Annotated in this window: 176 protein-coding genes, 1 pseudogene and 1 riboswitch (1 of these 178 running past the window's edge); of the genes and pseudogenes, 94 read left to right on the top strand and 83 right to left on the bottom strand. The window is 68.1% G+C overall.

Features of this window, described 5'->3' with window-relative positions:
- Positions 1–181, bottom strand: a 181-nt coding sequence (locus ACOMD9_RS06650; protein ID WP_421412962.1) for a helix-turn-helix domain-containing protein, incomplete at its 3' end; no start/stop codon positions are given.
- Positions 182–322: 141 nt separating this feature from the next.
- Here ACOMD9_RS06650 and ACOMD9_RS06645 point away from each other — a divergent pair.
- Positions 323–565, top strand: coding sequence for a FitA-like ribbon-helix-helix domain-containing protein (locus tag ACOMD9_RS06645; RefSeq protein ID WP_421412960.1), 243 nt, complete (start codon positions 323–325; stop codon positions 563–565).
- Positions 562–984 (top strand): type II toxin-antitoxin system VapC family toxin, encoded by a 423-nt coding sequence (locus tag ACOMD9_RS06640; protein WP_421412959.1) that lies wholly within the window; start codon positions 562–564, stop codon positions 982–984. The genes ACOMD9_RS06645 and ACOMD9_RS06640 overlap by 4 nt, the downstream gene beginning before the upstream one ends.
- Here the strand turns inward: ACOMD9_RS06640 and ACOMD9_RS06635 are convergent.
- The 6 genes from ACOMD9_RS06635 to ACOMD9_RS06610 form a co-directional block, all read right to left on the bottom strand.
- Positions 962–1,108: a hypothetical protein gene (locus ACOMD9_RS06635; protein WP_421412958.1), complete on the bottom strand. Its 147-nt coding sequence runs from the start codon at positions 1,106–1,108 to the stop codon at positions 962–964. The genes ACOMD9_RS06640 and ACOMD9_RS06635 overlap by 23 nt on opposite strands.
- Before the next feature lie 4 nt (positions 1,109–1,112).
- The gene (locus ACOMD9_RS06630; RefSeq protein ID WP_421412957.1) at positions 1,113–1,466 is read right to left on the bottom strand and encodes a beta/alpha barrel domain-containing protein; all 354 of its coding nucleotides are present in this window, start codon (positions 1,464–1,466) and stop codon (positions 1,113–1,115) included.
- 73 nt (positions 1,467–1,539) lie between these two features.
- On the bottom strand, positions 1,540–2,439 hold the full coding sequence (gene folE2, locus ACOMD9_RS06625) for a GTP cyclohydrolase FolE2 (RefSeq protein ID WP_421412956.1): 900 nt from the start codon (positions 2,437–2,439) through the stop codon (positions 1,540–1,542).
- Between the two features lie 70 nt (positions 2,440–2,509).
- Positions 2,510–3,589: a CobW family GTP-binding protein gene (locus ACOMD9_RS06620; RefSeq protein ID WP_421412955.1), complete on the bottom strand. Its 1,080-nt coding sequence runs from the start codon at positions 3,587–3,589 to the stop codon at positions 2,510–2,512.
- A gap of 3 nt (positions 3,590–3,592) precedes the next feature.
- Positions 3,593–4,813, bottom strand: coding sequence for a zinc metallochaperone GTPase ZigA (zigA, locus tag ACOMD9_RS06615; protein ID WP_421412953.1), 1,221 nt, complete (start codon positions 4,811–4,813; stop codon positions 3,593–3,595).
- Positions 4,813–5,241 (bottom strand): TraR/DksA family transcriptional regulator, encoded by a 429-nt coding sequence (locus ACOMD9_RS06610; RefSeq protein ID WP_421412951.1) that lies wholly within the window; start codon positions 5,239–5,241, stop codon positions 4,813–4,815. The genes zigA and ACOMD9_RS06610 overlap by 1 nt, the downstream gene beginning before the upstream one ends.
- A 648-nt stretch (positions 5,242–5,889) precedes the next feature.
- Between ACOMD9_RS06610 and ACOMD9_RS06605 the strand changes: the two genes are divergently transcribed.
- From ACOMD9_RS06605 to cydC, 5 genes are read left to right on the top strand one after another with little or no spacing between them, the layout of a single operon-like run.
- On the top strand, positions 5,890–7,470 hold the full coding sequence (locus ACOMD9_RS06605; RefSeq protein ID WP_421412950.1) for a cytochrome ubiquinol oxidase subunit I: 1,581 nt from the start codon (positions 5,890–5,892) through the stop codon (positions 7,468–7,470).
- Position 7,471: 1 nt separating this feature from the next.
- Positions 7,472–8,608, top strand: a complete 1,137-nt coding sequence (gene cydB / locus ACOMD9_RS06600) for a cytochrome d ubiquinol oxidase subunit II (protein ID WP_421412948.1) — start codon at positions 7,472–7,474, stop codon at positions 8,606–8,608.
- 12 nt (positions 8,609–8,620) lie between these two features.
- Positions 8,621–8,752, top strand: a complete 132-nt coding sequence (cydX, locus tag ACOMD9_RS06595; protein ID WP_421412947.1) for a cytochrome bd-I oxidase subunit CydX — start codon at positions 8,621–8,623, stop codon at positions 8,750–8,752.
- The gene (cydD, locus tag ACOMD9_RS06590; protein WP_421412946.1) at positions 8,736–10,499 is read left to right on the top strand and encodes a thiol reductant ABC exporter subunit CydD; all 1,764 of its coding nucleotides are present in this window, start codon (positions 8,736–8,738) and stop codon (positions 10,497–10,499) included. The genes cydX and cydD overlap by 17 nt, the downstream gene beginning before the upstream one ends.
- Entirely contained in the window at positions 10,487–12,181 is a 1,695-nt protein-coding gene (gene cydC, locus ACOMD9_RS06585) for a thiol reductant ABC exporter subunit CydC (protein ID WP_421412944.1), read from the top strand. Before cydD ends, cydC begins: the two co-directional genes overlap by 13 nt.
- 12 nt (positions 12,182–12,193) lie before the next feature.
- Here cydC and ACOMD9_RS06580 read toward each other — a convergent pair whose 3' ends face one another.
- The 7 genes from ACOMD9_RS06580 to ACOMD9_RS06550 all read right to left on the bottom strand — a co-directional run bounded on the left by ACOMD9_RS06580 (position 12,194) and on the right by ACOMD9_RS06550 (position 21,202).
- Positions 12,194–13,927, bottom strand: a complete 1,734-nt coding sequence (locus ACOMD9_RS06580) for an NADP-dependent isocitrate dehydrogenase (protein ID WP_421412942.1) — start codon at positions 13,925–13,927, stop codon at positions 12,194–12,196.
- 130 nt (positions 13,928–14,057) lie between these two features.
- A complete protein-coding gene (locus ACOMD9_RS06575; protein WP_421412941.1) occupies positions 14,058–14,306 on the bottom strand; it encodes a hypothetical protein in 249 nt (82 codons plus the stop codon).
- 222 nt (positions 14,307–14,528) lie between these two features.
- Positions 14,529–16,100, bottom strand: coding sequence for an aldehyde dehydrogenase (NADP(+)) (locus ACOMD9_RS06570; RefSeq protein WP_421412939.1), 1,572 nt, complete (start codon positions 16,098–16,100; stop codon positions 14,529–14,531).
- 61 nt (positions 16,101–16,161) lie between these two features.
- Entirely contained in the window at positions 16,162–17,148 is a 987-nt protein-coding gene (gene araD1 / locus ACOMD9_RS06565; protein ID WP_421412937.1) for an AraD1 family protein, read from the bottom strand.
- A gap of 56 nt (positions 17,149–17,204) precedes the next feature.
- Complete coding sequence (locus ACOMD9_RS06560; RefSeq protein ID WP_421412935.1) at positions 17,205–18,131, bottom strand: NAD(P)-dependent oxidoreductase; 927 nt, start codon at positions 18,129–18,131, stop codon at positions 17,205–17,207.
- Between the two features lie 3 nt (positions 18,132–18,134).
- On the bottom strand, positions 18,135–20,153 hold the full coding sequence (locus tag ACOMD9_RS06555; RefSeq protein ID WP_421412934.1) for a TRAP transporter permease: 2,019 nt from the start codon (positions 20,151–20,153) through the stop codon (positions 18,135–18,137).
- A gap of 83 nt (positions 20,154–20,236) precedes the next feature.
- Positions 20,237–21,202 carry a TAXI family TRAP transporter solute-binding subunit gene (locus tag ACOMD9_RS06550; protein ID WP_421412933.1) on the bottom strand — a complete coding sequence of 322 codons (966 nt, stop codon included), beginning with the start codon at positions 21,200–21,202 and terminating at the stop codon, positions 20,237–20,239.
- 493 nt (positions 21,203–21,695) lie between these two features.
- Here ACOMD9_RS06550 and ACOMD9_RS06545 point away from each other — a divergent pair, with 493 nt between their 5' ends.
- Together ACOMD9_RS06545 and ACOMD9_RS06540 are read left to right on the top strand one after the other, a co-directional pair.
- Positions 21,696–23,228, top strand: a complete 1,533-nt coding sequence (locus tag ACOMD9_RS06545) for a UxaA family hydrolase (protein ID WP_421412932.1) — start codon at positions 21,696–21,698, stop codon at positions 23,226–23,228.
- Positions 23,229–23,251: 23 nt separating this feature from the next.
- Entirely contained in the window at positions 23,252–24,229 is a 978-nt protein-coding gene (locus ACOMD9_RS06540; protein ID WP_421412931.1) for a GntR family transcriptional regulator, read from the top strand.
- A 109-nt stretch (positions 24,230–24,338) separates the two neighbouring features.
- On the opposite strand, the gene ACOMD9_RS06535 is transcribed toward ACOMD9_RS06540, so the two are convergent.
- The 3 genes from ACOMD9_RS06535 to ACOMD9_RS06525 all read right to left on the bottom strand — a co-directional run bounded on the left by ACOMD9_RS06535 (position 24,339) and on the right by ACOMD9_RS06525 (position 27,143).
- Positions 24,339–25,121: a TSUP family transporter gene (locus tag ACOMD9_RS06535; RefSeq protein ID WP_421412930.1), complete on the bottom strand. Its 783-nt coding sequence runs from the start codon at positions 25,119–25,121 to the stop codon at positions 24,339–24,341.
- Between the two features lie 148 nt (positions 25,122–25,269).
- Positions 25,270–26,526: a threonine ammonia-lyase gene (locus tag ACOMD9_RS06530; RefSeq protein WP_421412928.1), complete on the bottom strand. Its 1,257-nt coding sequence runs from the start codon at positions 26,524–26,526 to the stop codon at positions 25,270–25,272.
- 26 nt (positions 26,527–26,552) lie between these two features.
- Positions 26,553–27,143 carry a gamma-glutamylcyclotransferase gene (locus tag ACOMD9_RS06525; RefSeq protein WP_421412981.1) on the bottom strand — a complete coding sequence of 197 codons (591 nt, stop codon included), beginning with the start codon at positions 27,141–27,143 and terminating at the stop codon, positions 26,553–26,555.
- 168 nt (positions 27,144–27,311) lie between these two features.
- Between ACOMD9_RS06525 and ACOMD9_RS06520 the strand changes: the two genes are divergently transcribed.
- The 6 genes from ACOMD9_RS06520 (at position 27,312) to ACOMD9_RS06495 (ending at position 33,308) form a co-directional block, all read left to right on the top strand.
- A complete protein-coding gene (locus tag ACOMD9_RS06520) occupies positions 27,312–27,878 on the top strand; it encodes an NnrU family protein (protein ID WP_421412926.1) in 567 nt (188 codons plus the stop codon).
- Between the two features lie 154 nt (positions 27,879–28,032).
- Complete coding sequence (locus ACOMD9_RS06515; RefSeq protein WP_421412925.1) at positions 28,033–29,112, top strand: NAD(P)-dependent alcohol dehydrogenase; 1,080 nt, start codon at positions 28,033–28,035, stop codon at positions 29,110–29,112.
- Positions 29,113–29,291: 179 nt separating this feature from the next.
- Complete coding sequence (locus tag ACOMD9_RS06510; protein ID WP_421412924.1) at positions 29,292–30,407, top strand: extracellular solute-binding protein; 1,116 nt, start codon at positions 29,292–29,294, stop codon at positions 30,405–30,407.
- 7 nt (positions 30,408–30,414) lie between these two features.
- The gene (locus ACOMD9_RS06505) at positions 30,415–31,617 is read left to right on the top strand and encodes an ABC transporter ATP-binding protein (RefSeq protein ID WP_421412922.1); all 1,203 of its coding nucleotides are present in this window, start codon (positions 30,415–30,417) and stop codon (positions 31,615–31,617) included.
- Positions 31,601–32,488 carry an ABC transporter permease gene (locus tag ACOMD9_RS06500; protein WP_421412920.1) on the top strand — a complete coding sequence of 296 codons (888 nt, stop codon included), beginning with the start codon at positions 31,601–31,603 and terminating at the stop codon, positions 32,486–32,488. Before ACOMD9_RS06505 ends, ACOMD9_RS06500 begins: the two co-directional genes overlap by 17 nt.
- Before the next feature lie 13 nt (positions 32,489–32,501).
- Complete coding sequence (locus tag ACOMD9_RS06495; protein WP_421412918.1) at positions 32,502–33,308, top strand: ABC transporter permease; 807 nt, start codon at positions 32,502–32,504, stop codon at positions 33,306–33,308.
- Between the two features lie 6 nt (positions 33,309–33,314).
- Here the strand turns inward: ACOMD9_RS06495 and ACOMD9_RS06490 are convergent, their stop codons facing one another.
- Positions 33,315–34,217, bottom strand: coding sequence for a LysR family transcriptional regulator (locus tag ACOMD9_RS06490; protein WP_421412916.1), 903 nt, complete (start codon positions 34,215–34,217; stop codon positions 33,315–33,317).
- 171 nt (positions 34,218–34,388) lie between these two features.
- On the opposite strand from ACOMD9_RS06490, the gene ACOMD9_RS06485 reads away from it, so the two are divergent.
- The 12 genes from ACOMD9_RS06485 to ACOMD9_RS06430 all read left to right on the top strand — a co-directional run bounded on the left by ACOMD9_RS06485 (position 34,389) and on the right by ACOMD9_RS06430 (position 49,664).
- Positions 34,389–35,900, top strand: coding sequence for a CoA-acylating methylmalonate-semialdehyde dehydrogenase (locus tag ACOMD9_RS06485; RefSeq protein WP_421412915.1), 1,512 nt, complete (start codon positions 34,389–34,391; stop codon positions 35,898–35,900).
- A 226-nt stretch (positions 35,901–36,126) separates the two neighbouring features.
- Positions 36,127–37,776: a GMC family oxidoreductase gene (locus ACOMD9_RS06480; RefSeq protein ID WP_421412914.1), complete on the top strand. Its 1,650-nt coding sequence runs from the start codon at positions 36,127–36,129 to the stop codon at positions 37,774–37,776.
- 200 nt (positions 37,777–37,976) lie between these two features.
- A complete protein-coding gene (locus tag ACOMD9_RS06475; protein ID WP_102589411.1) occupies positions 37,977–38,183 on the top strand; it encodes a cold-shock protein in 207 nt (68 codons plus the stop codon).
- Between the two features lie 191 nt (positions 38,184–38,374).
- Complete coding sequence (locus ACOMD9_RS06470) at positions 38,375–40,144, top strand: SLC13 family permease (protein ID WP_421412912.1); 1,770 nt, start codon at positions 38,375–38,377, stop codon at positions 40,142–40,144.
- A gap of 98 nt (positions 40,145–40,242) precedes the next feature.
- Positions 40,243–40,911 (top strand): alpha/beta hydrolase, encoded by a 669-nt coding sequence (locus ACOMD9_RS06465; RefSeq protein ID WP_421412911.1) that lies wholly within the window; start codon positions 40,243–40,245, stop codon positions 40,909–40,911.
- Positions 40,912–41,019: 108 nt separating this feature from the next.
- The gene (trpB, locus tag ACOMD9_RS06460) at positions 41,020–42,222 is read left to right on the top strand and encodes a tryptophan synthase subunit beta (protein WP_421412910.1); all 1,203 of its coding nucleotides are present in this window, start codon (positions 41,020–41,022) and stop codon (positions 42,220–42,222) included.
- A gap of 116 nt (positions 42,223–42,338) precedes the next feature.
- On the top strand, positions 42,339–43,862 hold the full coding sequence (locus ACOMD9_RS06455; protein ID WP_421412909.1) for a sensor domain-containing diguanylate cyclase: 1,524 nt from the start codon (positions 42,339–42,341) through the stop codon (positions 43,860–43,862).
- 96 nt (positions 43,863–43,958) lie between these two features.
- Complete coding sequence (locus ACOMD9_RS06450) at positions 43,959–44,183, top strand: hypothetical protein (protein ID WP_421412908.1); 225 nt, start codon at positions 43,959–43,961, stop codon at positions 44,181–44,183.
- Positions 44,184–44,192: 9 nt separating this feature from the next.
- Entirely contained in the window at positions 44,193–44,870 is a 678-nt protein-coding gene (locus tag ACOMD9_RS06445) for a hydrogenase subunit MbhD domain-containing protein (protein ID WP_421412907.1), read from the top strand.
- Positions 44,867–46,360 (top strand): complex I subunit 5 family protein, encoded by a 1,494-nt coding sequence (locus ACOMD9_RS06440; protein ID WP_421412905.1) that lies wholly within the window; start codon positions 44,867–44,869, stop codon positions 46,358–46,360. Before ACOMD9_RS06445 ends, ACOMD9_RS06440 begins: the two co-directional genes overlap by 4 nt.
- Positions 46,357–47,862 (top strand): complex I subunit 5 family protein, encoded by a 1,506-nt coding sequence (locus ACOMD9_RS06435; RefSeq protein WP_421412903.1) that lies wholly within the window; start codon positions 46,357–46,359, stop codon positions 47,860–47,862. Before ACOMD9_RS06440 ends, ACOMD9_RS06435 begins: the two co-directional genes overlap by 4 nt.
- Positions 47,859–49,664, top strand: a complete 1,806-nt coding sequence (locus tag ACOMD9_RS06430; protein WP_421412902.1) for a complex I subunit 5 family protein — start codon at positions 47,859–47,861, stop codon at positions 49,662–49,664. Before ACOMD9_RS06435 ends, ACOMD9_RS06430 begins: the two co-directional genes overlap by 4 nt.
- A gap of 33 nt (positions 49,665–49,697) precedes the next feature.
- On the opposite strand, the gene ACOMD9_RS06425 is transcribed toward ACOMD9_RS06430, so the two are convergent.
- The 6 genes from ACOMD9_RS06425 to ACOMD9_RS06400 all read right to left on the bottom strand — a co-directional run bounded on the left by ACOMD9_RS06425 (position 49,698) and on the right by ACOMD9_RS06400 (position 57,662).
- Complete coding sequence (locus ACOMD9_RS06425) at positions 49,698–51,107, bottom strand: PhoH family protein (RefSeq protein WP_421412901.1); 1,410 nt, start codon at positions 51,105–51,107, stop codon at positions 49,698–49,700.
- A 262-nt stretch (positions 51,108–51,369) separates the two neighbouring features.
- Positions 51,370–51,795, bottom strand: coding sequence for a nitrite reductase small subunit NirD (gene nirD / locus ACOMD9_RS06420; RefSeq protein WP_421412899.1), 426 nt, complete (start codon positions 51,793–51,795; stop codon positions 51,370–51,372).
- Between the two features lie 130 nt (positions 51,796–51,925).
- Positions 51,926–54,445 carry a nitrite reductase large subunit NirB gene (nirB, locus tag ACOMD9_RS06415; protein WP_421412898.1) on the bottom strand — a complete coding sequence of 840 codons (2,520 nt, stop codon included), beginning with the start codon at positions 54,443–54,445 and terminating at the stop codon, positions 51,926–51,928.
- On the bottom strand, positions 54,442–55,767 hold the full coding sequence (locus tag ACOMD9_RS06410) for an NAD(P)/FAD-dependent oxidoreductase (RefSeq protein WP_421412897.1): 1,326 nt from the start codon (positions 55,765–55,767) through the stop codon (positions 54,442–54,444). Before ACOMD9_RS06410 ends, nirB begins: the two co-directional genes overlap by 4 nt.
- A gap of 250 nt (positions 55,768–56,017) precedes the next feature.
- Positions 56,018–57,052: a CmpA/NrtA family ABC transporter substrate-binding protein gene (locus ACOMD9_RS06405; protein WP_421412895.1), complete on the bottom strand. Its 1,035-nt coding sequence runs from the start codon at positions 57,050–57,052 to the stop codon at positions 56,018–56,020.
- A gap of 10 nt (positions 57,053–57,062) precedes the next feature.
- Positions 57,063–57,662, bottom strand: coding sequence for an ANTAR domain-containing response regulator (locus tag ACOMD9_RS06400; RefSeq protein WP_421412894.1), 600 nt, complete (start codon positions 57,660–57,662; stop codon positions 57,063–57,065).
- 401 nt (positions 57,663–58,063) lie between these two features.
- Between ACOMD9_RS06400 and ACOMD9_RS06395 the strand changes: the two genes are divergently transcribed.
- The 5 genes from ACOMD9_RS06395 to ACOMD9_RS06375 all read left to right on the top strand — a co-directional run bounded on the left by ACOMD9_RS06395 (position 58,064) and on the right by ACOMD9_RS06375 (position 64,294).
- Complete coding sequence (locus ACOMD9_RS06395) at positions 58,064–60,802, top strand: nitrate reductase (RefSeq protein ID WP_421412893.1); 2,739 nt, start codon at positions 58,064–58,066, stop codon at positions 60,800–60,802.
- A 392-nt stretch (positions 60,803–61,194) separates the two neighbouring features.
- Positions 61,195–62,343 carry a hypothetical protein gene (locus ACOMD9_RS06390; protein ID WP_421412892.1) on the top strand — a complete coding sequence of 383 codons (1,149 nt, stop codon included), beginning with the start codon at positions 61,195–61,197 and terminating at the stop codon, positions 62,341–62,343.
- A 91-nt stretch (positions 62,344–62,434) separates the two neighbouring features.
- Complete coding sequence (locus ACOMD9_RS06385; protein ID WP_421412891.1) at positions 62,435–62,851, top strand: hypothetical protein; 417 nt, start codon at positions 62,435–62,437, stop codon at positions 62,849–62,851.
- 60 nt (positions 62,852–62,911) lie between these two features.
- Entirely contained in the window at positions 62,912–63,607 is a 696-nt protein-coding gene (locus ACOMD9_RS06380; protein ID WP_421412890.1) for a C39 family peptidase, read from the top strand.
- Positions 63,608–63,625: 18 nt separating this feature from the next.
- Positions 63,626–64,294, top strand: a complete 669-nt coding sequence (locus ACOMD9_RS06375) for a hypothetical protein (RefSeq protein ID WP_421412889.1) — start codon at positions 63,626–63,628, stop codon at positions 64,292–64,294.
- 104 nt (positions 64,295–64,398) lie between these two features.
- Here ACOMD9_RS06375 and ACOMD9_RS06370 read toward each other — a convergent pair whose 3' ends face one another.
- The 6 genes and pseudogenes from ACOMD9_RS06370 to ACOMD9_RS06345 all read right to left on the bottom strand — a co-directional run bounded on the left by ACOMD9_RS06370 (position 64,399) and on the right by ACOMD9_RS06345 (position 70,572).
- Entirely contained in the window at positions 64,399–65,475 is a 1,077-nt protein-coding gene (locus tag ACOMD9_RS06370) for a transporter (protein WP_421412887.1), read from the bottom strand.
- A gap of 80 nt (positions 65,476–65,555) precedes the next feature.
- Positions 65,556–66,596: a sigma-54 interaction domain-containing protein gene (locus ACOMD9_RS06365; RefSeq protein WP_421412980.1), complete on the bottom strand. Its 1,041-nt coding sequence runs from the start codon at positions 66,594–66,596 to the stop codon at positions 65,556–65,558.
- Positions 66,597–66,698: 102 nt separating this feature from the next.
- A pseudogene (locus tag ACOMD9_RS06360) lies at positions 66,699–66,968 on the bottom strand (VpsR-related response regulator); the annotation flags it as partial.
- A gap of 653 nt (positions 66,969–67,621) precedes the next feature.
- The gene (locus tag ACOMD9_RS06355) at positions 67,622–68,053 is read right to left on the bottom strand and encodes a GFA family protein (protein WP_421412886.1); all 432 of its coding nucleotides are present in this window, start codon (positions 68,051–68,053) and stop codon (positions 67,622–67,624) included.
- Positions 68,054–68,226: 173 nt separating this feature from the next.
- Positions 68,227–69,579, bottom strand: a complete 1,353-nt coding sequence (locus ACOMD9_RS06350; RefSeq protein ID WP_421412884.1) for a NarK family nitrate/nitrite MFS transporter — start codon at positions 69,577–69,579, stop codon at positions 68,227–68,229.
- Between the two features lie 282 nt (positions 69,580–69,861).
- Positions 69,862–70,572, bottom strand: a complete 711-nt coding sequence (locus ACOMD9_RS06345) for a murein L,D-transpeptidase catalytic domain family protein (RefSeq protein ID WP_421412883.1) — start codon at positions 70,570–70,572, stop codon at positions 69,862–69,864.
- A 125-nt stretch (positions 70,573–70,697) separates the two neighbouring features.
- On the opposite strand from ACOMD9_RS06345, the gene ACOMD9_RS06340 reads away from it, so the two are divergent.
- Positions 70,698–72,329 (top strand): L,D-transpeptidase family protein, encoded by a 1,632-nt coding sequence (locus ACOMD9_RS06340; protein WP_421412882.1) that lies wholly within the window; start codon positions 70,698–70,700, stop codon positions 72,327–72,329.
- Between the two features lie 3 nt (positions 72,330–72,332).
- Here the strand turns inward: ACOMD9_RS06340 and ACOMD9_RS06335 are convergent, their stop codons facing one another.
- The 3 genes from ACOMD9_RS06335 to ACOMD9_RS06325 form a co-directional block, all read right to left on the bottom strand.
- Positions 72,333–74,189 (bottom strand): ABC transporter ATP-binding protein, encoded by a 1,857-nt coding sequence (locus tag ACOMD9_RS06335; protein WP_421412979.1) that lies wholly within the window; start codon positions 74,187–74,189, stop codon positions 72,333–72,335.
- 142 nt (positions 74,190–74,331) lie between these two features.
- On the bottom strand, positions 74,332–76,056 hold the full coding sequence (locus ACOMD9_RS06330) for a peptidoglycan DD-metalloendopeptidase family protein (protein WP_421412880.1): 1,725 nt from the start codon (positions 76,054–76,056) through the stop codon (positions 74,332–74,334).
- 199 nt (positions 76,057–76,255) lie between these two features.
- Complete coding sequence (locus tag ACOMD9_RS06325) at positions 76,256–77,107, bottom strand: pirin family protein (protein WP_421412879.1); 852 nt, start codon at positions 77,105–77,107, stop codon at positions 76,256–76,258.
- 98 nt (positions 77,108–77,205) lie between these two features.
- On the opposite strand from ACOMD9_RS06325, the gene ACOMD9_RS06320 reads away from it, so the two are divergent.
- The gene (locus tag ACOMD9_RS06320; RefSeq protein ID WP_421412878.1) at positions 77,206–78,120 is read left to right on the top strand and encodes a LysR family transcriptional regulator; all 915 of its coding nucleotides are present in this window, start codon (positions 77,206–77,208) and stop codon (positions 78,118–78,120) included.
- Between the two features lie 83 nt (positions 78,121–78,203).
- On the top strand, positions 78,204–79,205 hold the full coding sequence (locus ACOMD9_RS06315; protein WP_421412876.1) for a glutathione S-transferase family protein: 1,002 nt from the start codon (positions 78,204–78,206) through the stop codon (positions 79,203–79,205).
- A 214-nt stretch (positions 79,206–79,419) separates the two neighbouring features.
- On the opposite strand, the gene ACOMD9_RS06310 is transcribed toward ACOMD9_RS06315, so the two are convergent.
- Positions 79,420–79,869 (bottom strand): YaiI/YqxD family protein, encoded by a 450-nt coding sequence (locus ACOMD9_RS06310; protein WP_421412875.1) that lies wholly within the window; start codon positions 79,867–79,869, stop codon positions 79,420–79,422.
- 438 nt (positions 79,870–80,307) lie between these two features.
- On the opposite strand from ACOMD9_RS06310, the gene ACOMD9_RS06305 reads away from it, so the two are divergent.
- Entirely contained in the window at positions 80,308–82,011 is a 1,704-nt protein-coding gene (locus tag ACOMD9_RS06305) for a DEAD/DEAH box helicase (RefSeq protein WP_421412873.1), read from the top strand.
- 97 nt (positions 82,012–82,108) lie between these two features.
- On the opposite strand, the gene ACOMD9_RS06300 is transcribed toward ACOMD9_RS06305, so the two are convergent.
- Together ACOMD9_RS06300 and ACOMD9_RS06295 are read right to left on the bottom strand one after the other, a co-directional pair.
- On the bottom strand, positions 82,109–83,263 hold the full coding sequence (locus tag ACOMD9_RS06300; RefSeq protein ID WP_421412871.1) for a fumarylacetoacetate hydrolase family protein: 1,155 nt from the start codon (positions 83,261–83,263) through the stop codon (positions 82,109–82,111).
- A gap of 43 nt (positions 83,264–83,306) precedes the next feature.
- On the bottom strand, positions 83,307–84,884 hold the full coding sequence (locus ACOMD9_RS06295) for an aldehyde dehydrogenase (NADP(+)) (RefSeq protein WP_421412870.1): 1,578 nt from the start codon (positions 84,882–84,884) through the stop codon (positions 83,307–83,309).
- 158 nt (positions 84,885–85,042) lie between these two features.
- Here ACOMD9_RS06295 and ACOMD9_RS06290 point away from each other — a divergent pair, with 158 nt between their 5' ends.
- Positions 85,043–86,851, top strand: a complete 1,809-nt coding sequence (locus ACOMD9_RS06290) for an IlvD/Edd family dehydratase (RefSeq protein ID WP_421412869.1) — start codon at positions 85,043–85,045, stop codon at positions 86,849–86,851.
- Between the two features lie 78 nt (positions 86,852–86,929).
- On the opposite strand, the gene argE is transcribed toward ACOMD9_RS06290, so the two are convergent.
- Entirely contained in the window at positions 86,930–88,084 is a 1,155-nt protein-coding gene (argE, locus tag ACOMD9_RS06285; RefSeq protein WP_421412977.1) for an acetylornithine deacetylase, read from the bottom strand.
- A gap of 165 nt (positions 88,085–88,249) precedes the next feature.
- On the opposite strand from argE, the gene ACOMD9_RS06280 reads away from it, so the two are divergent.
- From ACOMD9_RS06280 to ACOMD9_RS06260, 5 genes are all read left to right on the top strand, one after another.
- A complete protein-coding gene (locus tag ACOMD9_RS06280) occupies positions 88,250–88,987 on the top strand; it encodes a FadR/GntR family transcriptional regulator (protein WP_421412867.1) in 738 nt (245 codons plus the stop codon).
- Between the two features lie 200 nt (positions 88,988–89,187).
- Positions 89,188–90,138, top strand: a complete 951-nt coding sequence (locus ACOMD9_RS06275; RefSeq protein ID WP_421412866.1) for a Bug family tripartite tricarboxylate transporter substrate binding protein — start codon at positions 89,188–89,190, stop codon at positions 90,136–90,138.
- Between the two features lie 92 nt (positions 90,139–90,230).
- Positions 90,231–91,769, top strand: a complete 1,539-nt coding sequence (locus ACOMD9_RS06270; RefSeq protein ID WP_421412864.1) for a tripartite tricarboxylate transporter permease — start codon at positions 90,231–90,233, stop codon at positions 91,767–91,769.
- A complete protein-coding gene (locus ACOMD9_RS06265) occupies positions 91,766–92,221 on the top strand; it encodes a tripartite tricarboxylate transporter TctB family protein (protein WP_421412863.1) in 456 nt (151 codons plus the stop codon). Before ACOMD9_RS06270 ends, ACOMD9_RS06265 begins: the two co-directional genes overlap by 4 nt.
- Positions 92,222–92,278: 57 nt before the next feature.
- Positions 92,279–93,448 (top strand): mandelate racemase/muconate lactonizing enzyme family protein, encoded by a 1,170-nt coding sequence (locus ACOMD9_RS06260; protein ID WP_421412862.1) that lies wholly within the window; start codon positions 92,279–92,281, stop codon positions 93,446–93,448.
- Between the two features lie 9 nt (positions 93,449–93,457).
- Here the strand turns inward: ACOMD9_RS06260 and ACOMD9_RS06255 are convergent, their stop codons facing one another.
- Complete coding sequence (locus ACOMD9_RS06255; RefSeq protein ID WP_421412861.1) at positions 93,458–94,036, bottom strand: antibiotic biosynthesis monooxygenase; 579 nt, start codon at positions 94,034–94,036, stop codon at positions 93,458–93,460.
- A 428-nt stretch (positions 94,037–94,464) separates the two neighbouring features.
- Here ACOMD9_RS06255 and ACOMD9_RS06250 point away from each other — a divergent pair, with 428 nt between their 5' ends.
- From ACOMD9_RS06250 to ACOMD9_RS06240, 3 genes are all read left to right on the top strand, one after another.
- Positions 94,465–94,761, top strand: a complete 297-nt coding sequence (locus ACOMD9_RS06250) for a hypothetical protein (RefSeq protein WP_421412860.1) — start codon at positions 94,465–94,467, stop codon at positions 94,759–94,761.
- A gap of 77 nt (positions 94,762–94,838) precedes the next feature.
- Complete coding sequence (locus tag ACOMD9_RS06245) at positions 94,839–95,192, top strand: hypothetical protein (RefSeq protein WP_421412858.1); 354 nt, start codon at positions 94,839–94,841, stop codon at positions 95,190–95,192.
- Positions 95,193–95,204: 12 nt separating this feature from the next.
- Positions 95,205–95,669 carry a hypothetical protein gene (locus ACOMD9_RS06240; RefSeq protein ID WP_421412857.1) on the top strand — a complete coding sequence of 155 codons (465 nt, stop codon included), beginning with the start codon at positions 95,205–95,207 and terminating at the stop codon, positions 95,667–95,669.
- On the opposite strand, the gene ACOMD9_RS06235 is transcribed toward ACOMD9_RS06240, so the two are convergent.
- Both ACOMD9_RS06235 and ACOMD9_RS06230 read right to left on the bottom strand, forming a co-directional pair.
- Complete coding sequence (locus tag ACOMD9_RS06235; RefSeq protein ID WP_421412975.1) at positions 95,666–96,946, bottom strand: sensor domain-containing diguanylate cyclase; 1,281 nt, start codon at positions 96,944–96,946, stop codon at positions 95,666–95,668. The two genes, ACOMD9_RS06240 and ACOMD9_RS06235, sit on opposite strands and share 4 nt — an antisense overlap.
- A gap of 39 nt (positions 96,947–96,985) precedes the next feature.
- On the bottom strand, positions 96,986–97,267 hold the full coding sequence (locus ACOMD9_RS06230) for a DUF503 domain-containing protein (RefSeq protein ID WP_421412855.1): 282 nt from the start codon (positions 97,265–97,267) through the stop codon (positions 96,986–96,988).
- 211 nt (positions 97,268–97,478) lie between these two features.
- Between ACOMD9_RS06230 and ACOMD9_RS06225 the strand changes: the two genes are divergently transcribed.
- The 8 genes from ACOMD9_RS06225 to ACOMD9_RS06190 all read left to right on the top strand — a co-directional run bounded on the left by ACOMD9_RS06225 (position 97,479) and on the right by ACOMD9_RS06190 (position 105,011).
- Complete coding sequence (locus ACOMD9_RS06225; RefSeq protein ID WP_421412854.1) at positions 97,479–99,260, top strand: ribonucleoside triphosphate reductase; 1,782 nt, start codon at positions 97,479–97,481, stop codon at positions 99,258–99,260.
- A 42-nt stretch (positions 99,261–99,302) separates the two neighbouring features.
- Positions 99,303–99,464, top strand: coding sequence for an anaerobic ribonucleoside-triphosphate reductase (gene nrdD / locus ACOMD9_RS06220; protein ID WP_421412852.1), 162 nt, complete (start codon positions 99,303–99,305; stop codon positions 99,462–99,464).
- A 60-nt stretch (positions 99,465–99,524) separates the two neighbouring features.
- On the top strand, positions 99,525–100,250 hold the full coding sequence (locus ACOMD9_RS06215) for an anaerobic ribonucleoside-triphosphate reductase activating protein (protein ID WP_421412851.1): 726 nt from the start codon (positions 99,525–99,527) through the stop codon (positions 100,248–100,250).
- Between the two features lie 496 nt (positions 100,251–100,746).
- The gene (locus ACOMD9_RS06210; protein ID WP_421412850.1) at positions 100,747–102,822 is read left to right on the top strand and encodes a methyl-accepting chemotaxis protein; all 2,076 of its coding nucleotides are present in this window, start codon (positions 100,747–100,749) and stop codon (positions 102,820–102,822) included.
- A 142-nt stretch (positions 102,823–102,964) separates the two neighbouring features.
- Entirely contained in the window at positions 102,965–103,909 is a 945-nt protein-coding gene (locus ACOMD9_RS06205) for a pirin family protein (RefSeq protein ID WP_421412849.1), read from the top strand.
- 37 nt (positions 103,910–103,946) lie between these two features.
- Positions 103,947–104,297, top strand: a complete 351-nt coding sequence (locus ACOMD9_RS06200) for a DUF3147 family protein (protein ID WP_421412848.1) — start codon at positions 103,947–103,949, stop codon at positions 104,295–104,297.
- Positions 104,298–104,376: 79 nt separating this feature from the next.
- Positions 104,377–104,670 (top strand): nucleotidyltransferase family protein, encoded by a 294-nt coding sequence (locus ACOMD9_RS06195; protein ID WP_421412846.1) that lies wholly within the window; start codon positions 104,377–104,379, stop codon positions 104,668–104,670.
- A gap of 146 nt (positions 104,671–104,816) precedes the next feature.
- Entirely contained in the window at positions 104,817–105,011 is a 195-nt protein-coding gene (locus ACOMD9_RS06190; protein ID WP_421412973.1) for a HepT-like ribonuclease domain-containing protein, read from the top strand.
- Here the strand turns inward: ACOMD9_RS06190 and ACOMD9_RS06185 are convergent.
- Positions 105,001–108,297, bottom strand: a complete 3,297-nt coding sequence (locus ACOMD9_RS06185) for an AAA family ATPase (protein ID WP_421412845.1) — start codon at positions 108,295–108,297, stop codon at positions 105,001–105,003. The two genes, ACOMD9_RS06190 and ACOMD9_RS06185, sit on opposite strands and share 11 nt — an antisense overlap.
- Positions 108,294–109,580, bottom strand: a complete 1,287-nt coding sequence (locus tag ACOMD9_RS06180; RefSeq protein WP_421412843.1) for an exonuclease SbcCD subunit D — start codon at positions 109,578–109,580, stop codon at positions 108,294–108,296. The genes ACOMD9_RS06185 and ACOMD9_RS06180 overlap by 4 nt, the downstream gene beginning before the upstream one ends.
- Before the next feature lie 77 nt (positions 109,581–109,657).
- Here ACOMD9_RS06180 and nfi point away from each other — a divergent pair, with 77 nt between their 5' ends.
- A complete protein-coding gene (nfi, locus tag ACOMD9_RS06175; protein WP_421412841.1) occupies positions 109,658–110,371 on the top strand; it encodes a deoxyribonuclease V in 714 nt (237 codons plus the stop codon).
- Positions 110,372–110,374: 3 nt separating this feature from the next.
- Here nfi and ACOMD9_RS06170 read toward each other — a convergent pair whose 3' ends face one another.
- Positions 110,375–111,265, bottom strand: coding sequence for an aldo/keto reductase (locus ACOMD9_RS06170; protein ID WP_421412839.1), 891 nt, complete (start codon positions 111,263–111,265; stop codon positions 110,375–110,377).
- A gap of 146 nt (positions 111,266–111,411) precedes the next feature.
- On the opposite strand from ACOMD9_RS06170, the gene ACOMD9_RS06165 reads away from it, so the two are divergent.
- From ACOMD9_RS06165 to ACOMD9_RS06155, 3 genes are all read left to right on the top strand, one after another.
- Positions 111,412–111,969 (top strand): DUF1415 domain-containing protein, encoded by a 558-nt coding sequence (locus ACOMD9_RS06165; protein ID WP_421412838.1) that lies wholly within the window; start codon positions 111,412–111,414, stop codon positions 111,967–111,969.
- Between the two features lie 75 nt (positions 111,970–112,044).
- Positions 112,045–112,545: a thiol peroxidase gene (tpx, locus tag ACOMD9_RS06160; protein ID WP_421412837.1), complete on the top strand. Its 501-nt coding sequence runs from the start codon at positions 112,045–112,047 to the stop codon at positions 112,543–112,545.
- A gap of 83 nt (positions 112,546–112,628) precedes the next feature.
- Complete coding sequence (locus ACOMD9_RS06155; protein WP_421412836.1) at positions 112,629–113,063, top strand: OsmC family protein; 435 nt, start codon at positions 112,629–112,631, stop codon at positions 113,061–113,063.
- 46 nt (positions 113,064–113,109) lie between these two features.
- Here ACOMD9_RS06155 and ACOMD9_RS06150 read toward each other — a convergent pair whose 3' ends face one another.
- Positions 113,110–113,799 (bottom strand): gamma-glutamyl-gamma-aminobutyrate hydrolase family protein, encoded by a 690-nt coding sequence (locus ACOMD9_RS06150; protein WP_421412834.1) that lies wholly within the window; start codon positions 113,797–113,799, stop codon positions 113,110–113,112.
- On the bottom strand, positions 113,796–114,803 hold the full coding sequence (locus ACOMD9_RS06145; RefSeq protein WP_421412833.1) for an amidoligase family protein: 1,008 nt from the start codon (positions 114,801–114,803) through the stop codon (positions 113,796–113,798). Before ACOMD9_RS06145 ends, ACOMD9_RS06150 begins: the two co-directional genes overlap by 4 nt.
- A 109-nt stretch (positions 114,804–114,912) precedes the next feature.
- Here ACOMD9_RS06145 and ACOMD9_RS06140 point away from each other — a divergent pair, with 109 nt between their 5' ends.
- Positions 114,913–117,273: a mechanosensitive ion channel family protein gene (locus ACOMD9_RS06140; RefSeq protein WP_421412831.1), complete on the top strand. Its 2,361-nt coding sequence runs from the start codon at positions 114,913–114,915 to the stop codon at positions 117,271–117,273.
- A 4-nt stretch (positions 117,274–117,277) separates the two neighbouring features.
- Here ACOMD9_RS06140 and ACOMD9_RS06135 read toward each other — a convergent pair whose 3' ends face one another.
- A complete protein-coding gene (locus ACOMD9_RS06135) occupies positions 117,278–117,706 on the bottom strand; it encodes a hypothetical protein (RefSeq protein WP_421412829.1) in 429 nt (142 codons plus the stop codon).
- 1 nt (position 117,707) lies between these two features.
- On the bottom strand, positions 117,708–118,655 hold the full coding sequence (locus tag ACOMD9_RS06130) for a J domain-containing protein (protein ID WP_421412828.1): 948 nt from the start codon (positions 118,653–118,655) through the stop codon (positions 117,708–117,710).
- Positions 118,656–118,822: 167 nt separating this feature from the next.
- Between ACOMD9_RS06130 and ACOMD9_RS06125 the strand changes: the two genes are divergently transcribed.
- Both ACOMD9_RS06125 and ACOMD9_RS06120 read left to right on the top strand, forming a co-directional pair.
- Positions 118,823–120,304 (top strand): hypothetical protein, encoded by a 1,482-nt coding sequence (locus ACOMD9_RS06125; protein WP_421412827.1) that lies wholly within the window; start codon positions 118,823–118,825, stop codon positions 120,302–120,304.
- The gene (locus ACOMD9_RS06120; protein WP_421412826.1) at positions 120,301–120,669 is read left to right on the top strand and encodes a glutaredoxin family protein; all 369 of its coding nucleotides are present in this window, start codon (positions 120,301–120,303) and stop codon (positions 120,667–120,669) included. Before ACOMD9_RS06125 ends, ACOMD9_RS06120 begins: the two co-directional genes overlap by 4 nt.
- A 9-nt stretch (positions 120,670–120,678) precedes the next feature.
- Here the strand turns inward: ACOMD9_RS06120 and cdd are convergent, their stop codons facing one another.
- The 7 genes from cdd to ACOMD9_RS06085 all read right to left on the bottom strand — a co-directional run bounded on the left by cdd (position 120,679) and on the right by ACOMD9_RS06085 (position 127,387).
- Entirely contained in the window at positions 120,679–121,101 is a 423-nt protein-coding gene (cdd, locus tag ACOMD9_RS06115) for a cytidine deaminase (protein WP_421412824.1), read from the bottom strand.
- Positions 121,098–121,835 (bottom strand): purine-nucleoside phosphorylase, encoded by a 738-nt coding sequence (gene deoD, locus ACOMD9_RS06110; RefSeq protein ID WP_421412823.1) that lies wholly within the window; start codon positions 121,833–121,835, stop codon positions 121,098–121,100. Before deoD ends, cdd begins: the two co-directional genes overlap by 4 nt.
- Positions 121,835–123,106: a phosphopentomutase gene (locus ACOMD9_RS06105; RefSeq protein WP_421412821.1), complete on the bottom strand. Its 1,272-nt coding sequence runs from the start codon at positions 123,104–123,106 to the stop codon at positions 121,835–121,837. The genes deoD and ACOMD9_RS06105 overlap by 1 nt, the downstream gene beginning before the upstream one ends.
- Positions 123,103–124,443 (bottom strand): thymidine phosphorylase, encoded by a 1,341-nt coding sequence (deoA, locus tag ACOMD9_RS06100; protein WP_421412819.1) that lies wholly within the window; start codon positions 124,441–124,443, stop codon positions 123,103–123,105. Before deoA ends, ACOMD9_RS06105 begins: the two co-directional genes overlap by 4 nt.
- Positions 124,443–125,219, bottom strand: a complete 777-nt coding sequence (deoC, locus tag ACOMD9_RS06095; RefSeq protein ID WP_421412817.1) for a deoxyribose-phosphate aldolase — start codon at positions 125,217–125,219, stop codon at positions 124,443–124,445. The genes deoA and deoC overlap by 1 nt, the downstream gene beginning before the upstream one ends.
- Before the next feature lie 70 nt (positions 125,220–125,289).
- A complete protein-coding gene (locus ACOMD9_RS06090) occupies positions 125,290–126,564 on the bottom strand; it encodes a NupC/NupG family nucleoside CNT transporter (RefSeq protein WP_421412815.1) in 1,275 nt (424 codons plus the stop codon).
- A gap of 16 nt (positions 126,565–126,580) precedes the next feature.
- Positions 126,581–127,387, bottom strand: coding sequence for an outer membrane protein OmpK (locus tag ACOMD9_RS06085; RefSeq protein ID WP_421412814.1), 807 nt, complete (start codon positions 127,385–127,387; stop codon positions 126,581–126,583).
- Between the two features lie 178 nt (positions 127,388–127,565).
- Between ACOMD9_RS06085 and ACOMD9_RS06080 the strand changes: the two genes are divergently transcribed.
- Together ACOMD9_RS06080 and ACOMD9_RS06075 are read left to right on the top strand one after the other, a co-directional pair.
- Positions 127,566–128,339, top strand: coding sequence for a DeoR/GlpR family DNA-binding transcription regulator (locus ACOMD9_RS06080; protein WP_421412812.1), 774 nt, complete (start codon positions 127,566–127,568; stop codon positions 128,337–128,339).
- Positions 128,340–128,487: 148 nt separating this feature from the next.
- Complete coding sequence (locus ACOMD9_RS06075) at positions 128,488–129,171, top strand: CBS domain-containing protein (RefSeq protein WP_421412811.1); 684 nt, start codon at positions 128,488–128,490, stop codon at positions 129,169–129,171.
- 70 nt (positions 129,172–129,241) lie between these two features.
- Here ACOMD9_RS06075 and ACOMD9_RS06070 read toward each other — a convergent pair whose 3' ends face one another.
- The 3 genes from ACOMD9_RS06070 to ACOMD9_RS06060 form a co-directional block, all read right to left on the bottom strand.
- Positions 129,242–130,378 (bottom strand): aminotransferase class V-fold PLP-dependent enzyme, encoded by a 1,137-nt coding sequence (locus tag ACOMD9_RS06070; RefSeq protein WP_421412810.1) that lies wholly within the window; start codon positions 130,376–130,378, stop codon positions 129,242–129,244.
- A 160-nt stretch (positions 130,379–130,538) separates the two neighbouring features.
- A complete protein-coding gene (pta, locus tag ACOMD9_RS06065; RefSeq protein WP_421412808.1) occupies positions 130,539–132,716 on the bottom strand; it encodes a phosphate acetyltransferase in 2,178 nt (725 codons plus the stop codon).
- A complete protein-coding gene (locus tag ACOMD9_RS06060; RefSeq protein WP_421412807.1) occupies positions 132,713–133,900 on the bottom strand; it encodes an acetate/propionate family kinase in 1,188 nt (395 codons plus the stop codon). The genes pta and ACOMD9_RS06060 overlap by 4 nt, the downstream gene beginning before the upstream one ends.
- A gap of 391 nt (positions 133,901–134,291) precedes the next feature.
- Between ACOMD9_RS06060 and ACOMD9_RS06055 the strand changes: the two genes are divergently transcribed.
- From ACOMD9_RS06055 to ACOMD9_RS06045, 3 genes are all read left to right on the top strand, one after another.
- Positions 134,292–134,792 carry a porin family protein gene (locus ACOMD9_RS06055; RefSeq protein WP_421412805.1) on the top strand — a complete coding sequence of 167 codons (501 nt, stop codon included), beginning with the start codon at positions 134,292–134,294 and terminating at the stop codon, positions 134,790–134,792.
- Positions 134,793–135,232: 440 nt separating this feature from the next.
- Positions 135,233–136,150 carry an HAD-IIB family hydrolase gene (locus ACOMD9_RS06050; protein ID WP_421412804.1) on the top strand — a complete coding sequence of 306 codons (918 nt, stop codon included), beginning with the start codon at positions 135,233–135,235 and terminating at the stop codon, positions 136,148–136,150.
- Positions 136,147–137,373 (top strand): glycosyltransferase family protein, encoded by a 1,227-nt coding sequence (locus ACOMD9_RS06045; RefSeq protein WP_421412802.1) that lies wholly within the window; start codon positions 136,147–136,149, stop codon positions 137,371–137,373. Before ACOMD9_RS06050 ends, ACOMD9_RS06045 begins: the two co-directional genes overlap by 4 nt.
- Before the next feature lie 94 nt (positions 137,374–137,467).
- Here the strand turns inward: ACOMD9_RS06045 and ACOMD9_RS06040 are convergent, their stop codons facing one another.
- The 5 genes from ACOMD9_RS06040 to ACOMD9_RS06020 all read right to left on the bottom strand — a co-directional run bounded on the left by ACOMD9_RS06040 (position 137,468) and on the right by ACOMD9_RS06020 (position 143,708).
- Positions 137,468–139,264: a sugar phosphorylase gene (locus ACOMD9_RS06040; RefSeq protein WP_421412800.1), complete on the bottom strand. Its 1,797-nt coding sequence runs from the start codon at positions 139,262–139,264 to the stop codon at positions 137,468–137,470.
- A gap of 149 nt (positions 139,265–139,413) precedes the next feature.
- Positions 139,414–141,303 carry a phosphomethylpyrimidine synthase ThiC gene (gene thiC / locus ACOMD9_RS06035; RefSeq protein WP_421412798.1) on the bottom strand — a complete coding sequence of 630 codons (1,890 nt, stop codon included), beginning with the start codon at positions 141,301–141,303 and terminating at the stop codon, positions 139,414–139,416.
- Between the two features lie 41 nt (positions 141,304–141,344).
- Entirely contained in the window at positions 141,345–142,013 is a 669-nt protein-coding gene (gene tenA / locus ACOMD9_RS06030) for a thiaminase II (RefSeq protein WP_421412971.1), read from the bottom strand.
- 89 nt (positions 142,014–142,102) lie between these two features.
- Positions 142,103–142,226, bottom strand: a riboswitch (TPP riboswitch).
- A gap of 55 nt (positions 142,227–142,281) precedes the next feature.
- Positions 142,282–142,893, bottom strand: coding sequence for a YceI family protein (locus tag ACOMD9_RS06025; RefSeq protein WP_421412796.1), 612 nt, complete (start codon positions 142,891–142,893; stop codon positions 142,282–142,284).
- A 53-nt stretch (positions 142,894–142,946) separates the two neighbouring features.
- The gene (locus ACOMD9_RS06020; RefSeq protein WP_421412795.1) at positions 142,947–143,708 is read right to left on the bottom strand and encodes a CDP-alcohol phosphatidyltransferase family protein; all 762 of its coding nucleotides are present in this window, start codon (positions 143,706–143,708) and stop codon (positions 142,947–142,949) included.
- Positions 143,709–143,928: 220 nt separating this feature from the next.
- On the opposite strand from ACOMD9_RS06020, the gene ACOMD9_RS06015 reads away from it, so the two are divergent.
- The 4 genes from ACOMD9_RS06015 to ACOMD9_RS06000 are packed head-to-tail and all read left to right on the top strand — an operon-like array spanning position 143,929 to position 147,305.
- Positions 143,929–144,915, top strand: a complete 987-nt coding sequence (locus ACOMD9_RS06015) for a zinc-dependent alcohol dehydrogenase (protein WP_421412793.1) — start codon at positions 143,929–143,931, stop codon at positions 144,913–144,915.
- Positions 144,916–144,934: 19 nt separating this feature from the next.
- Positions 144,935–145,333 (top strand): 6-pyruvoyl trahydropterin synthase family protein, encoded by a 399-nt coding sequence (locus tag ACOMD9_RS06010; protein ID WP_421412791.1) that lies wholly within the window; start codon positions 144,935–144,937, stop codon positions 145,331–145,333.
- A 2-nt stretch (positions 145,334–145,335) separates the two neighbouring features.
- Positions 145,336–146,427 carry a glycosyltransferase family 4 protein gene (locus ACOMD9_RS06005; protein ID WP_421412790.1) on the top strand — a complete coding sequence of 364 codons (1,092 nt, stop codon included), beginning with the start codon at positions 145,336–145,338 and terminating at the stop codon, positions 146,425–146,427.
- On the top strand, positions 146,424–147,305 hold the full coding sequence (locus tag ACOMD9_RS06000) for a class I SAM-dependent methyltransferase (protein WP_421412788.1): 882 nt from the start codon (positions 146,424–146,426) through the stop codon (positions 147,303–147,305). The genes ACOMD9_RS06005 and ACOMD9_RS06000 overlap by 4 nt, the downstream gene beginning before the upstream one ends.
- A 50-nt stretch (positions 147,306–147,355) precedes the next feature.
- Here ACOMD9_RS06000 and ACOMD9_RS05995 read toward each other — a convergent pair whose 3' ends face one another.
- Positions 147,356–148,189 carry a RibD family protein gene (locus ACOMD9_RS05995; protein WP_421412787.1) on the bottom strand — a complete coding sequence of 278 codons (834 nt, stop codon included), beginning with the start codon at positions 148,187–148,189 and terminating at the stop codon, positions 147,356–147,358.
- 115 nt (positions 148,190–148,304) lie between these two features.
- Between ACOMD9_RS05995 and ACOMD9_RS05990 the strand changes: the two genes are divergently transcribed.
- Complete coding sequence (locus ACOMD9_RS05990; RefSeq protein WP_421412786.1) at positions 148,305–149,447, top strand: GTP cyclohydrolase II; 1,143 nt, start codon at positions 148,305–148,307, stop codon at positions 149,445–149,447.
- An 18-nt stretch (positions 149,448–149,465) separates the two neighbouring features.
- Here the strand turns inward: ACOMD9_RS05990 and ACOMD9_RS05985 are convergent, their stop codons facing one another.
- Genes ACOMD9_RS05985 through ACOMD9_RS05970 form a run of 4 tightly spaced genes read right to left on the bottom strand, consistent with a single transcriptional unit; the run spans position 149,466 to position 154,504 of the window.
- Entirely contained in the window at positions 149,466–150,278 is an 813-nt protein-coding gene (locus tag ACOMD9_RS05985; protein ID WP_421412785.1) for a creatininase family protein, read from the bottom strand.
- Positions 150,275–151,066: an FkbM family methyltransferase gene (locus ACOMD9_RS05980; RefSeq protein WP_421412784.1), complete on the bottom strand. Its 792-nt coding sequence runs from the start codon at positions 151,064–151,066 to the stop codon at positions 150,275–150,277. Before ACOMD9_RS05980 ends, ACOMD9_RS05985 begins: the two co-directional genes overlap by 4 nt.
- Complete coding sequence (gene mdoH / locus ACOMD9_RS05975; RefSeq protein WP_421412782.1) at positions 151,063–152,970, bottom strand: glucans biosynthesis glucosyltransferase MdoH; 1,908 nt, start codon at positions 152,968–152,970, stop codon at positions 151,063–151,065. The genes ACOMD9_RS05980 and mdoH overlap by 4 nt, the downstream gene beginning before the upstream one ends.
- Complete coding sequence (locus ACOMD9_RS05970; protein ID WP_421412781.1) at positions 152,942–154,504, bottom strand: OpgD/OpgG family glucan biosynthesis protein; 1,563 nt, start codon at positions 154,502–154,504, stop codon at positions 152,942–152,944. Before ACOMD9_RS05970 ends, mdoH begins: the two co-directional genes overlap by 29 nt.
- A gap of 190 nt (positions 154,505–154,694) precedes the next feature.
- Between ACOMD9_RS05970 and ACOMD9_RS05965 the strand changes: the two genes are divergently transcribed.
- Genes ACOMD9_RS05965 through ACOMD9_RS05950 form a run of 4 tightly spaced genes read left to right on the top strand, consistent with a single transcriptional unit; the run spans position 154,695 to position 158,945 of the window.
- Entirely contained in the window at positions 154,695–156,344 is a 1,650-nt protein-coding gene (locus tag ACOMD9_RS05965) for an alkaline phosphatase family protein (protein ID WP_421412779.1), read from the top strand.
- Positions 156,345–156,372: 28 nt separating this feature from the next.
- The gene (locus tag ACOMD9_RS05960) at positions 156,373–156,945 is read left to right on the top strand and encodes a YceI family protein (RefSeq protein ID WP_421412777.1); all 573 of its coding nucleotides are present in this window, start codon (positions 156,373–156,375) and stop codon (positions 156,943–156,945) included.
- Complete coding sequence (locus ACOMD9_RS05955; protein ID WP_421412776.1) at positions 156,942–157,496, top strand: cytochrome b; 555 nt, start codon at positions 156,942–156,944, stop codon at positions 157,494–157,496. Before ACOMD9_RS05960 ends, ACOMD9_RS05955 begins: the two co-directional genes overlap by 4 nt.
- 45 nt (positions 157,497–157,541) lie before the next feature.
- Positions 157,542–158,945, top strand: coding sequence for a mannose-1-phosphate guanylyltransferase/mannose-6-phosphate isomerase (locus ACOMD9_RS05950; protein ID WP_421412775.1), 1,404 nt, complete (start codon positions 157,542–157,544; stop codon positions 158,943–158,945).
- 21 nt (positions 158,946–158,966) lie between these two features.
- Here ACOMD9_RS05950 and ACOMD9_RS05945 read toward each other — a convergent pair whose 3' ends face one another.
- From ACOMD9_RS05945 to ACOMD9_RS05925, 5 genes are all read right to left on the bottom strand, one after another.
- Entirely contained in the window at positions 158,967–161,003 is a 2,037-nt protein-coding gene (locus tag ACOMD9_RS05945; protein ID WP_421412773.1) for an oxidoreductase, read from the bottom strand.
- Between the two features lie 193 nt (positions 161,004–161,196).
- On the bottom strand, positions 161,197–161,856 hold the full coding sequence (locus ACOMD9_RS05940) for a TetR/AcrR family transcriptional regulator (RefSeq protein ID WP_421412771.1): 660 nt from the start codon (positions 161,854–161,856) through the stop codon (positions 161,197–161,199).
- Between the two features lie 131 nt (positions 161,857–161,987).
- Entirely contained in the window at positions 161,988–162,917 is a 930-nt protein-coding gene (locus ACOMD9_RS05935; protein WP_421412769.1) for a lysophospholipid acyltransferase family protein, read from the bottom strand.
- Between the two features lie 2 nt (positions 162,918–162,919).
- Positions 162,920–163,231: a DUF4870 family protein gene (locus ACOMD9_RS05930; RefSeq protein ID WP_421412970.1), complete on the bottom strand. Its 312-nt coding sequence runs from the start codon at positions 163,229–163,231 to the stop codon at positions 162,920–162,922.
- A gap of 169 nt (positions 163,232–163,400) precedes the next feature.
- Positions 163,401–163,793 carry a VOC family protein gene (locus tag ACOMD9_RS05925; RefSeq protein WP_421412768.1) on the bottom strand — a complete coding sequence of 131 codons (393 nt, stop codon included), beginning with the start codon at positions 163,791–163,793 and terminating at the stop codon, positions 163,401–163,403.
- A gap of 40 nt (positions 163,794–163,833) precedes the next feature.
- On the opposite strand from ACOMD9_RS05925, the gene ACOMD9_RS05920 reads away from it, so the two are divergent.
- The 6 genes from ACOMD9_RS05920 (at position 163,834) to ACOMD9_RS05895 (ending at position 171,624) form a co-directional block, all read left to right on the top strand.
- Complete coding sequence (locus tag ACOMD9_RS05920; RefSeq protein WP_421412767.1) at positions 163,834–164,472, top strand: methyltransferase domain-containing protein; 639 nt, start codon at positions 163,834–163,836, stop codon at positions 164,470–164,472.
- A gap of 217 nt (positions 164,473–164,689) precedes the next feature.
- On the top strand, positions 164,690–166,111 hold the full coding sequence (locus ACOMD9_RS05915; protein ID WP_421412765.1) for an MFS transporter: 1,422 nt from the start codon (positions 164,690–164,692) through the stop codon (positions 166,109–166,111).
- 83 nt (positions 166,112–166,194) lie between these two features.
- Positions 166,195–168,003 carry an acyl-CoA dehydrogenase gene (locus ACOMD9_RS05910; RefSeq protein WP_421412763.1) on the top strand — a complete coding sequence of 603 codons (1,809 nt, stop codon included), beginning with the start codon at positions 166,195–166,197 and terminating at the stop codon, positions 168,001–168,003.
- Between the two features lie 69 nt (positions 168,004–168,072).
- Entirely contained in the window at positions 168,073–169,704 is a 1,632-nt protein-coding gene (locus ACOMD9_RS05905; RefSeq protein WP_421412762.1) for an acyl-CoA synthetase, read from the top strand.
- Positions 169,705–169,864: 160 nt separating this feature from the next.
- A complete protein-coding gene (locus ACOMD9_RS05900) occupies positions 169,865–170,713 on the top strand; it encodes a 3-hydroxybutyryl-CoA dehydrogenase (RefSeq protein ID WP_421412761.1) in 849 nt (282 codons plus the stop codon).
- A 137-nt stretch (positions 170,714–170,850) separates the two neighbouring features.
- On the top strand, positions 170,851–171,624 hold the full coding sequence (locus ACOMD9_RS05895) for an enoyl-CoA hydratase-related protein (RefSeq protein WP_421412760.1): 774 nt from the start codon (positions 170,851–170,853) through the stop codon (positions 171,622–171,624).
- A 100-nt stretch (positions 171,625–171,724) separates the two neighbouring features.
- Here ACOMD9_RS05895 and thpD read toward each other — a convergent pair whose 3' ends face one another.
- The 3 genes from thpD to ACOMD9_RS05880 form a co-directional block, all read right to left on the bottom strand.
- The gene (gene thpD, locus ACOMD9_RS05890) at positions 171,725–172,675 is read right to left on the bottom strand and encodes an ectoine hydroxylase (protein ID WP_421412758.1); all 951 of its coding nucleotides are present in this window, start codon (positions 172,673–172,675) and stop codon (positions 171,725–171,727) included.
- 222 nt (positions 172,676–172,897) lie between these two features.
- The gene (locus ACOMD9_RS05885; RefSeq protein ID WP_421412757.1) at positions 172,898–173,656 is read right to left on the bottom strand and encodes a Mut7-C RNAse domain-containing protein; all 759 of its coding nucleotides are present in this window, start codon (positions 173,654–173,656) and stop codon (positions 172,898–172,900) included.
- A 43-nt stretch (positions 173,657–173,699) separates the two neighbouring features.
- Positions 173,700–174,581 carry a DMT family transporter gene (locus ACOMD9_RS05880; protein WP_421412756.1) on the bottom strand — a complete coding sequence of 294 codons (882 nt, stop codon included), beginning with the start codon at positions 174,579–174,581 and terminating at the stop codon, positions 173,700–173,702.
- Positions 174,582–174,779: 198 nt separating this feature from the next.
- On the opposite strand from ACOMD9_RS05880, the gene ACOMD9_RS05875 reads away from it, so the two are divergent.
- The 8 genes from ACOMD9_RS05875 (at position 174,780) to ACOMD9_RS05840 (ending at position 182,070) form a co-directional block, all read left to right on the top strand.
- Positions 174,780–176,465 (top strand): putative bifunctional diguanylate cyclase/phosphodiesterase, encoded by a 1,686-nt coding sequence (locus tag ACOMD9_RS05875; RefSeq protein WP_421412755.1) that lies wholly within the window; start codon positions 174,780–174,782, stop codon positions 176,463–176,465.
- Positions 176,466–176,692: 227 nt separating this feature from the next.
- Positions 176,693–177,427 (top strand): NYN domain-containing protein, encoded by a 735-nt coding sequence (locus ACOMD9_RS05870; protein WP_421412754.1) that lies wholly within the window; start codon positions 176,693–176,695, stop codon positions 177,425–177,427.
- 125 nt (positions 177,428–177,552) lie between these two features.
- On the top strand, positions 177,553–177,882 hold the full coding sequence (locus ACOMD9_RS05865) for a hypothetical protein (RefSeq protein WP_421412753.1): 330 nt from the start codon (positions 177,553–177,555) through the stop codon (positions 177,880–177,882).
- A gap of 383 nt (positions 177,883–178,265) precedes the next feature.
- On the top strand, positions 178,266–178,706 hold the full coding sequence (locus tag ACOMD9_RS05860) for a YtoQ family protein (protein WP_421412752.1): 441 nt from the start codon (positions 178,266–178,268) through the stop codon (positions 178,704–178,706).
- Between the two features lie 75 nt (positions 178,707–178,781).
- On the top strand, positions 178,782–179,612 hold the full coding sequence (locus ACOMD9_RS05855) for an MOSC domain-containing protein (protein ID WP_421412750.1): 831 nt from the start codon (positions 178,782–178,784) through the stop codon (positions 179,610–179,612).
- On the top strand, positions 179,605–180,570 hold the full coding sequence (locus ACOMD9_RS05850; RefSeq protein WP_421412749.1) for a bile acid:sodium symporter: 966 nt from the start codon (positions 179,605–179,607) through the stop codon (positions 180,568–180,570). The genes ACOMD9_RS05855 and ACOMD9_RS05850 overlap by 8 nt, the downstream gene beginning before the upstream one ends.
- Before the next feature lie 113 nt (positions 180,571–180,683).
- Positions 180,684–181,520 carry a hypothetical protein gene (locus ACOMD9_RS05845; RefSeq protein WP_421412748.1) on the top strand — a complete coding sequence of 279 codons (837 nt, stop codon included), beginning with the start codon at positions 180,684–180,686 and terminating at the stop codon, positions 181,518–181,520.
- 94 nt (positions 181,521–181,614) lie between these two features.
- Positions 181,615–182,070, top strand: coding sequence for a GNAT family N-acetyltransferase (locus ACOMD9_RS05840; RefSeq protein WP_421412747.1), 456 nt, complete (start codon positions 181,615–181,617; stop codon positions 182,068–182,070).
- A 341-nt stretch (positions 182,071–182,411) separates the two neighbouring features.
- Here ACOMD9_RS05840 and ACOMD9_RS05835 read toward each other — a convergent pair whose 3' ends face one another.
- The gene (locus tag ACOMD9_RS05835) at positions 182,412–182,750 is read right to left on the bottom strand and encodes a hypothetical protein (RefSeq protein ID WP_421412746.1); all 339 of its coding nucleotides are present in this window, start codon (positions 182,748–182,750) and stop codon (positions 182,412–182,414) included.
- Positions 182,751–183,056: 306 nt separating this feature from the next.
- Here ACOMD9_RS05835 and ACOMD9_RS05830 point away from each other — a divergent pair, with 306 nt between their 5' ends.
- On the top strand, positions 183,057–184,526 hold the full coding sequence (locus tag ACOMD9_RS05830; protein WP_421412745.1) for an esterase/lipase family protein: 1,470 nt from the start codon (positions 183,057–183,059) through the stop codon (positions 184,524–184,526).
- 72 nt (positions 184,527–184,598) lie between these two features.
- Here the strand turns inward: ACOMD9_RS05830 and ACOMD9_RS05825 are convergent, their stop codons facing one another.
- The 6 genes from ACOMD9_RS05825 to ACOMD9_RS05800 all read right to left on the bottom strand — a co-directional run bounded on the left by ACOMD9_RS05825 (position 184,599) and on the right by ACOMD9_RS05800 (position 189,469).
- On the bottom strand, positions 184,599–185,039 hold the full coding sequence (locus tag ACOMD9_RS05825; RefSeq protein ID WP_421412744.1) for a DUF411 domain-containing protein: 441 nt from the start codon (positions 185,037–185,039) through the stop codon (positions 184,599–184,601).
- The gene (locus ACOMD9_RS05820; RefSeq protein WP_421412743.1) at positions 185,036–185,185 is read right to left on the bottom strand and encodes a hypothetical protein; all 150 of its coding nucleotides are present in this window, start codon (positions 185,183–185,185) and stop codon (positions 185,036–185,038) included. The genes ACOMD9_RS05825 and ACOMD9_RS05820 overlap by 4 nt, the downstream gene beginning before the upstream one ends.
- Before the next feature lie 77 nt (positions 185,186–185,262).
- Positions 185,263–185,616 (bottom strand): hypothetical protein, encoded by a 354-nt coding sequence (locus ACOMD9_RS05815; protein WP_421412741.1) that lies wholly within the window; start codon positions 185,614–185,616, stop codon positions 185,263–185,265.
- Positions 185,617–185,697: 81 nt separating this feature from the next.
- Positions 185,698–185,940 (bottom strand): DUF2933 domain-containing protein, encoded by a 243-nt coding sequence (locus tag ACOMD9_RS05810; protein WP_421412739.1) that lies wholly within the window; start codon positions 185,938–185,940, stop codon positions 185,698–185,700.
- Entirely contained in the window at positions 185,937–188,450 is a 2,514-nt protein-coding gene (locus tag ACOMD9_RS05805; RefSeq protein ID WP_421412737.1) for a heavy metal translocating P-type ATPase, read from the bottom strand. Before ACOMD9_RS05805 ends, ACOMD9_RS05810 begins: the two co-directional genes overlap by 4 nt.
- A gap of 98 nt (positions 188,451–188,548) precedes the next feature.
- Positions 188,549–189,469, bottom strand: a complete 921-nt coding sequence (locus ACOMD9_RS05800) for a Spy/CpxP family protein refolding chaperone (protein WP_421412736.1) — start codon at positions 189,467–189,469, stop codon at positions 188,549–188,551.
- Between the two features lie 835 nt (positions 189,470–190,304).
- On the opposite strand from ACOMD9_RS05800, the gene ACOMD9_RS05795 reads away from it, so the two are divergent.
- The 5 genes from ACOMD9_RS05795 to ACOMD9_RS05775 all read left to right on the top strand — a co-directional run bounded on the left by ACOMD9_RS05795 (position 190,305) and on the right by ACOMD9_RS05775 (position 195,397).
- Entirely contained in the window at positions 190,305–190,649 is a 345-nt protein-coding gene (locus ACOMD9_RS05795; RefSeq protein WP_421412735.1) for a hypothetical protein, read from the top strand.
- Positions 190,650–190,721: 72 nt separating this feature from the next.
- Positions 190,722–192,407 carry a multicopper oxidase family protein gene (locus ACOMD9_RS05790; protein WP_421412733.1) on the top strand — a complete coding sequence of 562 codons (1,686 nt, stop codon included), beginning with the start codon at positions 190,722–190,724 and terminating at the stop codon, positions 192,405–192,407.
- Positions 192,408–192,486: 79 nt separating this feature from the next.
- A complete protein-coding gene (locus tag ACOMD9_RS05785; protein ID WP_421412731.1) occupies positions 192,487–193,350 on the top strand; it encodes a WD40/YVTN/BNR-like repeat-containing protein in 864 nt (287 codons plus the stop codon).
- 31 nt (positions 193,351–193,381) lie between these two features.
- On the top strand, positions 193,382–194,200 hold the full coding sequence (gene lgt, locus ACOMD9_RS05780; protein ID WP_421412730.1) for a prolipoprotein diacylglyceryl transferase: 819 nt from the start codon (positions 193,382–193,384) through the stop codon (positions 194,198–194,200).
- A gap of 99 nt (positions 194,201–194,299) precedes the next feature.
- Positions 194,300–195,397 (top strand): L,D-transpeptidase family protein, encoded by a 1,098-nt coding sequence (locus ACOMD9_RS05775; RefSeq protein ID WP_421412729.1) that lies wholly within the window; start codon positions 194,300–194,302, stop codon positions 195,395–195,397.
- A 15-nt stretch (positions 195,398–195,412) separates the two neighbouring features.
- On the opposite strand, the gene ACOMD9_RS05770 is transcribed toward ACOMD9_RS05775, so the two are convergent.
- Positions 195,413–195,534: the 3' end of a response regulator transcription factor gene (locus tag ACOMD9_RS05770; RefSeq protein ID WP_421412728.1), read on the bottom strand. 538 nt of this gene lie beyond the right edge of the window; only the last 122 of its 660 coding nucleotides appear in the window; its start codon lies beyond the right edge, outside the window; it ends in the stop codon at positions 195,413–195,415.

The raw sequence follows: 195,534 nt of genomic DNA, 5'->3' as shown, positions 1-195,534 counted from the left end.
TCAGCTGCACCGCCAGCCGCCAGATGGTGTCCAGGGTGGGATTGCCGTTGCCCTGCTCGAGACGCGACAGGTTCGACTTGGCGATGCCGGCGGCGGCGGCCAGCTGCGAGAGCGACCAGCCCCGGGCGAGTCGCAGGGTCTGCAGGTGTTGGCCGAGGGTGCCGAGCGAGAGCTTGTCCATGACGGGGTTCCAGCCGTTCCTTTTAACGAACGTTCTATTAAAGGAACAGGCCTGTGTCAAGGGTGATGTGTTTGGGAGGAACGCTTGGCCTATATTGCAATCAATGATCTCATTGCCTTCATTGATAGCAGGAGAGTTGCCATGGCAACCATCACGATCCGCAACCTGGATGACGACCTGAAGGCTGAACTGCGCCTGGCGGCGGCACGCCATGGGCACTCCATGGAGGAAGAAGTGCGCACCATCCTGCGTCGGGCACTGTCTGCAGAGCCGACCCAGGGCCTGGGCAGTCGGATTCGGCAGCGTTTTGCCGCGGAGGGAGGTGTCGAACTGGAGCTGCCGAGCCGTAAGCAGCGGCCGCGGGTGGCGGAGTTCGAAGAGTGATCGTGCTCGATACCAATGTGCTCTCCGAGCTGATGCGCCCTGTGCCTGAACCGTGTGTCGTCGACTGGCTGGATGCACAGGAGACGGCCACGGTGGCTATTACGGCGATCACCGTGGCCGAGATCCTGTACGGCATCGAGCGTCTGCCGGATGGCCGTCGCAAGCGCTCGTTGATGGCGTCATCGGCAGCGATGTTCGATGAGGACTTCGCCGGTCGTATCCTGGCCTTCGATGGTGAGGCGGCGATGCGCTATGCCGAACGCGTCGCCGCCAGCGAGCAGGCTGGCAGGGCGGTGCAAATGGCAGACGCCCAGATTGCGGCGATCTGCCTACGCCACGAGGCTACGCTGGCGAGCCGCAACGTGAAGGACTTCATAGGGCTCGATGTGCCGCTTATCAATCCCTGGGAGCAGGGCTGAGAGGCCGGCCTGCCGCCTCTTCCACCAGGGCATTGCGCGCCTGTCGAATCAGCCATAGCCCGGCCAGCGAGATGCCGGCGAGCAGGGCGAACAGGGTGGCGGCCAGCAGGACGACGACCGGCACGCCTTCAGCTCACCCGTTCCCGGGGCACCTGGCGCAGGTGGCTGGCGGTCTGGCCGCCGGGCAGGGCGGCGATGAGGTCGGCGGCAGTGAGCAGCCGGGACAGGTCGGTGCCGGTCGTCACGCCGCCGCCCTGCAGGGCGTAGAGCAGGTCCTCGGTGGCGGTGTTGCCGGTGGCGCCAGGGGCGAATGGGCAGCCCCCCAGGCCCGCGCAGGCGGTGTCCACCGCCGTGGCATCGTGGTGGATGGCGAACAGCGCATTGGCCACCCCCATGCCGAAGGTGTCGTGGCCGTGGAAGGCCCAGGCCAGAGCATCCGGTGTGTGTCGCTCGCGCAGCCGGGTGCCCTCGGTTCGGCGCATGCGCTCGATCACCCGGCCGAGGTCGCCGAGTGACTCGTCGACGCTGCGGCACCCGCCTGCTGCCTCCGGGGGTTTACCCCTCCTCCCGCCAGTTCCACTCGCTGCGCGCCACGGCGTCGTGGGCGTGCAGGCTCTCGGCGTGCACCACGCGCAGCGCGAAGCCGCCGATGCCGGGCTGGTCGCGCAGGGCGTGATGCAGGTGCCGCGCGGCGTCCTCGCAGAACATCAGGTTCTGGCCGTTGGCCAGGGCAAAGGCCTGCTCGTCGACGCGCTTGACCGCCGTCTGCAGCGCGGTGCCCAGCGCGCTTTCCACACCGTCCACCAGGCGCTGAAGCGGCAGTTCGTCCCGCCCGGTATCGAGGCGCACCGAGAGATGTGCCTGGCTGCGCTGGCTATGGGGCGTGGCCAGGATGCCCTGGTCGCTGCCCAGCCAGGCGTGCACCGCCTCGCGAGTCACCGGCATCTCGGTGAAGTCCGCGTCGAAGGCCTGCTGGATCAGCTGGCGCGCCAGGGCCGCCGAGCAGGGGCAGGTGGAGGAGTAGCCCACGGTCAGGTCGAGCGTGGCGTGCAGGCCCCGGTCGTCGCGTCGGCAGCGCAGGGCGAAGGGATAGGTCTTCCAGCCCGACAGCGGGCTGATCAGTGCCGGGCGTCGCAGCAGTGCCTCGCCCTCCAGGTCGAGAAAGGCCTGGCGGGCGAGGCCCTCGTGACTGGCCAGGAAGGTGTCGAGCACCGCCGCCACCCGCGGGAGCGAGAGCTCCTGCCCTTCGAGTGCCTCCAGTGCCAGGTAGAGGCGCGACATGTGGATGCCGCGGGCGGTGGGGTCGTCGAGGCTGACGCCTGCCGATGCCTGGCCTGCGATGGCCTGGCCGGCCACCTGCAGCGGGAGGGCGATGCGCTCCATGCCGACCCAGCTCAGGGTGCCAAGGCGCGGGGCGGGCGCTGCGGCGATATCTTCCAGGGGGAGCTTGTTCATGAAAGCGGCTCGATCAATGGCTGTAAAGCAACGTTATAACATAGCATACAGGTTCGGCCGACACCCTGGCTCAGGCGTCCGGGGCCGCGTGGAAGTAGTCGAACAGCCGGGTGATGGCCTCGGGCGCCACGCCGCTGGTGATGAACACGAAGCGCGAGACGCCGTCCGGGCACGCCTCGGCCGGCAGGGTCACCGGCGGGTGGAAGATATGCTGCACGCCGTGCAGGGCGAGCGGATGCGCCTGGCCCGCCACGTTCACGATCGCCTTGATGCGCAGCATCCTGTCCCCGAGCAGGGTCATCACCAGGTCCAGCCAGTCCTCCAGCACCTCGGGGGCGATGGGCGTTTCCACGCTGAAGCAGAAGGAGCGGATCTGTTCGCCGTGGCGGCTGAGCGGGGCGGTGGCCGCGGGTGCCAGCAGCGATGCGGAGGCGTCGGCGGAAGCCAGCCCCGCCGCGGGCGACACCTGCGTGTAGGAAGCGGCACCGAGCCAGCCCTCGGCCCGGCCCTCGCTATTGCCCGCGGCGGGCAGGCGCCTGGCGGTCAGCCGTTCGGCGTCGACCTCCCCGTGGCGGACGTCGAGCTGCTCGGCGGCGGGGTTGACCTCGCTCAGTTGCTCGCGGAGCCGGGCCAGGCGGGCGTCGTCCACCAGGTCGGCCTTGGTGACCAGCAGGCAGTCGGCGATGGCGGCCTGGCGCTGCGACTCGCGATGGGCGTTCAGCGTCGAGACACCGTTGGCCGCGTCCACCAGGCAGACCACGCCGTCCAGGCGGAAGCGCTGCGCCAGCCAGTGGTCGGTCATCAGGGTGTGCAGGATGGGCGCCGGGTCGGCCAGGCCGGTGGTCTCGATGATCATCCGCGAGATCGGCCGGCCACCCTCGCGCTCGAGCGCCTCCCAGGCCTGCTGGACGCTCCGGCTCAGGTCGCCGCGGATGGTGCAGCACAGGCAGCCGCTGCTCATCTCCACCACGCTGTGCTCGTCGCCCTCGGCGACCAGCCGGTGATCGAGCCCGATATCGCCGAACTCGTTGATCACCACCAGGGCATCGCGCATGGCGGGCTGGCGCACCAGCCGGTTGAGCAGGGTGGTCTTGCCGCTGCCGAGAAAGCCGGTCAGCACCGTGACCGGCAAGAGGTCCGCGTCGAGCATGGGCTACTCCCAGGCGGGGAAGGGGTCGGGCAGCGCCTGCCAGGCGTCCTTGCCGGCCAGCAGCTCCTCCTCGCTGAGCAGGCAGGCGTCGAGGGCCTGGCGGATGCGCGCCTCGTCGAGGTTCTGGCCGATGAACACCAGCTCCTGGCGCATGTCGCCGAAGGGCTCCTGCCACTTGTCCAGGATGGCGGCGCGGTAGTCGGGGTCGTCCGGCCAGTTGGACTCGGGCACCGCCTTCCAGAACATCCCGGCGAAGCCGTAGTGGGCGATGCCGCCGGCCTGGCTCCACTGGCCGGCGAACTGCGGCCGCGTGGCCAGCCAGAAGAAGCCCTTGGAGCGCAGCAGCCTGCCGCCGAACCAGTCGCCGTGCAGCAGGTCGAAGAACGCCTGCGGCCGGAAGGGGCGCCGGGCGTGGTAGGCAAAGCTCGAGATGCCGTACTCCTGGGTCTCCGGCACGTGCTCGCCGCGTAGCTCCTTGAGCCAGCCCGGCGCCTGCTGGGCCCGCTCGAAGCTGAAGCGGCCGGTCTCGAGCACCTTGTCCAGCGGCACCTGGCCGTGGCGGATGGGGATCAGCTCGGCCTCGGGGTTGAGCGAGCGCAGCACCGCGGTGAGCTCGTCGAGCTGGGTGGCGGTGAGCAGGTCGGTCTTGCTGATCAGCAGCACGTCGCAGAACTCGATCTGGTCCACGAGCAGGTCGGCGACGTTGCGCTCGTCGTCGTCGCCCAGGCTCTCGCCCGCCTCGGCCAGGGACTGCGCCTCGCGGTACTGGGCGAGGAAGTTGGCGCCGTCGACCACCGTCACCAGGGTGTCGAGCCGGGCGATATCCGAGAGGCTCCGGCCCTGCTCGTCGGCGAAGGTGAAGGTTTCGGCCACCGGCAGCGGTTCGGAGATCCCGGTGGACTCGATCACCAGGGTGTCGAAGCGCCCCTCCTCGGCGAGCCTACGCACCTCGATCAGCAGGTCCTCGCGCAGGGTGCAGCAGATGCAGCCGTTGCTCATCTCCACCAGCCGCTCCTCGGCGCGATTGAGGGTCACCTCGCCGTCGCCGCCGGGGGCGCCGCGCACCAGCGAGGCGTCGATGTTGACCTCGCTCATGTCGTTGACGATGACCGCCACGCGACGCCCTTCGCGGTTGGCGAGGATGTGGTTGAGCAGGGTGGTCTTGCCGGCGCCCAGGAAGCCGGAGAGCACGGTCACCGGCAGGGGCGTTTGCAGGGATGTCATCAGCCTTCACCTCGGGTCTTGCGGTAGTGGTTCTCGCGCTGCTCCTGGCGCTCCTTGGCCTCCAGGCACAGCCGTGCGGTGGGGCGCAGCAGCAGCCGCGGGAGGCCGATCGGCTCACCGGTCTCCTCGCAGTAGCCGTAGTCGCCCGAGTCGATACGGCGCAGGGCCGCGTCGATATTGGCCAGCAGGCGCGTCTCGCGATCGGCTTGGCGCAGCTGCAGGCGCAGCGCCTCCTCGAAGGCCGCCTGGTCCAGCTCGTCGCTGTCGCGCTCATGGGAGGCCATGGCGGCACGCACCTCGTTCAGGTGGCGCTCCACCTGTGCCTTCTCCTCGAGCAGACGGTTTCGAAAGAAGGCCAGCTGTGCGTCGTTCATGTAGTCGTCATCGGGCATCGCCAGCAGGCGAGCTTCGTCAGGGGAGTACGGCATGGCGGTCTCTCGTCATTGGGCGGCGGTGTCGATGCCATCCTCGAACGGTCGCGGCAGGGCATCGACCTCGTCGCCAAGGGACCAGCGGGAGAACGCAGACTAGCCGGCCGGGGTCGCTGGCGCTGGCATCGTCATGCGGGATCTCCATGGTTCGCTGAGGCGTGATGTTATAACGTATCTTTCATTCGAGTTGAAGCCGTCCGTGGCATGTACTCGAGTACCTCGAGCCGGGCTGCAACCGTCAGTACCGGCACGGGGTACTCGGGCTGATCAGCCCCTTGGCCTTCGCGGCCAGCGGGATAGCCCCCGCTGCGACACCAGACCGCAGGCCGAGCGAGCGTCGGGGGGCGAGCACTTTTCGAGGCCACTCCCGGTATAAGTCGCATTATTGATGAATCATTTATTGTTAATATTTCCTCAAGAACATCAAGGTAATTAGCATTACGGGTACCTTTAATATTGATTATCGGCAGTTGGTCCATCGCTGCCTCCGTTTCAGCTTTTCCCCGTACATCAGGAGCTTGAGCGGCCTTACAGTCTTGATGCATGTCAAATTTTCGCTGCTATGGCTCGCCTATAGTGACTTCGGTAGCGCCCCTTCTTCGCAGACGGCCTGCCGTGATACCCGCTCATTTCACGGAGTCGCTCATGGATATCGTTGAACTATCCAGGTTGCAGTTCGCCTTCACGGCGATGGTGCATTTCCTGTTCGTACCCCTCACGCTGGGTCTCTCGATCCTGCTGGCGATGATGGAGACGGTCTACGTGATGACCGGCAAGACCATCTATCGCGAAATGACCAAGTTCTGGGGCAAGTTGTTCGGCATCAACTTCGCCCTGGGGGTCACCACCGGCATCGCCATGGAGTTCCAGTTCGGCACCAACTGGTCCTACTACTCCCACTATGTGGGGGATATCTTCGGGGCGCCGCTGGCGATCGAGGCGCTGATGGCCTTCTTCCTCGAGTCGACCCTGGTGGGCCTGTTCTTCTTCGGCTGGGACCGCATGTCGAAGCAGAAGCACCTGGCCGTCACCTGGCTGATGGCGCTGGCCACCAACCTCTCCGCACTGTGGATCCTGGTCGCCAACGGCTGGATGCAGTACCCCATCGGCTCCGAGTTCAACCTCGAGACCATGCGCATGGAGCTGACCAGCTTCGCCGAGGTGGTGCTCAGCCCGGTGGCCCAGGTCAAGTTCGTGCATACCGTCTCCGCCGGCTATGTCACCGGCTCCATCTTCGTGCTGGCCATCTCCAGCTGGTACCTGCTCAAGGGGCGCGAGGTCGCCTTCGCCCGCCGCAGTTTCGCCATCGCCTCGGCCTTCGGCCTGGCCAGTGTGCTCTCGGTGATCGTGCTGGGCGACGAGTCCGGCTATGAGCTGGGCGACGTGCAGAAGGTCAAGCTCGCCGCCATCGAGGCGGAGTGGGAGACTCACCCGGCACCGGCCGCCTTCACCCTGGTGGGGCTCCCCAACCAGGCGGAGGAGCGCACCGATTACGCCATCCGTATCCCGGCGGTGATGGGGCTGATCGCCACCCGCTCGCTGAGCGAGGAGGTCACCGGTCTGCGTGAGCTCAAGGCGCAGCATCGCGAGCGCATGGTCAACGGCCGTGAAGCCTTTGTGCTGATGCAGCGCCTGCGCAGCGGCGAAGGTACCGAGGAGGATGCCGCCCGCTTCGAGGAGGTGCGTGACGATGTCGGCTATGGCCTGCTGCTCAGCGCCTACACCGAGGACATGAACGCCCCCACCGCCGCCGAGATCGACCGCGCCGTGGAGGCCTCGATTCCCAAGGTGTGGCCGCTGTTCTGGACCTTCCGCATCATGGTGGCGGCCGGCTTCGTCATGCTGGTGCTCTTCGCGCTGGCCTTCTGGCACAGCGTGCGTCGCCAGCCCGAGAAGTCGCCCTGGCTGCTGCGCTTCGCCCTGTTCAGCCTGCCGCTGCCCTGGATCGCCTCCGAGGCGGGCTGGTTCGTGGCCGAGTATGGCCGTCAGCCCTGGGCCATCGGCGAGATCCTGCCCATTCATATCGCAGTCTCCAGCCTCACCTTCAACCAGGTGCTCTTCACCCTGATCGCCATCGGCGTGCTCTACACCCTCTTCGTGATCATCGAGATCTGGCTGATGCAGCACTTCGCTCGCAAGGGGCCCTCCGGCAGCGGCTACCACGCCGGTCCCGACGCCATCGACGCCCCCGTCGACATCCCGGCCAGCAAGCCTCAGGAGGCATGACATGGATTACGAAACGCTCAGATTCATCTGGTGGGTCCTGATCGGCGTGCTGCTGGTCGGCTTCTCGATCACCGACGGCTTCGACATGGGCGTGGGTGGCCTGCTCAAGGTGGTGGGTCGCAACGACGAGGAGCGTCGGGTGATGATCAACTCCGTGGCGCCCCACTGGGACGGCAACCAGGTGTGGCTGATCACCGCCGGTGGCGCGCTCTTCGCCGCCTGGCCGCCGGTCTACGCCGCCGCCTTCAACGGCTTCTACCTGGCCATGATGCTGACCCTGTTCGCACTCTTCCTGCGCCCGCTGGCGTTCGACTACCGCTCCAAGCTCGACAGCCCCACCTGGCGCAGCCGCTGGGACTGGATGCTGACCATCGGCTCGGCGGTGCCGGCGCTGATCTTCGGCGTGGCCTTCGGCAACCTGCTGCAGGGCGTGCCCTTCCAGTTCGACGACATCCTGCGCCTGGACTACCAGGGCGGGCTGCTGGGGCTGCTCAACCCCTTCGGCCTGCTGGCCGGGGTGCTCAGCCTGCTGATGTTCCTCACCCACGGGGCCGCCTGGCTGCAGATGAAGACCGAAGGCGAGCTGCGCCAGCGCAGCGCCGTCCTGGGCAGCCGCACCGCCCTGGCCTGTGCCGTGCTCTTCCTGCTGGGCGGCATCTGGCTGCTGCTGGGTGTGGATGGCTATCAGGTCACCAGCGTGATCGACACCCAGGGCCACAACGCCACCACCGCCAAGCTGGTGGAGGCGAGCAGCGGCGGCTGGCTCTACAACTACGCCCGCTTCCCGGCACTCTGGCTGCTGCCGGTGCTGGGCCTGGCCAGTTTCGTGCTCTGCTCCCTGACCATGAAGGCGGGCCGCCACGCCCTGGCCTTCATCAGCTCCTCGCTGGCCACGACCCTGGTGATCGTGACCACCGGGGTCACCATGTTCCCCTTCGTCATGCCGTCGTCGCTCAACCCCAACCACAGCTTGACCATGTGGGACGCCACCGCCAGCGAGCTGACGCTGATGATCATGTTCGTGGTGGTGCTGATCTTCGTGCCGCTGGTGCTGGCCTACACCGCCTGGAGCTACTGGGTGATGCGCGGCCGACTCAACGAGCAGTACATCCGCGACAACGACAAGGCACTTTACTAAGGAGGTCACCTCATGTGGTATTTCGCCTGGATTCTCGGTGTCGCCCTGGCGGCTGCCCTCGGCATCCTCAACGCCATGTGGCTGGAGCTCAACGGCTACGAAGGCGAACCGGCGGGGGACGCCGAGCATGACCGCGGCGACTGACTCGCCCACCCCCCGGCAGCGGCTGACCCGCTGCCTCGCCCCCCAACGCTGGTGGCTGCGCGGTGCGCTGCTGCTGGCGCTGGGGGGCGCCGTGCTGCTGGTCGCCCAGAGCTGGCTGCTGGCGGCCCTGTTTTCCCATTGGCTGCTGGCCTGGCAGGAGGGGACGTCGTTCATGACGCCCGACCCCCGCTGGCTGGCGGCCCTGGCCGCCTGCCTGGTGCTGCGCCCGCTGCTGCACGCCGGTCGCGAGGCACTCTCCCGCCAGGCCAGCCGCGGTGCGCGGGCCGCCCTGCGCCACGAGCTGCTGGAGCGCCTGGGACAGCTGGGTCCGTCGCGGCGCCGCTTCGGCAGCGACGGCGCCCTGGGCGCCCAGGTGCTGGAGCAGGTCGATGCCCTGGACGACTATGTCAGCCGCTACCGGGTGCAGAGCCGCCTGGCGGTGCTGGTGCCCCTGCTGCTCGGCGTGGCGATCGCCCTGCACAGCCCGCTGGCCGCCGCGCTGATGCTGATGACCGCCCCCCTGGTGCCGCTGTTCATGGTGCTGGTGGGGCGCGCCGCCGCCGGTGCCAGTCGCCGACAGCTGGATACCCTGGCCCGCCTCGGCGGCCACTTTCTCGATCTGGTGCGCGGCATGGGCACCCTGCAGCGGCTGGGCGCTGCCGCCCAGGCCTCTCGGCGCATCGCCGCCGCCAGCGAGGCCTACCGCGGGCGCACCATGGGGGTACTGCGCCTGGCCTTTCTCTCCAGCGCCGTGCTGGAGTTCTTCTCCGCGCTGGCCATCGCCCTGGTGGCCCTCTACCTGGGGCTTGGCCTGCTGGGGATCCTGCCCTGGGCCAAGGGCGAGGTGCCGGTGATCTACCCGTCGGCGTTGTTCATCCTGCTGCTGGCCCCGGAGTTCTACGCCCCGCTGCGCCAGCTGGGCGCCGACTACCACGCCCGGGCCGAGGCCGAGGGTGCCATGCGTGAGCTCGCCTCACTGCTCGATGCCCGCCCCTGGCGGCCCGCCGACCGGCTTGCCGTGGCCGACGCCGCGGCTCCACCGCGGCTGGCGTGTCGCGACTTGGCCGTGGCCGGCGACGCTGGCCGCCGGCGACTGGCGCCGCTGGACCTGGACCTGGCCCCCGGCGAGCGCCTGCTGGTGCAGGGCGAGAGCGGCAGCGGCAAGTCCAGCCTGCTCGAAGCGCTGCTGGGGTTTGCGCCCTACGAGGGCTCGCTGGCCGTCGACGGCCATGAGCTGGCCGAGCTCGAGCGCGAGGCCTGGCAATGCCGGCTGGGCTACCTGGGCCAGCACCCGCCGGTACTGCGCGGCAGCGTGGCCGACAACCTGCGCCTGGCCGCCCCCGAGGCCGGCGATACCGAACTGGTCGCCGTGCTCGAGCAGGTCGAGCTGTGGCCGCTGCTGGCGCCCCGCCAGGGGCTTGCCACGCTGCTGGGGGAGCGGGGGCGCGGGCTCTCCGGCGGTCAGCTGCAGCGCCTCGCCCTGGCCCAGCTGCTGCTGCGCGAGGCGCCGCTGTGGCTGTTCGACGAGGCTACCGCCCACCTCGACCCGGACGCCGCCCGGCGCCTGAACGGCCTGATCGAGCGGCTCAGCCGCGGGCGCAGCGTGATCCTGGTCAGCCATGAGGCCGACGGCCTCGAGTGGGTGGATCGCCGCCTGACACTGGGGGCGGCCGCCCCGCGACAGGAGCGCCGGGAAGGGGAGTGGCGAGAAGCGACGCACGAGGAAATGCCGTCATGTCAGAGCTGAAATCCGCCCCCGCCATTCGCCTGCGCGACCTGCTCCGCCTGCGCCGTGGCGGCTGGGCGCTGGCCTTCGTCATCGGTGCCGCCACCCTGCTGGCCGTGGTGGCCCTGCTGGCCATCTCCGGCTGGTTCATCACCGCCGCCGCAGCAGCGGGGGTGGCCTCCGTGGCCCTGCTGGGCTTCGACTACTTCCGCCCGGCGGCGCTGATCCGCCTGTGCGCCATCGTGCGTACCGCCGGGCGTTACGGCGAGCGTCTGGCCTCGCACCACGCTGCCCTGGGGCTGCTCAAGGATCTGCGCTGTCGGCTGTTCGACGCCCTGGGGCGCCGATCCCCCGGCACTGCCCGGGCCTCGACCGGCAGTGCGGCGACCATGCACCGCCTGGTCACCGATATCGACCGGCTCGACCGCTTCGTGCTCAGCGCCCTGCTGCCCTGGGGCTGGGCGGGGCTGCTGTCGCTCGTGGTCATGGGGATGCTGGCCTGGCTCGATCCGATCCTGCTGCTGGCGGCGCTGCCCGGGCTGCTGCTGGCCTGGCTGGGATTGCCGCTGTTGACCCTCTGGCAGGGAAGCCGGCTGGCACGGCGCGACGCCGAGCTCGGGGAGGCGCGCCGCGAGGCGCTGGTGGAGCCCCTGGCGGCGATCACTCCGCTGCTGCTGTGGGGGCGCTGGGGGGACGTCCGCCGCCGCGTGGCGGAGCACGACCGGCGCTGTCTCGACCATCAGGAGCGTCAGCGGCGGCTGGCCAGCCTGGTGGGGGCCCTGCAGCAGGTGGCGCTGGGGGTGGCCATCGTGGCCGTGCTGTGGTGGGGCGTGCCGCTGCTGTCGGAGTCGGGGCTCTCGGTGGCGCTGCTGCTGGCGGCGGTGCTGGCGCTGCTCGGCCTGGGCGAGATCCTCGCCCCCCTGGCGGGCAGTTTCGTCTCCCTCGGCGCCAGCCTTGCCGCCAGGGATCGCCTCAACGCCCTGGTGGCCGAGCCGGCCGGTGTGCCGGAACCTCCGCCAGCCGTGGCCGGCACCCCCTCGTCGCCCTGGTCCCTTGCGCTTGACGGCATCAGCGCCCGGATGCCCGGGGCGCTGAACGGCCCCGAAGGCGTCGACCTGATGCTGCGTGCCGGCGAGGCGCTCTGCCTGCGCGGCCCCTCCGGGTGCGGCAAGTCGACCCTGCTGCAGGTGCTGGCCGGCGAGCTGGCCCCCTCGGCCGGGGAGTGTCGGCTCAACGGCCGAGAGCTGAACGAGTGGCGCTTTCACGAGGTGATCGGCTACCTGCCCCAGCAGTGGGACCTGTTCGATATGAGCCTGGCCGCCAACCTGCGCCTGGGCGACGCCGAGGCCAGCGACGAGGCGCTATGGCAGGTGCTCGACGAGTTGGCGCTGGGAGAGTGGGCGCGCCGCCTGCCTCAGGGGCTGGCCACGCCGCTGGGGGAGTACGGGGCGGCGGTCTCCGGCGGCCAGGCGCGACGCATCGCCCTGGCCCGACTGCTGCTGGCGCGCCGGCCCATCCTGCTGCTCGATGAGCCCTTGGCCGGGCTGGACGCTGCCACCCGGTCGCGGGTCACCGAGTGCCTGCTGCGCCGCCAGGGCGAGGGCCTGCTGATCGTGGCCAGCCATGTGTCGCTGGAGGCCCCCGCCGGGCGTTTGCAGGAGCTGGTGCTGGACGAGCAGGGGTGGCCTCGGTCGTACAGCTAGCCCCGGCGGCCGTTACAGCCGGCTGGCCACGGCGTCGAGGAAGCCCTGCATGTCGACGATGGTCTCCGCGGCAGGGTCGGTGGTCTTGCCCTTGAGATCGCCGGTGATGATGCCGGCGTCGACGGTGTCGATCAGCGCCGCCTTGAGGCGGTGGGCGTAGTCGACCAGAGCGGCGTTCTCCTCGCGCTCGCCCAGGGCCTCCAGGGCGTTGGCCACGGCGAAGAGCAGCGCGGAGGAGTTGAAGTGGGCCTCCTTGCCGTCGCTCTCCAGGTACGTCAGGTAGAGGTCGTGGGCGGTGCCGTGGGGCGCCTCGAACAGCATGGTGCCGTCCTTGCTCTCGATGATCGAGCTGGCGGTGGCCAGGCTGCCGCCGAGCGCGGCGGAGATGTCCGAGAAGATGTCGCCGTCCAGGTTCTGCGCCGGGTAGAGGGCGTTGCGGGGCGGGTCGGTGATCATCTTGATGAGCTGGCTGGAGGGCCGCATGATCATGAACGACGGCGGCGGCGTGTCGGCCTCGGCGAGCTCGCGGCGCACGTCGGTGATCACCGTGCTGAACACCTCGTCGTACTCCATGTATTCGCGCTTGAGGCCGAAGTAGACCTCCTTCTGCTTGCGCGAGGCGTCGCGGAACACCTGGGTCACCCAGTCCTTGATCGCCTGGTGGTCGTTGGACATCAGCAGGATGGGGTCACCCTTCCGGACGTGGCGGGCGTGCTTCTCCTCGCCGTCGACGATCACCTTGAGGATGCCGTCCTCCTCGGCGGGGGCATTGAAGCTGCCGTACTGGTCGCCGCCGCCGGCGCTCATGCGCGAGATGGAGACCTGGGCCTTGCGGTCGGGAATGCCGTGGAGCTTGAGCTGCTCCACCAGCTTGTAGAGCTTGCGGCCGGTGGTGTTGTCCGGCACCCCCCACAGCGCGCGTTCCGGCGGGTTGGCGACGAGTCGCGCCGCCTGGGCGTCGATCAGCTCGTAGTGGTAGGCGAGGCCCAGCGCCTCGACCCGGGAGCGGTACTCCTGCTCGTAGATGCTCTCGATGGCGGCACGCATCACGCCGTCGTAGCCGGCGATCACGGTGTCCTTGAGGCCCAGGTAGATGTCGCGCTTCTCGTCGATGGCGCGCTGGAAGAAGCGGTGCGCCCAGGCCCTGACGTCGTCGATGTCGTTGGTGGCCAGCAGCCAGGGATCGCCCTTCTTCACCTCGCGGCGGTGCAGCTCCACCGGGTCGCCGCTGGGGCCCACGAACATCAGCTTGACGATGCCGGTGGCCCGGGAGAGCTCGTTGAAGCTGTCCTTGATGCCGCCGACCTCCATGGTGTCGACCACGATGTCGCGGTCGATCCACGCCGGCTTCTTGACCTCGAGCTTGCGGAACTCGATGTCCTCGCGGGTGATGTTGCCGCCGATGCCCTTGCGGATGGCGCCGTTGGGCGACTTGGTGGCCAGCGGGTGCAGGCGGGTGGTATCGAGCTCGGGGTGGGCGGCCAGCAGCTCGCCGAGCTGGGTACGGTTGACCGTCATCCCGGCGTTCTTGACCCCCACGCCGTGCTTCTTCAGCGCCTCGACGGCGTCGATCACCACCTGCCCGTTGGTGACCAGGCGATTCTCTGCGGAGAGGTCGATCTCGACCAGCGGTATCGCCAGCCGGGAGGTCACGAAGGTCTCGAGGATCTTCTCGAAGGCCACCTGGGCCATCTCGTCGCCATGCAGGATGACGAGGGGGGCGTCGACTCTGATCTTGCTGCTCATCACTCTTCCCTTGTGGAGCCGATGAAATGGGGCAAAGCTGGAATGCGCACAGGGTACGCCTGCCGGCTGCCCCGCGCCAGACGGCCAAGGGAGTACCCCCTCGCAGGGGGCAGGCGGCCACTCCTGTTCCTCAAGCGAACTCGGAGTCGTCCGTCCGGACGATCACGCCGGCCTCGTCGCCCGGCACCATGACCGAGAACTCGCCGCCGCCCAGGTAGGTGACCTCATGGCCCTCTCGGGTACGGAAGGCGGGCAGCTCGTGGTGGGTGGCGCCGGCATGCTGAAGGTCGCTGATGTCACGCACGCTGACGAAGACATCGATGATGTATTCGCGGCCCTGGCCGTCGAAGGCCATGATGGTCCTCTCGTGTTGGGGCACGGGGTTGGCCCTCCGCTGGGTATGCCTGTTTCACCCTTAGCAGCAGAGAGCCGGTTTGGCGAGCATCGCCTGGAGACGCTCACCCCGCCGGGTCGAGCGGCCCCCATGTCCTCCCGTGCCGCTGGCCAGTGGCCGGCTGTCGTTGCAGTCGACTCCGGCACATGAGTTCGACCGCGCAATGCGCGTCGAATGGCCAGCGTCCCCGGCCGGACTGCATCGGGTTCAGGCCTCCCGCTTGCCGTCCACCAGGCGCCTCACCCCCAGCGGGTTGTCATCCCTGAGAGCCTCGGGCAGGAGATCCCCGGGAAGCCCCTGGTAGCAGACAGGACGCAGGAAGCGATGTATCGCTGCGCTGCCTACCGAGGTGGTACGACTGTCCGACGTGGCGGGGAAGGGGCCCCCGTGCACCATGGCGTGACACACCTCGACACCGGTCGGCCATCCATTGGCCAGGATCCGGCCCGCCTTGCGCTCGAGTATCGGCAGGAGCAGACGGCTGGCCTCCAGGTCGCCGTCATCCATCTGCAGGGTGGCGGTGAGCTGGCCTTCCAGGGCCGCGGCAACGGCGCGCATCTCGGCCGCATCACTGCACTCGATGACCAGGGAAGAGGCACCGAACACCTCGGCCTGAAGCGCCTCGCTGCCCAGGAAGTCGGCGGCGGTCGTGGCGAACAGCGTGGCCTGGCACTGGCAGGGCCCGGAGCCCGCCTGACCGCGGGCAATCTCGCGGGCCTCCCCGGCCAGCTGGCCGATGCCGTCCCGATAGGCGCCGTGAATGCCGGGAGTGAGCATGGTCTGGGCGGAACTGCCCTTGACCGCCTCGGCCGCGGCCTCGATGAAGATGTCCAGCGCCTCGCCCCGGATGCCGACCACGAGGCCCGGGTTGGTGCAGAATTGTCCGGCACCCATGCCGAGAGAGGCGACGAAACCCTCCGCGATCTCCTTCCCGCGCCCCTGCAAGGCCTCCGGCATCAGGAATACCGGGTTGATGGAGCTCATCTCGGCGTAGACAGGGATCGGCTGGGGACGCGCCTGGGCGGTGGCCATCAGTGCCAGGCCACCGCTACGCGAACCGGTAAAGCCCACCGCCTGAATGCGCGGGTCGGCGACGAGTGCCTGGCCCACGACCCTGCCCGAACCGAAGAGTAGCGAGAACACGCCCTCCGGCAGGCCGCACTCGGCGACGGCCTTCTGCACGGCACGTCCCACCAGTTCGGAAGTGCCGGGGTGCGCGGAATGGCCCTTGACCACCACGGGGCAGCCGGCGGCGAGCGCCGAGGCAGTGTCACCACCGGCCACCGAGAAGGCCAGCGGGAAGTTGCTGGCGCCGAATACCGCCACGGGGCCGAGTGCCACATGGCGCTGGCGCAGGTCAGCACGCGGCATCGGTGTTCGTTCGGGCAGGGCCGGGTCGATCCGGACATCGAGCCACTCGCCGCTTCTCACGACTCCGGCGAAGAGCCGCAACTGGCCACAGGTTCGCGCACGCTCGCCCTCCAGGCGCAACCGAGGCAGGCCGGTCTCGGCCATGGCACGCTCGATCAGTGCATCACCAAGGGCCTCTATCTGTGATGCGATGGTGTCGAGAAATGTCGCTCGTTCCTCGAGTGATGTCTCGCGATAGAACGGGAAGGCAGCCTCGGCAAGTTCGCATGCCCGGGAAGCATCACTCGTGCTGCCCCCATGGTACGGCGGATCGAGTGACTCGCCGGTGGCCGGATTGATGGCACGAATTTCCGCTTGTGTGCCGGGAACTGACGCTCTTCCTATCAGCAAGTTTCCAGTCAATATCATTATTCACACCTGAGCTTGCCCACACCGAATGGGCCATGAAGTCGTAAAATTGTGTAAGCCGCTAGAGGGCGGAGACGGTGACGTAAGGCGATTGGCTTTCGAAATGCAACGGATTGCGGAGCGGTCGACCGAAGACGGGAAGGTCGATCTCGAAGCAATCCCCTTCACGGGTCTGAATGCCGTCAGCGAAACTCAGGGTCGCTGTGCCGAAGAAATGAACATGAACATCGCCTGGCCGACGGAAGCTCGGATACTTGAAATGATGGTATTCAAGGTTGGCCAGGCTGTGTGCCATATTGGCTTCACCCGTCAGGAAGGGTTTCTCCCACAGTGTGGTACCGTCCCGGATGATCCGGCTGGTGCCTTCCAGCTGCTCGGGAAGGTCACCGATCCAGAGCTCTGGCCCGAAGCTGCAGGCACGCAGCTTGGAGTGCGCCAGCCACAGGTAGTTGTAGCGTTCAGTGACATGGTCCGAGAACTCGTTGCCGATGGCGTAGCCGACCCGCCAGGGTTGGCCGTCATCGCCGATGACATACAAGCCGGCCAGTTCGGGTTCCTCGCCGGCATCCTTGGCGAATTCCGGTACCGGTAAGGCCGCTTCAGGGGGCACGACGCAACTGCCGTCACCCTTGTAGAACCACTCCGGTTGTGCACCGGGCTCGTTATCACTTGGCTTGCCCCCCTCGACCCCCATCTTGAACATCCGCATGGAATCGGTGAGCTCGGTCGCCTCATCCTGGACCTTGGCGTGCATTGCCGAGCGGGTACCGGCACTACCCAGGTGCGTGAGACCGGTGCCGGTGACCAGGCAATGCGCAGGATCGGGATGACTGAGCGGAGGCAGCAGGCAGCGTTCATCAATCAGCCGCTGGTAGTCCAGAACAGTCTCGGTGACAGCGGCCTCGATGACCTGTTCGAGAGGCTTGCCGGAAGAAATGCTGCGCCTAGCGAGGGTGTAGGTGTCGGCATCCAGCAGCCTGACGCTGCGTGAGTCATCCACCAGTGCGGCCCTGGTGTCTCCCTCATGATGGCATTGGATCAATCGCATGTTGTTCAACCTTGTGTGCCTGTCCAGAAATTCAGGATAGTCAAGACGACCCGATGTTACTTCTGGTTTCTGATTGTCGTGATATCAATGTCGTTGATTTTGCAGAAGCTATCGAAGATCTTCGGGATGGTTTCTCCCGAGCCGAGTTCATCCTCGGCCGATGAGAAAGCCTCATGTACAGTGGGGAGAAGCCTGGTCAATATGTCGCTATTGTCTGATGCCTCCCTGAGATACCTGAGGTCCTTTGCGGCATTGCCGATACTGAACTGCATCCGGCTGTCATCCGCGTCGATCACCCAGGGCATGATCGCATTCAGCATGGCGCTGTTGGCACCACCCTTGGAACATACTTCAAGGAGCACCTTGTGATCGACGCCCAGCTTCTCGGCCATGACGGAGGCTTCCGCTACCAGGGACGATGTGCCAAGGACCAGGAAGTTGTTGATCAGCTTGAGTTTGTGTGCCGAGCCCGTCGGCCCGATGTGGAATATGTTCTCTGAAAAGGCTTCCAGCACGGGGCGCACCCTGTCGAGAGTGGCGCTGTCACCGCCGACCATGACGTTAAGCCGACCTTCCCGCGCCTCTTTCGGCGTTCTGGCCAGCGGTGCATCGATCATCTTGACCCCGGCCTGGCTCGCCTTCTCGCTAAGCATGAGGGTCGAGGAGGGAAGTGAGGTCGAGCAGTCCACAATGGTCAGGCCGGCATGTGCCCCCGAGAGAAGGCCTTCCTCACCCAGCACGAGGCTTTCAACCTGCTCGGAAGTGCCGACGCAGATGATGACAATGTCATTGTGCCTGGCCATCTCGGCAGGAGTGGTGACTTCACTGGCTCCCCTGGAACAGAGGTCATCCACTACAGAACGGTTCCTGTGCGCCATGACGGTGAGCGGGAAGCCCTTGTTCAGGATGTTCTCCGCCATTCCCTGCCCCATGAGACCGAGACCGATGAATCCAACTCTTGGTTTTTTCATTTCAAGCTCCATGTTCTATCGATTGATGGGCAGGTTACTGGTTGCCAGGCTCGCTTTCTTTACCATTACGCCCCGCCATTCGCTGATCAGCACGAATGCCACGACCAGGATGGCCAGCAGGTTGGCTACAGCAGAGGGATGCAGGACAAGGAAGATGGAGAAAACGAGGAGTGAAATCTTGAACCATGACAATGGCCGAAGCATGTAGCGTTCCCCTACCGCTCCGATGCAGAGCACGGCAACCGAGGCACCCGCCAGGGCGACCATGATGTTGACGATGGGAGCAGTTTGCCAAAGCACTAGGGATGGCCAGTAGACGAAGATGAAGGGGACCAGGTATGCGGCCACGCCAAGCCTCATCGCGGTGAAGCCCGTTTTCATGACGGGAGCACCGGCGATACCGGCCCCCACATAGGCGGCCAGGGCGACAGGTGGTGTGATGGCCGAAACGCCTCCCCAGTAATAGCAGAACAAGTGGGCGACGAGCGGGGAGACTCCCATCTGGATCAGGCTGGGAGCCACCAGCGTGGCGGTGATGATGTAGACCGAGGTGGTCGGCAGGCCAAAGCTCAGGAACAGTGAGCATGCAGCGGCAAGCAGCAGGGCGGGAAGCAGTGCACCATCCGCGAAACCGATGATGGATTGAGTGAAAAGGAGTCCGACGCCGGTCAAGCCGACCGTACCAACGATGAAGCCCACCGCAGCGCATGCAACAGCGGTGCTGATCGAGTTCCGGGCACCGATCTCGAGGGCATCGATGATCTCCTTGATCCCCATCCGGCTGTGGCGACGAACGGAGCTGATGACCACGACGGAAATGATAGAGAAGAAGGCCGCGAACAAGGCTGTGAAGCCGAGGACCAACATGCCGATCAGGATGAAAAGCGGCAGGACCAGGTGCCCGTCCTTCTTGATGACATCCTTCACCTGGGGGAGGTTCTTGCGACTTATCCCCACCATGCCCATCCTTTTCGCCCGGAAGTGGACCTGAAGATAGACTGCCGCATAGTAGAGAATGGCCGGAATCAGTGCTCCCAGGGCAACCTGGCTATAGGGTACCTGGAGGTATTCCGCCATGATGAATGCCGATGCACCCATCACCGGGGGGAGGAACTGTCCGCCACAGGATGCTACCGCTTCGACCGCGCCTGCAAAATAGCCCTTGAAGCCGAGCTTCTTCATCAGGGGGATGGTGAACAGTCCCGTCGATGCGACATTGGCAGCGGATGACCCCTGGATCATCCCCATCATGCCGCTGGCAAGGATGGATACCTTGGCGGGACCTCCGGGGCTGTGGCCAGCCGCCGCGAAGGCGATGTTGGTAAAGAAGGTAGTCGTCCCCGACTTCTGTAGAAAGGCACCAAACAAGATGAAAAGATAAACGTAAGTGGCAGAAACGGCCGTGGCGATGCCGAAGATACCCTCAGTGCTCATGTACATCTGCTGCACAACTCGCGTGAAGGTGAATCCGCCGTGTGCGAGCATGCCGGGAAAGTGTGGCCCCAAGAAAAGGTAGCTGACGAAAAGAATGGAGAGCAGCACCAGGAACCAGCCCATGGTACGGCGACAGGCCTCCAGTACCAGAACGCAGAATACGACTCCCATATAGATATCAAGGCTCGTGGCAAAGCCACCCCGTGTTGCTATGGCCTCATAGTTATATGCGAGATAGTAACTCGTGCCAGCAGCAGCCAGTGCCAGGATCAAGTCGGCTAATGTAGGATTCTTGCCTGCTCCCCGTTTCGTCGCCGGAATGAGAAGGAAACACAGGAACAGCATCAGGGCAAGGTGTATGGGACGCTGCTGCATCGCCGGCAATGGAGCATAGCCAGCGGTATAGAAATGGAAGATCGAGGAACCTACTGCGACTAGCGTGAACAGTAATGCCCACTTTCCGACAAGGCTCCGTGTGCCACTGTCCGTATCGCTATTGCTGCTGATTTTTTCTATATCGAGTTCAGTGTCGGAAATGTCTGGCTGTTCCCACTCCGCTTTTTCTTTATCCTGTGGAGGGGGTTTTCGGTTGCTTACCATATCAGCACCTTCTAGCTTGCGGCCAATGAGCAAGCATCGTTAAGATTCTCGGGATAAGGGGCCGGCCAGGCCCCTTTCACTGCTCAAAGAATGCCTTGTTCCTTGTAGAACCTTTCGGCTCCAGGGTGCAGCGGGAATGGAAGGCCCGAGATGGCGTCCTCTACAACCATCAGCTCTGCCAGCGGATGTACTTCAATCAACCGCTGTTTTTCTTCGAACATGACCTTTGTCATTTCATAAACAACATCTTCCGAGAGGCCTTCATGCGTTGCCAAGGTGGTGGGAGATGCAAACGTCTTCAGTGGCTCATCACTTCCAGGAACGAATTTCGCCGGGATGGTATATGGGAAATCCAGCCCTTTCTCATCGAAGTATTGTACAATGTCCTCGTCCATGTTCAGGAGTCGTGCATTGCCGGTATCCATGATCTGTTGGATGCTGGAAGACCCTGGCGCATCCGACCATAGCCCCACATCGATCTGACGGTTCCTGACCTGATCGATGGCGGCCTGATGCTGGGTATACTCGGCCTGGATATCGTCATAAGTCCAACCGAGGTGATCCATCATGGTCTTCCACCAGTTTTCTGCCTGGCTACCGATCATGCCGACGGACACACGCTTGCCCTGGATGTCTCTTACCGACTCGACATCTGAAGCCCAGTCCATGACGACAAACCATTCCGGGGTGGAGTAGACGGTAGCGATGGAGCGCAGACCCTTGTACATCCCTTCGGGGTGTTCGGAAAAATTGCCTTCATTGTCATAGGCCGTCTTGCCGATGCTTCCCGCAAGATAGGCGATCTCGACTTCCTTGCCCGCCAACAGCTCCAGGTTCTGCACTGTACCACCTGTCGACTGCACGGATGCCCGGACCCCATCGATCTCGTCATTCCAGATCGATGCCAAGCCGCTGCCGAGGCGGTAGTAGTTGCCGCCTGAGCCGCCCGTGGCCATGCGTATGAAATCCTGAGCCTCGGCCACGTCCGGAATGGCAGAAATGGAGACAGGAATGGCCAATGCTAGTGCCGGTAAAAAATTGATTTTCATGCTTTTCTCCGCTGGCTTTGCTTGTACTTATTGCTGGCTTGGCCTGCGTCACTGGTGGAGCGCGAGGCCGCCAGGCCAAGTCAGGCTAGCCTAAACGAACATTGCGTGCAACATCCATTTTCTGCTACTGTCGATCTGTGGGAGCAGGACAGGCAGTGCCCGGCCTTACCCGGCGTCATGTGGGTAAGTTATTGATTTAAATGTCTTATGGTAAGTGGTCCGTGGGCGAGCGACCGGTGTCGCCGCGCGGATGAAAGGCGGGAATCCAACAACGAGCGGGGGCACCGCGCCAGGATGAACCAGATATCCCTTTCACGAGATGGCCGACGCGGCATGCCTGACGGCGCCTCCTGGCGTGAACGGCATGCTCGTTCCTTGCTGCGTCCACCGGCAGTATCGATCGACATGCACGGAGGGGGAGGCCTGGCGGTTTCGGTTGGCCAGGCAATCACGCCTGCTGCTCGGTTGCTACCGGACAATAATTATTGGAGTCATGATGAAACTGATAAATGATGCTACCCCTGTCATCAGGCTTAGCCAGAAGGATAATGTTGGTGTGGTCACGAGACCACTGCCCGAAGGATTTCCCATTGATAACGATGGCACCCTGTCTCGGAACAATGTTCCTGCCGGACACAAGGTTTGCCTGCAGCCGATCCCTTGTGGAGAGCCCGTGATCAAGTATGGACAGGTCATTGGGTTGGCGAGCCGTGCCATTGGCGTGGGTGAGCATGTGCACACGCATAATGTTTCGATGATCGATCAGTCCGTTTCCCTGGAGGGTTTCAAGCCCGCATCCAAGACACCAGTTCTCGACAGTAAGAGGACCTTCAAGGGGTACAAGAGAAAGGATGGCAGGGTGGGTACCCGGAATTACATCGGCATTTTGTCCACCGTCAACTGTTCTGCAACCGTGGCAAAGGCCGCGGCGGAGGCTCTTGATTCTTCACCCGTTTTAAAGTCCCTTGGATATGATGGCGTGGTGGCCATTACGCATGGCTCCGGTTGTGCCATCAATACCGAGACCGAAGGCTATCAGTTTCTCGAGCGTGTGATTGCCGGATATGCGCAGCATCCCAATTTTTCCTTTGTGCTCATCATCGGCCTCGGGTGCGAGACCAATCAGGTCAAGGGGCTGGTTGACAGGACTGGCCTGGAGGACGAGTCGCGTCTTTACTATTTCAATATACAAGAATCGGGTGGTACTCGCTCCAGTATCAAGAAGGCAACTGACAAGATTGTCGAAATGGCGAAGCTGAATTCTCCTGCCCAAAGGGAGGATGTACCCCTTGAACACCTCTCTGTTGCCCTGCAGTGTGGCGGTTCCGATGGTTATTCAGGTATCACGGCCAATCCGGCGCTTGGCTATGCTGCAGATCTGATCGTCCAGCATGGGGGTAGTGTGATCCTGGGGGAAACACCTGAGGTCTATGGGGCAGAGCATCTCCTGATCAATCGATCAATCGATCGTCAAGTGGCCGGCAAGTTGCTCGAGAGGATCGATTGGTGGAAAGAGTACACAAGGATGAATGGCGCTGAATTGAATAATAACCCTACGCCGGGCAACAAGGCCGGGGGGTTGACGACTATCCTCGAGAAGTCCTTGGGCGCGGTGGCCAAGGCCGGTACTTCCAGCCTGAACGGCGTTCTTGAGTATGCGGAACGCCAAAGGAAACCTGGCTTCAATTTTATGGATAGTCCAGGTTATGATCCGGTTTCAGTTACGGGACAGATTGCTTCCGGAGCCAATGTGGTCTGTTTTACCACCGGGCGTGGTTCGGTATCCGGTTACAAGCCAACGCCATGCATCAAGCTTGCGACGAATACCGCCATGTATGAGAATATGAAGGAGGATATGGATATCAACTGTGGTCTCATTGTTGATGGGCATGCCACCCTGGAGGAGGTAGGAGAGCAGGTGTTCGAGATGATCATTGCCGTTGCTTCAGGGGACATGAGCGCCAGCGAGATGCTGGGATATGGGGACAACGAGTTTGTTCCATGGATGGTCGGGGCCGTAACCTGATCTCATTTATCGGGTGATTTCTCATGGCGAATACCTTGGCGAATCAGCTGTACTCCACCCTGAAGAAGGGCATAGATTCCCGTCAATTGGAGCCTGGCCTGGTGCTGCTGGAGGGGAATATTGCCGAGCTCTTCGGCGTGAGCCGATCCCCGGTTCGCGAGACCTTGAGCCGTCTTCATGATGAAGGCGTCATATGTCGCTTCGAGGGCAGGGGATATCTGGTGGGATCCCGGCCCGGTGAGGTGATACGGCGCAGCCTGACCGAGGACGACTTCCCGCCGGAGGGCAAGGTCTCGAGAATTGTCAGGTCCGAGCGGTGGCGCGTCTTTGCCGACAGGGTAGAGCGCGACGTGGTGCTGTGCTCGATGAAGGGAAAGTTCGAGCTCAATGAACTCAATCTCGCCAGGGAGCTGGATGTCAGTCGCACCATAACGCATCAGATACTTCTGTACCTGCAGTCGATAGGTGTCGTCGAGAAGGTGAAGTATACCGGCTGGAAAGTCGTTCCATTGAACAACGAGAGATTGAGCAACCTTTACGAGGCAAGGCGTCAGCTCGAGCCATTCATGATTTCTCACGCCTCCCGAAATATCTCCGATAAGGAGCTTGACTACTACATCGGCAGGCTTGACATGGCTGCTTCCAATTATCCTGATATACAGAGCTCATTCCTGGATGAACTGGAGAACGACCTGCATCATGAGGCGGTGAGCAGGGGCGGGAATGTCGAGATCATGAATATGCTGCGCAGGACGCATCCCATCCTTCTGGTCAGCAAGCACCTTCTGGGTTCCTCGATAGACCTGCCAGAAGAAGAGCCGTTCTTCGACGAGCATCGCTGGGTGTTCGACAGGATGCGCCAACGTAATCCTGATGATGCGGCCAGGGCGCTTGATGAGCATCTATATCGTTCAGAATCGAAGGTTATCGAGCGCCTGGACATCTTCAGGAGAGAAGGTGCCATTGACGTGCCCGGCTATATCCAGTGGATGGAGAAGTGAACCCGGATGAGCGACGCCAGGGGCTCCCTGGCTGCGAGCCTCCGGGATTCATCGATCATCCGGGCCTTGTGCGCCGGGTGGTGTCCATTCGAGCAGGCACGATGCTGTCTCACCCCGCCGGGTTGAGCAGCCCCACCACGCTGACCAGGATCAGTACCGCCCCCAGGACCCGGAAGTAGAGACTCGCCTTGCCGCCCAGCATGTAGCGGTGAGCGCGTTCGCCGATCAGGTGCCCGACCAGGGCACAGGGCAGCAGCCAGAGATGGTGGATGAGCTGCAGGTCCACGCCGGCGATCACGAATGACACCATCTTGATCAGCACCAGGATGAACCAGAGCACGAAGAGGGTGTCGCGTAGCTGGTGGACGGCGACATGCGAGGCGAACACCGCGACGATCAGCGGGGCGCCGATCAACGAGGTGCCGCTGACGTAGCCGCCCATCGCCAGCAGGGCGTAGTCCACGTAGCGGTGGTTGCTGCGAAACGGCCTGTCGAGCACATAGCTGATCGCATAGACCAGCACGATCACGAAGATGATGCTGGTCATGATGTTGCCCGGCAGCGTCAGCAGGCCCACGACCCCGATCAGCTTGGGGATGATCATGACCTTCATCGCCTTGAGCAGGTAGGCCCAGTCGATGTTGCTGCTCGCCGGCTGGCCGTCCTCGCTCGCCGCGACCAGTTGACGGTGGCCGCGCCAGGCGATCCAGCTCGAGAAGATCATCAGGTGCACGGCGATGATCGGCAGGAACACCAGCGGCTCGTTGAGCACCAGCAGCAGGAAGGGCAGGGAGAGCACGGCCCCGCCGAAGCCCAGGCTGGTCCTGACGAAGCCACTCCAGACGAAGACCAGGCCGATGATGGCGAGCTGGTACCACTCCAGGCCCGCCATCAGCGCAACACCCGCGGATGGCGCCGACGCCGGTGGGCCGAATGCTGTTGGGGTGATCTCGTGGTCATCTGCGTTCCCTGCCTCTGTCCGGCATCGAATGCCTGTCGTGTCGTGGGTTCAGCGTGTGGGTGGAGGATGCCCGGGCGGCTCAGTCATGCCCCGCCGTCCCGTTCGCCCGGCGCTCGTCGGGGTGAACCTCGTTGGCCGGCAGCACCGGGTCGTAGCCCTCGGCGCGCAGCGCCTCGATCACCTCGCGGGTGTGGTCGCCGCCCAGGGTCTCCAGGGTGGCCTCGACCTCGGTGGCGCGCAGCGAGAGGTCGGTGAAGGTGCGCTGGTGGGCGATCTGGATGACGTTGGCGCGCTGCTCGGCGAGCAGGCGGGTCAGCTCGGCCAGCGAGCCGGGCATGTCGGGGATGCCGACCCGCACGCGCACGATGCGCCCGGTGCGCACCAGCCCGCGCTGGATCACCGAGGAGAGGGCCAGCATGTCGATGTTGCCGCCGCACAGCACCAGCCCCACCTTGCGCCCCCGGTAGCGTTCGGGATCGGTGAGCAGGGCGGCCAGGCCCGCGGCGCCGGCACCCTCGGCCACGCTCTTCTCGATCTCCAGCAGCAGCAGGATGGCGCGCTCGATCTCGGGTTCGTCCACCAGGGCGATGTCGCCGACCAGTTCGCGCACGATGGGCAGGGTCAGCTTGCCGGGCTGCTTCACCGCGATGCCCTCGGCCAGGGTGGCCAGGCCGCAGTGGATCTCCTCGCCGGCGAGAGCCTGCTTCATGGCCGGAAAGCGCCGCGTCTGCACGCCGATCACCTCGATCTCCGGCCGGAGTGCCTTGGCCGCCACGGCGTTGCCGCCGATCAGGCCACCGCCGCCGATGGGTATCACCAGGCACTCCAGGTCCGGCACGTCCTCGAGCATCTCCAGGGCGATGGTGCCCTGGCCGGCGATGATGCGCTCGTCGTCGTAGGGGTGCACGAAGACCAGGTCGCGCTCCTCGGCCAGGCGCCGGGCGTAGGCGCCGGCCTCGTCCACACCGTCACCTTCCAGATGCACCTCGGCACCGAAGTCGCGGGTGTTGCGTACCTTGAGGTTGGGGGTGTTCCGGGGCATGACGATGGTGGCGTGGATGCCGAGCCGGGCGGCGTGATAGGCCACTGCCTGGGCGTGGTTGCCCGCGGACATGGCGATGACGCCGCGTTCACGCTCCTCGGCGGAGAGCGACAGCAGGTGGTTGAGGGCGCCACGCTCCTTGAAGGAGGCGGTGAACTGATGGTTCTCGAACTTGAGGTACAGCTCACAGCCGGTGAGCTGCGAGAGGGTGGTGGCGTGCAGGCAGGGGGTGCGCTCCACGCTGCCCCGGATCCGGTCGGCGGCGTGGCGTACGTCATCGAGGGTCACGGTCATGGGTGGGGTCTCTCCATGGTGGTGGTTCAGGGGCAGGGGACGTCCGCCGGGTGGGGCAGCCGCCGTGCCAGCGCGAACACGTGGGGATCGTCCACACCGAGTTCGCGAAGGGCCTGGGCCAGGTTGAGCAGGTAGTCGCGGTTGGGTCCGCTGGGGCCATGTGCCATGGCGATCTGCTCGGCGATGGTGTCGAGCGGGGCGTCGCCGAGAAAGGCGGCGTTGTCCTCGGTGGCCAGGTAGACCAGCCCCTCGGCGCTCGCCTCCTCGACCCGGTCGTCGTCGAAATGGAGCCGGATGACCTCGCGCAGGTAGCCGTTCTTCTCGCGCACGTCCAGGGGGCGCAGTACCTCGGGGGTGATGCGATAGGCCATGCCGTGGCAGACGGCGCCCGGCTCGCGGACCAGGGTGGCGACCCGCCCCGGCGCCTTCGGCGTGCCGCGGTGGTCGTGGGACCCCTGCCAGAAGCGACGCACCCAGCCGTGGATGTGCGCCGGGCGGCGCTCCTGGAAGGGGAAGCCCGCCTTCCAGATCAGCGAGCCGTAGCCGAACAGCCAGATCTCGTCATGGCCATCGAAGTGGGTCATGCGCCGGTTGAGCCGGGTGGTGTCGAGGGTCATGGGGTCCTTGCGTCCTGTCATGGTGGCCGTCTGCCATGATGCGATGTCTGGCGAGACTTGTCGAAACCCGGTCCTGACGAGGCTGGTGGATGGCAGGGGCAGCGGCTAAGCTGCCCCCTGTTTCTGCTTGCTTCTCCTCGACCCCCACCAATGAAAGGACCTGCTGCCATGACCGTGATGATTCTCGGCCTGCTGATCTTCCTGGGCGTGCACTCGGTGCGTATCGTCGCCGACGACTGGCGCGCCGCCCAGATCCGGCGCCTGGGGGAGATGCGCTGGAAGGCGATCTATTCGGTGGTCTCGGTCGTCGGCCTGGCCCTGGCGATCTGGGGCTATGGTCAGATGCGCCTCGACCCCACCTGGGTATGGTTTCCGCCGGTGGGGCTGCGCCACGCCGTGTCGCTGCTGATGATTCCCGCCTTCATCCTGCTGGTGGCCGCCTATGTGCCGGGCAACCATATCAAGGCCAGGCTGGGCCATCCCATGATCATCGCGGTGAAGCTGTGGGCCTTCTCCCACCTGCTGGCCAACGGCCGGCTGGGCGACATCGTCTTCTTCGGCGCCTTCCTGCTGTGGGCGGTGTTCGACTTCCGCGCCGCCCGCCGGCGGCCGCGCCCGAGCTCCGCCGCCCCCGGGATGCTGGGCACCACCCTCTCGGTGGTGGGCGGCCTGATCGCCTACTACCTGTTCGCCTTCCACCTGCATGTGTGGGTCACCGGCGTGCCGGTGATGTAGGCCGGCGCCCCGCCGGATATCCGGCGGCGATGCCGCGTGCCGGTTGTCTGGACTATCTTGATCCATGTCAATGTGCCGGCTGCCGTCCCTGGCGGATAGTGGCGGGCAGCGCATCACCTTTCCAAGGACCCGCCGACCACAGGGAGCCACGACCATGCCTGCCATGATGAAAGCCGCGATCTTCGTCGAACCGGGGCGCATCGAGATCGACGACAAGCCGATCCCCGAGATCGGCCCCGACGAGGCCCTGATCCGGGTGACCACCACCACCATCTGCGGCACCGACGTGCATATCCTCAAGGGGGAGTACCCGGTGGAGAAGGGGCTGACCATCGGCCACGAGCCGGTGGGGGTGATCGAGAAGCTCGGCGCCAACGTGCGGGGCTATGCCGAGGGGCAGCGGGTGATCGCCGGGGCGATCTGCCCGAGCTTCACCTCCTACGCCTGCCAGGATGGCTGCAGCGCCCAGGACGGCGGCCACCACGCCCACGGCTACAAGCCCATGGGCGGCTGGCGCTTCGGCAACACCATCGACGGCGCCCAGGCGGAGTACCTGCGGGTGCCCGACGCCCAGGCCAACCTCTCGCCGGTGCCGGATGGCCTCACCGACGAGCAGGTCTTGATGTGTCCCGACATCATGTCCACCGGCTTCGCCGGGGCCGAGTCCGCCGGCATCCGGATCGGCGATACGGTGGCGGTGTTCGCCCAGGGACCGATCGGGCTGTGCGCCACCGCCGGGGCGCGGCTGCGCGGGGCGGGGCTGATCATCGCCGTGGACGGCGTCGACGAACGCCTCGCGATGGCCAGGCAGATGGGCGCCGATATCGCCCTGGACTTCCGCAAGGTCGATGTGGTGTCGGAGATCCTCAGGCTCACCGGCGGCCGCGGCGTGGATGCCTCCATCGAGGCGCTGGGGCTGCAGCAGACCTTCGAGTCGGCGCTGCGGGTGCTCAAGCCCGGCGGCACCCTGTCGAGCCTGGGGGTCTACTCCGAGAACCTCACCATTCCGCTGGACGCCTTCTGCGCCGGGCTGGGCGACCACAGGATCGTCACCTCGCTGTGTCCCGGCGGCAAGGAGCGCATGCGCCGGCTGATGCAGGTGATCGAGTCGGGCCGCCTGGACCTCGGCCCCATGGTCACGCACCGCTACCCGCTCGAGAGGATCGCCGACGCCTACGACCTCTTCTCCCACCAGCGCGACGGCGTGCTCAAGGTGGCCATCTCGGCGAGCTGACCAGCGTTGAAACGGCGACTGGGGCTTTCGGCACGGGGTGCTACTCTGATTTCAACGGCATTGAACGGCCATTCAATGTTCATCCCGCCGTCATGGAATCATGAGACAAGGGTCGGGTGGCACTCTCCAGTCCACGCGATCCGATGACCCCGTGCCTGACCCACCATGGAGAACTCGTCATGTCGTTCACTCGTCGCCGTTTCCTGCAGGGCACCCTGGCCGCCGGGGCGGCCGCCACCGTGCCGTCCTTCTACATCAACAAGGTCCTGGCCCAGGAGCAGACCCTGCGAATCTATGCCTGGGCGGGCTACTTCTCCGACGCCATGCTGGCCGACTTCACCGACAAGACCGGCATTCGCGCCACCTTCACGCCCTATGGCACCAACGACGAGCTGATGAACTCGCTGCGCGCCGCCGACGGCAGCGGCTTCGACGTCATCATGCCCACCGTGGACCGGGTGCCGGGCTACCTCGACTACGAGCTCATCCAGCCGCTCGACGAGTCGCGGATCAACTGGAGCGGTGCGCTGGACAGCGCCATCGAGGGATCCGAGGTGGGCGGGGTGGTCGACGGAAAGCGCTACTTCGCCCCCAGCGACTGGGGCACCGAGGCGATCACCTGGAACCGCCGTTTCGCCGAGGTGGAGCGTGCCGACCTCAGCTATGCCGACCTGTGGAACCCGGAGCACGGGCAGGGCGTGACGGTACGCGGCCACTCGGCGCTGGTGGGTATCGGCCTGTGGCTGGAGCGCGAGGGCCGGCTGCCGTTCCCGCTGCTCGACTCCTACCGGAGCGAGGAGGCGATGCGGGCCAACTTCGACGTCATCGTCGAGGAGGCGGCCAAGCACAAGTCGATGCTGGTGCAGTTCTGGGACACCGAGAACGAGGCCCAGGCCGCCTTCCGCACCAATGGCGCCATCATCGGCCAGACCTGGGACTCCACCGCCTTCCGCCTGCAGCAGGAGGGCGAGGACATCGCCTACGGGGCACCGAAGGAGGGCGCACTGGCGTGGATGGAGGGCTTCGTGATTCCCAGGAACGCGCAGAACCCCGACGCCGTCTACGAGTTGATCAACTGGTACTACACCCCCGAGGCCGGTGCCATGTTCGTCGAGGCCACCGGCTACAACTCCACCGCCAAGGGGGCCACCGAGCTGCTGCCCGAGACGACGCGCCAGTTCTTCGCCGACTCCTACACCGAGGAGGACCTGGCCAACCTCTGGTGGTGGCCGATCCAGGAGCCCTGGTACGTGGCCCTGCGCAACGAGTACCAGGACCGCTATCTCTCCGCCTGAGGCCGGCATGGACAGCGAGGCGACCATGGACGGCAGCGTCAGGCTGGAGGAGGTGGTGATGCGCTTCGGCGACTTCACCGCCATCGACAGGACGACCCTCGAGATCGGGTCGGGGGAGTTCTTCAGCTTCCTCGGCCCCTCGGGCTGCGGCAAGACCACCCTGCTCAATATCGTCAGTGGCTTCCTGGTGCCCAGCGAGGGGCAGGTGTTCATCGGCGGCGAGCCCGTGGCCGGCGTGCCGGTGAATCGTCGTCCCACGGCGATGATCTTCCAGAACCTGGCGCTCTTCCCGCTGATGACGGTGTTCGAGAACATCGAGTTCGGCCTGGAGGTGCGCGGGGTCGGCAGGAAGCAGCGCCGCGAGGTGTCCGAGCGGCTGCTCGCGCTGGTGGCCCTGGAGGGCAGCGGGCCGAAGCGGGTCACCGAGCTCTCCGGTGGCCAGAAGCAGCGGGTGGCCATCGCCCGGGCGCTGGCGGTGGAGCCCCGGGTGCTGCTCCTCGACGAGCCGCTCTCGGCGCTGGACCTCAAGCTGCGCCAGCACATGCGCGCCGAGCTCAAGGCGATCCAGCGCAAGACCGGCATCACCTTCATCTATATCACCCACGATCAGGGCGAGGCGCTGACCATGTCCGACCGGGTGGCGGTGATGTCGGCGGGGCGCATCCAGCAGGTGGCCGACCCCATGACCCTCTACCGTGCCCCGGCGACCGGCTTCGTGGCCGCCTTCGTCGGCGAGAACAACCGCCTCGAGGCCCGGGTGATCGATGTCGAGGGCCGACGGCTGCGCCTGGATGGCGGGGCACTGGGCGAGCTGAGCGGGCATGCCGGGGAGGGCGTTCGGCCGGGCAATGGTGAACGGGTCGCGCTCTACGTGCGCCCGGAGCATCTGCGTCCGGTCGCCGCCGATGCCGCCGGTCCCCGGTTCGAGGCAAGGGTCGAGGGGGTGCACTTCGAGGGGGCCTGGGTGATGCTGGAGACGCGCCTGACGGCGTCCGGCGAGAGGCTGCGGGTACAGCTCGGCCACGAGGTCTCGCGGCAGTCGGCGGAGTCGCTCACGGTCGGGCAGCAGCTCACCTTCGGCTACGACCCGGCGGATGCGGTGGTGCTGCCGTTCGACGGCAGCCCGCTGGTCGATCAGGCCACCGGCGAGGTGATGGAGAGCGAGCGAAGCGCCGCGTCGGCGGGAGGGGCCCATGTTCCGCCAGCTTAGGGCGCGGTTCGGCGGGCCCCTGGCGGCGGCCATCCTCGCCCTGCTCGGCATCTGGCTGATCGTGATGGTCACCCTGCCGCAGCTGCAGATGATCGACTACTCGCTGCGGCCCAACCTGCTGCCGGCCCAGGTGGGTGGGCCCGAGGACGGCTGGACGCTGGCCAACTATGCCACCCTGTTCAGCAACGACATCCACCGGGCGATCTTCTTCAAGACCCTGTGGTCGAGCGTGCTGGTCACCCTGCTGACCCTGGGGGTGAGCTACCCGCTGGCCTGGTACCTGGCCAAGGTGGCCACGCCACGCCAGGCGGCGCTGTGCATCCTGCTGCTGATCATCCCCTTCTGGATCAACGAGATCCTGCGTACCTACTCGTGGTTCATCATCCTGGCATTCCGTGGGCCGCTCAACGAGGTGCTGATGATGCTGGGGCTGATCGACCGGCCGATCCGCTTCCTCAGCGGCGATGGCGGGGTGATGGTCGGCATGGTCTATGCCTATATCCTGTTCATGGTCTTCCCGGTCTACAACGCCATCGAGAGCCTGGACGACAACCAGGTCCGGGCCGCCCGGGACCTGGGGGCGGGGACGGTGCGGACCCATCGGCGCATCGTCATTCCCCACGCCAAGCCGGGCATCGCCACCGGCTGCATCATGACCTTCATGCTGGCGGCGGGCAGCTACGCGGTGCCGGCCCTGCTCGGCTCGCCGGGCAGTCGCTGGTTCACCCAGATCATCTACAACTGGTTCTTCGAGGGCGGCAACTGGAACCAGGGCGCTGCCTATGCCTTCCTGCTGCTGGTGCTGTGCATCGGCTTCATGTCGCTGGTCATGAAGATCTTCAGGGTGGGCCTGGGGGATATCGCGAGATGAAGGGGGGCTGGGCATGACCTCGCAGCGGCTGATGGCCTTCGGCCTGCGCTTCTATGTGGTGGTGTTCTTCGCCTACCTCTTCCTGCCGCTGCTGGTGATGGGGGCGGCCACCTTCAACGACAGCCGCTTCCCCACCGTGACCCCCTGGGACGGCACCACCCTGCGCTGGTTCGGCGAGCTGGCCGCCGACGGTGGCATGTGGCAGGCCCTCGCCAACAGCCTGATCATCGCCTTCGGGGTGCTCTGCGTGGCGGTGCCCATCGGCATCGCCACGGCGCTGTTCCTCAACACCGTCTCGAGCCGCACCAAGCCGTTCCTCTATGCGCTGATCCTCTCGCCGCTGCTCACCCCGGGGGTGATCATCGGCATCTCGACCCTGATCTTCTGGCGCCAGTTCGGGGTCGGCGGCGGCATCCTCCTCACCGTGCTGGGCCAGGCCACCTTCATCGCCGCCTATGTGATGCTGATGGTCACCGCACGGCTGCAGCGCTTCGACCGCACCATGGAGCGCGCCGCCCTCGACCTGGGTGCCAGCCAGTGGCAGATGTTCCGGCGCATCCTGCTGCCCTACCTCAAGCCGGCGATCTATTCGGCGGCGGTGATCGCCTTCCTGCAGTCCTTCGAGAACTACAACACCACGCTGTTCGTGGTCGGCTACGACACCACCCTGACCGTCTACATCGCCTCCAAGGTGCGCACCGGCCTGACCCCGGCGGTCAACGCCCTGGGGCTGATCCTGATCCTTGTCACCGTGGTGCTGGCCATCGCCTACGAGGTCAAGCGGCGTCGCGAGGCGGCCAGGCCCGTGCAGGGCGTATAGCCGTCGTCAGCGAGGTTCCCAGACCCGTTCCAGCACCTCCAGCGCGGTGGCGATCACCGGCTCATCGCAGCGCTCGCGACGCCAGATGAAGTTCAGCGCACAGGGCAGGCGTACGCCTTCGGCGATCACCAGGCCGCGCTCCTGACGCTCCGTCATGGCGATGGCGTCACGGGCCAGGCTCAGGCCCACGCCGGCGCGCACCAGGTCGAGCATGCAGGCCTCCTGGTCGACCTGGGCCACGCCGTTGGGCTCCAGGCCCAGCGGGTCGAGTACCTCGTGCAGCAGGCGATGGTGGACGGAGTCCGGCGGCGTGACGATCCATGGCAGGGCGGCCAGGCTCCCCCAGTCGGTCCTGGCCAAGCGTGCCGACCAGCCGGACGGCGCGATCACATGGTAGTGGAAGTGGGTCAGCTCGAGGTGGTCGAGCTCCGGCGCGTCTTGCGTCGCCCCCTGACCGGGAGGCGCGAGAAAGAAGCCCACGTCGAGCTCGCCCCGGCGCACCCGTTCCCGCACGCTGCCGCTCATGCCCTGGTGCAGCTCGGTCTCGATCTGCGGGGCGCGCTCCACCAGCCGGTGCAGGAAGGCCCCCAGGCGGATGAATTCCGGATCGACGATGGTGCCGATCTTGAGTCGACCACGCACCGTGCTGTGCAGCGCACGGGCGGTCTGGTCGAAGGTCGAGACGGCCGCCAGCGCCTTCTCCGCCACGGGCAGCAGGGCATGGCCATCGGGCGTCAGCGCGAGCCCCTGGGGGCGGCGGCGGAACAGGGTCAGGTCGAGGGTGTGCTGGAGCTGCTTGAGCTTGAGGCTCACCGCGGGCTGAGTCAGGTGCAGCTTCTCGGCGGCCCGGGAGACGCTGCCTTCCCGGGCCACGGTGACGAAGGCGCGAAGGGTCTGGATATCCTGCATGGCGAGGGGGCATGGTGGCCAGTGGTATTACTTTAAATTATATCATGCTTTTGATTTTCTCAATTGAACCGCACGCCCATCGCGCTAGTCTAGGTTAACCAGGTCCCGCGCCACCTCTCGCCAGGAGCGATTTTCACCGGCTCCGGCAACCTACTACAAGACGAGGACACCATGAGCACAGCCAGCATCACGCATTATATCAATGGGCAGGTTTCCACCGGCGAATCCGGCCGGGCACAGGAGGTCTTCAACCCCGCCACCGGCCAGGTCTCCGGCCGGGTGGCCCTGGCCTCGCATGCCGACGTCGACAGCGCCGTGGCGGCGGCCAAGGCGGCCTTCCCGTCCTGGGCCGATACCCCGCCGATCCGCCGCGCCCGGGTGCTGTTCCGGTTCCTCGAGCTGCTCAATGTCCACAAGGACGACCTGGCCCGGGCCATCACCCTGGAGCACGGCAAGGTGTTCACCGATGCCCAGGGCGAGGTGGCCCGGGGCATCGACATCGTCGAGTTCGCCTGTGGCATCCCGCAGCTGCTCAAGGGCGACTACACCGAGCAGGTCAGCACCGGCATCGACAACTGGACCACGCGCCAGCCCCTGGGGGTGGTGGCCGGCATCACGCCGTTCAACTTCCCGGTGATGGTGCCGATGTGGATGTTCCCGATCGCCCTCGCCACGGGTAACAGCTTCATCCTCAAGCCCAGCCCGCTCGACCCCAGCGCCTCGCTGCTGATCGCCGACCTCCTCAAGCAGGCGGGGCTGCCGGATGGCGTGTTCAACGTGGTGCAGGGCGACAAGGACTCCGTCGAGGCTCTGATCGAGCACCCCGACGTCAAGGCGCTCTCCTTCGTCGGCTCCACCCCCATCGCCAACCTGATCTACGAGCGCGGCGCCCATCACGGCAAGCGCGTCCAGGCCCTGGGCGGCGCCAAGAACCACATGGTGGTGATGCCCGACGCCGACCTGGACAAGGCCGTCGATGCCCTGATCGGTGCCGCCTACGGCTCCGCCGGCGAGCGCTGCATGGCAATCAGCGTGGCGGTGCTGGTGGGTGACGTTGCCGACAAGCTCGTGCCGCGACTGGCCGAGCGCGCCCGCGCGCTCAAGGTGAAGAACGGCCTGGAGCTCGATGCCGAGATGGGGCCGATCGTCACCGGCGCTGCCCACCAGCGCATCACCGGCTACATCGACAAGGGCGTGGAAGAGGGCGCCGAGCTGGTGGTGGACGGCCGCGAATTCGACGCCGGCAGCACCGGCGAAGGCTGCGCCGAAGGCTTCTGGATGGGCGGCACCCTGTTCGACCGCGTCACCCCGGAGATGACCATCTACAAGGAAGAGATCTTCGGTCCGGTACTGGCCTGCGTGCGGGTGCCCGACATCGCCACCGCCATCCAGCTGATCAACGACCACGAGTTCGGCAACGGCGTGAGCTGCTTCACCGAGAGCGGCAGCGTGGCCCGCGAGTTCGGCCGCCGCATCCAGGTGGGCATGGTGGGCATCAACGTCCCGATCCCGGTGCCCATGGCCTGGCACGGCTTCGGTGGCTGGAAGCGTTCGCTGTTCGGCGATACCCACGCCTACGGCGAGGAGGGCGTGCGCTTCTACACCAAGCAGAAGTCGATCATGCAGCGCTGGTCGGATTCGATCAATGCGGGCGCCGAGTTCGCCATGCCGACGCACAAGTAAGCATTGGTGGAATACAGTAGGCAATCATCGATGCCTCAAGCGAGAGGCGCCGGGAGCAGGGTGAAGAGGAGGTCATTTGTCAGGGATGACAAATGTAGCGCCCAGGGATGGGTTCACAGCGCCTCCTCGGAAGCCTGCTGCCGGTAAGCCTCGAGTGACACCACCACGGGAAGGCAACTACGAAACCGGCCGCGCAGGTGCTGGCGCTGTCCGGAGAGAACACGCCATGGCAGACCAGGAATTCGACTATATCGTGGTGGGCGCCGGTACCGCCGGCTGCCTGCTGGCCAACCGCCTGAGCGCGAACCCGGCCAACCGGGTGCTGCTAATCGAGGCGGGCGGCCGTGACCGTTACCACTGGATCCACATCCCGGTGGGCTACCTCTACTGCATCGACAATCCGCGCACCGACTGGCGCTTTCGCACCGAGCCCGATCCCGGCCTCAACGGCCGCTCGCTGATCTACCCCCGCGGCAAGACCCTGGGCGGCTGCTCCAGCATCAACGGCATGCTCTATATCCGCGGGCAGGCTCGGGATTACGACCACTGGGCCGAGGTCACCGGCGACGATGCCTGGCGCTGGGAGCACTGCCTGTCGGACTTCATCCGGCACGAGCACCACCATCGCCTGGACGACGGCGGCGATGCGGACCCCGAGCATCGCGACTTCCACGGCCACGGTGGCGAGTGGCGGGTGGAGAAGCAGCGGCTCAGGTGGCAGGTGCTGGATGACTTCGCCGAGGCGGCGGTGCAGGCCGGCATCCCGCGCACGCGTGACTTCAACCGCGGTGACAACGAGGGGGTCGACTACTTCGAGGTCAACCAGCGTGCCGGCTGGCGCTGGAACACCTCCAAGGCCTTCCTGCGCGGCGTGGAGCAGCGCGACAACCTGACCCTGTGGCACTCCAGCCAGGTACTGCGCCTGGAAACCGCGAGCGGGGAGGGGGGCGAGCCACGCTGTACCGGGGTACGCGTCGAGCGCGAGGGCGAGCCGGTGGTGGCCAGGGCGGCACGCGAGGTGGTCCTCTCCGCCGGGGCCATCGGCTCGCCGCAGCTGTTGCAGCTCTCCGGCATCGGCCCGGCGGACCTGCTCGCCGAGCACGGGATTCCCGTGGTGGCCGAGCTGCCCGGCGTGGGCGAGAACCTCCAGGATCACCTGCAGATCCGCTCGGTGTACCGGGTGACGGGGGCGAAGACCCTCAATACGATGGCCAGCTCCTGGCTCGGCAAGGCCGGCATCGGCCTGGAGTACCTGCTCAAGCGCTCGGGGCCCATGAGCATGGCGCCCTCCCAGCTGTGCGCCTTCACCCGCAGCAGCGACGAGCACCGCCACCCCAATATCGAGTACCACGTCCAGCCGTTGAGCCTGGAGGCCTTCGGCCAGCCGCTCCACGACTTTCCGGCGATCACCGCGAGTGTCTGCAACCTCAACCCGACCAGCCGCGGCACGGTCAGGATCAAGAGCCGCGACCCGCGCCAGGCACCGGCCATCGCCCCCAACTACCTGAGCACGCCGGAGGACCGCAAGGTGGCGGCGGACTCGCTGCGGGTCACGCGGCGCATCGCCGGGCAGCCGGCGTTCGCCAGGTACGCGCCCGAGGAGGTCAAGCCCGGGTTGGAGTACCAGAGCGACGAGGAGCTGGCTCGGCTCGCCGGCGATATCGGCACCACCATCTTCCATCCGGTGGGCACCACGCGGATGGGGCGCGACGACGACCCCATGGCGGTGGTGGACCCGCACCTGCGGGTGCGCGGGGTCAAGGGGCTGCGCGTGGTCGATGCGGGCATCATGCCCACCATCACCAGCGGCAATACCAACTCGCCGACCCTGATGATCGCCGAGAAGGCGGCGGGATGGATTCTTGCCGGCGGGTAACTTTCTCGTCATCCGGTGCAAATAAGGTTTGACGTGCGTCCGGGAAGGGGGCATTCTGCGTGCAGTTGGTTGGCAAGTGGAACATCGCAAGCGGTCATCGAAAAGCTCATGGCGTCGATTTCCCGGTGAAAGTTTCTTGTTTTACCCACTGCAACTCGGGTATTTCCCGGCAAATCAAACGCTATTCGAGGAATTCGATAATGGCTACCGGTACTGTCAAGTGGTTCAACGACACCAAGGGCTTCGGCTTCATCTCTCCGGACGACAACGGTGACGACCTGTTCGCTCACTTCTCCGAGATCAAGGCCGACGGCTTCAAGTCCCTGCAGGACGGTCAGAAGGTCTCCTTCGACGTCACCCAGGGCAAGAAAGGCCTCCAGGCCTCCAACATCCAGGTCATCGGCTGAACGCCATCCGATCTTGATGTGACCGCCTCCGGGTGGTCGAAAGAAGGCCCGCGAAAGCGGGCCTTCTTCGTGGACGGGACTTTATCGCGTCATATACCCCTATCGAATAGATGAATTTCTAAAAATAACTTTTTAGTATATGTGAAGGCGTCCACAATGGTGCGGTTACCCCCTGAGTGACCGGAAACCCCATGCCGCAGGACGCCTGGATCGCCCTCGTTGTCGTCATCGCCGTCTTCCCCCTGATGGCGTTCTCCCGCCTCGGCCCCGACATGGTGCTGCTGGGCGCGGTGATCCTGCTGCTGACCCTGGGCGTGATCGATGCCGACCAGGCGCTGGGCGGTTTCTCCAGCAGCGGCCTGTTCACCGTGGCCTTCATGTACGTGCTGGTCACCAGCATCCGCGAGACCGGCGGCATCGACCTGATCATCCGCCACGTGCTGGGACGACCCCGGGGCGAGGGCCGGGCGCTGGCACGGCTGCTGTTGCCGGTGGCAACCCTCAGCGGCTTCCTCAACAACACCCCGGTGGTCGCCACCTACATCCCGGCGGTACTGAGCTGGAGCCGACGCGTGGCCATACCGGCCCATCGACTGCTGATGCCGCTCAGCTTCGCCTCCATCCTCGGCGGTACCATCACCCTGTTCGGTACCAGCACCAACCTGGTGGTGCATGGCCTGCTGGTCGACCGCGACCCCACCCTCGCCATGGGCCTGTTCGACATCGCCTGGGTGGGCCTCCCGGTGGCCGTGGTCGGCCTGCTCTACCTGATGCTGCTGGGGTCGCGGCTGCTGCCGGCACGGCGGAGTGCCGCGGCGGCCTTCGAGAACCCGCGCGAATTCACCATCGAGATGGAGGTCGATCCCGGCGGGCCGCTGGTCGATCGCACGGTGGAAAAGGCCGGCCTGCGACATCTCCAGGAACTGTTCCTGGTGGAGATCGAGCGCGACGGCAACGTGGTCAGCGTGGTCGGCCCGGGGGAGCGGCTCAAGGGCGGCGATCGGCTGGTGTTCGCCGGCACCAGCGAGGGGGCGGTGGAACTGCAGCAGGTGCGTGGCCTGATACCCACGCGGCAGGGGGAGTCGAGCCTCGCCAAGGACTTCACCGAGCGACGCCTGGTCGAGGCGGTGGTCTCCAGCCAGTGCCAGTTCGTCGGCCAGCGCATCCGTGACGGCCATTTCCGGACCCTCTACGGAGCCGCCGTACTGGCGGTGTGCCGGGGTGGCGAGCGGGTCGCCGGCAACCTGGGGCAGGTGCGCCTGCAGCCCGCCGATGTGCTGCTGCTGGAGGCGCGTCCGCCGTTCATCGAGCGCCATCGGCAGTCGCGGGACTTCCTGCTGATCAGCCAGGTCAATGGAGCGGCCCGTCCGGTGCACGAGAAGGCGTGGCTGGCGTGGAGCATCCTGGGTGGCGTGGTGGTGCTGGCGACCCTGGGGGTGATGAGCATGATGAATGCCGCCATGCTGGGCGCGGCCATGGCGCTGCTGACCGGCTGCTGCTCGGTGGGGGCCGCCAAGCGCGGCCTCGATACCCAGGTACTGCTGACCATCGCCGCTTCCTTCGGCCTGGGGGCGGCACTCGAGACCTCCGGGGCGGCTGCCATGCTGGCCGGCGCGGTACTCGACCTGGCAGGGGGCAATCCCTGGTCGCTGCTGGTGGCGGTCTATGTGCTGGTGGCCCTGCTCACCGCCCTGGTCACCAACAATGCGGCCGCGGTCATCACCTTCCCCATCGTCATGACCGGCGCCGAGCGCCTGGGGGCCGATCCCATGCCCTTCGTGGTGGCGGTGATGTTCGCCGCCTCGGCCAGCTTCCTCACGCCGATCGGCTACCAGACCAACCTCATGGTCCACGGCCCGGGGGGGTACCGCTTCAGTGACTTCCTGCGTGTCGGCGGGCCGCTCAACCTGATCACCGGGGGGGTGGCACTGCTGCTGATCCCCCTGGTCTGGCCCTTCTGACGCTGCGGAACGACGCCTCGCGTCTCGCCGACGAGCGGCGATTGCGGTAGGGTGACGGCTTTCGACCGACCCCAACGACTGGCCTGGAATCGATCCCCATGAGCAATCCCGGTGAATTGATCATCGAGCCCCGCAGCGGCCGGCCCGCCGACGCCTGCGTCTTCATCCTCCACGGCCTGGGCGCCGACGGCAGCGACTTCGAGCCGCTGGTGCCGGCCCTGCCGCTGCCCACCGACGATGCCGTACGCTTCATCCTGCCCCATGCGCCACGCCTGCCGGTGACCATCAACGGCGGGATGGTGATGCCGGCCTGGTACGACATCCTCGAGATGAACCTGGACCGCCGGGTCGACGAGCGACAGCTGCTGGCCTCCGCCGAGCGCATCCAGGGCCTGGTACGCGAGCAGATCGACCACGGCATCGACAGTCGTCGCATCATCCTGGCCGGTTTCTCCCAGGGCGGGGCGGTGGCCTACCAGGCGGCGCTCTCCTTCGAGGCGCCCCTGGGCGGGCTGCTGGCCATGTCCACCTACTTCGCCACCGCCGACAGCATCACCCTGGCCGAGGCCAACCGCTCCCTGCCCGTCGAGGTGCACCATGGCAGCTTCGACCCGGTCGTGCCCGAGGCGCTGGGGAAGGCCGGCTACGAGAAGCTGCTGTCGCTGGGCTATGCCGCCAACTATCGCCGCTATCCGATGGCCCACGCCGTCTGCCCGCAGCAGGTCGGGGACATCGGCAGGTGGCTCGGCGAACGCCTCGCCCACTGAGCGGTCGCTGCACCCAAGGTCGCCTCGACAGCATCGGGGCGGCTCGGCAAGATGGTGCCATCCCATCCCATCCCTTTTCGTCGATCACTGCCTGTCAGGACGCATGCCATGAGCACATCCCCCTTTGCCAACCTGCCCGATGCCCGGGGCTTCTTCGGACGTTTCGGTGGCCAGCTCATTCCGCCGGAGCTCAAGGCGGTGATGGACGAGATCGATGCCGCCTACGAGGAGATCCGCGTCCGCGACGACTTCCAGCAGGAGCTGGCGAGCCTGTTCGCCGACTACGTGGGTCGGCCCAGCCCGATCTTCCATGCCCGGCGGCTTTCCGAGAAGCTGGGCGGCGCCCAGATCCACCTCAAGCGCGAGGACCTGAACCACACCGGCGCCCACAAGATCAACCACTGCCTGGGCGAGGCGCTGCTGGCCAAGTTCATGGGCAAGACCAAGGTGATCGCCGAGACCGGCGCCGGCCAGCATGGCGTGGCGCTGGCCACCGCCTGCGCCCTGGTGGGGATCCCCTGCGAGATCCACATGGGCCAGGTGGACATCGAGAAGGAGCACCCCAACGTCACCAAGATGAAGATCCTCGGCTGCACCCTGGTGCCGGTGACGCGGGGAACGGCAACCCTCAAGGACGCGGTGGACAGCGCCTTCGAGGAGTACCTCAAGGACCCGCAGCGCTATATCTACGCCATCGGCTCGGTGGTGGGGCCGCACCCCTTCCCGAAGATGGTCCGCGACTTCCAGTCGATCATCGGTCGCGAGGCGCGGGCACAGTTCCTCGAGCGTCACGGCCGCCTGCCGGACCATGTCACTGCCTGCGTGGGCGGCGGCTCCAATGCCATCGGCATGTTCACCGCCTTCCTCGAGGACGAGTCCGTCCACCTGGTGGGGGTGGAGCCCGCCGGCGAGGGGCTCGATACCCAGCGCCACTCCGCGACCCTGACCCTGGGCAAGCCCGGAGAGATCCACGGCATGGCCTGCTACGTGCTGGAGGACGAGGCCGGCAACCCCATGCCGGTACACTCCATCGCCTCGGGGCTCGACTACCCCGGGGTCGGCCCCCAGCACAGCTACCTCAAGGAGCTGGGCCGGGTCGACTACCGGAGTGCCACCGACGACGAGTGCCTGGACGCCTTCCTGACCCTGTCACGGGTCGAGGGCATCATCCCGGCACTGGAGAGTGCCCACGCCGTGGCCTGGGCGATGCGCGTGGCACCGACCCTGCCGGTCGACCAGCATATCCTGGTCAATCTCTCCGGCCGCGGCGACAAGGACGCCGATTACGTGGCCGACAAGCTCAAGCTGTGAATCGCCGCCCGTGCACGGGGTGTGTCCCGCCGCCGAAGTCGGGGATACTGTAGGATGGAAGGCACATCAAAGGCCGGACGTTACCGTCTGCAGGCAAGTCCCGGGGTGGATGGCGCATGGACAGAGCCAGGTCAGGGCGTAGGGAAAAGCACGAGGATCGCCGAGGTGGGCGGCGTCGCTGGACGCTGCTCGCCCTGGGGGGGCTCGCCTTGGCGTTGATGGTCGGCGGCGGCGGGGCAGTGGTCGGGCTCTGGCCGGCGCTGGGGCTGGCCGGGGCGGCGCTGGCCATCACGCTGCTGGTGCTCCAGCGCCTCGAGGCGCGTTCCCGCGACCGGCGTCGCAGTGACGAGCAGCGTCTCGCCGACCGGCTGCTGGCCGCTTTTCCCGGGACGGTGATGCTGGTCGATGACCAGGGGGTGGTGGAGCAGCTCAATCCCGATTTCGAGCGTCATGGCGGCTACCCTCCCGGGGAGTTGCTCGGGCGGCGGGTCACCACCCTGGACATCGTCCCCCTGCACGGCGAGTTCCAGCGTGCGCTGACCTTCGCCGCGACCCGCGGACAAGCGTGGCAGGGGATACTCACCTGCCGTCGGGCCGACGGTGAGCGACGCCATCAGGACACCACCGTGCTGCCGCTGCTCGAGGAGCCCGATGGCCGCCGGCGCCTGCTCATCGTCCAGCGCGACGTGACAGGCAAGCACCTGCGCTGCATGCACGACCAGAGTCAGCTCGAGCGCCTGCAGGGAACGGTTTCCCGGTTACCCGCCGTGGTCTTCCAGAGCCGCCAGGACATCAGCGGCCGGATCAGCTTCCTCTACCTCAGCGAGGGGCTGCAGCGGCTGTGCGGCCTGAGTCCGGGAGCGGTGATGGCCAGGGCCGAGCGGCTGCTCGACCGGGTCCACCCCGAGGATCGTGATCGGCTCACCGCTTCCATCGCCCAGTCGGTGGTGAGCCTGGAGCCGTGGTGGCTGGAGTATCGACTGGTCCTGCCGGAGGGCGTGCGCTGGCTGGAGGGCCGGGCGCTGCCCCGGCGTCTGCAAGACGGCAATACCCTCTGGGATGGCCTGCTGATCGACGTCACCGAGCGCAAGCAGGCCGAGCAGCGGGTGCAACGCCTGATCGGTACCGACATGCTCACCGGGGCACTCAACCGGCGGGCCTTCTTCGAGCAGGGCGAGGCCGTGCTCGCGCTCGCCGCTCGCCACGGTCGCCGGGTGCCGCTGGCGATGCTCGACCTGGATCACTTCAAGCACCTCAACGACACCCACGGCCATGCGGCCGGCGACCTGGCCCTGCAGTCCTTCGCCATGCGCTGCCGTGAATGCCTGCGCCCCTATGACCTCTTCGCCCGCATCGGCGGCGAGGAGTTCGCGGTGATACTGGTCGACAGCGACCCCGAGCAGGCCCGGGATATCCTCGAGCGCTTGCGCGAGGCGGTGGAGGGCATCGAACTGGAGGTGGACGGTACGGCGATTCGCTTCACCGTGAGCGTGGGCCTGACCATCCTCGAGCCCGACGGCAGCCTGGACAGGGCGCTTTCACGTGCCGACCGGGCCCTCTACCGAGCCAAGCGCGAAGGGCGCAACCGCATCAGGGGCCCTGTCGAGGCGGGACAGTCCGCCACCAGCGGCGATCCGTGAGCCAGCCGGGTTGGCTTCACGCCTTGAAGCGCTCAGGATGACCCCCATGACTGGAGACATGGCGTTCGTTTCCAGCCACCCAAGGAGGAGGTGAGCATGCCCGATCTTTCCGTCGATTTCCGGTTGCCGGTTGCCTGTCCCAGCTGTCGCAGTCACCGCATGCGGGTCTCCCGGGTGAAGAATCCCGACGACAAGGTGTTCTGTGCCTCCTGCAAGCGCTATATCTGCCTCTACCACGAGGCCGAGACCGTGCTCCAGCAGGGGCCGGGCAGTGCCAGTGAAGCGTTGATCGAGAAGGCCGCCAATACCCGCTCCGGTTGATCCGGCTGGATGTCGGCGCTCGTCGTTCTCGTCCAGGCCGGGCTGCTGGTGGCCCTGGCGGTGGCCTGCCTGGTCGATCGGCGACTGGCACGGGCCTGCCTCGCCTTCGTCGGCTTCGCGCTGCTGATGGCGCTGGCCTGGTGGCGGCTGGGCGCCCCCTGGCTGGGCCTTGCCGAGGCCCTGCTGGGTGCCCTGTTGACCGGTGGCGCCCTGTTCCACGCCCTAGGGCGCGATTCCCGTGAACCGGGGCCGGCCGCCCGCGACGTCTTCCGCCGGCCCTGGCGCCAGATGCCGGCTCGGCTGGCGGCACCGCTGGCCTGGCTGGCCCTGGTCGCCATGGGCATGGGGCTGCCGCTCGATGCCGTCGAGGTCGCGGGGCCGGCCGGTGGAGGGCGGCAGCCGCTGCTGGTGGCGGGCCTCGCCATCATGACCCTGGGACTGTGGGCGTTTGCCGTCCATGCCCACCTGCTGCGCCGACTGCTCGCCTTCAATGTGCTCGGTTCGGGGGTATTCCTCCTGCTGGCGGGGATCGCCGGTCCGCGGGCCGAGGTCCAGGCACTGATCCTGGTGGGGCTGGTGGTGGCACTGCTCGGTACCCTGCTGGGGGTGGCACTGATCCGTCGCCTGCATCACCTGGCCGGGCGCGCGACCCTGGTCGCCGAGGACGAACCGGGAGGCGGTGAATGACTGCCTGGTTCGGCCCCGATACGCCCCCGCAAGCCCTGCCTCCCGCCATGGAGGCGGCCCTGTGGCTGGTCCTGCTGGCTCCCCCGCTGCTGGGCGTGGCCGCCATGCGCCTTCCGCCCCGCCGCCTGTGGCCGCTGGTGTCGCTTACCCTGCCGTTGCCGGGGGTCACCCTGTGGCTGCTGACGGCCGTGGCCGCCAGCGGTGGCTATCAGGTGATCCTGCCTCTCGGCACGCTGGAGCTGCAGTTGCACCTCGACGTCCTCTCGGGGCTGCTGCTGCTGCTGACCCAGCTTCTGCTGCTCGCCAGTGCCGCCTATGCGGTCGGCCACATCGAGGCAGCTGGCATCGCGCCGCGGGCAGCCGCCCGGCTGTGGCCACTGCTCGGCGGGCTGACTGCGTCGCTGGGCCTGATCTGGCTCGCGGCAGACCTGCTCGTCCTCTATGCGGCGCTCGAGCTGATGGGGCTCTGCGCCGTGGCGATGATGCTGCTGCCCGGCAAGGTGGATGCGCTGGCGGCCGGCATGCGCTACCTGCTCTACGCCCTGGTGGGGTCGCTTGCCTGGCTGCTCGGGGTGACCCTGCTGCTGGGCGCCTGGGGACGGCTGGACCTGGCCGGCCTGGCGGCGACGGTGGAGCCCGGGGCGGCGACCTGGATCGCCGTGGCGCTGCTCAGCGCCGGGCTGCTGCTCAAGGCCGCTGTCTTCCCCTTGCACGCCTGGCTCGCCCCCGTGCACGAGAGCGCCTGGACACCGGTAAGCGCCATCCACGGCGCCCTGGTGATCAAGGCCTCCTTCTTCATCCTGCTGAAGCTCTGGCTGCTGCTGGTGCCCGGACAGGTGGCCGGGGCCTGGGTGCTCGGTGGCCTGGGCGGTGCGGCGGTGCTGTGGGGTGGGCTGCTGGCCTGGCGGGCCCCAGGCCTCAAGCAGGTGGTGGCCTTCTCCACGGTGGGGCAGATGGGCTACCTGCTGCTGGCCTTCCCGTTGCTGATCGGCACCGGCGAGGCGGTGGCGTCACTCGCCTGGCAGGGTACCTGGCTGCAGCTCGCCGGCCATGCCCTGGCCAAGGCGGCGATGTTCATGGCCGCCGGTAACCTGATGCTCTCCACCGGCCACGGCCGACTGGCCGACCTGGCGGGAACCAGCCGCCGGCTGCCGCTTGCGCTGATGACCTTCGGGATTGCCGCCGTGACCCTGATGGGCCTGCCGCCCAGTGCCGGCTTCACGGCCAAGTGGCTGCTGCTGCAGGCGGCGCTGCTCGCCGGCCAGTGGCCCTGGGTGGTGGTGCTGGTACTGGGGACCCTGCTCACCGCCGCCTATGTGTTCCGTGTCTTCCGCTACACCTTCATCGAGGCGGCGCCGGCGCATGATTTCCGGCGGTTGCCGGCCGGAATGGAGGCGATCGCGCTGCTGCTGGCGCTCTCGGCCATGGGGCTGGGGCTGGCCGCCCAGTGGCCGCTGGGACTGTTGCGTGCCGGCGGGGGTGGCCCATGAGTGGCGCCTGGCTGCCCCTGGCGACCCTGGCCAGCTCGCTGCTGGCGGCGATGGTGATCTTCCTGCTGCCGGAGCGGGCCTTCCGGGCGCGCTCCGTCCTCAACCTCGGTGCGGCCCTGGTCAAGCTGGGCCTGGTGGCCTGGATGGTCCGGGGGCTGCGCCTGGGGCACGAGTACGCCGTCGAGTTCCCGGTGCTCGAAGGACTGGCCTTCGTGCTGCGTGCCGATGCACTGGGCATCATGTTTGCCGGGCTGTCGTCGCTGCTGTGGCTGTTCACCACCCTCTATGCCATCGGCTACCTGGAGGACTCGCCGAACCGCAAGCGCTTCTTCGGCTTCTTCAGCCTCTGCGTGGCCAGTACCCTGGGCATCAGCCTGGCCGGCAACCTCTTCACCCTCCTGGTCTTCTACGAGCTGCTGACGCTCTCCACCTATCCCCTGGTGGCTCACCGGGGAACCTCGACCGCACTGGCGGCAGGCAAGGTCTACCTGCGCTTCACCCTGAGCGCGGGGCTGGTGCTGATGATCGGCATGGTGGCCCTCCACGCCCTGGCCGGGGACATCCGCTTCGGCCAGCGCGAGATCCTCGCCGAGTTCGGTGCCGACCGGCACCCGCTGCTGGTCGGGCTCTTCTGGGTGCTGATCCTGGGCTTCGGGGTCAAGGCGGCCCTGGTGCCGCTGCACGGCTGGCTGCCGCGGGCCATGGTGGCACCGGCCCCGGTGAGTGCCCTGCTGCACGCCGTGGCGGTGGTCAAGGCGGGAGCCTTCGGCATCGTGCGCCTGGTCTACGATGTCTACGGCATCGAGCTGAGCCACCAGCTGGGCCTGCTCCATGGCCTGGTGGCCGTTGCCGCGGTCACCATCCTCTATGGCTCGCTGCGCGCCCTGGCCCAGCAGGAGCTCAAGCCGCGGCTGGCGTTCTCCACGGTGAGCCAGGTCTCCTACATCGTGCTCGGCATCGGGCTGTTCGGCCCCCTGGGCACCATCGCCGCCCTGTCCCACCTGCTGCATCAGGGGCTGATGAAGATCACCCTGTTCTTCTGTGCCGGCAACTACGCCGAGGAACTGGGCATTCACCGCATCGACGGCCTGGATGGTGTCGGGCGGCGCATGCCGCTGACCAGCCTGGCCTTCACGGTGGGGGCCCTGGGCATGATCGGCCTGCCGCCGCTGGTCGGTTTCTTCAGCAAGTGGTACCTGGGGACCGGGGCGGTGCAGGCCGGCCTGCCCTGGGTGGTCGGGGTGCTGGTCGCCAGCAGCCTGCTCAACGCCGCCTACTTCCTGCCGGTCCTGCATCGGCTCTGGTTCCGCCCCGGCCCCGCCCACGGGCGTGGCCAGTGGCCGGAGGAGCGCCGCCTGGGGCGGCTCGAGACCAGTGGCTGGCTGCTGTGGCCGGCCCTGGCCACGGCGGCCTTCAGCCTGCTGGCCGGCCTGCTGGCGGGCCTGCCCTACAGCCCGCTGGAGTGGGCCGCCCGGGTCGCCACCGAGGAGTACCTGCCATGACCTCGTTGCCCTTCGCCGCGAGCCTCTGGCTGGCCCTGGTGTGGCCCCTGGTGCTGGCACTGCGGGTGCCGGTGCGCGCCGTCCTCGCCGGGCCCGGCCGACCCAGGCGGCTGCTCGATGGCCTCTGGTGCACGGCACCACTGCCGGCTCTGGCCCTGGCCCAGCTGGCGCCGTCGGGGCAACTGCTGCAGGAGTGGTGGATGCTGGGTGGGGTCTGGGAGCTCGACGGCCTGCGCCGCCCCCTGCTGGCCTTCACTGCGCTGCTGTGGGGGCTGGCCGGTTGCTATGCCCGTGGTTACCTGGCTCGGGAGCAGGCCCGCCTCGATGCCGGTATCGATCGGGCCGGGAGCCGGCTGCGCCGCTTCGCCCTGTTCTGGCCACTGACCCTGGCGGGCAATCTGCTGCTGATCGTCGCCGAGGATATCGCCAGCTTCTACCTGGGGTTCGCGCTGATGACCTTCGCCGCCTACGGCCTGGTGGTGAATGCCGGTACCCGCGATGCACGCCTCGGTGGCCTGGCCTACCTGGTGATAGCGGTGCTGGGCGAGGCGATGCTCCTTGCCGGCCTGCTGTGGGCCGCCGGCAGCGCCGGATCCCTCACGCTGGGCGGGCTGCGCGAGGCGGTTGCCGGCGCCGAGCAGGGCGTGTGGATGGCGCTGCTGCTGTGGCTCGGCTTCGGGGTCAAGGCGGGGGTCGTGGGGCTGCACCTGTGGCTGCCGCTGGCGCACCCGGTAGCGCCGACCCCGGCCAGCGCGGTGCTCAGCGGGGCCATGATCAAGGCAGGCCTGCTGGGCTGGCTGGGCACCCTGCCCCTGGGGGAGCCGGGGGTGGGTGGGGACTTCCGGCTGCTGGGCCTGGCGATGCTGGTGACCGGGCTGGTCGCGGCGCTGGGGGCGGCCCTCTATGGTGCCTGCCAGCGCCATCCCAAGGCGGTGCTGGCCTACTCCAGCGTGAGCCAGATGGGCATGATCACCGCCCTGGTGGCCATGGGGCTCGTCGCCCCCGGGGCCTGGCCGGCGCTCTCGGCGGCGGTAGTGCTGTTCGCCGCCCACCACGGCCTGACCAAGGGCGCGCTGTTCCTCGGCGTGGGCGTCGGGGAGCATCCCCCGCGCCTGCCGGCCTGGCTGCTCGGCGGCTTGCTGTTGCTGCCGGCGCTGTCTCTGGCCGGCGCCCTGGGGTCGGGGCTGGCCACCAAGTGGGCCTTCAAGACGGTGCTCTACGATAGCGGCCATCAGGGGGTGGTCGTGTGGCTGAGCCTGGCGGCGGTGGGCACCACGGGGTTGATGGCCCGCGCCCTGTGGCGCCAGTGGCAGGGGGAGGTCCAGGCCCGCCACGATGGCCTGATGCCGCTGGCCGGCCCCATGCCGCTGGCCTGGTTGGGCACGCTGCTGGCGGCCGTAACCCTGCCCTGGTGGCTGCCGACGGGACGACCGGAGTGGCCGCCGGCGGGCGAGCTGCCCGGCCTGCTGTGGCCGGTAGCGCTGGGGGCGGGGCTGGCCCTGGTGGTGCTGGCGGGGGCGCGGCGTTGGCCGCGGCACGTCGCCTGGCAGCTTCCGCCCGGCGACCTCTGGTGGCCGCTTGCCGCCGCCTGGCGTTACCTGCTGGCCCGGGCCAGGGGGCCGCTGGCCAGGTGCGGCGAGTGGCGGTCGACGCTGGTCGAATCCCTGGTGGCACGGGAGCGCAGGGCGATCGACCGCCTGGCGGCCGTGGCCCGTGGCGAGGGGTGGCTGCGCCGCCATACGGCGGTGGTGATGATGGTCACCGCCATCGTGCTGGCGATGACCATCCTGGGGCTGGGGTGATGCCGATGGTTCGGGCCGAGTCGTCGAGGGGCCCTAGAGTATCTCCTCGCCGGCCAGGGCCAGGCGCGAGCGCTCGACGCTCTTGAGGGTGACGTGACCGGCGTGGGGCCAGTCGCGGAAGCGCTGGACCACGGCGGCCATGCCGCAGGTATTGGCGGTGAGGTAGGGGGTGTCGATCTGGCCGACATTGCCCAGGCAGACGATCTTGGTGTTGCGCCCGGCCCGGGTGATCAGCGACTTGAGCTGCTTGGGCGTGAAGTTCTGCGCCTCGTCGATGATCAGGAAGGTGTCGTTCAGGGTCCGGCCGCGCATGAAGCCCGGGGCACGGATCTGTACCCGGGAGCCGAGCAGCTGGCGGGTGGCGCCGTTGTCCCAGCTGCTCGCGCCGTCCTCGTCGCGCAGCAGGTTGTCCATGTTGTCGTGGAAGGCACCCATCCAGGGTGACATCTTCTCCTCCTCGGTGCCGGGCAGGAAACCGATGTCCTCGCTCATGGAGATCGGCGCCCGGGTGAAGACGATGCGCTCGAAGCGCTTGCTGTCCAGGGTCTGCTGGAAGGCGGCGGCCAGCGTCATGAAGGTCTTGCCGGTGCCGGCACTGCCGGCGATGGTGACCAGGTCGATGTCGTCGTCCATCAGCAGGTTGAGGGTGAAGTTCTGGCGGCTGTCATGGGCATGCACGCCCCAGACGCTGGCGCCGTGGCGGTAGTCGGTCAGCAGCTCGAGGCTGGCCTGCTGCGGGCCCACGGCGCGCACGATGGCCTCGAAGCCGGCGTCGTCGTCGCTGTCGGAGACCAGCATGCCCAGGTGCCATTCGGCGGGGATGCTGCCGGCGAGCTGGTAGACCACCTTGTCGTCGAGGCGTTCGACCCGCAGGTCGGCCTGCAGGCTGTCCCACAGGCCGCTGCCGTCCTGGCCGGCATCGGGGTAGATCCGGGCGCCGTCGATCATGGCATCGGAATCACCGAAGACGCGGTCGTTGAGGTAGTCCTCCACCGGCACGCCCAGGGCCGCGGCCTTGACCCTCAGGTTGATGTCCTTGGTGACGAGTATCACCGAGGCATCCGGGCGCTCCTCGCGCAGTCGGCAGGTCTCGGCGAGAATGCGGTTGTCGGGGCTGTCTGCCAGCGGATCGAGGGGCCTCAGGTCGCTGTAGCACAGCAGGCGCAGGCGTCCTTCGGGGCCGGCGAGGCGGGTGATGGGGATGCCGTCGCGTATCAGGCCGACGTCGACGTTGGCGGTCAGGTCCGAGAGGGTGCGGCTGACCTGGCGGGCGGTGCGGGCGATCTCGCGGATGCCGTTCTTGTGCTTGTCGAGTTCCTCGAGCACGGTCATGGGGATGACCACCTCGTGCTCGTCGAACTGGTAGAGGGCGGCGGGGTCGTGAATCAGGACATTGGTGTCCAGCACGTACAGCCGGGTGGCCTTCTTGTCGATGCGTACCATCGGCGCAGCTCTCCTTGTCGTCTTGTCGTCGACACGCTCGGCGCACGATGTCAGGCAGGTGACAGGGCGCGGGTCGTGCCGTCCTGCTCGGTGCTTTGCTCACCTCCCGTCTACTTGGACACTGATGAAGCCACGATATCAGCATGGGCATGGATCGCTCATGCTGCAAAGCAGCGCGATCAACGTTGTCTCAGCGGGACGGCCCCGTGTCCGTGTCGGCCTTCGTCATTGCCTCGATCGTCGCAAGCACATGGGCCCTTCCTCACGCCTCGACCCACACCTCGTCGCCCTTGAAGCTCACCGGCCAGGTGCGCAGCGTGACGCTGTCGTCTTCCAGGCACTGGCCGTCGGCAAGGCGGAAGTGCTGCTTGTAGATCGGCGAGGCGACGACGAGCTGGCCCTTGAGGTCGCCGACGATGCCGCGGGCGATGACGTTGGCGCCGGAGAAGGGGTCGTGGTGGTCCAGGGCGTAGAGTTCCTGTTCGTGGCCGGGCAGCGCCGGTGTGTTCGGGCCGGCTGGCTGCGGCGTGTTCGGGCCGCATGGAATGTAGAAGAGGGCGATCTGGGCCGGGCCTTCGGCGGTGTCGAGCCAGGCGGCCACGCCGGAGAAGGGCACCAGGTCGGCGCGGGAGCAGAGGCGTTGCCAGGTCTGGGGCATGGTCTTGGCTGCTGCGGTTGCGGTGGTCATGGAAAACTCCTTGTTCGGTTGGCGAGTTGCCGGCGCCGGGGTCAGACCCCGGTGGCGATGCCGCCCGCGAGCGGCACGACACTGGCCTCGGCGCCTCTATCGGCTGACCAGGGGCGTTGGGCCAGGCTCATCACGCTGGCCGTAGCTGGCCGCGCTCGGTGGTAGTGATGATGTCCGGGTCCGGGCGGCTGTCGTTGACGAAGCTGCGGAAGCGCTTGAGCTTTTCCGGGTCGGAGATGGCGTTCGCCCACTCGCACTCGTAGGTGTCGACCACGGCCTGCATCTGCCGCTCCAGCGCCTCGCCGATGCCGAGGCTGTCCTCGAGGATCACCTTCTGGAGGTAGTCCAGGCCGCCCTCCAGGTTCTCGCGCCACACCGAGGTGCGTTGCAGGCGGTCGGCGGTGCGGATGTAGAACATCAGGAAGCGGTCGATGGTGCGGAACAGCTCCTCGTCGTCGAGGTCGGTGGCGAACAGCTCGGCGTGGCGCGGGCGCATGCCGCCGTTGCCGCACACGTAGAGGTTCCAGCCGTTCTCGGTGGCGATCACGCCGACGTCCTTGCTCTGGGCCTCGGCGCACTCGCGGGTGCAGCCGGACACGGCGAACTTGAGCTTGTGCGGGGCGCGAAGGCCCTTGTAGCGGTGCTCCAGCCGGATCGCCATGCCCACGCTGTCCTGCACGCCGTAGCGGCACCAGGTGCTGCCCACGCAGGACTTCACCGTGCGGGTCGACTTGCCGTAGGCGTGGCCGGTCTCGAAGCCGGCCTCGATCAGCTCGCCCCAGATCGCCGGCAGGTCCTCCAGGCGGGCGCCGAACAGGTCGATGCGCTGGCCACCGGTCACCTTGGTGTAGAGCGCGTACTTCTGCGCCACCTGGCCCAGCACCACCAGCTTGTCGGGGGTGATCTCGCCGCCCGGCACGCGGGGAACGACGGAGTAGGTGCCGTTCTTCTGCATGTTGGCCATGAAGGTGTCGTTGGTGTCCTGCAGCGGCACATGGGCGGCATCGGTGATCGGCTCGTTGAAGCAGGAAGCCAGAATCGAGGCCACTGCCGGCTTGCAGATATCGCAGCCCAGGCCGTGGGTGTCGGCGTTGCCGTGCTTCTCGATCAGCTCGCCGAAGGTCCTGATGCCCTCCACCCGCACGATGTCGTAGAGCTCCTGGCGGGTGTAGTGGAAGTGCTCGCAGATCGACTGGTCGACCTCCACGCCGCGCGCTGCCAGCTCGTGGTCGACCACGCTCTTGAGCAGGGCGGCGCAGCCGCCGCAGCCGGTGCTGGCCTTGGTGTCGGCCTTCACCGCGACGAGATCGACGGCGCCGGCATCGATGGAGGCGCAGACATCGCCCTTGGTGACGTTGTGGCACGAGCAGAGGGTGGCGGTTTCCGGCAGGGCGTCCGGCCCCAGCGCGGGGGCGGCGTCGCCGCCGGCCGGCAGGATCAGCGCGGCCGGGTCTTCCGGCAGTTCGATACGGTTGGCGTAGTACTGCAGCAGGGTGTCGTAGTAACTGTTGTCGCCCACCAGCATGGCGCCCACCAGGCGCCGCCCGTCGCTGGAAACCACCAGCTTGCGGTACTGCTGCTTGAGCGGGTCGAGGAAGCGGAACATGCGCGCGCCGGGGGTGCGGTCGCCGTGGGCGTCGCCGATGGAGCCCACGTCGACGCCCATCAGCTTGAGCTTGGTGCTCATGTCGGCGCCGCTGAAGGTCGCACTGCCTTCCAGCAGCGTGGCAGCGGCGGCCTTGGCCATCTGGTAGCCGGGGGCCACCAGGCCGAAGATGCTGTTGTTCCACAGCGCCACCTCGCCGATCGCCAGAATCGCCGGGTCGCTGGTCAGGCAGCGGTCGTCGATCACCACGCCGCCGCGCTCGCCGATCTCCAGGCCGCAGTCGCGGGCCAGCTGGTCGCGGGGGCGAATGCCGGCGGAGAACACGATGAGGTCGGTCTCCAGCACCTTGTCGTCCTGGAACACCATGCGGTGGCGGCTGGCCTCGCCGTCGACGATCTCCTGGGTGGCACGGCCGGTGAGCACCTGCACGCCCAGCGCCTCGATCTTCTCGCGCAGCAGCTCGCCGCCCTCGCTGTCGACCTGCATGGGCATCAGGCGCGGGGCGAATTCCACCACGGCGGTATCGAGGTTCAACCCGCGCAGGGCGCCCGCCGCCTCGAGGCCGAGCAGGCCGCCGCCCACCACCACGCCGGTGGTGGCGGTCTCGGCTGCTTCACGGATGGCGTCGAGGTCCTCCAGGGTGCGGTAGACTAGGCAGCCCTCGCGGTCGTTGCCGGGAATCGGCGGCACGAAGGGGGTGGAGCCGGTGGCCAGCACCAGCCGGTCGTAGGGGCAGCGGCCCTGGGGGGTGACCACCTCATTCTTGTCGCGGTCGATGGCGGTGACCGCTTCATGCAGGCGCAGTTCGATGCCGTGCTCGGCATAGTAGTCGGCGGTGGAGAGCGCCAGCGAGGCGGCATCGCGGCCGCTGAAGTACTCGGAGAGATGCACGCGGTCGTAGGCCAGGTGGCGTTCCTCGCCGAACACGGTGATGGCGTAGCGCTCGGTGGCGTCCTGTTCGGCCAGCTGCTCGACCAGGTGGTGGCCGACCATGCCGTTGCCGATGACGATCAGTTGCACTTTGTCGGAATGGGCGGTGTTCATGCGGCCTCCTTGACGGGGCGTGTCGGGGAATCGGTAGCGGCGTCGTCGAGCCGGACCTGGGCGTCGGTGGCACCGAGCAGCAGGGCCTGGCGGCAGGGGCCGAGATCGGTGCCGGTCAGGGAGTGCTCGAAGTACCAGGGGCCCATGGTGGTGTCGCCGTAGAGCACGGCACCCTCGATGCGCCCGTTGCGCACCAGCAGGCGGCGATAGTCGCCCTGCTGGGGGTCGTGATAGGTGAGCACCTCGTGATCGAGGTCGGGCTCGGTGGGGCCGAAGGCGTAGAGCGATACGCCGCTCACCTTGAGCCTGGTGGCACAGGGCTTTTCGACATAGCGCGCTTCCACGTGGCCGTCGACCGGCTCGCCTGCCAGGTGGGCGGCGAGCACCTCCACCTGGCGCCAGATCGGTTCCACCAGCCCGTAGGTGGTGCCCTGGAACTCGCAGCATTCGCCGAGGGCGTGGATCGCCGGGTCGGAGCTGGTGAGGGTCTCGTCGACGATCACGGCACGGTTGACCTCGAGCCCGCCAGTGCGCCCCAGCTCGGCGTTGGGGGCGATGCCGATGGCCACCACCACGCCGTCGGCGGCCAGTCGGCGGCCGCCCTCCAGCCGCACCGCCGCCACCTGGCCGTCCCCGTCGTCCTCGAGGCCGGCGATATGTCCCCCGGTGATCACCTCGATGCCGCGGCCCTCGAGCTCACGCTGCAGCAGGGTGGCGGCGGTGGTGTCGAGCTGGCGGTTCATCAGGCGGTCGTCGCGCTGGATCAGGGTCACCGCGAGGCCTCGCTTGCGCAGCCCCTCGGCGGCTTCCAGGCCGAGCAGGCCGCCACCGATCACGACCGCCCGGCCGCCCTCCGCGGTGGCACGGCCCCGGCTGAACCGGATCAGCTCGGCGGCATCGTCGAGGTCGCGGAAGGCGTGTACGCCATCGAGCTCCAGGCCGGGAATCGGTGGCATGGCCGGGCGCGAGCCGGTGGCCAGCACCAGGCGGTCGTAGTCGAGGGTGCGGCCGGCATCGGTGGTCAGGCACCGTGCCTGGCGATCGATATCGGTGACGCACTCGCCGAGTATCAGGTCGATGTCGTTCTCGGCGTACCAGTCCGTCCCCCTCAGGGTCAGGTCATCGTGGCTCATTTCACCGGCGAGAAGCGGCGAGAGCAGGATGCGGTTGTAGGCCGGCACCCGCTCGGCGCCGATCACGGTGATGCGCGGCGGACGCCCCGGCTGCCTGACCAGGGCATCGACCAGCCGATGGCCGGCCATGCCGTTGCCGACGACCACCAGGTGCTCGGTCGCCAGGGAGTGGGGATGTCGATGGCACATGTCCTGACACCTCTCTGCTTGATGCGGAAATGACGAAACAAAGAAGACGCCTCGACGCAGCCTCCCTCGGGGAGTGCGCAGAGACGTCTTCGCCGTGATATGTCGTGCGATCGCCATTGATCGCCCTGTACCCTGACCCAATCAAGAATTCGGCCAGAGTGCCGGAAGTTTCGAGTTTTTTTATTTATTACATATAGTTGGGCTTTTCATGTCATGCCGGTCCCGTCCCGGGGGGAGCCATGGGTGCACATCACTGGTGCGTGGCCGTATCGAAATGCACGGGGCTGTAGCACTCGTCCAGGGTGTGACGGTCGAGCGTTCGGCCGTGGTCGTGCATGTGCCGCTCGAGGTGTTCGGCGAAGCGACCCGCTGCCGCGGGGCTGGGGCGCAGTACCCCCTCGCCGTACAGGCGCTGGTGGATCGGGGCGCGGTCCAGCGCCAGGTCGCCGAGGTGGCCGATGGCGCGGTCGAGATAGGGCGGCAGGGCGAGCCAGTCCCGGGCCCGGCGACGGTGCTCGGGGGACGCGGCGAGCCAGGCGCTGGCATGCGTCAGGGCGCGGAGCACTGCCGCCAGGGTGGCCGGGTAGCGCCGGGCCCAGGAGCCGGTCACGCCGAGGACCTTCTCCGGGTGGTCCGGCCATAGCTGGGCGCCGGTGGCGACCGGCCGTCCGGCACCGCGGTGGCGGGCCAGGGTGCCCCAGGGTTCGCCGGCGCAGAAGCCGTCGATGTGGCCTTCCTGGAGTGCCTGCACCATGCGGGGTGGCGGCAGGGCGATGAGTTCCACGTCCCGCTCGGGGTCCAGGCCGCCCAGGGAGAGCCATTCGCGCAGCAGGTAGTGCTGGCAGGAGAAGGGGTAGACCATGGCCAGGCACGGGCGTCTTGCGACTGGCTGACGGCGTAGCCAGTCGCCCAGGGCCCGGGCGCTCGCCGCGGGGGCATCGCCGAGTGTCGCGCCACTCTCCCGGCAGAGTGCCTCGGAGAGGGTGAGGGTATTGCCGTTGCGGCCCAGGATGATCGGGGCCAGGGCATCGCAGGGTGCCCGACCCAGCCCCAGGCTCATGGCCAGCGGCAACGGAGCCAGCATCTGGGCTCCGTCGAGCAGGCCGGCGGCGACCTTGTCACGCAGGGTCGACCAGGCGTTCTCCCGCGACAGCGAGACCTCCAGGCCCTGCTCGGCGAAGAAGCCCTGCTCCCGGGCGATGATCAGCAGGGCCGCGTCCAGCAGGGGAATGAAGCCGAGGGTCAGGTGTTCCAGTTCGGGAGGGTGGTTGGCAGTCTGGTGCATGACGGGGCCCCTATTCAGGCGAGCGAGGATTCAGGCGTTCGAGGATGTCGATGACGCTGTCGGCGACCTCGGCCAGGCGCTGGCCGCGGTCCATGGCCAGCTTGCGCAGCATGCGATAGGCCTGCTCCTCGTCGCAGTCCTGATGCTTCATCAGCAGGCCCTTGGCACGCTCGATGCGTTTGCGATCGGCCAGCTGGTTACGCGCGCGATCGAGTTCCCGGCGCATGGCGTGGAAGGCGTCGAAACGGGCGATGGCGACCTCGATGATGGCCTTGACCCGCCCGGGGACCAGGCCGTCGACCACATAGGCGCTGACGCCCGACTTGATCGCCGCCTGCATGGTGTCGGGATCGTGCTGGTCGGCGAAGAACACCACCGGACGCGGGTTCTCGCGATTGAGCAGCGCCATGCTCTCCAGGGTGTCGCGATCGGGTGACTCCATGTCGATGATCACCACATCGGGGTGATGGCGGGCGACCATCGCGTTGAGGCCCGCCGGGCTCTGCAGGCGGCAGATGACCGTATGGCCCTCGCGGGTGAGGGCCTCCTCGACCATGGCGGCGCGTACGACCTCGTCGTCGACCAGCAGGATGTTCAGGGGGGGTGGCATGGCGGTGTCGCTCGTCGTGTTGCGTGCGTTTCCTGCCGTGTTTGCAAGATGCATTCCAGATGATGCTGTCTCGAGGCGGGATGGCGCCTTCCGGCGGGGCGAAGCCGTCGAGAACGACGTGTCGAAGGGCCCCGGGCACCGGGGTGGTGCATTGCGTGCCGGCCCGTGATGGCTCCTGGTGCGGGGCCCGGGGCGAGGACACGGGGAGTCCCTGCCCAGGTTGCTGGTCCCCCGGGGAAAACCCTTGCATGGCACATGTCTTGCTACCATTGGATCATGCGGAGAGGAGCGCCATGCCGGCCCTCCGAACCCAGGCAACGACGCCCGCCAACGGCCCCGACTCGATCGGGAGCCATCGGCGGGCGTCGTCGTTTCCCGACCTACCGCGACAGGAGATCGTCATGCATCAGGCCCGAACCACCTGCCCCTACTGCGGCGTCGGCTGTGGCGTCCTGGCCTGTGTGGAGAATGACCGTATCACCGGGGTGGAAGGCGATGCCGACCACCCGGCCAACTTCGGGCGGCTGTGCGTCAAGGGCTCGGCCCTGCACGAGACCCTGGGCGACCAGGGGCGCCTGACCCGGCCTCGGGTCGACGGCGTCGAAGTGGACTGGGAGACGGCACTCGGCGCGGTGGCCGATCGACTGCAGGACACTCGCCGCACGCACGGCAAGGAGGCGGTGGCGGCCTATCTCTCGGGGCAGCTGCTCACCGAGGACTACTACGTTGCCAACAAGCTGTTCAAGGGCTTTCTCGGCACCCCGCACCTGGATACCAACTCGCGACTCTGCATGGCCTCGGCGGTGGCGGCCTACAAGCGGGCCTTCGGCGCCGATGCCGTGCCCTGCAGCTACGAGGACCTTGAAGAGGCCGAGCTGGTGGTGCTGGTGGGCTCGAACCTGGCCTGGAACCACCCGGTGCTCTACCAGCGCCTGCGCACCGCCAAGAGTCGCAACCCGCTGATGCGGGTGGTGGTGATCGACCCCCGGATCACCGACAGCTGCGAGATCGCCGATCTCTACCTGGGCCTGAAACCGGGCAGCGACGCCCGGCTGTTCAATGGCCTGCTGGCCTGGATGGCCGACAAGGGCAAGCTCGACCGGGTCTACCTGGCGCAGCACACCGGGGGGATCGACGAGGCCCTGGCCGCTGCCCGCGAGGACGCTGCCTCGGTGGAGGCCGTCGCCGCCGACTGCGATCTGGACCCGGAGCGCCTGGAGACCTTCTTCTACTGGTTCGCCAGCCAGCTTCACGTGGTGACCCTCTATTCCCAGGGGGTCAACCAGTCCTCCAGCGGCACCGACAAGGGCAACGCCATCATCAACTGCCACCTGGCCGGCGGCAAGCTCGGCCTGCCCGGTGCCGGCCCCTTCTCGATCACCGGCCAGCCCAACGCCATGGGCGGCCGCGAAGTCGGCGGCCTGGCCAACCAGCTGGCCGCCCACATGGACTACCACAGCCCCGGGGCCATCGATCGCGTCACCCGCTTCTGGACGACAGCGTCGCTGACCCCGAGCCTGCCCGAGGGGCCGGGGCACAAGGCGGTGGCGCTGTTCGAGGCGATCGAGCGCGGCGAGGTGCAGGCGGTATGGATCATGGCCACCAACCCGGCCGTCAGCCTGCCGCGTGTCGATCGGGTGCGCGCGGCCCTGGCGAAATGCCCGCTGGTGATCGTCTCCGAGTGCGTGGCCGACACCGACCTGCTGCCCTACGCCGACATCGTGCTGCCGGCCTCGAGCTGGTCGGAGAAGGACGGCACCGTGACCAACTCCGAGCGACGCATCTCCCGCCAGCGCGGCCTGCTGCCGCCGCCGGGCGAGGCCCGCCACGACTGGTGGATCCTGGTCGAGGTGGCCAGGCGCCTGGGCTTCGGCGAGGCCTTCGACTATGCCCACCCCGGCGAGATCTTCGACGAGCACGCCCGGCTGTCGGGGTTCGAGAACCGGGCCGGTAGCGAGTCCGCTCGGTTGTTCGACATCTCCGGCCTGGCCGGCCTCGATCGGGCTGCCTATGACGCCCTGACCCCGATCCAGTGGCCGGTGACCGCAAAGGCTCCCCAGGGGACCGCCCGGCTGTTCGAGGATGGCCGCTTCGCCACCCCGGATGGCCTGGCCCGGCTGGTGCCGGTACGCCCCCACGGGCCGCAGCAGGCGTTGAGCGAGGCCCGGCCGTTGCGGCTCAATACCGGGCGCGTGCGCGACCAGTGGCACACCATGACGCGCACCGGCCGGGCGCCGCGGCTGATGAACCACCGCGCCGAGCCCTTTATCGAGGTGGAGCCCGCCGACGCCGAGGCCTGGGGTGTCGACGACCAGCAACTGGCGCGCCTGACCGGCGCCGGCGGCGACTACCTCGGCCGGGTGCGGCTCTCCAGGGGGCAGCGCCGTGGCGAGGTCTTCGTGCCCATGCACTGGACCGATCGCTTCAGCGGCCACGCCCGCATGGGCAGCCTGCTGGAGGCCCACCTCGATCCGCTCTCCGGCCAGCCCGAGTCCAAGCATGGCGCCGTGGCCCTGACGCCACTGCTCATCGCCTGGGAGGCGACCCTGCTGGTGGCCGATGACCTGGCGGTAGAAGCCGACTGGCGCGACGCGGCTCGCTACTGGGCGCGCATTCCGCTCCCCGGCTGTCAGCGCTGGCAACTGGCCGGCGGCCGACCGGGAGAGGAGCGCCCCGACTGGCTCGCCTGGCTGAACGCGCACCTGCCGGTGGCCCCGGCGCTGTGGCTCGACGACCCGGCCAGCGGGCGCCTGCGCGCCGCGGGCATCGACGACGGTCGCCTGCGCTGGTGGCTGATGGTCGGCCCGCCCGGCGAGCTGCCCGGCATGGCCTGGCTCGACGAGCGCTTCGCCGAGGCCGCCCGGGGCGAACGGTTGGATGCCGCACGTCGCCGGCGCCTGCTGGCCGGTTGCGACGACGGTGCTACCGACAGCGGTCCGGTGGTGTGCAGCTGCCACCAGGTGGGGCGGTCCACGATTCTGGCGGCGATCCGCGGCGGGGATGCCTGCGTCGAGGCCCTGGGGGCGCGTCTCGCCTGTGGTACCCAGTGCGGCAGCTGCATTCCCGAGCTCAAGTCGCTGATCGAAGAGTGTGCCCGGGCACCTGCCGGGACACGGCCGGAAGTCATCGACCCCGCCTGAGATTGTGGGACATGTCATGGAAATTTCCTGTGTAACAGGGCCGTTTCATCGAGAAACGTGTGGTTAACCCGATGTTTGTCATGGAAATGCTCCGAGCGATTCCACGGCCCGCTTCCACGATGTTTCAGCCGTGATACATAAAACGTTCCTCGGCGGCCTCGCCTGGCCAGCTTCACGCCGACTCCTGATGCGTGATGGCACTTTATCGCCAGGCCTGACAGATGGTTAGGAGATGACGGGGCCGGGCTGGCATGGATCGTGCTGCAGGGGTAGGTGACTGCGAGCAGGAATCGACATTCAGGGGCACTGGCTCGCCTCGAGGCAGTGGCACCGGTTCGCAGTGACGCAGCAATGGACATCGAAGGTGAGTCGTACCCAAAGGAGAATTGGATATGAATAAGTATCTGGTAGTCGCCGGCACTCCCCTGCTGGCACTGGTGATGGCGATCTCCACCGCCCACGCGAACCCGAGCGCCGGTGTGGCCGACAGCGTTGATCAGGATGTCACCTCGAACGCGACGGCCGTCGGTGGCAGCAGCAGCGGCGGGAATGGCGGCGATGGCTTCGGCCTGGCTGCCGGTGGCGGCGGTGGCAACGCCAACGGTGGAGAGAATGACGGTGCTGGCGCTGGCGGCGGAACCGGTGGCGCCGGCGGTTATGCCGATGCAGCCGGTAACGGCGGCAATGGCGGTTCCGTCGGCCGTGGCGGTGACGCCTGGGCCATGAGCGAGTCCTACAACACCTCCACCAGCGTCATCTCGCTGCAGGAGATGAACTCCACCGTGGTAGGCGCCGGCTTCAGCATCAACGGCGGCCAGGGGGCCATGGGTGCTACTGGCGGGGCCGGTGGTGACGCGGCCGCAGTGAACATCGGTGCGGGTATCGGCGGTGCCGGTGGTAACGGCCAGGGCGGCAATGGTGGCCAGGCCGTCGCCAACGCCGGCGATGGCGATGACGGTGGCGATGCCAACGGGACCGGCCTGGGCCTGGGGCTGGGGCTGGGTAACGGCGAAGGCGGCGATACCAGCTCCGGTTCCGGGGCAACCTCCACCGCTCTGGGGGCGAATATCGCCGCCAACCTGGCCGGTGACGATATCGACGATGACAACACCGCCGGTGGCGCTCAGGACGCGGCGGCTGACTCTTCAGCCACTGCCAGCGCTTCTTCCGGTGACGGCGGGGCCGGCACCGGCAGCGGCAGCGGTACTGGCTCGGGTGAGGGTGCAGCTATGGCCGGTAACGGCGGCAACGGCGGCGATGCCGATGCCATGGCCGGTAACGGCGGCAACGGCAACGGCGGTGGCGGCGGCGGCGGCCAGGGTTCCACTGGCGACGCCATGGCCACGGCCGGCAACGGTGGGGCCGGCGGCAACGGCGGCAACGGCGGCGCGGCTGTCTTCACCACCGGTGCGGCCAGCGTGTCCGTCGGGGCAGGGGTGTTCGGTGGCATCAACAACATGAACGTCTCCACCGGCCTCTACAACTCGCAGCTGGCCGGCACCAGCGTTGCCGCACACAGCAATGTGAGTATCGGCAACTGACGGAAAGCACGTCGTGGAACCGGGGGTCGGTGGGGCAGCCCATCGACCCCCGTGAACCAGCCGTATGGATCGGATACCGGGAGTCCAGGCCATGAAGGCGACCTTACACAGTGCACTCGCATTTCGTTATCGGCGCTACCCTGCGGTGCTGGCTTCGGCTCTGCTGCTGACGATGGGCATCCCGTCGGCCGGCCTGGCCGACAACGCAACAGCACAGTCCCCGGGGTTTGCCGCCATGGAGCGCCTCGACCTCCAGGAGATGGAAGAGACGCGGGGGCGGGACGGCACCGTCATGCATTTCAATACCGTGAAGAGCATCCAGGAGATGCAGGCATCCGTCACCGACTCTTCGTTCACTATCACCAACGGCAACATGGTCACCGGAAACATCAATTTCGATTCCAATGCCATGGGCAACTACAGCGGCACGGGGATCTTCAGTGCGGTGACCGGCAACGGGAACTCGATCAACAACGCCGTCGGCATCAGTGTCTTCATCTCGAACTAACGCAACCGGTGCCGGAAACGTCGCCGGTCGTCTGCTGCCAGTCCAGGGATCGTATTCATCATGAGGATGCTCAGGGGATTCACTGTCGTCATCGCGTCGTTGCTGCTGGGAGGCGCGGCCAATGCCGGGTCGGTCACCATCTCCAGCCATTTCGGCACCTTCCGGGTCGAGGCCAGCAGCCTGCAGGAGATCGGCTGGGAGCGGGTCGTCCGCCAGGAGTATGACTACAGCTGTGGGTCTGCTTCCGTGGCGACCTTGCTGACCTACCATTACGATCGCGCCACCACCGAGGCGGAAGTCTTCGAGTGGATGATTCGTGCCGGGGATGCCGAACAGATCCAGCGGCATGGCTTCTCCATGCTGGACATGAAGCGCTACCTGGACCACCAGGGGCTGAACTCGGATGGTTTCCGCATCAGCCTGGACGATTTCATCAGGATCGGCGTGCCCGCGATCACCATGGTCGATACCGCCGGCTACAAGCACTTCGTGGTCGTCAAGGGAATCGACGAGAACCATGTCCTGGTGGGGGATCCGGCGGCGGGCACCATCGTGGTTCCCCGGGAGCACTTCGAGACGCTCTGGAACGGGACGGTGCTGGGAGCCCGGGCGGAACTCGAGATTGCCCAGCAGCACTTCAATCACGAGCAGGACTGGGCCGTGCGCCCTCCCTCCCCGGTGCAGACTGGCGTACAGCGCTCGAGCATCGGCAACAGCCTGCTCACCCTGCCCGGCAGAAACGAACTGGGCAGGTAACGGCGAGGAGCGCTTGGCATGAAGGCCAGAACCGGGAGCAGAGGGTACAGGTCCAGCAAGAGCCATGGCCGCATCGTGGCCCTCCTGCTGATCGGTGCGGGCGTGCTGATGCCTGCCCACGCCACCGATGTGGTCGCCGAGCAGGACCGCTTGATCAGCGAGGTCACCATGGCCCGTGCCACGCAGGATGCCTACCATCGTGGGGTCATCATCGACGAGGCAGAACTGGGCCAGCTGCGTGGCGGCTTCAGTATCGGCGGCATGCAGCTCGACTTCGGTGCCGAGCTGACGACCCTGATCGACAACCGGATCGAACTGGTCTCGGTGATGAATTTCACGCGCTCAGGGGTGGAGCTCGTCTCTCGGTCCTTCACGGACCCTGGCGGCATGGCGACCCGAGTCGGCCCCGATGCCGGCATCCGGGTGGTGGACATGACGCCGGAGGGCATCAATCTGGCGGGCCTGGCAGATTTCTCGGGCGTCACCCTCCAGGATGCCCAGGGCTTCACCGCGGCCCTGCACCAGGTGACCCGCAACGCGGTCCTCAGCGGGGTGGTGAGCAATGCCTCCGGGCGTGATATCCAGCAGCGGATCGACATCAGTGTGCACGTCGGCAATGCCGGTGAACTGAAGGCCGCCAAGCAGCGGGCCGCGATCATCGACTCTTTCTCCGGGATCCTGCGCTGAGTCGCCGGGGCATCCGTTTCTCCCGTTGCTGGAACCGAACGCACGCCGGCTGCCCCGCGGGCAGCCGGCGTGCGGCGCGTCCCGGTCACTCCGGGGCCGGAGATCTAGAAGACGTCCATGCCGAAGGGAACGCGCAGGGTCAGGATGGTGTCCGGCGCATCATCGGTGATGCCGAGTTCCAGGCCCAGGTTGATGGAGACGTCCCGGTTGAGCTGGTAGGACCAGCCCAGCAGCATCGAGCCGACGTTGAGCGTATTCGAGCTGCGCGTTTCCGAGGCCCCCGTATCGGGATCGAAGTACTGGGTCTTGGTCTTGCCGATGAAGTCGTTCTTGTAGCCCAGGGTGAAGGATGACCTGGGATTGATCGAATAGGCCATGCCGAAGCTCAGGCGCACGGCATCCCCGGGGTCGACATCCCCCACATGGATGTTCCCGACGGGCTTGTTGATGCTGTCCTCGAGGTTGAAGACATAGCCCAGGTTGGCGAAGAAGACGGCCGGCGAGGAGGGGAGCAGCACGGTCAGGCTGGGCTCGATGCTATGAAAGCCGGTGCCGGTGGGCAACTCCTGGGGCGTGCCTTCGCTGTTGCGGCGAATGTCGAAGGGCCCTTCGCCGGTGGTCGACTTGTAGCGCAGGTTGGCGATATAGAAGGGATGGCCATTCAGCCCGCGGTTCAACTGGTAGTGGGCGGCCAGTTCGATGTCCCCGAGGCTGTTGCCGGAGAGCGCGCGGTCGAGATCGAAGGGCGGGTCCACCTCGGCCACCGTGACCCGGCTGGTTTCATCCCGGTAGACATAGGGGATCTTCATCTCCAGTTCCAGCCGGTCGGTGAAGCCCAGGCGCCCGGTCAGGGAGGCCGTGTAGCTGTCACGGTCGAGGTCCTGGGCGGTGAAGACACCGATCAGCAGGGTGCTGAGGATCTCGACACCCTCGAAGGTCATGCGGTTGATGCTCTCATGGGAGTACTGGAACTCCGGTTCCAGCACCAGTCGCCCCCTGGGCGTCAGGACGCCGCCGAACTCGGCCATGGCCTGGACTTCCGGCTGGACTTCCTGTTCGGGGGGGCGTTCCCCGACAGGTTGGATCGGGGCGCCATTCGCAGTCTGGGCCAGAGCCGGAGCAGAGCCGAGCAGCGCCACCAGGCCGGTTGCATAGACGACGTATTGTGCTTGGGTTGCCATGGTGTTGTTCCCTTCCTCGTGCTGTTCGAGCAGTTTGGTGTGGATGGAGACGCGCGTTTCTTCCTCGATGGGGGGCGGCATCACCCCGAGGGCAGCCGGATGATATTGGAGGAGTGAAGGTCAACGTCTCCCTCGGCGCTACCGCTGCAGCGATCGATCCCGTGCTTGTCGATCAGTCGGTAGAGGGTGACTCGAGAAATGCCGAGCTCTCTTGCGGCATGAATCATCTTGCCCTTGTTGCGTGCCAGGGCCGCCTTGATGGCGTCGCATTCGGCCATGTCCCGTGCCTGCTCGAGGGTCATCCGGTGTCGGGTGGCGTGTTGCCGCCGCTCCAGCCCGAGATCGACAGGGGTGATCAACCGCTTGTCACACATGACCATCGCCCGCCTTACGCGGTTGATGAGCTCGCGTATATTTCCCGGCCAGGCGTACTGGCGCATGCGGATCAGGCTTTCCCGGCTGAAGCCGCGGACACAGGCGGCCTTCTCATCCGTGAACTTGCGGAAGAAGAAGTTGGCGAGTGGCTCGATATCCTCCGGACGCTCCCTGAGCGGGGGCGTGTTGATCTGGAGGACGTTGAGGCGATGGAAGAGGTCCTCACGGAAGCCGTCTTCCCGGGTAGCCTTCTCCAGGTCCACATGGGTGGCGGCGAGCACCCGCACATCGACGGGAATCTCCTTCAGCCCGCCCACGCGCAGTACCCGGTGATTCTCCAGGAAACGCAACAGGTTGACCTGCAGGTCGAGCGGCAGGTCACCGATCTCGTCGAGGAACAGCGTTCCGCTGGAGGAGGACTCGATGATCCCGATCTTGCGCTGGGTGGCGCCGGTAAAGGCGCCCTTCTCGTGGCCGAAGAGTTCCGATTGAATGATGCCCGAGGGGAGGGCGCCGCAGTTGACGGCATTGAAGGGACCGCTGCGACGAGGTGAGTGCTCGTGGATGGCGCGTGCCGTCAGCTCCTTGCCGGTTCCCGACTCTCCGGTGATCAGTACCGGTGCATCGACCGAGGCGATCTTGCCGATGTCGCGGTAGAGTCGGCGGATGGTGACGGAATCACCGACCATGCAATACTCGTTCTCCGCCTTGAGGGAGGGGGGAGCGCCGGCTCCCTCGTCAGGCATGATGCTGGCCATCTCCCGTGCGCTTTCCAGGAGGTGATGGGTTCTATCCGCATCCAGGGGGAGCGTCAGGTAGGCATGGAAAAGCCGGGAGATCAGCTGGCGAATTCCATCCAGCAGCAGTGCCTGTCTTTCGACCAGGGCGATCCAGAGCATTCTTCCGGAATTGACCAGTCTTTCGATGTCATGGAGGGGAGAATGGTCATCCATGAGAATGAGCCCGATCATGTGGCGCTCCCCCAGCAACAGCCTTTCTGCACCGGCAGGATCCTCGGCATGATCAAGGGACCATTGGTAGGGGGTCATGGTTGCCATGATCGCTTTTGATAGACGCCGATCTCCCACCAGCAGCAGCTGCCGTGATGTGTCCTTCATCATTGTCGCTTCCCGTGTCGTGACAGCCATGATCCAGGGTTATCCAGGCATCGAGTGTGCAATGTCATCCCGGCGCCATGGGGTATGGTCCTGGTTGTCTCGACATTGAGTACCTCGCTGAATGCGTCAGCGAAGGTAGGGTAGGTTTGTCATGCTGGCGTATTCGATAGTGCTCTCGTTACGGGTATAGTGATGGCACTAGAAACCTCATCCCCTGTTCGAAGGGGGAATCTCCAGGCGGCCGAAATATCGTGAAGTGTTGACCTTTATTTCAGTACTGTAAAGTCAGGTTACGTTTCGGCGATGCGGGCATCACGGGCAAGCATTTCGAGTGATTAGGTGAAATGACACTGATTTCATTTGCTTGGAGAGATACTGGCGAGGAGGGACTGTTCATCTACAGATGACCGGATGAGAAAAATGGTGATGCCCGATCATCCAGCCACCAAGGTGTTACGGCTGCCGGTGCCAGATGGCTGCCGCCTGCAGGATGGTGTCGGTGATACCGCGGAGGGGGCTCGGCCGGCGAGAAGTGGCCCTGACCCCGTGGCGGGGCGCAAGGGCCGGCAGCCATGCCGAAGGAGGGGGCCGGCCATGGCATGATTGCCCGGCCGGCTCGTCGGAGTGAGGTCGGACCTGCGGCCATGCGGAATTCAGGTATCGGACTTGCCCTGGAAGGCGTCGAAGACCTCCTGGCCGGTGAGATCCTTCGTCGTGTTGGCGAAGGCGTAGAAGGCCGGCTTCTCGTCGATGAAGATCTGGGTGTCGAAGGTCCAGGCTTCACCGCCATCGACCAGGCCCACCGGAATCGCGTAGTGGTCGCCGCTCTTCAGCCGGTAGAAGAGATGGGTGCCGCAGTGGCGGCAGAAGCCGCGTTCGGCCCAGTCCGACGAGGGGTAGACGGTGACATGCTCCTCGCCCTCCATCTCCACCCGGGTGACGGTCTCCAGGGCCAGCAAGGGCCCGCCTCCCCAGGTACGGCACATCTGGCAGTGACAGGCCCCGATGTTCTGTCGGCCGGCCTCGACGGCCAGCTGTACGGCACCACACAGGCAACTGCCGCGTGCTGTCATGGCATCCTTCATGCGCGCCTCCTGCTCGGTCCATGTGAAGGAAGTGGCCGGCTCCGCCGCCGGCCATCTCATGCAGTCTAGGCGTTGATGACGGCATTCTCCCGTCGCACTCGTCGGCACTCTGGTCGAGACGCTACACCGCCGCCCCGCAGGGCGGCGGCACAGGCGTGGAGCGGGGAGGGGGATCAGCGCAGCGACAGGGCGCCGGCACCGGTATCCTCGCCGATGGCATCCTGGTAGGCAGCGGCTTCCTCGGCCTCGGTCTCGGCCGAGAAGCGCACCAGCAGGGCGCAGGAGGCCAGCACCAGCACGGTCAGGCCCAGGTAGAAGAGCCCCTGCTGGTAGGTGAGGGCCTCCGTGCGGAACAGGAAGGCGGCGGCCACGGCGCCCACGTTGCCACCGGCGCCGACGATCCCGGCCACGGCGCCCAGGGCCTTCTTGTTGATGAAGGGCACCACGCCATAGGTGGCGCCTTCCGCCATCTGCACGAAGAGGCTGAACACCAGCATGATGCCGATGGCGTACGACAGCACATGCATCTGCGAGAAGGCGACCAGGGCGATGCCCTCGCAGACCAGGGCGATGAACAGCCAGCGCACCCGCCCCTTGAGGCCACCATTGCGGGCGAAGAGGTCGGAGAAGACGCCCCCCATGGTGCGGGCGAAGACGTTCATCAGGCCGAACAGGCCGGCGATCATGCCGGCGGTGGCCAGGGTCAGGTCGAAGTGGTCGAAGAAGTAGATGGCGGCGATGTTGTTGATGGTCAGCTCGACACCGAAGCAGATCGCATAGACCACGAACAGTGCCCAGACGCGGAGATCCCTGGCGGCGGCCAGGAAGGTCTGGCCGGCACCGCTGTCGCCGTTGGCCGGCGGCAGCTCGCCCCGGGCGCGCAGGTCCTCGAAGTTGCCGTTGGGGGCGTCCTGGGTGAACAGGTAGTAGCAGATGCCGGTGATGAACAGCACCACGCCGGGCACCACCATGGCCAGCCGCCAGCCCAGTGTCTCGCTGACGCCGAGCATCAGCAGGCCGGAGAAGATCAGCGGCATCAGGATCTGGGTGGTGCCGCCGCCCAGGTTGCCCCAGCCGGCACTGGTGGCGTTGGCGGTACCCACCACATTGGGGGCGAACATCATGGTGGTGTGGTACTGGGTGATCACGAAGGAGGCACCGATGGCCCCGATGGCCAGGCGCGCCAGCAGGAAGGTCTCGAAGCTGTTGGCGAGACCGATGCCCATGACGGGAATCGAGCCGAGGATCAGCAGGCCGGTGTAGGCCTTGCGCGGACCGATGCGGTCGCAGAGCACGCCGATCAGCAACCGCACGACCACGGTGATAGCCACCGAGGCGATGATGGTGTTGCCGATCTGGGTCTGGGTGAGGGCGAGGTCCTCCCGGACCACCGCCATCAGGGGGGCAATGCCGAACCAGCCGAAGAAGCAGATATGGAAGGCGAACCACGAGAAGTGGAAGGCGCGCATCTGGGGGGAACTGAAGTGCAACAGGCGAATCCTGTTGGCCTTGTCGAGAATTTCCATGGGTCAGGCCTCGCGTTGGATGGTAGCGAATCCGGGAACGTGTCCTTCAGCGTTGAAGGTCAGGTTCGACGCACTCGTACTCCCATTCCTTGGCACGGGGAGCCTGGTCCACGCCTACCAGTGACTGACTACCACCAAGCAAGCATGTTGCCAGTGTGGATCTTTTCTAGCTGTTTCAGATATTTATAAAGAAAAAGGCGCCCTGGCCGGTAGGCCAGGGCGCCCGTGGCGGTGCAGGAGCGCGCAATTCGGGGCCGCCTTGCCCCCTTCTGGTGCCGGAGGCTAGTTCATGGCCAGTCGGCGATCGTCGCGGTCACAGGCCAGGAAGGTGGAACCCTCCAGCCATTCCGGGTCGGGGTAGTAGGCGAACAGGTAATGATCCTCCTTGATGCTGTCGATCAGCGGGTAGGTCACTTCCTGGCGAACCGCCGGACAGCCATGGCTGCGGCCCAGCCGGCCCGTCTGCTCGATGAAGGCCTCGCTGACGTAGTCCGCCCCGTGGATGACGATGGCGCGCTGGTAGGCGAGGTCATTGACGCCTGGCTCCAGCCCCTCGAGGCGCAGCGAGTAGCCGTTGCGGCCATAGTAGCTGTTCATGGTACGGAACAGTCCCAGGCTCGACTGATGACTCTCCGGGATATTGGAGAAACGCGTGGCCTCGGCATCGCCGGAGCCCTGGCCATGGGAGACCAACTCCTCGAACATCAGCTCCTCCCGGTCCAGGTCGAACACCCACAGGCGGGGTTCGGTGGAAGGCAGCGAGTAGTCGATCACCGCCAGGCGGCCGGCGTCGGGAGCCGCGCAGGCCAGGGCGCTGGCCGCCAGTTCCAGCACCCGGGGGTCGGCATTGGGCGCCAGGCGGGTCAGGGTGTGCTCTAGGGGCGGGGCGCTGAACTGGTCGGGATGCAGTGCCTGGGCGAGGAAGTCGTCGGCGGTGGCGGGCAGGGCGACCAGCAGCGAGCCGGCCATCAGTGGAAGCAGGGAGCGCATCATGGAGTACCTGTGGCGTTCGATCCGGCACGAGAATGGGGCCTGCTTCCCTGTGGCCCCCGGTCTGGCACTATTATGCCCATGAGGGCCGGGATGACCAGGCGCCTCCATCAACGCAGGAGTTTCGTATGACGCACGCTCGCGGAAGCATGAGCTTCCTGATCGCCTGGCTGCTGGTCCTGTTCGCGCTGGCGGGCCCGGCCGCGGGGCAGGAGCAGGCCGAGGCGGCATCGCCACTCGCGGCCGCCATCGCCGAGCTGCTGGCCGAGCGGGGCGATGAACTCCAGGCCTTCTATGACGTGCGCGACCAGCGCCCGGCCTGGCGCGATTCCCGCACGGTGGCCGCCTTTGCCGCGGCGTTGCATACCCTGGATGGCGATGGGTTGATCCCCGGGGATTATCGACCGGACGCCCTGGTGGCCGGCCATCGGCAGGCCCACGAGAGCGAGGCGGACCTCGAGCGGCAGGCGCGCTTCGACCTGTACGCCAGCCGGGTATTGTTGACCGCCCTGCGGCACCTGCAGCGCGGCAAGCTGGATCCCCACGACATCGATCCCGGCTGGGAAGTCCCGATCGCCGCTCCGCCACTCGACCTGGCGGCGCTCTCCCGGGCCGTGGACGCCCAGCGCTTCGAGCAGGCCTTCGCCGAGGTGCGCCCCGCCTATGCGCCCTACGAGCGGCTGCGTACCGGCCTGGCCCGCTATCGCAACATCGAACGCCTGGGTGGATGGCCGAGCCTGCCGGCCAGGGAGCGCTCGCTGCGCCCGGGCGACATCGATGACGACGTGGTACTGCTGCGCGAGCGACTGGCGGTGATCGGCGAGCTGGAGGTGATGGCCGCGGATATCGCCGCCTTCCCCGGTGCCGAACTGGAGGCCCCGGATCCGCGCCACTATGACGAGGGGCTGGAAGCGGCGGTGCGGCGCTTCCAGCGTCGGCACCTGCTGGAGGTGGACGGCATCGTGGGGCCCCAGACCCGCAGGGCGCTCAACGTGCCAGTGGAAGTGCGCATCGACCAGATCCGCCTCAATCTCGAGCGGGCACGCTGGCTGCTGCACGGCCTGCCCGAGGCCTTCGTGCTGGTGGACATCGCCGGCTATCAGCTCAGTTACTTCCGCCCCGGCGGCGAGATCTGGCGTTCGCGCATCGTGGTGGGGCGGCCCTACCGGCGCACGCCGTCGCTGCGCTCCGAGATCACCCACCTGACCGTCAACCCGACCTGGACGATTCCGCCGACCATCCGGCGCGAGGACGTGTTGCCCCGGGTGCGGCAGGACCTCGGCTACCTGTGGCGGGAGAACATTCGGGTACTGAGTCCCTCGGGCACGCCCCTCGACCCCTGGGAGATCGACTGGGACAACCCCGGCAACATCATGCTGCGCCAGGACCCGGGGCCGCAGAATGCCCTGGGGCGGGTGGCGATCCGCTTCCCCAATGAGCACCTGGTCTATCTCCACGACACGCCGGCCCAGGGGCTCTTCGCCCGTGAGCAGCGCGCCTTCAGCTCGGGCTGCATCCGGGTGCAGGGTGTGCTCGAGCTCGTCCAGCTGCTGTTCGACGATACCGACAGCGACCGCGACATCCAGTCGCTGATCGACAGCGGACAGACCCGCAACGTGCCACTGGCGGAGCGCGTGCCGGTGATCCTGCACTACTGGACGGTGCACGCCGCCGAGGACGGTGAGCTGGCCTTCCGCCCCGACATCTACCAGCGCGACGAGGCCCTGCTGACCGCGCTGGATCGGCCGCTGGCGTGGTAGGCGTCAGCGATAGCCCTCGGCCTGGAGCCGGAACAGCCGGGCATAGCGCCCATTGGCCGCCATCAGGCTGGCGTGATCGCCCTGCTCGAGGATGCTGCCGCCGTCGATCACCAGGATCTGGTCGGCGGCGCGCACCGTGGAGAAGCGGTGGGAGATGAGGATGGTCATCTTGTCGCGGCTGTGCTCCCGGAAGTCGGCGAACACCGCGGCCTCGGCGGCCGCGTCCATGGCGGCGGTGGGCTCGTCGAGGACCAGGATGTCGGCACTCTCGCGCATGTAGGCCCGCGACAGGGCGATCTTCTGCCACTGGCCGCCGGAGAGTTCCTGACCGCCCTTGAACCAGCGCCCGAGCTGGGTGTGGTAGCCGCCGGGCATGTCGGCGATGAAGTCCTCGGCCAGGCCGCGCCGGGCGGCTTCCTGCCAGCGGGCCTCGTCGGCGAAGGCGGCCACGTCGCCGGCGCCCAGGTTCTCGCCGACCTTGAGCTGGTAGCGCACGAAGTCCTGGAAGATCACCCCGATGCGGCGGCGCAGGGCCTGGACATCCCAGTCGCGCAGGTCGCTGCCGTCGAGCAGGATGCGGCCCTCGCTCGGCGCGTAGAGCCGGGTGAGCAGCTTGATCAGGGTAGTCTTGCCGGAGCCGTTGGCCCCCACCAGGGCCAGGCTCTGGCCGGGGACCAGGTGCAGCGAGATGCCCGACAGTGCCGGCGTCTCGGCACCGGGGTAGGTGAAGCTCACGTTCTCGAAGCGGATGCCGTCGCCGGGATGCGTGCCGCGGGTCAGGGTGCCGTCCTCGGCGGCCACCGGCTGCTCCAGGTACTCGTAGAGATTGGAGAGATAGAGGTTGTCCTCGTACATGCCGCTGATCGAGGTGAGGCTCGCCGAGAGCGCCGCCTGGCCCTGCTTGAAGACCATCAGGTACATGGTCATCTCGCCGAGCGTCAGCCGCCCGGTCACGGTCTCTGCCACCACCCAGGCATAGGCGCCATAGAAGGCCAGGGTGCCCAGCAGGCCGAGCAGGAACCCCCAGCTCTCGCGGCGCAGCGTCAGGCGGCGATCCTCGCCGTAGAGGGTATCGAAGATCCGGCGGTAGCGGTCGAGCAGCAGCGGCTCGAGGCCGAACAGCTTGACCTCCTTGATACTGTCCTCCCGGGCCAGCACCGTCTCCAGGTACATCTGCATGCGGGTCTGGGGCGAGCGCCAGCGGAACAGCCGGAAGGCATCGCCGGAGAACTTGGCCTCGGAGACGAACACCGGCAGGGCGCCGACCACCAGGATCAGGATCGCCCAGGGCGAGAACTGCACCAGGAGCACCCCGAAGCTGACCAGCGAGATGGCGTTCTGCGCGAGCGAGAAGGTCTTGTTGACCAGCCCCAGCGGACGGATCGAGGCCTCGCGACGGGCGCGGGTCAGCTTGTCATAGAATTCCGAGTCCTCGAACTGGGCCAGTGACAGGGTGCCGGCCTTCTCGAGGATCATGACGTTGACCTTCTGCCCGAGCAGCGCACGCAGCAGCGACTGCTGGGCCGAGAGCCCGCGCTGGGCCAGGGCGATCAGGGCGACCACCCCGGCCTCGGCCAGCACGTAGCGCAGCACGGGCCAGGCGGTGGTAAAGGAGAGTGCCTCGCCCGTCTCGCGATGGTATGCCATGGCATCGACCACCGAGTCGACGATCAACTGGCCGATCCAGGCCGCCACCGCCGGCAGCACGCCGGCCACCAGGGTGCAGACGGCCAGGCCGAGGGTCAGCGGGCGCGAGGTCTGCCACACCAGCGTGAGTGCCCGGTGGCTGTAGCGGAAGACACCGAAGAAGGCGCTCAGGCGATTGCCCTGGGGAGGCTGGGCAGGAATGGCACGACGCATGTGGGGAGACGACAAGCGGGGGTTCTCCGGTCCTCGGGACCTGTTCAGTCTATCTGGCCGGCGAGCGGATGTATCATCCACCCCGGACGGACAGCGCCCCGCTCGGTGGCGGGGCGCTGGGTGAGGCTCGGTCGGCGAAGGCTCAGCCCTCGTCGTCGCTCGCTTCGGACGGGTTCGCCCGAGCCACCACGGTACCGGTCTCGCCACTCTGCAGCGCGGCCAGCAGCGGCTCTGCCTCGCGCTGGAAGGCCAGCAGGGTCTCGCCCGACAGGCTCTTGTTCTCCGGCAGGTCGACCTTCATGGCATTGACCTGGTTGTTGCCGACCAGGACCTCATAGTGCAGGTGGGGTCCGGTGCTGCGACCGGTATTGCCCGAGAGGGCGATGCGCTCGCCCATGCTCACCCGGTCGCCGCGGCTGACCAGCGGACGCGACAGGTGCAGGTAGCGCGTCTGGTAGCCGTTGTCGTGGCGGATGACGATATAGCGTCCGGCCACCGGATGGTTGGCGACCTTCTCCACGCGGCCATCGGCGGGTGACGTGACCGGGGTGCCGATGGGCATGGCGAAGTCGGTGCCGCGGTGCGGGCTGACGCGCCCGGTGACCGGGTGCTTGCGCCTCGGGTTGAAGTGGGAACTGATGCGGTAGCTGCCCTGGAAGGGGTAGCGACTGAAGGCCGGGTCGAGGCTCTGGCCTTCCGGGGTGTAGAAGTTGTTGTCGGCACTGTTGCGGACCACGGTCAGGTCCATGCGGGCCCCTTCGTACTGGACGGCCAGCACGCGGGAATCGAGGCTCTCGCCGTCGATGATGTCGGACTCGATGAGTACCTGAAAACGATCGCCGCGACGGGTGTCGCGGCGAAAGTCGAGCTTCTTCTCCAGCAGGCGGGAGAGCTGGCTGACCTCTGCGCTGGAGAGGCCGGTAGCCTGGGCCGAGCGAGCGAAGCTGCCGCTGACCGTACCGGCGAACAGGCGCTGGGTCGCCTCACCGGCGCGCTCGATGGTGGCGACCTCGAAGCCGTCTTCCCCGCGCTCGACGAAGAAGCCGCTGCGGGCGTTGCGCATCACCCTCAGGGTCAGCAGCTTGCCCTCCTCGTCGAGCTGGTATTCGAAGCTGTTGCCGGCCCGCCAGCGGGTCAGGACGTTCTGGTCGGGAAGCTCGTCGAGCAGGCGCAGCACCTCGCTGTAACCCAGCCCCAGGCGATTCTGGGCCATGACCGCAAAGGTGTCGCCCTGCTGCACCGTGTAGGTCTCCCATTCGGGCACGAAGGGCTCGCTGGCGGCGATCTCTTCCTCGAGGAAAACCGCCCCCTCGCCGAACAGCCTCAGCTCCTCTTCGGGGATCTCTTCATAGGAGGTGGCGTCGGCCATCAGGGTCCCGTCGTGGTCGAGCATGCCACTGGCGATGGTGCCGATCACCACCGCCATGTGCAGTGCACCATCATCGATCATCGGGGCCTCGGCCAGGTCGGCATCTGCCGGCCCTCCGCGTTCCTTTTCGGGGATCGCCAGGGCCCGGGGCGCCTGCCGATCCTCGGCCGCGGCACTCGCGGGGGCGATGAGATCGACATCGACGATCTCGGAGGCGGTGAGGCTCGACAGCGGGACATGCTCGCGGGTGGCATCGAGGGCCAACGATGCCATCTCGATGGCGCTGGTGACCTGGCTGCGTTCGAGGCTCAGGGAGGGAAGGCCGGGTTGTGCGTCGGGATCGAGGGGGACGAGTACGGTGTCGAGCGGCTGGTTATCGCGCTGGACATCCTGGACTGAGGTGACGATTTTCTGTGCGCCCAGCACTGTGACCATGGTGGCAACGGGTAACAGTAATAACTTGTGCGTGCGGGGCAGCGAATGGAGGATTCGCAACATGGGTAGACGGCCAATGAATGATGAAAAGGATAAAAAAAGGCATTGGAACCATAACCCATGACGTATGGCGTGCCTAGTCTGTACATGCATACAGCAAGGGCCGATTCGGGCCTGATCCGAATCGGCACTGGCGGGTCGAACACTGTTTACTAATCATGCATTGGAGCCGATGGCGCGGGGAAAATCAACCCCTGTCTCGTCACTCCCCGGTCAGGGTGCCGTCGCGGTAGTCCCGCAACGCCTGCTCCAGCTCGGCATGCTCGTTCATCACGAAGGGGCCGTAATGGGCGATGGGCTCTCCGTGGGGATGGCCGGCCAGCAGCAGGGCCTCGCCACCCTCGGTGCTGGCCAGCGCCAGCCTGTCGCCGCTGCCCAGGCGGGCCAGCTGGCCGTGGGCCACGCGGCTGTCGCCGAGCTCCAGGCTGCCCGCGAAGACATAGGCCAGCAGGGTAGGTGCCGCGGTGGCCAGGGTCAGTTCGCCGCCCGGTTCCAGGCGCACATGGGCCACCGCACCGTCGCCGGCCAGGGCATTCAGCGGCCCGTCGACGTGTTCGCCGCCGCTGTCCTGCCAGCGCCCGCCGAGGGCGATCAGCTCGGCACCGTTGCCGGCGAGGCGGGGCATCTCGGCCGCGCGCACATCCCGGTAGGTGGCCGGGCTCAGCTTGTCCCTTGCCGGCAGGTTGAGCCACAGCTGGAAGCCGTGCAGGCCCTGGCTGTCGGTGAGCGGCATCTCCGAATGGATGATGCCGCGGCCGGTATGCATCCACTGGGCGTCGCCGGCACGGATGGTGCTCGAGTGCCCCAGGTGGTCCTCGTGGGTCAGGCCGCCGTGGATCACGTAGGTCAGGGTCTGGATGCCGCGGTGGGGGTGGGGCGGGAAGCCGCCGATGTAGTCGTCGGGGCGATCCGAGCCCAGTTCGTCGAGCATCAGGAAGGGGTCCAGGCCGCCGCCGAAATCGTGGATTCGCTGGATTTTCACCCCGTCGCCGTCCTGGCTGGGCCGGCTGGGTTGCAGGTGTTCGACCTGGCGGGATGTGGTCGTGGAAGTCATGGGGTTTCTCCGTTCTTGCAAGGTTTGACTGGCATTCTAGATCGTATTTTTCGAAAATTAAGCGCAATGATTCGCTTTGAATATTCGAGGAATTCGAAATGTCACGCGTCACCCTGACCCAATGGCAGATGCTGGCCGCGGTGGTCGACCATGGCGGCTTTGCCCGCGCCGCCGAGGCCATCCACAAGAGCCCCTCGACCCTCAATCATGCGGTACACAAGCTGGAAGAGCAGCTCGGCGTGCGGGTGCTGGAGCCGGTGGGGCGACAGGTGCGGCTGACCGAAGCGGGCGGCATGCTGCTGCGGCGTGCCCGCCAGCTGATCGAGAGCGCCGCCTCGCTGGAGGAGGTGGCGGCAAGCCTCGCCGAGGGGCTGGAGGCCGAGGTGGTGCTGGCCGTGGACCAGCTGTTCCCGCCCGATGCCCTGGCCCGTGCCCTGGAGACCTTCTCGCGGGAGTACCCCCATGTCCGGGTGCAGCTGCACGAGACCGTGCTCAACGGGGGCATCGAGATGCTCTACGACGGCAGTGCCGACCTGGTGGTCTCGGGGCTGTCCGCCCAAGGGTTCCTGGGCGAGCCGCTGGTGACGGTGCGCTTCATCGCCGTGGCCCATCCCGATCATGCCCTGCATCGCCTGGCCCGGCCGCTCGACCTTCGCGACCTGGTGCAGCACCGCCAGCTGGTGGTGCGCGACTCGGCGCTGCGACAGTCGCTGGACTCCGGCTGGCTGAAGGCCGAGCAGCGCTGGACCCTCAGTCACCTGCATACCTCCATCGACATGCTCGAGCGCGGCCTGGGCTTCGCCTGGGTACCGGAGACACGTATCCACGAGGCCCTTGGCGAGGGGCGCTTGAAGCCGTTGCCGCTCGCCGCCGGAGGCGTCCGCGAGGTTCCCGTCCAGCTCATCCATCGCGACCGCGACCGGGCGGGGCCGGCGACTCATGCCATGGCCAATGCCCTCAAGCGGGAGGTGGCGGCCTGCTCGGAGGGTGATTCATTCGATATGGTCGAATGATCTGTGCCAAATGATGCGCTTGAGATTCGATGCAATCGCTTTAGGCTCTGATCCAACGACCTTGAGAATGAAGAGAGGACACCATGGGCCTGTTGATCGACGGCGTCTGGCATGACCAGTGGTACGACACCCGCAAGCACGGCGGCGAGTTCGTGCGTGAATCCGCCCAGCTGCGCGACTGGATCACTGCCGATGGCGGCCAGGGACCGGAGGGGCAGCCGGGCTTGCCCGCCGAGGCCGGACGCTACCACCTCTATGTCTCCCTGGCCTGCCCCTGGGCGCACCGCACCCTGATCATGCGCCGCCTCAAGGGGCTCGACGACCTGGTCGGCGTCTCCCACGTCAGCCCGCTGATGCTGGACCAGGGCTGGACCTACGAGGAGAGCGAGGGCTCAAGCGGCGACCCGGTCAACGGCGTCGACTACCACCGCGAGCTCTATACCCTGACCGAGCCGCACTACACCGGGCGGGTCACGGTGCCGGCGCTGTGGGACAGGCGCGAAGGGCGTATCGTCAACAACGAGTCCGCCGACCTGCTGCGGATCTTCAACGGTGCCTTCGACGAGCTGACCGGCAACCGGCTCGACTTCTACCCGGCGGAGCTGCGCGCGACCATCGATGCGGTCAATGCCGATGTCTACGACCACATCAACAACGGCGTCTACAAGTCGGGCTTCGCCACCGAGCAGGCCGTCTACGAGAAGCACGTGGTGGCGCTGTTCGAGGCACTCGACCGGATGGAGGCGCGGCTGGCCGAGAGCCGTTACCTGGCCGGCGAGTGGCTGACCGAGGCCGACATTCGCCTGTTCACCACCCTGGTGCGCTTCGATGCGGTCTACCACGGCCACTTCAAGTGCAACCTGCGGCGCATCGAGGACTACCCCAACCTGTCGAACTATGTGCGCGAGCTCTACCAGTGGCCGGGCATCAAGGAGACGGTGGACTTCGACCACATCAAGCGCCACTACTACTACAGCCACGACACCATCAACCCCACCCGTATCGTGCCCTATGGTCCGCGGCTCGACCTCGAGCGCTCACATGATCGCGAGCGGTTGCCGGGCCGGGGGATTTGGCAGGAGTAGGGGCATGGCACTCTGGTATGCCTGTTGTGGGAATTGGGCTTTGCCGCGGTTCGACGCTTCGACGAATGGCGCCGTAGGCGCCCGTCAGTTCTGGTGAGATCCGCGTCTCCCGCCGGGAGTCCTTCGGCCTCCATTCGCCCGATAAATCGGGCTCCCACAAGGGTGATGACACCTCAACTCGGTAGGTAGGAACCAGACTTATCCGGCGATTGGATCAGGCGTTCTTCGCCAGCCAGCGGTCCAGGGCATTGGCGAACTCGCGGCGGTCGGTGTCGGCGTAGCCCCTGGGGCCGCCGGTGTGCTCGCCGCTGGCACGCAGGGTCTCCATGAAGTCCCTCATCTGAACCCGGGCGCGGATGTTGCTCCGGTCGAGTATCTCGCCGCGGGTGGTCATCACCGCCGCACCCTTGTCGATGGCCTCCATGGCCAGCGGCAGGTCCGAGGTGATCAGCAGGTCGCCAGCGGCCAGCCGTGCGACGATCTCGTTGTCGGCGGCATCGAAGCCGTGGCTCACCGCGAGTCCCTTGACCCACCTCGAGGCCGGCAGCGGTACCGCATGGTTGGCCACGAACCAGGTCGGGGTGGCGGTACGCTCGGCGGCGCGCACGATGATGTCGCGCGCCACCCTGGGGCAGGCATCGGCGTCGACCCAGAGACTCGGCATGGCAAACTCCTGGCGGTCAGGGCCTTCGGGCGAAGGCACTCGGAAAAGGCTGGTCAGCGGATGGCGCCGATGGTAGCATGCGCGCTCCTCGCATGTGCTGACCCCGCCATCATGACGATTCGCCTGAGCCGAGTGCCAGAGCCGGATCACCGAGACCTGCGGTCATCTACCGACAGTGTCCGAGATGTGAAGATGGAGCGCCAACCAGATGCCGCCACAAGGGCGACATCGGCGCAGAAAGGTCGCCTTAGCGGTTTGCCTGCCCCCCTGGGGCACAAACCGGATGCCAGGTGCGACCGGCGTCCCCGATACCGTGACTCGCTCTGCCCCGGGGCCATGAAGGCCCGACGACAGGCGCAGTGTGCCCGACCGTTTGCTTGCGTCGGGGATGCCTCAATGTGATTTGCCGGCCCTCGCCGGCCTACCAAGGTGTGATTGATGACCTCGACTTCTGTCGCTTCGCCGAGCTTCGGCGATCTGGCCCTGCTGCCTGCCGTTCTCTCTGCCGTCGAAACCCTGGGCTACGAGACCCCTTCGCCGATCCAGATGCAGACCATCCCTGCGCTGCTGGAAGGCCGTGACATGCTGGGCCAGGCCCAGACCGGCACCGGCAAGACTGCTGCCTTCGCCCTGCCGATCCTCTCGCGCCTCGAGCTCGAGCGCCGCGAGCCCCAGGTGCTGGTGCTGGCGCCGACCCGTGAACTGGCCCAGCAGGTGGCCGTGTCGTTCAGCAAGTACGGCCAGAACCTCAAGGGCCTGGAAGTGGCGACCCTGTGCGGTGGCCAGGAGTACCGCGAGCAGCTGGGCGCGCTGAAGCGCGGCGCCCAGGTGGTGGTGGGGACCCCCGGCCGGGTGATCGATCACCTGGATCGTGGCAGCCTCAAGCTCGACGGCCTCTCTGCCCTGGTGCTGGACGAAGCCGACGAGATGCTTCGCATGGGCTTCATCGACGACGTCAAGCGGGTGGTCGCCGACACCCCCAAGGATGCCCAGCGGGTGTTCTTCTCCGCCACCCTGCCGTCCGAGATCGAGCGCATCGTCAACCGTTACCTGGTCGACCCGGTCAAGGTGGCCATCGAGGCCAGGGTCGGCACCGCGGCGAGCATCGACCAGCGCATGGTGCGCGTCGACGGCGGTGCCAAGCTGGAGGCGCTGTCGCGCATCCTCGAGGTCGAGCCCGTCGACGGTGCCATCGTCTTCGTGCGGACCCGGGCGGCCTGCACCACCCTGATGGAGCAGCTCTCGGCACGCGGCGTCAACGTGGCGAGCCTCTCCGGCGACCTCGACCAGAGCCTGCGCGAGCGGACCATCACGCGCCTCAAGCGCGGCAAGGTCGACGTGCTGATTGCCACCGACGTGGCCGCTCGCGGCCTCGACGTGCCGCGCATCACCCACGTCATCAACTATGACCTGCCCCAGGATGCCGAGGCCTACACCCACCGCATCGGGCGTACCGGCCGTGCCGGCCGCACCGGCGTGGCGATCACCTTCGTCGGCTTCCGCGAGGGGCGCAAGGTGGGCTGGCTCGAGCAGGCCACCGGCCAGAAGCTCAGCGAGATGCCGCTGCCCGACGAGGCGGCCATCCGTGCCCATCGCGACGAGGTGTTCCACCAGCGCGTGGTCGCCTCCCTGACCAAGGGCGCCGAGGAGCAGAACGCCCTGATCGCGCGTCTGGTCGAGGAGGGGCATGACCCCATCGAGCTGGCCTGCGCCTTCGCCGCCATGGCCCGCGCCGACGAGGCCCCCATCGGTCGCCTGCAGGCACCGCGTCGCGACAACGACCGTGGTGCCCGCGACGGCAAGCCGCCGCGTCGCCGCGATAGCGGCCCCAGCGAGGGCATGACCCGCTACCGCGTGGCCGTGGGTCACAAGGATGGCGTCAAGCCGGGCCAGCTGGTCGGGGCGCTGGCCAACGAGGGCGGCATCGAGGGGGCCCGCATCGGCCGCATCGATATCCGCAACGCCTTCTCGGTGGTCGAGCTGCCGAGCTCGCTGCCGGCGAGCATCCTGGCCAAGATGGCCCGTGCCCGGGTGGCCGGCCGTCCGCTGGAGATCAGCGAGGACCGTGGCGCCCCCGAGCGGGCACCGCGCCGCCGCCGTGACGATGGCGAGGCGCCGATCCGCCGCCAGTCGCGCGGCTGACAGATAGGGACGACCGCTGTGCGACAGCGGCAGGCACCAGGCAACGGGCCGGGGGAAGCGTTCCCCCGGCCCGTTTCTCGTCGTGGCGGTGTCGGGTTCAGCCCCCTCGCCGATGGGCCAGCCACTGGCGAATGCCGAAGGTCCAGGGCGGCAGGCGGTCCGAGTGGTCGACCCGGTTGACCAGGGCGCCGAGCGACGGGGTGGCGATGGTCACGGTATCGCCGATGTGGTGGGTGAACCCCTGACCCTCGCCGTCCCGGTCCTGGATCGGCGAGAACATGGTGCCCAGGAACAGCATGAAGCCGTCCGGGTACTGGTGATGGGCACCGATGGTCTGGGCGACCAGGTCGAGGGGGTCGCGGCTGATCTGGCGCATGTCGCTGGCATCTTCCAGCACGAAGCCGTCGTCGTCGCCCTCGATGCGCAGCGAGACCCGCGCCCCGCGCACGCTGTCGATATCGAAGTGCTCGTCGAACAGGCGGATGAAGGGGCCGATGGCGCAGGAGGCGTTGTTGTCCTTGGCCTTGCCGAGCAGCAGGGCGCTGCGCCCCTCGATGTCACGCAGGTTGACGTCGTTGCCCAGCGTCGCCCCCCGGGTGCGGCCCGCGGCGTCCACCGCCAGCACGATCTCCGGTTCGGGGTTGTTCCAGCGTGAGGCGGGGTGCAGGCCGACGCGGTCGCCGAAGCCCACCGAGGAGAGGGGCTGGGACTTGGTGAAGACCTCGGCATCCGGCCCGATGCCGACCTCCATGTACTGGGACCAGGCACCCCGCGACTGCAGCTCCGCCTTGAGCGACATGGCCTGCTCGGAGCCGGGCACGATCCGCGACAGGTCGCTGCCGATCATCTGCTGCAGCTCCTGGCGCAGTTCGCTGGCCCGGGTCGGGTCCCCCCCGGCCTGCTCCTCGATCACCCGCTCCAGCAGGCTGACGGCGAAGGTCACGCCGCAGGCCTTGATCGCCTGGACGTCGCAGGGGGCGAGCAGGCGGGGCGTGCCGGCGGGTTCGGCCAGGGAGTTCTCCAGCAGCGCCTCGACCGGGCCCAGCGACTCGCCCTCGACACGCTCGACGAAGTCGACGACATCGTCGCGGTCGAGCAGGTCGGCCATGCAGGCACACTGGCGGGAGATGTCGAGGACCTCGCCGCCGCGGACGACCACCAGGGCCGGCCCCGCGTCGGGGGCCGGCCGCCAGACCCGCCCCACCAGGCGGGCGCGCTCCAGGTCCTGGGGAAGAAAGCGTTCGGTGTTCAAGTGACTACCTCGCGTGGCTTGTCGTTGTGTTTTCGGTGCGGCATCACGCCTCGCGCTTGCCGTCCACCAGGCGCGTCACCCCCAGCGGGTTGCCGTCGCGCAGCGCCTCGGGCAGCAGGGCCTGGGGCAGGTTCTGGTAGCAGACCGGGCGCAGGAAGCGCTGGATCGCCGCACTGCCCACCGAGGTGGTGCGCGAATCCGAGGTCGCCGGGAAGGGCCCGCCATGGACCATGGCGTGGCAGACCTCCACGCCGGTGGGCCAGCCGTTGACCAGCACCCGGCCGGCGCGACGCTCGAGGGTCGGCAGCAGGGCACGGGCATCGTCTAGATCGCCATCGTCCATCTGCAGGGTGGCGGTGAGCTGGCCTTCCAGGCGCTCGGCGACGGCGCTCATCTCGTCGGCATCGGCACAGGCGATCACCAGGGAAGCCGCGCCGAACACCTCGGCCTGCAGCGCCTCGTCGCCCAGGAAGTCGGCGGCACTGGCCCGGTACAGGCCGCTGCAGCACTGATGCGGCCCCTCGCCGACCTGGCCACGCGCCACCTCCTGCACCTTGCCGCTGCCGACGAGGGCACCCACGCCATCCTCGTAGGCACCGTGGATCCCCGGGGTCAGCATGGTCTGGGCGGGGCTCTCCCTCACCGCCTCACCGGCGGCCGCGAGGAAGGCATCGAGCGCGGGGCCCTGCCGGGCGATCACCAGCCCCGGGTTGGTGCAGAACTGCCCGGCGCCCATGTTCATCGAGCCGATGAAGCCCCGGGCGATCTCGTCGCCCCGCTTCTCGAGTGCCTCGGGCAGCAGGAACACCGGGTTGATGCTGCTCATCTCGGCATACACCGGGATCGGCTCGGGGCGCGCCTGCGCGGTGGCCATCAGGGCGGTGCCGCCGCGGCGCGAGCCGGTGAAGCCCACCGCCTTGATACGCGGATCGGCGACCAGCGCCTGCCCCACCTCGCGGCCGGCACCGAACAGCAGTGAAAAGACCCCTTCGGGGAGCCGGCACGCCGCGACGGCCTGCTGGATGGCGCGGCCGACCAGCTCGGACGTCCCGGGGTGGGCCGAGTGGGCCTTGACCACCACCGGGCAGCCCGCGGCCAGGGCCGAGGCGGTGTCGCCACCGGCCACGCTGAAGGCCAGCGGGAAGTTGCTGGCGCCGAACACGGCCACCGGGCCCAGGGCCAGGTGGCGCTGGCGCAGGTCGACCCGCGGCAGCGGCTCGCGCTCGGGCAGCGCCGGGTCGATACGCACGTCGAGCCACTCGCCGGCGCGCACCACGGCGGCGAACAGCCGCAGCTGGCCGCAGGTACGGCCGCGCTCGCCTTCCAGGCGCGCCCGGGGCAGGCCGGTCTCGGCCATGGCGCGCTCGATCAGCTCGTCGCCGATCGCCTCGATGCCGGTGGCGATGGCCTCCAGGAAGGCGGCCCGCGCGTCGAGGGAGGTCTCGCGGTAGGTGTCGAAGGCGGCCCAGGCGAGGTCACAGGCCTGCTCGACCTCGGCCTCGCCCCCGCCGGCCCAGGCCGGGTCGAGGGGGTGTCCCGTGGCGGGGTCGATGGCGCGAATCTCGGCCCGGGTGCCGGCGACGGCTTGCTGGCCGATCAGTAACTTGCCTTGCAGTGTCATAGGGGGCTCCTGTTCTGTGACGGGTGGTCCGGGTTGCCGGAAAGGGGCTAAGCGTGCTACCTATCATGTCATCATACAACCCTACCGTAGGCCATGACGGTAAATCTCTCCATGGGGCTCGCCCAGGGGGAGGGAAACCCGGGCTCCAGGATCGCGCCATGAATGACAACGACCGCAAGGGGATCACACCCGACCAGCTCCGCTCGCGCTGGTGGTTCGACAACCCCGACCATCCGGGCACCACGGCGCTGTGCATCGAGCGCTACCTCAACTACGGCATCACCCTGGAGGAACTGACCAGCGGCCGGCCGATCATCGGCATCAGCCAGTCCGGCTCCGACCTGACGCCGTGCAACCGCCACCACATCGAGCTGGTCAAGCGGGTCAAGGATGGCATCCGCGCCGCCGGTGGCGTGCCCTTCGAGTTCCCCATGCACCCGATCCACGAGAACGTGCGCCGGCCCACGGCGGCCCTGGATCGCAACCTGGCCTACCTGGGGCTGGTGGAGATCCTGCACGGCTATCCGCTCGATGGCGTGGTGCTCACCACCGGCTGTGACAAGACCACCCCGGCGGCGCTGATGGCGGCGGCCACCGTCAACATCCCGGCCATCGTGCTCTCGGGCGGTCCGATGCTCAACGGCTGGCGAGGCAACGAGCGGGTCGGCTCGGGCACCATCATCTGGGAGCTGCGCAAGCGCCTGGCGGCCGGCGACATCGACTACGCCGACTTCCTCTCCCGGGCCAGCGACTCGGCGCCCTCGGTGGGCCACTGCAACACCATGGGCACCGCCTCCACCATGAACTCCATGGCCGAGGTGCTGGGCATGAGCCTGCCCGGGTCGGCGATGATCCCGGGGCCCTACAAGGAGCGGGCCATGGTCGCTTACCGGACCGGCGAGCGTATCGTCGGGATGGTGTGGGAGGACCTGCGTCCCTCCGACATCCTCACCCGCGAGGCCTTCGAGAACGCCGTCGTCACCTGCTCGGCGCTGGGTGGCTCCTCCAACGCGCCGATCCACGTCAACGCCATCGCCCGCCACGCCGGGGTCGAGCTGGACAACGACGACTGGCAGCGGCTGGGTCACGAGGTCCCGCTGCTGGCCAACGTGATGCCGGCCGGGGCCTACCTGGGCGAGGAGTTCCACCGCGCCGGCGGCGTGCCGGCGGTGATGCACGAGCTGCTCGGGGCCGGCCGGCTTCACGGCGATGCCCTGACCGTCAACGGTAGCTCCCTGGCCGAGAACCTGGACGGGGCCGAGACCCTCGACGAGGAGGTGATCCGGCGCTACCACAACCCGCTGGTCGAGCATGCCGGCTTCCTCAACCTCAAGGGCAACCTCTTCGACTCGGCGCTGATGAAGACCAGCGTGATCTCCGCCGACTTCCGTCGCCGCTTCCTCAGCGACCCCGACGACCCCGAGGCCTTCGAGGGCAGGGCGGTGGTGTTCGACGGCTCGGAGGACTACCACGCGCGCATCGACGACCCGGCGCTGGGGATCGACGAGACCACCATCCTGGTGATGCGCGGGGCCGGGCCGGTGGGCCACCCCGGCAGTGCCGAGGTGGTCAACATGCAGCCGCCCGAGGCACTGATTCGTGCCGGGGTGGAGTCCCTGCCGTGCCTGGGAGACGGGCGCCAGTCGGGGACCTCCGGCTCGCCGTCGATCCTCAACGCCTCGCCCGAGGCCGCCACCGGTGGTGGCCTGGCGCTGCTGGAGAGCGGCGACCGGCTGCGGGTCGACCTGAGGCGTGGCGAGGTGCGGCTGCTGATCGACGACGACGAGCTCGAGGCGCGGCGCGAGCGACTGGCGCGGCAGGGCGGCTACCGCTACCCGGACCACCAGACGCCCTGGCAGGAGATCCAGCGGTCGATGGTCGAGCCGCTCGACCGGGGCATGACGCTGGGGCCGGCCACCAGATACCGGGACGTGGCGCGGGTCAGCCCGCCGCGGGACAACCACTGACCAGACCCCGATGCGACACGACAACGGCGAGCGCCCTGGCGGGGCTCGCCGTTGTCGTGTCCGGGAACATGTGGCGGCTCAGGGGTGTCGCAAGGCGTCGCCGAGGACCTGCATGAAGCGTGAGCCCGCCTCGAGCTGCTCGATCTCGATGTACTCGTCGGGCTGGTGGGCCTGGCCGATGCTCCCGGGGCCGCAGATCACCGTGGGCAGCCCCTGGCGCTGGAACTGGCCGGCCTCGGTGGCATAGGCCACCGCACCGGTGGGGCGCTCGCCGAGCAGTTCGCGGCACAGCGCCAGGACCTCGGCGTTGTTGTCGTCGGCCAGTGCCGGCACCGTCTCGTTGAGCGCCTCGGTGACGATGGAGGCCTCCGGCGCGCGGCGCTGCATCTCGGCCTCGAGCTCGGCCGCCCGGGCCTCGACCCGGCCCAGCAGGTCGGAGAAGCGGTCCGAGGGGAGGTGGCGGATCTCCCACTCGAAGGTGCACTCGCGGGCCATGATGTTGATCGCCGTGCCGCCGGCGATCCGGCCCACGTGCAGGCTCGAGTGCACCACGTTGAAGGCCTCGTCCACCCGACCCTCCGCCTTGAGGTCGGCCATCACCTCCTCGATATGGGTGACCAGCCGGGCCGCCACGTGGATCGCCGAGACCCCCTGGTCGACCTGGCTGGAGTGGCTGGCGCGGCCTGTCACGGTGGTGCGCAGGTTGGTGGCCCCCTTGTGGGCCACCACCGGGTGCATCAGGGTCGGTTCGCCGACGATCACCGCCGCCGGACGGGGATGGTCGGCCATGAGGCGCTCGATCATGCGCGGAGCGCCGATGCAGCCGACCTCCTCGTCGTAGGAGAAGGCCAGGTAGATCGGACGCTGAAGCGACAGGCGTGTCCAGTTCGGCAGCTCCGCCAGGGCGCAGGCGATGAAGCCCTTCATGTCGCAGGTGCCGCGGCCGTAGAGGCGACCGTCGCCCTTGTCGGCCAGGGTGAAGGGGTCCGTGGACCAGGGCTGGCCGTCCACCGGCACCACGTCGGTATGGCCGGAGAGCACCACGCCGCCCGCCACCGCCGGGCCGATGCGGGCGAGCAGGTTGGCCTTGCTGCCGTCGTCGTTCTCGATGCGCCAGTGCTCGACGCCGTGGTCGTCGAGAAGCGCCTCCACGAAGTGGATCAGCTCCAGGTTGGAGTCACGGGAGACGGTGGGGAAGCCCACCAGTCGCTCGAGCAACTGCTTGGCGGTCATCATGCGAGTGTCCTGGGTGAATCGGTCCGTTGCCAGCCTAACACGAGCGACCCTGGGGCTGGCCATGGCCGCCGGTACGGGTTGGGAAAGCGTGGAGCGGGCCGGGTGGCGTGCCCATGGGCCAGTTGGCGTATCCTGTAGGGGACAACGGCCAGGGAGTACGGCATGAGTTCTCGCAGCGACACCGGCGTCGCCCAGGGCACCTTCCCCGAGCGGCAGGGGCGCCAGGGACAGAAGCTGAGTGACCGGGTCTACGGTGACATCATCGACCGCATCATCAAGGGCGAGTATGGAGAGGGGCAACGCTTGCCCTCCGAGGAGAAGCTGGCCCAGATGCACGGGGTCTCGCGCCCCATCGTGCGCGAGGCCCTGGCCAGGTTGCGTGAGGATGGCCTGATCCGCTCGCATCGTGGTGCCGGCAGTTTCGTGCGCCTGCGCCCCGACCGCGCGATGCTCGACTTCGCGCCCCTGGAGAGCCTGGCCGACATCCAGCGCTGTTTCGAATTCCGCATCGCCGTGGAGGCCGAGTCGGCTCGCCTGGCCGCACTCAACGCCACGGCCGAGGACCGTGCGGCCATCTCGGCGGCCTTCGCCCTGCTCGAGCAGCGGATCCGCGAGAACGCGCTGGGGGTCGATGCCGACTACGGCTTCCACCTGGCCATCGCCCACGCCACCCACAACCGCTTCTTCGCCGATACCCTGGTCTCCCTCGAGGCGCCCATCACCTACGGGCAGCGCCTGGCTCGGGGGCTGGGCCAGCGTCATCCCGGCTTCCACCTCCCCGAGGTCCAGCAGGAACATCGGCGCATCCACGACAGCATCCTGGCCGGCGATGCCGAACGCGCCTCGCACTTCATGCGTGAGCACCTGGGCAACTCGCGGCGCCGGGTATTCCAGGGCTGAGGGCGCTCCTTCCTGCTCGAGAATTTGACAACTTTTACAACTAGGCTAGCTTCAGAACAGACGCTGGTCCCGGCACCGCTGCCGGGACCAGGGTCCGTCGGAGGCCATCCGTGCGTGCACCATCCGCGTGTGAGGACGATGACCCCGGCGTGGATCGCGTAACGACCCATTCCTTACAAGAACCATATCGGGAGCATGCCATGAAATTCCTATCGACCTCTCTGGTTGGCGCCCTGTCCGCCGCCGCCCTGCTGGGGTTTGCCGCTGGTGCGCAGGCCGACTATCCCTCGGGTGCCATCGACTACGTCATCCCCTTCGACCCGGGTGGCGAGTCCGACGTGACGGCTCGCTTCCAGGAGCCGATCCTCGAGGAGATCCTCGGTGTCAACGTCAACGTGGTGCACCGCCCGGGCGGCGGCGGGGCCGTCGCCTGGAGCGAGTTCCAGAACAGCGCCGAACCCGATGGCCACGAGATCATCGGGGTCAACATCCCGCATATCATCGGCCAGCCGATCCAGCGCAGCGATGCCGGCTTCGAGACCGACAACTGGGAGATCATCACCTTCTTCCACTCCACCCCGAACGCCTTGATCGTGCCGGCGAACAGCCCGTTCGAGACCCTCGACGACCTGATCGAGTATGCCCGCGAGAATCCCCAGGCGGTGACCCTGGGCGGCAGCGGCACCTACAGCGCCAACCACCTGGACATGCTGCGTCTCGAGCAGGAGGCCGACATCGACCTCACCTACATCCCCTTCAGCGGTACCGGCCCGCTGCCGGCGGCCCTCGAGGGCAACCACGTGGCCGGCATCTTCAACTACACCATGCTCGGCGTGCAGATGGAGGATCGCGTACGTGTGCTGGCGGTCGCCTCGGAGGAGCGCGTCCCGGCGTTGCCCGACGCACCCACCTTCAAGGAGCAGGGGTATGACATCGTCGGCGGTGCCTACCGCGGCGTGGCGGCCCCGGCCGGTACCCCGCCGGAGATCGTCGAGACCCTGGCCGAGGCCTTTGCCGAGACCAATCGGCGGATCGCCGAGAGGCAGGAGCCCCTGGGCTTCGTCATGGAGTACATCACCGGTGACGCGATCGACGAAGTGATCGGCACGCTACGCGATGCCTACGCCCCCATCCTCGAGGCGGCCGAGTAAGGTCACGCTCCCTCCCCGAGGCCCTGCCGCCGGGGCCTCGGTTCCTTCCACTTCCAGGCGACCATCCGGCATGGTCCGCAGGAGGGTGATCCATGGAAATGATGCTGCAGGCGCTGGCATCGTTGATGACGTTCGAGAGCATCATTACGGTACTGGTCGGGGTATCGGCCGGGTTGCTGATCGGTTCCATGCCGGGGCTGACGGCGACCATGGCCCTGGCCGTGCTGCTGCCCTTCACCTTCTCGATGGAGGCCCTGCAGGGGCTGATCGCCCTGGGGGCGGTCTACATGGGCTCCATCTATGGCGGGGCCTTCACCGCCATCCTGATCAACACCCCGGGCACGCCCTCGTCGATTGCCACCACCTTCGACGGCTACCCCATGGCGCGCCAGGGACGTGCCTACGAGGCCCTGGCCGGGGCGACCATCGCCTCGGTGATCGGCGGCCTGGTGGGGGTCGCCTTCCTGCTGGTGCTGGCGCCGCCGCTGGCTCGCTGGGCGGTGGCCTTCGGCCCCGCGGAGATGTTCTGGGTGGCGATGCTCGGCCTGACCCTGGTGGCGAGCCTCTCCAGCGACTCGCTGCTCAAGGGGCTGCTGGGGGGCTGCATCGGCATGCTGCTGAGCACCATCGGGGTCTCCCCGGTGGGAGGAGAGACCCGCTTCACCTTCGGTTTTCCCCCGCTGCAGGGGGGCATCGAGCTGATCGTGGCACTGATCGGGCTGTTCGTGATCCCCGAACTGCTGAGCATGGCGGCCGAGGGGCGCAGCACGCTCTCGAAGGAGGGCGAGTTCGGCAAGCGCGAGGTGGGCATCATCGAGGTGGCCAAGCGCATCCTGAGAAAGCCGGGCAACTTGATCCGCTCCTGCCTGATCGGCCAGGTCATCGCCATCATTCCCGGCGCCGGCGGCAACGTGACCAGCCTGGTGGCCTACAACGAGGCCAGGCGCTTCTCGAAGGACCCCAAGAGCTTCGGCAAGGGCAACCTCGATGGCGTGGTGGCATCGGAATCCAGCAACAACGTCATGGTGGCGGGCAGCATGATCCCGCTGCTGACCCTCGGCATTCCCGGTGCACCACCGGATGCCATCATCCTCGGCGTGCTGATGCTCCATGGCCTGCGCCCGGGGATCGACCTCTTCACCCAGACCGGCGTGCTGACCAACGGCTTCATCCTGTCGATGGGCCTGGCGGCGCTGATGCTGCTGCCTGTCGGCCTGCTCGGTGGTCGCCTGATCCACCGGGTGGTAATCAGGACACCCTACTACTTCATGGTGCCCTGCATCGCCATGGTGACCATCCTCGGCACCTTCGCCCTGCGCAACAGCCTGCTCGACGTGGGGATCATGCTGATCCTGGGCTGCGCCGGCTACTTCCTGCGCCTGATCGGCATCCATGCCGCCCCCATCGTGCTGGGGCTGATCCTCGGCGGTATCGCCGAGCAGGGCTATGTGCAGACGATGCTGGCGGCGGTGGTCGACCCCATCCCCTGGCTGCGCCTGGTGCGCAACCCGCTGTCGATGGTGCTGGCCGGCCTGGTGGTGCTCGGGACCCTGACGGCCCTGGTGCCGCTGTGGCTGCAGCGCAGCGGGCGGCTCGATACCCGGCCGGCCGGCGAGGAGAACGGCTCATGATCGTGCGACTCAACACCGATATCGTGGCGGGCCTGTTCGGCCTGCTGTTCGCCGCGGTGCTGTGGTTCCCGCGCTCGGACCTGGGGCGACTGAGCATCATCTTCCCGCGCGCCATCCTGATGCTCACCGTGGTGGTGGCCGTGGCGCTGATCGTCAAGGGCTTCATCAAGCCGCAGGGCCGCCAGGTCGAGATCGCCGGCAGCCCGAGGCGCCTGCTGGTGGTGATGGTCGGCTTCTTCGTCTGGTGGTTCGCCATGGGCCAGCTGGGCTTCGCCGTGACCACGACAGTGGCCATCTTCCTGCTCACCTGGTACCTGGCCCGGGTCCAGGGGCCGGTGTCGCCTCGCCGCCTGCTGCAGTGGGTGCCGATCATCCTGGTGCTGGTGGGCGCCTTCTACCTGACCTTCACCCGTGTGCTGGGGGTGCGCCTGCCCTCGGGACTGTTCTTTTGACCCCCGGCCCCATGGCGCTAGCCCCCGGGAGCCTGGAGATGCCATCAGGAGCGCATCATGAGAATCACCGATATCCGCGAGGCCAGGGTGTCCATCGCCTCGGACATCGCCAACGCCTACATCTCGTTCGCGAAGATGGATGTCTCGGTGCTGGCCATCTACACCGATGCTCGCGTCGAGGGGCGCCAGGTGGTCGGCTACGGGTTCAACTCCAACGGCCGCTATGCCCAGAGCGGCCTGCTGCGCGAGCGCTTCCTGCCGCGGCTCAGGGAGGCCGATCCCGCCTCCCTGCTCGACGCCAGCGGCACCAACCTGGACCCCTTCAAGGTCTGGTCGGTGCTGATGGCCAACGAGAAGCCGGGCGGGCACGGCGAGCGCAGCGTGGCGGTGGGCATCATCGACATGGCGATCTGGGATATCGTCGCCAAGGTCGAGAACCTGTCGCTGGCCGAACTGCTGGCCCGACGTTTCGATGACGGTCGGCCCGACCCCCGGGTGCCGGTCTACGCCGCGGGCGGCTACTACCACCCGGGGAAGGAGATCCGCGGCCTCAAGGAGGAGATGCGCGACTACCTCGACCAGGGCTACACCTGCACCAAGATGAAGATCGGCGGGGTGCCCCTGGCCGAGGACCTGGCGCGGGTGGAGGCGGCCATCGAGGTGGTGGGCGAGGCCGGCCGGCTGGCCGTGGACGCCAACGGCCGTTTCGACCTCAGGACCACCCTGGACTTCGCCGAGGGGCTGGCCCCCTACGGGGTGCGCTGGTACGAGGAGGCCGGCGATCCGCTCGACTACGCCCTGCAGCAGCAGCTCGGCGAGCACTACGCCGCACCCACGGCCACCGGCGAGAACCTGTTCTCCCACCAGGACGTGCGCAACCTGTTGCGCTACGGGGGGATGCGCCCCGACCGCGACATCCTGCAGATGGACCCCGTGCTCAGCTACGGCCTGGTGGAGTACCTGCGCATGCTCGAGGTGCTGCGCGCCCATGGCTGGTCGTCACGCCAGTGCATACCCCATGGCGGCCACCAGTTCGCGCTGAACATCGCCGCCGGCCTCAAGCTCGGCGGCAACGAGTCCTATCCCCGGGTGTTCGCGCCCTTCGGGGGCTTCGCCGACTCCACCCCGGTGGAGGAGGGAACGGTCGCGCTGCCCGACATGCCGGGGATCGGCTTCGAGGACAAGCGCGAACTGATGCGGGTGTTCAAGGAGCACCTGTCGCCCTGACGGCGCGCGTCACGCCCCGTGGTGGTGCAGGCGGCGGCCGAGCCGTGCCAGAACGGAGGTTTCGCCGCGCAGCCAGGGGCCCAGCAGGCGCATCGAGAGCGGGATGAACAGGAACACCATCACCGGCGTCAGCGCCAGGGTGCCGACCAGCACCCTGGGGACCAGTGGCAGCCCGGCCAGCAGGCCGCCGAACAGCCACTGAAACATCAGCGACACGGGGAAGAAGGCCAGCCAGATGGCGATGGCCTGCTTCCAGCGCGGCGGCGTCCGGCCGGTGGCATCCTGGAACCAGCCGTCCAGGCCGGTGGCGCGATGCTCCTGGGGCGCCTCGAAGAGCCCCTCGCCGCGGGCTAGCCAGGCCCGGCGCGAGGCGGAGTGCTCCCAGGCGGCCAGGGTCTTCTCGTCGCGGAAGCGGAAGATGATCTGGTACTCGTCGTCGCCGGGTGGCGGCGCCAGCACGCCGGAGCCCAGGTAGCCGGCGAAGTCGCTGGCCAGCTCGCGGCCCTCCTCCAGCCAGGCGGTGAAGTCGCGGTAACGGCCGCGGGCCACGCGGCGCGCCACCATCAGCGTCACGGGATCAGGGGACATCGTGTATCTCCTCGTTCATGGCGCCGGGGTAGGGCGCCGAGTTCACGTCGGGCCGGGTAGGCCTTCGTGAATCGATAGGCAAGAAGTATACCAGATATACCCGTTAGAATAGAGACACTACCTGCTGAAACATGCATTGGTAGTGTTTCCGCCTGTGTGATTCGCCGCCGGTATGTCCATGGCATCGACATGAGGGCCGCTGTGGTGAGGCGTGAAGCTAAAATAGCGGCAGGCCTTATTATAATTTCAGCCGTAACTTGAAATAAGGCGCCTCAAGTGGGGGGAGTGACTGGGTTTCCACCTGCATGAGCGCCACTCGCAGCGCGATTGGCGCCTGCCGATGCCGCGGCGTAGCATTGTCCCCACGATTCTCATCGCAAGGACCCGCGACCCCCCCATGTTCGAGCAGACCTTCAAGAACATCGACGATGTACTGTGGAAAGAGGCCGGCTGCGCCACCGAGCAGACCTCCTGGCTGCTGTTCCTCAAGTACCTGGGCGACCCTGGAGCAGAGCCGTGCCATCAACGCCACCCTGGCCGGCAAGCCCTTCGACTTCATCATCGACACTCCCTACCAGTGGTCCACCTGGGCGGCACCCCGCGATCGCGACCGCGCCCTGACCGGCGACGACCTGCTGGACTTCGTCAATCGCGAGCTCTTCCCCTGGCCGAGGCCGAGCGCGCCGAAGACAACCTGCCGCTCCACATTGCGGGACAGGCAGTGATCGTGGGAACCGGGTCACTGCATTTGCCAGGCTAACTTGGCTGGAAATCGGCTCTTATGGATTCCAAGGGAGGCACCATGCTCAACCGTTCCGCCCTGCTGCTGCGCTACAAGGCGCCCGCCGTGCAGTGGATCAACGATGCCGACCCCGCGCCGGGTGGCACGCCGATCGCCGAGGAGGAGGTCAACCGCGATCGCACCGTCTACCTGGTCAGCGATGAGGTAGCGGAGTCTCCCGAGGAGGTGAGGCGGTGGGTCAAGGCCAACTGGCGCAACCTGTTCGAGTCGGAGCTGGAAGAGTGGTATACCGACCCTGCACTGTGGCCGAAACGCACCCTGAAGCGCTTCGATGAGTGGTTCGAGGTGGAGTGCCACAGCATGCTGATCGATACGCTGGGGACGCCTATCGAGGATGATGAGGCGTCAGACTGATCGGGAGCCACCATGAAGCCCTTCTCCGTCCTGATGATCCGGCTGCTGGGTCTCTATCTCTTCCTGGAGACCCTGTTCTCGGTGCTGCCGGCGCTGCTCGGACCGACGGCCGGCGAGCTGTGGAGCGGCGAGGTGTTGCCGATCCTGATCGCCACGGTGGCGGTGCCGATGCTGGGCGGCGTATTGCTGTGGTGCTCCGCCGGCCGCCTGGCGGACAGGCTGCATGGCGATGGCGAGGCCGAGGTTCGCGTCAAGGATGACGACCTGGTGCGGGCCGGTACCTTCCTGATCGGCGTCTATCTGGTGGTGCGCCACGTCGGCGTGCTGGTGGGGGTGTACTCGGCCTCCGGTGCCGTGGCCTATGACGCCCTGGTCGTCGTGGTGGCGGGTATCGGCATGATGCTGGGCGGCAGGTGCCTGGTGGCGCTCTATCGCCGGGCCAGGACGTTTGGTCTGGACGGCGAGGGGCGTTCCTAGTGTTGCAGGGATGCCGGCTGCGCCTCGACCCGGTTTCTGCCGAGCTCCTTGGCCCGGTAGAGGTCATCGTCCACCCGTTGAGCCAGTGACCGGGAGCTCTCCCGGCCGGCAAGTTCCACCACGCCGAAGCTGGCGGTGATGGTGCCGAGTCTTTCGAAGCGGTGACTGGCGATTCCTTGGCGCAATTTCTCTGCGACCTTCCTGGCCGCGTCCAGGCCGGTCTGTGGCAATAGCACCATGAATTCCTCCCCGCCCCATCGCCCGTGCATGTCGCTGTCGCGCAGGCTGTCATTGACCAGGCTGGCAACGGTCTTCAACACATCGTCACCGGCATTGTGTCCGAAGCGGTCATTGATGCTCTTGAAATGATCGAGGTCGTACATGATCAGCGAGAGCGGCGACGCATACCGGACGGCACGCCTCATCTCGCTTTCCAGCAGGCGGCCGAGCTCCTGGCGGTTGGTGATGCCGGTGAGACCGTCGGTAATGGCCATGGCTTTCACTCGCTCTTCCGCTCGCCTGCGCTGCGTGATATCCAGGAGGATGCCGGTCCAGAGCATGCCGCCGTCGGCTTCCTTCTGTGGGGTCGAACGGCACTCGATCCAGCGAATCGACCCATCGCCGTGGCGGATGCGAAACTCCACGTGAACATTGGCCATGGTGGCGGCGCTGTGCTGGGTCTGGGCCTCGACGCGCTCGACATCCTCGGCAAGGATCCGTGACATCGCTGGATCCTCCCCCGGCCCCGAAATCGCCTCGAGCGGCAGGCCTCCCAGCTCGACGATCCCCTCGCTGAAGAAGGGAAAGCTGTGCTCACCATCCCGTGCGATGCGGTATTGATAGAGTGCTCCCGGCACCTGAGAGGCGATGCCCCGCAGTAGCTCCTCGTTCTGCCGAAGCTTCTCTTCGGTGGCCTTGCGTGCCGTGATATCTCTCACGATACAGAAGATCAGCTTGTCACCGTCGTAGGTGGCACCGTTGTTGCCGAGCTCGACATCGATGATGGTGCCATCCTTGCGGCGCTGCTGCGTTTCAAAGTGTGCCCCGGCGCTGTCGACGTCCCGGAGCATGTTCTGCAGCTCACTACTGCTGAAACGGGCATCCAGATCCCACACGTGCAGGGAGCCCATCTCCTCGGGCGTGTAGCCCAGCATATCGGCATAGCTCCGGTTGGCCCGGTAGATGCTGCCATCGGTTCTGAGTATCACCATGCCGTCCCAGGTCGCTTCGAACAGGGCCGTCCAGAGTGCTATCTCACCGTCCTTGCGTAATTCCATAAGCGACAACGTGGCCTCGTGGGGGAGATGGTGACCTCACTATAGTATCTCCCGTGTCGCCTCCATCACCCGTCCGTCCACGGTGCGCTGGATCTTCTCCTCGATCTCGGTGAGCAGCGCCTCCACCTTGGGCCCCTCGTTGGCCACCGCCACGAAGGTCCACTCGCTCGCCTCCAGGCGGTCCAGCTCGCCGCTCTCGCACACCGCCACTGCCGGGTTGCGCCCGTAGCGTTCGTGAAGGCCGCCCATGCGCTGGCGCTTCTCCTTGAGGGAACGGCAGCCGGGCAGCGAGATGCGCAGGGTGAGAATGCCGATATGCATGATGGCTCCTGTGACGGGATGGTGTGGGTCTGGCCCCGGTCAGCTATACCACGAGGGCGCTTGCATCCGGGAGAGGGCGCCCTGGCGCGGGAGATTCATCCCATCAGCTCGCGGCACCCGCGAGCCCCTGGGAGCGATGGCCGCTCCCTTTTCCTGACCTGGATCATTTTCATGCTCCGCCTGGGTGTCTACCCTTCATCTGGCACAACATATGGTGTTCTTGTTCGTAAAAAGCACCATATATAGACAATCGACCAGTGAGGGAACACCCATGCAACGCCAGCCGACCGGCGCCGTCAACGTCGCCTCGACGGTCAACGAGTACCTGCAGCGCGCCGACTGGCGTGTCAACGCCAACGCCAACCAGGGCTACTCCCTGGGGGGGCTGATCCTCAACGCCTCGGGCAAGCTCATCGCCAACTACTGGTTGGACGAGGTCTATCCCGCCGCGGTGGGCGAGGCCCACCGGGAGGGCGACCTGCACATCCACGACCTGGACATGCTCGGCGGCTACTGCGCCGGCTGGTCGCTGCGCACCCTGCTGATCGAGGGCTTCAACGGCGTGCCGGGCCGGGCGGAGAGCGCACCCCCCCGGCACCTCAGCAGCGCCCTGGGGCAGATGGTCAACTTCCTCGGCACCCTGCAGAACGAGTGGGCCGGCGCCCAGGCGTTCAGCTCCTTCGATACCTACCTGGCGCCCTTCGTGAGACTCGACCGGCTCGACTACCCGGCGGTGAAGCAGGCGGTCCAGGAGTTCATCTACAACCTCAACGTGCCGTCGCGCTGGGGTAGCCAGACGCCGTTCACCAACCTCACCTTCGACTGGACCTGCCCGGCCGACCTGCGCGACCAGGTGCCGATCGTCGGCGGCCAGGAGCAGCCCTTCACCTACGGCGACCTGCAGGCCGAGATGGAGCTGCTCAACCGCGCCTACCTGGAGGTGATGGAGGAGGGCGACTGCCAGGGTCGGGCGTTCACCTTCCCGATCCCCACCTACAACATCACGCCCGACTTCGACTGGGAGAGCGACAACGCCGAGCGGCTCTTCGCACTGACCGCCAAGTACGGGCTGCCGTACTTCCAGAACTTCCTCAACTCGGACCTCGAGCCGCACATGGTGCGCTCCATGTGCTGCCGGCTGCAGCTCGACCTCACCGAGCTGCTCAAGCGCGGCAACGGCCTGTTCGGCAGCGCCGAGCAGACCGGCTCGCTGGGCGTGGTGACCATCAACTGTGCGCGCCTGGGCCTTCGCTTCGCCGGCGACAGGGCAGGGCTCTACGCGGAGCTGGACCGCCTGCTCGCGCTGGGCCGCGACAGCCTGGAGATCAAGCGTGGCTGCATCCAGCAGTGGATGGACGACGGCCTCTACCCCTACAGCCAGCGCTACCTGGGCACGCTGCGCAACCATTTCTCCACCCTGGGGGTGAACGGCCTCAACGAGATGGTGCGCAACTTCAGCGACGACCGCTTCGACATCGCCGACCCCGAGGGGCAGCAACTGGCCATCGAGCTGCTGGAACACGTGCGCGAGCGGATGCGCGAGTTCCAGGAGGCCACCGGCCACCTCTACAACCTGGAGGCGACCCCGGCGGAGGGCACCACCTATCGCTTTGCCAGGGAGGACCGGAAGCGCTTCCCCGGCATCCTGCAGGCCGGCAGCGCGGACGCGCCCTACTACACCAACTCCAGCCAGCTGCCGGTGGGATTCACCGACGACCCCTTCGAGGCGCTGCTGCACCAGGACCCGCTGCAGACCCGCTACACCGGCGGCACCGTGCTGCACCTCTACATGCGCGAGCGGCTCTCCTCGGCCGACGCCTGCATGAAACTGGTGCGCACGGCGCTGTCGCGCTTCCGCCTGCCCTATCTCACCATCACGCCGACCTTCTCGATCTGCCCGGTGCACGGCTACCTGGCCGGCGAACACGAGTTCTGCCCGAAGTGCGACGAGGCCCTTCTGGCGAAGCGCGCCCGGGCCGAGATCACGGCCTGAGGCATTTCCCTGCAACACAACCACCGTGAAAAGGAGCATCACATGAGCCATGCCACCGAGACCCTGCCCACCGAGCAGCGCCAGCGCTGCGAGGTCTGGACCCGGGTGATGGGCTACCACCGCCCGGTCAGCCAGTTCAACCACGGCAAGCAGTCCGAGCACCGCGAGCGCCGCCACTTCAGCGAGCACGCCGGCAACGCCTGAACCCACCGCCTTGCCGGGCACCCCGGGGTCATGCCCGGGGCGTCCGGACGGAACGCGCCCATGTCCCGCGACGATTCTCGCCGACCGCGGCTGCCCGTGGCCGGCCTCACCCCCATGACCACCCTGGACTACCCCGACCACCTGGCCTGCGTGGTCTTCCTGCAGGGCTGCCCGCTGCGCTGCGGCTACTGCCACAACCCGCAGATGCTCGCGCCCCGCCGCGGCGAGGTCCGCGAGTGGGCCGGCATCGAGCGCTTTCTCCAACGGCGCCGCGGGCTGCTGGAAGGCGTGGTGTTCAGCGGCGGCGAGCCTACCCTGCACGTCGACCTGCCTGCCGCCGCCGCCCGGGTCCGCGCCCTGGGCTTCAAGGTGGGACTGCACACCGCCGGGGTCTACCCGCGGCGCCTGTCGGAGATGCTGCCGTACCTGGACTGGGTGGGGCTGGATGTGAAGGGGCCCGGTGCGCGCTTCGATGCCATCGTCGGCCGCCCCGGCATGGCCGACGCGCATGCGAAGAGCCTGGCGCTGCTGCTGGACAGCGGCATCCCCTTCGAGTGCCGCACCACGGTGCACTGGCGCGACTTCGACCTGGCAGACCTGAACCGCCTCGCCCTCGATCTCGCCGAGCAGGGCGTTGCCCGCTACGCCATACAGGTGGCGCGCACGGGGCAGTGCCTGGGGGAGGCCCATGCCCGACCGGTGACGACTGCCCCGACCACCGCGGAGCTGCATGATCTCGTGAAGTCCCTGCAACCGCTCTTCCGGCGCCTCGAGTTGCGCGAGTGAGTTCGGGGTGGCTCCCGAGCGCGTGCCATGGCCTTGGGGCCGCTTTGGTAGCAGGCTATTCAGTATCGGGGTGTTCCGGCCATGACGTCTTCGTCAGGCGGCCGGCGAGACACGCAGGGAGACGACCGGCTGAACGGGCAGTCAAACCCCCCGGGACTGGCAAACGTTCGCGGCGTTTGCGATGAGGTCGCTACCCGACAATTCATCAATTGGTGTATCGCCTGCTACGATTCGCATGGCTTAGGCCCCTGGGTGCTCATCAATAAGGAGGATGATGCGCTCATGGGATTCTGCGGCGTTGGGCCCGAAGCTGCCGTCTGTCGGTCTGCCCTCAATATTTCATGACCCAGGCCGATAGCCACGTTATGCCGCCCGTGTCGACCGACCGGGCCGGCGCTTCTCGGGTGCAAGACGCGTGACATGACCGCTTGTTCCTGGGGCAGTTGACAATACAGGGCCACGGCCCTCCTCATGCCACATGATGAGATATACAATAATGAAAATCACTCTCTTTCGCAGGATTCCGGTTCGCTCCCAGGTCCTGCTGCTTCTGGCCCTTCCGATGCTCGCCCTGTTGGGGCTCGCCAGCACAGAGGTGGCCAATCGCTGGAAACTCGCCAACGACATGGCCTCTCTTGATGAGCTGGTCGTCCTCTCCACTCGCTCCGGCGAGGTCATCCATCATTTGCAACGCGAACGCGGGGCTTCCGCCGTCTTTCTCGGCAGCGGTGGAGCACAGGGGCACGACACCCTGGTCGAGCAGAGAAGGCTCACCGATGCGGCCCGGCAGGAGCTTGGCTCGCTGCTCGCCTCCTTTGAGGCCGAGCGATTCGGTGCCGACTTCGAGGCCGAACTCGCGGGAGCTCTTGCCTCGATCGGCCGACTCGATGAAATGCGTAACGCCGTCGATCGAGAGGGCATCTCGGGACCGGAAAGCAACGCCTATTTCACTGCCACCATCGGTGGGATCCTCGATACCCTCTCGGCCATTGCAGACATCAGTCCCGATGCCGGCATCGCCGGCAAGGTCAATGCCTACGTGAGCTATATGCACGGCAAGGAGCGTGCCGGTCAGGAGCGTGCCACGGGCGCGGCCTCGATTGCAGCGGGACGTTTCACTCTCGCGCAGCATCAGCACTATTCGCGCATCGTAGCCGAGCAGGGCGTCTACCTTGGGCTCTTCGCCAGACAGGCGGGGGCGGATCTCGTCGACTTGGCAGAGCGCACCGTGCGGAGCCCGGAGGTGGACGAGGTAATGCGCATTCGCCGGCTCATTCTGGACGGTGGCCTCTCCGGTGAACTGGGCGGGACCGACGCCGCCTACTGGTTTCAAGTCGCGACCACGCGCATCGACCTGATGAAGGAGGTCGAGGACCGGCTCGCCGACGACCTCCTCGCCAGCGCCACCGCGCTGAAGCGTCAGGCGCAGGTGGCCTTTCTGCTCATTGCGCTCCTCAGTGGTACCGTGCTGGTAGTGGCAGCCTTGCTGGCGACCCTGATCGTTCGCGGCCTGTTGCGTCAGCTCGGTGGCGAACCGGCCTATACCCAGGAGATCGTTCGCAAGATCGCGGAGGGCGATCTCGACATTGCCGTGGCTACCCGCAAAGGGGACTCCGAGAGCTTGCTCGCTGCCATCAAGGAGATGGTCGCGAGGCTGAAAGAGATCGTCGGCAATGTCTCGGTCGCGGCGAGTAACGTCGCCACCGGAACCGGTCAGATCGCTATCGGCAATGCCGACCTTTCCTCGCGTACCGAAGAGCAGGCGGCCTCGTTGGAGCAGACCGCCTCCAGCATGGAGGAGCTGACCACCACCGTGAAGCAGAATGCCGACAATGCCCGCCAGGCCAGCAGTCTGGCACAGGATGCCTCGGCCACCGCCGAGCAGGGGGGCGAGGTCATGGAGCGAGTCATCAAGACCATGCACGGCATCTCCGACAGCTCGCGGCAAGTGGCTGATATCACGGGCCTGATCGACTCGATTGCCTTCCAGACCAATATCCTGGCGCTCAATGCCTCCGTCGAGGCCGCCCGGGCTGGCGAGCAAGGGCGCGGCTTTGCCGTGGTGGCCGGCGAGGTGCGTAGCCTGGCCAGCCGCAGTGCCGAGGCGGCCCGGGAGATCAAGGCATTGATCGAGGGATCAGCGGCCCAGGTACAAGATGGGACGCTCTTGGTGGAGCAGGCCGGCACCACCATGCACGAGGTGGTGACCGCCGTGAAGCGTGTCACTGATATCGTGAACGAGATCGCCGCCGCTTCCCGGGAGCAGAGCGAAGGCATCGGTCAAGTCAACCAGGCGGTGACTCAGATGGATCAGGTGACCCAGCAGAACGCCGCTCTGGTACAGGAGGCATCTGCAGCCGCGGCATCGCTGGAAGAGCAGGCTCAACACCTGGAGCGGGCAATGGCCTTCTTCAAGCTGGACGGGCACCAGGGAGCCGGGCAATCGACGGCACCGTCATCCTCTGCTCCCCACGCGTTGGCCACCTTGCCCGGTACGCCGGCATCGAGCATCAAGAGCGCTCCCGCGTCACATTCACGGCAGGTCGCCGAGGCCGAGTGGGAGTCGTTCTGAGCAACTACCCCCGGTCGCGTAGCCACCTCCCGGCCTTATAGCCGAATGTGAGAGCGGCGGCTTCATGGCCCTGTCGGCGCAACGCTCGAGAATTTCGCATCGCGGGGCTATACCACAAGACACGCCACCCGGAGGAAGCCCCATGAGCAACCTGATCAAGGACGCCTCGGCGTCGTCGTCGCTGGACTGCCCGGTGGTGGAGGGCAGACGCCAGGTGCAGCATGTGGCCGCACGGGTCGCGGATGTGGGGGGCATTCCGATCCATCGGGTGCTGCCGTCTCGACAGCGGCGCCTGGTGGGGGCCTGGTGCTTCCTCGATCATGCCGGGCCGGTGGTGTTCAGGGGCGACAGCCGCGGCATGCGCGTGGGTCCGCATCCCCATACCGGCCTGCAGACCTTCACCTGGATGATCGCCGGCGAGGTGCTGCATCGCGACAGCCTGGGCAGCGAGCAGGTGATCCGTCCGGGCCAGGTCAACCTGATGACCGCCGGTCGCGGCATCAGCCATACCGAGGAGTCGCTCCTGGAGGACCCGCAGCTGCATGCCGCCCAGCTGTGGATCGCCCTGCCGTACGCCCATCGCCACACGGTGCCGCGCTTCGATCACTATCCCGACCTGCCGGTATGGCGCGAGGAGGGCGTCACCCTGACGCTGCTCGTGGGGGAGTTCGCCGGCCACGAGGCGCCCACGCTGAGCTTCTCGCCGCTGGTGGGGCTGGATCTTGACGCCGAGAGCGACGCCACGCTGAGGCTGCCGCTCAGGCCCGAGTTCGAGTACGCCCTGCTGCCGCTGGAGGGGCAGCCGACGCTGGAGGGCGAGGCGCTGGTTACCGACGAGCTGGCCTACCTCGGCCGTGGGCGTGACGCCCTTGAACTGGCCCTTCCGGCGGGTGCCAGGGTGCTGCTGCTGGGCGGCGAGCCGCTGGGCGAGGAGGTGCTGATCTGGTGGAACTTCGTCGGCCACAGCAAGGCCGAGATCGCCGAGGCGCAGCGCGAGTGGGAGGCCGGCGGGGAACGCTTCGGCCGCGTGGCCGGCTTCTCCGATGACGAGCGGCTGATGCCGCCGCCGCTGCCCTGGCGGGTATAGTGGCTACAGTCTCACCAGGCCAGGGAGGGAACCGGCGTTGCTCTATTACGTGGCAAAGGTGGCCATCACCGCCGTGCTGGTGGTGCTGATCGCGGAGATCTCCAAGCGCAGCTCCTTCATCGGGGCCGTGCTGGCGTCGGTGCCCCTGACCTCCGTGCTGGCCATGCTCTGGCTCTACATCGACACCGGCGATGGCGGCAGGGTGAGCGCGCTTGCCAGCAGCGTCTTCTGGCTGGTGCTGCCCTCCCTGGCGCTGTTCATCGCGCTGCCCCTGCTGCTGGCGAAGGGGGTCAACTTCTATCTCGGCCTCGCCGTCTCCATCGCCATCACCGCGCTCTGCTACTGGCTGATGGTGACGGTGCTGCATTTCTACGGCGTCGAGCTGTGAGCAGCGGCATGGCTGGTAGGTGGTATGCTAATTGGTTACCTATCGGTACATCGAACCAGACGAGTGACTGGAGAGGGAAATGAGCAACCGGTCAGACACCATGCACCTGCTGCAGCGTCACCTCCCTGATATGGTGCGCGAGTTTGGCGTTCACGACCTGGCCCTGTTTGGTTCCATGGCGCGCGATGAGGCTGAAGAGACCAGTGATGTCGATATCCTGGTGGTCGTCGATGGTCCGGCGACGGCAGATCGCTATTTCGGGCTCCAGTTCTACCTGGAGGACCTTCTGGGACGCTCCGTGGATCTGGTGACCCACAAGGCGCTTCGCCCCGAGCTCCGCCCCTATATCGAGCGTGAGGCCATGCATGTCTGAGCGTTGACCCCGTCGCGAATGGCGTTTCTACATCGATGACATGATCGGTTTTGCCGAGAAGGTGCAGGCCTATACCGAAGGGCTGACTCAGGAAGATTTCATCGAGCATGACCTGACTTACGATGCACACCCTGTGAAACCTCGAGCTGATCGGGGAAGCCGCGACCCGAATCCCCGAAAAGATCCGGGAAGAGAATCCCGATATTCCCTGGGGCATGATCATCGCCACCCGTAATCGTCTCATTCATGCCTATCTCGGCATCGATGACGACACTGTCTGGAGCATCATCCAGTCCCACATTCCCGAGCTTCTCGAGAGGCTCGAGTCCCTCAACCGCTGACGATGCGCGCGCGGCTGGTGCCGTTGCCCAGGGGTTCCACCTGGATCTGCACCGGGATGCGCTCGTGCATCTCCTGGACGTGGGAGATCACGCCGACCCGGCGCCCCAGCGCCTGGAGGCCGTCCAGGGCCTCCATGGCCAGCGCCAGGGACTGGGGGTCCAGGCTGCCGAAGCCCTCGTCGATGAACAGTGACTCGATGACGAGTTGCCCCGATGCCATGGAGGCGAGCCCCAGGGCGAGGGCCAGCGAGACCAGGAAGGTCTCGCCGCCGGAGAGCGAGTGCACCGAGCGGCGCTCGTCGCCCATGTCGTGGTCCACCACCAGCAGGCCCAGCGGGCTGCCGCCGCGTACCAGCCGGTAGCGGCGGCTGAGGCCGGCCAGGTGGGCGTTGGCGTGTTCCAGCAGCTGCTCCAGGTTGTAGGCCTGGGCGATACGCCGGAAGACCTTGCCGTCGGCGGAGCCGATCAGCTCGCTGATCTGGCCCCAGCGGCGATATTCGGTCCGGGCGGCTTCCAGTTCGGCCTGGCCTTCCTTCTGGCGTTCGCGCCGCCGCTCGTCGTCGCTCAGGGCGAAGGCGGCGGCGTCGCGTGCCTGCTGGGCCTGCCCGAGTCGGGGCCCCAGCGCCGCATGGGCCTCGGCCAGTGCGTCCTGGCGGTGGCGAATCTCGGCCTCCACCTCCTCGCCCAGCAGGGCCGCGTCGTCCTCGGCCAGGCCCTGGCCGTGGCGATGCTGGAGCAGGGCGCGGCGCCGTTCGGCGAGGGTGGCGGCGGCGTGCTGGCGGGCCTCCTCTGTCGCCTTCAGCCGTGCTTCCTCGCGGCTGGCGTCGTCCTCCGACTGTTCGAGCAGGCGAGCCAGGGTGGCATCGTCCAGCTCGGGGTGGGCCCGGCGCCAGTCGGCGAGTTCCCGGGCGAGGCGGTCGCGTTCCTGGCGCAGTGCCTCGAGCCGCTCGGCCTGGTGGTCGACCCGCTGGGCCAGGCGCTGCTGCGCGTGCCGGGCTTCGTGCAGGCGCTCGAGGGTGTCGTCGTGGGCCCGTCGGGCCTTCTCGGTCTGCCGCTCCAGCTGTTGCTGCCAGGCATCCGGCGAAGCGTGGTCGCCCAGCAGGGCACGCAGCGTACCGGCGGTTGCATCGCGCTGCTTCTGCAGGGCGGGGAGCCCTTCCACCAGCTCGGCCAGGCGCCGGTCGGCGTTGGCCTTGTCGGTCTCGAGGCGAGTGAGCGCGAGCTCGCCCTCCCGCAGGGAGGCCTCCAGGGGCGCCAGTTCGTCTTCGGCCCGGCTCAGCGCATCCAGGGTCTGGCGCTGCTGCCGGCGCTGGGCCTCGCTCCGTTCGTGCTCGGTCTGCAGCCAGCCGTCGCGTTCGTCCGCATCGATGGCGGTGAGCTCTTCGTGCAGGGGGTGCGCCGCCAGCGTCTGGCGGGTCGCGTCCTGACGTTGCTCGGCCGCTTCCCGGTCGTGTTCGTGCTGCTTGAGCGCGGCCTCCACGGCGCGGTAGTCCCCTACCAGCTCGTCGCGCCGACGCCGGGCCGCGTCACGGGCCGTCCGGGCCTCGTCGAGCTGGTGCGCTTCCTCCCGTTCCTGGGCGGCGAGCTGGGCGGCCTCGGGTGTGGCCGGCGGCCGGTGGCGCCAGGGGTGGTCGAGGCCACCGCATACCGGGCAGGGTTCGCCCTCCTGCAGGTTCTCGCGCAGCCGCGCCACGCTCTCGCTGCGCACGGCACGGCTGCGCTCGATCAGTGCGAAGACGCTGTCGAAGTGAGCCTGGGCCCGGTTCAGCTGCTCCCTGGCGGCTTGCCCCTCGGTCAGCAGCGTCTCGCGCCGCGAGCGGTCTTCGGCGACCTGGCCGGCGAGCCGCTGCCGGGCCTGCTCCGCGCGCCTGAACTCCTGCCAGCGGCTGGCCAGCTCGCCCAGCGCCAGCTGGCGCCGGGCGGCGTCATCGTGGGCCTGCTGGGCGGCCCGGCGGGCGGCGTCGAGATGGGGGTGAGCGCCTACCAGCTTCTCGAGGGCCGCCTGCCAGTCGTCGCGCTTCTTTCGACGGGCGCGCTGGGCGTCGACGGCCTGGCGATGTTCCTCGGCGAGGGCGTCGGCCTGCTTCTGCTGCCGGTTCCTGCTCGCTTCCAGGTCGGCGAGCTGCTTCTCCAGGGTGGCGAGGCGCTGGGCCTGCTCGCGGGCCTCGCGCAGCTCGGGTTCGGCCCGCCGGCGTGCCTCGCCGGCCTCGTTCCGCGCCTGCTCGGCCCCTTTCCTGGCGGTGTCGGCCGCCTGCTGGTCGGCGCCGGCGGCCGCCAGTGCCTTCACCGTCTCGGCATGGCTCGCCTCCAGCCCGGAAAGCTCGCCGGGGAGCTCGGCCTGGCGGGTGAGGGCGTGGCGGCGCGGGGCGATCAGCCGGCGCCACTCGCGGTCGGCGCGCAGCCGAGCGAGCGCTTGCCACTCATGCTCGGCGGCCTGCTGGTCGGCCAGGCCCTGGCGATAGGCCTCGCGCAGGCGGGTATCGTCCTCGTGCCAGCGCCGGTCTGCCTGGAGCGATTCCTCCTGCTTCTGCAGGTCAGTGAGCGCTTGCTGGGTAGCGGCGGCGTGCTGCTCCAGTTCGGCGCGGGCCTCGGGCTCGGCGGGCAGCGCATCGTCGAGCCGGGCCTCCAGGGCGTCCACGGCCTTCTTCGTCTCGTTGGCACGGCGGTAGGCGGCCATGGAGATCGCCGAGTATTCGGCGGTACCGGTGAGGCGCTCCAGCAGGTCGCTGCGCTCGTTGTCGTCGGCCTGCAGGAAGGCCGCGAACTCGCTCTGGGCGAGCAGCACGGCACGGGTGAACTGGTCGAAGGTGAGCCCCAGGCACTCCGGGAGCAGGCGGTCGAACTCGCGCTTCTGGGTGGTGAGCAGGCGGTCGTCGTCGAGGTCGCGCAGTGACTGCTCCGCCGCCTGCAGCCGCCCGGTGGCCTTGTGGCGGGCACGGCGCACCGCCCAGCGGGCCCGGTAGCGGCGCCCGTCACGGCCCAGGAAGTCGACCTCGGCATGGCCGGCGGCGGTGCCGCGGCGCAGCAGGGTGCGGGGGTCGCTGGTGGTCAGGGTGGAGTCCGGGGTGTCGTCGATCTGGCTGTCGCGGGCCGGCGCCTGGCGCAGCCGCGGCGTGCCGCCATAGAGCGCCAGGCACAGGGCGTCGAGCAGGGTGCTCTTGCCGGCGCCGGTGGGGCCGGTGATGGCGAACAGCCCGGCGTCGCGCAGCGGGGCCGCGGTGAAGTCGAGCTCGAGGGGGCCGGGCAGGGAGGCCAGGTTCTCCAGGCGCAGGGCGAGGATCTTCATGGGCGGGCCTCCGCGGCGTCGGCTTCCTCGTCGTCCAGCACCTCCTGGCGCAGGCGGTCGAAGTCGGCGAGCACGTCGTCGTCAGGCGGCTCGCCCCAGCGCGACTCCCAGGTACGCTCGAAGAGTCGTCGGGGGCCCAGCGCCTGCAGGTCGACCCGCGCCGGGGCGTCCTCGCCCTCGACCCGGGGCAGGCGGCGCTCGAGTCTCAGCAGGCGCAGCGCCTTGTCGTCGAGTGCCGCCTCCACCCGGCTGCGCAGGTCGGGGATCGGCGCCTCGAGCTCGACGCGCACCTCCAGCCAGGGCCACTGCTCGCGGGGCAGGGCGGGGTCATCCTCCAGGGCCTCGAGCTCGGCCAGCACCCGCTCCAGCGGGCCGGGGCCGATCCGGTGCATGGCCACCGGGCGCGGCACGGGGATGGCCGTTGCGTCCGCCAGCGCCTCGCCGTCGAGGGTGACCTCCACCACCTGGTGGGGGTAGTCCACCTCGCTGAAGTCCAGCGGCAGGGGGCTGCCGCTGTAGCGGATGCGCGCCTCGCCGACCCGCTGGGCGCGATGCAGGTGGCCCAGCGCCACGTAGGCGATCTCCGGCGGGAAGAGGGTAGCGGAGATCGACTCCTCGCCGCCGATCACGATGGGGCGCTCGCTGGATTCGGAGACCGCCGCGCCGTGCAGGTGGGCGTGGCTCATGGCCACCAGCGCCTGGCCGGGTTCACGACGGCGACGGGCCGCGTCGATGAGTTGCTGGTGGACGCGGCTGATGCCGGCCACGTAATCGTTGCGGGGCGTGTCGCGTAAGGAGGCGTCGTCGGCTTCGTCACGGGCCAGGCCGGCGCCGGTGACCTCGGCGGGGCGCAGGAAGGGCAGTGCCAGGCACCAGGCGCGGGTCTCGCCCGCGGCATCGGTCAGCGGTACCAGCAGGCGTTCGGCGTCCAGGGTGCCGTCGTCCAGCCAGCTGACCCTGCCCAGGGCATGGGTACGCAGGCGGCGCATCAGCGGCGCTGGCAGCTCGATGCGATTGCCGCTGTCGTGGTTGCCGGCGATCAGCACGATATCGAGCCTGGGGAGGCGCTCGTGGGCACTCACGATGAACTCGAACAGCAGCTCCTGGGCGCGCAGCGAGGGGTTGACCACGTCGAAGATGTCGCCGGCCACCAGCAGGGCGTCGGCCCGGCGTTCGGCCAGGGTGTCGATCAGCCAGGTCAGGAAGGCGCGATGCTCGGCATGGCGCTCCTGGCCATGGAAGCTCTGGCCCAGGTGCCAGTCGGCGGTATGGATCAGCTTCACCCTCGTCTCTCCGTGTCACGTCTCGGTGCAAACCCCGTAGTCTACGCAAGACCGACCCATGAATCAGGAGCTCGTCAATGAACGGATCACCGTTGCATGCCTGGAACCTGACGCCCACCCAGGCCATCGCCCTGCAGCGCCGCCTGGCCTGTCGGGTGGAGCGCGAGGACCGCCTGGATGAGGTGCGGCGTATCGCCGGTGTGGATATCGGCTTCGAGCAGGGGGGCGCGATCACCCGGGCGGCGGTGGTGGTCCTGGCGCCGGGGGAGGGGGCTGCGCCGGACGGGGCCGGACCGGGTGCCGCCGTGCCGGGGCTCCAGGTGGTCGAGGAGGCGGTGCACCGCGAGCCGACACGCATGCCCTACATCCCGGGGCTGCTGTCGTTTCGCGAGGTGCCGGCAGCCCTGGCCGCCTTCGACAAGCTGGCGGTGCGGCCCGAGCTGGTGATGGTCGACGGCCAGGGCATCGCCCATCCGCGGCGCCTGGGGGTCGCCTCGCACCTGGGGCTGTGGCTCGACCTGCCGACCATCGGGGTGGCCAAGTCGCGGCTGTGCGGGCGTCATGGGGAGCCGGGGCCGGAACGCGGCGACTGGGCGCCGCTCCTGGATGGCGACGAGGTGATCGGTGCCGTGCTGCGCTCGCGGGCCGGGGTCAAGCCGATCTTCGTCTCGCCGGGGCATCGCATCTCGCTGGCCACCGCTCTGCATTGGGTGACGGCCTGCCTGGGGCGCACCAAGCTGCCCGAGCCCACCCGGCTGGCGGATCGCCTCGCCTCGCGGCGGGGAGAGTAACTCCTACACGATATCCAGCGGTGTCTTGCGCTCGGGCGCCGGGAAGGCGGCATCGAGGCGGGCGAGCGCCTCGTCCGGCAGCTGGATCGCCAGCACCCCGGCGTTCTGCTCGACGTGCTCCGGCCGGGTGGCCTTGGGGATGGCGATGACATCGCGGCGCCCGTCGACGGGGCGGATCGCCCAGGCCAGCAGCAGCTGGGTGGGGGTGATGCCGAGGCCGGCAGCGATGTCGAGCACCTCGGGGTCGCTCAGCAGCTCGCGGCGCAGGCTGCCGGCCTGGGCCAGAGGGCAGTAGGCCATGGCGGGGATGCCGTGGTCGCGCTGCCAGGGCAGCAGCGAATGCTCGATACCCCGGGAGCCCAGGTGGTAGAGCACCTGGTTGACGGCGCAGTCGTCACCGCCGGGCAGGGCGTGGAGGGCCGCCATCTCGTCCACGTCGAAGTTGGAGACGCCGAAGCGGCGGATCTTGCCGCTCTCGCGGAGCCGTTCGAAGGCCTCCAGGGTCTCCTCCAGCGGGATGTTGCCGGGCCAGTGCAGCAGGTAGAGGTCCAGGTGATCGGTCTTCAGTCGCTCCAGGCTGCGTTCACAGGCGGCGATGGCGCTGTCGCGGCCGGCGTTCCAGGGGTAGACCTTGGAGACCAGGAAGGCGCTGTCGCGGCGGTCGGCGAGGGCCACGCCCACCACCTGCTCGGCACCGCCGTCGGCGTACATCTCCGCGGTGTCGATCAGCGTCAGGCCGAGTTCGAGCCCCTGTTGCAGGGCGCGCACCTCGTCGCGGCGCGGGGCCAGCCCCTCGCCCATGAACCAGGTGCCCTGGCCGATGGCGGGCAGGTCGCGGGCGGGCTGGTCGGCGGTGGCCGGGAGTCGGACTCGGGGCAGGGGGGCGGCAGCCATGGTGCTCCTCTGGGGGTTCGCGGGTGGGTATCCGGGCATGCAGGCCTTCCGGGAAGCTGCGCCTTCATGCTGCGACAGGGCCGGCGGCTTTGCAATCGGCGCGCCGGGGGTCGACCATGGGGGACTTCCACCTGCCGAGCCCTGCCATGACCGAGCCTTCAACCCCTTGCCTCGCGGCGACCCGTGCCTGGGTCGAGACCTTCGTGGTCGCCCGGGATGTCTGCCCCTTCGCCGGCCGGGAAGTCGCCCGCGGCACCCTCCGCTATGCCGAGGTGGCCGCCGACGACTGGGAATCCGCCCTGCTGGCCCTCGTCGAGGAGTGTCGGCACCTGGACGAGACCCCGCAGGTCGAGACGACCCTGCTGGTGCTGAGCCGGGGCGTCGAGGCGTTCGACGACTACCTCGACCTGCTGGCCATCGCCGAGGCCCTGCTGGCCGAGCAGGGCTACGAGGGCATCTACCAGCTGGCGAGCTTCCATCCCGACTACTGCTTCGAGGACGCCGAAGCGGAGGACCCCGGCAACTTCACCAACCGTTCGCCCTGGCCGATGCTGCACCTGCTGCGCGAGTCCAGCCTGGAACGGGCGCTGGCCCACTATCCCGACCCCGAGGCGATTCCCGCACGCAATATCGCCGAGATGCAGCGCCTGGGCCATGGTCCCCTGGCCGAGGCCCTGGCGGCGCTTCGCGACGATGCCCGCTGAGGGGCCTTGCGGCCCCTGGCCGGCTCGGGCTGTAATGCCAGAGGTGTCTCACCCCGACAACAACGAGGAATCTGCATGAAACAGGTAACCCGCGCCGGTGTCCCGGTCGATGTGGCCGGTGACTTTCCGGCCGTGGGCCAGGCGGCGCCCCCCTTGACCCTGACCAATATCGAGATGGCCGACGTGACGCTCGCCGACTATGCCGGCAAGCGCAAGGTGCTCAACATCATCCCGAGCATCGACACGCCGACCTGCGCCATGTCCACGCGCCGCTTCAACGAGCTGGCCTCGCGGCTGGCCGACACCGTGGTACTGGTGGTATCGGCGGACCTGCCCTATGCCGGCAAGCGCTTCTGCGGTGCCGAGGGGCTGGACAACGTGGAGACGCTCTCCACCTTCCGCTATCCGCAGTTCCGGGAAGCCTGGGGCGTGGCGCTGTCCAGCGGCGTGATGAACGGGCTGTGCGCCCGGGCGGTGGTGGTACTCGACGAGAACGACCGGGTGATCCACGCCGAGCTGGTACCCGAGATCAAGCAGGAGCCGGACTACGAGGCGGCCCTGAAGGCACTGGCCTGAAAGGCGCCGATCCGAGCGGCGTCAGGGCGAGAGGCGTCTACACTGTGGAGGCGTTTCGATTCCCATCGACAAGGAGAGCGATCATGAGCATCGAGAAGACGGCATCCGCCCGCTGGCAGGGCGGCATCAAGAACGGCAAGGGCACGGTGTCCACCGAGAGCGGCGCGCTCAGGGAGACGCCCTACGACTTCCGCCAGCGCTTCGAGGGCCAGGCGGGCTCCAACCCCGAGGAGCTGATCGGCGCCGCCCATGCCGGCTGCTACTCCATGGCGCTGTCGCTGATCCTGGGCGAGGCCGGCATGGAGGCCGAGAGCATCGATACCACGGCGACCGTGACCCTGGCCGAGGACCCGGAGGGCGGCTTCCATATCCCGAGCATCCACCTGGTGACCCGGGTGAAGATCCCCGGGGCCGACCGGGCGGCCTTCGAGGAGTGTGCCGAGAAGGCCAAGGCCGGCTGCCCGGTCTCCAAGCTGCTCAATGCCGGGATCACCCTCGAGGCCACCCTGGAGAGCTGACCCGCGTCTGCCGGGATTCGCGACGGCCGCCCGAGGGCGGCCGTCGTCATTTCCGCCGCTGGCGCTCGGCGGCCTTGACCAGGGCGCGGATCAGCCGCTGCTGGGGCCGGTTGAAGATCAGCCACTCGGGGTGCCACTGCACGCCGATCAGGAAGTCGTGATCGCGTGACTCGATGCCCTGGACCAGGCCGTCGCGGTCGCGGGCGACGATCTCGATGCCGCGGCCGGTCTGCTGTACCGCCTGGTGGTGCAGGCTGTTGATGCGGCACCAGCTCACCCCGAGCACGCGATGCAGCCGGCTGTCGCCGACGATGTCCACGGTCTTGCGCGGCAGCACGGTGCGTCGGCGCTTGAGCCCCTCGTGGGTGGTGTAGATATCCGGGTCCAGGGTGCCGCCCAGATGGACATTGATCAGCTGGGCACCGCGACAGATGCCCAGCACCGGGGTGTTCCGGGGGATGAAGGTCTCGAGCAGCTCGAGTTCCAGCTCGTCACGCTGGGGGTCGACCCTCACGTCGAGCCGAACCTCCCCCCCGTAGAGGTGGGCCTGGATGTCATCTCCCCCGCCGACGATCAGGCCGTCGAGACGGCCGGGCCAGGGGCGCGAGGGCGACAGCCGCAACGGGCGGCCGCCATGGCGCCACACTGCGAACCAGTCGAACTGCCAGGCGATCTGGCTCTTGTCATCGGAGGTGGTGATGCCGATCAGTGGGCGTGCCGGGGCGTCACGACTCACGATTCGTCCATCCAGCCACGCAGCTTCTGCAGCCAGCGGGTCATCGGCGACTGGGTGTGCTTGACCACGAAGGCGGTGGCCCGTTCGGCCAGCCGTTGCCGATCGGCGGCCAGCTTCTCCACCTCCAGCCAGCGGTTCCACTCCACCACCGACCCCCAGCCGGGCTGCGAGAGCTGCGCATTGGGCAGTCGATAGTGGAAGGTCGGGCGCGGCTTGATCAGGCGATCGGCGAACAGCGGGTGGGGATAGTCCGGGCGCAGGTAGGCGAACAGCGGAAACAGGTCGAGCTCACGGTTGCGCGTCGGGTTGTACTCCAGGTAGTCGCCGATCAGGGTGTCGATGTCCGGCGCATAGTCGGGGTCGAGCACCTTGAGCGCATAGGGCTTGGGAAAGGGGTTGGCGTGGGGCAGCACCTCCCGGGTGATGTCGATGTCGATCTGTTCGCGCAGCCATTCGGCGGTCAGCAGGTAGGCGCGCAGGTGGGCGAGGATATCGCTCACCTCGAGGCTCGGGACCTCGGGGTTGAGATGCAGCCCGAAGCCGTAGAGCAGGCTGGCATCGGTACCCTTGGCACCGTGTCCGCGCAGTGCCTCGAAGAGGGCATCGAGCCGGTCGAGTTCGTCCCAGGGCACCGGGGGGCAGACGATCTCGGTCGGTACCAGCCCGGTGACCACGTCGCCGATCAGCTCCCGCGTGCGGGTGTGGAAGTCGACGCGCATCTGGTGGCGCTGGCGTTCCCATTCGGTGTCGTCCTTGGGGCCGGTCTTGAGCACCTCGTCGTCGGGATGAGCGTACTGGGTGTCGAGCTCGATGACGAAGTCGCCCCAGCGCGTTTCCACGACCTTGAGTCGATGGGCGCTCACCATCTCCAGCCGGCCGCCGAACAGCTCACGGACCAGTTCGGCGGTTTCCACGGGGGGAAGGCCGGCGAACTCGATCTCGACACCGACGCGCCGGGTCTCGCCGGCGGCATTGCGGGTCTCGGGTGGCGGTATCGGCATCATGACGGCATCCTGTGCGTGACATGGGAGGTTCCTGCGGGGAGCCTATCACACTGCCCGCGGGTTGCATGAGAGCCCCCGCGAGGACGTCCTCGACCGAGATGGAGACGAGATGTTGCCCAGCCCGTCGACCGGCCCGATGCTCGTGCCACGCCCCTCGCTGGCGGTACGCCTGCTGCTGTTCTGGCTGCTGCTGGCAGGGCTCTGCCTGGCGCTGCCGGCCCAGGCGCAGCAACTGGGGTTGCCCGGGCTGCTGGAGGGCGAGGGGTCGGGGGAGGCGTTCGACTCCCGCGACTTCCAGCAGTCGCTGGAACGGGTGATCGCCACCCTGGAGGATGGCGAACGCCGGGAGGCGCTGCTGGAGGACCTGCGCGACCTGCAGGCGGTACACGGCGAGGCCGCTGACGCCGGGGGGGTGGCCGCGCGACAGGGGTTGCTCGGGGCCCTGGCCGAGACCCTGAGCGACCTGGGCGAGCAGGCCGAGGCCGGCCAGTCGCCGCTGGACCAGTGGGAGCGACAGCTCGAGCAGGGCTGGGAGGACTTCAGCACCCTGGTCACCGCGACCGAGAATGCCGACCTGATGCGCTTCCTGATCGAGGGCACGGTGCTGCTGGGCATCTGGGCCGGGCTGCTGGTGATCCTGATCGCCCTGGGGCGCCTGCTGGCCGCGCGTCACGGCTGGCCCCTGGACCTGCCCCGGGAGCCCCGCGGTTGGCTGCTGGCCGTGCACTTCCTGCGCCGCATGCTGCCCTGGGTCCTGGCCTTCGCCCTGGTGCTGGGCGTCGCCCAGCTGGTCCCCGAGAGCTCAGGCCGGGCGATGGCGCTGGTGGTGGCCTATGTGGCGCTGTGCGGGCGCACCCTCTCGGTGGTGGTGGAGACCTTCGTCTCGGTGTTCACCCGGGGTCACCGCTTCGTGGCGGTGCAGATTCTCCAGCAGCGGGCGCTGCGCCCGCTGTTCCTGATCGGGGCGCTGGTCGCCCTCGGCGATGCCTTCAACTCCGAGCGGCTGTCGGCGCTGGTGGGGGGCGAGCTGGCCGGCCTGCTCTCGGTGCTGGCCAACATGCTGGCGGCGCTGCTCAGCGGACGCTTCATCCTCAGGTTCAAGCGTCCCATCCACCACATCATCCGCAACCGCCCCTGGCACCAGCGCCGTGACAGCAGCGGCAGCGCCAGCGTGGTCAGCGTGGTCGGCGGGCTCTGGCATGTCCCGGCCTTGCTGCTGGTGGGGGGCTCCCTGGTGGCGATCTTCGTCAGCGTGGGCGACGTGGGCACGGCACTGGCCCGTTCGATCATCTCGGCGTCGCTGCTGGTGCTGGCGCTGGTGGTGACCGGGCTGATCCGCCGCCACGGCGAGCGGCGCAAGCGGCGCCAGCAGCGGCGCCGCGTCAGCCAGTACCGCCAGCGCCTCGAGCGCTTCGGCTACGTGCTGGCCCATGCGGCCACCTGGCTGGCCTTCGCCGAGCTGTCCCTGCAGGTGTGGAGCGGTTCCCTGGTCGGCATCGGCCAGCAGGGGGTGGCCAGTGCGCGCATCGGCCAGGCGCTGCTGGCCATCGCCTTCACCCTGCTGCTGGCCTGGCTGGCGTGGATCTTCGCCGATACGGCCATCCAGCGGGCCCTGACCAGTTCCACCCGGGCCCGCGGTCGCCGGGTCAACCAGGCCCGGGCCCAGACCATCACGCCGATGATCCGCAACGTGATCTTCACGACCATCGTGATCATCGCCGCCATCGCCGGGCTGGCCAACCTGGGGGTCAACGTCACGCCGCTGCTGGCCGGTGCCGGTGTCATCGGCCTGGCCATCGGCTTCGGCGCCCAGACCCTGGTCCAGGACCTGATCACCGGCATCTTCATCCTCATCGAGGACTCCCTGGCGGTGGACGACTTCGTGCAGATCAACACCTACATGGGTACCGTCGAGGGCCTCACCCTGCGCACCGTGCGCCTGCGTGACCTGGATGGCGTGGTGCACATCATCACCTTCAGTCGCATCGACTCGATCCACAACATGTCGCGGCAGTTCGGCATCGCCCTGATGAAGATCCGTGTCCCCCACGACATGAAGATCGACGATGCCATCACCCTGATGCAGGAGACGGGCCAGACGCTGCGCCAGGACCCGATGATGCGCCACCATATCTGGTCGCCGCTGGAGATGCAGGGCATCAATGGCTTCGAGGATGGCTGCCCGATCCTGCGCATGCGCTTTCGCACCGCACCGGAGATGCAGTGGGACGTGGCGCGCGCCTTCAACCTGCTGCTCAGGCAGCGCATGGAGGAACAGGAGATCGATCTCGGCATCCCGCGGCTCAGTGTGAGCATGGAAGGCCGCGGCGGCGGACGGCTGGACGGCAGCAGCGAGTACGGCGCTGGCCGCGACGCCAGCGGGCGACGCCCCGGAGAGGCGGGCGTGGCCGATCCCGAGGGAGACACCAGCGCCCGCGGCGGTTCGCCGGACGGTGCCGCCGCCCAGTAGCCCGCTAGCCGGCGAGGCCGCGGCAGAGCAGCAGCCCGAGCCCCATCCCCAGCATGATGCCGAAGGCGAAGAGCGTGGCCGCCAGCCAGGGGCCGCGCAGGCGCTGCCAGCGGTTGTGGAGCAGGGCGGCCTGGGTCAGGCGCTGCATCAGCTCGTCGTGACGGGCGCCGCGGGTGTCCGGCGGCAGCGAGAAATCGTCGGCCGGGCCCTCGCGCCAGTAGGGGGCATGGGTGAGGCCGAGGCGGGCACGCAGGCGGCCGATGTCCGAGAGGGTGGTGTGCAGGGCGTCGTACTCCTCGCGTCGGGAGTCGACCTCGAGCACCGTGCAGGCATCCGCCTTCAGGGCGGTGTGCTCGCAGCGTTCGATGGCCGCGGTGATCTCGGCTTCGCTGGCGTCGGGGGCGAGGCCCAGGCGCTGGTAGAGGTTGCGCATCTCAGCTCACCCGCATCAGGTAGTCATAGGCCCGGCGGATACGCTGGAACCGTTGCGAGGCACTGGCCACCACGGCCTCGCCATCGTTGAAGAAGCGGTCGGGATGGTGCGCCTGGGCCAGGCGGCGATAGGCCTTGCGGATCTCGCCGCGGTTGGCGCCGGGCTCGAGGCCGAGCACCGCCAGGGCGCGGCGGGTGCGATCCGCGGGAGGCGGTCCCTGGCGCGAGCCCTGCTCGCGCTGGCGGTGCTGTTCCCGGCGGTAGCCGTCCTGTCGCTGCTGTCCCTGACCGCCGGCCTGACGTTCCTGCCGTCCCTGACCGCCGGCCTGACGTTCCTGGCGCTGCCCCGTGCCTTCCTGCCGTCCCTGTCCGCCGGCCTGTCGTTCCTGGCGCTGGCCCGTGCCTTCCCGCCGGTGGGTCCCGTCCCGGGAGTGCTGCCGCCCATGCGACGAGGCCTGCTCCTGCTGGTGGCGGCGCTGCTCCTTGGCCTGCCAGTAGCCGGTGCGGCTGGGGTCGTCGGGGTGAGCGAAGGGCTTGCCGGTCACCGCCTTGAACAGCGGGGCGAACTCGCCGGGCGAGACACCGAGCAGGTCGGCGAGGAAGCGCAGCACGTGCTGGTTGGCCATCGACAGCCTGCCATCCTGCGTTGCCAGGTCGATGGCCAGGCGCAGGAAGGGATGGGCCTGTCGGCCGTGGACCTCCTTCTGCAGGACCTCCGCGGCGAGCTGGATGGCGCTCAGGTCCTGGGTGGCGGCGATCTCCAGGACCGGCGCCAGCTCATGGCCGTGGCGAAAGCCGCCGGTCAGTTCGGTCAGGCGCGTTCGCTCCGGCTCGCCGAGCGGGCCGCGGTTGGCCAGCACCCAGGCGAGCAGCAGCAGGGCCGCGGTATCGGCCTGGTGGCGGCTTTTCAGCAGCAGCATCTCGAAGGGCGAGAAGCGGGCAATGGTCATTCCCTGGCTCCCGGGAGTGCGGTGTTGTTCTTGGCAGATCAAGGGCGTACGCCATGGTCGCCCCGGCGCGCAGCGTTGGCAAGTCTGCCGCCTCACGCAGTACCATCGAAGGGCATGGCATGGCCCCGAATCCCGCGGGGTGGCCTGGAGCCAGGAGCAGCGGCGCAGTGATCACCGTCGAGCGCAAGGACAGCTTCCACCTCAAGATCTCCCGCGTGCTGCAGGAGGAGACCTCACACAAGCTGGACCTCTTCCTGTTCGTCCCCGGCGAGCTGGGGCTCAACACCCATGTGCTCTCCGAGGAGGCCTTCTATCACGGCGCCATCCACGTCAAGCGCACCTACTACAGCGACCGCCATCACCTGCCGCTGGTGATGAGCCGCCTGGCCGGCCGAGGCAAGCTCGATCCCAACCAGTACCGCCTGGGCCTCAGCCTCTATGCCTACCAGTACGTGGTGGCGCTGGAACGTTCCACCCAGACGCTGCTCGATGCCGCCCGGGAGGCGCGGCAGGCCGAGAAGAAGGGCGAAGCCCGTCCCGACAGCCGTCGTGGCGAGGGGGCGAAGGGGAACAACGAGGTCCCCGGGGCGGACGAGAAGCGCAAGGATGCCGATCCGGCGGAGCAACTGGGGGAGCGCCTCGACGAGCTCTGCGACCTCACCCAGGGGATCCTGCGGCGGCTGCGTCGCCAGAAGCCCGGCGACGAGAGCCTGCACCGCTACTATGCCAACATCGACAACTACCTCTCCTGGCTCACCGAGCAGAGCCTGCTGGCGCTGGTGGCCCACCTGCCCCGGGGCAGTGGCTACCGGGAGAGTCGCGGGCGCTTGCTGGCGATCTGCCGGGCGGAGAGCGAGCATCGGGAGGCCAACGAGTACAACTCCGAGCGGGTCACCCGGGACCCCACGCGAATGTCCAACAAGATGCGCCTGCTGCGCCGGCTGATCGAGTACCCGGTGACCCTCAAGCAGCGTAACCAGGAGCTCGGCGGCGGCGAGGAGAAGGCGGTCAAGGCGCTCGCCACGGCGGTGGTGATGGCCTTCGTCTCGATGGGGCTGCTGGAGGCGCGCGATGCGCTGGGAGACATCACGGTGCTGCTGGTGCTGGTGATGGCGGTGCTCTATGCCCTGCGCGAGGTGTTCAAGGACGATCTGCGCATGACCCTGTGGCGCTGGTTGCGCAAGGGGCGCCCCAAGTGGCGTCGCCAGTACCTGGATCCCACCAGCAACGCCCTGGTGGGCCGTCAGCTGGAGTGGTTCGACTACAAGCGCTTCACCCGCATCGACCCCGATGTCCAGCGGGTGCGCAAGCGCAACGTGGCCCAGCGCGAGGAGGTGGTGCTGCACTACCGCTCCAGTTCGCGCATGTCGCCCACCCGGTTTCTGAGCGGCTATGACCGCACCCGCGAGACCCTGAGCCTGGACCTCTCGCTGCTCTCGCGGTTGATGGACAAGGGCTCGCACCATGTCTACTGGCTCAAGGAGGGGCAGGTCTCCCGGGAGGCGGTCGAGAAGCGCCACCTGATCAACCTGGTGATCCGCGAGGCGGAGGGAGAGCGGGCCCCGATCCTGCAGCGCTGGAAGATCGTCATGAGCCGTTCGCGGATCGTCGATGTCGAACTGGTGCACGAGGAGGGGGGAGAGAGATGAGATCGCCGCTCAGGATGCTGCTGGCGCCGCTGCAGTGGGTGGCCGAGAAGCTCGGCACCTCGCCGGAGATCGAACGCAGCGCAGAGGACCAGGCTCGGGTGGATCGCGAGTGCGAAGGACTCGCGCTCTACCAGTTCCGTGCCGACCCGGAGTGCATCCAGGTGCGCCGCGAGATCACCCGACTGAATCTCGACATCGAGGTGCGCGACGCCCAGCTCGACCCGGATCACCGCCGGGCACTGAAGGAGCAGGGCGGCAAGGAACAGGTACCCTGCCTGCGCATCGCCGCCGAGGGGCCGCCGGACCGATGGCTCTACGGGACCCGGGCGATCATCGCCTGGCTGCGCGAGCGCTTCGGCGCGTGAGGGGGGCCGTCAGGGCTGCACCAGGTTCTCCGGCCCGAAGGCGTCGGGCAGCAGCTCCTCCATGGTGTAGTGCCTGAGCCGCCCACCCCGGGCATCGAGCACGTGGATACGGGTCTCGCCGTCGGCGAACTCGCGGATGCGCTGGCGGCAGTCGCCACAGGGGGAGCAGAGGTGCTCCCCCGGGCCGATCACGTAGACGTGGCGCAGGTGGCGCTCGCCGGCGCTGGCCATGGCGGCGATGGCCGAGGCCTCGGCGCAGAGGCTCTTGTAGTGGGCCACCTCCACGTTGGCGCCGAAGTAGCGGGTGCCGCTTTCGCTCTCCACCATGGCGCCCACCGGGTGGTGCGAATAGGGCGCGTAGGCGCGGTCGCGCACCGCGATCAGCTCGGCCACGAGCGCCGGATCGACTGGCTGTCGTGAGGCCTCGCTCATGGGGTGTCTCCCGCCTGGCCTCGGTCGTCGCGCAGCACGCACTCCAGGGCGATCTCCATCATCTCGTCGAAGGTGCTCTGGCGGTCTGCACTGGAGAGCGAATCGCCCTTGAGGATATGGTCCGACACGGTGCAGATGGTCGCGGCGCGGGCGCCGAATTCGGCGGCGACCCCGTAGAGCCCGGCGGCTTCCATCTCCACCCCGACGATGCCGTAGCGCTTCATCAGCTCGAAGAGCTCGCTCCGGGGGTTGTAGAAGAGGTCTGCCGAGAAGAGGTTGCCCACCTTCACCGGCACTCCCAGGTCCCGGGCCGCATCCACCGCGTGGCGGCTCAGCTCGAAGTCGGCGATGGCCGCGAAGTCGTGGCCCAGGAAGCGGGTGCGGTTGACGCCGGAGTCGGTGCAGGCCCCCAGGCCGATCACCACGTCGCGCACCGCCACGTCGTCGCGCACCGCCCCGCAGGAGCCGACGCGGATCAGCCGCTCCACGCCGTAGTCGGTGATCAGCTCCTTGGCATAGATCGAGGCCGAGGGAATGCCCATGCCATGCCCCATCACCGAGACCGCGCGCCCCTTGTAGCGGCCGGTGTAGCCGTACATGTTACGCACCTCGTTGACCAGGCGGGCCTCGTCGAGGAAGGTCTCGGCGATGTATTTCGCCCGCAGCGGGTCGCCGGGCATCAGCACGGTATCGGCGAAGTCGCCCTTGTCTGCCTGGATATGCGGGGTCGCCATCAGTGGCCTCCTGTGGATGCCGCCCCCCGGGAGGGGGCATGGGGGAAAGGGAAACTCGTGCCGTCGCCCATGGGCGGCAGGCCGAAGAGGGTGGCCAGGCTCTGGCCGATATCAGCGAAGGTGTCGCGGCCGCCGAGCGAGCCGGCGGCCAGGCCCGCGCCGAGGGCCAGCACGGGGACATGCTCGCGGGTGTGGTCGGTGCCGGGCCAGGTCGGATCACAGCCGTGGTCGGCGGTCAGGACCAGCAGGTCGTCGTCGGCCAGGTGCTCGAGCAGCTCGGGCAGCCGGGTGTCGAAGTGCTCGAGGGCCGCGGCGTAGCCGGCCACGTCGCGGCGGTGGCCATGCACCATGTCGAAGTCGACGAAGTTGGTCATGATCAGCGTCCGCCCGTCGCCGCTCGCGGTGCGCTCCAGTTCCCGCAGGGTGGCATCCATCAGGTCGTCGTGACCGCTGGCCTTGACCGTGCGCGAGATGCCGCAGTGGGCGTAGATGTCGGCGATCTTGCCGATGGCGACCACCTCGCCTCCGGCCTCGTGCAGCTTCTGGAGCACGGTCGGCGAGGGCGGTTCGACGCTGTAGTCGCGGCGGTTGGCGGTGCGCGCGAAGTCCGTCGTGCGGGTGCCGGTGAAGGGGCGCGCGATCACCCGTCCGATGTTCCAGGGCTCGAGCAGGCGGCGCGCCGTCTCGCAGACCGCGTGGAGCCGCGCCAGGCCGAAGGTCTCCTCGTGGGCGGCGATCTGGAACACCGAGTCCGCCGAGGTGTAGACGATGGGCTTGCCGCTGGCGACGTGTGCCTCGCCGAGGCGCGCGATGATCTCGGTGCCCGAGGCGTGGCAGTTGCCCAGTACGCCGGGCAGCTCGGCCTCGCGGACCAGCGCCTCGAGCAACTCGGGGGGGAAGCTCGCTTCCTTGTCGAGGAAGTAGCCCCAGTCGAAGCGTACCGGCACTCCGGCGATCTCCCAGTGGCCGGAGGGGGTGTCCTTGCCCGACGAGAGTTCCCTGGCGTGGCCATGGGCGCCGATGACTTCGGCGGGCGGGGTGACGCCCGCGGCCCACTCGCCGGTGCTTTCGTGGTGGGCGTGGAAGAGCCCCAGCCGGGCCAGGTGGGGAAGTCTCAGGGGGCCCGAGCGCAGGGGGCCGTCTGCCTCGCCACGGGCGCAGGCCGCGGCGATGTGGCCCAGGGTGTCGGCGCCGGCATCGCCGAAGTCGGCGGCATCCGGGGCGCTGCCGATGCCGAAGGAGTCGAGCACGAGCACGATGGCACGGGTCATGGGGCCTCCCGACGGATGACGTCATGGATCAGTGTAGGCGGTACGGCGTGTCCCTCGCCCACGTCGATGGCGGCCCGCAGCCGTCGCGCGGCGCGCTCGGCATCCTCCTCGTTCCTGGCGTGGATCACCGCCAGGGGATGCCCGGCATCGACCGGGTCGTCGATGGCGGCGATCTGCGTCAGGCCGACCGCCGGGTCGATGGCGTCCCCGGGCTGGCGCCGCCCGCCGCCCAGTTCCACCACCGCCATGCCCAGGGCGCGGGTGTCCATTCGCTGCACCCGGCCCGGCTGCGCGGCATGGACGACGCGCCTGACCGGGGCCTCGGGCAGGTACGCCTCGGGACGTGCCAGCAGGTCGCCCGGCCCGCCAAGGCCCGACACCATGCGCGCGAAGCGCTCGGCGGCGGCCCCCGAGGCGAGGGTCGCATCGAGCCGGGCGCGGGCCTCGTCGCCGGAGGCCGCCAACCGCCCGGCCACCAGCAGCTCGGTGGCAAGCGTCCGGGTCACCTCCAGCAGGCGGCCGTCGCTGCGCTCGCCGGTGAGCAGGGCGATCGCCTCGCGCACCTCGACGGCGTTGCCGGCGCAGGGCGCCAGCGGCTGGCTCATGTCGGTGAGCAGGGCGGTGGTCGGCGTCCCGGCCTTGCTCGCCACCTCGGCGATCGTTTCGGCGAGCTCCCGGGATTTTGCCGGCGTGGGCATGAAGGCGCCGCTGCCGACCTTGACGTCCATCACCAGGGCGTCGAGGCCGCAGGCGAGCTTCTTGCCGAGGATGGAGCTGACGATCAGCGGCAGCGATTCCACGGTGGCGGTGACATCACGCACCCCGTAGAGGCGCCTGTCGGCGGGAGCGAGGGTGGCGGTCTGGCCGATGATGGCCACGCCGGCGTCGCGGACCAGCTCGCGGAAGCGCACCCGGGAGGGGACGATGTCGTAGCCGGGGATCGCCTCCAGCTTGTCCAGGGTGCCGCCGGTGTGGCCCAGGCCGCGACCGGAGACCATCGGCACGAAGCCGCCGCAGGCGGCGACCCAGGGGCCCAGCACCAGCGAGACCAGGTCGCCCACGCCACCGGTGGAGTGCTTGTCGAGGATCGGGCCGGGCAGGTCGAGGTCGTCCCAGGCCAGCACCTCGCCGGAGTCGCGGATCGCCTCGGTCAGGGCCACGGTCTCGGCCGCGTCCATGCCGCGGAGGAACACCGCCATGGCGAAGGCGCCGAGCTGGGCGTCGCCCAGGCTGCCGTCCTCGATGCCGGCCACCAGCGTCCGGATCGCCTCCGCGTCGAGCGCCTGACCGTCACGCTTGGCGCGGATCAGCTCCTGGGGGAGTCCCTGGTCGTGCATCAGTAGCCCCCCGACGGTGCCGCGCCGCCCTTCTCGATGCCGAGTGTCGCCAGCAGGCTGTCGAGCAGGCCCGAGGCGCCGAAGCGGAAATGCGCCGGGGTGATCCAGTCGGCCCCCATCAGGCGCTCGGCGAGGGCCAGGTACGCCTCGGCGTCTTCCGTGGTGCGTACGCCACCCGCGGCCTTGAAGCCGATGTCCCGCCCGCTATCCCGGATGGCGGAGAGCAGGGTCTCGGCGGCCTCCAGGGTGGCGTTGATCGCCACCTTGCCGGTGGAGGTCTTGAGGAAGTCGGCGCCCCCCGCGATGGCCAGCTCGGCGGCGCGGCGGATCAGGGCGGGATCCCTGAGCTCGCCGGTCTCCAGGATCACCTTGAGCACGGCATCGCCGGCGGCCTGGTGGCAGCAGGCGACCAGCTCGCGGCCCACTTCCTCGTCGCCCGCCACCAGGGCGCGCCAGGGGAAGACCACGTCCACCTCGTCGGCCCCGGCGGCCACCGCCTCGCGGGTCTCGCGGGCCGCGGCCATGACGTCGTCGCTGCCGTGGGGGAAGTTGGTGACCGTGGCCACCTTGACCCTGCCCTCCAGGTCCAGGGCCTTGAGGGTGCGGCGGGCGGTGGTGACGAAGGCGGGGTAGACGCACACCGCCGCCGGGGTGCCGGCCGGCGTCCTGGCGCGCCGACACAGCGACTCGATGCGCTCGTCGGTGTCGTCGTCATTGAGGCTGGTGAGGTCCATCAGTGCCAGGGCCTGGCGCGCGGTCTGTTGCAGGTCTGTCATGTCAGCGTTCACCGTTACGGAAACTTGGGGTCGGGAGTCGCAGGGGCGGCTCCCGACTCGGGGGCGGTGGTCAGCCCATGGCCCCGAGGGCCAGGAAGAAGCCGGCGAGGGTGGCCGACATCAGGTTGGAGAGGGTGCCGGCCAGCACCGCCTTGAGGCCGAAGCGGGCGATGTCGTGGCGCCGGCTGGGGGCGATGCTGCCCAGGCCGCCCAGCAGGATGGCGATGGAGGACAGGTTGGCGAAGCCGCACAGGGCGAACGACAGGACCGCCATGGTATGGGGCGTCATCGCCTGGCCGGTGGCTGCCACGACCTGGTTGCCATCGAGGTAGGGTGCCAGGTTGATGTAGGCCACGAACTCGTTGACCACCAGCTTCTGGCCGATGAAGGAGCCGGCCAGCGTCGCCTCCTCCCAGGGAATGCCGAGCAGGAAGGCGAGCGGGGCGAACAGCCAGCCGAGTATCCACTCCAGGCTCAGTGCCTCCATGCCGATCCAGCCGCCGATCCCGCCGAGCATGCCGTTGATCAGGGCAATCAGGCCGATGAAGGCGATCAGCATGGCACCGACGTTGGCGGCAAGCATCAGGCCGGAGGAGGCCCCGGCGGCGGCGGCATCGAGGACGTTGGTGGGGTGGTCCTCCTCCTCCTCGAGGCGCTCTTCGGCCGCGGAGATGCTGTCTTCGGGCGTCCGGGTCTCGGGCATGATTAGCTTGGCGAACAGCAGCCCGCCCGGCGCGGCCATGAAGGAGGCCGCCACCAGGTACTCCATGGGGATGCCAAGCGCTGCATAGCCGGCCAGCACCGAGCCGGCCACCGAGGCCAGGCCGCCGCACATCACCGCGAACAGTTGCGAGGGGGTCATGCGGGCGATGAAGGGACGCACCACCAGAGGCGCCTCGGTCTGGCCGACGAAGATGTTGGCGGTGGCCGAGAGCGACTCGGTGCGCGAGGTGCCCAGCGCCTTCTGCAGGGCACCGCCGAGCAGCCGGATCACCCACTGCATGATCCCCAGGTAGTAGAGCACGGCGGTCAGCGAGGAGAAGAAGACGATCACCGGCAACACCTTGATGGCGAAGACGAAGCCGACGTTGTCGACGCTGGCCAGGCCGCCGAACAGGAAGTCGATGCCGTCGTTGGCGTAGGCCACCACCTGGCTGACCGCATCGGAGACGGTGGCGAGCACCGTCTGGCCGGCGGGCACGTAGAGGACGAAGGCGCCGATGCCGGCCTGGATGGCGAAGGCGCCACCCACGGTGCGCAGGCGGATGGCGCGGCGGTCGGTCGAGAAGATCAGGGCGATGGCGATCAGGGTCGCCATCCCGACCAGGCTCACAATGAGGGTCATGGGAGTCCCCTTTGCCTTATAGCAGGTTGAGCTTGAGGGTGTAGATCATGGCATTCTGGTAGTGGTCCGGCGTCCCTAGCTTCTCGTCAGCGTAGCGATACTGTACACCGGCGGTGAAGCGGTCGTGGGGATGCCACCACAGGCTCAGCGCACCATTGGTGCCCACGCTGTTGGCCTTGTCGCCCACGTAGTTCTGCTCCAGATAGTCGTCGTCGCGACCGAAGGTCTGCTCATGCCAGTTGGTGACGCTGAACGCTTGGTCGAAGGCCGTGAAGTCGTAGCCGGCAACCCAGCCGGCCATGAAGCCGTTCATACCGGTATAGCCGTCGCTCTGCACCCGGGCCGCGCCAATGAAGGGCTTGAACCACAGGCCGTTAGCAAAGGTATGTCGGTAGCCCAGTCCGAGAATCTGGTCCTGCTCGCGGACATCGAAGCCGTAATCGCGGAAGTCGTAGACGTGAGCGTAGACCGAGAAAGGCGACTCGCCGAGGTAGAGGTGTGAGGTCACCTTGCCGGCGGTACGGAAGTTGTCCTTGCCGCCGCTGGCCTCGTCGAACTGGTCGTTTCCGGGGTTCTCGAAGTCGAAGAATCCGTAGAACTCCCCCCACTCGTAGCCCAGGCCACCCTCGATCTCGAGGTAGAAGAAGTCACTCTTGGCGGCATTGCCGGCGGTACGGGCCTCGGTGCCGCTGGACCAGTCGAGGTAGTTGGCCGAGATGTTGGCGAACGACCAGAGTGGTCCATCGGCAGCGGCATGAAGGGGAATGGTTGCCAGCAGCAGGCCACCGGCGAGTGTTTGAAGGTGACGCTGGGAGATCATCATGTCGAGTGCCTGTGTTGTGGTTGTCGTTGGGACTGCGATGTTAAAAATATAACAGGAAATGACATATTCCTAACATTTTTTTGGCGACTCGCCCGGAGGCGTGAGGTGGCAATTCCCCCGGTACTGGATCAACATGGGCACCCGCGGGGATCGCCGTGACACAGGACGAGGAGGCTTGATGAACGGCCGTAGTGCCATGCGACTGGCGCGCCTGCAGGAGGCGTTGGCAGGTGGAGGGACCATCCGGCTCGCCGAGGCGGCCAGTCTGTGCGGGGTCTCGGAGATGACCATTCGTCGCGACGTGGCGGCCAGTGACGGCACCATCACCTTCTTCGGCGGCCGCCTGGTGATGGCCGACAATCCTCGCTTCGCGCCGGTCTACGACCTCGATGAGCAGAAGGTCAGCCACTATCCGGCCAAGTGCCGGCTCTGCGAACGGGCCGCCGCCTTCATCGAGGAGGGCGACACCCTGTTCATCGATTGCGGCACCACCCTGATGCCGCTGCTCGAGTCGCTGGCGAACCACCGCGAACTCACCGTGGTCACCTATGCGCTCAACGTGGCCAATGCGGTGAGCGTGTTGCCCGGCGTCCGCCTGATACTGCTCGGCGGGCTCTATCACGGCTCTTCGCAGTCGTTCGGCGGCGACGAGATTCCCGCGGCGATCCGCCGCCTCGGCATCAATCGCGCCTTCCTGTCGGCGGCGGGTGTCCATGAGCAGAAGGGGGTGAGCTGCTTCCACTTTCACGAGGTGGCGCCCAAGCAGGCCGCCATCGCCACGGCCGCACAGCGCCTGCTGGTGGTGGACGAGAGCAAGCTCGGGGTGATCCGGCCGGCCCGCTTCGCCGGGATCGAGGACTTCAACGTGGTGATCACCGACGGGGAGGCGGGACGTCGGTTGCTGCAGCGCCGCCACGCGGCGGGCAAGGGCCCGGAGATACTGCTCGCCTGAGCACCGCGGGGGCAACCCTGTTCCGGATCAAGGCGCGGGGCCCGGGCCCTTGCTATCCTGTAGGACAGGCAGCGACTCGACAGGGCCGTTGCCGGCGGCCGGATGGACCGGTCGACGATTGCATCCCGCTTTCCCAGGAGATAACAACATGCAAGCAGCCGACATCATGACCACCAACGTGATCAGCGTGTCCCCGGACGCCGAGGTGCGCGAGATCGCCAGCCTCCTGCTGGAGCACGGCATCAGCGCCGTGCCGGTGGTCGATGCCGACCAGAAAGTGCTGGGCATTGTCAGCGAGGGTGACCTGATGCGTCGGGTCGAGAACGATACCACCGAGCACAAGTCCTGGTGGCTGAGGATATTCGCCGGCGCGAATCCCGGCGAGTACATCAAGTCCCATGGGCGGCTGGCTCGCGAGATCATGACCCCGAAGCCGGTCACCATCGATGAGGCCGAGCCGCTGCACCGCATCGCCAGCCTGCTCGAGAAGCACCGGATCAAGCGGGTGCCGGTGGTGCGCGACGGCAAGCTCGTGGGGATCGTCAGTCGTTCCAACCTGCTGCGTGGTTTCTCGGTCGCCCAGGTGGAAGTCGGCGGGGGCGCCGATGATCGGGAGATCCGCGATGCCATTCTCAAGGAGGTCGACCAGAATACCGGGGTGCTGGTCGATCGCATCAATGTCATCGTCGCCGACGGCAAGGTGCAGCTGTGGGGCCTGGTGGAGAACCAGCAGGAGAAACTGGCCGTGCAGGTGGCCGCCGAGAACACCCGCGGCGTCAAGGCGGTGGAGAACAACCTGGGGTTCGTGCCCCGGGGCATGGCGAGCTTCTGAGCCCGTCGACCCAGTGGACAAGCGGGGCGGCCAGGGGCCGCCCCGCTTGTCTTCGTGCTGGCCGGCGATCTCAGCCCCGGGAGGCTTGCGCCTGGTTCAGGGCGTTCTCGAGGTTCTCGAGGCTGCGCTCGAGCTGGTGCAGCTTGTCCAGGCCGAACAGGCCGATGCGGAAGGTCTTGAAGTCGTCACCCTCGTCGCACATCAGCGGGACGCCGGCCGCCACCTGGACCCCGGCCTCGCCGAAGCGACCGACGATGCCGGGGTCGTCGGTGTAGCTGACCACCACGCCGGGGGCCTCGAACCCCGGAGCGGCGACGCTCCTGAAGCCATGCTCGGCAAGCATGGCGCGCACGCGCTGGCCCAGTGCCAGCTGCTCCTCGCGCACCTTCTCCAGGCCATAGGCCTCGATCTCGGCCATCACGTCGCGCAGCGTGACCAGTCCATCGGTGGGCAGGGTGGCATGGTAGGCATGGCCGCCCTCCTCGTAGGTCTCCATGATCGACAGCCACTTCTTCAGGTCGCAGGCGAAGCTGGTACTGGTGGTCTCGTCGATGCTCTCCCGCGCCAGGCGCGACAGCATGACCATCCCGCAGCAGGGCGAGGCGCTCCAGCCCTTCTGGGGGGCACTGACCAGCACGTCGACCCCCAGGTCCTGCATGTCGACCCAGAGGGTGCCGGAGGCGATGCAATCGAGCACCAAGAGGCCGCCCTCCTCGTGGATGGCATCGGCGACCCGTCGCAGGTAGTCGTCGGGCAGCAGCATGCCGGACGAGGTCTCGACATGGGGGGCGAACACGATGTCGGGCTGCTCGGCACGGATCGAGTCGATCACGTCCTCGATGGGGGGCGGGGCGAAGGGCGACGTGGGGTCGTCCTCGTCGAGCCGCCGCGCCTTGAGCACATCGACGTCCGAGGGAATGCGGCCCATCTCGAGGATCTGGCTCCAGCGATAGCTGAACCAGCCATTGCGTATCACCAGGCAGCGACGGTCGGTCGCGAACTGGCGCGCCACCGCTTCCATGCCGAAGGTGCCGCTGCCCGGCACGATCACGGCACTGTGGGCGTGGTAGACCCGCTTCAGGGTGGCGGATATGTCACGCATCACGCCCTGGAAGCGGGCCGACATGTGGTTCAGCGCACGATCGGTGTAGACCACCGAATACTCCAGCAGCCCATCGGGGTCGACATCGGGTAGCAAGCCGGCCATTTCGTTCTCCGTATTGATTCCAGGCCTTCGTGGCCGAAGGCCCATTCATGCCCTGAGCATATTCCGATTCGCTAACGGGGGCCAGCGGCGGGGGGCCTGTGGCCGGGGTTGTCCGACCTCTTTGTATGGGCAGAACGGCGCCTGCGGCGCCGCAAGTGGCTCAACTGCCCTGGGCGGCCTGGATGGCGGTCAGCGCGATGGTGTAGACGATGTCGTCCACCAGGGCGCCGCGGGAGAGGTCGTTCACCGGCTTGTTGAGGCCCTGCAGCATGGGGCCGACGCTGACCACCCGGGCGCTGCGCTGCACCGCCTTGTAGGTGGTGTTGCCCGTGTTGAGGTCGGGGAAGACGAACACCGTGGCCCGGCCGGCCACCGGCGAGTCCGGCGCCTTCTGGCGGCCGACGCTCTCGATGGCGGCGGCGTCGTACTGCAGCGGCCCGTCGATCAGCAGGTGCGGCGCCTGCTCCCGGGCCAGGCGGGTTGCCTGGCGTACCTTCTCCACGTCGGCGCCACTGCCGGACTCGCCGGTGGAGTAACTGATCATCGCCACCCGCGGCTCGATACCGAAGGCCTGGGCGGAACGGGCACTCTGCAGGGCGATCTCGGCCAGGGTCTCGGCATCCGGGTCGGGGTTCACCGCGCAGTCGCCGTAGACCACCACCTGTTCGGGCAGCAGCATGAAGAAGATCGATGACACCTGGCGGTAGCCCGGCGCGGTCTTGATCAGCTGGAAGGCGGGACGCACGGTGTTGGCGGTGGTGTGCACGGCGCCGGAGACCAGGCCGTCGACCTCGTCGAGCTGCAGCATCATGGTGCCGAGCACCACGTTGTCGTGGAGCTGCGCCTCGGCGGTGAGGGCGTTCACCTTGCCGGTGCGTCGCTCCACCATGGGCGCCACGTAGCGTTCGCGGATGCTGTCCGGGTCGATGATCTCGAGCCCCTCGGGCAGCTCGATGCCGCGGTTGCGGGCGACCTCCACGATCTCCTCGCGCTTGCCGAGCAGCACGCAGCGGGCGATGCCGCGGCGCTGGCAGATGGCGGCCGCCTCCACGGTGCGCGGCTCGTCGCCTTCCGGCAGGACGATGCGCCGGCTGGCCTGCTGGGCCAGCTTGACCAGCTGGTGGCGGAAGGCCGAGGGCGACAGGCGCCGGGTGTAGCCGCGGCTCAGGTGGTCCTTGAGCCACTGCAGGTCGATATGGGCGGCGACGAAGCCGGCCACGCGCTCGGCGCGCTCCAGGTCGTCCATGGGGATGTCGTTGCCCATCTGGCCGAGGTTCCTGGCGGTGGTGAAGCTGTCGGTATCCACCGCCAGCACCGGCAGGCCGGTCTTGAGCGCCGGGCGGCACATCTCGATCATGTTGTCGCCGGGCAGGTAGCCGTTGGTGAGCAGCACGCCGGCCATGGGCACACCGTTCATGGTGGCCAGCGCCGTGGCGAGCACGATGTCGTCGCGGTCACCGGAGGTGACGATCAGGCTGCCGGGGCGGAACACATGCAGGGCGTTGGCGGCACTGCGCGCACACAGGCTGGTGGAGAGCACGCGACGGCTGGCCGCCTCGCCCTCGCTGAGGAAGCGAGCGTCCAGGGCGCGGGCCACGTCCAGCATCCGCGGGGCGTTCAACGAGGGGGTGTAGGGCACCACGCCGATCAGCTGGAAGCGGTCGGTGGCCAGTGCCGGTGAGTGACGGCGCAGCTCGGCGAGCTGGTGGTCGTCGAGCATGGGGGCGGCGGTGCCCGGCGCCAGGGCGGCATCGTCGTTGCCACTCGGCAGGTTGTGCATGCGCATCAGGATGCAGCCCAGGGTGCGTGTGGAGGTGACGCCGCCGAAGGCGCGGGCGTGCATGTCGAGCTGCTCGGCCAGGGCCCGGGGCTCGGCCATGTCGCCGGTACCCACCAGGATGATGCGGGCGTTGAGGGCATGGGCCAGCTGGGCATTGAGCTGGGTGGCGTAGGTGCCATGGCGGGTCGGCACCAGGCCCTCCACCACCAGCAGCTCGGGCGGGCCACCGCGATGCGCAGCGATCGCCCGGTCCTGGAGTTCCACCACCTGTTCCATCAGCACGTCCAGGCGATCATCGCGGACCAGTCGCTCCATCTCGGCCTGGGCGATCGGTGCCGGCGGGCGCAGTCCCAGGGTGCCGGCCACCAGGGCGGTGGAGCGGTCGGGGCCCGGGCCGTTCAGTTCATCCTGGCGCAGCGGCTTGAGGAACCCGGCCCGGAGGCCGATGGCGTCCAGTGCCTGGATCAACCCCAGGCAGGCGGAGGTGAGGCCGGCGCCCTCGCTGGTGGGGACCAGCAGCAGGGTCTGGGGCGCCTCGGGCATCTCGCGGGGTGTCATCGGGTGGCGGCTCCCAGCAACTGGCGGGTTTCCTCGGCGATGCGCCCTTCCTCGTCGGTGGGGATCACCCACAGCCGCGGGGCGGCCGGGTGGCGGCCGTCGATACGTCCCTCGCGACCACCCACGGTCGCGGCATTGGCCTTCCTGTCGAGGCCGAGGCCGAAGTGGGGCAGGTGATCGACCACCTTTCCCCGTACCAGTGACGAGTTCTCGCCGATGCCGCCGGTGAAGACGATGCCGTCGAGCCGCGGCAGGGCACAGGAGAGCCCCGCCAGCGACTTGGCGATGCGGTAGCAGAACACCTCGATGGCCAGCCGGGCGCCGGCGTGGCCCGCCTCGGCGGCGCTCTCCAGCTCCCGCATGTCGTGGCTCAGCCCGGACAGGCCCAGCAACCCGCTGCCGCGGTTGAGTACCTCGTCGATGCGTTCCAGCGTCCAGCTGAGCTGGCGACCCAGGTGGGCATGCAGGCCGGGGTCCACGTCGCCGCTGCGGGTGCCCATCACCAGGCCCTCGAGCGGGGTCAGGCCCATGCTGGTGTCGAGGCTCCGCCCCTCCCGGACGGCGGCGGTGGAGCAGCCGTTGCCCAGGTGCGCCGTCAGCCAGTTGCCGCCCTCGAGGCTGCTCAGGGCATCGGCGCGGGCACTGACATAGGCGTGGCTGGTGCCGTGGAAGCCGTAGCGTCGGATGCCGTGGTCCCGGTAGAGCGCCTCGGGCAGGGCATAGCGGTAGGCCCGTGCGGGCAGGCTCTGGTGGAAGGCGGTATCGAAGACCGCGACCTGGGGCAGCTCGGGGAACAGTTGGCGAGTGGCCGCCACCCCCTGGAGATTGGCCGGGTTGTGCAGTGGTGCCAGGGCGGCGGTCTGCTCGATGGCCGCCACCACGGCGTCATCGAGCAGCGCGGCCCGGGTGAAGTGCTCGCCGCCGTGGACGACCCGGTGCCCCACGGCGACCGGGCGGTGGCCCTCGAGACCGTCGAGGATCGCCTCGAGGGCCTCGACATGCCCGGCATCGGCCAGGGCCCGCTCGAAGCGTTCGCCGCGACTGTCATGGCCAAGCAGGCGGGCGTCGTGCTCCCCCACGCGCTCGACCAGGCCGGTCAGGCGCGGCTGCCCGGGGTCGGCGGGTACCAGGGCGTACTTGATCGAGGAGGAGCCACAGTTGATGACCAGCACCGGGTCGTTCATCGGCACTCCTTGCTTGAGGAAGAACAGGCAGGACAGGAGGACGTCAGTCTAGCATGCTGCCCTGCGTCAGAAAGTGGCGGATACCCTCGGTCATCCATCGGTATTGCCGACATGCCGCTCCCTTCGTCACTTCGCCCCTGTCCCTTTCACCCTGGCGTGCCCCTGGCAACTGGCGGTGGTTGCCGTGCAGGGCCTGAGCCTATACTCGGCAGTAGCGCGTATCCCGGCGGCCGTGGCACTGCCGTCGGTGCGAATACCTTCCCCATCCAACTGCTCGGTGGCAGCGCGGTGCTCGGCCTGTCGCGGCGGTGAGGGTACTTGCACCCGAACCCGGGGTGTACCAGAATTGGCCGTACGTGGGGAAACGCTGTTTCCTAATTGGAGGTGCACCATGAAAACGCTCGTCATTTCCTCTGTGTCCGCACTGCTGGTCGCGGGAGCCCTGGGGGCCACCGCCCAGGCCCAGCAGCCCCTCTACCCGCAGGGCTATCTCGGTGGTGACGCCATGTTCTGGGAGCTCGACCGCGATCGGGCGCCCGATCGCGACAGTGTCGGCCTGCGCCTGCGCGGCGGTGCCCAGTTCAACGACTACTTTGCCGCTGAAGGTCACCTGGGGGGTGGTGGTTCCGATGGTGGCGTCGAGCTGGACTACCTGGTCGGCGCCTACGCCAAGGGTATCCTGCCCATCTCCCGGGAATTCCGTCTCTATGGCCTGCTGGGCTACACCGAGGTGGACTTCGATGTCGACCGCGAGAGCGACTTTTCCTACGGGGCGGGTGCCGAATTCGACGTGGCCCCCAACCTGGCGATCGGCGGTGACTACATGCGTTACCTCGACAAGTCGAATTATACCTTCGACGCAGCGAGCGTGGGCCTGACCTACCGCTTCTGACGCGCGACGTCGATCCGCGGCTCACGGCACCCCGAGGCGAAATGCCTCGGGGTGCGCTTTTTTGGTGCCCCGAAAAGCACTGAAGTGGTGCAAGGCGTAACTGTTTCGTGCTCGAGGCTGATCTGGCGACAGGCCTCCGAGGGGGCGCTGTGAACCCCTTCCTGGGCGCTACCGATGCCCTGCTTCGCTCTCGCGTCCCGCTCCGCTTGCAGGTCCGGTGCTGGCCATCCATGGCCAGCCCGTTCGGAGCGGTGCTCCTCACCCCTGGCATAGTACCCCCTCTTCGACCTGTCCCCGTCGCCTCTCACTTCCTGCGCGGCCAAGGCCTCGAGCATGACAGCGACATGCGACCCGCGCTTGTTAAGCGCCCGGGCTGGCATGGCACGCCTTGTGCAAGGCCATGGGCAGGAGACACCTGACCTGTCTGCCCGGGAGCTGCCATGACCGTTTCACCGACCACGCCGGATGCCGGCTTCGATGCGGCCCTGACGCCGCGACTGCTGTTCACCGACCTGGATGGCTCGCTGCTCGACCACCACAGCTATGACTGGTCCCCCGCCCGGCCCTGGCTGGCCCGCCTCAGGCAGCTCGGGGTGCCGGTGATCCCGGTGACCAGCAAGACCCGCAGCGAGATCGTGCCGCTGCGTCGGGCCCTGGGGCTGGTCGATATCCCCTTCGTCGCCGAGAACGGCGCCGTGGTCGGCCTGCCGCCGGCGTGGTGCCATGCCCGTATCGACCGCCCTGGCCCCGACGGCCTGGCCATTCGCACCCTGGGGGTGGATATCGGCTTCATCCGCAAGCGCCTGGCGGTGTGGCAGGCGCGGCTGGGCGTGAGCTTCACCACCATGAGCGAGATGTCCCTCGACGAGCTCGTCACCTTCACCGGCCTGCCCGAAGCCGAGGCGCGCCTGGCGCGGATGCGCGAGGGCAGCGAACCGCTGGTCTGGCAGGACGACGAGGCCGCCCTCGAGGCCTTCCGTGCGGGACTCGCCGGCGACGGCCTGCAGCTGGTGCGCGGCGGGCGCTTCTGGCACGTCACCGGCGAGTCCCACAAGGGCAGCGCGGTGGCGTGGCTGGTGGAGCGCTACCAGGCGCTGCGCGGCCGCCGCCCGCTGACCCTGGCGCTGGGCGACGGGCCCAACGACATCGCCATGCTCGAGGCGGTGGACCAGGCGGTGGTGATCCGCGGCTGCCACGGCCTGCCGGTGGAGCCGGCCCAGCCGGCGCTCTATCGCAGCGAGGCGACCGGCCCCGCCGGCTGGGCCGAGGGGGTGGCCTACTGGTGGGGGCGAGCCGACCGCCGGGTAAGGCCGGCGGTCGGCATGGCACCTGAACCGGTAGAGGCGGTAGGCCCATGAGCGACTTCCACCAGAACGGCATCATCACCGACTTCCACAACCTGACCCGGCGCCCGGTGGACTCCCTGGAGGCGGACCTGGTGCGCTTCTCGCGTCGCCGCCCAATGAGCCTGATCCTGCCCTCGCTCTACTCCGAGCTGGAGGGGCCCGCCCTCGAGGCGATCGTCGAGGAGATCCGCCGGGTGCCCTATCTCGCCGAGGTGGTGATCGGGCTGGACCGGGCCGACCGCGAGCAGTTCCTGCGTGCCCGGGAGTTCTTCGGCCGGCTGCCGCAGCACCATCGCATCCTCTGGAACGACGGCCCGCGGCTGCGCGCCCTGGACGAGGAGCTGGACGCCCAGGGGCTCTCGCCCCAGCAGCCGGGCAAGGGGCGCAACGTCTGGTTCTGCGCCGGCTTCGTCCAGGCCTCCGGGCGCGGCGCCGTGGTGGCGCTGCACGACTGCGACATCCTCACCTACGAGCGTGGCCTGCTGGCGCGGCTCTTCTACCCGGTGGCCCACCCCCATTTCAACTACGAGTTCTGCAAGGGCTACTACCCGCGCATCGCCGACGGGCGGCTCAACGGCCGCGTGTCCCGGCTGATGGTCACGCCGCTGCTGCGGGCGCTCAAGCGCATCCACGGGCCGCTGCCTTACCTGGAGTACCTGGACAGCTACCGCTACACGCTCTCGGGGGAGTTCTCCATGCGCGCCGAGGTGCTCGACGGCATCCGCATCCCTGCCGACTGGGGCCTGGAGGTCGGCGTGCTCTCCGAGGTGCATCGCAACTACTCCACCAAGCGGCTCTGCCAGGTGGACCTGGCCGACGCCTACGACCACAAGCACCAGCCGGTCTCGGAGGAGGACGCCTCCGCCGGGCTCAATCGCATGAGCCTGGACATCGCCAAGGCGCTTTACCGCAAGCTGGCCACCCAGGGAGTGACCTTCAGCGCAGAGGGCTTCCGCACCCTCAAGGCGACCTACTACCGCCTGGCCCTGGACCTGATCGAGGCCTACGACCACGATGCGGTGATGAACGGCCTCTCCCTGGACCGCCACGGCGAGGAGCGGGCCGTGGAGCTGTTCGCCGCCAACCTGCTCGAGGCCGGCAGCGCCTTCCTCGACAACCCCGGCGAGCGCCCCTTCATCCCCAGCTGGAACCGGGTACGCTCGGCGATTCCCGACCTGCCGGAGCGGCTCCACGACGCCGTGGAGGCCGACAACGACCCCTCCGGGGAGCTGTAAGCCATAAGCTGGAAGCTGGAAATCAGCCTGGATTTGACGCCGAGGGAAGGTGTCAAGGTTTTTCTTCAAGCTTCCAGGCGCGAAGCGCCGCTCTTCAAGCTCCCGGCGAAGCCGGGTACGGCTTCTTCACCAGCCACAGGCAGCGATAGGGCGCCAGGCTCTCCGGCGGCGCCCAGGGGGCTTCCTCCAGCAGGTCGAACCAGGTTCTCTCGCCGAGGGCGGGAAGCGTCAGCGGCTGGGGGGCGTCGGTGACGTTGTGGATCGCCAGCAGGCGGCGCCCGTCGGGCAGCGGGCCGCGCTCCAGCACCAGCAGCTCGGGCGGCGTCTCCAGCACTCGCTGGGGAGCGTCCGGGTGGAAGCAGGGCTCGCCGCGGCGAGCCGCCAGCCGGCGGGTCAGCGCCTCGAAGACCATCCGGGTCGGCGTGTCGGGGCTGTCCAGCAGCAGCTCCAGCTCGTCGCGCTGCCAGCGGCGCCGGTTGATGGAGCGCAGGCGGCCGCTGCGCTCCACCCCCTCCAGGTCGTTCAGGGTGCCGGTCAGCACGTGGAGGTAGAGCGCCGGGATGCCCCGCAGGCCGAGCATCAGCTGCTGGCCGCACAGGAAGCGCTGCATCTGCCAGGGGTCCGGCCCGCGACGGGTGCCCTTCATGGCATCGAACCAGGTGATGTTGATCTCGTAGGGGCTGTCGCTGCCGTCGTCCCGGGTGCGCATGCTGACGAAGCCGCCGAAGCGGTGCATCAGCTCCAGCAACGCATCGATCTCGTGCTGGGGCAGCCAGCCCTCCAGCGGGCGCACGCCGATGCCGTCGTGGCTGGCGGTAAAGTTGAGAAAGCTGCAGCCGGGGGGCAGGGACGGCAGGCTCTTCAGCCAGGACGCCAGGGTGCCCGCCTCGCCGCTGGTCAGGGTGTGCAGCAGCAGCGGCGGCAGCGGGAACTGATAGACCAGGTGCGCCTCGTCGGGAGGGTTGTTGGGGGAAAGCCGCTCCAGGCCCAGGTAGCTGAGGTTCTCCCGGTGGGGCACGTTGGTCTCGGTGAGCAGCAGGGTCCCCGGCGCCACATGGTCCACCACCGCGCGCAGCAGCCGCACCACCTCGTGGGTCTGGGGCAGGTGGATGCAGGGGGTGCCGACCGCCTTCCACAGGTAGGCGATGGCGTCGAGACGCACTACCCGGGCCCCCTGGCCGAGGTAGAAGAGCAGGATGCCGATGAACTCCAGCAGCACGTCGGGGTTGGCGAAGTTCAGGTCGATCTGGTCCTCGGAGAAGGTCGCCCAGAGGTGGCGAGGGCCGCGCCGGGTGGGCACCTTGACCAGCAGCGGAGAGCTGCGCGGCCTGACCACCGCCGAGAGGTCGGTGTCCGGGTCCATCTCGATGAAGTAGTCGCGCCCCGGCTGGCTGCCGGAGAGGTAGTCGACGAACCACAGTGACTCCCGGGAGACGTGGTTGAGCACCAGGTCCACCACCAGGTCGTGCCGCCCGGCCAGGGCGCGGACATGGGACCAGTCCCCCAGGTCGGGGGAGACCTCGCGATAGTGGATCACCGAGAAGCCGTCGTCGCTGCTCCAGGGAAAGAAGGGCAGCAGGTGCACCCCGCTGAAGGTCTCCGCCAGGCGCGCCTCCAGGAAGTCCTCCAGCACCTCGAGGGGCGCTCGCTCGCCCTCCAGCAGGCTGTCGCCGTAGCTGATCAGCCACTGGTCGCGTTCGCTCCAGAGTGGCGCGTCGGCTTCACCATGCGAGGGCGGGGCCTGGTGGGCCAGCAGGGTGAGCAGCCGGCGATGTACCTCGCCGGCGCGCGGGCCGTAGAGGAGGGCCAGGTGGCCGTGGGCGCGGCGGCTGAAGGCCTCGGCGTCCAGCGGGACGGCGACGGAGGGGGTGAAGGTCGGGCGGTCGGGCATGGCCGGGGCTCCTGGTGGCGACCCCTAGCCCATGCAGGCCCCGTGCCAGCCTCGGTGGCCGGCCTGGCGGCGTCCGCTGACGCATCACGCCGGCTCGAGGGCCGGCGTGATCGTTCAGGCGGTCGTTACAGGGGGCGGCGGCGAGCGGCCTATACCTCCTGGTAGAGCTCGCTGCCCGTCCTGCGGAACTTCTCCGCCTGCTCCTCCATGCCCTGCATGACGGCTTCCCGGTCGCCGTCGAGGCCGTTGTCCCTGGCGTAGTCGCGGACCTCCTGGCTGATCTTCATGGAGCAGAACTTCGGCCCGCACATGGAGCAGAAGTGGGCCACCTTGGCCGAGTCCTTGGGCAGGGTCTCGTCGTGGTACTCCCGGGCGGTGTCCGGGTCCAGGCCGAGGTTGAACTGGTCCTCCCAGCGGAACTCGAAGCGCGCCTTGGACAGCGCGTTGTCGCGGCGCTGGGCGGCCGGGTGGCCCTTGGCGAGATCCGCCGCGTGGGCGGCGATCTTGTAGGTGATGATGCCGGTCTTGACGTCGTCCTTGTTGGGCAGGCCCAGGTGCTCCTTGGGGGTCACGTAGCAGAGCATGGCGCAGCCGTACCAGCCGATCATCGCCGCGCCGATGCCGGAGGTGATGTGATCGTAGCCGGGGGCGATGTCGGTGACCAGCGGGCCGAGGGTGTAGAAGGGCGCCTCGTCGCAGTACTCGAGCTGCTTGTCCATGTTCTCCTTGACCAGGTGCATGGGCACGTGGCCGGGGCCCTCGATCATCACCTGGACGTCGTGCTTCCAGGCGATATGGGTCAGCTCGCCCAGGGTCTTGAGCTCGGCCATCTGGGCCTCGTCGTTGGCGTCGGCCACCGAGCCGGGGCGCAGGCCGTCGCCCAGGGAGAACGCCACGTCGTAGCGCTTGCAGATCTCGCAGATCTCCTCGAAGTGCTCGTAGAGGAAGCTCTCCCGGTGATGGTAGAGGCACCACTTGGCCATGATGGAGCCGCCCCGGGAGACGATGCCGGTGACCCGCCTGGCGGTGAGCGGCACATAGCGCAGCAGCACCCCGGCGTGGATGGTGAAGTAGTCCACGCCCTGCTCGGCCTGCTCGATCAGGGTGTCGCGGAACACCTCCCAGGTGAGGTCCTCGGCCACGCCCTTGACCTTCTCCAGGGCCTGGTAGATCGGCACCGTGCCGATGGGCACCGGGGCGTTGCGGATGATCCACTCGCGGGTCTCGTGGATGTTCTGCCCGGTGGAGAGATCCATGATGGTGTCGGCGCCCCAGCGGATGCCCCAGGTCATCTTGTCGACCTCCTCCTCGATGGAGGAGGTGACCGCGGAGTTGCCCAGGTTGCCGTTGATCTTCACCAGGAAGTTGCGGCCGATGATCATCGGCTCCGACTCCGGGTGGTTGATATTGCAGGGGATGATGGCCCGGCCGGCGGCGACCTCGGCGCGCACGAACTCGGGGGTGATCTCCTCCGGCAGGCGGGCGCCGAAGCCCTGGCCCGGGTGCTGGTGGCCGAGGATACGCTCGACTTCCGCCGTGCCCAGGGCTTGCCTGCGTTGATTCTCCCGAATGGCGATAAATTCCATCTCCGGGGTGATGATGCCCTGGCGGGCGTAGTGCAGCTGGGTGACGTTCCTGCCCTCCCTGGCGCGCCTTGGCGTACGGGTCAGGTCGAAGCGCAGTGGGGCCAGGGTCGGGTCGTTGGCGCGGCGCTGGCCGTACTCGCTGGTGGGGCCGTCGAGGAACTCGGTGTCGTCGCGCGCCTCGATCCAGGCGCGGCGCAGCTCGGGCAGTCCCTTTCGCAGGTCGATCTCGGCCGCCGGGTCGGTGTAGGGGCCGGAGGTGTCGTAGACCAGCAGCGGCGGGTTCTCCTCGTCGGCGCCGGAGGTCTTCGTCGGCGACAGGGAGATCTCGCGGAAGGGCACGCGGATATCCGGGCGCGAGCCCTCGACATGGACCTTGCGCGAGCCGGGCAGCGGCTGGACGGCGGCCGCGTCGACCCGGGCGGTCTCGGCGAGGAAGTGGGCGGTCTTGCTCATGGGGATTGTCCTTGACGTGTTGTTGTCGCTCAGGGGGGGCATCAGAGGCTGCGGTCCAGCCCCATCTGCCAGAAGTCGATCTCCAGCCGGGTGGCGTCGCGAAACACCGTGCAGAGCTCGGCGAAACGCGCCGGGGTGACGTCGGCCAGGCGGGCGTCGAGCCAGGCCTCCTCGGCACGGCGGGCGGTCTGGAATTCGTCGCTCTCGTACATGGCGATCCAGGCGTCATAGGGATTGGCGTCGCCGCGCACGGTGAAGGGCCGGGCATTGATCCAGTCGGCGATCTCGCCGTAGCCCACCAGGCAGGGGGCCAGGGCCACGTGCAGGTCGAGCAGGTCGCCGCGGTTGCCGGTATCCAGCACGTAACGGGTGTAGGCCATGGTGGCCCGGGCCTCGGGCTGGGCGGCGAGCTCCTCCTCGGCGATGCCCCATTCCCGGCAGTAGCCCACGTGCAGGCCCAGCTCCACGTCGACGATCGCCTTGAGCCCCTCATGGGCCTGGCGCAGGTCGTCCAGGGTGCGGCTCTTGTAGGCGGCCAGGGCGTAGGCGCGGGCGAAGTGGATCAGGAAGAGGTAGTCCTGCTGCAGGTAGTGGCGGAAGGCGCCTTCCTCGAGGGCGCCCTCGGCCAGGCCGCGCACGAAGTCGTGCTCGATGTAGGCGCGCCAGTCGTCCTGGCAGGCGGCGGTGAGGTCGCTGAAGCGGTAGCCCATCATGCCTCCGGTAGCGGTGTGTCGATCCGGAGCGTGGGCGAAGGGGGGAGGGGCCGATGGGGGCGGGCATGTATCTGGCGCCGCCAGTGATCTGGCCGCCGCTTGATTCCTACGCCGGTACGAGCCGGATCAGGTTCAACGGGCCCCGCCGTGACGACAGCATCTGTCGTATGGCGATCTCAGCCGGTTCCACCGGCACCCCGTCAAGCGTCGGAGCCAGTCTAGCAGGCTGGCGGCGACTTGCCAGCCCGTCTGTTGCCAGGATCGCTCATTGCCGGAGTGCCTCCAGTTCGAAGATCAGCGTCACCTCGTCGCCGACCATGCCGTTGTCGACCCCGTAGGTCATGCCCCAGTCGCTGCGGGCGATGGTGGTGCGTGCCGAGAGCCCCAGGGTGTACTGCTCATGCCCGAAGGGGTAGACCTCGGCCTTGTTGAGGGTGACATCCAGTGTCACGGGGCGCGTCTCGCCGAGCAGGGTCAGTTCGCCCTCGAGGGTGCCCTCGCTGTCGCTGTGGGCCTCGAAGCCGGTGGCCTCGAAGACGATGGTGGGGTAGCGGCCGGCATCGAGGAAATCGTTGCTGCGCAGGTGGTTGTCGCGCTCCTCGTGGTTGGAAAAGACGCTGTCGGCGCTGATCTCCACCCGGGCCGAGTGCAGCTCACGGGTCTCGTCGTCATAGACGAACTCACCGCTGCCTTCGAGGAACATGCCGAGCAGGTCGGCATAGCCGACATGCTCGGTCAAGAAGCCGATGGAGAAGTGCTCCGGGTCGATCTCGTAGGTGTGGGGTTCGGCGGCGACGGGCAGGGTGGCGAGTCCCGCCACCACACCGGCTGTCGCCGCGAGGGCGGAAAGTCGATGGTAAGGGTGTCGAATGGCCATGGGGAATCCTCCGCGGACATGCAGGGTTGCCGACCGGGCAACCGTGTCGGGTTTCAGGGCCTGGCGTGGCGATACAGCCAATGGATGTCGGTGGCGAACGACCAGACGAGCCCTGCCAGGGCCGTGGCCGCCAGCCAGGCGGCAGGCGTGGCCCCGATGGCAGGCAGCAGGCCGAGCAGCAACGCCGCCACCTGCCAGACACAGACGATCTTGCGCCGACGGCTCTCGGGCAAGGGGGCCGCGAGCCAGCGCAGCTGCCGGCCGGCCAGCATGAAGGCGTAGCGCAGGGTGCCGATGGCCAGTATCCAGGGGCCCACCTTGCCGAGTGCCAGCAGCGCCAGGCACAGCACCAGGATGAAGCAGGCATCCATCTCCATGTCGAAGCGAGCGCCGAAACGGCTGGTGGTGCCGCTGTGACGGGCCACCCAGCCGTCCAGGCCGTCGAGCAGCAGGGCGACCAGTGCCAGGCCGGCGAAGAGGCCACCCTGGGCCGCCAGCAGCACAGGGTCGGCCACGGCACCGGCCAGCAGCGCCACCAGCCCGCCCCTGGCCAGGGTGACCCGATTGGCCCAGCCCAGCCGCTGCCAATGGTTCGGCACCCGACCCATGACCAGCCCGGCCATGATCAGGTAGGTCGCCATGGCCACCAGGGGCAGTGCCGGGGCGGCGTCGAGCCAGTGCCACAGCATGATGCCTGCCGCCAGCAGGCCGGCGAACCCGGCGGCCAGTTCCAGCGCGAGCCAGGGTGCGGGGCCGGTGGCCGTCCGCTGCCGTACTCGCGGGGCATGATCCTGAAGCGGGGCGAAGCGTGACATCGGACCTCCCGTGAGGCGGCAGCAGCGACGCTGCCGGGCCTTTATCGCTATGCTGACCAGCAGCGGGACCACACTCTCAACGTAGTCCACCGAGGGGTGACCGGCAGCATCATCATTATGCAGTAATCATTTCTCTGTACCATTATTGTAAAATTTGGGTCGTGGCCAATGGCCCTGGACAGCTGTCTCGCAGCGAATGGATCGCAGCAGGATCATCACCATGTCTGACATCACCGCCACCGCTTTCTGGACCCTGGCCCCGGGGCACGGGGCACTGAGCGAGGAGCCGCTGCCCGCCCCCGGCGAGGGGGAGGTGCGGGTCAGGGCGCTGTTCGGCGCCGTCAGCCGGGGGACCGAGTCGCTGGTGTTCCAGGGTCGGGTACCCGAGGGCGAGTGGCAGCGCATGCGCGCCCCCTTCCAGGCCGGCGACTTCCCCTGGCCGGTGAAGTACGGCTACGCCAGCGTGGGGGTGGTCGAGGCCGGCCCCGACGCGCTGCTGGGTCGCGAGGTGTTCTGCCTGCATCCCCATCAGGATCGCTACGTGGTGCCGGCCGCCGCGGTCACGCCGCTGCCGGCGGGCCTGCCGCCCGCCCGGGCGGTGCTCGCCGCCAACATGGAGACCGCGATCAACGGTTGCTGGGACGCCGAGCCGCGAGTCGGCGACCGTATCGCGGTGATCGGGGCCGGCGTGGTGGGCGCCCTGGTGGCCTGGCTCTGTGCGGCCATTCCCGGCACCGGCGTCTGCCTGGTGGACGTGGCGCCCGGCCGTGCCGAGCTGGCCCGCGCCCTGGGGGTCGACTTCCGCCTGGCCGAGCAGGCACCGACCGACAACGACCTGGTGGTCCACGCCAGCGGCAACCCCGAGGGGCTGCGCCTGGCGCTGGCGCTGGCCGGCGACGAGGCGCGGGTGGTGGAGATGAGCTGGTACGGCGACCGCGAGGCGAGCCTGCCGCTGGGGGAGGCCTTCCACTCCCGGCGACTGCGCCTGGTCGGCAGCCAGGTGGGCCGCCTGCCCGCCGAACGCACGCCGCGCTGGGACCATCGCCGGCGCCTGGCGCTGGCGCTGGAGCTGCTGCGCGACCCCCGCCTCGACGCCCTGATCAGCGGAGAGAGCGATTTCCTCGACCTGCCCGTCCTGATGCCCCGACTCGCCGCCGCCGCGGGCGAGGTGCTCTGCCACCGCCTGCGCTACCCGACCACCCCCTGACCCGACGGGAGCCTCAGCCATGTACCGACTCACCGTTCGCGATCACTTCATGATCGCCCACAGCTTCCGTGGCGAGATCTTCGGTCCCGCCCAGCGCACCCATGGCGCCACCTATGTGGTCGATGTCCGCTTCCAGCGCCGTGAGCTCGACGAGGACGGCCTGGTGGTCGATATCGGCCTGGCCGGCGAGACGCTCAAGGCGGTACTCGGCGAGTTCAACTATCGCAACCTCGACCAGCTGGAAGAGTTCCACGGGCGCAATACCACGACCGAGTTCATGGCGCGGGTCATCTTCGAGCGCCTGGCCACGGCGATTCAGCTCGGCCGTCTCGGCGGCTCGGCGGGCGGGCTCGACAGCATGCGCGTGACCCTGCATGAATCCCATGTCGCCTGGGCCAGCTACGAGGGCGAGCTGTGAGCATGCCCGACCTCACCCTGATCGTCGCCGGCGATCCCGGCCAACTCACCGGGGGCTATGTCTATGACGCCCGGATGGTCGCGGAACTGCGGTGCCGCGGCTGGCGGGTCGCGGTGACCGGGCTCGAGGGGCGCTTCCCGGAACCCGACGCCACGGCGCGGCGCAGCCTGGACGCGGCCCTGGCCGCACTGCCCGATGCGGCCCGGGTGGTGATCGACGGCCTGGCCATGGGCGGGCTGCCCGACGTGGTCGAGCGTCATGCCGACCGCCTGGCGATCACCGCCCTGGTGCACCATCCGCTGGCAGACGAGACCGGCCTCGGCGAGGCGCGTCGACGACGCCTGTTCGACAGCGAGGTCCGTGCGCTGGCCGTGGCCCGGCGGGTGATCGTCACCAGTGCCTGGACCGCCCGCGGCCTGTCACGCTTCCGGGTGCCCGAGGCGCGCATCCGGGTGGTCGAGCCGGGAGTCGAGCGGGCGGCGCTGGCCGCCAGTGCGCTGGACCTCGAGGCCGCGGCCCGCCCGCAGCGGCTGCTCTGCGTGGCGACGCTGATTCCGCGCAAGGGCCATGACCTGCTGGTCGAGGTGCTGGCCGGGCTCGCGGATCGCCCCTGGGAGTGCGAGGCCATCGGCAGCCACCGGAGGGACCCGGCGCATGCCGCCCGCCTGCTCGCCGCGACCCGTCACCACGGCCTGGCCGATCGGCTGCGCTGGCCGGGGGAATGCGGTGCCGGCGACCTGGCCGCGGCCTACCATGGCGCCGACCTGTTCGTGCTGCCATCGCACTACGAGGGTTACGGCATGGTGGTCACCGAGGCCCTGGCCCGGGGGCTGCCGGTGATCACGACCACCGGCGGGGCGCTGGCCGACACCCTGCCGCCGGAGGCGGGCATCGCCGTCCCCCCCGGTGATGCGGCGGCACTGCGCGAGGCACTGGCCCGCTGGTGTGACGACGCCGGGCTGCGCCGTCGGTTGAGACGCGGGGCACGCCGTGTACGCGAGGGGCTGGCGGACTGGCACCGGGCCGGCGAACGATTCGCGGTGGCCCTGGCGCTTCCGCCGCCCGCCTCGCACCGTTCGGGAGGCGGACCATGAACCGTCCGCCGTCCGGGGAGCGCTTCACCGCCGACTGGCTCGCCCTGCGCGAAGCGCTGGACGCCCGTTCGCGCAGTCACTGCCTGACCGGGCTCGCCGCGACCTGGCTGGCCGCACGCCCGGGGCAGCACGGCGTGGTCGACCTGGGCTGCGGCAGCGGCAGCAACCTCGCCTTCCTGGCCCCCCGCCTGCCGGGGCCGCAACACTGGCGGTTGGTCGACCACGACACCGGACTGCTGGCCCTGGCCCGGCAACGTGGGGCCAGGCTGCGCGACGGCGCCGGCCGGCGGATCACGCTGGAGGGTCGCTGTCGCGACCTGGCGCCGGTGGATGATGGCCTGCTGGCCGGTGCCGACCTGGTGGTGGCCTCGGCCCTGCTCGACCTGGTCTCCCGCCGCTGGGCGAGGGCGCTGGTGGCCGCCTGTGCCGAGCGCCGCCAGGCGCTGCTCGTCACCCTCAGTGTCGATGGTGACTGGGCCTTCCTGGACGCCGCGGGGGAGCGCCTCGAGGACGAGGAGGACGCGGCGGTGCGCGACCTGTTCCAGGCCCACCAGCGCCGTGACAAGGGGCTGGGGACGGCCCTGGGCGGCGAGGCCCCGATGGTGCTGGCAGACGCCATGAGAGAAGCCGGCTATCGGGTGGAGACCGCCGCCACCCCCTGGCACCTGGTCGTCGGCGACCCCGCCGGGGGAGCCCTGGCCGAGGCCCTGGTCGACGGCTGGCACGCCGCCGCCCTGGTGCAGTCACCGTCGCAAGCGGACCGCCTGGCGGACTGGCGGGAGCGCCGCCTGGCCGGACTGGCCGCCGGCAAACTGGGGGTGATGGTGGGGCACAGGGACCTCCTGGCCCTGCCTTCCCCGTCCGGGAGCGGGGACTGAGCGTGTCCGGGGTGTTCCGGTTGCCGGGCGTCGGCTGGCGTCGCGGCGGTTCAGCCGGGGGCGGTCCGGGAGCCGTCGAGCTCGAGGTCGAAGAGGGTGTCGTCGCCGCAGCGAAAGGTACGCACCCCTGGCCGCCGGGCCTGGTCCAGGGTGGCGATGGGCGTCATGGTCAGCCCCGGACGGCCGGAGCCGATCAGCAGCGGCGCCAACAGCAGGTGCAACCGGTCGAGCACGCCGGCCTCGAGGAAACGCGAGACAGTGATCCCGCCGCCCTCGATCAGTACCCGGCCGAGACCACGTGCGGCCAGGGCGTCGAGGACCGCGGCCGGGACGAAACCGCCGTCGACCAGCGGCAGTCTCAGGCGGGTGACGTGTCCGGCGCCCGGGCCGTCGGGCTCGGCGTCCTCGCCGAGCAGGTGCAGGGTCGGGGCCTGGGCCTCACGCAGCAGTCGTAGTCGCGCGGGTGCCCGCCCGCGGGGGTCGAGGATCACCCGCACCGGCTGTCGGCCGGGCACGTGGCGCACCGTGAGCAGGGGATCATCTGCGCAGGCGGTGCCGACGCCGACCACCACGGCGTCGACCAGCCCGCGCAGCCGGTGGAGGTGTACCCGGCTGGCCAGGCCGTTGATGTAGTGGGAGTGGCCGCACTCGGTGGCGATGCGGCCATCCAGGCTCTGGCCGAGCTGGGCAATCGCCAGGCGGCCGGACCGGGCAGCCAGCGGAGCCAGGCAGTCCAGCAGCTCGCGGGCGTCATCCGCGACGGGGCCCGCGGCCGTCCAGCCGGCAGCGGTCAGGTGCAGCCGGCCCGATCCGGCCGGCGTGGGCGGGTTGATGAGCGCCTGCCAGGCGTCATCGAGGGTCAGCAGGGCGTCGGGGGAGCGCATACGGTCTCCGGATCGGGAGCAGGTGATCATCATGCGCAGTTCCCCGGGGCGAAGCAAAGGGACGGGATGCCAGGGGCCAGCCGGTACCCGGCCGCGACGCAGGAAGGAGAGAGCGATGCATCAGGTTGAACGGGCCATCTTCGATCTACGCCGGGGGCTGCCGGTACTGCTGGTCGACGGCGAGTCGCGCGTGCTGGTGCAGGCCATCGAGGGCGCGGCCGAGACGGCGGTGGCGCGCCTGGCCCGTGAAGCCGGCACGACCCCGGCGCTGGTGCTGAGTCCCCATCGCCTGGCGCTGCTGGGCGAGGTCGGGGCAGTGGCGACGGCGCGCCTGCCGCTGCCGGAGGGGGGCGGGCGGCAACGCCTTGCCGAGCTGGCCTTCGGCCCTCGGCCGGAGGCGCTGCCGGGACGCGCCGAGCTGGCCCGCTGGCGCCGGGCCCTCCAACCCGCGGAGCGGGCCGACCGGGCGGCGCTGGCGCTGATGCGCCGGGCGCTGCTCATCCCCTCGGCGCTGGTGGCCCGGGTGGATGACTCGCGCCGCGCCGCGGTGGAGGCCCTGGTGGCCGAGGGTACCCTGCTGGCGGTCGCGGCCGACAAGGCCGAATGCTGCCCGGCAGGTGCCCCGGGCATGCTCAAGCGGGTCAGCGAGGCGCGGATACCGCTGGTCGACGCCTTCGACTGCCGCTTCGTCCTGTTCCGCGAGCCCGACGGGCTGCGTGAACATGTGGCGGTGGTGATCGGCGAGCCGGAGGCCGGCGAGGCCCCCGTGCCGCTGCGGCTGCACTCGGCCTGTCTGACCGGTGACCTGTTCGGCAGCCTGCGCTGCGACTGTGGCGAGCAGCTGCGCAAGGCCGTCACCGGGATCGAGGCCCTGGGCGGCGGCGTGCTGCTCTACCTGGCCCAGGAGGGGCGCGGCATCGGCCTGGCCAACAAGCTTCGCGCCTACACCCTGCAGGACAGCGGGCTCGACACCCTGGACGCCGACCGCACCCTCGGCTTCGACGAGGACGAGCGACACTACGGGGTGGCCGTGGACATGCTCGCTTCGCTGGGCATTCGGCGGGTACAGCTGCTGACCAACAACCCCCGCAAGGTGGCGGCACTGAGTGCGGGGGGCATCGAGGTGGTATCGCGCCAGGCGCTCTACGGCAGCCTCAACGACCACAACCGGCGCTACCTCAGCGCCAAGGCGGAGCGTGCCGGTCACCTGCTGGATGCCGTGTTCAACGGCCACGGCGAGGGGCCGGGGCGGTCCTGAACGACGCACCCGCGACGGTCAGCCGTGGGTGCGCCCGGTGTCCATGGCCTGGGTCTCGCGCAGGATGCGGGCGATGCGCTTGGCGTAGTGGGCGACGAGCCGCTCGCCGAGCTCGGGGGTGCCGAGATGGGCATTGCCCACCACGCCCCCGGGGTTCAGGTCCTCGGCCAGCCAGGCGAACGCGGCCTCGCCCTCGGGGCCCAGCAGTAATCCCTGTTCCGCCATCGCCTGCCCCCGTGAGCGCGGGTGATCCAGCTGGTCGAGGCGGACCTTGTCGGGGGCCAGGTGGCGCATCATGGCGGTCTCGATGGCGCCGCCGTGCAGGCCGTGGCGCAGCTCGTCGGCCGGCAGCCCGCCGGCCGGCAGGGTGCCCGGCGGCGGCATGCGCATGGTGTTGACCTTGACCACCATCAGGCCGTCCCGGCGGCGCAGCCGTAGCGCGGCGAGGTCCATCACCGCCTTGTTGCCCCCGTGGCTGTTGACCAGCACCAGGCGCTTGAGGCCCGCCCGGGCCACGGCTTCGCCGTAGGCTTCCAGGGTGGAGATGGCGAGGTCCGGCGAGAGGCTCAGGGTGCCGGGGAAACTCAGGTGCTCGTCGCTGGCGCCCAGCGCCATGGGCGGCAGGATCACCAGCGGGAAGCGGTCGGGGAGGTGCGTCAGGGCGGCCTCCAGCAGCCCCTGCCCGATATCGAGGTCGGTGGAGAGCGGCAGGTGGGCGCCGTGCTGCTCGATGGCACCGAGCACCATCACCGCCACGGTATTGCTCTGCAGGAATTCCATCTCGCGGCTGGTGAGATCCTGCCAGCGGGGGATGTCCCGTGCATGGCTCATCGCGTCTGCTCCTCGGGTCGTGGGAAGGCGTCGAGACGTGCATAGAGATCACCTGAGGCCAGACCCTCGCCTCCCTGGGCCAGCCACTGGCGCGTGGCCTCCGGCGAACGCCACTCCGACCACAGGAAACGGCGGCCCTCGCCGGCGATGGCGTTGAATCGATAATGGCCCAGGTGGGCCAGTCGTGCCACGCAGCGTTCGGCGATGTCCAGGGCACCGGCGACGAACTCGACCGACACGCCCTGCAGGGGCTGGCTGAGCCCGGCCAGCACCTCGGCCTCGTAGCCCTCCACGTCGATCTTGCAGAAGCGCGGCAGCCCATGCGCGGCGATCAGCGCATCCAGGGTGGTCACCGGGACCCGCAGGCGTCGTTCCCAGCGCACGTCGCGAAAGCCGGGGTTGCGCTCGCCGATGGCGTCACGCCACTCCCGGGCCAGGGTGGAGACCGTCGGCGTCGCCTCGCTCACCGCCAGTTCCGCCTCGCCGGGGGCGGCGCCGGCGGCGCAGGGCAGCAGGGTGACCCCGGGGCGGTGGCCCACCAGCCGCTTCAGCCAGGGGATGAGGGCCGGCTGGGGCTCCAGGGCGACGACCCGGGCCCCCAGCCCCTGGAAGGCGGCGGTGCGATCGCCCAGGTGGGCACCCACGTCGAAGACCAGGTCTCCCGGTGCGATGAAGTCGGCGTAGAGTCGCCGCAGGCCCCGCTGGCGTCCCGGGCGCCAGTAGATCAGCAGCGAGCGGGTCAGGCCGAGACCGCGGCGCAGGCGTGCCGGCCAGGAGAGCACCGTCATGGGGGACTCCTCGTTCGCTGCAGTCGCTGGGTGGGCATCTCCCCCGGTGACTCGGGGGGCGGCGGGTGCAGGGACCCGGAGCCGGTCGGTGGCGCCGTCCGGTCTCCCAGCAGGGTGCTCGCCGAGCACTCTTCCGGGGTCTTCAGCAGGCCGAGGCGCGTGATCGCTCCGGCCAGGCGGCGGCTGCCGCTGGCCCTGATCAGCAGCGGCGCCAGCAGCAGGGCGAACCATACCGGCGAGAGCCACCACAGCAGCGTCGGTGCCAGCCACAGCACCAGGCCCGCCCAGAGGGCCCCGAGCAGGGCGAAGGGCCCGCCGTGGCGGAGCGCCGCGGGCCAGGCCACGGCACGTCCCTCGCGGGGCTGGGCGTCCCAGTCGACGCTGGTGCCGGTCAGCACCCCGAGCACGAAGGCGCTGTGGAAGGCCATCATCACCGGCGCCAACAGGATGGCGGCGCCGGCCTCCAGCAGGGCGCCGGTGAGCAGGCGGCGGCGGCCGCCATAGCCACGGGCCCGGCGCCCCAGGGCCAGCAGCAGGCCGAGCAGCTTGGGCAGCAGCAGCAGCGCGAGGGTGACGCCGAGCAGGATGAGAATCAGCTCCGGCCGGGCCTGGGGCCAGTGGGGAAAGAGCGGGGCGGCGCCGTCGAAGTCGGCCACCCTGCGCTGGGCGCGCAGCGTGGCGTCCAGGCTGCCGGCCAGCAGCACCCCCAGCCACAGCAGCGAGGAGAGGTAGGCCATGGCGCCCATCGCGAAGTGCAGGCGGTTCAGGACGTGCAGCCCCGGGGCGGCCAGCAGGCGCAGGTGCTGCAGGTTGCCCTGGGTCCAGCGACGGTCACGGCGGGCGTAGTCGAGCAGGTTGCCGGGCATCTCCTCGAAACTGCCGGCGATGCGGGTCTCCAGCTGCACCTGCCAGCCGGCCCGTCGCAGCAGGGCGGCCTCGACGAAATCGTGGCTGAGGATCTCGCCCCCCAGTGGCGGGCGGCCAGGCAGCCGAGGCAGGCCGCCATGGGCCATGAAGGCCGGGAGGCGCAGGATGGCGTTGTGACCCCAGTAGTTGGCGGTATCGGCCTGCCAGCAGCTCTGGCCGGCGGCCAGCATGGGCGCGTAGAGGCTCGCCGCGAACTGGGCCAGCCGCCCGAACGGCGTGGCCTGGCGCACCGGCAGCGGTACCGTCTGGATCAGCCCCGTTCCGGGGCGTGCCTGCATGGCCCGCACCAGCGCCAGCAGCGCCTCGCCGCTCATGCGGCTGTCGGCGTCCAGCACCACCAGGAAGTCGTAGCGTGCGCCCCAGCGTCGGCAGAACTCGGCGATGTTGCCCGCCTTGCGCCCGGTGTTGTCGGGGCGCCGCCGGTAGTGCAGCGCCAGTCGGCCCTCCAGTCGCTGCTGCAGGACGGCCACCGCCCGGGCCTCCGTTTCGGCGATGGCGTCGTCGGTGGTGTCGCTGAGCACGAAGAGCTCGAAGTGGCGGGCCTCGCCGGTGGCGATCAGCGACTCGGCACTGGCCTGAAGGGCGGCCACCACACGGGCAGGAGCCTCGTTGTGCACCGGCATGGCGAGTACCGTGCGCCGGGTGATCGGCAGCCGCCGTTCGGCCTCGAGCGCCGGACGCCGGGCCAGGGTCAGGGGATCGCGCCCGGCGAGCAGCAGCAGGAAGCCGAACAGCGCCGACCAGCAGGCCGTGGCGATCCAGGCGAAGGTGAGGGTGAAGAGCACCAGGATCATCACCTGCAGGGCCGTGACGCCGCCGGGCTGCAGGATGCGGAGCATCAGGCCGGCACCGACCAGGGTGGTGAGGGTCACGAGCAGGGCCAGCAGCGCCCGCCGGGTGGCCAGCCAGGGCAGGCGTTGGCCACCGGCGAGGCCGCGGGCGGCGATGTCAGCGCTGCTCGTCGGGGTACCAGACATGATTCCAGGTCTCGCTGAGGATCTCGTCGTGCAGGGTCAGCCGCAGGCGCATGTCGGCGGGCTGTCGGCCCTCGGGATCGAGGCGGAAGGAGGCGCGCCAGCCGCGGCCGTCGGGGAGCGGGCGGGTCTGCAGGTGGTGCGGGCGGCCGCTGCTGGTGTCGAGTTGCGCCTCCACCGGCTGGTCGGGTGCGAGTCCCTCGAGTTCGCCGCCGCTGAAATCGACCATGAAGTGGCGTCGGCTCCCGGGTGGCGGGGCGGGCTGCCCGGGCACGCCGCCCCAGCCCTGGCGGGTTCGCTCGACCCGTGCCAGCCGCTGCTCGGGCAGGGCCGCGCCGAAGGTGCGGGTACGATAGCGCAGGTGCCTCGAGTCGCCGGCATGCAGGGGGTCGTCGCCGACCCAGTAGGCGACGATGTTGTCATGGGTCTCGTTCTCGGCGGGAATCTCGACGAGTTCCACGCCACCGGATCCCCAGCCCTCCAGCGGTTCGACCCACTGGCCGGGGCGGCGCTCGTAGCGGGCTTCCAGGTCCAGGTAGCGGGCGAAGTCGCGCTCGCGCTGGGCCAGGCCGAAGCCGCTCGGGTGGTGGTCGCGCAGCGACGAGACGCGCAGGGTGCGCGGGTTGGTCAGCGGCCGCCAGATCCATTCGCCGCGTCCGGTATGCACCAGCAGGCCGTCGGAATCGTGCACCGCCGGGCGGTGGTCATCCACCGCCCGCGGGGTGGTGTCGCCGTGGGCGAACATGCTGGTCAGCGGGGCGATGCCCAGCTTGCCCAGGTCGCGACGGGCGAACAGGCGGGCCTCGATATCCACCGTGACGTCGCGTCCCGGGGCGATGTCGAAACGGTAGGCGCCGGCCAGCGAGGGGCTGTCGAGTAGCGCGAGCACCGTCATGCGCGTGGCGTCCGGGGCCGGGCGCACCAGCCAGAACTCGCGGAACGCCGGGAACTCCTCGCCCCGGGGAGTCGCGGTGTCGATGGCCAGCCCCCGAGCCGAGAGGCCGTAGCCCTGGCCGCGCCCCACCATGCGGAAGTAGGAGGCGCCCAGGAAGACCAGGAACTCGTCCTGGTGGTCGGCGCGGTTGAGCGGGAAGTGCAGGCGGAAGCCGGCGTGGCCGGCCCCCTCCAGGTCGTGCTCGAGCAGCGCGGCGGCCTGGTCGTCGTAGCGGAAGCGTGCCGGGTCGAAGGGCAGTGGGGATGCCTCGCCGCCCTCCACCAGGTGGAGCCGCACGGGCGAGTCGAACAGGAAACCGGTGTGGAACAGCTGCACCGAGAAGAGCCCTTCGTCGCCCCACAGGGCGGCTTCGGGGCGAAAGCGGATCTGCCGGTAGGTGTCGTAGTCGAGCTTTCGCAGCGCCTCGGGCAGGGGCGGTGGCCGGTAGCGGTAGGGGGCGGCAGCGAGCGCCTCGGCCCGCTCGCCGACCGCCGCGAACAGTGCCTCCAGGTCGGCCGCGGAAGTCGCCGCCGGGGCCAGTCCGGGCATGCCGAGCAGGGCCAGCAGGGCAAGCAGTCGCAGGAGGCGAGACGGCAGGGGCATGACAGCTTCTCCGGGTTCTCGACACAGTGTCGTCATGGACGGCCGATCCTGCACGCCCCTCGGGACGACGCTCGGGAGAGGCGTGATTCCACAACACTTGTACATCATGGGGTAAATGTATACTGAATGCCGGTGCGCTATCCTCAACGGCAGGGCCGCGTCACGGCCCTTCATCCGAGGATTCCTCGCCATGCTGCGACTGCTGATGGGGGCGGCCCTGCTCAACGTCCTGCTGCTGCTGCCGCTCTGGCTGCGCTTCGGCGGGCTGTCGATGCGCTGGATCGCCCTGGAGGCCCTGCTGCTGGCGGCCCTGCTGGCCCTGCTGCCGGCAGGCGGCCGAGTCGCCTGGCTGCGCTGGCCGGTACTGGTGGCCGTGGTGGCGGCGATGCTGGCCGCCCTGGGGGATGCCGCCACCCATGTGGCCTTCGGGCGCTCGCTCAACCTCTATCTGGACCTGCCCCTGTTGCGTTCGGTCTTCCACCTGCTGGAGGGCAACCTGGGGCGGGTGGTCGCCCTGGCGGCATCGCTGCTGGGCCTCCTGCTGACCGTGCTGGGGATCTGGCTGCTGTCGCGTCTTCTGTGCGGGCTCCAGGGCCTGGCGCGTGGTGGCCTGGCCGCGGGGCTGGCGGGGGTGATGCTGGCGGCGAGCGGCACCCTGGTGGCCACCGAGTTCCATCACCCCAGGCTGCTGCCGGTGGCGCGCACCCCGCTGCTGGACACCCTGCGCTTCCAGGGGCAGCAGCTGGTCGAGACGCATCGTGCCCACCGCGACTTCGTCGTCCGCATGGCCGAGTCGCCGGCGCCGGCGCAGGCACTGGAGGGGCTGGCCGGCCGGGACGTCCTGCTGGTGTTCGTGGAGTCCTACGGCGTCGCGGCGCTGTTCGACGAGCGCTATGCGGGCAGGGTCGTGCCACGGCTCGAGGAGATGGCCGAGCGCTTCGAGGCGGCGGGCCTGTCGGTGGTCTCGGGCACCCTGGAGGCACCGATCCGCGGTGGCCAGTCGTGGCTGGCCCATGCCAGCATCCTGAGCGGACTGCGGATCGACAACCCGCTCTGGTATCGGCTGATGCTGGCGAGTGACCAGGCCACCCTGGTGGACGACTTCCGCGCCACCGGCCACCGCACCCTCACCGTGATGCCCGCCATCACCCTGGCCTGGCCCGAGGGCGAGGCCTACGGCTTCGACGAGATCCACGCCGCCGCCGACATCGACTACGCCGGTCCGGCACTGAACTGGGTGACCATGCCCGACCAGTTCACCCTGCACTATTTCGAGAAGCACCTCAGGAGCGGCGGTCCGCCCATGCCCCCGTCCGCTCGCGAGCCACTGTTCGCCCAGATCGCCCTGATCAGCAGCCATGCCCCCTGGACGCCGGTCATTCCGGTGCTCGATGACTGGAGCGAGGTGGGCGACGGCAGTGTCTTCCGGCGCTGGGCCGATGCCGGCGATCCTCCCGAGGTGCTGTGGCAGGATCTCGAGCGGGTACGGGACCACTACGCCATGTCGCTGGACTACGCTTTACATGCCAGCACGCGCTGGGCCGAGGAGTTCGTCGACGACGACACCCTGCTGATCCTGCTGGGGGACCATCAGGCCGCACCCCTCATCACCGGCGAGGAGACCAGTGGGGGCGTACCGGTGCACGTCATCAGCGGTGCCCCGGCGCTGCTCGAGCCCTTCCTGGCCCGCGGTTTCGTCACCGGCACCCTGCCGCCTCCGGACGATGCGCAGGCCGGCGTCGATCGCCCCGGGATGGAGCGCCTGCGCGGCTGGCTGCACGAGGATTTCGGCAGCCGTTCCGGAGACGTGCGGGTCCGGACGGTGCCGAACGAACGATGACGGGGCGGCCGCAGGGCCCGGAGGCAGCATGACGCGACGACATTTCACGGCGGCAGGGATTCTGACTGCGGCAGCGGGCCTGTCGCTGCTGACGGCCCCCGGGGCCTCTGCCTGGGAGCTGGATCGCGAGGCCAGCCACATCGAGTTGATCGGCACCGCCGACGGTCGCGAGGCGGTGACGCGAGTCGAGGCCTTCGACGTCGAGCTCGAGGGCGACCCGGATGACCCGGCCAGCGGGAGCCTGGTGCTGGTGTTGCACTCGGCGAGCATCACCAGCGGCAGCGCCATGGTCGATGACATGCTGCATGGCCGGAACTGGTTCGACGTCGAGTCCCACCCGAGGATCGTCTATCGCAGCACCGCCATCCATGAGCCGGCGCCGGGCGAGCTGCACGTCGAGGGTGAACTCGAGGTGCTCGGCGAGAGCTACCCCCTGGAGGTGCCGGTCGGCTGGGGGAGTGACGGCGAGCGGGTACGGGCCGAGGGCCGCCTGTCACTCGACCGCACCGACTTCGACGTCGGGCGCGGCGCCTGGCGCACCGAGGGCACGGTGAAGCACGAGGTGCACGTCGACTTCGCCCTCGAGCTGGTGGCGCCGTGAGCCTCGCCTGGCGCAATCACGCCGCCGGCTGGGGCCTGGTGGCACGGCTGCTGCACTGGCTGGTGGCCGGCCTGGTGCTCTTCCTGCTGGGGCTGGGGCTCTACATGGGCGGGGTCGAAGACGTCTTCCGCCAGTTCGAGCTGTTCCAGCTCCACAAGTCGGTGGGCGTGCTGGTCTGGCTGTTGATGCTGCTGCGCCTGGGCTGGCGCCTGTGGGACCCGCCACCGCCACCGCTGCCGGCCCGGGCCTGGGAGCACCGCCTGGCGCGCTGGGTGCATGGGCTCTTCTACGTGCTGCTGCTGGTCATGCCGATCACCGGCTACCTGATGGCCTCGGCCTCGACGCTGGAGATACCCACCCGGGTGTTCGGCCTGGTCGAACTGCCGCACCTGCTGTCGCCCAGCGAGTGGCTGGAGACCCTCTTCTACACCCTGCACCAGTGGCTCGGCTGGCTGCTGATGCTGGGTATCGCCCTGCACCTGGGCGGTGCGCTCAAGCACCATGTCATCGACCGGGACGCGACGCTGCGGCGGATGCTGGTCGGCCGTTGAGGTCGTGTCGCCGCTGGCGTCGCCAGCCGAAGGAGGAGATACCCCGTGTTCACGCCCGTGATCCTGGCCGGTGGCAACGGCGTGCGGCTCTGGCCGCTGTCGCGCCGGGCGCGCCCCAAGCAGTTCCTCTCCCTGGAGGACGACCGCAGTCTGCTGGCCCGGACCCTGTCCCGGCTCGATGGGCTGGCGGTCGCGCCGCCCATCGTCATCTGTCACGAGGCGCACCGCTTCCTGGCGGCCGAGCAGCTGCGCCGGGCCGGTGTCGAGGGGGCGACCCTGCTGCTCGAGCCCGAGGGACGCGGCACCGCCCCGGCCATCGCCCTGGCGGCCCTGCTGGCGGATCGCGAGGGGCATGAGGGGCCGCTGCTGGTGCTGCCCTCGGACCATCACCTGGGCGACGAGGGCGCCTTCCGCGATGCCCTGGAGTGCGCCGCCCGCCTGGCCGAGGGGGGCCGGATCGTCACCTTCGGCGTGGTGCCGACCCGTGCCGAGACGGGCTTCGGCTATTTGCAGTCCGGCGAGCCCCTGTGCGGCGGCTTCGAGGTGGTGCGCTTCGTCGAGAAGCCCGATGCCGCCACCGCCGAGGCCTTCCTCGCCGCCGGCGACCACTACTGGAACAGCGGGATCTTCATGCTGCGCCCGGCGGACGCCCTGGCGGCCCTGGCGAGCCACGCCCCGGCGATCCTCGTGGCCTGCCGCCAGGCCCTGGCGGGCGCCGCGACCGACCTGGACTTCCTGCGCCCCGTGGAAGCGGCCTTCCTGGCGTGCCCGGCGAACTCCTTCGACGTGGCGGTGATGGAACACACCGACCGGGCGGCCATGGTGCCGCTGGACGCGGGCTGGAGCGACATCGGCTCCTGGCAGGCGCTGTGGGAGGTGCTGCCCCGCGACGGCGACGGCAATGCCCTGCGCGGCGACGTGGCCTGCGAGGCGAGCCGCGGGCTGCTGGTGCACGCCGAGTCTCGGCTGGTGGCGACCCTGGGGGTGGCGGACCTGGTGATCGTCGAGACCCGTGACGCGGTGCTGGTGGCCGACCGCGCCCGCAGCCAGGCGCTGCGCGGCCTGGTCGACCGCCTCGAGGCCGGTGGCCGCCCGGAGACCCGCCAGACCCCCACGGTCATCCGCCCCTGGGGGCACTACGAGACGGTGGACGCCGGCGAGCGCCACCAGGTCAAGCACATCACGGTGAAGCCCGGCGCGCGGCTGTCGCGGCAGCTTCACCACCATCGCGCCGAGCACTGGATCGTGGTCAGCGGCACCGCCCGGGTGACCCTGGACGACGAGACCTTCCTGGTGGGCGAGAACGAGTCGACCTTCATCCCCGTGGGGCGGGTGCACTGCCTGGAGAACCCCGGGCGAGCTCCCCTGGAGCTGATCGAGGTGCAGTCCGGCAGCTACCTGGGCGAGGACGACATCGTGCGCCTCGAAGACCGCTACGGGCGGGAGTGACCTTTCTCATGCCCAAGCGTCTCAAAGGTCCTTGACCAGCCGCAGGGCGTCGTAGATGGCGGCATGGGTGTTCCGGGACTCGACGGCGTCGCCGATCCGGAACAGCTGGAAGCTGCCGTGCGGGTTACGCACGACGGCCTGGGGCCGGCCGACGATCAGGTCGTCGTAGTTCACCGCGCCGCCGTTGCTCGAGTGCGGCTTCAGCTCGAAATAGATGTCGGCCATCGGCGTGATGCCGAAGTTGACCACCACCTGATCGATGCGTCGCGCATGGTTCAGATCCAGATAGTCGCTGCTGATAGTGGCCAGCAGCTCGCCGCCGTCGCGCTCCACGGACTTCAGCCGATAGGTGGGCGTGAAGGTGACGTTTGGCCGTTGCAGGGCGCGCATGTAGGGCACCAGGTTCATGGCCATGATCTCCGCCGAGAAGGTGCGGTCGGGTGTCATGATCTCGAGCTCGGCCCCGGCGGTGGCAACGATCTCCGCCGCCTGCAGGGCGGCATGATCGCCGGCCTCGTCGAACAGCAGCACCCGCTTCCCCGGTGCCACGTGTCCGGACAGGATACCCCAGGTGTTGACCACCAGGTCGTGCCCGACCGCTGGCCGGTCTTCCAGGGGGTAGCCGCCGGTGGCCACGATCACCACGTCCGGCTTCTCGGCGAGCACGTCCTCGACCTCGGCCCAGACGTTGTAGCGGATCTCGACGCCGAGGGCCTCGCAGCGCGCCAGGCGCCAGTCGATGATGCCCATCATCTCCCGGCGGCGCTCGCTCTGGGCGGTGAGGCGCACCTGGCCGCCGGCGTCGCTGGCGGCCTCCAGCACCACCACCTCGTGCCCCCGCTCGCCGGCGACCCGGGCGGCCTCCAGCCCCGCGGGTCCGGCGCCGATGATCACCATCCGGCGTTGCTGTGCCGCCCTGGGGATGGCGTGGGGCATGGTGGTTTCCCGTCCGGTGGCGGCGTTGTGGATGCAGTAGGCGGCGCCGCCCTGGTAGATGCGGTCGAGGCAGTAGTTGGCGCCGACGCAGGGGCGGATCTCCTCCTCGCGCCCCTCGACGATCTTGCGCACGATGTGGGGGTCGGCCATGTGGGCACGGGTCATGCCGATCATGTCGACCTTGCCCGAGGCGATGGCATGGCGGGCGGTGGCGACGTCCTGGATCTTGGCGCCATGGAAGGTGGGAAAGTCGACCTCGCGACGGATCTCGCCGGCGAAGTCCAGATGCGGGGCGCTGGGCATGCCCTGGATGGGAATCACGTCGGTGAGCCCCGCGTCGGTGTCGATATGCCCACGGACCACATTGAGGAAGTCGACCAGGCCGCTCTCCTTCAGACGCCGGGAGATCTCCATGCCGTCGCCGGCCGCAAGCCCCCCCGGCAGCATCTCGTCGCCGGTGTAGCGAACGCCGACGATGAACGCCTCGCCGACCCGCTGGCGGATGGCGCGCAGCACGTCGAAGGTGAAGCGCAGCCGGTTGTCGAGATCCCCGCCATAGGACCCCTCCAGGGTATTGGTCAGCGGCGACCAGAACTGGTCCATCAGGTGGCCATAGGCCTGCAGCTCGATGCCATCGAGGCCGGCCGCGTGCATGCGCTCGGCGGCATCGGCGTAGTCGTGGACCAGGCGCTCGATATCCCACTCCTCGACCTGCTTGGGAAAGGCGCGATGGGACGCTTCGCGGCGGTGGGAGGCCGATACCGCCGGCAGCCAGTCTCCCTTGTCCCAGCGGGTGCGCCGGCCCAGGTGGGTCAGCTGGATCATCACCGCGGTGCCGTGCTCGTGGCAGGCGTCGGTCAGCTCGCGCATCCAGGGCACCACCTCGTCCCTGTAGGCCAGGATGTTGTTGAACACCGGCGGGCTGTCCCTGGCCACCGCCGCGGACCCGGCCGTCATGGTCAGGCCAAGGCCGGCCCTGGCGCGCTCGACGTGGTAGGCGCGATAGAGCGCCTTGGGCATCCCGTCCTCGGGGTAGGCGGGCTCGTGGGACGTCATCATGATCCGGTTCTTCAGGGTCAGATGCTTGAGCTGGAAGGGCTGCAGCAGCGGGTCGTTCGCCATGGTCGGGCCTCGGGGTCCTTGTTGTTCTCGGGGGCTTGGCAGCGTGAATGTACAGTGTGGTTTGTTTTGTGTTCATAGGTGTACATTGTGCGACGCGCGATGACCAGGCCAGGGCGCTGCCTGGCTCGGAAGCCGGCGCAATCAGGCATGCCGATGGCGTGGCGGGGATGCTCGGAGCCACTCCAGCGGTGGCTCAGGACGAGGCCAGGCCCTCATCGCCATCCGAGGGGGAGTCACCGTGCCGGGCATGGAAGCGCTTGAGTTCCCGGGGCGTGGGGGGCTGACCGGTGAATATCTCCACATAGGAGGGGATGCGCGCCATGCGCACCGCCAGCGACTCCCGGGTCTTCATGGAGATATAGCCGATCTGGGTCAGGTAGATGGTGCGCCCGCGCACATTGGCCGCCAGGCCGTCATAGCCGTGGGCGACGAACATCCGCGTCAGCGCCTCGATGCGCGCCTCGTCGGCGACATCGATCTCCCGGGATACCGCGTCCGACTGCAGCGCCCAGCTGCGCATCGCGAATTCCAGTTGCGAATCGAACAGCCCGGGGTCCAGCCAGCAGTCGAAGACGTTCAGGATCGCCTCGGTGATGTTCTCGGCATAGGCCTCGGTCTGTCGTACCAGGCCGCGGGTATTCTTCTCCCGCCAGCGTTCGATCAGGGCGTCCAGCAACGCCTCGCGGTCCTTGAAGAACCAGTAGAAGCTGGTGCGCGAGAGATTGAGCCGCTTCGCCAGCGGCAGGATCCGCACGCTGTCCACGCCGGACTCGAGCAGCAACTCGAAGGCCGCATCGAGCCAGGCCTCGCGGGAGCCTTTCCATCGGGTGTCGTGGTGATCGGCGGATGGCATCGGGGCGGTCTCCCTGGTCCCGGAACACAGCGTGTCAGGAAAGGCGCTGGAGAAGTCCGGAGTGTACATGGGTGTCAGGTCGATGCACACGAAGGCGCATCGCGCCGAGGGATCGATTGCTGACCTGCGGCTCAATAGAGCCGGAACGACTCGTGCTCGGGGTGCCCCTCGAGCTTCTGGATCACCTTGCGGTAGCGCTTGTACTCCCACTGGTACTGGGCCGGATCCAGGGCGATGGCGGCCTCCACGCAGGCGTTGACGCCGGTGGCGGAGACGGTCTCGTCGGTCGAGTAGACGCGCTCGTCGGCGGCCAGGAAGTGGATCGCGAAGCCGCGGCCGGGCAGGCGTCTCGCCACGCCGGTGACCACCCGGGCCTCGGTACGGGCCACCAGCTTGGGCAGCAGGGTGGCGGTGTAGGCGGGGCGGCCGAAGAAGGCGGCGAAGACGCCGCTGCCCCAGTCCGGCTCCTGGTCGGGCAGGATGCCGATCGCCTCGCCGCGCTTGAGCGCCTTGAGCAGGGCGGCGACGCCGCGGGGGTTGGTGGGCACCAGGCTGGCCCCCATGCGCTCGCGCCCTTCCCGGGTCACGGCGTCGAGCTCGGCGAGCTTCGGCGGCTCGTACATGGCGGTGAAGGGGAAGTGGCGGGAGAGCCAGAAGTTGAGCACCTCCCAGTTGCCGAAGTGCGGGGCCAGCACGATGACCCCGCGGCCCTCGGCGCGGGCCTCGTCGAGCAACTCGCGGCCGTTCACCTCGAGGATCGACGCCGCCACCCGTTCCGGCCTGGCCATCCAGGCGAAGCCCAGCTCCAGCATGGTGGCGGTGGAGTGGGTCAGGCTCTCGCGCGCCAGCCGTCGCCGTTCGGCCTCTCCCCGGTCGGGATAGACCTGGGCCAGGTTGATCGCGGTGACCTCCCGTTCGCGGCGGCTGAAGCGGTGCACCAGCGGGCCAGCCAGGCGCGAGAGACGCCACAGCGTCGACAGGCGCCGGCCGGCGAGCAGCCGCCAGAGGGTGGCGATGGCGCGGGACTGGAAGCGACTGGAACGGGACTCCGGTGTGGCCATGCTCAGATCAGCCAGGTATCCACGTTGTCGGGCGCCCGCCTTTCCTGCAGGCCCTTGAACCCCTTGACGCAGCGCACGATCAACCACACGGCCAGGGCCAGCAGCAGGGGAATGCCGATCACTACCAGCGCCAGCATGAAGGCGATGACCGAGTAGAGCAGGCCGATCCAGAAGGTGCGGATCTGGTAGCGGTAGTGCTCATCGAGCCACTCGGGCCCCTTGCCGCTGTAGACATAGGCGATGACCACCCCGATCACCGAGGTGAAACCGACCACGAAGCTGGCCAGGTAGAGGGCGTAGATCACCATGGCCATGGTGGTGTCCGGCGACTTGCCCCGGTCGATGGTCACGTGGTCGTTCTGCACCCTGTCATTCCGGAAATCGTCGTTCATGGGTCGTCCCTGAAGCTGGGCGTGTGTCAGGCGCCCATGATACCGGCCGCCGGCGACATTGCCACCGGCAGTGCCGGTCGAGCCGGCAGGGTCAGCTGGCGTCCGGTCGATGCGGTCGGCTGATCTCCAGCAGGTTGCCGTCCGGGTCGCGCAGGTAGAGCGATTCGATCTCGCCGGTGGCCCCCTGACGAGGCACCGGGCCCAGTTCCACCTCGACATCCAGCGCCTCCAGGTGACGCTTGACCTCGTCCAGCGGCAGCAGGCTGCGCAGGCAGAGGTCGAGGCTGCCGGGCGTGGGGGTGGCCGCCCTGGGGCTGACGTCGGTGTCGGTCCAGTGCAGCCGCAGCGCCAGGTCGCCGAGCATCAGGTCGACGCGCTCGCGGTCACGATAGCGCACGTCGAGCCCCAGCACCCGGGAGTAGAAGTCCACGGCGCGGGAAATGTCGGTCACGGTGATGACCAGGTGGTCCAGACCTGACAGCATTCACATCTCCTTGAAAGATTGTTCTGGCACAGAGGATACGATGATGCCGACCTGCCCGCTATGTGCATCTCGCGATACGCTCCATTACCACCGCGATGCCCGGCGCGACTATCACCGCTGCCGGCGGTGTGGCCTGGTGTTCGTCCCTGCCGCGCAGCGCCTCGACCCGGCGGCGGAACGGGCGGTCTACGACCGGCACGAGAACTCCCCGGACGACCCCGGCTATCGCCGTTTCCTGTCGCGGCTCGCCGAGCCGCTGCGCGCGCGGCTCGCGCCCGGTGACCGGGGCCTCGACTTCGGCGCCGGGCCCGGGCCGACCCTGTCGGTGATGTTCGAGGAGGCGGGACACCCCATGGCGATCTACGACCCCTTCTATGCGCCGGATGCCTCGGTGCTGGAACAGCTGTACGACTTCATCACCGCCACCGAGGTGGTCGAACACCTCTTCGAGCCCGGTCGCGAGCTCGCGAGGTTGGCCGCCATGCTGCCCCCGGGTGGCTGGCTGGGCCTGATGACCAAGCGGGTCACCGACCGGGAGGCGTTCGCCGGCTGGCACTACATCCTCGATCCCACCCATGTCTGCTTCTTCAGCGAGTCGAGCTTCGCGTGGCTGGCCGGGCAGCTGGGGATGGACCTCGAGTTCCCCGCCGCGGACGTCGTGTTGCTGCAGAAACGATAGCTGCCTGCGCCTGGGGGCCCGTTCGCCGGACGGGTGCCGGGTGGGGCATGCCACCGTGGCGATTGACTTCCCGGGGCCCGGGCGTATGATTCGCGCGCTCCGGTATGGCGTCGGCCTGTTCGGGAGTCGCCGGACCTGTCCGCCGACAAGGCGCTGGCCGATAATGTCTGCCACTCTTTCTCTCCTTCGTTTTCATCTGCTGCTGTGAGGCGCGTGCATGTCGCGGCAACTGCTGGCCATGGCCCTGGCACCCCTGCTGGGGCTCTTCATCCTCGGGATCGGCAACGGCTTCCTGGCCACCCTGATCACCCTGCGCCTGGACGCCGCCGGCGAGTCGCCGGTGGTGATCGGCTGGGTGTCGTCGGCCTACTTCATCGGCCTGGCGCTGGGCGCCATGTTCAACGACCGGCTGCTGCTGCGCATCGGCCATATCCGTGCCTACGGCAGTTTCGCCTCGCTGGTGGCGGTGACCGTGCTGCTGCAGGGGCTGTTCTTCGAGCCCTGGGCCTGGTTCGTGCTGCGCCTGATCGGCGGCTGGGCCACCGTCGGCGTCTACCTGGTGATCGAGAGCTGGCTGCTCACCTCCGGTGAACAGACGGTACGCGGGCGCCTGCTGGCGCTCTACATGATCTCCCTCTATGCCGCCGGGGTGATCGGCCAGCTGCTGCTGGGGGTGACCGATGCCATGGGGGTGACCGCGCCCTTCATGGTGATCGGCCTGCTGGCCTCGCTGTCGGTGCTGCCGATGGCCATGATCCCTCGGGTCTCGCCGCTGATCGAACATGCCGAGCCACTGTCGCCGATGCGGCTGATCACCCTCACGCCCACCGGCGTGATGGGCAGCTTCGGCTCGGGGATCGCCGTGGCCGCCGTCTATACCCTTCTGCCGCTCTACCTGCAGCGCGTGGGCCTGACGGTGAACCAGGTCGGCCAGATGATGGCGGTGGTGGTGCTCGGCGCCATGCTGTTGCAGTACCCCATCGGCCGCTGGTCCGATCGCCACGACCGCCAGCTGGTGCTGATCCTGATCGGGGCCTTCTGCACGCTGATCTCCGCCGGCATGCTGTGGCTGCCGCTCAACACCTGGGTGCTCGCCGGCCTGATGTTCCTGCTGGGTGGCGGCGTCTTCGCGCTCTACCCGGTGGCGGTAAGCCACGCCGCCGACCGTGCCCCGGCCGGTGCCCTGGTGCGCATGAGCCAGGGCCTGCTGCTGATCAACGCCATCGGCTCCACCGTCAGCCCGCCGCTGATCTCGCCGGTCATGGCGACACTGGGCGATGCCGGCCTGTTCTGGGCCTTCGGGGCGCTGGGGCTGGCCCTGGTGGGCTTCTTCGCCTGGCGGCGCAGCGTGCGTCCGGCGCCGGTGCCGGTGGCGCCCTTCGCGCCCTCCACGCCGATGTCGTCGGTGGGTGCCGAGCTGGCGGTCACCGAGGAGCTGGTCCAGGGGGCCATCGAGCACGAGCACGTGGAGGACCTCTCCGAGGCGGTGCCCGAGGTGGAGGTCGCCGAGCCGCTGGTCGGGCCGCCGCCCCCCGATGAGGCGCATATCGCCTACTTCTACGAGGGCGAGGCCATGGACGGGGGCGAGCCGGTCCAGGAGGAGCTGCCCGGCTTCGAGTCGCTGCCCTCCCGCGACTGAGGGGCCTAAGACCTAGGGATAATGGTTAACGAAAAGTAGTGAATCTACTATCATCGTTATCATTTTTCCCCAGAGGTGCTTCGATGACCCCCTTTGCCTCCCCCGTCCGCGACATCCGCTTCGTGCTGGAGGAACTGCTCGAGCACGGCTCGCTTGCGCTGCCCGGCTTCGAGGAGGCCAGCCCCGACCTGGTGGAGGCCGTGCTGGAGGAGGCCGCCAGGCTGGCCGGCGAGGTGTGGGCGCCGCTCAACGCCAGCGGCGACCACCAGGGCTGCACCCGCCGCGACGACGGCGGCGTGACCGTCCCCGAGGGGTTCGCCGAGGCCTACCGCGCCTACGCCGAGGGCGGCTGGAACGGTATCGGCGTCTCCGAGGCGCTGGGCGGCCAGGGGTTGCCCGAGGTGGTGGCCAGCGCCGTGCAGGAGATGCTCCACGGTGCCAACATGGCGCTGGGCCTCTGTCCCATGCTCACCGCCGGCGCCATCGAGGCCCTGGCTCACCACGGCAGCGACGCGCAGAAGGCCACCTACCTGCCGAAGCTCGTCGAGGGCACCTGGACCGGCACCATGAACCTCACCGAGCCCCAGGCCGGCTCGGACCTCTCCAGGGTGCGCACCCGCGCCCTGCCCCAGGAGGACGGCAGCTACCGGCTCTTCGGCCAGAAGATCTACATCACCTGGGGCGAGCACGACGCCGTCGAGAACATCATCCACCTGGTGCTGGCGCGCAAGCCCGATGCCCCCGAGGGCAACAAGGGGATCTCGCTGTTCCTGGTGCCCAAGTTCCTGGTCAACGCCGACGGCAGTCTCGGCGAGCGCAACGACGTCACCTGCGCCTCCATCGAGCACAAGCTGGGCATCCACGGCTCCCCCACCTGCACCCTGAGCTTCGGCGAGGGGGAGGGCGCCATCGGCTACCTGGTGGGTGAGGAGGGGCGCGGCCTCAACCACATGTTCACCATGATGAACGAGGCCCGCCACAAGGTGGGGATCCAGGGCATCGGCGTGGCGGAGCGCGCCTGCCAGCATGCCTTCGCCTACGCCCTGGAGCGTACCCAGGGCCGCAGCCCGCGCTCCGGCCGCAGCGACTGCACCATCAGCGACCATCTCGACGTGCGCCGCATGCTGCTCTCCATGCGCGCCCGCACCGATGCCCTGCGCGCGCTCGCCCTCTACTGCGCCGCCCAGCTCGACCTGGCTCGCCACGCCGCCGACGAGGGCGAGCGTGCCGCCGCCCAGGCGCGGGTCGATGTGCTGATCCCGGTGGTCAAGGCCTTCTCCACCGACCAGGCCGTGGAGATCGCCTCCCTGGGCATCCAGGTGCACGGCGGCATGGGCTTCATCGAGGAGACCGGTGCCGCCCAGCTGCTGCGCGATGCGCGCATCGCCCCCATCTACGAGGGCACCAACGGCATCCAGGCGCTGGACCTGGCCGGGCGCAAGCTGCAGCGCGATGGCGGTGCGGCCCTCGAGGACCTGATCGACCAGGTGGAGGCCACCGCGGCGGCCCTCCAGGCGAACAGTGAGCATGCCGCCCTGGGCGAGAGCCTGGCCGGGGGCGCCGCCGACCTGCGCGCCGCCATGGCCGTGGTGCTGGAAGCGGGCGCCGACCCGGAGAGTGGCGCCGATGCCGTCCAGGCCTATGCCACCCCCTTCCTGAATCTCGCCGGCCACGTGCTGTGCGCCTGGCAGATGGGCCGGGCGGCGCTGGCGGCCAGCGCGGCTATCGCCAACGGCCGCGATGAGCCCGGACGGCCGGACCCCTTCTACCAGGCCAAGCAGCAGAGCGCCGACTACGCTATCCGACAGTGGCTGCCGGTGGGCCGCGCCCAGCGCGCGGTGATCGAGGCCGGCATGGTGAGCCTCGCCGCCTTCGACGCTGCCGCCCAGTAGTTCCGCCTTCCTGTCGCCGCCGGCCCCGCGCCGGCGGCGTGCTTCCCGGACAACTCCACGGAGCCAATCATGAGCCAGAGCATCTTCGAACAGGGCCTGCCGCAGACGCCGGCCAACCACGTGGCGCTGTCGCCGCTGACCTTCATCGAGCGCACCGCCTCGGTCTACCCGGACTACCCGGCGGTGGTCCATGGCGAGATCCGCCGCGACTGGGGCACCACCTGGGAGCGCTGCCGGCGACTCGCCTCGGCGCTGGCGAAGCGCGGCGTCAAGCCCGGCCAGGCGGTGGCGGCGATGCTGCCCAACGTGCCGGCCATGTTCGAGGCCCACTTCGGCGTGCCCCTGGCCGGCTGCGTGCTCAACACCCTGAACATCCGCCTGGACGCCGAGGCGATCGCCTACATGCTGGAGCACGGCGAGGCCAGGGCGATCCTGGTCGACCCGGAGTTCGCCGACGTCATCGAGGAGGCGGTGGCCAAACTCGAGAACAAGCCGCTGATCATCGACGTGGCGGACGCGCAGTTCATGGCCGACGGCCGCGCCATCGGCGAGGTGGAGTACGAGGCGCTGCTGGCCGAGGGCGACCCGGCGCACCCCTACCGGCTGCCCGAGGACGAGTGGCAGGCGATCTCGCTCAACTACACCTCCGGCACCACCGGCAAGCCCAAGGGGGTGGTCTACCACCACCGCGGCGCCTACCTGAACGCCGTCAGCAACATCCTGGTGTGGGCGATGCCCCACCACCCGGTCTACCTCTGGACTCTGCCGATGTTCCACTGCAACGGCTGGTGCTTCCCCTGGACCATCGCCGCCGCCGCCGGCACCAGCGTCTGCCTGCGCAAGGTCGAGCCGAAGAAGGTCATGGACCTGATCGCCGACGAGGGGGTGACCCACTTCAGCGGCGCGCCCATCGTGCTCAACGGCCTGGTCAACCTGCCGGACCAGGACAAGCGCGACTTCGACCACCCGGTGAAGGTCACCACCGCCGGCGCCGCGCCGCCCGCCTCGGTGATCGCCGGCGTGGAGACCCTCGGCATCGACGTGACCCACGTCTACGGCCTCACCGAGGTCTATGGCCCGGTGACCTCCTGCGCCTGGCGCGAGGCGTGGAACGAGCTGCCCATGGAGGAGCGGGCCAGGCTCAAGTCTCGCCAGGGGGTGCGCTACCCCATGCTCGAGGCGCTCTGCGTGGCCGACCCCAACACCCTGGAGCCGGTGCCCAAGGACGGCGAGACCATCGGCGAGATCCTGATGCGTGGCAACAACGTGATGAAGGGCTACCTGAAGAACGAGGCGGCCACCGAGCAGGCCCTCGAGGGCGGCTGGTACCATACCGGCGACCTCGCCGTCTGGCATGCTGACGGCTACATCGAGATCAAGGACCGCTCCAAGGACATCATCATCTCCGGCGGCGAGAACATCTCCACCATCGAGGTGGAGGACGCCATCTACGCGCACCCGGCGGTGCAGGAGGCCGCGGTGGTGGCAAAGCCCGACGAGAAGTGGGGCGAGACCCCCTGCGCCTTCGTCAAGCTCAAGGTGGGCTACGGCGAGGTGACCGAGGCCGACATCATCAATCACTGCCGCGATCGCCTGGCGCACTTCAAGGCGCCCAGGACGGTGATCTTCACCGAGCTGCCCAAGACCTCCACCGGCAAGATCCAGAAGTTCGTGCTGCGCGAAGAAGCGCGCAAGCAGTAACGATCCGCCGCCCGGGAGGCTCTTTGGGGTCAGACCCGGCGGCGGGCAACCCCGCTTGAGAAGCGCACGGTGATAGGCTTGGTGGCTTGGCTGGGGTCTGACCCCAAAGGGGCGGGCCACCGCGGCATCACCCCACAAGAAGAGATCGAGGAGAGTGCAAATGAGCCAACAACCGATCGGCGTCGTCGGCGCCGGCACCATGGGGCAGGGCATCGCCCAGGTACTGGTGCAGAGCGGCTTTGACGTGCAGCTCTACGACGTGGCCGACGAGCAGCTGGAACGTGCCCGCGGCACCATCGACAAGGGCCTGGGCAAGCTGGTGGCCAAGGAGAAGCTCGCGGCCGCCGACAAGGACGCCGCCATGGCGCGCCTGGCGACCTCCACCGCGCTGGATGCCCTGCGCGACTGCGAGGTGATCATCGAGGCGGCCCCCGAGCAGCCGGCGCTCAAGGAGAAACTGTTCCGCGACCTGAGCCGCCTGACCCACGACGCGATACTCGCCTCCAACACCTCATCGCTGTCGCTGACCCGGCTCGCCGCGGTGTGCGAGCGCCCCGAGCGGGTGGTGGGCATGCACTTCTTCAACCCGGTGCCGGTGCTGAAACTGGTCGAGGTGATCCGTGCCGAGCAGACCAGTGACGCCACCGTGGCACGCATCGAGGCGCTGACCGAGGCGCTGGGCAAGACCGCCGTGGCCATCGCCGACTCCCCCGGCTTCGCGGTCAACCGCCTGCTGGTGCCGATGATCAACGAGGCGGCCTTCCTGCTCCAGGAGGGCGTCGCCAGCGCCGAGGATATCGACGAATCCATGAAGCTGGGCGCCGCCCACCCCCTGGGCCCGCTGGCCCTGGCCGACCTGATCGGCCTGGACGTCTGCCTCTCCATCATGGAGGTGCTGCAGGAGGGCTTCGGCGATCCCAAGTACCGCCCCTGCCCGCTGCTCAGGCGCATGGTGGCCGCCGGTTACCTGGGGCGGAAGACCGGCCGCGGCTTCCACGTCTACCAGTAAGCGACGATTCACTACTGCGCTCGTGACGTGAATCGAACGCTTCCTGATCGCTGATACTTCCAAGAGGGGATTGCCGCCCAACCAAGCGTTCGCTAGGGTTGGTCGGTATCGTCCAGACAACAAGCAAGGAGCCCCACATGAGCGAGAAGCTGATCGAGGTGGTCGACAGCGCCGGCATCGTGCGCCTGACCATCAGCCGCCCCAAGGCGCTGAATGCGCTGAACAGCGACGTGCTGGCCGAACTCGACAGCGTGCTGTCCGACCTGGAGGCCCGCGATAACCTGCGTGCCGTGCTGATCACCGGGGCCGGCGAGAAGGCCTTCGTGGCCGGCGCCGACATCGCCGAGATGCGCGAGAAGTCCCCTGAGCAGGCACGCGATTTTGCCAGACAGGCGCTGCGGACCCTCAAGCGCCTGGAGACCCTGCCGGTGCCCACCGTGGCCCTGGTCAACGGCTTCTGCCTGGGCGGCGGCTGCGAGCTGGCCCTGGCCTGCGACTGGGCGGTGGCCAGTGACAACGCCATCTTCGGCCAGCCGGAGGTGCTGCTGGGCGTGATCCCCGGCTTCGGCGGCACCCAGCGCCTGCCGCGTCGGGTCGGCCCGGCCATGGCGCTGGACCTGTGCACCACCGGCCGCAAGATCGATGCCGGCGAGGCCCTGCGCATCGGCCTGGTCAATCGTGTGATGCCCCAGGCGGAACTCGAGGCCTACGCCGAGGAGCTTGCCCGGCAACTCGGCGGCAACGGCCCGCAGTCCGTGCGCGCCGCGAAGCAGGCGATCCACGACGGCATGGACCAGGACCTGGACAGCGCGCTCGCGCTGGAGACCGCGCTGTTCGCCTTCTGCTTCGCCGGCGAGGAGCAGACCGAGGGCATGAGCGCCTTCGTCGAGAAGCGCAAGCCGAACTTCTGAATCATCGGGTAGCGCCGTTCACGACGACGGCAGTGGCGCAGTGCCACTGCCGTGGTCCTTGTGATCGCGTGGCGATTCGTCCCCGGTGGGCAGAGCGCCATCAGCGCAGCGGGCTGACCCCTTGCCCGGCGAGCTCCGGGAAGTCGTCATGCATCGTCAGTGGCGCGATATTCCGGCGCGCGCCGAGGAACTCGGGCCGCGGGGAGGGCGCGGCATAGGGCTCGCCCAGGAGGTTGTCCACGCTGTTGTAGACGAAGAACAGGTTGGAGCGCGGCCAGGGGGACATGTTCTCGTTCGAGGCGTGCAGCGTATTGCACTCGAACAACAGCAGCGAGCCGGCCGGGCCCTTGGGCGCCTGGATGCCGCCATTCTCGGCAAGCATGGCCAGGGTGTCCTGGTCCGGCACTCCCAGTCGCTGCGCCTTGAGGGACTCCGTCCAGTTCATTTCCGGCGTTTCCCCCACGCAGGGGACGAACAGGCGGTGAGAGCCGGGGATCAGCATCAGGGGGCCATTGAATTCGTTGTTGTCGGTCAGCATCAGCGAGGCACTCACGGCCCGCATCCTCGGCATGCCGTCTTCCGAGTGCCAGGTCTCGAAGTCCGAATGCCAGTCGAAGCCGCTGCCCTGGAAGCCGTACTTGTCATTGATGCGTGACTGGTGAATGTAGACCTCGCTACCCAGCAACTGCCGCACCATCCCCAGGATGCGAGGATCCCGGGTCAGTCGGTCGAAGAGCGCCGAGATCTCGTGCATGCCGAACACGGAGCGGATGGCACCGCTGTTGGGGTCCTGGATGACCTGCTCCGAGCGCATCAGCTGCTCGTCATTGGCCATCTCCCTGAGCTCCGCGAAGAAGGGTTCGATGCGATCCCTGGAGAAGAAGCCCTCGAACCACAGGAAACCGTCCCTCTCGTAACGCGAGAGCGCTACCTCGTCCAGAGGTCCCTCCCAGCGCCGCTGGTTGCGAGCATGCACGATCGGATCGAGTCTCCGGAATGGCTCGCGGTACTCCTTCACGCGAGTCGGATAAGGGTCATGGTGAGTGATCATGGGAACACCTCCTCGTGGTGTCTGTGAATGCACCCCCTTGAATATCCAGCCAGCTCGTTGTTGCGGATTCACCGATGGTTCGCTCGTGATCGGGGGCAACTCCCGTTCCTCCAGCCTGGCGAAGGATTCGACCGATGGCCCGATCGGGAGGGCCCCGGTCCGTGTGGATGACCTCGGGGTAGGGGCGCGCGAGTTCAAGCCCTCCGGCCCGAGCGGGGCCGATCAGGTCGCCGGGGACGCGCGCCCTTGCCGCAGCCGTGCCACCAGGGCCTGCATATGCGCGACATGGCTGCCGTGCCAGTAGACCTGGCCGCACGCCTCGCACTGCAGGAAGTCGTCGACGTAACGCTTCGTCAGCGGTTCGAGTTGCTCGATGATCGCCGCCTTGTCGACCTCGACCAGCCGGCCGTTGCAGCGCGTGCAGCGGGTGAAGGGCGCGAAGGCCCCATGCAGGTCGAGGGTGTCGCAGACTTCCTCGACCTGCCGCCAGGGATCGTCGGCACGCACGAAGTGGGCCATCCGGATGCGCTTGCGCTTGAGCAGGGGACGGTCGCGGGTGAGCAGGACGCGGTCCTCCTCGTCGGCGCAGGCGGCCAGCTCGCCGTCGGTGGCGTCGTTGCGATAGCGGCAGTCGAAGCCGAGCAGGCGCAGGTAGCGGGCGAGCCTGCCGAGGTGGGCATCCAGCACGAAACGCGGCACGGCCGGCGGTCTCGGGCGCAGGTGCCGGGGCGAGGGGACCGGGGCGGCCAGCGACCAGGGGTAGACCTCGATGCGGTCCCCATCGCGCAGGATATAGTCGAAGCCGACCGAGTGGCCTTCGGCCAGGATGACGTCGACCTCGGTGTGCGGTACCCCCAGGGATTCGATCACGTCCTTGATCGCGGCCCGGCGCTCGAAGGCATGGCCGAAGGGGACGCCGCGCCTGTTCCCGGGCAGGAAGTCGTTCAGCTCGGCATGGAAGCGGAAAGTGGCATCGGCCATGACTTGCTCCCTGTTGCGGGTCTCGGGGGGATAGTCTATCCCCCTAGGCCACTTCCCTCCGGCCCAGCCGCACCATCCGGGTGGCGATGGCCGTGCCGAGCAGGGTGATCAGCATGCCCGCCAGGACCTGCAGGCTGAGCCGTTCCCCGAGCAGCAGGTAACCCCAGGCAAGCGCACTCACCGGTACCAGGAAGGTGACCGTGGAGGTGGCGGTGGCCCCGGCACTGGCGATCAGCCCGAAGTAGAGCAGGAAGGCCAGGGCGGTGCTGAGCACCGCCAGCCCCAGGCCGTTGGCCCAGGCCATGGTGCTGATGGGCTCGGTGGGCCACAGCAGCAGCCCCGGTACCAGCAGGATCAGCGCCGACATGGCGGTGCTGCCCGCGGCCAGCACCCGCACCGGCAGGTGTGAGAGGTGCATCCTGGCGTAGTTGCTGGCCACGCCGTAGCAGAAGGTGGCGCCCAGCACGGCGAGGATGAACCAGCCATCGCCGCCGAGGGCGAAGTCCAGCCGGTCGGCGGAGAGCACGTAGACCCCGAGGAAGGCCATGGCCAGTCCCAGGTACTGCTGGCGCTGCACCGGCGTGGCGAAGAACAGGGCGCCCAGCAGCGCGGTGAAGATCGGTGTGGTGGCATTGATCAGCGAGGTGAAGCCGGCCTCCAGCCGGGTGGTGGCCAGTGCCAGCAGCGAGAAGGGCAGCACGTGGTTGATCAGTCCCAGCAGCATCAGGCCACCCTTGTTCTGCCATACCAGCGTGAGGTAGCGCAGGCTCAGCAGCAACGGGACCAGCAGCAGGGCGCCGACGCCCATCCTCACCAGGATCAGCGGCACGGTGCCGAACTCGGGCACTGCCACTCGCATGAAGATGAACGACAGGCCCCACAGTGAGGAGAGCAGGATCAATCGCAGCGTATCGGCCGGTGACATTCCATGTCCTCGTCGGTAGGGGGTGGCCGATCAGATTACGACCGAACCGCGGTCAGGGAAAGCCAGGCGTTGATACCGCCGCTGGCACCGCCACTCCAGTGACATACGCTTACATGCGTGGGCGAGTCGGCCAGCGAATTACCGATCCTGGGCGCAGGAGCTGGATATCAATACCAAGGATAAAGAGGAAAGCGCGTCATGGAACTCGTTGTCAGGCACATGCTGAAGATGAGAGATCGATATGTCGGCACCTCGCCTTTCCTGGTGAAGCATGCCATGAACGGTGGTGTCCTGGGGGGGCTGTTGATCCTGGGAAGCCTGGTGGTCTATGCCACGGGAGGCACCGCCTACGCCTATCCCTACCTGATGTTGATTCCGGTGCTGCTCGGCGCGGCCTGGTACCTGCTGCCCGGCGGGCTGCTCGTGGCCCTCGTCGCCGGCGTGCTGATGGCGTTGATGCCGCTGAACGTCGATGCCGGCACTTTCCAATCCCCCGGCAACTGGTTGATACGCATTGCCATGTACCTGTTCCTCGGCGGTGTGGCCGGCTGGTTGTTCCAGTCACGACGCCGGGCGACCGAAGCACGTATCGCCGTGGCCCGCATGGATCCCCGGTCGGGGCTTCCCAACACGGTCTCCCTGGAGGAGGACCTGCGCGAGAGCCTGCGCCATCGGCAGAAGGGGAGGTCGGTGGGGCTGATGCTGGTCAGGATCACTGATATCACGGATGTCATGGAAGCCATGGGGATGGATGCCACCGATGAACTGATCCTCGCCATGGGGGAGCGCCTGCGACATGCGGTTCGCGGGGGGGCGACGGCGTACCGATTCAGCAACGCCGAGCTGGCACTCATCATCGACGACATCGTGCCGGATGACCTGGCGTACATAGCGGAACGCCTGACGGAGATCGGGGAGGAGAGCCTGCAGATCCAGCAGGTGCCCATTCGCGTGCAACTGGTGATGGGCAGCAGCGTTGCGCCGAGGGGGGAGAGCACACCCGAGACGTTGATCCATGAGGCGAGAATCGCCATGTTCGCGGCGATCGAAAGGCGTCGTTCGCACAGCCATTATTCGCCCGCCTTCCAACGGCGCACCATCCAGGCGATACGGCTGATCGCCCGGGTGAGGAAGGGCCTGGCAGAGGGCGAGTTCGCGCTGCATTATCAGCCCAAGATTCGTCTCGCCGACGATCGGGTATGCGGCTGCGAGGGATTGATCCGCTGGCGCGATAGCGACGGTGACATGATCCCGCCGGGGACCTTCATGCCCAAGGTCGAGAACACGACCCTGATCTCGCCGGTCACCCGCTTCGTGGTCGAGCAGGCGTGCCGGTTCGCGGCAAATGAAACGGGGCCGGGTGTGGTGAGCATCAACCTCTCGGTGCATAACCTGTACGACGAGGCGCTGTTGCAGGACATCAGGAAGCTTGCCGGGCAACTCGCCTCGCTGACGCACACCCTGGAGGTGGAGATCACCGAGAGCGCCCTGATCGGTGACCTGGAGGCGGCGTGCGAGGCCATTCAGCGCATTCGCGACTTTGGCGTGGGGGTGAGCATCGACGACTTCGGCACCGGCTTCGCTTCCTTCGAATACCTGCGGCACCTGCCCATCACGGGCCTCAAGATCGATCGCTCCTTCGTCACCGGCCTCGAGCAAGACAAGCGGGCGCGCGACCTGATGGCCTGCATGATCGACGTGGGGCACGCGCTGGGCCTGGTGGTGACCGCGGAAGGGGTGGAAACCGCCGGGCAGCGCAACTGTCTGCGTGAACTGGGGTGTGACCAGGCGCAGGGGTTCTATTTTTCGCCGGCCCTATGCGCATCGGATTATCGCGAGTGGTGCCGAGAGTACGCGACTCGACAACGGCTGACTTCACGATGACCCGGCCGGCACAGTGCTGTCTACCCGATCACCAGCCAGCCCTCGTCGTCGACGCTCACCGGTACCGGGTCCAGGGCGCAGCCCAGCCCATGGCCGCCGATGGCGAGCCGCTTGTCAGGGGCTCAGGGGCATCCCGGCGCCCTCGTGGGGCAACGGCTGTCACAAGGGTGTGACAAGCTTGTCCTCGGCAATGATGTCCTGCGGGTGGAGCCATGAAGGAGGGAGCAATGGAAACCAACAACAATCTCGCGGTGCTGATCGATGCAGACAATGCCCAGCCGGGTATCGTGGACGGTCTGTTGTCGGAGATTGCCCAGTACGGCGTCGCCAACGTGAAACGCATCTATGGCGACTGGACGGGGCCGCAGCTGAAGGGGTGGAAGGACGTGCTCTTGCAGCACTCCATCCAGCCGGTCCAGCAATTCGGCTATACCAGGGGAAAGAACGCGACCGACAGTGCCCTGATCATCGATGCCATGGACCTTCTGTACACGGGCAACTTCACCGGTTTCTGCCTGGTATCGAGTGACAGTGACTTCACTCGGCTGGCATCGAGGCTGAGGGAGTCCGGGCTCACGGTGTTCGGTTTCGGTGAAATGAAGACGCCACTCCCTTTCGTCGCGGCCTGTGACAAGTTCATCTACACGGAAGTGTTGCGTGAGAGCGAGGAGGAGGACCAGGAGGGCGCCAGGCGTTCCAGCAGGGAGCTGAAATCGGACGCCAAGCTCGTCAACTCCCTGCGCAAGGCGGTCGAATCCTCATCGGACGACAGCGGCTGGGCCCCCCTGGCCGCCGTCGGCAGCAATATCGTCAAGCAGTTCCCTGACTTCGATTCGCGCAACTACGGGTATCGGAAGCTGGGCGAACTGGTGGCGGCAACCGAGCTCTTCGATATCGAGGAACGACAGTCGAAGAGCGAGAGCTCCAAGGTCATCTACATTCACGACAAGCGCAAGAAGTAGGGCCGCCATGCCGCCGTCGATCTAGCGCCCGTGGCCGGCGGTGGCCTCCCGCCAGGGCTTCCGAGTGGCTGGGCGAGCCGCTGTTCTGGTATGTTCGCGCTATTGTAGTGGCCGACGGAGAGACGATGACCACGGAGCTGAGCGATTTCGAGCAGAACATGCGTCGTGAGATCGACGCCTTCATGAAGCCGGAGAAGCGTCCGGCCAGAAAGCCCCCGGAGGCGTTGTCCGGGGGGACCGCCAGGCCGGCCGGGGGCGACACCTCGAGCGATGCCTTCAGGACCGGCCATGTCGTCAAGCTGGCAGTGCGCACCCGGCAACTGGAGGCGGACACCGTCTTTGAACATGTCTCCCCGAGCATCTCCAGGCTCGAGGCGCAGCTGGAAGCCGAGAAGGCCGCCAGGCAGGCGGGTTATCCCATCATCGGCCATGTCATCGAGACCAGGCGGCTGTAGTGCCGTAGCGGTCGGGCAGTGAAGCCGCCAGAAAGGGCCCGCCGGGTTGGCGGGCCAAGGCAGGGAAACTCACAGAAATGCTATGCAGGGAGATAGCGTGAGTTGCCTGCCCAGCCTAATCGACGGCCTGCCATCGTGGTGTCAGCATGGGCGGGAGAAGCGTGTAAGCGATTACCTACAGAGCGCTGTAGGTCATCGACGATCTGCCCCTTCGTGATTCCCTTGTCGATTCCGACAGCCGTCGAGCGGGGCTTCGATGGCTGGCGTCCTCGCCTGCCGATCCTGCGGCGTCGGCGGGGCAGTCATCAACATGGAAGCAATTTCCGTAAACTCGGGTCGATGGGCTATCATGTCGCTCCCGATTCATCAACTGGAGCCCCCACATGAGCTTTTACGTCTATCTCTCCGGCGAGATCCACACTGACTGGCGCGACGAGATCCGGCGCGGTGCCGAAGCCGCCGGCCTGGACGTCGTCTTCACCTCGGCGGTGACCGACCACGATGCCAGCGATGCCGCCGGCGACCACCTGGGCGAGGAGAGCCAGCCGTTCTGGCGTGACCACAAGTCATCCAAGGTCAACGCCATCCGCACCAAGACACTGATCGAGCAGAGCGACCTGGTGGTGGTGCGCTTCGGCGACAAGTACAAGCAGTGGAACGCCGCCTTCGACGCCGGCTACTGCGCCGCCCTGGGCAAGCCCTACGTCACCCTGCATGGCGAGGAGATCATCCATCCGCTCAAGGAGGTCGACGCCGCGGCCATGGCCTGGGCCACCACCACCCACCAGGTGGTCGAGATCCTGCGCTACGTCACCCGGGCCTGACGGCGACGAACTCGGCTATGATGAGGGGCTCCGCCCGCCAAGGGGCCTTCGACGTCGACGCTTGAGGAGTCCGCCGTGCGCATCACTGAGCTCAACATCTACCCGGTCAAGTCATTGCGTGGCATCGCGCTCGAGCAGGCGGTGCTGGGACCGCGCGGGCTCGCCTTCGATCGTCACTGGATGGTGGTCGATGATGTCGGCCGCTTCGTCACCCAGCGCCAGCTGCCGCGCATGGCCCAGGTGGCGGTGCGCCTCGATACCGACGCCCTGGTGCTGGACCATCCCGATGCGCGGCCGCTGAGGATCCCGCTGGCGCGGGACGATCAGCCGCGGATCACCACCCATGTGTGGGGGGACCAGTGCCAGGGGCTCGACGAGGGCACCGAGGCCGCCGACTGGCTGGCCGGGGTACTGGGCGACTGGAAGGGCAGCGGCCTGCGGCTGGTGCGCTTCGCGCCGGATCAGCAGCGCCGCGTGGACCCGCGTTACCAGCAGGGCGAGCAGGCGCATACGGCCTACGCCGATGGCTTTCCGTTCCTGGTGACGGCCGAGTCGTCGCTGGCAGCCCTCAACGAGGTGCTCGAGGCCAAGGGCGCGGGCGCGGTACCCATGGCCCGCTTCCGACCCAACATCGTCGTCGAGGGCAGCGCCCCCTTCGCCGAGCACGGATGGGACACCCTGGCCGGCGACGGCTATCGGCTGGGCATGCGCAAGCCCTGCCAGCGCTGCAAGATCATCACCCTCGATCAGCGTACCGGTGATGCGCTCGAGCCGAAGGAACCGCTCCAGACCCTGGCCGGCATGAGCCTGGCGCCGGGGGCCTACTTCGGCCACAACGCCACGCTGCTGGCCGGCGAGGGCAGCACGATCCGTGTCGGGGACAGGCTCGAATACGTCGATGCGTGACCGGCTCGAGGCGAACCAGGTCTTCCTCTACCTGGCGGCGATCCTCGCCGGCCTGGCGGTGGGTACTCACTCACCCGGCCGGGTCGGCTTGCTCGAGACCCTGCTCTGGCCGCTGCTCGCTCTGCTGCTCTACGTGACCTTCACCCAGGTTCCCCTGGTGGGACTGCATCGGCGGTTGGCGAATGCTCGCTTCCTGGCCGCGGCGGTGGTCGGCAACTTCCTGGTGATTCCGCCGATCGTCTGGGGCCTGGTGCAGTGGTTGCCGGTGGATCCGGCGCTGCGGTTCGGAGTGCTGCTGGTGCTGCTGGTCCCCTGTACCGACTGGTTTCTTTCCTTCACCCATCTCGGGGGTGGCGACACCTCCGCCGCCATCGCCTTCACCCCGCTGAGCCTGTTGCTTCAACTCGCCCTGCTGCCACTCTACCTGTGGCTGTTTCTGGGCCAGACGGCCCTGGCCGGCGTGATACAGCGGGAACTGCTGGAGGCCTTCGGCGGGCTGATCCTGCTGCCCCTGATGGCAGCCTTCCTCTCCGAGCGCTGGGCCGAGCGTGCACCGGGACGTCGGTGGCTGATCGAGAGGCTCGGTTGGCTGCCGGTCCCGCTGCTGGCGCTGGTACTGTTCGCGGTAGCGGCGGGACAGGTCGAGACGGTCACCGGTTCCCTCGGGCTGCTGGGCTGGCTACTGCCGGTGTTCCTGGGCTTCCTGGTGGCCGCGGCGTTGCTGGCCTGGTTGCTGGCACGGGCCTTCCGGCTGCCGGTGGCCCAGGGCCGGGTGCTGGCCTTCAGTTTCGGTTCCCGCAATTCCTTCGTCGTGCTGCCCCTGGCACTGGCCTTGCCGGCCGGCTTCGAGGCAGCGGTGGTGGTGGTGGTCCTGCAATCGCTGGTGGAGCTGTTCGGGATGCTGGTCTTCCTGCGGCTGGTACCCCGCTGGCTGTTTCCCGACCTGCCCGGCGGCTGACCGCCCTCCCGGCCCCCCGGTCGAGCCGGCTGGTCTACGCTGATCAGAGAAGCCATCAGGCAGCGGGCTGGCGGTGTGTCGAGCACGGGGCCTGCACCGGGAGAGGGGGGGACATGGCGATTTCCCTGAATGCGGGGCTGCGCCGCGAGTACGAGCAGCTGTTCGAGACCTGTCGTGTGCGCCCCGAGCGTGCGGCCGATGTCGAACGCACCATTGATCGGCTGGACCAGCACCGCTCACGCTACGAGGCGGTGTCGAATCGCCAGGGCGTGCCCTGGGGCTTCGTTGCCGTGGTGCACAACATGGAGTCCAGTGGCGATTTCTCGCGCCACCTGCACAACGGCGACCCGCTTGCCGCGCGCACCGTGAGGGTGCCTGCGGGCCGTCCCAGGAAGGGCTCGCCGCCCTTCAGCTGGGAGGATAGCGCCACCGACGCCATGGCCTTCAAGCGACTGAATGCCAATACCGACTGGAGCCTGGCGGGCCTGCTCTACCAGCTGGAGAAGTACAACGGCTGGGGCTACCGGCTCTATCATCCCCATGTGCTGTCACCCTACCTGTGGTGCTTCTCCGAACACTACGAGCGTGGCAAGTACGTGGCGGACGGCCGCTGGTCCGACACCGCGGTCTCGAGGCAATGCGGCGCGGCGGTATTGCTCAGGCGCATGGCCGAGAAGGGGCTGGTGGACTTCACCGACCAGCCCGGGGTCACCCTCTATACCGCCACGGAAGCCAAGCCTGCCGGACGCCACAAGCCTCTGGTGTCGCGCCACCGCATGCGCCGCTCGTCGAAGCCCGACATGGTGAAACGTGATCAGGAGTTGCAGCGCTGGTTGAACACCTTCCCGGGTATCTTCCTCAAGATCGACGGCATCCCCGGTGATCGTACCTCCGATGCCTACCGGGTCGTCACCGGCGGCTACCTGCCGGGTGACCCGAGGGACAAGTGAAGGAGGTGTGCACCACAATGTCGAGGATCGGTTGACGGCCGTCCCGACTGTTCAGCCTCAACCCCCAGCTTCTATCATCTGCGCCGGAGAATGCATGACAGCCTTTCAGACAGACTTCGTGACCGAGAATGACAGGGCCGAATGGCAAGAGTTGTTCAATGGCTACGCCGAGTTCTACGGCGTGCCGATGGAAGACGCTATCGCCGATACCGTCTGGGGCTGGTTGCTCGACCCCGAGCATGTGCTGGAGGGCATGCTCGCCCGCGATGCCAGCAACAGGGCGGTCGGTTTCGTGCATGTGCGCGCCTGCCCGCGGCCCCTGGGAGGCTGTGATATCGGCTTCCTCGATGACATGTTCGTATCCCCGGACGTGCGTGGAACTGGAGCGGCCGATGCGCTGTTCGAAGGCCTGAGGAAGCTTGCCGCTGAGCGCGAGTGGCCGGCGATCCGGTGGATCACCCAGCACTTCAACGAGCGGGGCCGGGCATTCTACGATCGCTACACGACCGGCCCGAGCGACTTTCTCATGTATCAATGGAAGCAAGGGTAAGAAACGCGTCGGGTAATCGGGAGTCGCGTGTCCTCATGTCCCTTGTCCGATGCGGATGAGTGTCTGGCCGGCTGCTTCCCCGCGATTCAGGGCCCATCATGCTGCCGGCGGAAACTTGGCTGCCATCGACACCCCCTTTTCCCTCCGGTCGTGCAGGGGACGAGTCCCCCCTCTTCCCCCCGGGAGAGGGCCCGTGCCGGGGAGGTGAACCACCGGGCAGGAAAAAGGGCCCGTGATGGCGCGGACCCTCGATGTCTGGCGCAGGGTGGCAGTACCCTTTCACCTCCCTGTCATCGGGCCATCCGATGACAGGCGGATGGCCATGCGGCTAGGCGACCCGCCTAGCCGCTGTCAGCCCGAGCGCCGAAATGCTCCCGTGCATGGTGATAGAGGACGCCGGCATAGCCATTGCGCTGCATGACCTTGAGGATCTTGGCGGGGTCTTCGTCATCCAGCGCCTTGTGCAATTTCGCCCGCTGCTCGGCATCGAGGGCTTCATACCAGTAGTACGGCTTGCCCTGTGCATCCCCATCCTCGGCCTTGCGCATGAGGTCCAGCTCGATGCGCCCGCCATGGCGATACAGGATATCGTACCCCTCCTGAAGGTCAGCCCTCGGCACATCACACGGCTTCTCGAGGCCTTCCAGCACGTTATAGTAGTAATAGCTCAGCGGTTGCATATGGCTCCTCCAGCGGTATGCCGTTGCTCATCCGTGCTTGCTCTCCTTTGCTCCATGTTGCCTGAGGCATGGCGGCTAGCTCAATTGGAAAATGTTGGCATCCGCGGCGTGGTCGGGGGCTCCTGGTGAGCGTCGTCGACGACACCCCGCGCCCTGTGCCGTGACCACCACCGAACACCCGGGTGGCGCCGCCCGTCGCCCGGGGCACTGCCTGCCGGTGGCCGGGGGAGGTGATGCAAAAGTGGCAGGGGGGCCGATCCCGTGCCGTACTGAGGAGGCACCAACAACAACGAACGGGGCCGCCCCATGAGCCAGTCGAGCTACCACCCGATCATCTACGTGCGCGGCTTTGCCATGCGCGATTCGGAGATCGAGCACACCATCAACACCCCCTACATGGGATTCAACCTCGGGGCCACCCGGGTGCGCCTTGGGCCGGGGGGCGAATTCCACACCTTCATCTTCGAGTCACCGGTGATCCGGCTGATGAAGGACCATGGCTACCGTGACATCTACCAGGAGGGAGCGGTCCTCGACGACCGGCTGCCCCGCAAGAGCCTGATGATCCACCGCTACTACGAGGATATCGAGGGACGGGGACAGCGTCCCTCGATCACCGATGCGGCCGCCGACCTGTCGGACCAGATCCTGTGGCTGCGCGAGCGTATCTGCGGCGGGGATGCCGAGGCACTGGCGGCCTTCAAGGTCTACCTGGTGGCCCACTCCATGGGGGGACTGGTCTGCCGCTGCCTGCTGCAGAACGATACCGTGGGCGACCCCGAGGCCAAGGCGTGTGTCGACAAGGTGTTCACCTACGGCACGCCGCACAACGGCATCGAGGTGGCCGGGGTCAACGTGCCGCGCTTCCTGGGCATGTGGGACATCAACAACTTCAACCGCGACCGGATCGCCGACTACCTGCAACTCACCCCCCGCGAGGGCCGGGTCAATCACCTGGACGGGCATTTTCCCCCCGAACGCTTCTTCTGCCTGGTGGGCACCAACCACAGGGACTACAACGCCATGCGGCATGCCGTCGGGCAGTCGAGCGACGGCCTGGTGAAGATCGACAACGCGTGGGTCGAGGGCGCCCCCCGGGTGCATGCCTACCTCAGCCACAGCGGTTACTACGGGATGGTCAACTCCGAGACGGCGTACCAGAACCTCACGCGCTTCCTGTTCGGCGATGCGCTCATGAAGGGGCGGATGGTGGTGGAGCACCTGCCGCTGCCACCCTCCCTGGAGCAGGCGAAGAAGGATGGCAACGCGATCGAGGGCAGTTACCTCTTCGAGTGCACGGTGACGCCGCGTCTGTTCCCGCCGGTGGCACTGTCGGACCGTCGTTCGGAGCACAATTCGGCGATCTTCCGCCGCTATGACGAGATGTGCCACCCGGAGCGCGCTGGCCACGAACATGCCCGGCACCCGGTACTGTTCTCGGTCTACCTGGACAGTTCGAAGATCACCGTGAGTCAGGGTCGGACCATGCTGCTGGTGGCCGATATCGCCGTGCGCAGCACCGAGTTCAAGGTGGCCGGGCGCTGGTTCGTCAGTCGCCGGGTGCCCGACGAGAACCTGATCCGCGACAAGGTGGTGATCCTGGCGACCGCCGGCGCCGATGGCTGGCGGCTGCGCTACATCATGGGCGACGAGGACTGGGGCGAGGGACGTGGGCGTGCGGTTCGGGTGGATGATGACGGCGCCCGTTATGTGCCCCTGCGGAGCCGCAAGGGCTTCAAGGCGCGGCTCTACCTGGAGGTCTCCGACTGGCAGTGAGCCGGCTCGTCATCTCGGGTGACGCAGAAGCGCCGCTCCTGGAGCGGCGCTTGGCGTTGCTGGCCCGTCAGGTCACAGCGTCATGAAGGGCGATGGCTCCTGGTCGGTGAACTGGTAGATGTTCCAGTCGCCCTGCTTGGGGCCGGGCATGCCCGGGGTGCCGATGGGCATGCCGGCCAGGCCGATGCCGCCGATGTCGGGGCGCTCCTCGAAAAGCGTCTCTATGGCGGCGAAGGGCACATGACCCTCGATGGCATAGTCGCCCATCACGATGGTGTGGCAGGAGCCGAGCCCGTAGGGCAGGCCGACCTGGTGCTTGATGTCGCCCAGCTCGACATCGTCGACGATGGTGACCGAGACCCCCAGTGCCTCGAGCTGGCGGGCATACTCGTCGCAGCAGCCGCACTGCGGGTTCTTGTAGAGGGTGGCCTCGTCGGGCAGGGCGGCCTGGGCCGCGGCGGATCCCAGCAGCAGGGCGCTGGCGAGCAGCAGGGGCGTGACATGGCGGTTCATGAGCGATCTCCCGAGTGGTGGGTGGAGCGGGGCGAGGTGAAGAGGTACTTGATCAGGGAGGCGATGCCCAGGCCCAGCAGCAGCAGAAGGGCAATCGGCATCACCCAGCCCATGGGCCCCATCAGGGCGGTGCATTCGGTGAACATGGTGTGACTCCTGACGAACATGAAAGGTGAAGGGAATGCGGTCGCTTTCCATGGCGGACGAGCCGCCCGGTGTTCGTTCAGGCTCTGGGAGGGCGCCTCGGGGGCTGAGGCGTGCGTTCGACGAAGGCCATCGCCGGGGCGATGGCGGGGGAAGCGGGCTCGGAGCGGGCCAGTTGCACGCCGCGGGCGAGCGCGGAGCAGGCCGAGCAGCCGAAGGTGCTGGCCTGGGTGTCGGCGGCTTCCATGGGGGAGTCGGCCGCGTCTCCGCTGGGCATCTGCAGGTGGGGCGTGAGGCAGTCGCCGTGACCAGTGTCGAGGGTCAGTGCGGCATGGCCGGGCAGGCTGCCCATCACCAGCAGCAGCGCGATGAGCAGCGCCAGCAGGCGGCCTCCTGCGCTTCTGTTCGGTGATGGCATGGCGAGCCCTGTCATGCGTGGTACCTCGTGGTCGATGCTTGCATTGAACCCGATAAGATGCCCCGGGTCATTGACCTGGCGCAAGGACGGCTTCCGTCAGTCGTCATGATGGCGATGGCCGTGGCGGTGCATGAAGAAATGCATGCCGAGGCAGAGTGCCAGGGGCAGCAACAGCCACCAGCCGCTGGCCAGCGAGGCGTGGCTGCGCCACATCAGCAGCAGGGCGGTACCTCCCATCAGCACGAGGCAGACGATGCCCATGGTGGAGTGCCAGAAGCCGTCGCCCTTGCCCTTCGATGGCGCCCCCTCGTGCTCCTTCGGTGCGTGTGAGTGTTTCATGGGGTTTCTCCTCTCGGCTGCATCCGGGCATACCGCCGCTTGAGCAGCAACGAATTGCCGATCACCGACAGCGAGCTGGTGGTCATGGCGATGACGCCGATCATCGGGTGCAGCAGCCCGGCGGCGGCGATGGGAATGGCGGCCACGTTGTAGCCGCTGGCCCAGATCAGGTTCTGCACGATCTTGCCGAAGGTGGCGCGGGAGAGGTGCATGGCCTCCACCACCCCGGTCAGCTCGCCGCGTACCAGGGTCACGTCGGCCGCCTCGATGGCCACGTCGGCGCCGGCACCGATGGCGATGCCCACGTTGGCCTGGGTCAGCGCCGGGGCATCGTTGATGCCGTCGCCGACCATCGCCACATGGTTGCCGTGCTTCTCCTGCAGGGCGCGGATGGCATCGACCTTGCCTTCCGGCAGTACCCCGGCCTGGACCTCGTCGATGCCCACCTCCTCGGCCACGGCCCGGGCGGCGCGCTCGTTGTCACCGGTGATCATCACCACGTGCAGGCCGAGTTCATGCATGCCGCGAATGGCCTCGCGCGACTCCTCCTTGAGGGTGTCGGCGACGGCGACGAGGCCGCGCGCCTGGCCGTCGGCGGCGACGATCACCACGGTGCGCCCCTTGTCCTCGAGGGCCTGCATGGCCTCGTCCAGGGCCTCGAGGCCGGTGACGCCTTCTTCGTCGAGCAGGCGACGATTGCCGATCAGCACGTTCTGTTCGCCCACCTTGCCCGAGACGCCACGCGCCCCGGTGGAGCGGAATTCGCCGACATCCTCGGGCGGGACATCGCGCTCGCGGGCGCCGTCGACGATGGCCCGGGCGATGGGGTGCTCGGAGGCGTTCTCGACGCTGGCGGCCAGCCGCAGCAGCTCGCCCTCGTCGACGCCCTCGGCGGCGACGACGTCGGTCAGCCGGGGCTCGCCGCGGGTGATGGTGCCGGTCTTGTCGAGCACCATGACCTTGACGTCCTTGAAGGTCTGGATCGCCTCGCCGGAGCGGATCAGGATGCCGCGCTCGGCGCCGATGCCGGAACCCACCATCAGCGCGGTGGGGGTGGCCAGGCCCAGGGCGCAGGGACAGGCGATGACCAGCACGGCGATGGCGGCCAGTATCGCCAGCACCGGCACCGCCGCCTCGGGATTCACCCAGGGCAGGAAGGTGGCGCCCCAGTCCAGGATCGGGCGCAGCGCCTCCGGGAAGAGCGCCCAGGCCACGAGACTGGCCAGGGCAATGATCAGCACCGCGGGCACGAAGCGCCCGGTCATGCGGTCGGCGAACTCCTGGATCGGCACGCGCGAGCCCTGCGCCTGGTCGATCAGGCGCACCACCTGGGCGAGGAAGGTATCGCCGCCGACCCGCGTGGCCTTGACGCGCAGGCGCCCCTCCTTGTTGATGGTGGCGCCGATCACGCCATCCCCGGTGCTCTTGTAGACCGGCACCGACTCGCCGGTGGCGATGGACTCGTCGAGATGGCTCTCGCCCTCGACCACCTCGCCGTCGGTGGGCACCTTGTCGCCGGGGCGCACGACCATGATGTCGCCGGGGGCGAGCTCCTTGACCGGTACCTCGACTTCCTCGCCGTCGCGCTCGACCCGTGCCGTCTTGGCGCCCAGGGTCAACAGGCGTCGGATCGCCTGGGAGGCACGCCCCTTGGCCAGGGCTTCCAGATAGCGACCCAGCAGGTGGAAGGTCATGATGGTGGCGGCCATCTCGATGAACGAGGTCATCGGGTAGACGAAGCCGATCAGGCCGATCAGGTAGGGGGGCAGGCTGCCCATGGAGATCAGCACGTCCATGTTGAAGGTGCCGTTCTTCAGCGAGCGCCAGCTCGAGCGATGGGTGGCGATGCCGCCGTAGAGGAACACCACCGGAAAGCCCAGCACGGCGATGATCGCCAGATACCCCGGGATCGGCTGCCAGAACATGTGCGGCATCATCAGCAGCATGATCAGGGTGGTGGGGATCGCGGCGATGATCAGTCGCTTGCGCGCCTGGCCGAGGTAGGCTTCCTCGATCTCGGCATCGGCCTCGGCGTCTTCTTCCCCGGTTTCTTCCTGTACGGCGGCCACGTCATAGCCGGCGCCCTCCACGGCACGCTTGAGGGCGTCGCCGTCGGGGCCGCCCGCCTCGACCGTCACCTTGACCTGGTGACTGGCGATATTGGTATCGATCGTCCCGGTGCCGTCGAGGCGCTCCAGGGTACTGCGGATGATGCCGGCACAGTGGTCGCTGCCCATGCCGGGTACCGTCAGGCGGATCTGCTGCTTGCCCCTGTCACCGCCGACGGCAGCGACATCGTAGCCGGCGCCTTCGACGGCGCGTTTCAGTGCCTCGCCATCCGGGCCCTCGGCACCCACCGTCACGCTGACGCGGTGGTTGGCGATATTGGTGTGGATCTCACCCACGCCCTCGAGGCGCTCGAGCGTCTTGCGCACGATGCCGGCGCAGTGGTCCGAGCCCATGCCCGGGACGGTCAGTTCGATCCGAGGGCTCCTGTCCTCATTGGCCATGTCGGTGCCTCCCGCCAGGAGTCGATGTCGGCAGGCAGCCGGGTGGGCTGCCTCCCTGTTCGAGTGGCGCCCGGTCGGAACCGGGCGATTGGTGGGGGTTACTGACGTTGGCGGTGGTAGGGCATGGCCTGCTGGAGCTGCTCACGCTGCTCATCGGTGAGCAGGTCGTGCATGGCATTACGCAGGCGGACCTGGTCGGCCATCATCTCTCCGTGCAGTTCGGACATGCGACCGTGCAATTCCTGCATGGCCTCCGGGTCGGGCCGTGCTTCCTGCATCTGGCCCGCCAGTTCCTCACGCAGGTCGAGCATCTGTTCCATGCGCTCGAACTGGGTGGAGCGGTGGGAGCGCATCAGTTCGCGCATCTCGCTGCGTTGCTCGGGCTCGAGCAACTGCTGCATGCCCATGCCGGAACCGCCCATCATGGGGCAGGGCATCATGCCGCCACCCATCATCCCCTTCATCATGCCTTGCATCATGCCAGGCCCCATACCGCCCTGGCCGCCCCAGTGCATGCCGTGACCCATGCCCGGGCCGTAACCGCCCTGGCCGCCCCAGTGCATGCCGTGACCCATGCCCGGGCCATAGCCGCCCTGGCCGCCCATCATGCCCGGGCCATAGCCGCCCATCATGCCGGGGCCCATGCCCGGGCCCATGCCCGGGCCATAGCCGCCCTGGCCGCCCATCATGCCGGGGCCCATGCCCGGGCCCATGCCCGGGCCCATGCCCGGGCCATAGCCGCCCTGGCCGCCCATCATGCCGGGGCCCATGCCCGGGCCATAGCCGCCCTGGCCGCCCATCATGCCGGGGCCCATGCCTGGGCCGTAGCCGCCCTGGCCGCCCCGCATCATGCCGGGGCCCATGCCCGGGCCGTAGCCGCCCTGGCCGCCCATCATGCCGGGGCCTCGCTCTCCCTGGTCGGAGCCCATCATGCCACCCTGGGCCATGGCGAGGCCGGTACCGCCGATCCCCATCGCCAGGGCCAGGCCGAGCGCGAGCGCGTGCTTGCGAGTGTTCATCATCTTTCTCCTTGCGGGCACGATGGCCCATCATTTGGTCGTCGTCTGGATTGGTGCGGCTGGTTGCCGCAAGGACTGCCGTACGATCACGTCCCGTGGCGGTCTCGCACACGGGGCCAATCGCCAACCACTCAGGATCTGAGTCGTCGAGTCAGCAGGTAAACGGGAACCGGAGAAGGATCAGGGCAGGCCATCGGGGTGCCGCTGAGGGCCACGACCCGGGGAGCCGCGCCCGTGTCGGCCACGGAGGGGGAGGAGGGCTCGGCCTCGAGGTCCGGTCGCTCCATGCGCAGCAGGCTACTGCCGACATGGCGGGTACCATGACCGTGGTGGCAGCTCGGGCCGTGTTCATTGTCAGCTTCAGCGGCCGCCACGGACAAGGCGCCGAGTCTGGCATCGAGGTGGGGAGCACTTGCCGCGGCCGGTGAGGCCAGCAGCAGAATCGCCAGGCCCAGCAGTACAGACAGCCAGCAGCACACCCGTCTGGAGACGAGGGCCGAGCGAGGCCGGGATACGGCAGACTGCGGGGGCATGGAGGGGCTCCTTGAGCGGATCGTGCCACCTCAGCGTAGCTGAATCAGGCGTGGTGGCCCTTGACGTGTATCAGGCCGAGAGCCCGCCGGCAAGCTGTGTGCAGGGCCCAGGTATCTGGTTTTCCCTTGTTCCTATCGGGTGCAGGCGGCCCGCAGGATCGCGACATCGGGATGCGGTTGCCGCCGCCCCCGTGATGAGGTCGACCTGTCGTGACCTGCCGACAGGTTGCGGCACCGGAAGGTCCATGAAAGACTGTGTACCCGGCGTACTGCCTTGTCCATATCGGTCGACGCACCACATCATGCTCCATCGTTCCCTCTCCTGGTTGCTCTGCCTGCTGTTCGCCATCGCGCTCGCCTTGCCGCAGGCGATCCTGGGCGCCTGGGGTCATGAGGGCGGGGAGTGCCTGGCGGAGCATGTCGTCCTCCCGGGCCATCCGGATCATGGACACCAGGCCGGGCATGCCGGCGACCTGAATGACGCCTCCATGGAGAGCATGACCTGCGGGGCGCCCTGTCCCGTCTGTAACGGTAACCTGCAGGGCCTTGCCTCCGGATCGACGCCGTCCCATGAACCGCGCTGGGCGGTGGCCGAGTCCCTTCCCCTCCGCGTGCCCGACCGCCTCGAGAGGCCGCCTCGCGTTTGAACACCCGTCCCTGACGATGCCGCTCGTCGTGCGCGAGCGGTGATGGCTGTTCGAACAACGAGGAAGATTCCCATGCAACGCCGTGATTTCCTGCGCTATTCCGCCCTGGGCGGGGTGGCGCTCTCCGCTTCCGGGGTGCTGGCCTATGCCATGGCCGGTCGGCATGCCGGCCATGCCCCCGTTTCCCTGCTGGATGCCACGACCCTGCCCGAGGGTGAGCCCCTGCAGCCGCTGCCCCGAATCGCCAACCTGTCCGACCAATCGGACCTGTTTCGCAGTGCCCTCACTCCGGCGCCGCATGCAGTTGCCCTCGGCGCCGACCGTCATGCTCGTCTATGGCTCTACAACCGCAAGGTGGCGCCGTTGATCGAGGTCACCGAAGGCGACGACTTCGACGTCACCCTGGTCAATGAATTGCCGGAGGAGACCACCGTGCACTGGCATGGGGTGGCCGTGGCCCATGAGCACGATGGTGCGCCGCGGCATGCCGTGGCGCCCGGGGAGTCACGCCGCTATCGGCACACCTTCGCCGATGGCAGCGCCGGACTCCACTGGTTCCATCCTCATCCGCACGGCGTGCTGGCCCGGCAGATTGCCCACGGCCTGGCCGGGGTCCTGCTGGTACGCCCCCGCGAGGAGGTGGTGCCGTTCGAGGTGGAGGAGCACCTGCTGGTGATCAACGACCTGCGCCTGAGCGGTGCCGGCGAGGTGACGCCCCATACCGACGAGGACTGGATGAACGGCCGCGAGGGCGAGCTGCTGCTGGTCAACGGCCAGCGACGGCCGCGGCTGGATGTGGCACCAGGCACCACCCTGAGGCTGCGACTGGTCAATGCCTGTGCCGGCCGCTACCTGCGCCTGCGCCTGGAGGACCACGGGCTCACCCTGATCGGTACCGACGGGGGGCTGCTCGAACAGCCCCGGCCGCTGGAGGAACTGCTGCTGACCCCGGGCGAGCGTGCCGATCTGCTGGTGCGTATCAGCGAGCAGGGGGCTGAGCGCTTCACATTGGCCAGCCATCCCTACGAGCGAGGCTGGATGGGCGCTCGGCCTGCCCATCTGGACGCGGTGGCCCCGCTGCTGACGATTCATACCCGGGAGACCGAGGTGGCTCCCGCCGTGGCCCTGCCGGCGCGGCTGGGCAGGATCGAGCCCCTCGGCGACCCCGCCGTGCGTCGCACGCTCGCACTGACGGAAGTGATGGCCGGGATGGAGCATGGCCCCACCCAGGCCGATGCCAGTGGCGCGATGGACCATGGCGGTCACGGTGGAGATGCCGGGGGCACGATGGACCATGGCGGTCACGGTGGAGATGCCGGAGGCGCGATGGACCATGGCGGTCACGGTGGAGATGCCGGAGGCGCGATGGACCATGGCGGTCACGGCGGGGCCGCCATGGCGGCCGACAACGGTCGCCCGCCGGTGGACTTCCTGATCAACGGCCGCAGCTTCACCATGGGCGAGGTGATGTTCGAGGGCAGGGTCGGCGAAGTGGAGGAGTGGGAGGTATTCAACGACTCCCACATGGATCACCCCTTCCATGTCCATGGCACCCACTTCCAGGTCGTCGCCAGCCGCGAGATCGACGGCGAATGGCGGGGAGCGCCCTGGCTGGCGTGGAAGGACACCGTGAACCTGCGCCCCGGGCAGCGCATGCGCCTGCGGCTGGTCTTCCACGAGCCCGGTGATTGGCTGTTCCACTGCCACATCATCGAGCACGAGGAGATGGGCATGATGGCGGCGATCCGCATGCTCTGACGGTTTGGCTTCACTGACGCCCGGTGCCGCCCCCGGCAGGGGTGGCGCCGGATCCCGAGATCACGATGAGAGTACAGGCATGACCGATTTCCGAGGGCGTCTCGCCCCCCTGCTGCTGGTTTCCACGCTGCTGGCCGGCTGTTCCAGCGAGCCAGACGCCACCAGCCTGGCGCAGCTGCGCCAGCAGACCCATATCCACGGCCTGGCCTTCGATCGCGCCGACAGCGAGCGGATCCTGCTGGCCACCCACCACGGACTGCATGTCGTCGGTGGCGATGGCCTGGCACGCCAGGTCTCCAGGGAGACCCACGATTTCATGGGCTTCGCTCCACACCCCCATGACGGGGAGACGCTCTTCGCCAGCGGTCATCCGGCCCGAGGCGGCAATCTCGGCGTGCTGGTCTCCAGTGACGGTGGCCAAGGCTGGGAACAGCGCTCGCCGGGTGTCGACGGGCCGGTCGACTTCCACCAGCTGACCATCAGCGAGGCCGACCCGGGCGTGCTCTATGGCGCCTATGCCGGGCGGTTGCAGGTCAGCCGCGATGGTGGCCACAGCTGGCGGGTGCAGGCGCCCGTGCCGGACGGGTTGGTCGGGCTGGCAGCCTCCAGCCGTGATCCCGAGCACCTGTACGCCGCGACCCGGGCGGGGCTGCTGATGAGCCCGAATGGCGGCGAACGCTGGCGCCAGCTGCATCCCGAACGACGGCCCGTCAGCCTGGTGGTGGTCCGGGACGAGGCGCTCTACGCCTTCATGCTGGGGGTTGGCCTGATCCGGGCCGAGGAGAGCACCCGCCAGTGGGAGGTGATCAACGGCGACTGGGGGGATCACTACCTGACCCACCTGGCGGTGGATCCGCACGATCCGGAGCATCTGGTGGCGGCGGATGACCAGGGGCGGCTGCTGCGCAGCACCGACGGTGGCAAGGAGTGGGCTTTGCTGTAAGCCCCGGCCTGGATAGAGAGGGAGAATCCCGATGATGCAGTATCCCCAGATCGATCCCGTGGCCATCACCATCGGGCCACTGCAGGTCCACTGGTATGGCCTGATGTATGTCGTCGGCTTCGTCGCCGCCTGGTGGCTGGGCCGGCGTCGTGCCCATCGCCTGGGCCTGAGCCACGATGACATCGGTGACCTGCTCTTCTACGCCGCCCTGGGGGTCGTGGTCGGCGGACGCCTGGGCTATGTCCTCTTCTATGGCATGGAACGGTTCCTGGCCGATCCGCTGTGGCTGTTCAACGTCTGGGAGGGCGGCATGAGCTTCCACGGGGGGCTGGCCGGCGTGCTCATCGCCGCCCTGCTGTTCGCCCGCAGGCAGCGGCTCGCCTTCTTCCGGCTCACCGACTTCATCGCTCCCCTGGTGCCGATCGGCCTCGGCGCCGGGCGCCTCGGCAACTTCATCAACCATGAACTGCCGGGGCGCGTCAGCGAGCTGCCCTGGGCCATGCCGTTTCCGCACATGGGGCCGGAGCCGCGCCACCCCTCGGCGCTCTACGAGTTCGCCCTGGAAGGGGTGGTGCTTTTCGCGGTGCTCTGGTGGCTGTCGCGTTCGCCACGGCGCACCGGGCTGATCTCCGGGCTCTTCCTGCTGCTCTACGGCGTCTTCCGCCTTGCGGTGGAATTCGTGCGCCTGCCCGACGCGCATATCGGCTTCATCGCCTTCGGCTGGGTGACCATGGGCATGCTGCTGACGCTGCCGATGATCATCGCTGGTCTGGTGCTGATCGGCTGGTCGCGTCGCCAGGCTGTCGGTGAGAAACGTTCGAGGGTGCTCGGCAGCGGGGGCCGGGCGTGATGCCTTGGCGTATGCAGTGCAGCCGTCCCGACTCCCCGATATGATGGCCATCATCGATGACGAGCCTCGCACGACGGGGCCCAGCAGGAGGCAAGAACAATGCAGCCCCCCCTGACGAAAGTGTTGCAATGTCATACTCGGCTTCATCTCCGGCCGGTCTCGGCCCTGGGCGTCATGCTGCTCGTCGGCGGTGCGCTGCTGTTCTCGGCCGGCGTGCTGGCCGAGGAGGCGCCCGAATGGCCCAAGGGGCACTACCCCTTGCCCGAGGAGGGCGACGTCATCGGCGAGGTCTACACCGTCGAGACCCGCCAGGAGGAGACCCTGCTCGATGTCGCCCGCGAGCACAACGTGGGTTACGAGGAGATTCGCCGGGCCAATCCGGATGTCAGCATCTGGTTGCCGGGCGAGGGCACCGAGGTGGTGATACCGGCGCGGCGAATCCTGCCGCCGGAGGCACGCGAGGGCATCGTGATCAACATCGCCGAGCTGCGCCTCTACTACTATCCCGAGGTCGCCGAGGGCGAGACGCCGAGGGTCGAGACCTACCCCATCGGCATCGGCCGCGAAGGTTACGACACCCCGCTGGGGGTGACCAGGACCACCATGCGCCTGGAGAACCCCGCGTGGTATCCGCCGCGCTCGATGCGCGAGGAAGCCGCCGAGCGCGGTGACCCGCCCCCCGCCGTGGTGCCGCCCGGCCCCGACAATCCGCTGGGCGACCACGCGATCCTGCTCGATATCCCCGGCTACCTGATCCATGGCACCAACGAGCCGGACGGCATCGGCATGCGGGCCAGCCGTGGCTGCATACGCATGTTCCCCGAGGACATCGAGTCGGTGTTCGATCGGGTGCCGGAGGGCACCAGGGTCAATATCATCGACCAGCCGATCAAGGTCGGCTGGGAGGGCGACACCCCCCATGTGCAGGTCTACCAGGCGCTCGAGGAGCAGGAGCATGGCATGTCGGCGCTGCTCGAGACCCTGGCGCTGCTGGAGCGCAACAGTGGCGAGGCCAGCGTGGCACTGAACTATGAACAGCTGCGCGAGCTGCTGGACAGCCCCGATGGCCGGGTCGTGGCGCTGGAGCCGCCCCCCGTGCCCGAGCCGGAGGAGGAGATGGTCGAAGAAGGCCTCGGGCTCTACGATCTGCTGGGGGTACAGCAAGGCGTCTACGATGCCGTGGATATCCGTTCCTGACGGCGGGCCTGCGAGTCAGTGCTGCCGGTGGCCTGTCGGCAGCACCTCCACCAGCCCCAGTGCGACGCAGATCCTGACCAGCTCGGCCAGGTTGGCGGCCCCCAGGGCCTTCATGGCACGCAGCCGGTAGACCTCCA

The sequence above is a fragment of the Halomonas terrestris genome (assembly GCF_049166755.1).
Classification (GTDB): Bacteria; Pseudomonadota; Gammaproteobacteria; order Pseudomonadales; family Halomonadaceae; genus Halomonas.
The sequence above is the reverse complement of the archived record's forward strand: the minus strand, read 5'-3'. Positions and strand labels throughout refer to the sequence as shown.

Bases quoted from the DNA above. Each gene is read 5' to 3' on its own strand.
- ACOMD9_RS06645 (WP_421412960.1), top strand. From the start codon at position 323: ATGGCAACCATCACGATCCGCAACCTGGATGACGACCTGAAGGCTGAA.
- ACOMD9_RS06630 (WP_421412957.1), bottom strand. From the start codon at position 1,466: ATGCGCCGAACCGAGGGCACCCGGCTGCGCGAGCGACACACACCGGAT.
- folE2 (WP_421412956.1), bottom strand. From the start codon at position 2,439: ATGAACAAGCTCCCCCTGGAAGATATCGCCGCAGCGCCCGCCCCGCGC.
- ACOMD9_RS06620 (WP_421412955.1), bottom strand. From the start codon at position 3,589: ATGCTCGACGCGGACCTCTTGCCGGTCACGGTGCTGACCGGCTTTCTC.
- zigA (WP_421412953.1), bottom strand. From the start codon at position 4,813: ATGACATCCCTGCAAACGCCCCTGCCGGTGACCGTGCTCTCCGGCTTC.
- ACOMD9_RS06610 (WP_421412951.1), bottom strand. From the start codon at position 5,241: ATGCCGTACTCCCCTGACGAAGCTCGCCTGCTGGCGATGCCCGATGAC.
- ACOMD9_RS06605 (WP_421412950.1), top strand. From the start codon at position 5,890: ATGGATATCGTTGAACTATCCAGGTTGCAGTTCGCCTTCACGGCGATG.
- cydB (WP_421412948.1), top strand. From the start codon at position 7,472: ATGGATTACGAAACGCTCAGATTCATCTGGTGGGTCCTGATCGGCGTG.
- cydX (WP_421412947.1), top strand. From the start codon at position 8,621: ATGTGGTATTTCGCCTGGATTCTCGGTGTCGCCCTGGCGGCTGCCCTC.
- cydD (WP_421412946.1), top strand. From the start codon at position 8,736: ATGACCGCGGCGACTGACTCGCCCACCCCCCGGCAGCGGCTGACCCGC.
- cydC (WP_421412944.1), top strand. From the start codon at position 10,487: ATGTCAGAGCTGAAATCCGCCCCCGCCATTCGCCTGCGCGACCTGCTC.
- ACOMD9_RS06580 (WP_421412942.1), bottom strand. From the start codon at position 13,927: ATGAGCAGCAAGATCAGAGTCGACGCCCCCCTCGTCATCCTGCATGGC.
- ACOMD9_RS06570 (WP_421412939.1), bottom strand. From the start codon at position 16,100: ATGATATTGACTGGAAACTTGCTGATAGGAAGAGCGTCAGTTCCCGGC.
- araD1 (WP_421412937.1), bottom strand. From the start codon at position 17,148: ATGCGATTGATCCAATGCCATCATGAGGGAGACACCAGGGCCGCACTG.
- ACOMD9_RS06560 (WP_421412935.1), bottom strand. From the start codon at position 18,131: ATGGAGCTTGAAATGAAAAAACCAAGAGTTGGATTCATCGGTCTCGGT.
- ACOMD9_RS06555 (WP_421412934.1), bottom strand. From the start codon at position 20,153: ATGGTAAGCAACCGAAAACCCCCTCCACAGGATAAAGAAAAAGCGGAG.
- ACOMD9_RS06550 (WP_421412933.1), bottom strand. From the start codon at position 21,202: ATGAAAATCAATTTTTTACCGGCACTAGCATTGGCCATTCCTGTCTCC.
- ACOMD9_RS06545 (WP_421412932.1), top strand. From the start codon at position 21,696: ATGATGAAACTGATAAATGATGCTACCCCTGTCATCAGGCTTAGCCAG.
- ACOMD9_RS06540 (WP_421412931.1), top strand. From the start codon at position 23,252: ATGGCGAATACCTTGGCGAATCAGCTGTACTCCACCCTGAAGAAGGGC.
- ACOMD9_RS06535 (WP_421412930.1), bottom strand. From the start codon at position 25,121: ATGGCGGGCCTGGAGTGGTACCAGCTCGCCATCATCGGCCTGGTCTTC.
- ACOMD9_RS06530 (WP_421412928.1), bottom strand. From the start codon at position 26,526: ATGACCGTGACCCTCGATGACGTACGCCACGCCGCCGACCGGATCCGG.
- ACOMD9_RS06525 (WP_421412981.1), bottom strand. From the start codon at position 27,143: ATGACCCTCGACACCACCCGGCTCAACCGGCGCATGACCCACTTCGAT.
- ACOMD9_RS06520 (WP_421412926.1), top strand. From the start codon at position 27,312: ATGACCGTGATGATTCTCGGCCTGCTGATCTTCCTGGGCGTGCACTCG.
- ACOMD9_RS06515 (WP_421412925.1), top strand. From the start codon at position 28,033: ATGCCTGCCATGATGAAAGCCGCGATCTTCGTCGAACCGGGGCGCATC.
- ACOMD9_RS06510 (WP_421412924.1), top strand. From the start codon at position 29,292: ATGTCGTTCACTCGTCGCCGTTTCCTGCAGGGCACCCTGGCCGCCGGG.
- ACOMD9_RS06505 (WP_421412922.1), top strand. From the start codon at position 30,415: ATGGACAGCGAGGCGACCATGGACGGCAGCGTCAGGCTGGAGGAGGTG.
- ACOMD9_RS06500 (WP_421412920.1), top strand. From the start codon at position 31,601: ATGTTCCGCCAGCTTAGGGCGCGGTTCGGCGGGCCCCTGGCGGCGGCC.
- ACOMD9_RS06495 (WP_421412918.1), top strand. From the start codon at position 32,502: ATGACCTCGCAGCGGCTGATGGCCTTCGGCCTGCGCTTCTATGTGGTG.
- ACOMD9_RS06490 (WP_421412916.1), bottom strand. From the start codon at position 34,217: ATGCAGGATATCCAGACCCTTCGCGCCTTCGTCACCGTGGCCCGGGAA.
- ACOMD9_RS06485 (WP_421412915.1), top strand. From the start codon at position 34,389: ATGAGCACAGCCAGCATCACGCATTATATCAATGGGCAGGTTTCCACC.
- ACOMD9_RS06480 (WP_421412914.1), top strand. From the start codon at position 36,127: ATGGCAGACCAGGAATTCGACTATATCGTGGTGGGCGCCGGTACCGCC.
- ACOMD9_RS06475 (WP_102589411.1), top strand. From the start codon at position 37,977: ATGGCTACCGGTACTGTCAAGTGGTTCAACGACACCAAGGGCTTCGGC.
- ACOMD9_RS06470 (WP_421412912.1), top strand. From the start codon at position 38,375: ATGCCGCAGGACGCCTGGATCGCCCTCGTTGTCGTCATCGCCGTCTTC.
- ACOMD9_RS06465 (WP_421412911.1), top strand. From the start codon at position 40,243: ATGAGCAATCCCGGTGAATTGATCATCGAGCCCCGCAGCGGCCGGCCC.
- trpB (WP_421412910.1), top strand. From the start codon at position 41,020: ATGAGCACATCCCCCTTTGCCAACCTGCCCGATGCCCGGGGCTTCTTC.
- ACOMD9_RS06455 (WP_421412909.1), top strand. From the start codon at position 42,339: ATGGACAGAGCCAGGTCAGGGCGTAGGGAAAAGCACGAGGATCGCCGA.
- ACOMD9_RS06450 (WP_421412908.1), top strand. From the start codon at position 43,959: ATGCCCGATCTTTCCGTCGATTTCCGGTTGCCGGTTGCCTGTCCCAGC.
- ACOMD9_RS06445 (WP_421412907.1), top strand. From the start codon at position 44,193: ATGTCGGCGCTCGTCGTTCTCGTCCAGGCCGGGCTGCTGGTGGCCCTG.
- ACOMD9_RS06440 (WP_421412905.1), top strand. From the start codon at position 44,867: ATGACTGCCTGGTTCGGCCCCGATACGCCCCCGCAAGCCCTGCCTCCC.
- ACOMD9_RS06435 (WP_421412903.1), top strand. From the start codon at position 46,357: ATGAGTGGCGCCTGGCTGCCCCTGGCGACCCTGGCCAGCTCGCTGCTG.
- ACOMD9_RS06430 (WP_421412902.1), top strand. From the start codon at position 47,859: ATGACCTCGTTGCCCTTCGCCGCGAGCCTCTGGCTGGCCCTGGTGTGG.
- ACOMD9_RS06425 (WP_421412901.1), bottom strand. From the start codon at position 51,107: ATGGTACGCATCGACAAGAAGGCCACCCGGCTGTACGTGCTGGACACC.
- nirD (WP_421412899.1), bottom strand. From the start codon at position 51,795: ATGACCACCGCAACCGCAGCAGCCAAGACCATGCCCCAGACCTGGCAA.
- nirB (WP_421412898.1), bottom strand. From the start codon at position 54,445: ATGAACACCGCCCATTCCGACAAAGTGCAACTGATCGTCATCGGCAAC.
- ACOMD9_RS06410 (WP_421412897.1), bottom strand. From the start codon at position 55,767: ATGTGCCATCGACATCCCCACTCCCTGGCGACCGAGCACCTGGTGGTC.
- ACOMD9_RS06405 (WP_421412895.1), bottom strand. From the start codon at position 57,052: ATGCACCAGACTGCCAACCACCCTCCCGAACTGGAACACCTGACCCTC.
- ACOMD9_RS06400 (WP_421412894.1), bottom strand. From the start codon at position 57,662: ATGCCACCCCCCCTGAACATCCTGCTGGTCGACGACGAGGTCGTACGC.
- ACOMD9_RS06395 (WP_421412893.1), top strand. From the start codon at position 58,064: ATGCATCAGGCCCGAACCACCTGCCCCTACTGCGGCGTCGGCTGTGGC.
- ACOMD9_RS06390 (WP_421412892.1), top strand. From the start codon at position 61,195: ATGAATAAGTATCTGGTAGTCGCCGGCACTCCCCTGCTGGCACTGGTG.
- ACOMD9_RS06385 (WP_421412891.1), top strand. From the start codon at position 62,435: ATGAAGGCGACCTTACACAGTGCACTCGCATTTCGTTATCGGCGCTAC.
- ACOMD9_RS06380 (WP_421412890.1), top strand. From the start codon at position 62,912: ATGAGGATGCTCAGGGGATTCACTGTCGTCATCGCGTCGTTGCTGCTG.
- ACOMD9_RS06375 (WP_421412889.1), top strand. From the start codon at position 63,626: ATGAAGGCCAGAACCGGGAGCAGAGGGTACAGGTCCAGCAAGAGCCAT.
- ACOMD9_RS06370 (WP_421412887.1), bottom strand. From the start codon at position 65,475: ATGGCAACCCAAGCACAATACGTCGTCTATGCAACCGGCCTGGTGGCG.
- ACOMD9_RS06365 (WP_421412980.1), bottom strand. From the start codon at position 66,596: ATGCCTGACGAGGGAGCCGGCGCTCCCCCCTCCCTCAAGGCGGAGAAC.
- ACOMD9_RS06355 (WP_421412886.1), bottom strand. From the start codon at position 68,053: ATGAAGGATGCCATGACAGCACGCGGCAGTTGCCTGTGTGGTGCCGTA.
- ACOMD9_RS06350 (WP_421412884.1), bottom strand. From the start codon at position 69,579: ATGGAAATTCTCGACAAGGCCAACAGGATTCGCCTGTTGCACTTCAGT.
- ACOMD9_RS06345 (WP_421412883.1), bottom strand. From the start codon at position 70,572: ATGATGCGCTCCCTGCTTCCACTGATGGCCGGCTCGCTGCTGGTCGCC.
- ACOMD9_RS06340 (WP_421412882.1), top strand. From the start codon at position 70,698: ATGACGCACGCTCGCGGAAGCATGAGCTTCCTGATCGCCTGGCTGCTG.
- ACOMD9_RS06335 (WP_421412979.1), bottom strand. From the start codon at position 74,189: ATGCGTCGTGCCATTCCTGCCCAGCCTCCCCAGGGCAATCGCCTGAGC.
- ACOMD9_RS06330 (WP_421412880.1), bottom strand. From the start codon at position 76,056: ATGTTGCGAATCCTCCATTCGCTGCCCCGCACGCACAAGTTATTACTG.
- ACOMD9_RS06325 (WP_421412879.1), bottom strand. From the start codon at position 77,107: ATGACTTCCACGACCACATCCCGCCAGGTCGAACACCTGCAACCCAGC.
- ACOMD9_RS06320 (WP_421412878.1), top strand. From the start codon at position 77,206: ATGTCACGCGTCACCCTGACCCAATGGCAGATGCTGGCCGCGGTGGTC.
- ACOMD9_RS06315 (WP_421412876.1), top strand. From the start codon at position 78,204: ATGGGCCTGTTGATCGACGGCGTCTGGCATGACCAGTGGTACGACACC.
- ACOMD9_RS06310 (WP_421412875.1), bottom strand. From the start codon at position 79,869: ATGCCGAGTCTCTGGGTCGACGCCGATGCCTGCCCCAGGGTGGCGCGC.
- ACOMD9_RS06305 (WP_421412873.1), top strand. From the start codon at position 80,308: ATGACCTCGACTTCTGTCGCTTCGCCGAGCTTCGGCGATCTGGCCCTG.
- ACOMD9_RS06295 (WP_421412870.1), bottom strand. From the start codon at position 84,884: ATGACACTGCAAGGCAAGTTACTGATCGGCCAGCAAGCCGTCGCCGGC.
- ACOMD9_RS06290 (WP_421412869.1), top strand. From the start codon at position 85,043: ATGAATGACAACGACCGCAAGGGGATCACACCCGACCAGCTCCGCTCG.
- argE (WP_421412977.1), bottom strand. From the start codon at position 88,084: ATGACCGCCAAGCAGTTGCTCGAGCGACTGGTGGGCTTCCCCACCGTC.
- ACOMD9_RS06280 (WP_421412867.1), top strand. From the start codon at position 88,250: ATGAGTTCTCGCAGCGACACCGGCGTCGCCCAGGGCACCTTCCCCGAG.
- ACOMD9_RS06275 (WP_421412866.1), top strand. From the start codon at position 89,188: ATGAAATTCCTATCGACCTCTCTGGTTGGCGCCCTGTCCGCCGCCGCC.
- ACOMD9_RS06270 (WP_421412864.1), top strand. From the start codon at position 90,231: ATGGAAATGATGCTGCAGGCGCTGGCATCGTTGATGACGTTCGAGAGC.
- ACOMD9_RS06265 (WP_421412863.1), top strand. From the start codon at position 91,766: ATGATCGTGCGACTCAACACCGATATCGTGGCGGGCCTGTTCGGCCTG.
- ACOMD9_RS06260 (WP_421412862.1), top strand. From the start codon at position 92,279: ATGAGAATCACCGATATCCGCGAGGCCAGGGTGTCCATCGCCTCGGAC.
- ACOMD9_RS06255 (WP_421412861.1), bottom strand. From the start codon at position 94,036: ATGTCCCCTGATCCCGTGACGCTGATGGTGGCGCGCCGCGTGGCCCGC.
- ACOMD9_RS06250 (WP_421412860.1), top strand. From the start codon at position 94,465: ATGTACTGTGGAAAGAGGCCGGCTGCGCCACCGAGCAGACCTCCTGGC.
- ACOMD9_RS06245 (WP_421412858.1), top strand. From the start codon at position 94,839: ATGCTCAACCGTTCCGCCCTGCTGCTGCGCTACAAGGCGCCCGCCGTG.
- ACOMD9_RS06240 (WP_421412857.1), top strand. From the start codon at position 95,205: ATGAAGCCCTTCTCCGTCCTGATGATCCGGCTGCTGGGTCTCTATCTC.
- ACOMD9_RS06235 (WP_421412975.1), bottom strand. From the start codon at position 96,946: ATGGAATTACGCAAGGACGGTGAGATAGCACTCTGGACGGCCCTGTTC.
- ACOMD9_RS06230 (WP_421412855.1), bottom strand. From the start codon at position 97,267: ATGCATATCGGCATTCTCACCCTGCGCATCTCGCTGCCCGGCTGCCGT.
- ACOMD9_RS06225 (WP_421412854.1), top strand. From the start codon at position 97,479: ATGGTGTTCTTGTTCGTAAAAAGCACCATATATAGACAATCGACCAGT.
- nrdD (WP_421412852.1), top strand. From the start codon at position 99,303: ATGAGCCATGCCACCGAGACCCTGCCCACCGAGCAGCGCCAGCGCTGC.
- ACOMD9_RS06215 (WP_421412851.1), top strand. From the start codon at position 99,525: ATGTCCCGCGACGATTCTCGCCGACCGCGGCTGCCCGTGGCCGGCCTC.
- ACOMD9_RS06210 (WP_421412850.1), top strand. From the start codon at position 100,747: ATGAAAATCACTCTCTTTCGCAGGATTCCGGTTCGCTCCCAGGTCCTG.
- ACOMD9_RS06205 (WP_421412849.1), top strand. From the start codon at position 102,965: ATGAGCAACCTGATCAAGGACGCCTCGGCGTCGTCGTCGCTGGACTGC.
- ACOMD9_RS06195 (WP_421412846.1), top strand. From the start codon at position 104,377: ATGAGCAACCGGTCAGACACCATGCACCTGCTGCAGCGTCACCTCCCT.
- ACOMD9_RS06185 (WP_421412845.1), bottom strand. From the start codon at position 108,297: ATGAAGATCCTCGCCCTGCGCCTGGAGAACCTGGCCTCCCTGCCCGGC.
- nfi (WP_421412841.1), top strand. From the start codon at position 109,658: ATGAACGGATCACCGTTGCATGCCTGGAACCTGACGCCCACCCAGGCC.
- ACOMD9_RS06170 (WP_421412839.1), bottom strand. From the start codon at position 111,265: ATGGCTGCCGCCCCCCTGCCCCGAGTCCGACTCCCGGCCACCGCCGAC.
- ACOMD9_RS06165 (WP_421412838.1), top strand. From the start codon at position 111,412: ATGACCGAGCCTTCAACCCCTTGCCTCGCGGCGACCCGTGCCTGGGTC.
- tpx (WP_421412837.1), top strand. From the start codon at position 112,045: ATGAAACAGGTAACCCGCGCCGGTGTCCCGGTCGATGTGGCCGGTGAC.
- ACOMD9_RS06155 (WP_421412836.1), top strand. From the start codon at position 112,629: ATGAGCATCGAGAAGACGGCATCCGCCCGCTGGCAGGGCGGCATCAAG.
- ACOMD9_RS06145 (WP_421412833.1), bottom strand. From the start codon at position 114,803: ATGATGCCGATACCGCCACCCGAGACCCGCAATGCCGCCGGCGAGACC.
- ACOMD9_RS06140 (WP_421412831.1), top strand. From the start codon at position 114,913: ATGTTGCCCAGCCCGTCGACCGGCCCGATGCTCGTGCCACGCCCCTCG.
- ACOMD9_RS06135 (WP_421412829.1), bottom strand. From the start codon at position 117,706: ATGCGCAACCTCTACCAGCGCCTGGGCCTCGCCCCCGACGCCAGCGAA.
- ACOMD9_RS06130 (WP_421412828.1), bottom strand. From the start codon at position 118,655: ATGACCATTGCCCGCTTCTCGCCCTTCGAGATGCTGCTGCTGAAAAGC.
- ACOMD9_RS06120 (WP_421412826.1), top strand. From the start codon at position 120,301: ATGAGATCGCCGCTCAGGATGCTGCTGGCGCCGCTGCAGTGGGTGGCC.
- cdd (WP_421412824.1), bottom strand. From the start codon at position 121,101: ATGAGCGAGGCCTCACGACAGCCAGTCGATCCGGCGCTCGTGGCCGAG.
- deoD (WP_421412823.1), bottom strand. From the start codon at position 121,835: ATGGCGACCCCGCATATCCAGGCAGACAAGGGCGACTTCGCCGATACC.
- ACOMD9_RS06105 (WP_421412821.1), bottom strand. From the start codon at position 123,106: ATGACCCGTGCCATCGTGCTCGTGCTCGACTCCTTCGGCATCGGCAGC.
- deoA (WP_421412819.1), bottom strand. From the start codon at position 124,443: ATGCACGACCAGGGACTCCCCCAGGAGCTGATCCGCGCCAAGCGTGAC.
- deoC (WP_421412817.1), bottom strand. From the start codon at position 125,219: ATGACAGACCTGCAACAGACCGCGCGCCAGGCCCTGGCACTGATGGAC.
- ACOMD9_RS06090 (WP_421412815.1), bottom strand. From the start codon at position 126,564: ATGACCCTCATTGTGAGCCTGGTCGGGATGGCGACCCTGATCGCCATC.
- ACOMD9_RS06085 (WP_421412814.1), bottom strand. From the start codon at position 127,387: ATGATGATCTCCCAGCGTCACCTTCAAACACTCGCCGGTGGCCTGCTG.
- ACOMD9_RS06080 (WP_421412812.1), top strand. From the start codon at position 127,566: ATGAACGGCCGTAGTGCCATGCGACTGGCGCGCCTGCAGGAGGCGTTG.
- ACOMD9_RS06075 (WP_421412811.1), top strand. From the start codon at position 128,488: ATGCAAGCAGCCGACATCATGACCACCAACGTGATCAGCGTGTCCCCG.
- ACOMD9_RS06070 (WP_421412810.1), bottom strand. From the start codon at position 130,378: ATGGCCGGCTTGCTACCCGATGTCGACCCCGATGGGCTGCTGGAGTAT.
- pta (WP_421412808.1), bottom strand. From the start codon at position 132,716: ATGACACCCCGCGAGATGCCCGAGGCGCCCCAGACCCTGCTGCTGGTC.
- ACOMD9_RS06060 (WP_421412807.1), bottom strand. From the start codon at position 133,900: ATGAACGACCCGGTGCTGGTCATCAACTGTGGCTCCTCCTCGATCAAG.
- ACOMD9_RS06055 (WP_421412805.1), top strand. From the start codon at position 134,292: ATGAAAACGCTCGTCATTTCCTCTGTGTCCGCACTGCTGGTCGCGGGA.
- ACOMD9_RS06050 (WP_421412804.1), top strand. From the start codon at position 135,233: ATGACCGTTTCACCGACCACGCCGGATGCCGGCTTCGATGCGGCCCTG.
- ACOMD9_RS06045 (WP_421412802.1), top strand. From the start codon at position 136,147: ATGAGCGACTTCCACCAGAACGGCATCATCACCGACTTCCACAACCTG.
- ACOMD9_RS06040 (WP_421412800.1), bottom strand. From the start codon at position 139,264: ATGCCCGACCGCCCGACCTTCACCCCCTCCGTCGCCGTCCCGCTGGAC.
- thiC (WP_421412798.1), bottom strand. From the start codon at position 141,303: ATGAGCAAGACCGCCCACTTCCTCGCCGAGACCGCCCGGGTCGACGCG.
- tenA (WP_421412971.1), bottom strand. From the start codon at position 142,013: ATGGGCTACCGCTTCAGCGACCTCACCGCCGCCTGCCAGGACGACTGG.
- ACOMD9_RS06025 (WP_421412796.1), bottom strand. From the start codon at position 142,893: ATGGCCATTCGACACCCTTACCATCGACTTTCCGCCCTCGCGGCGACA.
- ACOMD9_RS06020 (WP_421412795.1), bottom strand. From the start codon at position 143,708: ATGTCACGCTTCGCCCCGCTTCAGGATCATGCCCCGCGAGTACGGCAG.
- ACOMD9_RS06015 (WP_421412793.1), top strand. From the start codon at position 143,929: ATGTCTGACATCACCGCCACCGCTTTCTGGACCCTGGCCCCGGGGCAC.
- ACOMD9_RS06010 (WP_421412791.1), top strand. From the start codon at position 144,935: ATGTACCGACTCACCGTTCGCGATCACTTCATGATCGCCCACAGCTTC.
- ACOMD9_RS06005 (WP_421412790.1), top strand. From the start codon at position 145,336: ATGCCCGACCTCACCCTGATCGTCGCCGGCGATCCCGGCCAACTCACC.
- ACOMD9_RS06000 (WP_421412788.1), top strand. From the start codon at position 146,424: ATGAACCGTCCGCCGTCCGGGGAGCGCTTCACCGCCGACTGGCTCGCC.
- ACOMD9_RS05995 (WP_421412787.1), bottom strand. From the start codon at position 148,189: ATGCGCTCCCCCGACGCCCTGCTGACCCTCGATGACGCCTGGCAGGCG.
- ACOMD9_RS05990 (WP_421412786.1), top strand. From the start codon at position 148,305: ATGCATCAGGTTGAACGGGCCATCTTCGATCTACGCCGGGGGCTGCCG.
- ACOMD9_RS05985 (WP_421412785.1), bottom strand. From the start codon at position 150,278: ATGAGCCATGCACGGGACATCCCCCGCTGGCAGGATCTCACCAGCCGC.
- ACOMD9_RS05980 (WP_421412784.1), bottom strand. From the start codon at position 151,066: ATGACGGTGCTCTCCTGGCCGGCACGCCTGCGCCGCGGTCTCGGCCTG.
- mdoH (WP_421412782.1), bottom strand. From the start codon at position 152,970: ATGTCTGGTACCCCGACGAGCAGCGCTGACATCGCCGCCCGCGGCCTC.
- ACOMD9_RS05970 (WP_421412781.1), bottom strand. From the start codon at position 154,504: ATGCCCCTGCCGTCTCGCCTCCTGCGACTGCTTGCCCTGCTGGCCCTG.
- ACOMD9_RS05965 (WP_421412779.1), top strand. From the start codon at position 154,695: ATGCTGCGACTGCTGATGGGGGCGGCCCTGCTCAACGTCCTGCTGCTG.
- ACOMD9_RS05960 (WP_421412777.1), top strand. From the start codon at position 156,373: ATGACGCGACGACATTTCACGGCGGCAGGGATTCTGACTGCGGCAGCG.
- ACOMD9_RS05945 (WP_421412773.1), bottom strand. From the start codon at position 161,003: ATGGCGAACGACCCGCTGCTGCAGCCCTTCCAGCTCAAGCATCTGACC.
- ACOMD9_RS05940 (WP_421412771.1), bottom strand. From the start codon at position 161,856: ATGCCATCCGCCGATCACCACGACACCCGATGGAAAGGCTCCCGCGAG.
- ACOMD9_RS05935 (WP_421412769.1), bottom strand. From the start codon at position 162,917: ATGGCCACACCGGAGTCCCGTTCCAGTCGCTTCCAGTCCCGCGCCATC.
- ACOMD9_RS05930 (WP_421412970.1), bottom strand. From the start codon at position 163,231: ATGGCCATGGTGATCTACGCCCTCTACCTGGCCAGCTTCGTGGTCGGT.
- ACOMD9_RS05925 (WP_421412768.1), bottom strand. From the start codon at position 163,793: ATGCTGTCAGGTCTGGACCACCTGGTCATCACCGTGACCGACATTTCC.
- ACOMD9_RS05920 (WP_421412767.1), top strand. From the start codon at position 163,834: ATGATGCCGACCTGCCCGCTATGTGCATCTCGCGATACGCTCCATTAC.
- ACOMD9_RS05915 (WP_421412765.1), top strand. From the start codon at position 164,690: ATGTCGCGGCAACTGCTGGCCATGGCCCTGGCACCCCTGCTGGGGCTC.
- ACOMD9_RS05910 (WP_421412763.1), top strand. From the start codon at position 166,195: ATGACCCCCTTTGCCTCCCCCGTCCGCGACATCCGCTTCGTGCTGGAG.
- ACOMD9_RS05905 (WP_421412762.1), top strand. From the start codon at position 168,073: ATGAGCCAGAGCATCTTCGAACAGGGCCTGCCGCAGACGCCGGCCAAC.
- ACOMD9_RS05900 (WP_421412761.1), top strand. From the start codon at position 169,865: ATGAGCCAACAACCGATCGGCGTCGTCGGCGCCGGCACCATGGGGCAG.
- ACOMD9_RS05895 (WP_421412760.1), top strand. From the start codon at position 170,851: ATGAGCGAGAAGCTGATCGAGGTGGTCGACAGCGCCGGCATCGTGCGC.
- thpD (WP_421412758.1), bottom strand. From the start codon at position 172,675: ATGATCACTCACCATGACCCTTATCCGACTCGCGTGAAGGAGTACCGC.
- ACOMD9_RS05885 (WP_421412757.1), bottom strand. From the start codon at position 173,656: ATGGCCGATGCCACTTTCCGCTTCCATGCCGAGCTGAACGACTTCCTG.
- ACOMD9_RS05880 (WP_421412756.1), bottom strand. From the start codon at position 174,581: ATGTCACCGGCCGATACGCTGCGATTGATCCTGCTCTCCTCACTGTGG.
- ACOMD9_RS05875 (WP_421412755.1), top strand. From the start codon at position 174,780: ATGGAACTCGTTGTCAGGCACATGCTGAAGATGAGAGATCGATATGTC.
- ACOMD9_RS05870 (WP_421412754.1), top strand. From the start codon at position 176,693: ATGGAAACCAACAACAATCTCGCGGTGCTGATCGATGCAGACAATGCC.
- ACOMD9_RS05865 (WP_421412753.1), top strand. From the start codon at position 177,553: ATGACCACGGAGCTGAGCGATTTCGAGCAGAACATGCGTCGTGAGATC.
- ACOMD9_RS05860 (WP_421412752.1), top strand. From the start codon at position 178,266: ATGAGCTTTTACGTCTATCTCTCCGGCGAGATCCACACTGACTGGCGC.
- ACOMD9_RS05850 (WP_421412749.1), top strand. From the start codon at position 179,605: ATGCGTGACCGGCTCGAGGCGAACCAGGTCTTCCTCTACCTGGCGGCG.
- ACOMD9_RS05845 (WP_421412748.1), top strand. From the start codon at position 180,684: ATGGCGATTTCCCTGAATGCGGGGCTGCGCCGCGAGTACGAGCAGCTG.
- ACOMD9_RS05840 (WP_421412747.1), top strand. From the start codon at position 181,615: ATGACAGCCTTTCAGACAGACTTCGTGACCGAGAATGACAGGGCCGAA.
- ACOMD9_RS05835 (WP_421412746.1), bottom strand. From the start codon at position 182,750: ATGCAACCGCTGAGCTATTACTACTATAACGTGCTGGAAGGCCTCGAG.
- ACOMD9_RS05830 (WP_421412745.1), top strand. From the start codon at position 183,057: ATGAGCCAGTCGAGCTACCACCCGATCATCTACGTGCGCGGCTTTGCC.
- ACOMD9_RS05825 (WP_421412744.1), bottom strand. From the start codon at position 185,039: ATGAACCGCCATGTCACGCCCCTGCTGCTCGCCAGCGCCCTGCTGCTG.
- ACOMD9_RS05820 (WP_421412743.1), bottom strand. From the start codon at position 185,185: ATGTTCACCGAATGCACCGCCCTGATGGGGCCCATGGGCTGGGTGATG.
- ACOMD9_RS05815 (WP_421412741.1), bottom strand. From the start codon at position 185,616: ATGACAGGGCTCGCCATGCCATCACCGAACAGAAGCGCAGGAGGCCGC.
- ACOMD9_RS05810 (WP_421412739.1), bottom strand. From the start codon at position 185,940: ATGAAACACTCACACGCACCGAAGGAGCACGAGGGGGCGCCATCGAAG.
- ACOMD9_RS05805 (WP_421412737.1), bottom strand. From the start codon at position 188,450: ATGGCCAATGAGGACAGGAGCCCTCGGATCGAACTGACCGTCCCGGGC.
- ACOMD9_RS05800 (WP_421412736.1), bottom strand. From the start codon at position 189,469: ATGAACACTCGCAAGCACGCGCTCGCGCTCGGCCTGGCCCTGGCGATG.
- ACOMD9_RS05795 (WP_421412735.1), top strand. From the start codon at position 190,305: ATGCTCCATCGTTCCCTCTCCTGGTTGCTCTGCCTGCTGTTCGCCATC.
- ACOMD9_RS05790 (WP_421412733.1), top strand. From the start codon at position 190,722: ATGCAACGCCGTGATTTCCTGCGCTATTCCGCCCTGGGCGGGGTGGCG.
- ACOMD9_RS05785 (WP_421412731.1), top strand. From the start codon at position 192,487: ATGACCGATTTCCGAGGGCGTCTCGCCCCCCTGCTGCTGGTTTCCACG.
- lgt (WP_421412730.1), top strand. From the start codon at position 193,382: ATGATGCAGTATCCCCAGATCGATCCCGTGGCCATCACCATCGGGCCA.
- ACOMD9_RS05775 (WP_421412729.1), top strand. From the start codon at position 194,300: ATGCAGCCCCCCCTGACGAAAGTGTTGCAATGTCATACTCGGCTTCAT.